We start from the raw sequence: 230,686 nt of genomic DNA on the forward strand, positions 1-230,686 counted from the left end.
AGTCCAAGAGGTCCTCCTATACCACCCACTGTCCAGATGTGGTTCGCTATTCTTGCAAGTTCCAGAACGATCATCCGTATCCACTGGGCACGCTCTGGGACTTCTATCTTTGCGATCTTCTCCACGGCCATGGCGTAACAGATCTCGTTGATGTCCGGCTCGGGAACACAGATTCTCGGTATGAGTGAGATGTTGGAATACCAGTAACGCCTTTCCATGAGTTTTTCAAATCCTCTGTGAAGAAAACCGGGTACCGGTCTTGCCTTCTTCACGATGTCTCCCTCAACATACATGTGAACGGAGAAGTTTCCGTGCATTCCGGGATGGTTCGGCCCGAAAAAGAGTTTCGTTTCACCCATTGATCTCACCTCTGAACATCCTTTTTGCCTCCGCAACGACGTCCTTTTTGTACTCTCTTCCAGGAAACTTTCTCTTCGAGTACTCGAGAGGATCGAAATCTTTTCTGAGTGGTGGTTTGTCATCCCAGAGTTCGAGAAAGAGAGGTTTCATATCGTCGTTTCCAAGGAACTCCACACCGAAGAATTCATGGATTTCCCTTTCGTAGAACCTGGCTACGGGCCAGATTTCTTTCACCGTAACGAACACTGGATTGTTCCTGTCTATCCTGGTTGATACGATGAACTTTCCACCGTCTCTCCAGGAAAAGAGGATGTACACGAGTTCGAACTGACTGTCCTCGATCCAGTCCACGCAGGTCATCAGAGAGAGGTGGGAATAACCAAGAGATTTCAGGGTTTCCAGCACAGAGATGACCCTGTCCGGTGCCACAGAGATCTTTGCCTCTCTTTCATCTATCTCTTCCACTTCCGGTTGGAAGACCTTCAACTTCTCCAGTGCTTCATTCATGGAATTCGTCATGTACGTACACCTCCCCAAGGGAGCGGATCTGATTCTGTTTGTACCACTCGTAGTTCTCCCTGTACCTTTTCCAGCCGTCCGCTTCTCCTTTTCTGATCTTCTCCATCAGGTAGTTGAAGGCCTCAAGAATTGCTTCTGGCCTTGGCATGCAGCCGGCTATATACACATCGACGGGTATGTAGTAATCGAGCCTGTTCACCGTTGCGTAGGAGTCGAAGTATATACCACCGTTTATGGTGCAGCTTCCAAAGCCCACGACGTACTTTGGATCGGGCATCTGCTCGTAGGTGTAGATCACCCTTCGCAGTGTCTTGGTGTTCAGATATCCCGTGATGAGCAGTATGTCTGCCTGCCTCGGCGTTGCCATGGGGGCTATTCCGAATCTTTCCATGTCGAACCTGGACGTCATGGACGGTGGAAGTTCCACAGCACCACAGCCGGTGCAGTAGTGAAGCATCCATATGGATCTCGACCTGAGGGCGTCTGCGATTCTTTCCCAAACTGTTCTTTCTTTCATCGGATCACCTCCTCAAAGGGTCAAACCGAAGAGCACGAAGAGTGCGTTCAAAAAGGCAAGTCCAAGAGGAACACCCCAGTAGAACTTCAGCATCTGTTCTATTCTGAACCTCGGAAGAACGGCGGAGATCAAAACGGCCAGTACCCACACGACCACGAACTTGATGAGAAACCAGCCAAGACTACCTCCTCCAAGGAAGACGTTCACAAAGAGTGAGATCTCCACAAAGAGTGAGAAATCGTGCATGATTTGAAGGAGTCCAAGGTATTTTCCGGAGAGTTCCACCATCGGTCCCGAGGCGATCTCCGCCGGTGCGATCGCTATGTCGAAGGGCTTTTTTCCCATCATTCCTATGAGGGATATGAAGGCCACGACGGCACCGAGTGGCATGACGAAGAGGTTCCATTTTCCACTTTGCAGTGCCACGAGTTGATGAATTGAAGCAGTCTTGTAATTGAAAATGACGGATGCCATGACCACGAGAAACGGAAGTTCGTAGCCAAGCATCTGGGTGAGAGCCCTGCTGATACCGATCGATGCCCAGGGGTTTCCGCTTCCTACCATGCCCATGGCCATTCCGAGTGCACCGACGGTGAACAGGTACACGATGACGAAGAAGTTGTCTGTGTTGGGGAATGGGGTCCATTTGAGGGAGCCGAGTGGCATGAGCATGGCCGTGGCTATTGCTCCTCCGAGTGCCATGATGACACCGAAATCGAAGATCCATCCGTTGCTGAAGGGATGTTTGGACAACGCCTTGAAGACGTCTATGAAGTTCTGATACCACGGAGGCCCTATTCTTCTCTGAACCCTTGCGACTATCTTTCGTGCTATTCCTTCGAGAGAAAGAACAAGAAAGAAGGCAAGAACCAGGTTGAACATTGCCTTGAGCATTCTCTCACCACCTCACCCAGAATATGAGAAGTAAGGTTGCAACAACCCAGAAGGTGTAAACGGAAGCAGAGGACGCAAAGAACCATCTGTGAAACCATTCCCCGATGTCGTGGAAGAGTTTTCCGATCGCACTGGTGATGCCTTCCCAGGATGGATGATTTCTGTACATCCTTTCAAAGCCGGCGTAGAAGTTCGTGTTGTAGTGGTAGAGATCCGGGCTGTATATGAATTCGCCTCCCGTGTAGACGTTGAGAGGAGTTCCTTCTTCTCTGTGAGGTGCCATGAGGTCGACCTTTCTGGCTCTTGGGAAGAGGGAGTACAGGATGTACGCCACAACGAACCCGGTGAGAAACAGCGAGAACACAAGAACCGTGTTCCAGCTTCCAGCAAAACCTCTTATGAGCCAGTTTTCCCGATCCACTATTTTGAACGAGGTGGCTACACCCAGATCCATTCTGATGTTTTCGATTGTCTGGAGCACCGGAAACGGCCACACACCGAGAAAGAAACTGACGAGAACAAGAAGTGCCATCGGAACAAGCATCACAACAGGTGCTTCTCTGACCTCTCTGTATTTTTTTGGAAGTTGACCGAGGAATACCCCTGCAAGTGGCCTGAAGACGTATAGGAAAGATCCTATCGATCCAAAGAATGCCAAGAAAGCGGTTATGAACATACCCTTTCTGACCAGTGCCTGGTAGATCATCCACTTCGAGATGAAGCCACTCATCGGAGGAATTCCGGCAAGGGAAATTATGGAGAAAAGATACGCAAGAAAAGTGATAGGCATCTTATGGATCAATCCACCCATTTCGCTTATTTTCGAGGTTTTTGTTCTGTAGATGACGGCAGCGAAGGCCATGAATATAACCGCAGAAGCAACGGCGTGGTTGAAGATGTGGAACATTCCTCCTTCGAAGCCCAGTGGATCCATCGTGCCAAGACCTACCAGTATGTAACCACCGTTTGCAACCGAAGAAAAAGCCATGAGCATCTTCATGTCATCCTGCTTTATCGCCATGAGAGTTCCGATGACGATGGAGATGTTTCCTAAGGTGATGAGAAGGTAGTTTGGTAGAGGAACATTCGAGTAAACGATCAGGTCTGAGAAGACCTTCAAAGAGGGCACGACAGCGATGACGAGGGTGAAGATGTAGTTACCCAGTTTTGAAAGCTGTCCAGAGAGGATAGAAGAGAACGCATCAGGGGAAAGAGCATAAGTCTTCCTTATCCACGTATGCAACGGGAATATTCCACTCTTTGCGATGCCAGCCAGAGACAGTAGCAAAAACACGGCCAGTTTGAAACCAGTTGATGTGTCATTCACCATACTCTGAACCACGGATGATATCCTGAACGTCCCGTATCTCTGGTATATGAGGAACGCCCCGTAAAGAAAAGCGTACGTTCCCACAGCACTCATGACGGCGTAAACAACCGCTGCTCTTTTTGCTTCTTCTTTTCCCATGGGAACAACGAGCAAAGAGGACAGAACCGCTATTTCCCAGAAGATGTAGAGTGTGATCAGATCGGCTGCCATGAACACACCAAGCGATCCTGCCGTTACCATGAGCACGAACATGTTGAAGGCCGCGCGGTATCTTTGAGTCTCAAGCCATCTGATCGAAAAGAACATGATGGCAACTATCACCATGAGACTGACCATCGAGAAGTAAAAAGAAACGTCTGTCCACTCAAAGTACAGCTTTTGACCGAACAGTACGATCGTCTCTGAAAATCCAATTTTCAAAGTGAAGACGTAGAACATCGAAAAAAGACCGACAAGGAAGTTCACGATGGTTCCTAACTTCCAGTTCATTTTTGAGATGAAGTACACCACAACGGACAGTACCATCAGGGTGATGAGGCTCGCTGTCACGTCACATCCCTCCCCTGGTTGAGAAGAGAACGCCCTTGATGTAACCTTCTGTGTCGATGAGGGCTTCTGCCATCTTTTGTGTTCCGGAAAGCGCAACTTCAGGCTTTACAAAAACAAAGACAAGAAAAGCGGCAAGTATCATTGCAAAAAGTCCCACGGTAAAAGGTGCGGGTGTTTTGTCCTCCTGTGTTTCCTCACCGAACCACAGTTTCACGTTCCATCTGATCACATAACCAACCTCGATTGCCGTGGCCAAAAGTAAAACGGCGGGCAAGAGAAGATCGTTTGATGAAAACGTCTCCATGATGATCCTGATTTTGCTCTGAAAGCCCGCAAACAGTGGAAATCCTACCAGAGAGAAGGTTGCCATGCTGAAAGAGACACCCAGCACCCTGTGTTTTTTGAAGATACCGTTCAGATCTTCGTAGTTGTAGACAAGAAAGCCCGCAACGAGGAAGATGACAAACTTTGCTACCACATCGTTCGTCAGATGGAAATAGGCGAGATTCATGGAAGTTTCCGTTCCCTTCGATATCATCGCTATCACAATTCCTGCTTGGGCAACACTGGAGTAGGCGAAGGTCTTCAAAAGACTGGTCTGCCTGAGTGCGGCGAATTCTCCAGCCAGAATCGTGATCAGAGACAGCGTGTACAGAACCTCCGCTCCGCTACCCTGAAACACCGTGCCAAAGAGTCTTCCAACCATGTACAGTGCTGCAAAGGAAACGGAGGTTCCAAGAACCACCGGTGCAAGTTCGTTTCCACCGTAAACACCAGAAACCCAGCCGTTCAACGGAAAGAGTTTTGCCTCCACGCCGAGTCCGATCGTGTAGAGTGTGGTCACAGCCACAAGAGATCCACTTGAAAGGCCCACCATGGCAACGTGTGCCATGTTCAAACTCCCGGCAGTGCCGTAAACGAAGATCGTTGCGAGAAGATAGAGTGAACCCGCAACACCACCGAGGATCAGGTATTTGTAGGCGTTGTAGAAATTTTCTCTCTTCGAGGCTATCGTGACAGCTGTTATGGTGATTATTTCCATGAAAACAAACGAGTTGAAGAGATCCCCTGTCAGCACAAATCCGTTTGTGGCTGCCATGAGCAACATGAGGGAAGTTTCATAGTTTTTCTTTGTCGTCTCAGGTAACAGAGAAACAAGAAAAAAGATCAGGTTTATTATCAGCACCGCGTAGAAACTCGCGTTGTCCAGAACAAGGTTTATACCGAAGGGAGGTTTCCAGTTTCCCATGGGATGTATACTTACAGCGTTCGGGAAGCGCTCCATGAAGATAATCGTCAGGTTGACAAGGGCCGACAGAAAGAAAAGAACTCCGGATATCTTCTTCAAAAAGAGTGAAAGGAACGCGGCGAGGAGTGGGATGGCCACGAGCAGGCTGATCATTCTTTCACTCCTTTCATGTCCTCTATGTCGATTGAAGAGTGTTTCTCTTTGATTCGAACAAGAAGGGATGCTCCAAGGGCGAGGACCCCTACACCTATGACGATGGCTGTGAGAACGAGTGCCTGTGGCAGTGGGTCAACGAAATTGAAAGAAAAGTAGGAAAATTTCTCTGTGTATATGGGTGCTTCTCCACCGGTGTAACCCAGTGCGATGATGAAGATGTTCACGGCTGTGTCGATGATCGTGAGGGACACAAGGTGTTTGAATAAATTTTTCTGTGTGAGAAGGCCATAGACTCCCACACCCATCAGGATAATGGATATCATGTACACCATTTCGAATCACTCTCCTTCTCGATGTATCTCCGAGATGACACCGGAGAGTTCCGATCCGACCTTGAGACCTATGACGATGTAGACGATGGGAACAACACCGGCACTGAAGAGATCTCCTACTCTCCCGTTCGAGAGAAAGTTGTAAAGAAACGCCCCACCGGTGACCAGGCCAGCAAGGCCCAATATCACGTAGAGACTTCCCATGGATCCCTCAAGAAATTTGGCTACTTTTTCTTTCAGGGAGAATTCCTCGTTTGAAAGGTAAAGAAGAAGAACACCTGCTGCAAGGATAGTTCCTCCGGGGAATCCTCCGCCCGGTGAGAGATGTCCGTGTATGAACACATAGGTTCCAAACATCAGTATCAGGGGAAGAAGTATTCCGGTGCTCACCCTGAGAATGAAGTTGGGATTTCTTCCGTATTTCATTCTCTTCGTTCCGCGAAGGACAAGCCCTATACCGATGGCTGCGGCAAGAAGAACGGTTACTTCGCCGAGGGTATCGAAGGATCTGTAATTGACAACGATCGATGTTACAACGTTGGCACTGCCGTCTTCCAGATTGCTTTCACCGTAAATTTTCCTTTCGGATGGTACCTGAACTTTCCCTTCGATCCATTCTGCAGGCTCGACCTCGTTTACATCTTTTGCCAGATAGTGAACTGAAACCCTCCTGGAGAGATCTACCTTTCCGTAAGGCTCGAGCACGGCGAGGAAAGATACCATCATGTAGACCAGAAGTATCGATATCAGTGCGGCAAAAACTCTTCTCATTCTTCATCATCTCCCCTCATTTTGAAGAGCGTTATGAGAAGTACTGCTGTGGTGAGCCCAGCACCAACGGATGCTTCCGTTATTGCAACGTCAGGGGCCCTCATGACAATGAAGAGGAACACAGACAGGAGGCTGAGAGACGACAGCGCTATAACACTGTCCAGCAACTTTTTTGCTTCCACCGCAAAAAATGCTGCTATCAGCATCATCCCTCCGGCCAGCAAAATCAACAGGTTCATTCACCATCACCACCCCTGTATTCGTCGACAACCGTGCAGTCACATGGCTTTACACCAGACAGATAGGAAGCCCGTGCCAGGACAGAACTTCCCACCGGGTTTGTGAGTGCTATGAAAAAAACGATGACAACAGCCTTCAACAGAAACTCCGGTTTTGCAATACCAACTCCAAGCACGGTGGAAAAGGTTCCCAGTGTGGTGGCTTTTGTTCCTGCCTGGAGTCTGTTGTACACGTCCGGCATCCTGAGAACACCAAGTCCTCCAAGAAAATAGAAAAAGGCACCGATTAATATCAGTATTTCTCCGATTATCCCGTTCATTTTCTCCCCTCCAGATACCGGGACACTATGATCGTTTCAAGAAAAGAAAGAAGCGCATACACAAGGGCTATATCCAGATAGATACCTCTATCGAAACTGTACGCGAGAACGACTATGAGACCGGTGAGCATCACGTTCATCGTGTCGAGTGCCGCTACCCTGTCGGAAGAGGTGGGACCTGCGATGATTCTGATGAAAGAGAGAACCACTCCCGCACTCACCAGGACGAAGAAGATCAGGGTCATTCGAACACCTCCCTGAGGGGTTTTTCGAACTTCTGCGATACGTATTTTTCTTTTTCTTTGAGATCCTTAACATCGATCCAGTGGACGAAGATCTCATCACCCTTAAGGTCAAGGCTCAGCGTTCCCGGAGTGAGGGTTATGCTGTTTGCCAGAAACAGACGGGATGCATTCTTCTTCAGATTCGTTCTCACCGAAACAAAACCCGGCCTGAGTGGAAGGTGGGGATTCAGGACCCTGAAGGCAACATCGATATTCGCCTTCACCATTTCAACGATGAACACAGGAAGAAACATCACAAGATATCGGACGATTCTCAGGGGAAGTTTGAGATCGAATCTGATACCGTGAAACCTGCGAAAAACCAGTGATACTATCAGTGAAACAGCGATTCCGACGATCAGCTCCGAGTAAGAAAATCCGGTGATCACAAGCCACAGAATCAAACTCGTGAGGAAAACGCTCACACTTTACACCTCCTCGATCGAAAAGAGAAAGTTTTCACAAGAACAATACAGATGTAATTTTAAAACTTCGAAGCATGTAATGTCAACCTAATTAGTAGAAATAAAAACTGTACAGAGAGACATTTCGAATCTATTTTTAGACAAATTTTGTCGAAATTGATTTTGTATCAAACGTGGAAATGAACGATTATCACCAAATAAGAACTTTCTCGCCTGATTATCTGGAAATAATCTGAAAAATCTCCTTGAAATAGGACTTGACATTGCGACAACTTTCACGGTAACGTTTACGTATGGTATCATTCCTGTGGATAACCCACTCAGGGAGGTGAAGGTGGTATGAAAAAGTTTCTGGTGATCGCTTTACTTGTTGTTTCTCTTGTTGTCCTCGCCCAGCCAAAACTCACCATATGGTGCTCCGAAAAACAGGTTGACATCCTTCAGAAACTCGGAGAAGAGTTCAAGGCAAAGTACGGTGTAGAAGTTGAGGTTCAGTACGTGAACTTCCAGGACATCAAGTCCAAGTTCCTCACGGCCGCACCGGAAGGACAGGGAGCCGACATCATCGTTGGTGCACACGACTGGGTTGGAGAACTCGCAGTGAACGGTTTGATAGAACCCATACCGAATTTTGCTGATCTGAAAAACTTCTACGAAACAGCCCTCAATGCCTTCTCCTACGGTGGAAAACTCTACGGTGTTCCCTACGCCATGGAAGCGATTGCGCTCATCTACAACAAAGACTACGTTCCCGAGCCTCCAAAAACCATGGACGAACTCATAGAGATCGCAAAGCAGATCGATGAAGAATTTGGAGGAGAAGTGCGTGGTTTCATCACATCCGCGGCTGAGTTCTACTACATCGCTCCGTTCATATTCGGTTACGGTGGCTATGTCTTCAAACAGACCGAAAAAGGTCTCGACGTCAATGATATTGGACTTGCCAATGAGGGAGCCATAAAGGGAGTGAAGCTCCTGAAGAGAATGGTCGACGAGGGAATACTCGATCCCAGCGATAACTACCAGATCATGGACTCCATGTTCAGAGAAGGCCAGGCAGCCATGATCATCAACGGTCCCTGGGCTGTGAAGGCTTACAAAGATGCAGGAATAGACTACGGTGTTTCTCCAATTCCCGATCTGGAACCTGGTGTTCCCGCAAGACCCTTCGTTGGAGTACAGGGCTTCATGGTGAACGCAAAATCTCCGAACAAACTCCTCGCCATCGAGTTCCTGACGAGTTTCATTGCCAGAAAAGAAACCATGTACAGAATTTACCTCGCTGACCCCAGGCTTCCTGCAAGGAAAGACGTCCTTGAACTCGTAAAAGACAATCCCGACGTGGTTGGATTCACACAGAGCGCCGCCAACGGAATTCCTATGCCCAACGTGCCACAGATGGCCGCTGTGTGGGCTGCCATGAACGACGCTCTCAACCTTGTTGTGAATGGAAAGGCAACGGTTGAAGAAGCTTTGAAGAACGCTGTCGAGAGAATCAAGGCCCAGATACAGTAACGGTGGATTTTCAGGGGCTGGGTTCTCCCAGCCCCTTTCACATACTCAGGGAGGGAAAAAGGTGAAGAACATAATCAAACTGCTTCTGTGGTTTCTTCTTGCACTCTTGAACGTGGCCTTCTTCTGGGCAGGAGTGTTTCTCTTTCAGAACGAATACTATGAACTTTCCATCGTGCTTTTTTCCCTGCTGTTTCTGATAGATTTCTTCATAATCAATCCGAAAGGGTACCCTTACAGATACGTTATTCCCGCTCTTGCTTTGCTCTTCGTTCTTGTTCTCTATCCCATATACTTCACCTTCAAGGTGGCCTTCACCAATTACGGAACTGGTCATTTTATGTCAAGACAGGAGGCCATCGAAAGGCTCCTTTACGATCCGAACTTTTCCTACGTGGTGGATTCAACGCCTGTGTCCTATAAGGTCTTTGTGGTCTACGATGGACTCTCTCCGACAGAGGATTTCGTCATACTGTTCAGGATAAGCGATACCATCTATCTCGGTGAAAAACCCAGACCCGTTGTCGCACGAGGCCAGGAGGTGCTCCTGAGTCAGTTCAATCTGATTCCTGTTACCGATGAGACAGTTTCACTGAACGGTGACACCTTCAGAATCGTTCCCTGGCCGGCTGACCTTTCGGAGATAAACCTTGTGGTTCGAAACGACACGACTTACAAGAGTTTCTACTCCCCAGACGACGAGATACTGAGACTGAACGCTCCCTACTTCAAAAGCAGAATAGCACAGAATCACCTGGTGAACGCAGAGTATGTGCTTCCAGATGGAAAAAAACTGGCCCTGAGAATTGCTCCCGATGGTGAATGGAGATTCATGCATGTGGAGAGGCTTTACAGGCTGGCTTACAAAGAGGTCTATGATGGCGGAAAGATGAAGATAAAGACCACCGTGGTGAACAATCTCACAGGAAGAGAAGTGATCGAGAAAGAAGGAGCCTTCTACGATGTGGACGAAAATGGGAACGAAACGTTCCTGGTTGGATTCATAGATTTCGTGGGATGGAAGAATTTTTTGAGGATCGTGAAAGATCCGAAAGTGTCAGGACCCTTCTTCAGGATCTTCCTGTGGACCTTCGTGTGGGCCGTTCTGAGTGTGGTACTGTCGCTTGCCGTTGGTCTTCCGTTTGCTCTCGTTCTGAACAACCCAAGGCTCAGAGGAAGGAATCTCTACAGAACGCTTCTGATCATACCATGGGCCATACCGGTTTTCATTTCGGCTCTAGTCTGGAGAAACGGACTTTTGAACGAAACCTACGGTGTGATCAACAAGTTCCTGTTACCTCTGCTCGGACTCGATCCGGTGAAGTGGTTCAACGATCCCTTCTGGGCCCGTGTGGGAGTGCTTCTCGTCAATGTCTGGCTCACGTTCCCCTACATGATGACCATATCACTCGGTGCCCTTCAGAGTATTCCACCTGAACTCTACGAAGTGGCGGCGATAGACGGTGCAGGAAGGTTCAGAAGGTTCGTTCATATCACCTTTCCACTTCTCATGACCATCATCGCACCACTTCTTGTCAGCAGTTTTGCTTTCAGTTTTAACAACTTCACGATCATCTATCTGATCACAGGAGGAGGCCCTCCGATCCCGAACTCGACCACTCCTACAGGATACACTGACATCTTGATCTCTTACGTTTACAAACTGGCGTTCGAGGGTGGCCAGGGACAGGATTTTGGTTTTGCGAGTGCGATCTCTATACTCATCTTCTTCCTCGTTGGTGGGATCAGTTTCGTGAACTTCAAACTGTCCGGAGCTTTCGAAGAGGTGAGTAGATGATGGTGCAGAAAAGGGGAAACGTGCTCACTCACATCTTTCTCATCATCATAGTGGCGGTGATTCTCTTCCCAGTCGTCTGGGTTGTGACCACATCCCTCAGAAGGGACGAGGCGGCGTTCTCTTCGAAACTGTTCTCGTCCAGACTGACGCTTCAACACTACAGAGACCTTGTGGCACCCGAGAAGAATCTTCCCTTCCTGATCCAGGATCTTCAGGCGATGGTCTCCAGGGTAAAACCCTACGATACATGGTCCGAGGATGAACTGAAAGACGCGGTGAAACGGTCCATCGAGAAAGTAGCTTCATATCTGACAGAAACAGAAAACAGACTGAAGAGTGCCGAAGACTCTTTCAAGAGGATTGAAGCGTTCCTGAACGATCATTCGGATGAGATCAAAAACAGTGTGATAGAAAACCTTCAGGAACTTGTTTCATCGATCCAGACACCAGAACTGGACGATTCAGATGAGAGTAAAGCGGCCCTTTACCTTGTTCTATCGAAAGAGAGGTTCAACTCGAAAGTCCACAGAGCACTCGAAGAGGATCTGAAGAAGACAACAGGTGTGGATGCCAGTACAAGAGAAGGCTACGAACAGGCGCTCGAGATCCTCAGGACAAGTTACGAAAAACTGGCAGATGGATACGACGAACTTCTCGAAAAAACACAGAAAGAATTGAACGCAGTCAGAGAGGAGATACTTTCACTTCAGCAGCAGTATCAGAATCTCCAGGACGACATAATGGAGGCCAACCTCATCATAGAAAAGGACATTACACCGGAACTGGAGAGAATAAAGGCATCTCTTTCCGATCTCAACGAACTGAAAGAGAGAATAAAACAGACAACTGCCAGTAGCCTGTTCCCTGTGGACGACAGCAGTTTCTTACAGAACGTTTCTAATATGACTCTCACGATCGACAACCTCTTGAGCGAGATGGATTCTCTTGTTGAATACGAGAATCTGAGAAGATCACTTGCGACTTTGAAAGGAGAACTCGAAAAACTATCTGAAGGAAACGAAGAGCTGAAAAGTCGTCTTCTCTACTCCGATCTGATCAAGATCTACGAAGAAATCCAACCAAGACTCGTCAGGATCCTGAAGGAAACCTCTGAAACCCTTACCAGCATAAAGGACAAAATAGTGATTCTGAACGTCCTCAACAAACGTCTGGAGGATCTGAGACTCCAGGAAAAAAGTCTCTCTGAAAAACTCTCCGAATACCAGCAAAGCATATCAGAAATTCATAAAAGACTTCTTGAACCCCAAAGAATCCTCAGTCTGAAAGTGTTCAAATACGACCTTCAACGCTCTATTTCCACTCTTGAGAGGGTGAAATCTTTCGGAAAGACAGATCTTCTCAGATACTCCTCTGTTTTGAAGACACTTCGAGATTTCATGAACTCTTACTGGGAAAAGGACGAACTCTACAGCAGAATATCAAAAGTTGTCAGAGGGATGAGATGGATAGAAGAATACAGAGATTTCGCCAGCAAGTTCGACACCTTCCCCGAAAACCTCAAATCGATCCTTGAAGAGATGAGACTCTCACTGAGTGATCTTGAGAGATCCTATGAAGACCTTCTGTCTCTTTCGGCCCAGGGAGTGTACGTGTCTTCTGGCATACTGAACAGAATGTACGATATCGTGAAGATGGACTTTGTCAGCAAGGTCAGGGCGAACATGTCTGTTGCCTCAAGACGTGCGGGTATCTTAATGGATCTGGTCCCGTTTTCCGATTTGAAGGGCGATCTGAGAAACATCGACAAAGAGCTTTTCAGAATAGACCAGATATGGAAACAGAAGACAAAACACTATTTCTGGCTCTGGGTGCTCAACTCCGTGATCGTATCTCTGATCGTTGCTTTCATCACAACGACCGTGTGTGCGATAGCGGCCTATCCCTTCAGCAGGATGAGATTCCTTGGAAGGCGTTACGGAATCATGGCACTCCTTCTGATACAGATGTTCCCCGGTGTGATCTTCATGATCGCCATATACGATCTTTTGAACTTCATGGGAAAGTACATTCCCTTCATCGGAATCGATACGCTCGGTGGTCTGATCTTCGCGTACCTCACCAACATCGCCTACAACATGTACTTGATAAAGGGATTCTATGACACGATACCCACCTCGCTTGAAGAAGCGGCGATCGTCGATGGAGCAACGCGCTTTCAGAGTTTCTACAGGATCATCATTCCGCTTGCAAGACCGATCCTCACGGTCGTGTTTCTCCTGGTCTTCATTGGAACGTTCAACGAGTACGTGGTGGCAAGGATCATTCTTCAAAACGTGCGTCACTACACCTATGCTCTCGGGCTTCAGGCGTTTGCAACAGGGCCCTACGAGACGGAGTGGGGACTCTTCACTGCGGCCGCGCTCCTTGGAATGACTCCGATGGTGATACTCTTCCTCTCACTCCAGAGGTATCTGGTGAGTGGTCTCACGAGGGGAGCGGTGAAAGAATGAAGGAGGCTGGTATGGTGAAAGGAGTGCTTTTGATGGTCATGTTCTCCTCCCTGGCGTTCGGATTGATGATCAATCCGGTGAAGGATCTTCGTGAGGATTTCATATTCGGGATGGACGTTTCCATGCTCTACGAGATAGAGCGGCTCGGTGGGAAGTTCTTCGATGGTGGTGTGGAGAAAGATCTTTTCCAGATACTGAAGGATCACGGGATAAACTGGATCAGACTGAGGGTGTGGAACGATCCAAGGGATGAAAACGGAAACCCGCTCGGTGGAGGGAACTGCGACTATCTGAAGATGACAGAGATCGCAAAGAGGGCCAAAAAGTACGGAATGAAGGTTCTTCTTGACTTTCACTACAGCGACTGGTGGGCAGATCCCGGCAAGCAGTACAAACCAAAAGAGTGGGATCACCTTCATGAAGAACTTCTGGAAAGGGCGGTGTATTCCTACACGAAACTCGTGCTGAATCATATGAGAAGAAACGGTGCACTGCCGGACATGGTCCAGGTGGGAAACGAGGTGAACAACGGCTTTCTCTGGCCAGACGGAATGATCGCCGGAAAGGATGCAGGAGGATTCGATGGCTTCACAAAACTTTTGAAGGCGGCCATCAGGGCTGTCAGAGAAGTCGATCCCGATATCAAGGTAGTAATACATCTGGCTGAAGGTGGAAACAACTCACTCTTCAGGTGGTTCTTCGATGAGATCACAAGAAGAGGTGTGGATTTCGATGTGATCGGTGTATCGTACTATCCGTACTGGCATGGCACGCTGGAGGACCTGAAGAACAACCTGTACGATATAGCTAAAAGATATGATAAAGACGTGCTTGTCGTTGAAACGGCGTACGCCTGGACACTCGAAGACGGAGACGGTTATCCCAACATCTTCAGTGGTGAAGAGATGGAACTCACAGGTGGTTACAGAGCGACGGTTCAGGGTCAGGCAACGTTTTTGAGGGATCTCATAGAAGTGGTGAACAGTGTTCCCAACGGCCATGGGCTTGGGATCTTTTACTGGGAAGGAGACTGGATTCCTGTGAAAGGAGCAGGCTGGAAAACCGGTGAAGGAAATCCGTGGGAGAATCAGGCCATGTTCGATTTCAATGGAAACGCCCTTCCATCTTTGGATGTCTTCAGACTGGTGAAGACGGCCACCCCTGTGAAGATCGAAATCAGGGACATCTTCCCCGTGGAGATCTCAACCAACCTGGGAGAAGTCCCGAAGTTCCCGGATGCTGTGAAAGTGCTGTTCAGCGATGATTCTATCAGATCCCTGAAAGTTACATGGGATTTTGATCCTTCTCTTGTTGAAACACCCGGTGTCTACAGAGTGGAAGGATACGTGGAAGGTATAGACCAGAAGATCTTCGCAACTTTGACCGTGAAGGGAAGCAGAAACTACCTGAAAAACTCTGGATTCGAAACGGGTGAGTTTTCTCCCTGGGAGGTATCCGGCAACAGAAAAGCGGTAAAGGTGGTGAAGGCCGATCCTCCAAGTAACGCACACCAGGGAGAGTACGCGGTGAACTTCTGGCTCGACGAGGCCTTTGAATTCGAGTTGTCACAGGAAGTGGAACTTCCAGATGGTGTGTACAGGGTGGGATTCTGGACCCAGGGTGGAAGCGGCGTGAAAATTGTCCTGAAGGTGAGTGATTTCGGAGAGGGTGAAAAAACAACGACGGTTGAAACGACCGGATGGCTTGAGTGGAAAAATCCTGAGATAAGGAACATAAAGGTCGAAACGGGGAAAATAAAAGTCACCGTTTCTGTCAAAGGAAAAGCGGGTGATTGGGGATTCATAGATGATTTCTATCTGTTCAGGGAGGAGTGAATGGGAGGAAATAGCATGAAGAAAAAGTATGTAACGATCAGAGACATAGCAGAAAAGGCGGGAGTTTCGATAAACACAGTTTCAAGAGCGCTCAACAACAAACCGGACATAAGCGAAGAGACCAAAAAGAGAATACTGGAGATAGCCAGAGAACTTGGATACGTGAAAAACGCAACTGCTTCGTCTTTGAGAAGCAAACGCACGAACATTGTGGGGGTCATCATAGCAGACAGCGCCAATCCCTTCTATGCAGAGGTGCTCAAGGGAATCGAAGTTGCTTCCAGGAAATATGGCTATCAGATCATCCTCATGAACACAGAGAGAATCTACGAAAACGAAGAAAAAGCGATCGATGTTCTCCTTCAGCGAAGAGTCGACGGCCTTCTCATAACACCAGTTCAGGACAGATCGGACGATATAGAGTTTTTGATAGAAAGAAAAGTTCCCTTCGTCGTGGTAGGAAGGCACTTTGAAGGGCTGGAAGTGGATGAGATCCACAGTGATGAGGTGAAAGGAGGATATCTGGCAACAAAACACCTCATCGATCGTGGAAGAAGAAACATACTGATGATCAGTGGATACCTTTTTAAGTCCGCTGCTTACATGCGACTTGAAGGGTACAAGAAGGCGTTGAAGGAACATGGTATTCCATTCAAAGAAGAGATGGTGATCGTGACGGACATCGACATAGAAAGCGGTTATCAGGCGATGAACGAAGCGATCGAAAAGGGGCTTCATTTCGATGCGGTTTTCTGCTATAACGATCTTCTTGCCTTCGGTGCTATGAAGGCGCTGAAAGAGCACGGATACAGGATTCCAGAAGACGTTGCTGTGGTTGGCTACGATGATATCGTCTATTCCTCCTTTGTGTGTCCTCCTCTGACGACGGTAAGGATAAAGAAGTTCGAGATGGGCTTTGAGGCGTTCAGGATGCTTCTTCAGAGGATGAAGGGAAGAAGAAAGAAGAGAAAGCGTGTGATACTCGACGTGGAACTCGTTGTGAGAGAGAGTAGTTGATATTGTTGATTTCTGGTCGTTAGAGACAAATATATTCATTTATGAGCGTTTAGAATCAAAATTCTCGGTTTTTCTTTCCTTGATCCTCTGTGAACGTTCACGGTATCATTTACATGGTAATACCAATCTTTTGTTGGGGAGGGTGGTACTATGAAATTCCGATTTTGGATGGTTCTGGTACTTGTTATCCTGAGCGTTTTCGCTGTTGCCAAAGAAAAGATTGTCGTGAACTCCTACATTTCTGATCCAGCACCAAGGATCGTTTTTGCGGAGTTAGTGAAGATGTTTGAGGAAAAATACCCGGAATATGACGTAGTAGTGAACACGTTCCCACACGAAGATTTCAAAACTCTTCTCAGAACCTGGTTGAATTCTGATGAGGCTCCCGATGTCGTTACGTGGTTCGCTGGTGAAAGAATGAGGTATTTTGCTAGCAAAGGACTTCTCGAACCTGTGGATGATATCTTTGCTCCCAAAAATTTTGAAGATTATTTCCCGACTTCTTTCAGAAGTGCCTGTGAGTATGATGGAAGGATCTATTTTGTTCCTCAGAGTTGGTACTGGTGGGGTGTTTATTATAGGAAGTCTGTCTTCGAAAAGTACGGTATAACTCCTCCAAAAACTTGGGAAGAGTTCATAAAGGTTTGTGAGACCCTGAAGGAAAATGGAATAACTCCAATAACCATCGGAACCAAATACCTCTGGCCAGCAGCGGGATGGTTTGACTATCTCGATCTCAGGGTAAATGGGCTGGACTTCCATATGAAGCTTACCGCTGGGGAAATTCCATATACTGATCCAAGAGTCAAAGAAGTTTTCCAATACTGGAAGGAATTGGTCGAAAAAGGTTTCTTCCTTGAGAACCATTCCTCCTATACCTGGCAGGAAGCAGCCGCATTCCTCTTCAGAGGAGAAGCAGGAATGTATCTTATAGGACAGTTCATAAAAGATGTTGCTCCTGAATCTGTAAAAGATGATCTGGACTTCTTCAGATTCCCCATAATAAAGCCGGAGATAGGCCTTTACGAAGAAACACCAATAGATGGATTCATGATACCAGCAAGAGCTAAGAACAAGGAAGGTGCCAAAGTGTTCCTCAAGTTCATTGCTGAAAAGGAAGTTCAGGAATACTTTGCTAAAAAACTCGGGAGACTTGCAGCAAACAAGAATGTAGAACCAGCAGACGAACATGCAGCAAAGGGATTGAAGATGATACTCGAATCTGATGGCGTCGCCCAGTTCTACGACAGAGATACAAATCCAGAAATGGCAACAGCTGGTATGAACGGCTTTGTTGAATTCATGATTTATCCTGAAAGACTCGATCAAATTCTCGAAAATCTTGAAAGAGAAAGACAGAGGATTTTTGGGAAATAATTCCGGGGAGGCGGTCCGCCTCCCTCTTCTTCTCCCGACAAAATGTGTCCACAAAGGAGGAATATCCCTGTGTTGACAAAGAGATGGTGGGTCCCGTATGTCTTCTTGGCTGTTCCATTGACGCTTTATTTTATCTGGGTGATTTCTCCCATAGCGCAGACAATAATTTTGAGTTTCACAAATTGGGATGGAGTCAGCACAAAATTTGATTTTATAGGGTGGAAGAACTACACCAGACTTTTCTCTGATCCTTACTTCTGGCTTTCCCTTAAAAACAACATAAAATGGCTTGTGTTTTTTGTTATTGTCGCCATTCCTGCAGGATTGGGAATGGCGATGCTCTTGGACCAAAAATTTCCTGGAAACAAAATTTTTAAAACCCTCATATATCTTCCAATGACTTTGTCTTTTGTCGTCATAGGACAAATATGGTCATGGATTCTTGAACCTAGAAGTGGTGTTTTGAATGAGTTTTTAAGAGCCATAGGTCTTGGTAGTCTCGCGAAACCCTGGTTGAGTGACCCGAAAATTGTAACATATGCCCTTATAATGGCTGCACTGTGGAGGCAGATCGCCTACGCTATGGTACTTTTCCTTGCCGGTTTGAAGAATGTTTCTACTGAATTAGTCGAAGCAGCGTACGTCGATGGTGCCAATGCATGTCAGAGATTCTGGTATGTGATTCTACCCGCTCTTAGACCAGCTATGGTAATAGCCATAACGGTGAATATTATAGATTCTCTGAGAGCATTTGACATTGTCTACGTTATGACTCGCGGAGGACCTTTCTATTCATCCAGTGTTCTGGCAAACTACATGTACATCCAATCATTCCATAACTATCGAATGGGTTATGGATCTGCCATTGCTGTGATACAGTTCCTTATAACGCTTGGTTTCATCATTGTGTACCTTTTCTATACGCTAAAAAGGGAGGAAGAATCCATATGAACAGAAAGAAAGTGTTGAAAGCCATTATTTTTTATTCCCTGTCTGTTGTTCTGGTAATTATGTGGATGCTTCCCTTCATTATATCGATATTCACATCGCTTAAAACAATGGATGAGGTTATATTGGGAATAAGATGGTGGGAACCTCCGAAGAAACCAACTTTTGAAAATTATGTTATAGCCTGGAGAGAAGCCAATATGAAGAGGTACTTCATCAATACATTTATAATAACGAGTTTGTCCGTGTTAGGAGCATTGTTTGTATCCAGTTTAAGTGCTTTTGCGTTATCCTGGTATAACTTCAAGTTGAAAAAACCTCTTTTGATAATGTTCGTTTCTGGAATGCTGATACCTTTCCAAATGTTGATGATACCCGTTTACAGATTTTCAGTTAGGACAGGACTTTACGATACTTACTGGGGGGTAATACTCTTTCATATTGCATTTCAGACTGGTTTTTGTACTTTTTTCCTGAGAAATTTCATGGTTACCATACCAAGAAGTCTTTTTGAAGCAGCGAAAATCGATGGAGCCGGTGACTTCTTGATCTACAGAAAGATCATGATGCCATTGATACTGCCGGCCCTGGCCGCTCTTGGTATCCTTGAGTTCACCTGGATATGGAACGATTATCTCTGGTCGCTGGTTCTCATACAGAGTGATAGTTTAAAACCAGTAACCCTTGGTTTGACAACTCTCCAAGGACAGTGGGTCACGAGCTGGAATGTGATAGCTGCTGGAGCAAACCTTGCTGCGTTGGTACCAATAGTTGTTTTTCTGATCTTCCAGAGGTATTTCATAGAAGGGCTGACGCTTGGAAGTGTGAAGGGTTAAAAGTTAGGATTGGAAGAGGAGGGATTGTACTACACGGAAAGTCAAAAAAGAAAAGTACACGAACTTAGGATGGAGCTTGTGGTGAGAAAGAGTCGTTGATATGTTGTTGATATTTGGAATAAGAAGTTTTTACGTATATTTATTGACGTTTATAGCTGATTATTGTTTGATATCTTCTTTTTTTCTTCTTGATCTTACATAAACGTTCACGGTATCATTTACATGACTCCAGAGAAGGGGGGATTTTCATGCGGAAATTTTTGGTGTTCCTCTTTTTGGTACTATCCATTGCTTCACTGTTGCTGGGGCAAACACTGCCACCTGGGGTACCTAGGGAGAAAACACTGATTCTGCCTTTCCTTTTCGCACCACTTCCAGTCCCGGGGAATTGGAATCTCTGGGCAGGTTGGCGCGCACAGAACTGTGGTTTACACCAGTTCGTCACAGAGCCATTGTGGACTATCAACCCCAATCCTGAAGAGGGCGGTATTATAAATGCTCTCGCAGCCGAACCACCGATATACAGCGAAGACTTCACCAAACTCACGATAAAACTTAGGGAAGGGATTTACTGGAGCGACGGTGTTGAATTCACAGCAGATGACGTTGTGTTCACGATCAAGACTGTCAGAGACACATCCGGGTTAGACTATCACGGACCAATGCAGGATGTAAAAGATGTCTACGCACTGGATAAGTACACGGTGGTGGTGGAACTCAAAAGACCAAACAGCAGATTCCATGCTTACTTTGTTGAAAGGTGGGGCGCTTTAAGACCTATGCCAAAACATATTTTCGAGAAGGTGGAGGATGTCGTTTCCTATGATTTCAACCCACCTGTGAGTTTAGGACCGTATGTTTTGAAGGATTATGATCCAGCAGGATATTGGGTGCTCTGGGAGAAGAGGAAAGACTGGCAGAGAACAGTTACTGGAAAACTCTTCGGCGAGCCTGTACCTGAATATGTTCTTTTCATCAACTACGGTACCGCTGAGAAGAACACCATGGCTATGCTAAGACATGAACTGGATGTTCTCCAGGGAACCGCTGAACAACTCATCACGCTGTTGAGAGCAAGCAAAACCACGCGGAGCTACAGGAAAACATGGCCTTATATCGATCCCAGGGACATTTCCACCAGAGGTCCTGGTTTCAACCACATGGTTTATCCTTATGACATTAAAGACGTTAGATGGGCACTCGCATTGTCTATAGACATAGTAAAATTGGCAGTCTCCACCTACGATGGAATGGTGGCTATGACACCTGGACTTCCACTGGTTGTGAACAAAAACTTCTATGAATGGTACTTCAAACGACTGGAACCATGGCTTGAGGATTTCACACTCGATCTTGGGAATGGAGAAACCTTCAAACCCTGGGATCCTCAGGCTCCCTGGAAGCTTCTTGATTGGGCACGGAAGATGTACAAGGTGGACATCGATCCAAACGACGAGGAAGAAGTACGTTTAACCCTGGGTTATGGCTGGTGGAAATACGCACCGAACGTAGCAGAGAAACTCTTGAAGAAGCATGGATTTTACAGGGACAAGGATGGAAAGTGGCATCTTCCAAACGGAGATCTGTGGAAAATAACCATTCTCAGAGGACCGGATCCAACCGACATGGCAAATATCATCATAGAAGGAATAGCAGAGCAGTGGAAAGAGTTTGGAATAGAGGTCGAATACAACGTTTCTGCGGCTGCTTCAACGCTCGCAGGAGAAGGGCGGTTTGAAGTGGTCAACACCGCACATGGAGGATTTGCGGGAGAACCCTGGGGATTCCATCCGGATCTTTACAGATGTTTCAATGCCTTCAGGAGTGATTTCGTGAAACCTATAGGTGAATTGACCCTTGGAAGTGCTCTGAGATGGAGCGATCCCAGAATGGACAAAATCATAGAAGAACTAGAAAGGACGGACTGGAACGACTACGATAAGATCATAGAACTCGGTGTTGAAGGATTGAAGATAGAGATTGAAGAAATGATAGCAATACCCGTGTTCAACTGTCCTATAACGATCGTCTTCGATGAATACTACTGGACCAACTTCCCAAGTCCAGATAACGATTATGCGCGGTGCGATAATTTCACAACATGGCCACAGCTGAAATACCTCCTTCATAAAGTTCAGCCAGCTGGTAGAAAATAAAATGCCTGGGGGTGGAACACTCCACCCCCATTCTTCAGGGAGGAACGGTGAATGGCGTTCATCAAAAGTTATCTCATTCCAAGGTTGTTACAGTACTTTGTTGTGACGTTTCTTGGACTCACGGCGATTTTCTTCTTACCCAGGTTGCTACCTGTAGATCCTATAAAGCAACAGCTCCAGCAATATCAAACTTTCGGTGTCTATATTCCCCCCGAGCAGCAGGAAGAGATGATGAGAACATTGAGGCAGCTTTACGGGCTGGAAGGAACTCTATGGGATCAGTATGTGAATTTCTGGAAGAGGTTGTTCACAGGGAATTTTGGGCCCTCACTTTCCAGATACCCGATTCCTGTCACACAACTCATTGCACAGGCTCTTCCGTGGACGGTGGGTTTGCTTTCTCTCACGACGATTCTGAGCTGGATAGTGGCCGTGATCGCCGGGGGAATAGTGGGTTACTATAGAAAACGCTGGATGGAAGCTCTCGATGTGATAGTTATGATCATAAGACCCATCCCATACTATGTGATGGCTTTGATTTGCTTGATTCTCTTTGCCTATGTCTTTCCTATTTTTCCTTTGAGCGGCGGAATAGGCGTGGGACGCGAACTTACCTTCAGTTTAGAAACTGTTATTAGCATTATAAAACATGGCACCTTACCTGCTCTTACACTCCTGATAGTGGGTATTGCCTGGCAATTTCAGAGTATGAAACTCATGGTCCAGGTTGTGAAAGCTGAGGATCACGTCTGGTACGCGAAAACGGCGGGAGTAATAGAAAGAATGATAGTTCGCAATCATGTGATCAGAAACGCGATGCTTCCCATGATAACCCAGCTGGGCCTTCAATTTGGAGGGATATTCTCTGGGGCGTTGATCACAGAGATGGTCTTTGCGTACCCGGGAATAGGATGGATCCTGTACGATGCCATTATGAAAGCTGACTATAACCTGATCATGGGAATCATGTGTATCTCCACGGTTGCTGTGACTACTTCTATTCTCTTCCTTGATCTTGTTTATCCCCTTTTCGATCCACGAGTGAGATATCGATGAAGGTAGGGTGAAGATCATGGAGCGAGTTTGGGGAGTCTTCAAGGATCTCTTCAGAGATTACAGATTCACGGTTGCTTTCATTGTACTGGTATTGCTGATATTTCTCTCTGTGCTGTCGCATTTTTCGCCCTATGATCCTATAAGAATTTACCAGGTACCACGTGGTCTTCCTCCTTCACTTGAGCATCCGCTGGGTACCAACTGGCTTGGGCAGGATGTCTTCTGGAGACTCACTTTTGCTGTGAGAAACTCTCTGATGATAGCCGTTGTTACAGCGTTGTTTTCACGTGCAATAGCTGTTTTTGTGGGAATACTGTCAGGTTACAAAGGAGGAGCAGTGGATCGTGTCTTGATGACAGTAGGAGATACGACCATGGTTCTTCCGTTTTTGATCGTGCTCATTGTGATCTCCATGATTCTCAGAGACTGGACGAAGTCCTTTTTTAACCTGGGACTTCTTCTTGCTTTCTTTTCTTGGGCCTGGGACGCGAGGGTGATAAGGTCGCAGGTACTCAGTTTAAGGGAAAGAGATTTCACATTTGTTGCGATTCTTTCCGGTATGTCAACGTTGAGGATCGTCTACAAACAGTTGCTTCCTCACGTTCTTCCAATCATATTTACAACATTCATAAACAACATGGCGTGGGCAATAGGTATGGAGATCACACTCGCTTACCTGGGGCTCGGTATCGATCCCACCGTTCCCACCATTGGAACAATGCTTCAGAGAGCGATTTACAGGCAGGCTCTCTTTCTCGGACTCTGGTGGTGGTTGGTTGCACCAATCGTTGCTGCAATTCTGTTGTTTGTGGCCCTCTACTGGTTATCCACCAGTGTAAGTGAATATCTGGACCCAAGGGCTCGTTTTCAAAGAATTGGCTTTGGAAGGAAATAACGGAGGTGTCACAGGTGAAAGCGACTATTCTTGAAGTAAAGAATCTCACGAAGGTGTTTACTGTGGGATCATGGATATTCAGAACAAAAATTGTAGCGGTTGACGATATATCTTTTTCTTTAAGAAATGCAGAGATATTCACTCTGGCAGGAGAAAGTGGATGTGGGAAAACGACAACAGCGCGAATGATCTTGGGATTTGAAGAACCAACGTCTGGTGATATCGTGTTTGAGGGTGTGAGTATCCATGAATGGAAAAAGAAAAGAAAGGAATTCATGAAGAAGGTGCAGGCAGTGTTTCAGAATCCATTTGAAGGCTTCAATCCTCTTCTCAGTATAGACGATATATTCTTCGAAACCGTACGTAACTACGCCCTTGCCTCTACAAACGATGAAGCCAGAAGATTGATCGACGAGAAATTAAAACTCGTCGGATTGAGGTTCGAAGACATAAATGGTCGCTATTCAAGTGAACTCTCTGGAGGGCAGCTTCAAAGAGCCCTGATCGCTCGTGCTTTGCTAAGTAATCCTTCACTCCTGATAGCAGATGAACCTGTCTCCATGGTGGATGCCTCTCTCAGAATGTCCATTGTCAACCTTTTTGCTCAACTCAGAGACCAGCTCGGAGTGAGTGTCATTTACATCACCCATGATCTGGCCACAGCCTATTACGTGAGCGATCGTATAGCGATCATGTTTCGAGGGGACATTGTGGAAATGGGGTCGGTGGAAAGAGTGCTGACAGATCCCAAGCATCCATACACGCGTCTGTTGCGTGAATCTATACCGGAACCCGACCCTGAGAAAAAATGGAAAGAAGAGATCACCATAGCGGACACGGAATATGAAGAGTATCTGAGAAAGGGTTGCAAGTTTGCAGGAAGGTGTCCTGAAGTAATGAGTATTTGTAGGGAAGAAAAGCCTCCTGAGATTATGGTGGGAGATTCTATGGTGAGATGCCACCTTTACAAAAAATGAAGGGGGAGGATCTGCCATGCTCGGAGTTTGTTACTATCCGGAACACTGGGGTGTTGAAAAGGTAGAAGAAGACTTCAGAAGGATGAAAGAACTCGGGATAGAGTACGTGAGAATCGGAGAGTTTGCTTGGAGCAGAATAGAGCCGGAGCGAGGAAAATTCAACTGGGAATGGCTGGACAGAACGCTGGAAGCGGCCGAGAGGATGGGTTTGAAGATCATCCTGGGAACACCCACAGCCACACCTCCAAAGTGGCTTGTGGACGAGCATTCAGAGATCCTTCCTGTCGACAGAGAAGGAAGAGTGAAGAACTTTGGCTCCAGAAGACATTACTGTTTCTCCAGCCCTGTGTATCGGGAAGAAGCAAAGAGAATCGTCTCCATTGTTGCAGGAAGGTACGGAAAGCATCCGGCTGTTGTGGGCTGGCAGACCGACAACGAGTACGGCTGTCACGACACGGTGAGGTGTTACTGTCCAAGGTGTAAGAAAGCCTTCCAGAAATGGCTTGAGAGAAGATACGAAGGAGACATAGATAAACTGAACAGGGCCTGGGGAACGGTGTTCTGGAGTCAGGAATACAGGTCCTTCGAGGAGATAGAACTTCCCAACCTCACACCTGCAGGTCCAAATCCTTCGCATCTTCTCGATTACTACAGATTCGCCTCAGACCAGGTGGTAGAGTTCAACAGGCTCCAGGTGGAGATCATAAGAGAACTTTCTCCGGGAAGGTTCGTCACGCACAACTTCATGGCTGGCTTCACAGACTTTGATCACTACAAAATCTCAAAAGACCTGGACTTTGCCAGCTGGGACAACTATCCACTCGGTCACACTCTAGTCTTTCTGAGAGCGAAGGGAGAAAGCAAGAACCCGTTCAACAGGGTGGGACACCCTGACATAATCTCCTTCTCACACGATCTTTATCGTGGTGTGGGTAGGGGAAGGTTCTGGGTGATGGAACAGCAGGCAGGGCCTGTGAACTGGGCTCCCTACAATCTCTGGCCGGCAGAGGGTGCGGTGAGGCTCTGGACCTGGCAGGCTTTTGCACACGGAGCAGAAGTGGTTTCTTACTTCAGGTGGAGGCAGGCACCCTTTGCACAGGAGCAGATGCACTCTGGCCTTCTTGCTCCGGACTCATCTCCATCTCAGGGATATCAGGAGGTAAAGCAGGTCTTTGAAGAACTGAAAGGTGTTGATCTGAGCGAACCGGTAAAGAGTGAAGTTGCCCTCGTTTTCGATTACGAGACGGCGTGGGTGTTTTCCATCCAGCCACACGGCGAAGGTGTTAATTACCTTGATCTTGTCCTCAGGTTCTACAGTGCCCTCAGAGGGCTTGGCCTCAATGTGGATATCGTGTCGGCTGATTCTCCTCTAGATGGTTACAGAATGGTGGTTGTTCCAAGCCTTGCAATCGTGAGGGAAGAGGCCCTGGAGAACTTCAAAAAATACAGCGGTGTTCTTGTGATTGGTCCAAGAAGCGGTAGCAAAACAGAAACCTTCCAGATTCCAGAAGAGATGCCTCCCGGTCTTCTGAAGGAGATCATACCTGTGGAGGTAAAAAGGGTTGAAAGTCTTGGAACAGGAAACGTTGAAGTTCTTCTGTGGGATGGGAAAAAGTACCCTGTGACGATCTGGAGAGAGGATGTGGATCCCACCATCGCGGAAGTGGTGGCAAGATTTGAAGACGGTCCCGGAGCGATCTTTCGTAAAGAAAACGTGTACTATCTTGCCTTCTGGCCGGACAGAGAATTTCTTCTGGATTTCTTCGAAAAACTGATGAAGGAGATAGGGTACACGGTGAGAAGACTTCCAGAGGGTGTGCGCATTCAAAAGAGAGGAAAGTACACGTTTGCTTTCAACTTTTCACCTCATGAAACAGAAGTGGAGATACCGGATGATGCCCGGATCGTTCTGGGCGATCGAAAAGTAGAACCTTACAGTCTGGTTGTCTGGGAAGAAGTATGAGGAGGCGAGTGGATGGAGACGCTGGTAGAGGGTAAAAATCTGAAAGCCTACTATGTTCTGGAATTCTGGGGCAAAAAAAGAACGATAAGAGCCGTGGACAACGTGAGTTTGAAGATCTTTTCAGGCGAGATCTATGGTATTGCAGGTGAATCCGGTTGTGGAAAATCTACACTCTTGAAGACTCTTCTTGCGAACCTCGAGCCTCCTCTGAGATTGTTTGGCGGTGAACTGAATTATTGGCTCGACAGCAAACCTGTAAACGTTGTGTCACTGAAAGAAGAAGAAAGAAGACGCCTGAAATGGCGTTTCATCTCCTACATTCCTCAAGGCTCAATGCACGTTTTGAACCCAGTGAAGCGTATAAGGGACACGTTCATGGAAATCCTGAAAAGCCACGTGAGAAGGCAAAAAGAAACGTTTCTCGAAATGGCCATTGAACACTTAAAAGCCCTGGGCCTTCCTTCCAGGGTACTGGACATGTTTCCCCATCAGCTTTCTGGTGGAATGAGGCAGCGCGTTACCATAGCACTTGCCACTCTCTTGAAACCTCGTATCATTCTCGCTGACGAACCAACAACTGCCCTGGACGTGGTAGCACAGCGTGCGGTCATACAGCTTATAAAGAAAATTCAAAAAGAGCTGAAGAACACCATTGTTCTGGTGACGCACGATATGGGTATCCATGCTCAGGTCACAACAAGAATGGCAATCATGTACGCGGGAAAGATCGTGGAAGAGGGTCCAACGCTTGAGATCTTTAAAGAACCTCTCCATCCCTACACGAGATATCTCATACAATCACTTCCCAGAGTGGGGGACAAGCAGTTGAGAGAGGGAATCCCTGGTTCTCCTCCATCTCTTGTTTCACCTCCTTCAGGTTGCAGGTTTCATCCAAGATGCCCACACGCAACACAAAGGTGTGAGGAAGAAGAGCCGGTTTTTCTGGAAGTAAACCCAGGACACAGAGCAGCCTGTTTTCTGCTGGGAGGATGAGAAGATGGTCTACGAATGGGAAAACCCTCAGCTTGTGAGTGAGGGAACAGAAAAGCCTCATGCCTCTTTCATACCCTACCTCAATCCGTTCACAGGAGAGTGGGAGTATCCCGATGACTTCATCCTGCTCAATGGGAACTGGAAGTTCTTCTTTGCAAAAAATCCCTTCGAGGTTCCGGAGAACTTTTTCCTGGAAGGTTTCGATGACACAAACTGGGACGAAATAGAAGTTCCAAGCAACTGGGAGATGAAAGGCTACGGGAAACCCATCTACACGAACGTGGTCTATCCCTTTGAGCCAAATCCCCCGTTTGTTCCAAAAGACGACAATCCAACCGGGATATACAGAAGGTGGGTGGAAGTTCCAGAGGAGTGGTTTGAAAAGGAAATCTTTCTTCACTTCGAAGGAGTACGGTCTTTCTTCTATCTTTGGGTGAACGGGAAAAGGATGGGATTCAGCAAAGACAGCTGCACACCCGCTGAGTTCAGGGTCACAGACGTTTTGAAACCAGGAAAGAACCTGATCTGTGTGGAGGTTCTGAAGTGGAGTGATGGGAGTTACCTGGAAGATCAGGACATGTGGTGGTTTGCAGGAATCTACAGGGATGTCTATCTCTACGCACTTTCGAAGTTCCATGTGAGAGACATATTCGTGAGAACAGACCTCGATGAAGATTACAGAGACGGAAAGATCTTTCTGGACGTGGAACTGAGAAACCTTGGAGAAGAGAAAGAAAAAGATCTCATTATCACACTCACAGATCCACAGGGAAAAGAAATGACTCTGGTGGAAGAGAGGGTAGGACCAAAGAATGAAACGCTGTCTTTTGTTTTCGAAGTGAAAGACCCGAAGAAATGGTCAGCAGAGACTCCTCATCTTTACGTTTTGAAGGTGGAACTTGGAGAAGACGAGAAAAAAGTCAACTTCGGGTTCAAGAAGGTGGAGGTAAAGGATGGAAGGCTTCTTTTCAACGGGAAACCTCTCTACATAAAGGGAGTGAACAGACACGAGTTCGACCCCGACAGGGGTCATGCGGTGACAGTGGAGAGAAATGATTCAGGACATAAAGCTAATGAAGCAGCACAACATAAACACAGTTCGCACATCACACTATCCGAACCAGACGAAGTGGTACGATCTGTGTGACTACTACGGCCTTTACGTCATAGACGAGGCAAACATCGAATCTCATGGAATCGGTGAAGCTCCTGAAGTGACCCTTGCGAACAGACCGGAATGGGAGAAGGCACATCTCGACAGGATCAAAAGGATGGTAGAGCGTGACAAGAACCATCCCAGCATCATCTTCTGGTCGCTTGGAAACGAGGCAGGAGACGGAATGAACTTTGAAAAGGCCGCCCTCTGGATAAAAGAAAGGGACAACACAAGACTCGTCCACTACGAAGGAACAACAAGAAGGGGAGAATCGTACTACGTGGATGTTTTCTCTCTCATGTACCCGAAGATAGATGTTCTTCTTGAGTACGCCTCAAGAAAGAGGGAAAAGCCCTTCATCATGTGTGAGTATGCCCACGCGATGGGAAACAGTGTGGGAAATCTGAAGGACTACTGGGATGTGATAGAAAAGTATCCGTATCTTCACGGAGGGTGCATCTGGGACTGGGTGGACCAGGGAATCAGGAAAAAGGATGAAAACGGAAAGGAATTCTGGGCGTACGGCGGAGATTTCGGCGATGAACCAAACGACAAGAATTTCTGCTGCAACGGAGTGGTCCTTCCCGACAGAACACCCGAGCCAGAGCTTTACGAGGTGAAGAAATTCTATCAGAACATCAAAGTGCGCCAGATCGCAAAAGACACCTACGAAGTGGAGAACGGGTATCTCTTCACAGATCTTGAGATGTTCGATGGAACCTGGAGGATCAGAAAAGACGGTGAAGTGGTGAGAGAAGAAAGGTTCAAACTCTCAGCCAGGCCAGGAGAAAAGAAAATTCTTAAGATACCACTTCCAGAGATGGAAGACTCCGAGTATTTCCTTGAGATCTGTTTTTCCCTTTCTGAAGATACCCTCTGGGCGAAGAAAGGACACGTTGTGGCGTGGGAACAGTTCCTCATAAAACCTCCTTCCTTTGAGAAGACTGTTGTTCGAGAAAGTGTGGATCTCTCAGAAGATGGAAGACATCTTTTTGTGAGGTCAAAGGACACAGAACTTGTGTTCTCTAAATTCACCGGCCTTCTGAAGCGCATCGTGTACAGGGGAAGAAATATCCTGACAGGATCGATCGTTCCAAATTTCTGGAGGGTTCCAACGGACAACGACGTCGGAAACAAAATGCCAGAGAGGCTATCCATCTGGAAGAGGGCATCAAAAGAAAGAAAACTCTTCAAGATGTTCTTCTGGAAGAAAGAAGAAAACAGCGTATCCGTTCAGAGTGTCTATCAGGTACCCGGAAACAGCTGGGTGTACCTCACCTACACCATCTTTGGAAACGGTGACATCCTCGTGGATCTTTCCCTGATTCCCGCAGAAGGTGTACCGGAGATTCCAAGGATCGGTCTTCAGTTTGCCGTTCCTGGAGATTTCAGGTTCGTTGAGTGGTACGGAAGGGGTCCGCACGAGACCTACTGGGACAGAAAAGAAAGCGGACTTTTTGCTCGATACAGAAGGACTGTTCAAGATATGATACACAGGTACGTCAGGCCACAGGAGACAGGAAACAGATCGGACGTGAGATGGTTCGCTCTCTCCGATGGAAGGGTGAACCTTTTCGTGTCGGGCATGCCGGTGGTGGATTTCAGTGTCTGGCCGTTCTCCATGGAAGACCTGGAAAAGGCAGATCACGTGAACGAACTTCCAGAAAGGGACTTTGTCACCGTGAATGTGGACTACAGACAGATGGGACTTGGAGGAGACGACAGCTGGGGGGCACAGCCCCACCTGGAGTACAGGCTTCTACCAGAACCGTATCGCTTTTCTTTCAGAATGAGGGTAAGTGAGGAAATTCTATCCTGGAGGGTTCTTCCAGCGATCTCTGAAACACTTCACGCTGAGATGTCCTCAGAGGACATGATACGCGAAGGAGACACCCTGAAAGTGAAACTTTCTCTTCTGAACGATTCTCCACTGAGCAGAAAAGACCAGATCATACTCTTTGTGGACGGAAAAGAACATTCGGCAAAGAAGGTGGTTATACCACCCTTCAAAGAGGAAACGCTGGTCTTCAAAGTGAACGGACTGAAGAGGGGAGAGCACCTCGTATCCACCAGTCTGAACACGGGAAAAACCATCTATGTGAGGTGATCTGTGTGGAGATCTTCAAAAGACCGTTCAGAGAAGGGAGCTTCGTTCTGAAAGAGAAGGACTACACCGTTGAGTTCGAGGTGGAGAAGATCCATCTTGGATGGAAGATTTCAGGGAGAGTGAAGGGAAATCCCGGAAGGCTTGAGATCTTTCGGACAAACGCACCGAAGAAACTCCTCGTGAACAACTGGCAGTCCTGGGGACCCTGCAGGGTGGTGGATCTTCCATCCTTCACCCCACCCGAGATAGATCCAAACTGGCAGTACACGGCCTCTGTGGTACCGGATGTGATCAAAAACCGTCTTCAGAGTGACTACTTCGTGGCAGAGGAAGGGAGAGTATACGGTTTTTTGAGTTCGAAGATCGCACATCCTTTCTTTGCGGCAGAGAATGGAGAACTTGTTGCGTATCTTGAGTACTTCGATGTGAAGTTCGATGACTTCGTTCCGATAGAACCTTTTGTCGTTCTTGAAGATCCAAACACCTCTCTCCTTCTGGAAAAGTACGCTGAACTCGTCGGGAAGGAAAACAGCGCGAGGATTCCAGAACGTACACCGGTTGGATGGTGCAGCTGGTACCACTATTTCCTCGATCTCACCTGGGAGGAGACTTTGAAGAATCTGGAACTTGCAGGAGAGTTTCCCTTCGAGGTCTTTCAGATAGACGACGCGTATGAAAAAGACATCGGAGACTGGCTCGTCACGAAGAAAGACTTCCCATCTGTGGACGAGATGGCAAGGACGATACAGGAGAAAGGCTTTGTTCCTGGTATATGGACCGCACCGTTCAGTGTTTCAGAAACATCGGATGTGTTCAACTCCTATCCGGACTGGGTCGTGAAGGAAAACGGAATGCCAAAGATGGCGTACAGGAACTGGAACAGAAAGATCTACGCTCTTGACCTTTCAAACAAAGAAGTCCTGGACTGGCTCTTCGACCTCTTCAGCTCTCTCAAGAAGATGGGCTACAGATACTTCAAGATCGACTTTCTCTTTGCAGGAGCGATTCCGGGTGAGAGGAAAGAAAACATCACACCCGTTCAGGCGTTCAGAAAGGGGATGGAGGTGATCAGAAAGGCGGTTGGAGACTTGTTCATACTCGGATGTGGCTCTCCCCTTCTTCCTGCGGTGGGCTACGTTGACGGCATGAGGATAGGGCCGGACACCACACCCTTCTGGGGTGATCAAATAGAAGACAACGGAGCACCCGCTGCAAGATGGGCTCTGAGAAATGCCATCACACGTTACTTCATGCACGACAGACTCTGGCTGAACGATCCGGACTGCCTCATCCTGAGAGAGGAAAAAACAGAACTGACCCCAAAAGAGAGAGAGCTCTACTCGTACACCTGTGGGATCCTCGACAACATGATCATAGAAAGTGACGACCTGTCACTTGTGAAAGAGCACGGAAGGAAGGTTCTGAGAGAGACACTCGATCTTCTCGGGGGAAAGCCCCGTGTTCTGAACATCATGACAGAGGATCTGAAGTACGAGATCGTCTCGTCTGGCACGATCTCTGGAAACACCAGGCTCGTTGTCGATCTCAAAAACAGAGAGTACCATCTGGAAAAAGAGGGAAAGTCCTCTCTGAGAAAGAAGGTTGTCAAAAGAGAAGACGGAAGAAACTTCTACTTCTACGAAGAGGGTGAGAGAGAATGATGGAACTCAGGTACAACCCGCTCACAGACGAATGGGTGATCATCTCCGCTGCAACACAGAAAAGACCGGTTCAGCCTTCGAAAACGGAGTGTCCCATATGTGTGGGAGGACTGGAACTTCCCGAAGAGTACGATCTGGTTACCTTCGAAAACAGATATCCTTCTCTCAAAAAGGACCCTCCTCCTGTGGACTGGAAGGAGAAGGGACCTTTCAGAAAAGAAGAGTCCCGCGGTGTATGCGAGGTGGTGGTCTACACCTCCGATCACAACACCGCACTCCCCGGTATGCCTCTGAAACAGATAGAAAAACTCGTTGAGATGTGGGTGGACCGAACCAGGGACCTTTCCCGGCACGATTTTGTGAAGTACGTCTTCATCTTCGAAAACCGTGGAAAAGAAGTTGGTGCCTCTCTTCCCCATCCACACGGTCAGATCTACGCCTTTCCTTTCCTTCCAAAAAGAATAGAGGTGAAGATAGATGCGATGAGAAAGTGGTACGAGGAAAAAAGAAGATGTCCCATCTGCGAGATCCTCGAGAACGAAGAAGAGGAAAGGAAGGTGTACGAAACAGAAAACTTCGTAGCGGTTGTTCCCTTCTACGCGCGCTTTCCGTACGAGGTGCACATATATCCAAAAAGGCACGTGAGCACGCTCCTTGAGTTTTCTAAGGAAGAGAAGAAAGAATTCGCAAAAGTATTGAAAGTGGTGACCGCCAAGTACGACAAACTCTTCGATCAGGAGTTTCCGTACATGATGATGTTCTTTCAGGCACCATTCAACGGCGAGGACGTTTCTCACTTTTTCCACTTCCATGTGGAGTTCAATCCACCAAAAAGAGACAGGGACAAGTTAAAGTGGATGGCAAGCGTTGAGACGGGTACATGGGCTTTCATAAATCCCGTTGTTCCGGAGGAGGCAGCAAGACAGCTCAGGGAGACGGAGGTGGAGATATGAGGGTGAAGGCACCGGGAAGAATAAACATCATCGGAGAGCACACCGACTACAACGACGGGTACGTCCTTCCTTTCGCCGTGAACAGGTTCGTCTTTCTCACGATAGAAGATTCAGGAAAGTTCGTCTTCCACTCGGAGAACATGAACGAGACGGTGGAAATGGAAAAAATAGAAAAACTGAACAGGTGGACGGACTACATCTCCGGTGTTATCAAAGCCTTCGAGAAAAGAGGCTACAAGGTTTCCCCTGTGAAGATCTCGGTTTCGTCAAACCTTCCCATGGGTGCGGGGCTTTCAAGTTCTGCAGCACTTGAGATGGCAACCGCCTATGCGATCTCGGAGCACTTCGGTTTCCATCTGCCTAAACTGGAACTTGTGAAGATCGCACGTGAAGCGGAAGTGGAGTTCGTCGGTGTCAGGTGTGGCATCATGGACCAGTTCACCTCCGCTTTCGGAAAAAAAGACCACGCGATCTTTCTGGACACGATGACCCTCGAGTACGAGTATGTTCCCCTGAAACTGGAAGGCTACGAGATAAACCTCGTCGATTCCAACGTAAAGCACGAACTTTCCTCCTCCGAGTACAACAAAAGAAGGCAGGAGTGTGAAGAGGTTCTGAGAGTTCTTGGAAAAAGAAGCTTTCGTGAAGTGACAAAGGAAGACCTGAAGAAACTTCCGGACGTTTTGAAAAAGCGTGCCCAGCACGTTCTGGAGGAAAACGAAAGAGTGCTGAAAAGCGTTCAGGCGTTGAAAGAGGGAGATTTCGAAACGCTTGGAAGGCTTCTTTTCTCTTCCCATGAAAGCCTGAGAGATCTTTACGAGGTGTCCTGCGAAGAGACGGATTTCATCGTGGATTTTCTGAAGGGAAGAGAGGGCATTCTGGGTGCGAGAATGGTCGGTGGTGGATTCGGTGGAGGTGTGATCGTTTTATCGAAAAAGGGTGCTTTTGAGAAGATCAAAGAAGAACTGAAAAACGCTTACAGGGATCGTTTCAAAATAGAACTCACCTTCCACGAAATAGAGAGTGCAGACGGTGTTCAGAAGATCTGAAGGGAGCGCGAGCTCCCTTTTTTTGATATACTTGTGTGTGGATCGCAGAATGTCGGGAGGTAGAATGTTGAAGATCACAGCGTATTTTAAGTATCACTTCCCGTCTTTTGCCGTCAGTTTCCTTCTCTTTTTGCTGGTGTTTTCCCTTTTCTTTTCCATAACGAAGGTGAACGGTTTTTTGATAGAAAGCTGGGTTCTTGAAAATGAACGTGGGGAGATAGGATCAACCTTTCAAAAGTTCTCAAAGGAACCTTTCACAGTCTTTTTGGCAGCCAGGATTTCCAGAGATGAAGTGCCTTTCCCTGGACCTCTGTATCTGTACATTCCACAGATGTACCATTCTTACCTTGCCGTTTTTGTCGATGGGGTGAAAATAGGAAGTCACGGATTTGTTGACAAAAGGTCCGGATATTTCTGGAATTGGCCGCTCATTTTCGAACTTCCGGAAAAATTCAGTGAGATCACCCTGGAAATCAGTGGTATGTACAGGGTGGGAACGGAGACAGGTGTCTACATCGTACCTTCATCCGAAACAGGGAAATACATGGTGCTTTCTTTTATGGTTAGAGTTCTTATTCCAATAACGATCGGTCTTTCTCTTGCTATAGGAACTGTTATGTTTCTTCTTTCGAACTCCCTTTCTTCCAAAGAGCGAAGGATTTACATGTATCTTGGAATCGCCAGCGTTCTGGGAGCTGTCTGGCTTTTCGATCTAATCGATTTTTCAGATATGAACTCCTCCCTTTCCCTGCTTCTGTTTCGAAAAGCCACAATAAGTTCTGCTTATTTTGCTTTTTTCTTTTTACTGCTGGGCTTTTCCGGAATCCTTTCAAAGGAAAGAAAAGGTTTCGTGGACTGGGTTATTCTTGTGCTGAATCTGATCGCCAGTGTTGTTCTCTGGATGGCTCCAGATCTCATCACTATGGAGCGTTTTATCAGTAGCATAGCATTCGTTCTCATTGTGAATACAATCTATCTTATCTTTCATCTCCATCGTATCCAATCACGAAGTTCTACTTGGTTCTGTTTTGTTTTTCATAATGTGTGTTTTAAACGATGCCCTGGTGATAATTTTTCCTCTGAAAGGTATGAAACTCATCTCCAACCTTGGGATGGTGGCAATGTTCATAGGTTTCACTTACTTTCTGGTCACACATTACAGAGATCTATTGACAAAACTCACCATTGTCCACACGAAAAGCCTGATCGATCCACTGACCGGTGCATACAACCGGGGAATTTTCGCGGAAATTCAACTGAATGAAGGAGACACGTTTGTTTACATAGACATAGATGATTTCAAGAAGATAAACGACACTCATGGCCACGATGCGGGTGATGAAGTTTTGCGAAACCTGGTTCAGATAGTGAAAAACCACATAAGACAGTCCGATGCTGTTGTGAGAATGGGGGGAGATGAATTTCTCATAATCCTCAGAGGCTGCTCTCCCGAAAAAGCAGAAGAGATCACCAGAAAGATCCTCTCTGATTTCGAGAAGTCCAGGTTTCATCCAACGTTTTCATATGGCGTTCATCCTTTCACGGGTTCCCTGAATGAAACCCTTGTGAAGGTCGACGAACTCATGTACAGGATGAAGGAGGGGAGGAAAAAGGGGAGTGCATAAAAACAAAAAAATGGCTCCGGCGGCAGGACTCGAACCTGCAACCACCTGGTTAACAGCCAGGCGCTCTACCGGTTGAGCTACGCCGGAACCTCCAGGGATAATTGTACTATATACTCTCAGAAATTTCAAGTGGGGACGATGGTAAAATGAAGGAAAAAGTTGGAAAAAACCTAAAAACCAGTGACTACTTTTCGAAGCGCTCTTGGAAGAAGTCTTGACAGTCTGAGAAGTATTTCCATGAAAGCGACAGAAAACCCCACCATGACCAGCACCCAGCACCATCCGGGAAGATCGATGAACGTGTCCAAAAACACGTAGAACATCCATTGGAACGGCATGTGTATCATGAAGAGAAGAAAAGAATACCGCCCCATCCTCCTCAGGATTCGAGAGTTCATTTTTTCGGCCATCCACGAGAACACTCCAATGCTGTATATCCCAAGGACCACTCCAGGAAGGGAGAACTGGTCTGCAACAAAACCATTGAACTTCCTGTGAGAATTCCAGTATTCTAAAAGACCAATGGTAAGAAAAACAATGTAGAAAATTAGAGAGGTTTTGTTCAGGGTACGTTTCTTTCCTTCATGAGTATCCTTGTATCCCAGGATAAAGGGAAAAAGCCAGTGAATGGGATTCAAATACGTGATGAGTGCTCCCTCAATCGGTGGAAGAAGTTCATTCTTTGTCAAAAACCAGAGGCTCACAATTGATGAATTGACAACAGCACCGGCAAAGGAAAAAGGAAGAATCCTTCCCGGATTTCTTATGAAAATGGATACAAAAAGCAGGATGATCACGACGAAAACAAAATAATACTGCCACGATCCACTGAAGGAAAAGACGGTGAGAAGATATTTTGAAAACAAAGAACAATTTTCTACGTTGAATATTTGCCTCGTTACCCATACTTCAGAGTATCTTCCATCCAGAATAAGATAAAGAAAAAACGCAACAGAACCCCAGAATAGATAAAAAAGAAAAAAAGACAGTGCCTTTTGAACGACCTTCAGAGGTCTTTTCCTTACTCTTCCCTGCGAATAGCCAAAGAGGTAGACGAACACAAATACGGACGGGCTCACAAACCTGAGAAAAGGGATGAAAAACGTCAGATCCCTGTACACTGAAACGATGGCATGTCCCACAAGAACGAACAGGATCAAAAGACCTCTTGTTGCCTCCACCCGAATTCACCTCTGCTAAAATAGTATCGAAAGGAGTGAAAGAATGAAAAACAGGCACTTTGCTCTTTTGTATCTTGCTTTGTTTCTGATTCTTGCAAAACTCTCTCCTTTCATTATAACCGCTCTGGTAATGGGACTGTATCTTTCGATAATAGTTGACTATGTGGCACGGTTTTTGGGGCTGTTCATAAAGAAACCGAGGTCTCTTTCTCGTGTTCTGGCGAATGTGTTGATATTTCTCATGATAGCCTACTCTGCTGTCAATTTCTTTCCCGTTATCATAAAAGAGGCTCAGAGGGTCTTTTCAGAGATAGATAGGGTCAGAACAGGGCTTGAAAACATGGAAATACCAGAATGGGTGAGTTCTATCATAAGCAACATCAGTGCTTCGTTCTCAGAAGGGGCGCTTTCCCTTGTGAACCGTATCGTGGGGTATGTACCGTCCTTCATAACGGCCGCAGTTCTCATAGTGATCACGTCTTTCATCGTCTCGTCACTGAAGAAACTTGTGAAGGAGAACGTTTCTTATCTTTTTCCGAAAGACCCTGAAGATGGAAAACGTTTTTTAAAAACCACCTACTCTGAGTTTGAAAGGTTCGTGGGTGGTCAGGTTCTGGTTGCGATATTCGTTGGGGTGTTCGTGGGTGTTGGTGCGTTTCTTTTCAGGATTCCCAGTGCCTTCTTTCTTGGGATGCTTGCGTTCATAACGGATTTTGTTCCATACCTTGGTGTCATCATCTCGGCCATTCCTCTTTTGATGCTTTCTTTCTCCGTGCACGGCCTGTACGGGCTTCTCATAGGAACGATTATCCTCGTGGCGGCGAATCAACTGGAGATGTGGATTCTGGCTCCCAGGATACAGAGCAGTGCTTTGAACATCCACTGGTTCATAATACTGATCACCATTCTCATATTCGGTGATCTTTTCAGTTTTGGTGGTGTTCTCATAGCACTTCCTTTTCTGATCTTCCTGAGGAACTACTGGAAACACTACGTGATGGGAGGATGAAACGATGCCCACTTATACTTTCAGGTGTAAAAACTGTGGAGAGGAATACACCACGTTCACCTCTTACACAAGGCTGGAAGAGGTGAAGTGTCCCCGGTGTGGTTCAAGAGAAAAGGAAAGGGTGTACAGGAAGGTCTCCTTCTCCGTTCAGGGTGGTTCTTCTTCTTCGTGTGGTGGTAGCTGTGGTGGTTGCTCAGGGTGTGGTTAGTCTTCTTCTCCCTCGACCACCTTTCTGATCCTTCTTTCCAGTTCTTCCTCGTAATCTATCTGGATCTTCTCGTACACGTCGTTCATGAGAGGTGAGGAGATCAGAAAGTCTGCCGTTGATCTTGTGATGGCAACGGGGATGTTGTACACCGTGGCGATTCTTATGAGTGCTTTCACGTCGACATCGTGTGCCTGTGGTTCCAGAGGATCCCAGAAGAAGATGAGAACGTCTATCTTTCCCTCGGCTATCATCGCACCGATCTGTTGATCACCACCAAGAGGACCGCTTTTCAGCCTGTGCACCTTAAGACCGAGTTTTTCCTGAAGAAGGGCCCCCGTGGTGCCGGTGGCGTACAGTTCATGTTGAGAGAGTGTTCCAAGGTTGAAACTCACCCACTCAAGAAGGTCTCTCTTTCTTCTGTCGTGTGCTATGAGGGCAATTCTTTTCTTTTTGTCCATGAAGATCTTGTACCTTCTTGGCCTATCCATCATCCTTTTCCTCCTTCTTCCTGAATTTGTTTATGTACATTCTTTCATCTGCGACTTTCATGAGCTCCTCTATACTTTCACCATCGTCAGGAAAAACACTGATTCCGTAACTGAATTTCACCAGAAAGCGGTCTTCATCCACGACAACAGGTTCCCTGAAACGATCTTCTATCCTTCTGATCATGGCTTCTGCTCCATTGAAGTCCGTCTCAGGAAGGACTATCCCAAACTCATCTCCACCGAGTCTTCCAACGATATCGGATTTCCTCAAAAGCGTGGAGAGTGTTCTGGCGAACTCCTTCAGGACACGGTCTCCCACAAGATGCCCCTTCGAATCGTTTATGTGCTTGAAATCGTCCAGGTCGATGAAAATAAAGGAAAGTTTTCTGTTGTACCTCTTCGAAAGGTTCATCAGATAAACCAGTCTGCTTTCGAACGCCTCTCTGTTGTAAACACCTGTGAGCGGATCGTGTTCTGCAAGCCAGAGGATTCTCTCTTCACCCTTCAGTTTCCAGTAAACAAGTTCCAACTGGTTCTTCAAAAGTTTTGCCATCTCAAGAAAGTCTCTGTCAGGTTCTCTGCATGTGATGAGAAAGAATGCGAAAGTTTCTGTTTCGTGTTCCAGAGGAATTTTCAGGACACCGTTTTCACATGTGATGGTCTTTGGAACGTCAGACAGACTCTCTTCAAAAGAACTGCCAAGTGAGACTCTGAGGTGATACTTTCCATCTTCCTTCTCATAGAAAGCCACATCTTCTGCGTCGAACACCTCTGCGATCAAGGGCAGGTACTGTTTGAACACATAATCACTCCATCCAAGCGACAGAAGACTGCCTGACAGGTTCAAAAGGAGATGGTAGAACTTTCTGTCCTTTTCCAGAGAAAGAAGGTTTCTTCTTTCCTCGGTTATATCGATGCCGGCCACCATCAAACGGTTCTCCTCGAGGGGGATGAACACCCATCGTACGATTCTTTCTCCTCCGTCTCTGATGATACCTTCGTGCATAACTTTTTCCTTGAAGGCCTTTTCAAAAAGGTCCTTTGGAAAACTCTCAGGAAAGAGTTCGAACCAGTTTCTGTTCAGAAGGTCCTTTCGATCCGTCTTCAAAAGTCTGCATCCTGCTTCGTTTATGTCCTCCACCGTTCCATCTTCCCTCAGAATGATGCTCAAAACGGGTATGTTGTTGAAATATGTGAGAAACCTTTGCCTTTCTCTTCTGATCTGGTCTTCTATTTTTCTTATCTCGGAAATTGGCCTTGCGATTTCCTGTATCAGAACAACCGTTTTTCCTTCATATATGGGTATCAACTTGCTCTCACACGGAACGATCTCTCCGTCCTTTGAAACGAACTCTCTCTCCAGCGGCTCGACAGAACTCTCAGGATATGAAAGCGACATCATCCGGAGTGTGACCGTTTCATCCGAAGAGGAAATGTCTTCGATGGTCTTTCCTATCAACTCTTCCTTTGTGTACTTCAGGAACTTCTCGGTAGCGGGGTTCACCTCGACGATCTTTCCGTTCACATCGTAGAAGATCACCATGTCGTTGTTTTCGTTGAAGAGCCCTCTGAACATCAGGGTGAGTCTTTTCAGTCTGAGCATCACTTTGAAGGTTTCAAAGAAGATCAGGAAAGAGCCGGCCAGGTAGAAAATGAACTTCACCAGATAAAACGAGTCGGGAAAGAGAAAAAAGACCTCCAGAAAGTTCATCAGTGCACCAAGAAACAGCAAAGCAGCACCCATGAACGAAACGTTCATGTCGACAAGATGAAAGAGAACGATAAGAAGAAAAGAAGCAAAAAGAAAAATGACTCTGGAGAGAACGGTTCTCCAGTAGATCTCAAGATCCGTGTGAAGAAAGATTCCGTTCAAAAAGGAATGGATGATGAGAAAAACGGCACCCGCAAGGAGTGCCAGCCAGAGAATCTTCTTCATTTGACCCCTGCCAGCTCCCTGTGGACTCTTTTCAGAAGGTTCGGTATATCGAGTTTCTGTGGGCATTTGCTGAGGCACTCTCCGCATTCAACACAGAAAGAAGCGGCAGACTTTTGACTCTCAAACCATCTGTACGTTCTTCTGCCACCTTCCCAGTCTTCGAACATCACGGTTTCGTTGTACAGTCTGAAGTTTCCAGGGATGTCCACTCCGTTCGGACAGGGCATGCAGTATCCACATTCTGTGCAGTTTATGACTGCGAAAGACTCGAGCGTTTTCTTTATCTCCTCTATCATCTTCATGTCTTCTTCTGTGAGATTGTTCGGTGTGATTTTACTCATGATCTCCACGTTCTGCTTCACCTGTTCCAGTGTGCTCATGCCGCTAAGTATCGTGGAGACTTCTGGATGGTGTCCGAGCCACCTGAAACTCAGCTCGACGGGAGACCAGTCCTTTCCGTACTTTTCAAGGATTTTCATCACTCTCTCAGGAAGCCTTGCGAGTTTTCCACCCTTCAAAGGTTCCATGATCACAACGGCAAGACCTTTTGAGGCAGCATACTTGAGGCCTCTCAGACCGGCCTGGTAGTTCTCGTCCATGTAGTTGAGCTGTATCTGGCAGAAATCCCAGTCGTATCCATCCACGATCTCTTTGAAGACAGGATACCTGTCGTGGAAGGAAAAGCCAGCAAATTTGATCTTCCCCTCTGCTTTCACTTTTTCAAAAAAATCAAAGAACCTGAGTTCTTTTATCTTTTCCCATCTTTCCCTGTTCAGTGCGTGCATCAGGTACATGTCCACGTGGTCTGTCTGGAGTTTTTCGAGCTGTTCATCCAGATATCTGTAGAAATCCTCGTGTTTTTCCACCTGCCAGACGGGAGACTTCGTGGCAAGAAAGACCCTCTCTCGATAGCCATCTTTCAGGGCTTTACCAACGACTTTTTCGCTGTTTCCACCGTGATATGGATAGGCCGTGTCGACGTAGTTCACACCGTGGTCGATCGCATATCTGATCATCTCGATCGCCTTTTCTTCGTCGATTTTTGAGTGATCCTCTCCTATCACGGGAAGTCTCATCGCTCCAAAACCAAGAAGAGACGTTTTCACCCCGGTTTTTCCGAAATCTCTGTACTGCATGCCTTCACCTCCTTCCATGTCAATTTTAGCATCAAAGGATGATAAAATCTAACGTGTAGGAGGGGATCGGTTTGAGATTGAAAAAGCTTTTTTTGAAGGGTTTCAAGTCGTTCGGCAGGCCTTCTCTGATCACCTTCTCCGATCGTGTGACCGCCATCGTCGGCCCGAACGGAAGTGGCAAGTCCAACATCATAGACGCCATAAAGTGGGTCTTCGGTGAACAGTCAAAGAAGGAACTTCGAGCCAGCGAAAAGTTCGACATGATCTTCTCCGGATCTGAAAACCTTCCCCCTGCAGGTTCTGCCTATGTGGAGCTCGTCTTCGAAGAGAACGGAGAGGAGATCACGGTTGCCCGTGAACTGAAGAGAACGGGAGAAAACACCTACTACCTGAACGGCAGTCCCGTCAGACTCAAAGACATAAAAGATCGCTTCGCAGGAACAGGCCTTGGAGTGGACTTCTACTCCATTGTGGGGCAGGGACAGATAGACAGAGTGGTCAATGCCTCTCCGGAAGAACTGAGACTCCTTCTGGAAGAGGCCGCAGGCATCTCGATCTACAGGGAAAAGAAGAAAGAAACGGAGGCAAACCTCGAGAGAACAAAAGCCAATCTCGACCGGGTGAAGGATGTACTGTACGAGAGAGAGCGTCAGATGAAGTCTCTGTATCTCAAAGCAAAGAGGGCAGAAAGGTACAGAGAGTACTCCTCTCAGCTGAAAGAGTTTCAGAAACTCTACTACGGAAACGTTCTGAAGAGGGAAAGGAAAAAACTGGAGTTCTACCAGGAAGAGGAAGAAAGGACCAACAGGAAGATAAGGGATATTCAGAAGGAACTTGTGGAACTCGAGACGAAATGGAGTACTCTGAGAAGTGAATTTGGAGAAATGGATCAGGAGATAGAAAGGTACACAAGGCTGCTCGAGGACTACAAAAAGAGGCAGAGCGATCTGCAGGAGATGAAGAACCTTTATTCTTCGAGACTTTCAAGCAGTGAGAACAGATACGTCGAGATATCCACAAGGCTCGACGAACTGGAAAAAAGAAAGAAAGAGTACACGAAGAGACTGGAGGAGATGGAATACATCTTCAAGGGGATAGCAGGTGAGTACGAGCAAAAGTCGAACGAACTTGCTTCTCTGGAAAAAGAGAAGGAATCCATCCTTTCGAGGTTCGATGAAAAGGAAAAGGAGTTCATGAGGCTCAGAGAAGAAGTATCGAATATAGAAAAACAGATTCTGAAGATGGAAAACGAGCTTCTCAGAATCGGTGAAAACCTCGAAGACCTGGAAAAGAGAAGGAAGATCACTGAAAATCAGATCTCTGCAAGAAGAAGAGAACTTGAGGAAAAGAAAGAAGAATTCAGGGAGATATCAAAGCGAGTGGAAGAGTTCGATGAGGAGGAAAGAAGACTCACAGAAGAACTGAAGGCCGTTCGAGAAAGCATCGAAGAAACAGAAAGAAATATCAGAGAACTTTCCCACGAGATAGAGGATCTGGAAAAGAGAGTAAGAGAACTTCAGTTCGAGAAAGAAATGCTGGAGAGGGAGATGAGGGAATACAGGGGTTTTTCAAGGGCGGTCAGGGCCGTGTTCGACGAGAAAGAGAGATTTGCTGGGCTCATCGATGTGGTGGCGAACCTTCTCGAGGTGGAAGAGGAGTACTCACTCGCCATCAGCGTTCTTCTCGGTGGAATGTCGCAGAACATCGTTGTGAGGGATGTGGATACGGCGAAGGCGATCGTCGAGTTCGTGAAACAAAACACGCTGGGAAGGGTCACCATACTTCCGCTCGATCTGATAGATGGTTCCTTCAATAGAATACCCGAACTGGAGAAGGAAAAGGGATTCATCGGTTACGCCGTAGATCTTGTGAAACTTCCCCCCGATCTGGAGGTACTCTCTGGATTTCTGTTTGGAAATTCCTTTGTTGTGGAAACCCTCGACGATGCGATAAGGATAAAGAAAAAGTACCGTCTCAATACGAGAATAGCAACTCTGGATGGAGAACTGATAAGTGGACGGGGTGCCATCACGGGTGGAAGGGAGGAAAGATCCGGCAACGTCTTCGAAAGGCGAATAAGGCTGAAACACGTAGAACAGGAGATGGAGGAGACAGAAAAATCGATCCTTGAGAAGAAAGAAATACTTGCTTCCCTGAAAACAGAGCAGGAAGATTTGAAAAAACAGGAAACGATCGTTCAGAGAGAGCTTTTTGATCTTTCCAAGAAATCTTCTTCAACGAAGACGATTCTCTCTGAAATACTGAGATCCATAAACCAGATGCAGGACGAAGTACAGAACCTGGAAAATCTCCTCGCGGAGTACAGGGCAAAGGAAGAGGGTCTGAGGGCAAGAAGAGAGAAGATCTTCGAAGAAATGGACGGACTGAAAGAGCGAAGAAAATCACTTCGGGAGGTCCTCTCTGAGTATTCTGAAGAACTGGAAAAAGAAAGGAAGATCATCGACGAGATAAACGAAAAACTTTTTGGACTCAAAGCGGAAGTGGGGAACCTTCTTGAAACAAAAGAGCGTTATGAAAGGGAAATGCGGGACACGCGAAGAACGATAGAGCGCTTCGATGAGGAGATGGAAGACCTGAAATCCCAGATGTCAGCACTCGAAGAAGAGATGGAAAAGTACAGACAGACGATAAGAGAACACGAACGGGAAATAGAGCATCTCAAAAAGGAGATGGACAGCATATTCGAGACCATGCGACTTCACAGAACAGGAAAAGAGGAAAAGATGAAAGAACTTCAGGAGATTGAAAGAAGAATGAACGATTTGAAAGAGGAAAAGGAGAAGCTGAGAAACCACCTTCACCAGGTGGAACTGGCACTTCAGGAAAGCAGAATGAAGATAGCAAACATCCTGGGAGAGTTCTCCGGAGACGAAGAAGAGGTGGAAGAACTTTCCGATGAAAAGCTTGAGGAGATATACAGATCCATGAGAGACCTTGAGAACAGAATAAAGTTCCTCGGTCCGGTGGATCTCACAGCGATAGATGAGTACGAGAAACTGCGGGAGGAATACGAAGAGATCCTGAAACAGAAAGAAGATCTCGAAGAAGCGAAAAGAAAACTCGAAGAGATCATAGAGAAGACAGATCGTGAAGCTGAAAGCCTTCTCTTCGACGTTTACCAGAAGGTGAACGAGAGTTTCAACAGGTTGATCTCACTTCTGTTCTTCGGTGGAGAAGGCAGGATCAACGTGGTTTCCGAGACAAAAAGCATCCTCGACGCAGGTTTCGAGATATCCATAAGGAAACCCGGTCGAAGAGATCAGAAACTGAACCTTCTCTCCGGTGGGGAAAAGGCACTCGTGGGAATCGCCCTTCTTTTTGCCCTCATGGAGATAAAACCAAGCCCATTCTACGTACTGGATGAGGTGGATGCCCCCCTCGACGATTACAACGCGGAAAGATTCAAGATGCTGCTGAAGGAAAACGCCAGACAGACACAGTTCATTGTGATCACCCACAACAAGATCGTCATGGAAGCGGCGGACCTTCTGCACGGTGTAACCATGGTAAACGGTGTGTCGGCCATAGTGCCCGTTGAAGTGGAGAAGATTCTGGAGGTGTGACGGTGAAGTTCTACGAACAGAAAATTGAGAGCAAAAGGGTTTTCGAGGGAAAGATGATAAGCGTGAGGGTCGATCGTGTGAGACTTCCAAACGGTGAGGAGTCGACCCGTGAGGTCGTGGATCATCCCGGTGCGGTCGTGATCGTTCCGGTCCTGGGAGAGGAGATCATCTTCGTCGAGCAGTACAGATACCCCATCGAACAGATGCTCCTCGAGCTTCCCGCCGGGAAAATGGATCCCGGAGAATCACCTGAAGAATGCGCTAAAAGAGAACTCGAAGAAGAAACAGGTTATCGGGCAAAGAGGTTCTCCTATCTTGGAAAGATCTTCACAACGCCCGGTTTCACAACAGAGGTGATACACATATTTGCAGCAGAAGAACTGGAAAAAACCACCCAGAACACCGATCCCGATGAGTTCATCGAGGTGAAGAAAATCCCCGTGGAGAAGGTGTTATCCTTGCTCAGGAACGCGGAGATAGAAGATTCAAAAACGATCTGCGCTTTGACCCGATACTTCCTTTCAAAAGGAGTGATAGGATGAAAATCATTGTGAACGGTGAAGAGATCACCATCGACACGGAGAATGTAAAGACTCTTGGAGAACTTCTTGACCGTGTCAGAAAGGGAAAGGAGAACCTGGTGGTGAAGAAAATCGTGATAAACAACGAGGAATATCCTCTCGCAAGACTGGATGAGTTGAAACAACTGGAGCTCAGTGACGATATGGAGATAGAGCTTTCGCTTTCTCCTTTGAGGGAGTTTCTGCTTGAGACGATAGAGGAGGTGCTCAGATATATAGAACGGGTGAAGCCCCTGCTCGGAAAAGTGGCTGATGCCGTCGTGGCGGGAACGACCGAGGGATACAGGAGCATAAACGATCTTGCAGAGGGACTCAACGCTATGGAGAACGTTCGAATGAACACCATCAGGATCACCGGCATCAGTCCGAAAGAACTGGGTCTGAGCGTGAGCGAAGATCATCTTGTGGGTATTCTGACGGACTTTGTGAACGCTCTTCAGAGTAAAGATCTTGTGAAGATATCCGATCTCATAGATGGGGAGTTGAAGGACGTTTTCACCTATTACGAGGAGTTCTTCAGAAAGGTCGAGGACCTTCTCAAAAGAGAACCATCCTGAGAGGTGAAAGAATGAAGGAGAACACCTACCTTGAAAAGATGGTCATGACAGCAAGCCCGGCAAAACTCGTCCAGATGCTTTATGAGAAAGCGATAGAGGTTCTGAAAGAGGCAGAAAAATTACTGGAAGAAAAGAAGTTCGTCGAGTTCAGCGAGAAGATCACACGAGCACAGGACATAATCACAGAGTTAAACCTTTCTCTGGACATGGAAAAAGGCGGCACCATCGCTCAGAACCTGAGAGCGCTCTACAACTACATGTTCCAGAGACTGGTAGAAGGAAACGTAAAAAAAGATCTTGAGAAGATCAGAGAGGTTGAAGGAATGCTCTCGGAACTTCTGGAAGTCTGGAAAGAGGCCATGAAAAAAGCAGGAAACATAACTCCTTCGGAAAAGAAGCAGGGGGGACTGAATCTCATGGGGTGACCATAAAGAGGGCGAGTGAGGTTTCCGTCATCGACCTTGTGAACCTCGTGAACGAGATCTTCAAAGATTACGCGGTTCCTGTGAACTGGGACGTGTACAACTTCAACCTCGATGTGAGGGAGAATTCCATTTCCCTGGATGATTCTTTCGTGTTCTTCGAAGAAGAAAAGCCGGTGGGATTCGTTCTTCTGTGCATAAGAAAGGACCGGGGAAGGATAGATTCCATGGGAGTTATAAAGCCCAGGAGAGGAACGGGCCTTGCCGATATGATCCTGAAGCACGCTCTGGAACACCTTGTGTGGAAAGGTGTGAAGAGTGTCGTTCTCGAAGTGGTCTCGACGGATCAAAGGGCAGTTAGATTCTACGAGAAAAACGGATTCAAAAAGAAGAGGCATCTTCACAGTTTCGTTCTGGACAGAAACATCGAAGGAACGGGTGATGTGAGATTCTTCGAAACGGACGAAAAAAGGATCCACATGTATTCTCTGAAAGCGAGGACAGACTTCAACAGGAATCCAAACTGGCAGAGAGAGTGTTTGACTCTTCTTCTTGCAGACGGGCGGTACAGAATGGAAAGAGCGAGCTGGAAGGACGGAGAGGGGTACCTGGTCTGGGGGGAAACTCCTCAGAGTTCTTTCATCGTTGATGCCTTCGCTTTCCGTGGCAACATGGACGAGTTCATCAGAGAGTGTGTCGATCATATTCAGAAAGAAAGCAAAAAAAGCCTGGTGACCTGCACGGCCGTTCCTGAAGATGATCCACTTTTCCATGCCCTCGAGGCAAACGGCTTCCAGAGGGTGCTCACGCAGTACGAGATGGAGTTGAGACTGGTTTGAAGAAGGCTGTACTGTTCGATCTGGACGGGACCATTCTCGACTTCGAAAAGAGCGAAGAAACGGCGTTGAAAAAGACGTTTCTGAGACACGGGATTCCTCTCACCGAGGAACAGGTTTTGCTGTACAAAAGCATAAACAGAAAGTGGTGGAAGATGCTCGCAGAAAAGAAGGTATCGAAAGAGGAGGTTGTCGTTGCAAGGTTCGAAGAGTTTTTGGGAGAGATAGGATCTCTTCTGGATCCTGAAGAAGTGGCAAAAGAGTACCTTGAGTTCCTCTCGGAGGAGGCGTACTTTCTTCCCGGTGCAGAGGATTTCCTGAAGGAATTGAAAAGAAACGGCTTCAGAATGGCGGCCGTCACGAACGGTGTTCGTTTCGTCCAGGAAAGAAGAAGCAAAAAACTTGGCCTTGAAAGGTTCTTCGAGTTCGTTCTCACCTCGGAAGAAGTTGGGGTTGAAAAACCAGATCCAAGAATCTTCTGGATTGCTCTTGAGAGGATGGGACTGAAAAAAGAAGACGCGCTCTACGTTGGAGACGATCCGGCGAGCGATCTTGAGGGTGCCAGGAACGCGGGAATCGACTTTGTTCTCTTCTCACCCTCGGGAGATGTTTCAAGAGAATTTCCCGTTGTGAGAAATTTTGAAGAACTGAGAGAAATTCTGAGGATTCTTTGAGATTTCACACAGAAGTTACGTGTCTGGTCGTTGAAATGTTACTTGTATTATTGTACAACTATACAAGGAAGGTGGGAAAATGGGAGTTGAGGAGATCTTCAAGGCGCTTTCATGCAAATGGAGAGTGGAAATACTCAAGGAGATCGCAAAGAGGGACCTTTGTATGTGTGAACTGGAAGCGATGGACCATCTTGATCCGTCAACGCTTTCAAGGCACATAGCCGTTCTGAAGAGAGCAGGGCTGGTGGACGTGATCCGCGAAGGGAAGAGAAAAAGACTAGTCTTGAAAGATCCGCGCGTTCTGGAACTTGTGGAACTCGCGGAGAAAATAGCCGAAGGGAGGCAATAAAATATGGCGAAGAACTGGTATCCAGTGATCGATTACGGTAGGTGCACCGGATGTCTGACCTGTGTGAATTTCTGTCCACACGGCGTTTACACGGTCAGAGATGGAAAGCCATTGGTTTCAAATCCGGACGCGTGTGTGGAATTCTGCAGGGGTTGTCAGAAGATCTGTCCAGCTGGGGCGATAAATTATTCTGCGGAGGTGAACATCGATGGGTAAGAAGGGCCTTCTTCTGTGTGTCTGTCAGGGAACCTGCCCTTCGTTTCAGAAGATGAACATATTCGAAGTGTTGAACACCCTGAGGAGAGAAAAGGCGGTTGATTTTGTGGCGATACATCCTCAACTTTGTGCAGACGATGGTGATGTCTTTCTTCAGGAGCTCCTCAGAGGAGCAAACGTGGAAAAACTGTACGTGGCAGGATGCGATCCCACGATGCAAAGGAAGATGTTCAGGGATGCCTTTGAACTAGCGGGATTTGACAGAGAAAAACACGTGGGTGTTGATATAAGAAACATGACAACAGAAGAAGCTGTGAAAGCCATAAAGGAGGTCATGGAATAAAAAGCCCCGCCGGGCGGCGGGGTTTAAACTTTGAGTATTTCCTTTATGTCATTTTCCGGCTCTGAAATGGTCTTCAATCCGAACTCCGTGGTGAGCACTTTCAGGATGTCTTCGTTCACCCATGCCGGCAGGACAGGTCCAACGTAGATGTTTTTCAGGCCGAGTGCAAGAAGGGTCCACAGAATCGCAACTGCCTTCTGTTCCATCCAGGTGAGAACGAGTGTGAGTGGAAGCTCTGTAACTGGAACATCGAAGGTCTTTGCGAGTGCCTCTGCGATTTCTATGGCAACGATGGTGTCGTTGCACTGTCCTACATCGATGAGTCTCGGGATCCCTTCTATATCTCCAAGATCGAGATCGTTTATTCTGAACTTCCCACAGGCGAGGGTGATAACAACAGTCTCTTTTGGAAGTTTCTGAACGAATTCTCTGTAGTACTCGTTCCTCTTAAACGGAACGTCACATCCTCCGACAACGAGGAAGTGTTTGATCTTTCCGGCTTCAACGAGTTCTTTTATCTTGTCCGCAAGAGAAGCCACAACGGATGTTGAAAAGCCTGTTCTGAGCTTGTAAGCGCCTGGTCTTTCCTCCAGATCGGGAAGGCTTTTTGCCTTCTCTATCACTTCCGTGTAATCGTAGCCTTCTATATGTTTCACACCGGGAAGTTTTGCTATGCTCGTTGTGAACATCCTGTCCCTGTAAGAATCGCTGGGTATCAGCACACAGTTGGAGGTTCCCAGGATGGCGACTGGGTACTCCGCAAAGAGCTTTCTCTGGTCGTACCAGGCCTTCCCGAGGTTTCCTGCGAGGTTTTTGTACTTTCTCAAGCCGGGGTATCCATGTGCCGGCAACATCTCGGAGTGAGTGTAAACGTAGATGTTGGTTCCCTCGACCTGTTTCAGAAGTTCCTCGAGAGCTTTCAGGTTGTGTCCTGTCACGATGATTCCCTTTCCTTTTCTGGTTCCTGTTTCCACCTCGACGGGGGTCGGCTCACCGTAGGTTTCGATGTGGGCTTTCTTCAGGAGTTTCATTGTCTTCAGATTCATTCTTCCTGCCTCAAGGGCGTACTCCACGAAAGACTGTGCATCGAAGTTCACGTTGGTCAGCGTGCTGTAAAGTGCTTTGTCGAGAAAGCCCGCGATCTCAGGGTCATCGTAACCCAGTTCTCTTGCGTGGTAGTAATAGGCAGAGATTCCTTTTATGGCGAATATGAGGTTGTCCTGAAGTCTTGCGAGTGTTGGGCTTTTCCCACAGACTCCGTACTCGGTACAACCCACACCCTTTGCCGTCTGTGAACACTGGTAACAGAACATCTGCATGCTTTTCCCTCCTCTTGTTAAAGCTTTCACGTAGATTATAATTAGGTTGTAATAACTCTGTCCGTAACAATTGTTACGGGGGTGGGGAGTGTTGCTGAAAAATCTTCTACAGCACGGTCAGGTACTCACGTTTAGAGAAGGGGAAATGGTCAGATATCAGGGAGATCCGATAGATGATATCCTTGTCCTTCTTGAGGGCTCTCTGAGAACAGAACACGTCTCTGAGAATGGAAAGGTTCTAGAGATCGATACGATAAGGCCCGTTCAGATCGTGGCATCTGGCCTTGTTTTTTCCAGAGATCCGGTGTATCCGGTGAACGTGATAGCGAAAGAAGATTCAAAGATTCTATCGATACCGAAGGAGAAGTTCCTTGACCTTCTCATGAAAGACAGAAATCTCCTTCTTTTCTTCCTCGAAGATGTGTCAGAGCACTTCAGGATCGTCTCTGAAAAACTCTTCTTTCTCACCACAAAGACGCTGAAAGAGAAGGTTATTCATTACCTCGTTCATCACATGAACGAAGATGGAGAGTTGGTGCTTCCTGTGAGTGTGGAAGAACTTTCCAGAATCTTTGGATGTGCCCGGCCGGCACTCTCCAGGGTGTTTCAGGATCTTGAGAGAGAGGGTTTCATAGAGAAAAAGGGAAGAAGGATAAGGGTTCTGAGAAACCCCCTGGAGGATGGTAAAATCTGAACAAAGGAGGGGGGTAATAGGATCAGGGGCGTTGCTTTTTTCTTTCTGATTCTGTCTGTTTTTGTCTTTTCTCAGCATCTTCGAATAGCCCTCGATGAAGATTACGCTCCTTTCTCCTTTTACGATGAAAGCGGAAATCTTGCTGGCATCTCCGTTGATTTCTGGAAACTCTTTTCTGAGAAGACAGGGATAGAGGTGGAACTCGTCCCAGTGAAGTGGCAACTGGCTCAGCAGATGGTCCTCGAAAAAAAGGTGGATGCCATCGATCAGATATTCAAAACACCAGAAAGAGAAGAGTTTCTCTCCTTTTCTAAACCCGTTTTTGAGATGAGATCCTGCGTGTTCTTCAGAAAAGACCTTCCTGTGAAAACCTTCTCCGATCTTTCTTCGTACGTTGTTGGTGCCCTCAGAGGAGAAGGCATGGTAGATGTCCTTCTTAGGAAGAACCCGGATGTGCGATTTGAATTTTTCGATAACTATTCCTCCATGATGGAAGCTCTCAAGAAAAGGGAGATATCCGTTTTCCTTGGAGACGACGTTGTTGCAAGATACTATCTTTCAAAAGAGGGACTTCTTTCTGATTTTCTAACACTTCACCTTGAAACGAACTATCTCCACGTTGCTGTTTTAAAAGGAAACGAAAGCATCCTGGAAACCGTAAACTCGGGCTTGTCCCTTGTGTCGGAAGATGAGAGGAACGAAATCATAAGAAGGTACATCCCACTCATTGTGGTAACACCACCGTGGTTGATGAAGGTGGTCTTTTACGGTTCTGTCCTGTTCTCAACAGCCCTCGGGATTTCTCTTGCCTTCGTTTACCTTCTCAGAAGAAAGGTGGAAGAAAAAACCCTCCAGTTGAAGTTGAAAAACGAAGAACTCAAAGCCCAGAACGAAGAGATAGAGGCGCTCTATCAGGAGGTCTCGGCGAATCAGGAAGAGATAGAAAGGCTCTACAGCGAGATCAGAGAACTGAACGACAGATTCAGGCACTCGATCAAGGAACTTTCGAAACTGGTTTTCATAGAGGATACTTCGAAATTTGCCTCTGAACTTGCAGAGATAATCAGAGATCTTATTGGGGCAAAGAGTGTGAAGGTGGTGCTGGACGATCAGGTGATCGGAGAAGCGAGTGGAGAGACCTTTGAGATCTCCCATTCAAAGGAAAGTCACGGTTATGTGGTGATAGAAGGTGACCTGGATGAGGACGAAAGGGAGGTTCTTCAGGCCTTTCTGAACATCGTCTCTGCCATTCATACCTACATAGAAATGGTGAGAAAGGAAAAGAAACTGCACAGAGACATCGTGAGAACGTGGGTAAGGGCACTCGAGTACTACGATTATTACACGAAGGGACACTCTGAAGAGGTGGCGTATTACGCTGTTGAGATTGGAAAGATGTTCAACGTGGATGGAGAAAAACTGGAAAAGCTCTACTGGGCAGGGCTCCTCCACGACATCGGAAAGATATACGTGCCTCAGGTTATTCTGAACAAGACAGATAAACTCAACGAGAGTGAGTTCGACGTGGTCAAAATACACCCTGTGAAAGGGTACGAACTGGTCAGGGAGATAGATGGTTTCGAAGATGTGGCACTCTGGATAAGACACCACCATGAAAGATGGGATGGAAAGGGCTATCCCGATGGTCTAAAGGGTGAGGAGATAGAGTTCGAAGCACGCATTCTGTGCGTGGCAGACTCGTATCAGGCGATGAGAAGCGACAGGCCGTACAAGAAGGGAAAGACCGTCGAAGAGTCAATTCAGGAGTTACTCAGAAACGCTGGAAGACAGTTCGATCCTGTGATCGTGAAAAAATTCGTCGAGTTTCTGAGGAAGGGGGGAGATCTTGGAACTGGGCATCAGGGGTAAAAGAGCCCTCGTTCTTGCGGGAAGCAGGGGAATAGGAAGGGCAGTTGCAGATGCCCTGAGGGAAGAAGGTGTCAGGGTTGTGGTCTGTTCAAGAAACGAGGAACTGTTGAAGAAAACAGGACACGAGTATGTGGTCTGTGATCTGAAGAGAGAGCCAGACAGGTTGTTTGAGAGGATAAAAGAGGTGGACATCCTCGTTCTGAACATGGGAGGACCAAAACCGGGATACCTCGACGATCTGACGGATGAAGATTTCAAAGATGCCATCGACGGTCTGTTCCTGAACATGGTGAAGATCGTGAGGAACTATCTTCCCGATATGAAGAGAAAGCGCTGGGGAAGAATCGTTGCCATCACTTCTTTCTCCGTGGTCTCTCCTCTGGAGAACCTCTACACTTCGAACTCTGCAAGAATGGCCCTCACTGGTTTTCTAAAGACCCTCTCTTTTGAGGTGGCCCCGTACAACATCACCGTGAACTGTGTGGCACCCGGCTGGACCGAAACGGAGAGAGTGAAAGAACTTCTCGATGAGGACAAAAAAAGACAGGTGGAATCACAGATTCCCATGAAGAGGATGGCGAAACCTGAGGAGATAGCAAACGTGGTGGCCTTTCTGTGTTCTGAGAAGGCTTCCTACATCACGGGACAGACCGTTGTTGTAGATGGAGGCCTTTCGAGATTTCCCCTCTGAAAGAAAAAAGAGGGGCAGAGCCCCTCACCCGAGAACCTTTTTCCACACCACAGGTATCTCCGGCAAGAATCTGGTGGGAAGTTTCGGATGATAAGGTAGCACCCTCACCGCGTAGAACCATCCCGGAGAGCCAAGATGACCGAGGGCACCGTTGACATAACTGTAGATGAACAGATCCCCTTCCCTTCTGTGCTTTCTTATCTGTATCACCTTCCAGATCTCCAGATCTTCCATGCTTTCTCCTCTTCCAATCAAAAGTTCAACCAGTACATCATCAGGTGAAAGGTCTCCCAGTTTCACCGTCACCTCAACACTCCTTGTGTCCTCAAGGACGATTCTTTCTATGGAAACGCTGCTCCAGTTTCTGAGGATCCTTTCCTTCCATGCACCAAACCTTTCGGCGTTTTCTTTTCTTTCAAGCCATTCTTTGTTCACAAGTCCCTTTATGTAGAACTTCTCCGTGTATTCTTTGAGCATTCTGGTGGTGCTGAATCTTGGAGCAACACTCTTTATGCTCTCTTTCATCATGAAGATCCACTTTTCTTTGTTTTCGTAGTAGGTTGGGATGATTTCGTTTTCGAGGAGATCGTAGAGTGCTTCTGCGTCCCTGGGATCGTCCACTTCCGTCTCTGGAAGAACGCTTTCATCGCCTATGACCCAGCCGTTTCTGCCGTTGTACCCTTCAACCCACCATCCATCGTAAACACTCGCGTTAAGAACTCCGTTGGCTGCTGCCTTCATTCCGCTTGTTCCACTTGCTTCCATGGGTCTTCTCGGGTTGTTCAGCCACACATCCACTCCCGACACCATGAGCCGTGCCATTCCAATGTCGTAGTTTTCCAGTACGATGATCCTGTTTTTGAACTCAGGCATCTGCGAGACTTCGTAGATGCGTTTCAAAAATTCCTTCCCCGCATCGTCCCTTGGATGGGCCTTCCCCGCATAGACCACGTAAACGGGTCTTTCTGGATCGTTGAGGATCTTCTTGAGTCTCTCCAGATCGCTGAGCAGGAGAACTGCCCTCTTGTAAGTGGCAAACCTTCTTGCAAAACCTATGATGAGCGAATTTTCATCGATGTTCGGCACATCTTCGTCGATTCCCAGTCTCTCGTTTCTTCTTCTTACCGATTCTTTTATGTACTCGATGAATCTCTTCTTTGCCCTCAGGTGAGCCTGCCAGAGTTCTTCATCTGGAATCCTGTCAACACCGTACCAGATACCCTCAAGGTCGGTGTGATCTCTCCATACCCTTCCGAGATATCTGTCGTACAGTTTTCTCATCTCACGGTTGATCCAGGTTCCCATGTGAACGCCGTTCGTTATCCCTTCGATCGGTATTTCCTCCACGGGAACACCCTGCCACACGTTTTTGAACATCCTTCTGGAAACTTCCGCATGCAGTTTGCTCACGCCGTTTATGAAAGAGGACGTTCTCAGGGCAAGATACGTCATGTTGAAACTGCCTGTTTCATCTTTCCCAAGATCCATGAGAAGATTTCTCTTTTCGAATCCTTCGAAGAATTTCGAAAGTTTCTTTTCCACGAGGTCAAAGGGAAATCTGTCGTGTCCAGCGGGAACGGGTGTGTGGGTTGTAAACACACTCGTCTGTCTCACGATCTCAAGGGCCTCTGTGAAGGAATATCCTTCTTCCATGTAGTTCTTTATCCTTTCGAGGGAAGAGAACGCCGGATGTCCTTCGTTCAGATGGATGACTCCTGGTTTCAGGTTCAGAGCCCTGAGAAGCTTCATTCCCCCAATTCCGAGGAGTATCTCCTGGGAGACCCTCACATCGGGTTCCGGGTTGTAAAGGTAGTTGCAGATCTTTCTGTATCGTTCCTCGTTTTCCTCGATGTCCGGATCGAGCAGGTACAGACTCACCCTTCCTACCTTCACTTCAAAAACACGTGCCTTCACCACGGTACTGTCGAGAGGAACCTCCACGATCACCTGGTTTCCCTTTTCATCCTTCAGGGGCTTCATGGGTAAGTCCTCTGGGTTGTAATCAGGGAAAATCTCTATCTGTTTTCCATCTCTGTCGATCTGCTGGGTGAAATATCCATGTTTGTAGAGAAGTCCGATCGCTATGAGAGGAAGTCCAAGATCGCTTGCGGATTTGAGATGGTCTCCCGCGAGGATTCCAAGACCACCGGAGTAGATCGGAAGGGCTTTGGTCAAACCGTACTCCATACACATGTAGACGATCTTCTCGTCCCATTCGGGGTAGTTCACGTTGAACCAGGTGTCTTCTTTCTCCATGTAATCCTTGAACCTTTCAATGGTGAGTTCGTAGAGGGATATGAAATCATCATCTTTTGAAAGTTCTTCGAGCCTTTCATCAGAAACTTCTTTCAGTATTTTAACGGGGTTTCTGTGTTCCTCCCAGCCTTCCGGATCTATCTTTCTCCAGAGTCTCTGAGCGGGCCTAGACCAGCTCCACCAGAGGTTGTAGGCGAGTTCTTCCAGATGCTCCAGATTCTCCGGGAGTTTCTTCAGCACAGTTTCTCCTCCTCTCAGAGAAGTTTCTTTCAGAAGTATTCTACGTTGATTATAAGAATGGTGTCAATTAAAAAATATTCTTGTAAAAAAATGGAAGAAAAACTTTAAGCCAGGCAGGAGAAATGGTGGGATTCAAAACCCTGCCACTTCGTAGAACTTGTAAGCTATCTCGTGTGTTCTTTTCTTCAACTCTTCAAAGTTTCCGTGGAATATCTTCCAGAGGATCTTCGTCGTGTACATGAGTGAGAACTTCGAAAGCATGTTTCTGAGTTCTTCTGCGTTTTCACCTGGCACCTTCACCATGATGGTCTCGAGCCATTCTTCGTAGAGTCCGATGGAAAGGCTCTTCGACTCGTCTATGAGAGAGTTCATGGAGGAGACAAGGTCGTAGAGATGGAAATACCTGGCAAGTTGAAATATGAGATTTTTGTCCACATCCCAGTTCAGTTCGGCTGGAACGGGCTCGTAGTACGAGAAGAAGATGGTACCGTTTGGAAAATCCGCCGAGGAGATCTCGAGTTCCCTTTCCATGAAGGCCTTGCTGTCGTAGTAACTCATCATGAAAACGGGGACTTTCTTCATCAGAATTTTCAGATCTTCCGGGTGAACCTTCGCACTTCCGATCTTCATGTTGAGATTGAGTGAGATCTTCCTTGGTTTGACGAAGAAGTCGAGCCCTTTGTGGATTATGTGTGTCATTTTTCAGCCTCCCTGTACCATTCGATCAGATCTTCGAAGATCTTTTTCGACAGGTCCATACCCTCCTCGCTCAAAAAAATTTTACCATCTTTCACCTTCACATAACAAGCATACTCTTTTTGTAACTTCTCCACCAGAAACATGAGCCTTTCCACACGTTTCAGTTCTACCCCTTCTTTCGTTCTGAGTCCCATGAAGAGGATCTCCAGTGCTTCCTCTTCCTCCGTGTTTTTGTGCTGATAATCGTATGGGAAGGTCTTTTCCTTCACCATTTTTGCGTACATGGAAAGGTCGGAAACGTTGGTGTATCGGAATCTTCCAAGGTGGCCACCTGCAGAGGGACCAAAACCCAGATAGTCATGATTTCTCCAGTAAAATAGATTGTGCCTTGATTCTCTTTCCGGTCTGGCAAAGTTCGAGATTTCGTATCTTTCAAAACCTCTGGACTTCAAAAATTCGACGAACACATCGTGCCTTCTTTCCACTTCATCAGAGTCTGGCAGTGTCAGAAGATTCTTCTTTAAAAGGCTGTATAGCGGGGTGTTTTCATCCACTTCGAGGAAGTAAAGGGACACGTGCTGCGGGGTGAACTCTTCAAGAAAATGAAGGTTTTTCTCCAGTGTTTCATCTGTTTCACCGGGAAGGCCGAGTATGAAATCGAAATTGACGTTGTCGAATTCCGCCAGAACGAGTTCCGCTTTTTCCTTGAGCATCTTCTCATCGTACAGACGGCCACACTTTTTCAGCACTCCATCGTCACAGGACTGAACGCCCAGGCTGATTCTGTTTATACCCATCTTTCTGTAAGATCTCAGTTTTTCCCGGTCAACGGACTCCGGATTGACCTCGATCGTTGTCTCAAGCGGTGAAAACTTCTTTGAGACCTCTTTCAGTTTCTCTAAAATCTTCTCCAGAAAAGAAGGGGGAACAAGGGAAGGTGTTCCCCCACCGAAGTACACCGTCTCTATCTCACTTTCTTTCAGTACATCCCTGTAGAGTTCTATCTCTTCAAAGACGAGAGACAGATACTCTTCAAAATCTTCGGAGGCAACGGAGTAGAAATCACAGTACACGCACTTTTTCTTGCAGAAGGGTATGTGAACGTACACTGCCAGTTTCATGATTTTTTGCTTTCGATCAGTTCCTTCAATTTCTCAAAGTTCACCTCGTACTCGTAGAGTGGTGTTCTATCTCCCTTTCTTGCGAGTTCTTCGAAGGTCTCTTTGTTTTTGTTCACGTAGAAGATTCCGAGGGGAAGTTTTTCTGTTTCTGTGGCCCTTTTGAAGGCAAGTTCTCTGTCTGTAGGATCGTGATCTTTCAGATAGTACGTGTTCTCCCTGTACCACTCGTAGGTGTTCAGTTTGTTGAAGGTAACGCAGGGCTGAAGGATGTCCACCAGAGCGTATCCTTTGTGCTTCATCGCCTCTTTCAGAATCTCCTTTGTGAATTCCACGTCTCCTATGAAGGTTCGTGCAACGAAAGAGGCATCCAGGGCTATGGCCACCGCTATGGGGTTGAACGGTTCCAGAATCACACCGTCCACCTGAACGGGTGTTCTGAATCCCTTCAAACTGGTTGGTGAAGCCTGGCCCTTGGTGAGACCATAAACCTGGTTGTTGTGTACGATGTTCACGATATCCGGGTTTCTTCTTATCGTGTGGATGAAGTGGTTTCCACCTTCACCGTACATACATCCGTCTCCGCTTTCTGCGATCACAAGAAGATCCGGGTTTGCCGTCTTTATCGCAGTTGCCACAGGAAGGGCCCTTCCATGAAGACCGTTGAACATGTGGACTCCCACGTACTGTGGCATCTTCGCCGCCTGACCTATTCCGGAGACTATGACCACTTTTCTCGGATCAACGTTCAGTTCCTCCAGTGCCTTCATCAACGCCGTTCTTATTCCGAAGTTTCCACATCCCGGGCACCATGCGATGTCCCTGCTGATGTATTCATCGAGTCTCATTCACATCACCTCCAGAATCTTCTCTTTCAGTTCTTCCACGGTGAACTGGAGTCCACTGTATTTCAGGATTCTGTCCTTTATGTGAAAACCCGTCACCTGTCTGATCAGGTTCGCGAACTGTCCGGTTGCGTTACCCTCTATCGCGACAACCTTCTCCGCCCTTTCCATGTGTTCCACAGCGGACTCATCGAGCGGCCAGACCTGGGAGAAATGAAGGAGTGCCACACCGCTCATGTCCTCAATTGCCTCCCTTATGGGTTCCAGTGTTGATCCCCATGCAACCAGAAGAACCCTGTAGTTTTCGTCTCCAATCAGTTTTGGCCTGACGATGTCTTTTTTCAACGTCTTTCCTTTTCTGAGTCTTTTGTCCACCATCCTCACGCGGGTGTCGAAATCCTCCGTGATGTGGCCGAACTCATCGTGTTCGTCGCTGTCCACTCTCACGAGTCCTTCACCGTAGCCCGGAACTCCCCGTGGAGAGATACCGTCTTCGGTTATAGCATACCTGACGTAATCCCTGGTGGTCTTCACGATGTGTTTTTCAACCTTCAGTTCTTTCAGATCGAACCCGGGGAGATTGTAGAACGAATCCACCAGATACTGATCGGTCAGGATGAAAACAGGTACCTGATACCTATCCGCAACGTTGAACGCTCTCTGGGTGAGGTAGAACGCCTCTTCTATGTTGCCGGGAGCGTATATGATCCGCGGGAATTCTCCATGGCCCGCATAGAGGGCAAGGTTCAGATCAGCCTGTTCGGTCCTTGTGGGAAGACCTGTGGCAGGGCCGGGGCGTTGCGCAAGGTGTATCACGGCAGGAGACTCTACCATCCCTGCAAGACTGAGTGCCTCTTCCATGAGTGCAAAGCCGCCTCCTGAAGTGGTGACAAGTCCCCGGACACCGGCGTACCATGCCCCAACGATCATGTTCATGGCAGCGATCTCGTCTTCCGCCTGTTCCACCACGATTCCAAAGTCGTTCTTGTGCTGGGCAAGAAAGACCAGAACCGACGTGGAAGGAGACATGGGATAGGAGGAGACGAAGTTACATCCTCCCGCTATGGCTCCAAGCCCCACCGCTTCCGCTCCGTTCAGAAGAACCTCATCTTTTATCGAAGGATCTTTTTCAACATCGAAACCGATCTTCTCTGAGAATTCCTGTCCTCTTCTGTACCCTTCCATCGCTGCCCGGATGTTGTCCTTCACTACTTCTTCTCCTTTTTCTCTGAACTGCGCTGTGATCTGCTCTTCGATGGCAGATTTTTCCGCTCCAAGGAGTCCAGAGAGAAAACCTATTGCCACAGAGTTTGCGTATATCCTGTTTCCGATCTGTTTTGCTATTTCCAGGAACGGAACCGCGATCTTCTCACCTTTTTCTTCTTTTATGAACTCCTCCTCTCCGACTATCAGGGTCTTTTCTGTGATGCGGTTTTTCAGTCTTTCTGTGGCACCCTTTCCAAGAGGGACGAGGATATCTATTCTGTCGACGAAGGCTCGCACCCTTTCGGAAGAGACCCTGATCTCTGTGGTGTTGTTTCCTCCCCTCACACGGGACATGTACTCTTTGGTGGCGAACACGTGAAATCCAGAGTTCTTCAGAATTCGGGTGAGAACGTGTTCAACCGTCTGAATGCCCTGCCCTGCTTCGCCACTGAGCACTATGCTAACATCCTTCATCCTTCCACACCTCTCTTTTTGAACTTGTTTTTGTACAGAAGATCATCGGCCTTCCCAAGAGCTCTCTCTATGGGTACAAAACCGTCTATCTCCTCGTATCCAAAAGAAAAACTGAGTTCAAAGGGAAGATCGAGCCTCTTCAAATTCTCCTTCAACCGTTCCAGAATGCTGTGAACGTTTTCTTTGCTGCTTTCTGTGAGAACGAGGAGGAACTCGTCGCCTCCGTACCTGAAGACAAGATCTGATTCTCGAATCGTGTCCTTCAGGGTTTTCACGAACTCTTTGAGAGCCCTGTCTCCCATGAGGTGGCCGTAGGTGTCGTTTATCATCTTGAGGCCATCCACATCCAGTATCACCAGAACGGACTTTTTCTGGTTTCGTCTGAGCCACGCCATGTGGGAGAAGATCCACTCGTTGAAGTAATGTCTTGTGTAAGCATCGGTTAATGGATCTCTCATTGCCATCTCCCGGTATTTTTTGTGAAGCTGGTACTCTTTGAAATACAGATAGATCACTTCGGAGAAGGTGTTGAGAACACCAAAAATGAAGGGTGGAATTTTCGTTTTTGAGGCAAACACGAGACGATAGAGCGGCAAACCTTCTCCCTTCAGCTGAATGGAAATGTAGTGAGTGTTGTCTATCTGGAACTCTTCTATCTTTTCTGTAATCTCTTTGTATTCAAAAACGTTTTCTTTCAAACCGATGGAAAAAACAACCGTGTCTCCTTTGAAAACAGCACCTCCTGAGAAAACCTCGCTTGCTTCTATCATCTTTTGAAGTGATTCTTTCAGGAAGTCCTCGACAGAGATCTGTTTTCTGAAAAGAAGCAAAAGTGTCAGGATCGTGCCCATGATCTTTTGAAAACGGTGTTCCTTTTCCAGGGATCTTTTCAAAAGAAGGTAGGTGCTTGCGAGGTTTCCAAGGAGTTTGAGGGCCTTCTTCGAAAGATCAGAAAACTGGCTGTGTGGGGAATCGAGGGCGATGTTTCCGAGGAATTCGTCTCCGGCAAACAAACCGACAACAAGACTCTTTCTCGTTCCCCGAAGAGTTCTTTCAAAGAACTTCCACATGTCGTCTGGAAGAAGATCTTTATCGTATTCCAGAAAGTTCACTTCGACAGGTTCCTTTCCAGCGCGAAACAGGCATCTTGAGGGAAACCTTTTTCCGTAGAGATCCACTGTGTGTCCCTTCGAGGCAACGAAGATCCAGTCCCCTTCATCTGTGATACGTGATACGCTCCCCTTGGTCGTTTCTGGTACCACAGACATGGCGATGTCGAGTATCACCTGAAAGAAAGCTTCCTCTGGCATTTCTGGATCGAGTTTTGACAGACCTTCCACGATGGCGTTGAATCTCTTTTCAAGTTGTGAGTAGTTTCTTGTTCGCTTTGCCGTGAAAAAGAAAAGAAAAATGGAAAAGGCAAGCACAGCAAGAGAAGAAAAAAACAGCACGTACACCATACCAGCTCCTCACAGCTCCAGCGACTCACCAGGTTCCAGAATCACGCACTCAACACCCATTTCCTCCACTTTCTTCTTGAAGAGTTCCACGTCGGCAAAGATGATCTCCCATGTTCCATAGTGCATGGGAACGACCTTCCTGGGGCTTATCATCGAAACTGCTCTTATGGCATCTTCCACGTCCATGACGAAGTTTCCACCGATCGGAAGGAAAGCCACGTCCACGTTTTCTTCCTTTAGAAGTTCCATATCTTTTGTCAGGCCCGTGTCCCCGGCGTGGTATATTTTCTTCCCCTCGAGCGTGATGAGAAATCCACCGGGATTTCCTCCGTAGATGATGTTTTCTCCATCGAGAATACCAGATCCATGAACAGCGGGTGTCATCTTCACCCTTCCAAAGTCGAACAGATAACTTCCTCCGATGTGCATGGCATGTGTTTTCACACCCTTTTTTCCAAGATACTGACAGATCTCGTAGTTTGAGATCACGATGGCATCGTTTTTCTTCGCTATCTCCACGGCATCTCCGAGATGGTCACCATGTCCGTGGGTCACTAGAATGTAGTCTATCTTCGGAAGGTCTTCCAGCTTCACAGGACACGCTGGATTTCCCGTTATGAAGGGATCGATGATGAGGTTTTTCTTTCCTTCCACAAGTACGGCGGCGTGCCCAAGGAACGTGATCTTCATGATACCACCCCCTATTTCAGATTATACTCTTTTTTGAAATTAACCTTCGAGAGGAAGACAGGGAAGTTTTTCTTTTCATTAACTGGATATTTTTTCCTGTGATGTTAGAATTGTTTTGCATGAACCCTTTCCGGGAGGTGATCTTCAGGTGGAAAGCACCAGTCTTCCTCCGTAGTGATGAGAACAAGGAGGTGTGAAGATGAAGGTAAGAGTGGAGATCGATCTTCAGGAACTGATCGAAAAAGGCGACTTCAAAACGTTGAAGAGGGTTCTGGAACAGCAAGATCCCGCCGACGTGAAAGAGATGATCGAAAAGCTCCCGCCCGATTTGAAGATTGTGATCTTCAGACTCCTTCCCAAAGATAAGGCAGCAGAAGTGTTCAGTGAACTCGAACCGGATGATCAGATGGAACTCATAAAGCTCTTCAGAGAGGAACGACTGAAGGAGATTTTTGAGTCGATGGATCCGGACGACAGGGTAGAACTGCTCGAAGAGATGCCAGCGAACGTAGTGAAGAAACTCCTGTCCTATCTTTCTCCTAAGGAAAGAGAAGAGATCCTCGCGATACTCAACTACCCGAAGGATTCCGCCGCAAGACTTGCCACCACGGAGTATGTGGAACTTTTCGAGGACATGACGGTACAGGAAGCTCTGGATAGGGTGAGGAGAGAAGGAAAGAGAAAAGAGAACATATACTCTCTCATGGTGATAGACAGAACAAGGAAGCTCAAAGGAACCGTTGAACTCAGAGACCTGATCATCGCCGAGCCGAATCAGAAAGTCTCAGAGATCATGGATAAGGACCCCGTGTTCGTTCATGCCACCGATGATCAGGAAATTGCAGCAGAACTCATGAAAAAATATGACCTGATCATGCTGCCGGTGGTAGACAGTGAAGAGAGATTGATAGGTGTGATCACCTTCGACGACATCGTAGACGTCATCGAGGAAGAGGCAACGGAAGATATCCAGAAGATGGCTTCAATGAGTGCCACCTACACGTCTTATTTTCACACTCCCATGTGGAAACTCATCCTCAAAAGATCCCCGTGGCTTGTTGTTCTGCTTCTGCTCGAGAGCGTGAACGGTAACATCATCTCAAGTTATGAAAAATTCCTCGCCTCAATACCGGTAATAGCGGCCTTCATTCCTACTATGATCGGTTCTGCCGGAAACACGGGTGCTCAGGTGTCGGCGCTCATGATAAGGGGTTTCACACTGAACGAGGTGACTGTGAAGGACTGGTGGAAGGTTTTGCTGAGAGAATCGCTGATCGGATCCACTCTGGGTCTGATCCTTGCAGGAGTACTTTACCTGAGAGCTTTTCTGATCTCTTCCGATCCCACGTTGAACTTTGCCGTTGCGACTGCCCTTCTTGTACTGATACTGTACGCAAATGTGATGGGGGCTCTTTTGCCGTTCATCGCCCGGGTTTTAAAGATAGATCCGGCCTTCATGGCAGGTCCCTTACTCACCACGATCGTCGATGTGACGGGTATAATGATATACTTCTACGTAGTTCATAGTTTCCTGACGTGAAGAGGGAAAACGATGATCAAACTGATGATCAAAACAGTCCTTTTGATATTCTCTTTTGTCGCACTCTTCTCAAATGCCCTCCTCGGGCTTTTCTTCTTTTTTCTTCTCTCACTGCCTCTGGTGAGGAACGCTTTACTTGGAAGGCTCCCTGTGAAACTCAAAAAGAGTGTCACAGGAAGGGTTTACACGTACGAGTACAAAGAAGGTCTGAAGATGGATATCTACTACCCATCCGTGAAGAGAAAAAGTTACCCTTTCGTTCTCTTTGCACACGGAGGTGGCTGGATCTCAGGTTACAGAAGACAACCCAACAACATCTCATGGTACAGATTTCTAAACGCGAACGGCTTTGCCGTGGCAACCTTCGACTACAGGTACGGTTATTTCCACTTCATCGAAGACATTCTGGAAGATCTGAAAAGCGCTATATCCTTTCTGAACGAAAACAAAGAGTACTTGATGATGAAGACGCTGAATCTCATGGGGCTTTCCGCTGGTGGGCATCTGGTTCTTTACCATGCCATGAGGGTATCGAAAGAGGGAAAGAAGGATTTCGACGGGCACGTGGTTGCATGGTACGCTCCGTGTGATCTTCTTGATCTCTGGAGTCTGGAGACGACATCCCTTTTTGCGAGGTTCTCCGTTGCAACGACCCTGAAGGGTCTCCCACTGAGAAAGCGAGAAGATTACGAATTCTACTCACCCGTTCACTGGGTGACACCGAAAGCGCCTCCCACCATGCTGGTCCACGGAATGAAAGACGAAGTTGTCCCCTACGTCTCTTCTGTTAAAATGTATAAAAAACTCAGGGAAAACGGTGTCACTACAAAACTGAGACTTCACCCGAAGGGAAAACACGGCTTCGAATTCGTCCTGAAGGATTCCCTGACCGTGAAGTTCCTTTATGAAACGGTTTCCTTTTTGAAGAGGTGAAAAAGAGTGTTTGACGACGTGAGAATACCTTCCGAATACTCACTGGGATACCTTTACAGAGGAAAAAAGATACGTGTTTCTATCTTAAAGTTCGATTCAACCTACTCCAGAGCAGAAAAAGGTACAGATCCCGTTGAGGTCTACATCTTCTCCCCAAAGAGGAAAAAGCAGGGCTCGGTGATGATACTTCAGGGCCTTGGCAGTCAGAACGTGCTCTATCTCATCTGGATGGCCCACTATCTTTCCAGAAAAGGAATAGAGGCGATTCTACCGGTCCTTCCAGGAAATTTCACGCGTGTTGCTGAAGGTTCTGTGAGTGGAAAGGATTACTTCTCCTCCGACCTGGACAGGATGAGCAGGTTCTGGGAACACGCCGTCGTGGATCTTCTGAGTCTTTTAGAGCTTTTGAAAGCAAAGAAGATGTTGCACGAGAAAAACTGTCTCTTTGGTTACTGTTTGGGTGGGATGATAGCCGTTTTGCTCAACGCCCTGAGCGGTGATTTCAAGAAGACGGTGATCATGATGGCAGGTGGAGACTTTGCCACACTGTTCTGGAAGTCTCCCACCCTGTCTTTTGTGAGACGGGAACTGCGGAGCGGAAAGGGAAAAGAGCATGGAATGACCGAAGAAAACGCATTCTTTGATCTTTACAGAAAAGATCTGGAAAAACTCAGCGGGTTTTCATCCGTTCAGGAGATGCTCTCTTCTGATATTCATCCCCTTTTGAAGATCGATCCCCTTGCCTACGCAAAGTTCGTGGATCCCTCCAGGATCGTTATGATGGAGGCCATGTTCGACAGGGCACTTCCAAAAAGCACAAGGGAAATTCTCTGGAAACATCTGGGAAAGCCAAAGAGAATAAAGGTTCCCTCAAGTCATGTAAGTTGGCTTCCTTTCCAGATGCTCGTTGCCCGGTACATAGTGAGACTGGTCAAGGAGCAGAGCGTGAAGAATTGAAAGATTCACCCTCTCACTCAACTCCAGCCGCCATACATCGACGGGATCGGGCTCTCCACAGATATCCGCTCCCAGGATCTTCCTTTTGGGGATGGATCGAAGAACGTTCAGAAGATCTTCAAGAGGGACGTTCCCTTTTTCCCACCCCGTCACTTCTATGTTCAGAACATCCTTGTCGATGCTCAGATACACCGGGTGCCTTCCAAGGAGTTTCAAAATTTTGTGTGGATCTGCTTCAGAGTAGAACACCCTGTGGATCTTTTCCTGTTCCTGAGTGCCGACAACCACCACCCTCACAAGATGTTTCAGTTTCAGGGCTTTTCTGATCCAGTTGTCGCAGGTGAGAAACTCTCCTTCTCTGGCATCGAGATGGCGGTCAAAGACGAGCAAGACAAAGGGCCTTTTTATTTTTTTGATGAGAAGATAGGTGAGATGATGGAACTCTCCGTCGCCAAGGAAGGTAATGTCAGGCCTTTCGGGAAGGATCCTCTCCACCTCTTTCATTTTCTCTGGAAGGATCATGTACCTGACACCGGTCATGTTCTCGAAGAAAACGTGTGTGGCAAGGCTTTTCAGAACGGTCTGGGCCTGGTACACTCCGTCGAAATCGAGTATATGAACCTGAGGAAGTGTCATAAAAACACCTCCTCAGCTCTTCACTATCCTTTCCAGAAGGGATCTCAAAAGATATTTCAGGTTTTTCTCTTCTTTCTCTGCCGTTTCAAGAAGAACTCCAGGATTTATCTTTCTCTCTTCGAGTTCTTTTCTGTATGCCTCTATCCAGCGTTTCATGGTTCTGGCTCCAACCTCTATGTGGAACTGAAGCCCGACGGCCTTTTCATAGACGAATCCCTGATTTTCGTACCTTTCGGAGGTGAAGACCCTGGTCGCTCCATCTGGAAGATCGAAGGTGTCCCCGTGCCACTGAAACACCAGCAGCCTGTCTGGAAACTCCTCAAAGAGGTCATCATCAGAGACCTTTTCAACGAAAAACCAGCCTATTTCCTCTCCATTTTTCCCTCTGTAGACGTTTGCTCCAAGGACTCTGGCAAGCATCTGGGATCCCAGACAGATTCCAAGGAACGGGATTTCTTTTTTCAGAGTCTCTTCTATCAACTGGAATTCGTACTTCAGGAAAGGATATTTCTCTTCTTCGTAGGCTCCCATGTACCCTCCAAGGAGCACCACGAGGGAGTACTCCTCAACAGGTCTTTCGAGTCTTTCCCCTTCTGGAGTGTCCAGGTATTCAAAACTCCAGTTCTTCTCTTTGAAGATGTCTTCCATCATACCAAGGTCCTCTATTTTGACGTGTCTGACGGCAAGAACTTTCACACTAGACGCCTCCTTCAAGATGGATGCGGAAGACACCATCCTTCAAGTTGAAAAAGAGTCTGGGATTGAGACTGGATTCGACGAGGCTTCCTTCGATGGTTTTCAAAAGAAGGCCGTCTCTTTTCTCGACAAAATAAGACGTCCCATTCGGTACTCTGAACAAAGCCTCCAGAACACAATCTTCCGCTTCGAAGTAGAGAGGAACGGTCACTTTTCGAAAGTCGAATTTCACGTTCAGAACGCAGTCTTTCACTTCTACGCGCGTGAACCTGTTTTCTTCGAACTCACCCTTCACCGTGAAAGCCCCTTCTTCGAAAGAAAGTTCGAACGTGTCCTCTGGTACTTCGATCTCCACCGTCTTTGGACCAAATCTTTTCCAGGGAGAGCCTTCCACGACCAGATTCGATCCTGATTTCGACACCTCCACCCCGTAGGACGTGGACACTCTGAACTTCTCACCCTCGGAGAACCTAACCGTGAATCCTCCGTTTCTGAACGAGATTTTCTCCACACCCGTGAACACCTGAGACCTTTCAGTCACCGAAGAAGATTCATAGGGCCACACAAGAAGCAGTACCAGAAAGGCAGTGAACACTCCAACACTAAGAAAATACAGCCATCTTTTTTTCAGGCCAAGATAGAGAAAATAAACCCCGGCGGTTATCAAAAGCATGGGCCAGAACAGGCTCAGGTTTTGAAATATCCTTGCAAAAAACGAAAAGGTGAGAAAATCCAGGAACGTAGTCAAAAGGAGAAGAACACCGATGAAGACAAGAAATATACCGAATATCACCCTCATTTTTCATTCCTCCTCAAAAGAAGAAGAACACCAAATATCAGCAGCAAAACGGCTAGGACCACCTTCCAGGATACACTGAACAGAAAGGGAACGAACGCTGAAACAAGAAGAACTACTCCAAGGAAAACGAGTAAACCTCCAAGAAGAACCTTCAACCCTTCCGTGTTTTGAGATGGTTCGGCCTCCTCTCCATCTTTTTCCTCCGGCATGATCAGCCATGCGACAATGTAGAGCAAAAGGCCAGCACCCCAGGCGAGTGTGATGAGTACCCAGATGAGCCTCACAAGTGTGGGATCGACTCCAAAATACTCGGCGATTCCACCGCAGACACCCGCTATGATCCTGTTCTTTTTCGATCTTTTCAGCTGATTCATAAACATCCCCCCTTTTAGGGAATTCTAACACAGAAGAAATTAGATTTTCCTTATTTTATGGTAAAATTCTTCCCAAAGAAGGTGAGACGATGAGGTGCAGACTGGGACTGAAAGAATGCCCGAAAAACGATGCGGGAATCCTTCGTTGTTTTCCAAAAATCGAACAACCCTTTGGAATGGTGATATTCGGTGCTTCGGGTGATCTGACGAAACGAAAACTCGTTCCGGCACTGAACAGGTTGTTTGAAGCCGAAATCTTACCGGAGCGCTTCTTTGTTCTCGGTGCAGCAAGAACGAGGATGGGTGATGAGGAATTCAGATCCAGATTCAACACCCAGCCCGATCTTCTGAAACGCTTCAGCTACACAAGGGTAGACTATCAAAACCCCGATACCTTTAAGTCGCTGAAAAGAGTCGTTGACGACCTCATGAAAAGATTCGGAGTCAGGAATTTGATCTTCTACCTCTCTGTTCCACCCGATGTGTACGTTCCCATAATCGAAAACCTCTCAAAGGCCGGCTTGAACACAGAAACATCCCGCATTGTGATAGAAAAACCGTTTGGAAAGGACCTGAAATCCGCAAGAGAACTGGAGCAGGTGCTTCAGAGATCCTTTGGTGAACACCAGATATTCAGGATCGATCATTACCTTGGAAAGGAAACCGTTCAAAACATCCTGGTGTTCAGGTTCGCAAACTTCATATTCGAGGAGATATGGAACAACAAGTTCGTGGATCACGTTCAGATCACGATAGCAGAGGGTATCGGTGTGGAACACAGGGCGGGATATTTTGAAAACACAGGACTTCTCAGAGACATCTTTCAAAACCACATGCTTCAGATCCTCGCACTCATCACCATGGAACCTCCTTCTTCCTTCAACGGGGAAAGCTTCAGAAGTGAAAGGGTGAAACTTCTCAGATCTATCAGACCGTTTCCCGTGGAAGATCTCGAAAACTGGATCGTCAGGGGACAGTACGGAAGAGGAACTGTGAACGGAAGAGTCGTTCCCGCTTATAGAGAAGAGCCGGGGGTGTCGAAGAATTCCAGTGTCGAAACGTTTGTTGCCATGAAACTCTTCATAGACAACTGGAGATGGAGCGGCGTGCCCTTCTACCTGAGGGCGGGAAAGCGACTTCCAAAGAAAGTGACGGAGGTGGCGGTGGTTTTCAAGAGGATTCCGCACTCGATATTCCCCAACGTACCCTCAAAAGACCTCGAACCCAACACGATCATTTTCACCATACAACCAAACGAGGCGATCTCTCTGGAGTTTCAGGTGAAAAGACCATGTCCCGGTATGACCCCTCAACTTCTCAGTATGGACTTCAGATACGAGGACTACTTCGGAGTGAAACTCCCGGACGCCTACGAAAGACTTCTTCTGGATGTGATACTCGGGGATACGACGCTTTTCATGAGAAGGGATGATCTTGAAGTCTCATGGGAACTCCTCGATCCTGTTTTGAAGGCATGGGAGAGCGATCCGGTGCGCTTCGAACCTCACATCTATCCATCCGGAACCTGGGGCCCGAAGGAAGCAGATCTTCTCATAGAAAGGGATGGCAGAAGATGGCGAAGACCGTGATATACGTACTCGATGAAGGATACATCGAATTCGCTGTAGAAAAAATCCACGGAAAGTTGAAAAAACTCCTCGAAGAAAAAGAGAGGATCTATGTCGTTCTGGCAGGAGGGAAGACCCCTCTTCCCGTTTATGAAAGACTGGCAGATCTGAACCTCCCATGGAACCGCATTCATTTCTTCTTGAGCGATGAACGGTACGTTCCTCTCGACTCGGATCAGAGCAACTTCAAAAACATAAACGGGGTTCTTTTCAGTAGAATAGAAGTCCCCTCCGAAAACATCCACTTCGTTGATACCTCCCTTCCTGTTGAGAAAGCCTGTGAAAGGTACGAGATGGAGATAAGAACGGCAGGTCAATTCGATCTTTCCATCCTCGGAATGGGGCCTGATGGACACGTTGCCTCCATTTTCGATCCGAAGACGGGAAAGATTGAAAGAGCGGTAACCTTCACCCCGCCGTCTGGCGATCCGATGGTTCCAAGGATCACCATGACCTTCAGGGCTTTGAACTCCTCCCGGTACGTCCTTTTTCTCATCAGGGGAAAAGAGAAAAAGAACAGACTGGCCGACATCCTGAAAGGAGTACCACTTTCCGCAAGTTTCGTGAAAGGCAGAGAGAAAACCGTCTGGTTCGTGGAGGAATAATTCGGAATTTGAAGGTTATTCCAATATGTGGTATTATTATGAAAAAAGAAAAGCGAGGTCGGGGACAGTGATCTCTGAAAGAATCTTTAAACCAGCCTTCAAATTGTTCAAGCGACGAACAGGTTTGCTGGCTTTCATTGGAATGGTCATTCTTCTGTTCTACGTCTTTCTTGCAATCTTTGCACCGCTCATCGCACCCTATGATCCCACCGTTCGTGTGGGAAGGTCCCTTCAACCTCCTTCTGAGAAGCACCTGTTCGGAACGGACAACCTTGGTCGTGACATCTTCAGCAGGGTTATATACGGCTCAAGGATCGCCCTCATGGTGGCGTTCTTTGCCGTTCTCATAGCGTCTGCCATAGGTATTCCTCTGGGACTCCTTTCCGGTTACATCGGAGGTATTTTTGATCGCGTTTTGACTCTAGTGATGGACGCTATCTACTCTTTTCCTGGTCTGATCCTTGCCATAGCGGTCGCAGCAGTGCTGGGACCGGGGATAATGAACATAGCCGTTTCCATAGCCGTTGTCTATGCTCCCACCTATTTCAGGGTGGTCAGGAACCAGGTTGCAAGCGTGAAAAACGAACTCTACGTGGAGGCGGCAAGAGCCCTCGGTGCGAGGGACTGGGAGATCCTCGTGAAATACGTGCTTCCCAACGTGCTTCCCTCTGTTGTGGTGGTCCTCTCCATGAACCTTGCGGATGCGATCATGACGGAAGCAGGTCTCAGCTTCCTTGGACTTGGAATAGCACCTCCCACCCCGGACTGGGGATTCGATCTGAGCAACGGTCAGAGGTTCATCCTGAGCAGGGCCTGGTGGGGCGTTCTGTTTCCTGGTCTTGCCATCATCACGTCCGTTCTTGGCTTTTCCATGTTCAGCGAGGGAATGAGTGAGATCATAAACCCGAACGTTGGGGAGAGAAGCAAATGAAGGTGCTCGAATTGAAGAACGTAAGCGTGAGGTATCGAACGGAGAAGGGTTTTGTAAGGGCTGTTGAGAATGTTTCTTTCGACCTGGAGAAGGGAGAAACGCTGGGACTTGTTGGTGAGTCCGGCTGTGGAAAATCGACCCTCGGCTTTGCCATCATGAAACTTCTTCCAGAGGGAACCATCGTGGAAGGAAGTATAAAGGTGGACGGAATAGATGTTTCTTCGCTGTCGAACGAGGAGATGAGGAAAATCAGAGGTTCGAAGGTTTCCATGATATTCCAGGATCCGATGACATCGCTCAACCCAATCCTCAGAATAGGAGACCACTTTGTGGAGATGATACTCACACACAGGCCCGATCTCAGTGAAGAAGAGGCCAGAGAACTTGCGGCTAGTGCCCTTGAAGACGTTGGTATAAACAGAAACAGGTTGAGGGATTATCCGTTTCAGTTCAGCGGCGGCATGAGGCAGAGGGTGATGATCGCTCTCTCCATAGTTCTGAATCCAGCCGTTCTGATAGCGGACGAGCCCACAACGTCTCTGGACGTGATCGTACAGGCCCAGATAATGGAGCTACTTGAGAAACTCTCCAGAGAACACAGCACATCCATGATACTGATAACCCACGACATGGGACTGGTCGCCGAAGCGGCAGATAGAATCGGTGTGATGTACGCAGGCCATCTGGTGGAACTGGCAACCAAGGAAAGGATCTTCACCGAGCCCCTTCATCCCTACACAGTGGCACTGCTGGAGTCCATACCGAACACCGATATAAACGACAGGGAACTGAAGTACATACCTGGCTCTCCCCCCGATCTGTCGAATCCACCGAAGGGTTGTAGATTCGCTCCAAGGTGTGAAAAGGCGATGAAGATCTGTCGAGAAAAAGAGCCTCCGGAGTTCGAAGTGGACGGAACGCGTGTGAAATGCTGGCTCTATGGAGGAGATCGGAATGGCTCTGATTGAAGTGAAAGACCTGAAGAAGCACTTTCCTGTAAGGCGCGGACCGATCGATGCGATACTGAGAAAACCAAAAAAGTACGTGAAAGCGGTCGATGGTGTGAGTTTTCGTATCGAAGAAGGAAAGAGTCTGGGACTGGTGGGGGAGTCCGGTTCCGGAAAGACCACAACCGGTAGAGTAATTCTGAGACTGGAAGAGCCGACTGCTGGCACAATACTGTTCGATGGAAAAGACATCACGAAACTCTCAAAGGAAGAGATGAGAAAACTCAGAAAGGAAATGCAGATCATCTTCCAGGATCCGATGGCCTCGCTTAATCCGTACATGAGGGTGGGAAAAGCAATAGAACACGCCCTTGAGATACACGGAATCGGTGACAGGTCATCGAGGAAGGAAATGGTTCTCGAGATGCTCAAGAAGGTCAACCTGGAGCCCGCAGAGGAGTTCTACAGAAGATACCCGAGGGAACTCTCAGGGGGACAGAGACAGAGGGTGGTCATAGCACGCGCCCTGATTTTGAAACCCCGCTTTGTGGTCGCCGATGAGGCGGTGGCCATGCTCGACGTGTCCGTGAGGTCTCAACTGCTGAAACTTCTTCAGGATCTTCGAAAAGAGTTCAACCTCACCATGCTCTTCATCACACACGACCTTGCCACAACGAAGTACGTGTGCGACGAGATCGCCGTTATGTACCTTGGAAAGATAGTGGAGATAGGCAGTTTCGAAGACATCTATGTGAACCCAAAACATCCTTACACCCAGGCACTCATCTCTGCGGTGCCCGAGCCCACGCTCAAGAAAAAGAAAAAGTTCATACCCGAAGGAGAAACCCCAAACCCTATAGACGTTCCATCTGGATGCAGGTTCCATCCCAGGTGCCCCTACAGAATGGATGTTTGTACAGAAGAGGAACCTCAGCTCAAGGTGGTCGAAGGAAATCACAGAGTGGCGTGTCATCTCTACACTTGAAGGGAGGTAGTGGGTATGAAAAGGCTTGTCTGGTTGTTTCTGGTTCTGGCGGTGACTCTTTCTTTTGCAGCAAAGGACATCATCGTGGTGGGTACCACGGACAAGATCAGAACTCTCGATCCTGCAAACTGCTATGACTACTTCTCCTCGAACATACTCCAGAACGTCCTGGTCGGTCTGGTTGACTACGAGATAGGAACCAGCAACCTGAAACCGGTGCTCGCAGAAAGATGGGAAGTCGATGAAACGGGAACGGTCTACACCTTCTATCTGAGAAAAGACGCAAAGTTCGAGGATGGAACACCGATCGATGCACACGTGTTCAAGTATTCCTTCGACAGGGTTATGAGACTCAACGGAGATCCCGCATTTTTGCTTTCGGACATAGTCGAAAAAACGGAAGTGGTGGACGATTACACGTTCCGTGTAACACTGAAGTACCCGTTCTCCGCGTTCGTCTCCGTTCTTGGCTACACCGTGGCCTATCCGGTGAATCCAAAGGTTTATCCAGCCGATTCCTTCTACGAAGGGATACCTTCGGCCTCTGGGCCTTACAGGATCAAAGAGTGGATCAGAGACGTGAGGATCGTTCTTGAGGCCAATCCGAACTACTTCGGTGAAAAGCCAAAGACAAAGACCATCGTGATCAACTTCTACGAGAGTGCCTCCACCCTCAGACTGGCACTCGAAACAGGAGAGATCGACGTTGCATACAGGCATCTCGATCCAAGGGATATCATCGATCTTGAGGGAAGAGAGGACATTGTTGTCTACAAAGGAAACAGCCCGCAAATAAGATATCTCGTGATAAACGTGACACAGCCTCCGTTCGACAACGTGAAAGTGAGACAGGCACTCGCCTATGCGGTCAACAGGTCTGTCATCGTCGAGGACGTGTTTGCAGGGCTTGCAAAACCGCTGTACTCGATGATTCCAGAAGGCATGTGGGGACACAAGAGTGTCTTCCCTGAGAGAGATCTGGAAAAAGCAAAAGCATTACTCAAAGAGGCTGGCTACGACGAAAACAACCCGCTCGTGATCGATCTCTGGTACACACCCACACACTACGGAACAACGGAGGCGGACGTTGCACAGGTGTTGAAAGAATCCCTCGAGGAAACCGGCGTCATAAAGGTGAACCTGAAGTACGCCGAATGGTCCACCTACGTGGAATATTTCCTGAACGGTACCATGGGACTGTTCCTGCTTGGTTGGTATCCGGATTATCTCGACCCAGATGACTACGTGTGGCCCTTCCTGAGCGAAAGTGGTGCAAAATCTCTGGGAAGTTTCTATTCGAATCCCGAAGTGGAAAACCTCATGATAGAAGCCAGAAAGCTCACCGATCAGGAAAAGAGAGCCGAGATCTACTACAAGGTCCAGGAGATCCTCGCCAGGGACGTTCCCTACATACCGCTCTGGCAGGGTGTTGCCACCTGTGCAGCGAAAAAGCAGGTGAAGGGGATCCTGCTTGAGCCCACACAGATATTCAGATACTACATACTCTACTGGGAAGAGTGAGTAATGCCGCCCCCCCTGGGGGCGGCTTTCTGGAGGTGCCGTGATGTCCCTGAAGAACTACGTGATAACAAGGATCGTTCTTGCTGTTCCGATGATTTTCATCCTGCTTGCTCTGATATTTTTGATTCTCAGGATCATACCTGGTGATCCTGTGCTCGCCATCCTCGGAGGAAAGGCTCCAAAGGAAGTGATAGAACAGAAAAGGCACGAACTGGGCCTGGACAAACCCATCGTTGTTCAGTTCTTCGACTACATCGGAGATCTTTTAAGGGGTGACCTCGGGAAATCCACACTGACCGGAAGACCCATCTGGGATGAGATCAAAGAGAGGTTTCCCGCAACGCTGGAACTCACACTTTTTTCCTTTGTTATAGCCGTCCTTGTTGGTATCTTCTGGGGAAGTTTTGCCGCGTACAGAAGAGACAGCGGTATCGACATAGGTGCCAGGATGTTCTCGATGGTGATGTACGCCGTCCCGGTGTTCTGGTTTGGTCTCATGATGCAGTATGTTTTCGGTGTTGTTCTGAGATGGCTTCCCGTGGGAGGAAGGATCTCCCCCACAATCGATCTGAAGGTGATAACGGGTATCTATTCGATAGATGCTCTTCTGACAGGAAACTGGGAGGCTCTGAAAGATGTCTTCGAACACCTATTTCTTCCGGGACTCACACTCGGTCTTGTGATCTCCAGTATCTTCGTTCGCATGGTGAGAAACAACACCGTTTTGACGCTGGCTCAGGATTTCGTGAAGGCGGCTCGTGCCCGCGGATTGAAGGAAAGGGTGGTTCTGTTCAGATACGCCCTCAAGAACGCTCTGGTTCCCATATTCACCATGATGGGTCTTCAGTTTGCACTCCTTCTGGGAGGAGCGGTCCTCACCGAGACCACCTTCTCGTGGCCTGGCCTTGGAAGCTATCTTGTTATGAAGATCAGATACAGAGATTTCCCTGCCATTCAGGGAACGGTGGTCTTCTTCGCACTGATCGTCGTGGTGATAAGTATCCTCGTGGATGTGATAAACGCCCTGATAGATCCAAGGGTGAGATATTGAAAAAGAGCGGGAAGGCCCCGCTCACAGAAGTTCTTCCAGGTTCTTTTTCACCTCTTTTATGAACTCCTCCAGCGTCACGTACCTGTCGATGGGTGGGTCTGTGAAGGGCTGAAGGTCCTTTGTGATCACACCAGACTCTATGGTGTTTATGACGGCTTTTTCCAGTTTGTCTGCGAAATCACACACCTCGGGTGTGTTGTCGAGTTCTCCCCTTTTTCTTATCGCACCTGTCCAGGCAAAGATGGATGCGGTTGGATTCGTCGAGGTCTTTTCACCCTTCAGATATCTGTAGTAGTGTCTTCTAACCGTGCCGTGGGCGGCTTCGAACTCGTAGACACCATCGGGCGAGACGAGAACAGATGTCATGAGCCCAAGGCTTCCAAAACCAGCGGCGATCATATCGGACATGATGTCTCCTTCGTAGTTCATACAGGCCCAGAGCATTCCTCCTTCACTTCTCAGGATCTGAGCGGCTGCGTCGTCGATGAGCATGTACCTGTAGTTCACCCCAGCCTTTTCGAGGTCTTCCTTTCTTCTGTCCACCTCTTCCTGAAAGATGTCCTTGAAGTACGCGTGGTAGACCTTCGAGATCGTGTCCTTCGTTGCAAACCAGATGTCCACCTTTTCCGAAATAGCGTAGTTGATACATGAACGTGCAAAACTCCTGATGGATTTCTCTAGATTGTGCATTGCCATCACAACACCGTTTCCTTCGAACCTGTGGACCAGCAGGACTTTGTTTTCCCTGTTCTTCACGACAAGTTCCACTTCTGCAGGGCCTTCTACTTTTGCTTCCACCGCGTTGTATATGTCTCCGTAGGCGTGTCTTCCTATGATGATGGGCTTTTTCCAGCGCTTTACAAGGGGTGGGACGTTCTTCACCATGATGGGCTTTCTGAAAACAGTGCCATCGAGGTAGGCTCTGATCGTGGCGTTTGGACTCTTCCAGGCCTTCTTCAGGTTGTACTCCTTCACCCTTTCCGCGTCAGGCGTGATCGTTGCACATTTCACACCGACCCCGTATTTCTTGATCGCCTTTGCCGCCTCGATCGTTATCTGATCGTCTGTTTCGTCCCTCTTTTTTATCCCAAGATCGAAGTAAATCAGAGGGATGTCAAGATAGGGAAGGATGAGTTCTTCCTTGATCATCTTCCACATCACGCGCGCCATCTCGTCACCATCGAGCTCGACTATGGGATTTTTGACCTTTATCTTCTCCACGCTTCGTACCTCCCTTTCTGTGATGTTTTCTAGAACTAATGATAACAGATCCTACGCGATGTTCTTAGGATTTTAATCTTTGATCAGAAGAATTCTCATCGCTCCCATGTCTTTGAGCTTGCTCGCCAAACCAGAATCTTCTGTTACATACACTCTGTCTTTTCTCACCTCATCCGGTACACTCTCCACCTTCACAGCGTTCTTGTCCTTTTTCAGAACAAAGTCTGCATCTTCTTTGGAAACTTCGATGATCACCGGCTCTCCCACGAATGGATCGTTCTTTTTCATGTAAGACTCGAAGTCCTCTTTCAATTCCTGAGCAACGTATTTCAGTATCTTTATGAACATGTCCTTTTCCACGTAACCGGGAAGGTACCCAAGGTATTTTTTCCCCTTGAAGAAAAAGAACGTGGGTGTTCCCCTCACACCAAACCCTTGGAAGAGTTCTCTGTAAGAAAGAGAGGGCTCGTTCAAAACTTCACTCGCAAAGAGCGTTGTCTTCTCGTCGGTAGCGTAAATTTCTGCCAGAACGAAGTTTGGCACGAGGATCTCCTGAAAGTCTTCTTTTGGAAGAACTTCCTTTTTGAACAGGTTGCAGTAATAGCAGGTCGGACTCGAGAACATGATGATGAGTTTTCTCTGTGTGATGTTTGAAAGTCTGTAAGCGTCGTCCAGACTGAGAGCGAAGGATAAAACACCAAAAAAGATCAGCATGAACATTACAAATTTTCTCACAGTATCATCCTCCCATCAGTACGTGATGAACTTTCCTGAAAGTATGAGTATTCCAACAAAAATGAGAGAAGAAGCCCCCACCATCTTCAACACTCTCATCCACACAGGTTTTCTGAAACCGATACGATTCAAAAGCCTGTTGACAAATCCCCCAGCCAGAACGAACGGAATCGATATTCCAAGTGAGTAGAGAAAAAGAAGTACACCACCTTTTACCGGCTCTTTCCCGCTTGCCACGATGGCAAGTATGCTTCCCAGGATGGGACTCGAGCAGGGAATCCACACAAGGCCAACGCTTCCTCCGAGAAGAAAGCCATTGAGAAATCCTCCACCTCTGAACTTCCAAACGTTTGGACCTTTCTTCACTTTCATGACTTCAACGTCGAACAGGTAGAGCAGGCCAAAGACTACAAGGGCGAGTCCAGAAACCCACGTGAGAACGTAGGATGGAACGAAGTTGCCAAAGAGTCCAAAGAGCACTCCCATGAGAGAAAAAAGCGATGAGATCCCAAGGAAAAAACCAAGCAGTTTGAAAAAGTCCCCCTTTGATGAGAACAGCACACCGAAGAAAGCTGGTATCAGTGGAAGAACACATGGACTGAAAAACGCAAGGATCCCATACCCAAGAGCCATCCAGTAACTCACTTCCACAACGAAGAAGGCCATGTTCTCTCTCCTTTTTCTACCAAAAAAGTCTACAATAATTATAGCACAGAATCTCCCCCTCGCGATGAGGGGGATCTGATCAGTTCGAGTAGTAGTACAGGAGTTTCACGTTGATCTCGTCGAGTGACTTTATGAACTTTTCGTGGTCGATGTTTTCGACCCTGAGTGTGGCAAGGTACGAGTCTTTCCCTTCCTCACAGAGTGTTGCAATGGAGATGATGTTTCCACCCGCTTCGTATATCCTCTTTGCCACCTCGAGAAGTTCTCCGGGTCTGTTCGGCATCTCCATCGTGTACCTTATGGTTCCTTCTCTCTTGGTTCCGAATATCTCCACGAAGACCTTAAATATATCGGTCTGAGTGATGATTCCAACGAGCTTTCCCGCATCGTCGACCACTGGGAGCCCGCTTATGTCGCGTTCTTCCATTATCCTTGCCGCGTCTTCTATGGGTGTGTTTTCGTTCACTGTTACAACGTCTTTCGTCATGATCTCTTCCACCTTGAGTTTGGACAGAAGGTAGTGAAGTTCCCACACGTTCAGGGTGGTGGCTTTCGATGGAGAAGCGTAGAGCAGATCTTTCTCCGTCACTATTCCCACGATTCTGTCATCTTTCATCACGATGAGTCGCTTGATTTTGTTCTGTTTCATAAGTTTCAAAGCCTCGTTGAAAGACGTTTCTGGAGCTATGGTGATCGGGTTTCTCGTCATGAAATCCTTGACCAGCATGCTTTCCCCCCTTATGCAACACCAAGGTAGGCTTTTTTGACCATCTCGTTGTCCAGAAGTTCGCTGGCTTTGCCTTCAAGTACGATCCTGCCCGTTTCCAGAACGTATCCGTAGTGGGCTATTTTGAGAGCACCAAGGGCGTTCTGTTCCACAAGAAGAATCGTGGTTCCCTCCTGGTTGATCTTCTGAATGACTTCAAAAACTTCTGAGACCAGTATGGGAGCAAGTCCCAGTGATGGCTCGTCCATCATCAGAAGTTTTGGTCTGCTCATCAGCGCTCTTCCGATCGCAAGCATCTGCTGTTCTCCACCCGAGAGAGTTCCTCCCAGCTGCTTCAGTCTTTCCTTCAGCCTTGGAAAGAGAGAAAAGATCCACTCGAGGTCCCGTTTTATACCGTCCTTGTCTTTTCTGTTGTACGCTCCCATCATGAGGTTTTCGTACACTGTGAGTTCTGGAAAGATCCTTCTTCCCTCCGGAACGAGGGCTATCCCCATTTTGTTTATCACATGGGCAGGCTTGTTCGTGATGTCCTGACCGTTGAAGATGATCTTTCCCTTCTGAGCCTTCACAAGCCCCGCGATGGCAGAGAGGGTGGTTGTTTTTCCCGCTCCGTTTGCACCGATGAGCGTTACTATCTGTCCCCTGGGAACTTTCAAGTCTATCCCCTTGAGGGCGTGTATCGCACCGTAGTAGACGTGCAAAGACTTCACTTCAAGGACAAGATCAGACACTTTCCCACTCCCTTCCAAGGTAGGCCTCTATCACCCTGGGATCGTTCTGTACCTCCTTTGGCGTTCCCTCTGCTATGATTCTGCCATAATCCATCACGATAATTCTCTCACAGATTCCCATGACCACCTTCATGTCGTGTTCTATCAGAAGAACGGTCAGGTTGAAGTCCTTCCTTATCTGTTTTATGAACTCCATGAGATCTTCTGTTTCTTTCGGGTTCATACCCGCGGCGGGTTCATCGAGGAGGATCAGTTTCGGCTTCGTTGCAAGGGCGCGGGCTATCTCCAGTTTTCTCTGATCACCGTATGGAAGCGAAGAGGCTTTCTCGTACATCACCTTTTCCAGTCCCACTCTTCTTATCAGATCCTTTGCCTTCTCCACCATTTCCTTTTCTTTTTTCAGGTACCCGATCTTGGTGACTGCTCTCCAGAACCAGAAACGTCCTTCTCCCTTCTTCTTTTTTCCATGTTTCACCAGGATCCTGTCTGCGTCCGGGTTGGAAAGGATATGGTGCTGTGCCACAAGGACGTTTTCCAGGACAGTCATGTCGGAGAAGAGCCTGATGTTCTGGAAGGTCCTTGCAATTCCAAGGTGTGTGATCTGATAGGGCTTCAGGCCAGTGATGTCGATTCCATCGAAGATGATTCTACCCTTTGTGGGAGTGTATATGCCCGTTATCACGTTGAACACCGTTGTTTTCCCGGCACCGTTTGGCCCTATGAGTCCGACGAGCTCTCCTTCCCTGACCTCGTTTGTGAAATCGTCGACCGCAACAAGCCCGCCGAACTGCATCGTCACATGATCCAGTATGAGAAGGGGTTTTCTCGAAAGATCCGTGACCGTCATTTCTTTTCACCACCTTTGCGACGAGCAAAGAGCCACCGATAGAGGTTGTTCCAGGTGAGTTCCTCTCTTCCCATGATGCCCCTCTGCCAGAAGATCATCACGAGTATGAATATGGCAGATATCACAAGTATCCTCATTCCCTTTATACCGGGAACGTGTATCCCGAAGAACGTGAAAGGCTCTTCCAGATCTCTGAGCCATTCGAAAAGAATCGCAAAGAGTGCCGCTCCTATGAGTGACCCCGAGATGCTACCAAGGCCTCCGAGCACGATCATGATGAGGACGTAGAAGGTGAGCATGGGTCCGAGTGTGGTGATCCTGGGATCTATCGTCGTGAGCCAGTGAGCGTAGAGAGAACCGGAAACTCCTGCAAAGAACGCCCCTATGACGAAAGAGAGAAGCTGGTGTTTGAAGACGTTTATTCCCATAGCTTCTGCCGCTATGCGATCTTCCCTGACAGCCTTCAGGGCTCTACCGTAACTGCTGTTCACGAGGCTTGCCGTGAACAAAACGGTGACAAAAAGCCATCCGTAGCACCACCAGATGTTTGAGTACTCAGGAATTCCCTTCAGCCCCAGCGGGCCGTTTGTGATGCTGATGGCGTTCAGTGCAACGATCCTGATCACTTCGGCAAAACCAAGCGATGCTATGGCAAGATAATCACCGGAGAGCCTCAAAACGGGCCATCCTATGAGAAAGGCAAAGAGCGCAGCCAGAGCTCCCCCTGCTAGAGTGGCAGTGAGAAAATCCGTGTGAACGTTTGCAAGCCACGGAACGATGGGCTCTATTATGAAAGACATCGCTTTCTGTTCGGGTGAAAGCGTAAGAAGCGAGGCAGTGTAGGCACCGATCAGGATGAAACCGGCATGACCAAGCGAGAAAATACCCGTGATACCGTTTATCAGGTTCAAACTCACCGCCATGATCCCGTATATGGCGATGAGTCGCACCACCCTCAGTTTGTAGCTGTCCATGTACCTGTTGGCAAGATAGAGAAGAAAGACCATGAAGAGGACAAAGATGACCGTGAGGATGAAGTTCGTACGTGTTGACAGTCTCTTCTCCATCTCCATCACACCTTTTCCACGATTTTTTTGCCAAGAAGGCCTGACGGTTTAACGAGCAAAATGACTATCAGTATGATGAAAGCAAAAGCATCCCTGTATCCCATAACGGATGGGAAATAGGCCGCAAGGAATATCTCTATGAGTCCAAGAAGAACACCCCCGAGCACGGCTCCGGGGATCGAGCCTATTCCTCCAAAGACCGCGGCAATGAACGCTTTGAGTCCCGGCATGAATCCCATGTAGGGGTGCACGTTCGGAAATCTCATCGCCCACATGATCCCGCTCGCAGCAGCCAGGGCAGAACCGAGGGCGAAGGTGAAACCAATGACGGCGTCCACGTTGACTCCCATCAGGGATGTCGTTGGTATGTCCATGGAAATTGCCCTCATCGCCATTCCGATCTTTGTCCTGTAGACTATGAAGAAGAGCACCACCAGGATGACAGCGGTGATGAATATGACGAGGAACGTGAGAAGGGGGATTCTGGCGCCGGCAACGATCAGCACCTTGTTCAGTATCGTTCTGTCCTTGAAGACGTTCAGAAACGACTTTGGAATGGCACCGAAGATCACAACGGCAAGACTCTCAAGAAAGAAGGAAACTCCAATTGCTGTGATCAGAGCGGAGATCCTCGGAGCGTTCCTCAGAGGTTTGTAAGCCACCCTGTCTATGAGAAATCCAAGAAGTGCCGCACCGAGTATCGCAACAACGGCAGAAAGAAAGGGACTCAACGAGAGAAGGGTGGCAGCGTAAAATGCAAAGTACACTCCCATCATCATCACGTCACCATGGGCGAAGTTGATGAGTCTCAGAATACCGTAGACCATCGTGTAACCTATCGCTATGAGTGCGTAAAGCCCACCGAGCATGATCCCGTTGAAGAGGTTCTGCAGGAAAAATACCACCCTTTCACCTTCCTTTCTCAACTAAATAAAGCGAAGCCCCATATCGGGGCCCCGCCTGACTGGTCTTTTGAGTAGAACTATTGAATATCGGATGGATTTATAATGGCTTCGAAGTCGAAGGTTCCGTTCTTTACCACGTTCACGACCACGGATTTGATGGCATTCCCGTTCTCATCGATGTTGATGATACCCGTTGCTCCCTCGAAGTTTCTTGTCTTTCTGATCTCTTCGGCGATCTTTTCCGTATCGAAACTTCCTGCCCTTTCTATCGCATCGAGAAGGACCATGTACGCATCGTATCCGAGTGCGTTGAGTGCGGCCGGATCTTTTCCGTACTTTTCTCTGTAGGTTTCAACGAACTTCTGGGCAACGGGGTTGCTCGCTGCCTTTGGATGGTAATGGGTGGTGAAGAGAAGCCCTTCCACCGCTTCTCCACCGATTTCGATGAGCTCTGGTGCATCAGCCCCGTCACCGGCGAGGATGTAACCGGTGAAACCAAGTTGTCTTGCCTGTCTTGAGATGAGGGCGATCTCCGGATAGTACCCTGTTATGTAGATCGCATCAGGATTGAACGCCATTGCAACGGAAAGCTGTGCGGAGAAGTCCTGGTCTCCGCTCTTGAAGTACACCCTTTTTACCTGTCCGCCGAGTTCGGTGAACTTGTTTATGAAGAAGTTCGTAAGACCCACGCTGTAGTCCTGTTCGACGTCTGTGAAGACGACCACTCTTTTGACACCAAGGTTTTTGTAGGCAAAGACCGCCATCGCCGCTCCCTGGAACGGATCGATGAAACACACTCTGGAGACGAACTTTCTTCCCTGTGTCACGAGTGGATTCGTGGAAGCGGGTGATATCATCGGGACCTTGTTCTCTTCTGCAAGTGGTGCAATGGCAAGAGAGTGTGCACTTGCAACTTCACCGATTATAGCGAGAACTTTCTCTTTGTCTATAGCCCTTGCCGCTGCGTTGGCTGCCTCCGTCTTTTCACTTCTTGTGTCAAGGAGAACGAGTTCCACTTCTTCCCCGAGAACGGTGGGCTTCTCTTCGTGGGCGATCTGGATTCCTTCCCACACCATCCTTCCGAACGCGGAGATCCCACCCGTCATCGGAAGGATCACACCGATCTTGACCGCAGAAAAGAGACTCACAACCATCAGAGCAAGAAGAACAGTCAAAACGGCTTTCCTCATGATCTTTCCCTCCCCTTTTGAGAATGATTTTTATAAGTATTTTACAGGCTCTCCAGAGAGCCGTCAAGAAATCTTTTTGAATCTTAATTCAAACTTTTCTGTGGGTTAATTTTCTCGTCTTCGATTTTCCTGGGCAATTTTCGATGAATTCTGTTCGTTTTTCTGTTTTGAAGATTTATGCTTCTTTTTGCATATTTTTCTCATGGTTGCTTGTATGATAGCGTTTCAGTTCCTTTTCCGATTCCAGGAAGAGTTTTTTCAATTCGGAAAAGGGAGTTTTTTCTCTCATGCGTGAGTATCTTATTTTTGCAAACTTCTCTGTGAGTTCTCTGAAGTGGTGATACCTTTTTCCTTCTATCAGTTCATATGGGGTGAGGTGGTCCTTTCCAGGGAAAAACCTTTCTCTTAAATACAGATAAGCCTCTTCTACACTGTGGATTTCTTTCCGCTCGGTCTGCTTTTCATCCTCTGGGGATTTTTCCAACTTTTCTTCCACCATCTCTTCTGTTTCCAGTTCACTGTCTGTTGATCTTGTCGTTTTCAGAAAGATCTTGAGTGCGTTATAAAGGATCAGTATTGCCATGACGAAAGTGGCAATGGTCAGAACCCATCTCACACCGTTCCACGAGGGATTTCTTTCGATCTCTACGATGGTTACAGAGGCAGACGGAGAGGAGGAGAGCATCTGACCGATCGGGGTGAGTTCCGGAACACCGATTTCGAGGTTCACGTTCTGGACCACAAGATTCACAAACAGAAAGAAAGCGTACAGAGCTACCACGAGAACGGCAAGAAAAACAAGCACATAGTGGGTAATCTTCATGTTGATACGGACTTTTTTCAGAAAGGCCAGAAAAAGAAAGATCGCACTCGCCGCGACAACCCAGAAGATGATTCCCCACAGTATTCCCATGAGTGGGTTTTCTCCCTGAAAGAACTTTTCCATCATCACAACCACGTTTCTTGTCGACTGCTGTGAAGATTCTGCAATTTCATCTACTTGTTTTCCTCCAAACGAGAGTGAAGGAAGATCGAAGGGCGGAACAAGCATCAGAAGGGGAGAGGCCAGAGCGTACAGGTATCTTCTCTCGTAGAGAAAGTAAAGGGATATCGCTCCAGAAACAAGCGCTGGAGAGAGCGAATTCTTCCCGAAAAATACCATCATTGTAAAGAAAACAAGAAGAGACGGAACCTTCGATCTTTCGTTTTCAAAGTCAGAGAAGATCAGAAAAAGACTGGTGACAAGGGAAGAAATCATGAAATCTTTGTTCTTCAGAACGAGCCAGAAAAGAAACCCGAAGGCCGGAAGGATTATCAGATAGGTTCTGGAAAATCTTTTAAGGGCGATCACCACGGTCACACCGGAGAGTGCCCCCAGAACGAACAGGTCGAAGTGTTTCATACCGGACAGAAAGAGCACGCTTGCGAACAGCACATCAGGGAACACTGTCCAGAGCCTCCTGGAAAGTCATGTTCTCCTTTATCCCTCTCACTATCACGTGGTTTTCCTCCAGTAACTTTGCTTTCTCCAGAAGATCCTGTAGATCTCTTCGCATGAGAAGGTAACTTCTAAAAGGCTTCGTGTTCGGATCTCGCAAACCGTAGGGGATGACAAAAACGATCAGTTTTGAAACTTTTGATCTCACCCTGAGAAGAAGTGGAAGTTCCTGCATGGTCAGATGCACACAAAAGAGCAACACCGTGTCCGATGGATCGAACCTGTGGACTTCCAGAATGTCCCTCGTGTCGAGAGAAGGTGTGTCCGTTCCTTTCACGGTGGCAAGCAGTTCAAAATCTGAAACCCAGTCTTTCTCGTTGTTTTTCCACACCCTCTCACCGATCACCACCAGTTCCACGGGCGTGTGGCTTTCTTTCAACTCTTTCACAACGCTTGCAACGAGTTTCACCGCTTCTTCCTCGTAGTGCTTTCTGAGTTCTTTCCAGACCTCTCCAAGTTCTGCATTTTTGGAAAGGTTCAGATCCAGAAAGATCTTCACTTTTCCAAGAGCGGTGTGATCGTGCTCTTTCACAAGGAGTTTTCCGTACCTTGCGGAGGCCTTCCAGTGTATCCTGTTCATCGGCTCACCGTTGTAATCTCTGAGGCCCTTCAACATCGTGTTGTCTTCCAGAAGTTTCAGTGGGCTCTTTCTGCCAGGAAGCAGTTCTTTCAGGGATTCTTTGTAAAAGGTGATGGGCAGGTATTCTGGAAAGACTATCACTTCGTCCTCCACCTCGAAGACCTTTTGAACGGAGAACATTGCGAATGCGTCTTCAAAGGTGATGGAAAAACCTTTCAAAATCTTCCTTCCACGTGTTCCGTAGGAGAAAATGAACGTCAGTTCCCTCGATGAAAGAGGATCCAGAATTATTCTTTCAGAATCTTTTTTGAAGAACCTGACGGGGGAGAGACTGGGCTGGAGTTTGAGGAAAAGTTTCATGTTTCCTGTGTTAATGATCTTGAACACCATCCTGGCTTTTTCATCCACGAAAAGTCTCGTCTTTGTGATGTATCTTTCTACTTTCAACTTCGGAAGGTTCCTGAGTACAAGAGAGAGGTCGATCCACCTTGTGATGGCAAAGAAAACAAGAAACAGCAGAAGGTTGTTCTGTGTGAGTATCCAGGCCATCACGGAAAAGATCGTGAGAATCACAAGTCCTCTCTTTTTCACCTTCATTCGATCACCTTCACATGATCGAGTATTTCTTTCACTATGTCCTCCTTCTTTTCCCTCTTGAGTCTGGATTCGGCGGACTGGATCACTCTGTGAGGGATCACGTACAGGGCGGCTTTCTTCACGTCGTCTGGAAGGACAAAATCTCTTCCTTCCATGAACGCAAGGGCCATGGAGAAGTGCATGAGGGCTATGCTTCCTCTTGGACTCATACCCAGAAGAAGACTCGAGTGGTTTCTCGTTGCGTTCGCTATATCAACGATGTAACGTTTCACATCGCCGCTGACAAACACGTTCCTCACCGCTTTCTGAAGATCCGTGAGTTCGTCGGGCCCCAGAACCGGTTCCAGATGTTCTACGGGATGGTCCTTTTCCTGAGAGGTGAGCATCTCCATCTCTGCTTTCTCATCTGGATATCCCATCTTCACACAGGTCATGAACCTGTCCAGTTGAGCCTCGGGAAGTGGAAAGGTTCCCTCGTACTCGATGGGATTCTGTGTGGCGATGACGAAGAACCTGTCGGAGAGTCTGTGGGTGATTCCATCCACGGTTACCTGTCCCTCTGCCATCGCTTCGAGAAGGGCAGACTGGGTTCTCGGAGTTGCCCTGTTTATCTCGTCTGCCAGAAGAACATCGGTGAATATGGGTCCTTTTTTGAAAACGAAGTCCTCTTTTTTCCTGTCGTATATGTACAGCCCGGTGAGATCCGTTGGTAAAAGGTCCGGTGTGAACTGAACCCGCTTGAAATCAACCCCCAGCGATATCGCAAGGGATCTTGCGAGCATGGTCTTTCCAACACCCGGCACGTCTTCCATGAGAACATGGCCCTTCGCAAGAAGTGTTGCGACAACCGCTTTTATCGCTTCCCTCTTTCCCTTTATAACTTTTTCGACGTTCAAAATCACTTTTTCGATCTTTTCTCTCACAGAACCACCACCCGATCGGTCGTTTTATAAAGTATATCAAATAACACATCGAAGAAACGCTCCGTTTGGTGTATAATTCACCAGAAAGGATAGGCAGCAGGGGGTGGCCGTGTGAATCTGGAAAACAAGGTTTCAAAGATCGGAAAAAACATGAAATCTTCGATCATAAGGGAGATCCTGAAGTTCGCTGCTGACAAAGACGCCATTTCCTTCGGTGGAGGAGTGCCGGACCCGGAAACCTTCCCGAGGAGGGAACTTGCCGAGATCGCAAAAGAGATCATAGAAAAAGAGTACCACTACACACTCCAGTACTCGACAACAGAAGGGGACCCTCTTTTGAAGAGACAGATTCTGAAACTTCTGGAGCGAATGTACGGTATCACCGGCCTCGACGAAGACAACCTGGTGTTCACCGTGGGATCCCAACAGGCACTGGACCTCATAGGAAAGATATTCCTCGATGACGAGAGTTACTGCGTTCTGGATGATCCGGCCTACCTTGGAGCCATAAACGCTTTCAAACAGTACCTTGCGAACTTCATCGTGGTTCCACTCGAAGACAATGGAATGGATCTGAACATCCTGGAGAGAAAACTCTCAGACATGGATAAAAAGGGAAAAATAAAACAGGTGAAGTTCATATACGTTGTGTCCAACTTCCACAACCCCGCAGGTGTCACTACCTCTCTGGAAAAGAGAAGGGCGCTCGTTGAAATTGCAGAGAAATACGATCTTTTCATCGTGGAAGACGATCCCTACGGTGCTTTGAGGTACGAAGGAGAAACTGTGGATCCCATCTTCAAGATAGGTGGACCAGAAAGGGTGGTTCTTCTCAACACGTTCAGCAAAGTCCTCGCTCCGGGTCTCAGAATAGGAATGGTGGCGGGAAGCAAGGAGTTCATCAGAAAGATCGTTCAGGCGAAGCAGTCAGCGGATCTGTGCAGTCCCGCTATCACTCATCGTCTCGCTGCCCGTTATTTGGAGAGGTACGATCTTCTCGAGCAGTTGAAACCCACCATCGAACTCTACAGAAGAAAGAGAACGGTGATGCTCAACGCTCTCGAAGAGTACTTCTCCGACATACCAGGCGTGAAATGGGTGAAATCGGAAGGCGGTCTCTTCATCTGGCTCACCCTTCCTGAGGGTTTCGACACCTGGGAGATGTTCGAGTACGCGAAGAGAAAGAAGGTGTTTTACGTTCCTGGAAGGGTTTTCAAAGTGTACGACGAGCCGAGTCCCTCTATGAGGCTTTCCTTCTGTCTGCCGCCGGATGAAAAGATCGTTGAAGGGATCAAAAGGCTCAGGGAAGTTGTCCTCGAGTACGGCAAGGAAAAACACCTTCTGTGAGGAGTGAGAGAATGTTTCTGGAAAAACTGGTTGAGATGGCTCGGGGAAAAGGAAAAAAGCTCGCGGTTGCGGCTGCGAACGATGATCACGTGATAGAAGCCGTATACAGGGCTTGGAAGGAGAGAGTGTGCGAGCCCGTTCTGTTCGGTCCAGAGGAAGAGATCACCAGGATCATCGAGGAACTCGTCCCTGAATGGAAGAACCCTCAAATCATAGATTGTCCCCCAGAAGAAGCGGGAAAACTCGCTGTGGAGGCCGTTTCAAAGGGAGAATGCGATTTTCTCATGAAGGGAAAGATAAAGACAGGAGATTTGATGAAGATCTATCTGGACGAAAGGTACGGTCTTCGAACGGGAAAGACGATGGCGATGGTGAGCGTGATGGAGATACCCGATTTCCCGAGGCCTCTCATCATCTCCGATCCCGGTATGCTGATAAGCCCCACTCTGGAACAGAAGGTGGACATGATAGAACACTGTGTTCGAGTGGCAAACGTCATGGGTTTAGAAACACCGAAAGTTGCCGTTGTCGGTGCCATAGAAGTTGTGAATCCAAAGATGCCCATCACGATGGAAGCGGCCATCCTCTCGAAGATGAACCAGAGAGGGCAGATAAAGGGATGTATCGTCGATGGTCCCTTCGCGCTGGACAACGTTGTGTCGGAAGAAGCGGCGAAAAAGAAAGGGATACAAAGCCCTGTGGCGGGAAAGGCCGACATCCTGATACTGCCAGATATAGAGGCGGCGAACATTCTGTACAAAGCTCTGGTTTTTCTTGCTAAAGCGAAATCCGCGTCTACCATTCTTGGTGGGAAAGTCCCTGTAGTTCTCACATCACGTGCAGACTCGGAAGAAACGAAGTTTTATTCCATAGCCCTCTCGGCGGTCTTCGCTTAGAAGACACACTTTTTCAGAACATCGAGGAGGATCAGGTTGGAGAGAAAGCCGTATCTCTCGTAGTTTTTTCTGAACTCTTCTTCCGTTTCTCTGCCACATATGTCAACGATCGTCTTTATGGCGAGGAACTTCTTCTCGTTCTCGTGGCACACCTTTGCCACGGCGGCGGAATCCATATCGACACAGAGGGCTCCCGTTCTTCTTTTTATCTCCTCGGCTTTCTCCTTCACTGTCACAAAGGCGTCCCCGCTTGCTATCAATCCCGTTTTGATCTCTCTGTTTGAATAAGCGATCACCTTGTCTTCAAGATCCTCACTGCCCGAGACGATGATTCCTTCATCACCAAGGGCCGTTTCGAAATCGTACTCAACGTAGGAATCTCCTATCACGACATCCCCAACTTCAACACCTTCCAGACCACCGGCGTTTCCCGTTAGAAAAACAGCATCTATGTTGAACCTGTCCAGAAAAGCCTGAGTAACGAGCGCGGCTTCGACCTTCCCGATGAAACCGTAACTCACGACCACCTCGTTTCTTCCTACAACTCCCCGCTGGTAGTATCTTTTCAAGAGACGTCCTTTTTCCAGGACTTCCATCTCTTTGAGCATGGGTTCCACTTCTATTTTGAACACACCGAGAACCAGGATCACGTTCCCACCTCCAGATGAGAAAAAGGGGCGCAGTGCCCCTTCACTCTCTCTGTCCAAGATACCTGTCTAGCTGGAAGATCACAGACATCTGACCATTTGCCTTTTCTAAAAGATCGAGGATTTCTCTCACTTGATCTTCTTCTTCCACCTGCTCGTCAACGAACCATTTGAGGAAACTCACGGTGGCGTGATCTTTCTCTTCCGAAGCGAGTTCCAGGATGTTGTAAATCGACTGGGTGACGAATTCTTCGTGTTTCAGAGCCGCTTCAAAGGCGTCTTTTATTCCATTCCAATTCGAAGGTGGCTTCTCTATGGCTTCGAGTTCGACCCTTCCTCCTCTTTCGTAGATGTATTCGTAGAACTTCATCGCGTGAGTGAGCTCTTCCTGCGCTTGCTTTTTCATCCAGTGGGCAAAACCCTTGAATCCTTCAGCGTCGAAGTAAGTTGCCATCGAAAGATAGAGATAGGAAGAGTAGATCTCCCTGTTCAACTGATCGTTGAGCGCTTTTCTCACTTTTTCTGAGATAACCATCATCTCACCTCCTACTGTACAATTCTACCACTTGCCACAGTTTTGCCACATTTTTCTGTTAATAATCAAAATGGGGGTGATACGATGAGGAATGGTTTCACGATCGTAGAGCTTTTGATAACTATAGCTGTTCTTCTCATCGGAATACTCTTGGTTCTGGGATTCACAGCGAGAACAATTGTTGCCACTGTTCAGTCGTTTACCACGATCGAGTTAGCGGACGATCTTTTGAAAGCAGCGATGGAAATAAGAAAGGAGATTTTGAAAGCAGGTCCCAGAGCGGATCAGATTTATCCGGAAAATCCTGAAAAAATTTCTTTCCTTGTGAACGTTCCTTTCGGTGGAGAAAAGTACTATTCCAGGAACTACACATACACCATTGCATTTGAAAAACCGGACATCAAATTGTACATCTTCCAGGAAGATTCGAACAGCACAGATACGAGGATACTCGTGACAGATATTTCAACCTGCACATTTTTGGCGGGTACCGGTACTGTCTCTTTTGTTATAGGAAAAGAAAAACACAACATCGAAAGAACCTATTTTATGAGCGTAGCACTTCCCAATCTGAAGTGAAGGGGTGATCTTTATGAGGAATGGTTCCATTCTTGTGACCACTGTGATAATTCTGGTCATCGTTTCCGTTCTGGGAATCTCTGTGTTCTTCGCGTTCAATCAATACCGTGAAAATGTGGAATTGACCGCTCAGAGACTGGAGGCTACTTACAGAGCTTCGAACATTTTGAACCTTGGTGTTGCCTGTCTAAAAAAACACTTCGGTTTTTTGGGGATGGAAATCAACTGGTCCACTGGAAGTGTGACATGGTTTGATGATTTCAGAAAAAGAGTTCTGCTTCAGTCAGATGGAGATGCCTGGGAGAATGTGTTCTCATTGCTGGACACAGAAAAATACTACAATCTTTCTTCAGACATCGATTTCTCTACTGAAGCATCAAAATTGGGATTTTCTAACTTTGAAGCAGTAGCCATTCCGTTCAAGAACAACCCGTTCTTTGCTCTGCTTGTTGTAAGAGCACAAGTCGGAAAGGCTGTGGTTTATAAATACGCTGTTCTTTCTTCAGACTTTCTGAACAAGTACGCGTATTTCACAGAAAAAGAAACAAGACCGGATGGAGATAAGATATACTTCATCACCCAAGATATTATCGATGGGCCTTTCAGATCCAACGATGTGATACACGTGAAAGGAGAGCCTCTTTTCAAAGGAAGCGTGGAGTTCAAGGATATCGATTTGGAAGCAGGAGAAGGTCCAAGATACGAAAATCCGCCTCCGAAGTATCTGACGGAAGAGGACATAAAGAAATACAACATAGAAAAGATAAAAGACTATTACTCACAACAGATCGAGAGAATAGTAAAGCCAGCGTCTGAAGTTGTTCTTTCGAGTGAACCAGTTGGGATAGAACTTCCGTCGATTAATGAATTCGTTGAAAGTTGGGAAGAAAAAGAGAATGACAAGACCATATATTACAAAAAACAACGAGAAATTGTTTACACGCTAGAGTTCAATACTCCGAAAGGAAGTAGTGGGAATGATTACTTGATAAAAGTATCATACAAGGAAGTTTACAGAATCTACAAGAGTGAAGACCAGGAAAAATGGAATTTTGTTAGAGAAGAGGTGTTAGGTGAGGGAGAACTTTTCCACATCAAATCCAAACCAAACAGCGATCAATATCATCTTGTTCTCCAGGGGAATGAAGCAAGAGAATTTCTTGGCCTTGACAGAAACGAGTACGATATATACTTCAACGGTGTTATCAAAACAGACAACGATGTTTATCTGAAAAATATGAGCGAAGGGAACATAAAACCCATGTTCGTTGATGGAAGGTACACCATCGTTGCAAACAACATATATATAGAAGACCACATCATCTACAACGATTACAGAGAAGTTCTGGAAGAGATCGCCGATAAGGAAAAAATAAGCGGGAACTCTGATCAGAAGATCGCACAGGCTGTGATCAGAAAGCTCGGTGTGGACGGAAACATCGAAGAAGATTACTCAGAGCTTTTGAAAAATCACGAATCAGACGATTTCCTCAATCTGGTAGCGTACAAAAATGTGGTGATAACTGACAAAAAGCCTAATATGAAGATTTTTGCAAGTATATACGCTTTCACCGGAAGTTTTTATGTAAAAGGTTACAACGAAAAGGATTTCCTCAAGAACAATGAGCGTGAGCTTACTATTTTTGGTTCTCTTGCACAGTACGTGAGAGGAGCCGTTGGAACTTTCTATTGGTCAAGAGATGGCAAACCTACCATCAAAACTGGTTACCGTAAAAACTACATCTACGACTGGAGAATCCTCAAGGGGTTTTCTGTGTTTGGTACCCCCACTGTGCCGAAGGAATCGAACATACTCAATGTGAGAGAGGTGTATTGACATGAGAAATGGGAGTCTTATAGTTGAAACATTGATAAGTTTGTTTCTCATTCTTCTCACCGTCGTTATATTCACAACGATCATTGTGGGAGTGGCAAAAAATGTGACATTCACCGAAGAATCCATTGAAACCTTTCTTTTTACCAATTTTGCGTACGATTTTCTTTCCAAGTACGAGGTTGGACATGAGATAGAACAAGGTGTGTACGAAGAGATAAACAGAGAATTCTGGAAAGACAAATGGAACGATCAAAATCCTCCTTTTCCTCATATTGATCCTTCAGTTTCAACCGTTGAGGATGTTGCTTTGCCCAGCAGCAGTGACGTGAAATACAAAAAGATCACGTTGAAGATAAAAATCAACGAAGGAGCTTCAATAGAGAGAATTGTTATAATAGGGGATTAAATTTTCCTGCCAACTGACCGATATATATGAATGGAAGATTAGATTCGGAGGGATCCACGATGAGGATCGATCCCACGGATGGGAAAGGAAACGAGGTGCTTCGTAGAGAAATAACGAGAAGGGAGCTACATGTGAAAGAGAACGAGTCGACACCTGTTGCTGAGATGAAAAAACAGCAGGAAGAGGACGTTCAGAGAGCTATAGAAGAATTCTCGAAGAAGCTGGAGAAACTAAGAAAGATCTTCAGAGGAGAGGCTGAATTCAAATACGACAGCGAATTGAACATGGTGATTGTGAAGATAAAAGACACCGAAACAGGAGAGATCATAAGACAGATCCCTCCAGAGGTGATGGTGAAGATCGCAAAGAGCATAAACGAGCTGCTTGGGATCCTCGTAGACGAAAGGGTGTGATCGTATGGACCTGAGTAAAATAGCGAGCACCATAAATATGAGATATTACTCACAGCTGGGTGGTTTCCAGGTGGGGGGAGCTGTCAGCGGACTCGACACCCAGTCCATCATAAACGCTATTCTCGAAGCAGAAAGCCAGCCGCTTCAGAATCTCACAGAAAAGTACGAAAAGTACGAGCTCATGCAAGAAGCCTACACAGAAGTGAAGACCAAACTCAGAGAGTTCAGAGATCTGGTCTACAGTTTCAAACTCCAGAGTACCGTTGTCCAGAAAACAGCCGTTTCTTCCAGCTCTCTTCTTTCAGCTGAGGCTTCCTCTGTGGCCGTCACGGGTGTATACCATGTGAAGATCGTTCAGACCGCAACTTACACCACGTTGGCTGGAGCGAGTGAAGTTGTTCCACCTCCCGATTCAACGAAGACGTTTGGGGAACTCGATTACATGTACACACCTCAGGAAGGAACTGTAAGACTGTACAACAACGAAACGGGAAACTACGTGGAAGTCCAGGTTCTCTCCACAGATACCATAGACGATATTGTCAATAAGTTGAACACCGCTCTTTCCTCTGCTGGAATAACGGGAAGCGTCAGCTACGATACCAGCACCGGCAAAATCAGCATCACTTCCGATAAGAATTTCTCGCTCGTTGACATCACAGGAAACTTCACGAAGGTATTTCATCTGGATGAAGCCAGTCTGAACTACAGTGGAGGAAATTATTCTTTCACCAGCACCGCCTCTGTGAGCGGGCTTTCCACAGCGAAAACTCTTCAGCAGATTGCTACGTACACTTCAAAGACCATAATAAGCGGAAAGGTGAAGATAAACGGTGTGGAGATAGATGTGGATCAGAACGACACGTTGTCTTCTCTTATAGAGAAGATAAACGACAGCGAAGCCGGGGTTACCGCCAGTTATGATTACCATGCGAACAGAGTTGTGATCATTTCAAAGACCTCTGGTCCCGAGGCCATCACCCTGGAAGACACATACGGGACGGGTTTGTTCTCGCTTCTTGGAATAGAAAATCACAGTCTCTACGTGGGTCAGAAGGCTCATCTTCAGATCAGTATGGACGGCACGAACTGGGCGGATGTGTATTCAGATACGAACGACGTGGAGTACAACGGTGTCACTTTCCACATCTCTGGAATGACATCCGAGACGATCACCGTTGATGTGAGAGTCGACACGGATGCGATAGTTGAAAAGATAAAAGAATTCGTGGATAAATGGAACGAAACGATGGATTATCTGAACGAAAAGCTCACAGAAGAGCCGATAACCGATAAATCCGAAGAAGAGATGACAGAAGAAGAGAAGATGAAAGGGGTTCTGAAAGGAGACGATCTGTTAGAAGAGATCTTCTCTCGTCTCAGAGGATTCATCACGTATAAAGCTGAAGGAGACATAAACTACCTCTGGGAACTTGGGATCAGCACAGGAGACATAGGAACCGGATACGAGAACATGATGAAGGGTCATCTCGAAGTGGATGAGGAGAAACTGAGACAGATAGTGGAAGAGGATCCGGACAAGGTGTGGGAATTCTTTGGTGGGGAGAACGGTTTTGCCACACAGCTCGACGATTATCTGTGGGAACTGGTGAAATTCAACGGTAGAATCGACCAGGTCGCGGGAATAAGCGGTCGAATAGAAAGAGAACAGAGATTCCTCGCCACACAGATAGCGAGCTGGATTGAAAGGCTCTCCAAGAGAGAACAGGAACTCTGGAGGAAGTTTTCGGCCATGGAGGAAGTGATCTCTCAGCTTCAGTCCCAGGGAAGCTGGATCTCTCAGGCGTTGCAAAGTAATAATAAGTGATTTTTTTTTGTATGACTTTCGATTTAAAAATCGATCTTTTTAAACGAAGAGCAACCTCTTGAAGGTTGCTCTTTTTGTTTTCTAGTTACTTTGATTATTTGACTGGTACAATAGAGGCATCTATGATATAATGATAGTAAAAAATTTCAAATTATTTTAAATAGACGGGAGAGGGGATTATGAGTATTTTCGTGAAAACCTTTGGCGGGACAAGAGTTATCAAGAACAATGATATCGTGAACGCAAGAGACTGGCCATCGCAAAAAGCGTTTGCCCTGTTCAGGTATCTCATTTTCAGAAGGAACGAAGAAGTGTCCGTCGAAGAGATCTACAACCTCTTTTGGGAAGACATGGACGACACATTCGCGAAATCAAATCTGAACACCACACTCCATATTATAAGGAGAACCACCGGAATAACGAGCGAAGAACTCTTTGTGAAAGGAGATCTCTGCTGTTTCTTCCCGGGAGACAAAATCACCATAGACGCAGATATTTTCGAAGAGTGCCACAGAAATCTGATGAAAGCCACATCGGATATTGAACATGAAAAACTTCTTAAGAGGATGTTCGAGATTTATGCAGGACCGTTTCTAATCGAAGACATTTTCGCAGAATGGGTGCAGGAAATCAGAGAAATCTACGAATCGTGGTACTCAGATGTTTTAAAAGAGCTCTTCAAATTGTATCTGGCAAAAAAAGATTACGACGCCGCCCTCGAGATGGTAAACGCTTATTTTCAGAGAGAGCCTTACGACGAGGATATGTACTACAAAGCAATAGAGGTCCTTCTGAAAAAGGGTGATATCACAAGGGCAAAACGCGTATACGACAAGCTCTCGAGTCATCTTATGGAGATAGGGATCAAACCTCGATTGAAATTCGATGATTTTCTCTCCAAAAGAGGCTCAGAATTCATGCTGAACGGTAACAAGGCAGTGGTGGTTGATGAAAAGCTTTTTGAAAGTTTCCTCTTTCTGGAGAGTCGAAGGAGAGAAAAGTCTTTTGTCCTCGTCGAGGTGAAACTGATGAATAAGAGTATCAGCACTGAAGATGTCTCCCAAAGGGTAGCATCTCATCTTCGAAAGGGAGACGTGATGACCTTCTCAGGTGAAACTATCCGAATTCTCTTCCACTGTCCCGAACAGCGTCGTCCAACAATGGAAAAACGTGTAGCAGACGTCCTCGAGAAAGTTGGAGTGAAGAAAGGTCAGTACGAAATTTCCTGAAAACACAGATCAAAAAATAGCGCCGCTGTCTCGCATTTGAAGCAGCGACGCTCAAAGAAATGTGGTTAATGAATGTATCGGGAGAAATGGGGATAGAGAAGGATCAAAATGAGTACCTCACCCCAACGAAAATCTTGTAGTTTGTAGAGTCATATGATGCTCCTAAAAGAACAGTTATATTCTTGCTGAGATCATACCCTGCACTTAGAGACACCTCCCACGGCGTTTCCTCGAGTGTCCAATGACTTCTGAAAGAAAGGCTCACAGAAAATCTGCTGAGTTTCAGATCTCCCCTACCCCACCAGAGTATTCCGGAGAATTTTGTGAGATCGAAGAGTGCGTACACACCAGCTGAAAGTGAAAGGTTTCCCACACTGGTACGATCTGAAAATCCTACTCCCAAATATCTGAACCGCCAGTAGATAGCCCCGAGTTTCAATTCTTCTCCAAACAGTTTCGTTTCTATGAGAAGTCCATCGGGAAAAGAAGCGGAAAAATGGATGTTTTTGTTCAACCAGAGACTTACTCTGGCTTCTGGATGAGAGGAAAGCAGTATGAAACTCTCTTCAGGCTTTTCTTCTTCTTTACCCATGAACTCCTCAAGTCCAGAAACATTTCCCGCAACGAAGACTTTTTCTTCAGGAGGTTTTTCTACAACGAGAGCCCTGCAGAAAACGATCATTCTGTGTTCTTTCTCATCCGTTTTGAATTTGGAGTAGGCTATCGGCTGGAAATCTTCCTGGGAGATCCAGAGTTTTGTTCGAAGATGCGCACCATCCAGTTTCATTTCGATATCAGATAAAACGCTTTGTTTGTCCAACTGCTGTGGTGTTATCGAAAGGTACATCTCCTGGACCGTTGTCATCCCCTGTGTTACTGTGAGGATCTCCTCCCTTCCTACACGTACAACGGCCGATTTCCCGAGGACAGTGAGGATCCAGGGTTTTGAAAGAATTCTGTAGGAATCGCGTATCACGGGAAATTTCGCCTTTATAGAGAGTGGAAAAAGCTTCAACTCTACCGTATCACTCGAGTAGTGTATCGAACCCTCGTTGGACTCATCGGTACTGAGATAGAGCTCCTCCAGAGAAACTCCAGTTCCAGTGCTTTCTTTCACCTCTGCCATCACGAACTGATACATGATCATGGGTTCCGAGAACACCGTTGCAACAGCGAAAACCAGAAAGATCATCAGCGACCATTTCATGATCACTCACTTCCCTGGATTTCCGCCTTGATGAATATGTAGAGTTCTTTTTGGGAATCTTTTTTCATCGTACCACCGAAGAGGTATCTTATGAGTGGAATCTTGTTCAGTATGGGCACTCCGGAGCTGGTCTGGGCGTTGTCTTCGATGGTGGCACCGGAGATCACAACAGTTTGTCCGTTTTTCAGGAAAAGTGTTGTAGAGAGTTCGTTCTGTTTTACAGCGAATGTTCCGAGTTTTTCTCCTGCGAAGTGACTGACCTTTGGTGAGAGTGTGAGCTCGAGTTCCTCTTTGTCCATCACACGTGGCTGAATGTCGATGCTCACCCCAACGTCTATGGACTCGATCCTGCTCACCGCTCCTTCAGCCTGAAGGAGAACAACCTGTCTTTCTCCCAAGAAGAGAGAAGCCTTTTCTCCGCTCTTCACAATGATCCAGGGATCGGCTGTGATCTTCGCCTTTTGATCTTCTTCGAGGAGTTTCAACTGAGCTAGAATCTGTCCGAAGACGTCTGTCTGAACGTTGATGAGACCTGTTACCAGACCGAGAGTAGCCGACCAGTTCTCGTTGAATTCCTGACCAGAGCCGAAGGAGTAATCTAAACTGTTCAACCCCAGTTCGTTCGAGTAATCTTTGGAAACTTCTGTGACGATCACGCTGATTTTCACCTGCGGTATCGGGATGTCTATCTTTTTGAGATCTTCTTCGAACTCCTGTATGATCTCTTCAGGTGCTGTGATGGTTACCATGTTGTTCTTCTCGTTGAATTTGACGTAGCTCTTGTAAACTGCTGGTAGAAGTTCCTGTGCGTCGGCTGTGGTTATGTATTTCAGCTTGTAGGTCTTTGTAACTGCAAGGTATCTGAAGGCAGGATTCGCTGGGTCCGGTGATCCCACAAAATAAAAGCCGTCCATCTTCTTGAAAACGTATCCTCCAGGCATGAGGATCATCTTCAGTGCCTGTTCCAGGGGTACTTCGTTTAGCTCCATAGTGATGAAACCAGTCACAGTCGTGTCCGCTATGATTGGAATTCCTGTCTGCGCGGATATATCAGCGAGAGCATCCAGAATGTAGGTGTCCTGGAATATGTTGCTCACCAGGGGTTCCTCCTGTGCCGTCATCACCGCCGTTATCAACACGAATAAAACGAAACCGAGTTTTCTCATTCCCCATTCCTCCCTTCCATCTGGAAAGACTTTCTCAAAACGATCGGTGACTTACCGTAGTCGCACCTCGCGAGCAGTTCGTACTGACCTTCTTCCAGAACGACGGGTATGAAGATGCTGAAGATCCTCTTCGTTCCTGGAAGTACGGGATTCGTCGACGAGATCTCTTCCTGGATGAGACTTTCCACTTTTTCTGGTATTATGAGACCTTCGTCCGTCACCTGCTGAGGTGTGATCCTGTTCAAACCGAAAGTGATCTTCGGCAGAAGATGATAGTTCCCCGTGTTCTCAAAGACGATGTCCGCGTAAATACCATCTTCCTTCACGGTGTAAACCAGATCGGCGCTCGCTTCTTTAGTTATATCCTCGTCCTTTCCAGCGAACACGAGAAGATTTGCCCCCACTTCCGTCTGTAAACCACCTTCTGTTTTGAAGATCACATCTGCGTAATAACCTCCCGTGAAATCTTTTGGAATTCTCACGGCGACGCGCACGTTTCTGGACTGTCCAGGTCTCAAACTGAAAGAAGCTGGGGTGAGTTTGATCCACTCGGGAGGAGTACCCCTTTCTTCTTCCGGAAGGATCTCTCCGTAGAGGTCATAAACCAGGGGCAGAATCTTTCCTTCTACCTGAAGGGTCTCTTCTCCCAAGTTCGATACTTTCACTATCGCTGATCTGTAAGATCCTGGAATCGCTTTGATTTCGATATCTGCTGGATCCACGGTGATCATCACAGGATTTGCTTCCTCTTTCTCTTCTTTAGTCTCCACTTTTTCTGACGTTACTGTGAACGTGGTCTCTGCCACGATGGGTCTTCTTCCACCGTAATCGACAACGGCCCTTGCGATGTACTCTCCCGGTGGAAAGAATCTTCTTGTGATCGTTCTCATGTTGACGGTGCTTTCTGGAAGGATCACTCCTCTTCCACCACCGAGAGGCATTTTTGCTATCGTTCTTCCTTCTTTTGTCTTTATCGTGAGAGTTCCCTTTGTGACTATGTGAACGTTACTCCTGTTCAACACGCCGAGTGTGAAGACAAGAGCCCCGTTTCCAATCTGCATCCTTATTGAAGGAATGTCATCTGATCTTTCCACTTTGAAATAGGCTGGAAACGCCTCCACCCTCTGTCTTGTTCCAGAGAGAACAACTTCCAAAAAGCTCGCCATCCTGTACCTGAACTCGACTTCACCGTAGGCTCCCTCTTCAGCGGGTCTCTGGGTCTCCGGTGTTTGAGGTCCCTGAATCTCGAATGTGATCGCCCCGTACAGTCCTCCAGAGACACCCCTTGGTACGTTCACCGTCACGATGACCGTCTTTGTTTCTTTCGGCTGTACGGTGATGGTGTCTGGTTCAACCCGAACCCATCTTGCGATCGAATACTTCGTGCTTCCCGGCTCTCTCAGATCGTACGCTCCATCCACCGTTTCGGTTATATCCATGACCATCGCTTTCAGGGTAACGGGATCGAACTCACTGTCGTTCTCCAGAAAGATCTCGTAACTGAAACTGGTTCCCGGACTCACGGTTTTGCTCACCACGATGGGATCCATTCGAACAGATATTCCCTGAGCGAAAAAAACCGCACTAACAAAAACAACTATCATCAAAACTATCCTTCTCATCCCCATCACTCTCCCAAACAAAATAAAAGGCGAGGGGAGGACCCTCGCCTTCTCTTTCTGAAGAGACTTATCTTTCGCTGTTCACGTAGTTTTCCAGATCTTCCACGTAGTTTCCTTCCTCGTCGATCCACGGTTTTTGGTTCTTAAGTGTGAGTGTGATCGTGCCTGTGTCTCTGTAGGTAGATGCACTGTTACATCTCACAACGTGTATTCTGTTCCAGAGTTTGTAGGTTGCGCCGTCATGGAGGATTTGACTGTCAGGTACTAACAGAGTCACATTGTTGAGATCTGGAGCAGGTGTCCACACTTCTTCCGGTATGGGAAGCTGAGGACCGAACGCGTATTCTACCTCGATCGTGTCGTTAACACTCGTTCCCGTTGCGTACTTCAGGTGATCAAATCCACTGAAGGTGATCTCAAGATCGCTGTTGCTATGAAGTTCTGCTGTTATACAGTTGGCGACGTAGGTTCCGGGTTTTCTCACAAACCAGGTCCACTTCGTTCCCGTAAGGTGCCATTTCACCCACTGGGCGACCTGAACTTCCAGAGTCATGGGAATTTCCCACTGGTGTCTGTTACAGTTTCCGCTCATTCCTTCACTGATTAACGCTCTTGCGTTATTTGGATCACTATCTCCGTAAGTGTAAACCGTTACTTCTTGCTGGGCAAAAAACAGAGAACTCACTATCAAAGCCAACATTATCAACAAAAGTCTTCTCATACCAATCCCCTCCTCAATTGTTCATGATACAACACGTACCAACTTATCTTTCAGGGGTCACGTAATTCGCCAAATCTTCCACGTAGTTTCCTTCTTCGTCGATCCAAGGTTTCTGGTTTTGAAGCGTGAGCAAGATGTATCCGGTGTCTCTGTAGGTGGATGCACTGTTACAATTCACTACCTTGATTCTGTTCCATAGATAGAAGGTCATCCCATCGTGGAGTTCCTGGCTGTCCACCAACGTATAGGAAAGATCGTTTACATCGGGTGCTCTCACCCAGCTTTCAGGATCTGGCATTCCCTCGTCGGTCATAACGGTGTAGTAGGCTTCGATCTTTGGGTTGACACTGCTTGTTCCTGTGTAGGTTGGGTCATCAAAACCACTGAATGTTACCAGAACATCTCCGTTGCTTGCGACAGTTCCCACTATGGAGTTCGCATAGTAGTCTCCAGGTTTTCTCACAAACCAGGTCCACTTCGTTGCGTTCAGACTCCACTCGAGCCACTGGGCAACCTGTACTTCTGTTGTGAATTCAATCTGCCACTCAGGTTTGTTACAGGATCCATCGGCCGGGTACGCACTGAACGCTCTTGCCAGGTCGTTCGTTGCTGGAAGACTGATGTACTGACCATCCTCGTACTTCCAGACCTCAAGTGGTGTCTGTGCCAGGGCGAAAGAGAACAACGCTCCCATCAAAACTAACCAGAGTAACTTTCTCATACAAACCCCTCCTTCTACTCACCTTCTGGTGAGGTATCGACGTACAGTTTAGAGTTGTTGATGGTGAAGGTTATCACACCTTTGCTGATGTAGGTGTCCGCTGACAGACTCCTTGGAACGTTGATTTTTTGCCACAGAGAGAAGCTGTCTTCTAGAAAACTGAGGTCGTCGAACCACTCTGTGGGAATCTCGTCACCATAGGCCACTTTCAGATCCACACTATCTTTCTCGTTCGAAGGATCGGGAAAATTCACGTAGATGGAAAGGTGTGTGTTCGCTTCAACTTCGAGCACTTTCGCAACGTACACGCCGGGTTTCTTCACAAACCAGGTGACCCTTGTACCGCTCAGATGGATCTTTACACACTGTGAAAGCCTTCCTCCCCATGCGGTTTCTTCTCTTCCACTGCTGCTACTCACAACTCCATGAAGGAGAATGTAGAATTTGTTGTTCAGCCTGTTCAACCTGGTGAAACTGTTCTGGAAGAGAAAGGAGAGAGAAACCTCGAAGGTGTAGGTGCTCACAGGTGAGTCGAATTCTTCCTTGAACGGAAACTGACCCGGTGCCTGATTTCCCTCGGGCTCTTCGGAGAGAACGTTGAGGTGTGCTTCTTCCAGATACCACTCATCGTCGATATCCACTCTGACGTAGAGGTTTTCTGAATCGTTCCAGACGGTGACGGTTCCCACCACTGTGTTCTGGCCTGCCCAGAAGCTGAAGAGTTCCTCCCCATCTCCCAGCTCGTATTCCATGTAGTAGTACCACTGACCCTTTCCGCGATAGGAGTTCATTTCAACAACGCTTCCTGTGGTTTGTCTCTGAGCAGGTGGGAGAACGAACACGTCTTCTTTGACCTCCTTTTCCCACCTCCCGGTTTCACTGTCGTATCTGTAGGTTGTGATGGAAAAAGACAGACTGAAAAGAACAACGATGAAAACCCCCAATCCCCACTTCTTCACGGATTTCGCCCCCCTACGATTCAAACTCTACCCACTGATCTCAAATTGCGAAGAAAGGAAAGGAAAACTTCAATGAGTCTTTAATGAAAAAACAATAAAGATTGGTACACTTTGTTCGGGGGTGATGAACATGGAAGTGAAGATAGAAAAACCCACACCGGAAAAACTCAAAGAACTCGGTGTGGAAAGGTGGCCTATCTGGGAAAAGGAAGTCAGTGAGTTCGACTGGTACTACGACACGAACGAGACCTGCTACATTCTGGAAGGGAAAGTGGAGGTAACAACGGAGGACGGAAAAAAGTACGTGATCGAAAAAGGAGATCTCGTCACATTCCCTAAGGGCTTGAGGTGCAGATGGAAGGTCCTGGAGCCTGTGAGGAAACACTACAACCTGTTTTGAACTTGAAATATCCCAAAAAGTGTCGTAGAATAATGGTGCACCACGCTAGGCGGGGGGTTGGCGGTCCCCTGTACCCGAAATCCGCCATATGCGGGGCCGAACTCCCACCCGAGGCTCTTCGGGTCGGGAAACGGTGTGGTTCGGAAGCGATGAAGGTCGGGTCCTACGCAACGGAGCCCTGTGAACCTGGTCAGGCCCGGGAGGGAGCAGCCATAAGCAGGTGTCTCCGTGTGCCGTGGGGGTGCCCGACCGGAGCTCTCCGACCACGTACGCCCCGGTCCGGGGATGTCGACGGTGGGTGCGTGGTGCATCTTTTGTTTGGCTACACCATCGTCGAGGTTCTCAGTTTGCTTTTCTGTTTCTGCACGATCGCACTGATCGGCTTTCTCTCCCTCTCTCTTGCCCTGGAGACAAAAGCCCACCTTGTGAACGATCTGGACAGAACACTCGATGAACTCTACGCTGTGGATTTCATGAGGCACGAGTACGAGGTGAAAAAGGCAGAAACACCTTCTTCCTCCGTTACTCCATCCTGTCTGAGTTTCAATGCAGATTACAAGGGAAAAAGCGGCAGGATCTCTTACATTGTGGTCTTCAACGATGGACTGTACAAACTGATTCGAAGAGGATTGAGTGGTGAAGGAAACAACTATCTACTCGAAACGAAGAAGAAGATAGTTTTCCTTCAGGATGGAAAGGTGTTCTCCGTGAGGATAGGAGGCACAACCTACGATCTTGGGGTTTCAGAGTAGTCCTCTGTGTTTTATGAAGTAGTACACCACTATCCAGCTTCCCAGCATCACCTTCAGATACACGATCACGTTGGCTAAAACGATGAGGTTCCTTCCAGGAAGAATCAGGAAAGCAAGGAAAAGAAAGAGAGCCATGATCATCTTCTCGAGAGAGTGTACACGCATCCTTTCGAACTTCCTCTCGAAATTTTCGAACTCCTCGACCATGGCTATCAATGCAAGAGCCGTTCCACCCGCAACTCCGGCCGAGAACCCCCCACCGGGACTCACATGACCCTCGATCGCAAGGTACAGAGATCCCACCAGAAGAAAGAACGCGATGAAACGTGTGAAGATCCTGATGGAAACGTCTGATATACTCTTTATCTCTTCAGGAGCGGGAAGGTACGACATGTGAAAGGAGACTCCCAGAACCGCAAGGGAAAAGATGAGCACCTCGAACACCGTATCGTACACCCTGTTCAGAAGGTATATCTGCGTTATGGGATTTTCCACCACAGTATCTCTGAGATCTATGGGAATCTTTTCGAAACTCCCACTTGCAACCAGCACAGCCCCAAAAATCACAAGCACCGCTATCCAGACCCATCTCATCTGCTCTCCTCCCCAAAATACTTCCTCTTGAGCCTTTCTACAAATTCCTTTTCTGTTTTCAAAAAGCGTCTGAACCGGCTCTTCAGTTCCTCGTCGGCAAAGAGTATATGGTAGCTTCCTTCCTTCTGAAAGATATGGTTCAGTTCTTCTCCTCGATAGGTCCTGTCCATGTATCTCAGAAGGTCGATCTTTTCGTCTTCGAGGTAAAAGATCTTCGTTTCCAGGTATCCCTTCCTGTCTTCTCTGAAAACACCACCGCACCCGATGTCTATCCTTCCATCATTCAGTGCCTTCATCAGATCATCGAGAGAGTCGTATTCCACGAACTCCATCCCGTAATCGTACTTTTCGCAGAAGCTCTTCACGAGTTCGTATTCGAAGCCTGTGAAAGCTTCTCCGATCTTCTCAAAGAGCAGTCTCACGGGTGTGAATCCAACTTTTATTCTGTCTCTGGATTTGAGAGCTATGAGATAAACAAGGGTTGTGAGAAGGGCCCCCAGGAGTGCCTCGGCTATGGCGACGTCTGGTGCGGCAAGAACGGTGTAAAGTAGTGTCGCCAGAACGCTGATGGCGGTCCTTCCAATGACCGAAAACATTCTCACCGGTGTGAAGATCGTGTAGAAAGAGATTGTTATCATCGAAAGGAGAACGATGTACTCTATCAAGAGGATCCCTCCGTGTACATACGCGCTATCACGTGGGAGATGAACGGTCCCCACACGAGCAGAATCACCATCATGAGGACGGTCCTTGAGACATCCTCCCAGAAGTTGAAAACCACAAAGAGCGATCCCACCGTGTCGGATATACCTATGAAGTGTATCTTCAGGTAAAAATCCCTCTTTATGAGAGCAAAGAAAGTACCAAGGCACATCAGTGCCACACCGATGTAGATCATTCCTTTCTCCCCCTCAGAAAGTATGAGAAAAGAACCACACCACTTCCACCGGCAAGCAGGTAGAAGATGGCAACATCCCGCACCTGGGAAAGTCCCGGAACAAGGTACGACAGTGCGTATATCAGAACACCTGTTTTGGTAGAAAGTGAGGAGATCCCGAGTAGTTTCTCCCACCGGTTTCTTCCCAAAACAGCCAGGATAACACTCAAAACGAGAGGAACGGTGAGTATCCAGATCATCTTCTCCCCACCCGATGAACCACTATGTACCCTTCATCGGAAACGACAACCAGCGTTTTTGGAGTGAGAGTGATCGTGAGGGTCTTTTCCAGTTCTTCCCATTCATCCTCCACCGAAACCTCGTAGGCACTTCTCTCCCTGGACGACAGCATCACCACAATCGATTCGAAGATCGCCTTCGGCGTGTGGTAGATGAGTTTGAGAACAAGAACCGGGAATCTCTCAAAATGCGTGGGTCTTGTGAACAGGTAGGCAGCGAGGCTCATGAGAGCCCCAAGGACAACGGTCAGAATGGTGACTCTTTGGGAAAGAATCACAAAGAAAACTGTCCCCGTCACCACTGCAGCGAAAACAGACACATCATCACCGTCCCAAGAAGGTAGATTCCAAGCATGGAATCGAAATCCTCCAGAGGGTACCTTTCGATCCTGCACCTTCTGAAAAGAAGATGAACCAGAAGGCCTGATCCTATCAAAAGAACACTCTCAAGCGATGATTTCCAGTTTGCAAAGAAAATTCCGATCACAACGGATGAAGCGGCAAGTATTACGCTGTAGGGTTTTATCCTTCCCTGACCTGAAAAAACAAACGGCTTCATCAAAAACCGCCAGAACGTGGCGGCAGTTCCAGCGAAGGCGATCTCCATCAGAAGTTTTTCCCAGCCGTGGATTTCCAGAAGCACCATGTTCTTCGAAAAACCCGAAAACCCGGGAAAGCCCATGATCGAAAGACTGGCCAGTGCAAGCGAAAGCCACGTCCAGAAATCGAGTCTTTCCCATTCTTCTGTGTTCCTGCCGGGAAGTTCGTCTTTCAGAAGAAAGAGCCACGACTTGGAAACACCGTGTGCCAGCGAGTACACAGGAGCGGTTATGGGGGACACGAGGACTATTCCGATCTGCGAGAGCGTGCTGTAGGCAAGCGTTCTTTTGTAATCCCTGGAAAGAAAAGCAAGGACAGCTCCGGAAAGAGCCGAGAATATTGCAAAGTACTCTATCAATTCCCAGTTCACAATTTCTTCCATCCTCAAAAGGCCGTAGACTGCACTCTTTACGACCACACCAGAGAGGACGGCAGAGATCACCGTTTCCGCTTCGGAGTGAAGTTGTGGAAGCCACATGCTGAACAGAAAAACTCCTGCCCTCAGAAGAAGTCCGGACGTGATCAGGGAAGTGGCAAAGGGATTTTCGGATAATCCGGATATGGAGAGGGTGCCGTTTTCTGCGTACAGAATGGCAACACCTGTGAGGTACACGTTCATACCGATCGTTCCAAGGATCAGGTATTTGAAAGCGGACCAGTATTGAACCTTCTTTCTTCCCTCCACAACCAGCAGAAAGGTGAGAAGAGATACCGCCTCGATCGTCACGTAGAGGTTGAACAGATCGGCGCTCACGAAAGTGAGATTGAGAACCCCAATAAGGACAAGGAGAAGATTCGAAAGATTCACACTCATCTTCCTGGTAAAGACAGCAAGGAAGACCAGGGCGGTGAGCAGAAGGAAGTAATGTGATATGTGATCTAGCAGAAGGTGTACACCGAACTCCCCTGTCAGTGTGAGATCGAATCTGTAATTGCCGAAAACAACACCGAGAATGAAAAGAAAATTGATCCATACCATCCACACCGGAGCTTTTCTTTTTAAAGAAAGAAGAACAATACCGAGTGCCACAAGAAAGAAATTGTAGGAAAGGAAAATCACTCTTTTTCTCCCCCTCGATTCCTGTCGAGTCTGTCGGAAGAGACAGAAGAATACTTCGAGGAAATCACGCTTGCTATGGTGACGAGAAGAGCGACGGTTGCAAAACCGATCACTATCGAGGTGATGATAAGGGCCTGCGGAACAGGATCGGCCGCACCCGGATGAAATGGTATCGGAACATCCTTTCCCTGCTTTCTTGACACGATCACGAAGAAGCTGACAACCCCGGTTCCCATGATGTCGAGCGAGATGATCTTCTTGATGAGATCTCTGTTCACAAGAACGCCCAGAAGACCTGCCAGTACCACCATCAAAGAGAGCCGTTCAAGCATCTTTCTATCACCTCTTTTCCCACAAGGAAAAGAGCATCGGCGTAGGTCAGTTCGTCGAACAGAAATTCATCTCCCACCTTCACTTTTTCTGATTCAAACCACACGAGGTAATTTTTCGGAGCAACCACATTGGTCGGGTTCAATTTCCTCATCACCTTCTTCATGACTGCCCTTCTCACCCTGTCCCCAAGGGCAGGATCCAGGGGACCTGCCACCACGTATCTTCTGAGTTCAACCGGAACGTGGTATCCTATCCTAATCACCCGAACCCCCCAACCTTCCAGAATACACACGAGGTCAGAGCAAATATCTATCGCTTCCTCCAGGTCGAGCGGACTGTATTGAGAAGCCTCCATCATTCTGTGAAGCTCCGTCCCTTCAAAGACCAGAGTGGGATGTATCCTCACCAGGTCAGCACCACACTCTATCGTTCTCAGGGCAGAAAGTATCTCGCCTTCTCTGCTGCTTTTCGGCAGTCCCACCATCAGATGCACGCTCAATCTGAACCCCATTTTCTTAATGAGTTTACAGGCCTTTTCTGCCTCATCGGAGGTGTAACCCCTCTTTGAAGCCTCCAGCACCTCGTCCGAGAAGGACTGAACTCCCACTTCGATCGTTTCGACATCGTATTTTTTCAGAATCTCGAGTTTTTCCACCGTCACCTCGTCTGGACGGGTGGAGATCCTGATCGATTTCACCACGGGAAACCTTCTGACGAAACTCAGGTACTCCTCCATCTTCTGCTCGGAAAGGCCGGTGAACGTTCCACCGTAGAATCCCAGTTCGTATTCTTTGGATGTTTTCGAATACTCCTCTATGAGTTGTGCGATGTCATCAAGAGACGGGACCTTCACCTGTCCCGTCGCTTTCACCTGGTCGCAGAAGACGCATCTTTTCCTACAGCCTGCATAAGGAAGAAACACAGGGATGATCTTCATGTTTTTTCCGCCACCAGCTTTTCGTAGGCTTTCCTTGCTGCGTCTTTCTCGGCTTCCTTCTTCGTTCTTCCCCTGCCAACGGCAAGTGTCTCATCGTTCACACGGACTTCGACAACGAACAGTTTCTCACTGCCGTTTTTCTCCGTTCTCACCAGCACGTATTCCGGTGGTGTCTTGTGTTCCCTCTGCACGATCTCCTGAAGTGCGGTCTTGTAATCGAACAGTATTTCTCCCTTCATGATCTTTTCTATGTAGGACTCGAACTCATCCTCGAAGAGATCCTTGATCTTCTGGTAGCCCTGGTCCAGATAGAGTGCGGCAAGCAATGCCTCGAAGGCATCCGCAAGGATGGAATCTCGCTCTCTTCCTCCTGTCTTCTCCTCTCCTTTTCCAAGAAACAGGTACTTTCCCAGTTCCAGCCTTCTGGAAACCCTCGCGAGGACTTCCTCACTCGCAACGGCGGACTTCACACGGGCCAGATCGCCCACTTCCGCTTCGGGATATTTCCGGTACAGAATCTCACAGACAAAAAGTTCCAGAACAGCGTCACCGAGAAATTCCAGTTTTTCGTTTGACTCTACATCTTCCCTTCCGGCCTGTTTCTGCTCGTTCGCATAGGAACTGTGACAGAGTGCACGAAAGAGAAGTTCTTCATCGTTGAAAAGAACTCCCAGTCTTTTCTGAAGTTCTTCCACTGTTCTTCTCTCACTCTCAGTCAACGAGACTCACCTCTTCCAGAAGGTCTCCTTCCAGTGAACGAAGCTGGAATTTCTTCCTCTCCGTATCGATGATACCAAATGTTGGACCGTCTTCTGATTTGGGCAGTGCGGGTGATCCAGGGTTTATCAGGAGTATTCCCCCTCTTTTCTCGACCATGGGAACGTGTGTGTGTCCGAACAGGATCACTCCACAGTCATGGGATTTCGCAAGCAAGGTAGGATCTCCTTCATCGTACTCGAACTGGTCGCCGTGGACAAGAAGGATCTTCACATCATCGAGGTACTCTATCCCTATTCGTGGCATTTCTGGTATCCCCAGAAATCGTACATCCACGTCCGCATCACAGTTTCCACGGATGTACCTGATGCGGTATTTCTTCAAAAGAGAGGCAAGCTCCTTCGGATTGTAATCGTCCGGCAGAGGATTTCTTGGCCCGTGGTAGAGAACGTCTCCAAGGTGCCATATCTCATCGAAGGCACCGGCGATTTTCAGGATCTTTTCCACAGGAGAGAAGGCCCCGTGGGTGTCTGAGACAACGAGAATTTTCAACCTCAACCCCTCCTTATGACAAGCCTTCCGGAAAAAATCGATAGGGCAAGAAAGACAGCAGTCCAGACTCCGACGTAGAATATCGAGTGTATGTCCACAGCGCGCTCCAGCTGGTAGAGCCTGAGGGTATACATGGTTTTGAACACGGGAGTGGCCATGGCGATTCGTTTCAGATACTCTGGAAGGTTGCTGATGGGAATGGCAAAACCACTCGAAAAGAGAGAAATTCCTATCACGGAAACTCCCAGAATGTTCGCAAGACTCTTGTCAGAGGATACCGCAGAGACTATGAATCCAACTGAAGTATGAAGAAGAGAGTTGAGAACAACCAACAAGAAAACAAGAACAAAGCTCATACTGCTTTCGGTGAGAAGTCGTGTGAGAACGTACGCTGCCAGTGAGACGGACACGCCGAGGATCGTGTAAGCAACGATCTTTCCAAGGGCATACTCCCACCAGGAAAGGTTGTAAACGAGGAACATCTCATGGAGGTTCTTCTCCCTGTCCAGAAAGGTGGATACACACGCAAGAGAAACGGTTATCAGGATCCCGGTGAAGAATATGATGAACGGTGAGACAAGATCGGAGAATCTGAGGCTGGAATCCTTCAACGCCAGCCTGGGAACGGGATAATCCGAACTGGTGAAGATGTACCTCAAAACCTTTGGATCGAAGAAGGCACTTCCCTGAAAGTCCTCAAGGACAGAATCCAAGACGTTGTAGATGGCGGCGGCCAGATGAAGGTCCACTGGACTCGGTATGAAAACCATTCGGGTCGGCCGCTTGGCATAGAGTTCCGCCGCAAACCCTTTGGGTATGATGATAACGGCGTTGAGTTTACCTTCTTTCAGGAGATCTTCGTAATCCTCTCCGACTTTGACGATGTTTTCCTGTCTCAGAATGGTGCCGATGAACCTCATGACGAGGGAAGACCAGATACTGTTGTCTTCGTTGTATATTCCGAGTTTCATAGATTGAAGGTTGTATCCCTGCATGAAGAAAAGGGAGATCAGCACCACCAGCACCGGTGTGATGATGATCGTTATGAGGGACATCTTCCTCTTGAAGATTCTCTTCAGTTCTACCAGCGCCAGTTTAACCGTCAAATTTCCACCTTCTTTCGATCTCTTCCACCACCATCCTGTGTATCTCCTCCACGGTTCTGTTTCCATCGAGTATCACGATCCTCTCCGGATGCTCTTCTGCTAGAAGAAGATAACCCTTTCTCACCCGTTCCAGGAACTCTCTTTTTTCAAAGCGGTTCAGTTCTCCCTTTCTCCTGAGGGCCGTTTCCACATCTATGTCGATGTAGAAGGTCACATCGGGTATCAGTCCATCCGTTGCGAAGGCGTTCAACTTTTCCACGACTTCCTTTCCAAGACCCCTTCCGAATCCCTGGTACGCGACGCTGGAATCCACATATCGGTCGAGCACAACGAAGTACCCTCTGAAAAGGTAGTGCTTGATGTCCTCCACAAGTAGATTCCTCGAAGCAAGAAACAGAAGAAGTTCAGCCTTTGGTGTCATCTCTTCCTTCATCAGGATCTCTCTGATCTTCTCTCCTATCTTCGTTCCCCCCGGTTCCCTCCTCAGGATCACCTTCTGTTTCCTCTCCTCCAGGTACCGTACCAGCAGATTCGCCTGTGTACTCTTCCCACATCCGTCTATCCCCTCGAAACTCACGAGCATTCCTTCCCCTCCTGGTCATCAGGATGAAAGCGACAAGATTGTTGGTCACGTGGTAAAAAACGGCCGGAAACAGCGAACCACTGATAGCGACACTGTGGGCAAACACGAGGGCTACGACAAATCTGTAGATGAGGTTCACCAGAAAGAACCTCTCAAATCCAACGATCACGTTGAAAAGATGAAGAGACGAGAAGATGAATGCGTTCACCCATATGTTGTATCCGTTCAGTTTCAGAAGAACTCCCCTGAAGAAGAGTTCCTCAGAAAACGGTGATATGAAAGCCACAGAGATCATCACAGTGAACCAGTTCATGAACGAAGGAAAACCCGCTCCACCGTTTTTCATGAAGAACACGTTCACGAGAAGAAGGAGGAGAAACCAGTGAAGATCGGCAAAACTCACTTTGAAAGACGGTGTATATCGAAACGCCACACACGTTACAACGGCACCGGCCAGCCCAAGTATCGATTGAAAGAAGATGGCCCTCTCAAAGCGCCTTATTCTGAAGAGATTTATTGAGAACATGAAAAGAAGATACAGTGCAAGTGCGATGATGGAGTACAGAAAGCTCATCTGCTCACCTCACAGTAAGGTCGCTATCATGATGGCCTTTATGGTGTGTTTTCTGTTCTCCGCTTCGTCCCAGACTCTGCTCTGCTTTCCTTCTATCACCTCGTAGGTTACTTCCTGCCCTTTTACGGCGGGCAGGCAGTGCATGAAGATCGTCTCCGGTTTCCCAGTCATCTCCATGACCCTTTCGTTCACCTGATACGGTTTCAGGAGAGCGATTTTTTCCTTTTCTCTGTCTTCTTCTCCCATGGATGCCCACACGTCCGTGTAGACCACGTCCGCGTCTTTCAGGGCTTCTTCCGGGTCCGGTGTGAACGATACGCTTCCTCCTGTTTCTTTTACTATCTCTTCACACTTTTTATATATCTCCGGCCTTGGTTTCAATTCCTCTGGTCCACAGGCCACAAAGTTCATCCCCATCTTCGAGCAGGCGATCATGAGCGATGTTGCCACGTTGTTTCTGGTGTCACCCATGAAGACAACCTTTATCCCCCTGAGTCTTCCGAAGTTCTCTTCTATCGTCATCAGATCGGCAAGCGCCTGGGTGGGATGGAACTCGTCCGTGAGTCCATTGTAAACGGGCACCCCGGAGTACTTCGCCAGCGTTTCCACCGTTTCCTGTCTGTAACCCCTGAACATGATGGCGTCCACCATCCTTCCGAGGACACGGGCGGTGTCTTCGAGGGATTCCTTCGCACCGAGGTGTATGTCGTTCGGTGACAGGAAAATGGGATGTCCCCCCTCCTCCGCGAAGGCAGTTTCGAAGGCAAGTCTTGTCCTCGTGGAGCGCTTTTCGAATATCATGGCGAGTGTCATACCCCTGAACCTTTCCGTTCTCAATCTGGATCTACTTTCCCTTTTCACCTGATATGCTATATCGAGCAGATATCTGATCTCTTCAGGAGAGAAGTCGAGAAGCGTCAGAAGTGACCTTCCTTTCAAATTGAAAGGCATCCTCTACACCTCCACGATGTCCTCTATTTTTTCGCCCGTGGATATGTACTTTATCGGTTTTCCTGTTTCCTTTTCTATGAAGTTCACGAAGCGATCGAACTCTTTGCTCTCAAGCGACTTCCATCCATCGAAGGCTTCATACACGGGCTCTTTTTTATCCAGGTCCCTGAGAGAAAGCAGTTCTCTGCCGTCTTTGTATCTCACACAGACCTTCACCTTCTCAAAACCGTTCAGTACGTCCGCTTTCGTCATAACGAGCGTGTCAACACCGGCCACCTCTATGGCGTAGTTGAGGAGCGGAAGATCGAGCCAACCACATCTTCTTGGACGGCCCGTGGTGGACCCGTATTCGTGTCCGGCCTTCCTCAGCGCTTCTCCTTCCTCTCCGAAGAGTTCCGTCGGAAATGGCCCTTCTCCCACCCTCGTCGTGTACGCCTTGAAGACACCGATCGTTTCGTCTATCTTCACCGGGAAACCCATACCAGCGCTCACACCCGACGAGGAACAGTTCATGCTCGTAACGTACGGATATGTTCCCACATCAAGATCGAGAAGGACACCCTGAGTGCCTTCAAAGAGAGCGCTTTTTTCTTCGAGGATTCTCTTCATCTGGATCGAAGAAACAACAAAACCCTTTATGACGTTGTAAAAGTTCAGAAGGTCGTCCAGTACCTCTTCAACATCGAAGGTGAGGTTGTAGAGGCTTTTCAGGGAAAGGTTTTTCTCAAGGAGCGATCTGGCCTTTTTTTCATCGTGGAGTTCGGCGATTCTCACGTTTGCTCTCATGACCCTGTCGGCACATGCAGGACCAATTCCTCTTTTTGTGGTACCTATCTTCAGAACCTCGTCCACCCTCTGGTCCACTTCTTTGTGCACAGGAAGAACCACGTGCGCGTTCTCGGAGATGAAAATATCCCCTGAGTATTCAGGAAACCTTTCCTTCAGCTCGATCAGTTCCTTCGTGAAGACCTGAGGGTCCAGGAGAACACCGTTTCCTATGGCCACTCCCACGTTCCTGGTGAAGTCTGCGGATGGAAGAAGGTGGTGGACCACTTTGAACGTTCCGTAATTCACCGTGTGACCGGCGTTTGCTCCACCTGAGTACCTTACCACGATGTCGTGATACCTGGAAAGGTACGTCACGACTTTTCCCTTTCCTTCGTCTCCCCACTGAAGTCCCACAACGACACGGTTCATTCACTTCACTCCTTTTCGAAACGTTCGAAGATCCTGTCCACGTACCTCAGATAATAGGATGTGTCGAAGAGTTCTCTCAGTTCCTCTTCGGCAACGAGTTTTTTTACCTCTTCGTCCTCGAGCAGGTGTTCGAGGAAGTGTTTTTCAGATTCCCATGTTTTCAGGGCGTTTCTCTGAACGATATCGTACGCTTCCTTTCTCGTCAGGCCTTTTTCTATGAGTTTCAGAAGAACCCGCTGGGAAAACACGAGCCCTTTCGTGAGATTCAGGTTCTTTTTCATTTTTTCCTCGTTCACTCTCATGTCCCTGATCACCTTCGTTGCAGTGACTATCATGTAGTAGAGAGTTTGGGTCGCGTCCGGGAAGATGTATCTCTCAACTGAAGAGTGGGAAATGTCCCTCTCGTGCCAGAGAGCAACGTTCTCCAGGGCAGGTTCCACGAAGGCCCGCATCATCCTGGAAAGTCCCGTCAATCGTTCGCAGGTGATGGGATTCTTCTTGTGAGGCATGGCACTTGACCCTCTCTGGCCTTCTTTGAAGGGTTCTTCGACCTCGAGTACTTCCGTTCTTTGAAGGTGTCTTATCTCAACGGCGATTCTTTCGATTCCGGCTGCTATGATTCCCAGCGTGGCAAGATAATGAGCGTGTCTGTCGCGCGGGACCACCTGGGTCGAAACGGGCTCTGCCTTGAGCCCGAGGTAGGAGAGAGCCCTCTCTTCAACTTCAGGGGGCACGTTCGCATAGTTTCCAACGGCTCCGCTTATTTTTCCGTAGGATACTTCTTCGATCGCCCTTTCCAGTCGAAGAACGTTTCTTTTCATCTCTGAATACCAGCCGAGCACCTTCAGTCCGAAGGAAGTAGGTTCTGCGTGTACGCCGTGCGTTCTTCCAATCGTGGGGGTGTACCTGTATCTGTTTGCTGTATTCCAGAGCACGTCGCAGAGTTTTTTCAGAGCGTCAAGCAGAATCTTTCCGGCTTCGACGAGCGCCAGAGAGTTGGCGGTGTCAAGAACGTCCGAGGAGGTGAGACCGTAGTGGAAAAACCTGGAATCTTCCCCGATCATCGTTCCGATGCCTTCCACAAAGGCCACAACGTCGTGGTTCGTCCTCTCCTCTATTTTCTTGAAGAGTTCCACATCTATTCTGGCCTTATTCCTTACCCTTTCCGTCACGCCTTTCGGAATCGTTCCCAGTTCCTCGTAGGCCTTCATCACCGCCAGTTCCACTTCCAGCCACCTTCTGTACTTCGCCTCCTCCGTCCACAGCTCCTTCATTGGAGACAGGGCGTACCTCTCTACCATCTCTCTCCCTCCTGAAGACATCTCTCAGAAATATGAATGCCACGGCAGGAAAAACAAGATAAGAGGCACCGGGATATTTTACGCTTGCCACCTTCCAGAGCGATAGTGAAACGAAAAACCAGAAGACCGCCATGAAAATCACATTTGTCACTCTCTTTCTCACAAAATCAGAGACGACGAGAAAGATGAAGGACACCACAAGGTACGTCTCTGCCAGATCGTAACTCACACCTCTTACATATTCGAACGCTTCGAGTATCAAAAGGAACACAAGACTTATGTAGAAGATGTTCCTGTTTTTTTCTCTTTTGTCCGAAAGAAAAAACAGGGAGATCACAGGAACAAGGATAGAAAGCAAGAGGCTCTCCTTCCATGAAAGAACAGAAAAGATCAGAGAGAGCGCAAGTCCAAGCATCATCGTTCCCCCTTCACCAGCGTCACGACCGTCTCCACATGGTAGGTCTGAGGAAACATGTCAAAGGGTTTTACCCGTACAACGGAGTAGCCTTCATTCTGGAGGAACTGAACATCCCTCACCAGTGTGGAGGGTTCACATGAAACGTAGACAACTCTTTCAGGAGAAAGTCTCAGAATCTCTTTCATCACATCAAGCCCTGCTCCCGATCTGGGAGGATCCAGGATCACCTTATCTGCCCTACCCTGGTAAGATTTCAGGAAATCCAGAACGTCACTTTCTATGTACTCTATGTTCCTTCGACCGTTCACGTTTGCGTTGGCCTTTCCCGCCTTCACCGCCACTCTGCTTGACTCAACGGCGATGACCCTCGCCGAAGAGTAAGATGTCCTCATCGAGAACGTTCCAATTCCTGCGTAAAGATCTAGCACCACTTCGTTTCCCTGAAGATCAAGTTCCCTGTAGACGTGGTCTATCAGTTTAGAGGTGACCGAATAGTTGCTCTGAAAGAAGGCGGTAGGTGGGATCTGGAATTTTTCCCAGTCGAACTCTTCCACGATCACTCCTTCTCCGTAGAGGGTCCTGTAGGGCCCTCTCAAAACAACGGAATCCTTCGAATTCATCACATGTATGATTGAGTGTACTTTTGGAATATCCTTCAAAATGGCCTGAACCAGGCTTTTTCCCCATGGGAAGGACTCCGTTTTGGTCACGAAGATGACCATCAACTGGTCCGTGCTGAAAGCGTATCTGATGACAACATGTTTCAGCACGCCTTTTCTCGTCAGGCGATTGTAAACCGGTATGTTCAGAACCTGAACTGCCTTTCTGACGATCTCCAGTATTTCACCGGTCCCCTCCGGAGCAACCTCACAGGATCTGATATCTATCACAAAATCAGAACCTCGCCGTTTCAGACCGAGCCTTTTTCCCTGAAGATGGAACTCCATTTTCGTTCTGTAATGAAACACAAGATCACTCGGTTCCACGTCCTCCACTTCAACGTCCAGTTTCATTCTTTCGAAGAGATCTTCAACGATTTCTTTCTTGTAGAGGAGCTGTTTTTCGTATCTGATGTCCATCCAGTGACAGCCACCACAACGACCAAAGTACCTGCAGGGAGGTTTGACCCGATCCTCCGATTCTTTTATCAGAGACACTACCTTTCCGAACGCAAAGTCCTTCTTTTCTCGGAACGTTTTGATCAATGCCTCTTCTCCAGGATATGCGCCTTCCACAAGGACGATCTTTCCATTCTGGAGGCGGGCAAGTCCGTATCCTCCGTTGACCATTTTGTCTATTCTGACGTGCTCCAGCATCTGTCACATCCTTTCTGGTGCTGAGATTCCAAGGAGTTTCAGGCCCTTTTTCAGAACGATCTTGGTCGCAAGTGCGAGATTCAACCTGGCGTTCGAAAGCGCTTTGTTTTCAGGGTCAACGATCACGTGCTTTGTGTAGAACACGTGGAAAGATTCTGAAAGCATCTGAAGGTAGTTGGTGAGTCTGTTGGGAGCAAACATCTTTGCCACTTCTTTCAAGGCGCTGCTGAACATACCGAGGTTTCTCATCAGAGTCCTCTCTTCTTCGTTTCCAAGAAGGTCAAGATCCTTTCCCTGTTCGAACTCAACACCTTTTTTCTCTGCGTTCAGGAAAAGGTTCGATATTCTCGCGTGTGCGTACTGAACGTAGTAGACGGGATTGTCCATGGTCTTCGCTTTGGCAAGGTCGATGTCGAAAACCATGTGGTTGTTCGGGTCCACCATGGCGAAGAAGTAACGTGCTGCATCCTTTCCCACTTCGTCCAGAAGTTCGTCCAGGGTGATGAACTCTCCTGCTCTTGTGGACATGCGGACGGTTTCCCCACCACGCTTCAGTGTGACGAACTGATGGAGAATGACGTTGAAGAAATCATCCGGTATGTCGAGTGCTTTCATCGCTGCTTTCATTCGCGGGATGTGTCCATGATGGTCACTTCCCCAGATGTCGTAGACCCTCTTAAACCCCCTCCTGTACTTTTTGTAATGATAGGCGATGTCCGTCATGAAGTACGTGTAAGTTCCATCGCTTCTCACAAGCACCTTGTCATCTTCTTCTACAAACTTCGATACCCTGAGCCACAGAGCACCGTCTTTTTCGTAAACCAGATCTTTTTCCTTCAGTATCCTCAGAACCTCTTCAACGGTGCCATCCTCTATGAGACTCATCTCGGAGTAATAGACATCGAACGACGATCCCATCCTCTCCAGTGTGTTCTTCATGGAGGAAAGGATTCGATCGAGTGCGGCATTTTTGAAGAACTCTTCCACCTCTTCGTTCCACACATTTTTGTATCTGTCTCCTATTTCGCTTGCCAGTTCTTTTGCTATATCCACAAGATACTCACCGCGGTAACCACCCTCCGGTATTTCCATCTTCACTCCGAAAATTTCGTTGTACCTTACCCAGAGCGACTGTGCAAGGAGTTTTATCTGTTTTCCTGCATCGTTTATGTACATCTCTCTTGTGACGTCGTAGCCGAGTTCCTTGAAAACCTCCGAAAGCACATCTCCGATCACGATTTGCCTTCCGTGTCCCACCGTGAAGGGACCCGTGGGATTTGCGCTTCCATATTCGAACTGTATCTTCAATCCCTTTCCCACGTTCTCTCTTCCGTACTCTTCTCCCTGCTCGAGGATCGTTTTCACGACTTCATGGAGAATTTCGTTCGAGAGAAAGAAGTTTATGAAGCCAGGTCCCATAACCTCTATTCTGTCGAACACACTGTCCTCGATGAGCAACCCGGCGATCTCCTGTGCGATCTCCCGTGGATTCTTCTTCAGTTGCTTTGCGAGTTTCATGGCAACGTTGGTGGAAAGATCACCGAACTCCTTCCTTGGAGGCACCTCGATTTCGAAGTCCACGGTCGTACTGTATTGCTTGGAAACAACCCTTTCGACCCTTTCACTGACCATGTTCACCAGCACATTCTGCACCTCCGCGTCTGCAGTATCTCATCCTCTGAAAAGGATGTGTTTTACCGTATCTATCCTGTGCCTTCTTTCCTTCAGGAGTTCCAGTTCAAGATCGGCTGACATCTTCACACCACCGTCCTGTCTCAGAAAGCCCGTCAGATTCGGCGTGAGGGGAATGGGAGCACTGATGTAGCTTTTTCCTTTGTAGGATCTGCCTCGAAAGGTCCCCTTTGGAGAGAGCTTTATTCCAAAGACCTCGAGGCTCTGAGATCTGGCCCACAGACCTCTCTTCTCATTCCACCAGTCCTTTTCCTCCGTTTCCAGTTCAAAATGTATGAAGGTGAACACATCTTTCTCCACAAGAGGCCTCAAACTCTTTGAAGAAAGTGTTTCCTCTTTTTTTAGAATCGCCACTCGCCAGTCGTCCAGATCAACAACGAGATGACCAATGTCGGGTGCATGACGTTGCTGGATCTCTCCGTTCTTCACCACCAGAACATCCGGGACCGATCTGAAAGTTTCCACACCGGGCGAGATCACAGGAATGTCCAGATTCTTCGATATGTACCGGAGCAGATCCACATAGAACGGTTCCAGTTTTTCAAACTTTTCGATCTTGAAGGGCAATACCCCCATCAGTAGATTTCCGGTCAATCTTGGAAACACCAGCAGATCGGCGAAGGGAAGGTCCTCACGAACGACCTCCATGAGGTTGTCGATGAATTCGTCCGCAGATCTGAAGGTCTGACTCAGAGGAAAAAGCACGCACACAACCCTCTTTACACCTTTCCTCTTTCGGTGCACCCGTGAGATCTTTCTTTTTGGGATCAGTTTCTTCTTTGCCAGACTCCATAGCAATCCTTCAAACATTCTCGGATTCTCCCAAGGCTAATCACTTCCAAACTCAAGAAAAACAGGAGCTATCCCTTCCGCCACGACACCGGTTTTGTTTTTTGTTTTCTCCAGAGGAAAGTAGACGTTGTTGTAGACCCTTCCCTGGAAGTTCAAGAGCGAGATGGAAATGAGTTCCGTTTCCTGCGTGTGCGCCCAGAATTTTGCTTTTATAAAGTTGAAATCTGCGAAATTGTGAGCCTCACTGAAACCAATGACGAGTTTTGCACCGTTTTCTTTCGCTATATAGAACGCTTCCGGATAGAGGGCGAGTTCCCCGCCCACCACAAGTGTCCTCACACCGATGTCCACGATTCCAAATTCGTAACCTTTCTTCCACTCTCTCCCGTTTCTTCCCACGATGAAGAACTTCTCAGTGCCCACAACGGAAAACGTGGCGTTGTCCGGTATCACGTCCAGCCACGACACGAAAAGATCTACAGATTCGAATTCCTCCAGAGACACCGGTGAACCCACCAGGATTTTCAATTCGATCCACCCAATTTCAAGTATAGCATCATTCTTTTGAAGCCTTTTCGAAGATGTATTCGATGGCGAATTCTTTGTCTATCTCCACCTGATCTCCCGTTTCAAGGTTCCGGAGTACAACCACACCTTTCTCCAACTCTTCATCTCCAACTATGACCACGTACTTTGCGCCGAGTCGGTCTGCGTGCTTCAACTGTCCTGATAGGTTCCTGTTCATGATATCCACATCCACGTTCAACCCTTTCTTTCTCAACTCCATGGCGAGTTTCATACCTTCTTTGAAGGCATCCTCACCTATGGTTGCAACGTAGATATAGTGAACGTTTTTCCTGGGAACCTCTATTCCTTCCGCCTTCAGGGCGAGAACAATTCTCTCTATTCCTCCGGCAAAACCCAGCGCAGGAACGGTGCCACCGCCGAGATCGGAGAACAATCCATCGTACCTACCACCGCCAGCTATAGCGTTCTGTGCGCCGAGCCCCTCGTGTCTCACTTCAAAAACAGTTCTTGTGTAGTAGTCCAGCCCTCTCACGAGCGTGTGATCTTCCACGTACTTTATTTCGAATTCGTTCAGATAGTCTTTCAGTTTTTCGTAATGTTCCCTGCACGGTTCGCAGAGGTAGTCGGTACTCTTCGGTGCGTTCAGAGCAAGTTCATGATCTATTTTGCAATCGAGCAACCTCAAGATGTTTGTCTCGTAGCGCCTTTTGCAATCGTCGCAGAGATCGTTCAGATGCTTTCCGTAGTATTCTCTCAGGGCTTCACGGTAATTTTTCCTGCACTCCGGACACCCTATGGAGTTCAGATGAATGGTGTACTTTGTGAGACCGAGCCTCTTCAGAAAGTTGTCGACCGCCAGGATCGTTTCGAGGTCTGCTCCGGGAGACTCAGATCCGAAGATCTCAAACCCCACCTGGTGGAACTGCCTCAACCTGCCGGATTGAGGTTTCTCGTAACGAAACATCGGACCTATGTAGTAGTACCTCTGCTGGAAACCCCTGTTCACGAAAGAGTTCTCGAGAAAAGCCCTCACGATGGGAGCTGTTCCTTCCGGCCTCAGTGTGATGCTTCTGCCACCCTTGTCTTCAAAGGTGTACATTTCTTTTTGAACGATGTCCGACTCTTCTCCAACGCTTCTCACGAAGAGCTCCGTCTGCTCAAAAATAGGAGTTCTGATTTCCTCCATCCCGAAACTTTCACAGACTTCTCTGAAGGTCTCCTCCACGAACCTCCAGTACCATATCTCCTCCCCGAAGACATCGTTTGTTCCTTTTATTCTCCTGTATTTCAACTGTTCTCACCTCCACTCTCCTCAAAGAGGATCTTCACATCCCTTATGATCCTTGCTATCGCGTAGAAGACCACCAGAAATTCCAGCCTGCCAAGGAACATTCCCACGGTCATGGTCCAGAGTACGCCTCTGGGAAGATCAGGTCCTGTGAGTCCCACCGAAAGTCCTACTCCGTTCATGGCAGAAGAAAACTCGAACATGGAAACAAGAGGACTGTACCCATAACTCATGAGAATCAGGGTACCGATCAGGTAGGTCAGGGCGTAAATCCCGAAGAAAACGAACATGTCTTTGATGATACCGTTGTCGATCGTTCTTCGAGATTCCCCTTTCCAGACGATGATCTTTTCCACCCGTCTCCTTGGGCCGATGAAGCCCCGTATCGACTGGTATATCATCTTCAGCATCACGAACACCCTGAACTGTTTCAATCCACCCGCTGTCGAATCCATCATACCTCCGAGCATCATAATGACCGTGAGCAGAAAGACCCCAATGGGAAACAGACCCACCCACGGTGAAAGGTCGGCGTTCGAAAACCCGGTACCCGTTATGGCAGACACCACCTGAAACACAACGTATCTCAGTGCTTTTTCTTGAAACACCTTCTTTGCCTGGGGAAGCAGAAACAATGATGTGATGACAACGGTGGAACCCATGAGCCAGGGTTCACCGTTTTTCAAAAAGGCCTTGAGGTTTCCCTTCCAGAGGGTATAGTGTATTCCAAAGCCCGTTCCTCCGAGGATCATCAGAACGATCGTTATAACCTCTATCGGTACACTGTTGTAGTAGCCTATGCTGGTGTTTCTCACAGAAAATCCCCCCGTTGCGAGGGCGGTTAGTGAGTGATTGAAGGCGTCGAACCATGGCATGCCTGCGAGATGGAGTGCCAGCATACCGGCCGCAGCGTAAGTCACGTATATGACCATTATCACCTTGGTGGACTGTGTCACGTTGGGAAGAATGTTGTCAACTCTACCCTCTGAACCGTAGAGGGAAGCCCCCAGAGGACCTATGAGGGTGGCGAGCATGATGACCGCAAATCCTGCCCCTCCGATGAATTGCATGATGCTTCTCCAGGCAAGGAAAATGTGCGGAAGACTTTCAACATCAGGGAACATGGTGAGTCCGGTTGTCGTCCAGCCGCTCGTTGCCTCAAAAACCGCCTGATGAAAGTCCAGAAAACCCGCCACAACAAAGGGTATCGCTGAGAGAATCACCGCAACCACCCACGTCGTGACGACGATGACGGCCCCTTCCTGGTATCCCACCACGTGCGTTTCTTTCAGCCTGGAGACCTTTTTGAGAAGTATTCCCAGGATAAAAGAAACGACAGAAGGTACAAGAAACGAGGTTATGTAATACCATTCGTCTGGATAGAAGAACACGAAAATCACCGGTGAAAGCAAAATAATCGGAAACCACACAAGGAGCTGGCCCACGTACCAGAAAATCACCTTCAACCTGTGCTTCGTGCTCGTCAGGATGTCTTCCAACTTCGGTCACCTTCCAAGCAGAACTTCTTCCACTTTTTCTTTGGTTTCTCTGTTCGTTATCACGTACAGTTTATCACCGGGAAGGATCTCCGTATCTCCTCTGGGAACAACAAGAACTCCCCCTCGAACGATGGCCGCCACAATGCTGCCCCTGGGCAGATTCAGGTCTTTCAACTTCTTACCAGCGACCGGGTTTTCCTCATCCACGGTCACGTTCAGAAACTCAATTCCCTGCTCCAGTGGAACAATGCTGGAAAACTCTTCGGGAAAGATCAAGGCCTCCACCGTGTTCGTTATCAACGTGGTGAGGTTCAAAACGGTTGTAATGCCCATTCTTTTGAAAATCTCTATGTTTCCGGGATCGTTCACCAGACTCACCACACGCCTTACACCGAACTCTTTCATCGCCAGCTGGGCTATGAAGAGGTTCACCTCATCCCTGGGAGTGAGGATCACCACCACATCGTTTTTCGAAGGTTCTGCGTCTCTGAGCACCTCTTTTTGACTTCCATCTCCGTGTATCACCGTTGCCTTCAACTTCTTGGCGAACTCTTCGCAGAGTTCTCTGTCCTTGTTTATCAACACCACACCGTACCTTCGGGATGTCATGGAACGCGCCAGATAGTACGCTGTCGTTTCTCCTCCTATTATGATCACCTTCAATCCTGGTCACTCCCCACAACGTATCCTTTCACTTTCTCCATCATCAGAATGGCAGGGCATATCGTGTCTATTCCGTGCTCCTCGAAGATCCTTATCTTCTCGGGATCGTAAACTCTTGCGATCACCTTCTTAACTCCGAACATGTGACGGGCGTTCATGGCAATGAAAAAGTTCGTGCTGTCGTCGTTTGTGAAGGCAAAAACCATATCCGCTTTTTCCATACCGCTCTCTTTGAGGGTTTCGTACTCCGCAGCGTCCCCAACTACAGTGAATCCTGAAAATTCAGAATTGAGCCTGTGGAAGGCATATTCGTTCCTGTCCACGACCACCACACTGTGTCCCAGCGATGAAGCAAGATTTGCTATCGATGCACCGAGTCTTCCACATCCAAAGACTACAATGTATTTACTCTTTCCCCTGGTCATGCCTGACTCCTCCAATCAATATCTGTACCTGCGATATTTTCTCATCCTTAAAATATACCCCCACAGCATCCCGTAGACAAATCCTCCTATGTGTGCCCACCAGGCTACGCCGTAAGATCCGACAAGACTGTTCATCACCTGTATGAAGAACCAGATCATGAGGTAGTAGAAGGCTGGAATCTCAACCAGCGTCAGGAAGAAGAAAAAGGGAAAGAGTGTCACAATCCGTGAGTACGGAAAAAGAACGAAATACGCTCCCATGACTCCCGAAACAGCACCGGAAGCTCCGACCATGGGTGTTGTTGAATGAAGGGTGAACACAAACTGGTTGAGGGCTGCAAACACACCGGCAGACAGATAGAAGAACAGGTATCCTACATGTCCCATCTCATCTTCCGTGTTGTCACCGAAGATCCAGAGAAACCACATGTTTCCAAGGATGTGCCAGAACCCACCGTGAAGGAACATGTGGCTTATGAATGGAAAAAGTGAAAACCCCAGAGCCTCCCGCACCCGTTCCACAGTGTACCGGGCGGGAACGAGTCCGTATCTGTACATGAAAACGAGGAGTTCTCTGTCGTTCAAAATGAGTTCATAGATAAAAACGATGACGTTCACCACGATCAATGCGATCGTAATGTAAGGCCTTTTTCTGCTTGGAAGAACATCGTAGAGGGGAAACATTCTATCACCTCAAATAGTCAGATATGTTCGATCTTTCCACAACCTCAGGAACCAGTACCGATTCCTCCCCCGTCATGATCACGACCACACCGGGACCGTGCCCTGCCGAAACACACGCAGAATGTACCACGATACCTATTGAAATCATACCCTTTCTGTACTTTCCAACTCCGTAGGAGTTGTCGTGATCCATTATCGCCACGATATCACCGAGCCTGAGATCTTCCACTCCCACCTCACGGGGATCCAGAGCCATTATATCGTAATCTGTTGAGGCACTGCTTGATGCACCGATTCCGGAACCCATCAAATGGGCGGGAACTTTCGCCACAACTGGAACATGAAGCTTTCCATCCTTTTCAACGATTCCGATCTTCTCAAAGAGATCTGGATCGATGTTCATCACTTTCACATCGGGATGATCCAGAAGTTTCATTCCCTGCCCCCACGCCTTTATCAAAACTTTGTCTCCCACCATGAGTTTTTCCAGAACCTCGTCATCGAAATGAACGATCACGTGGTTCACGCCACCGTGTTTTCCTGTTACCACCCCCCTGCTTCCCTTCGCATCCCCGGACATCACGATCACCTCGTTCCCTATACAGGGCAGTGTCATGAAGGGTATTTCTTCTTCTTTCTTTCTTGCCATCACGGAAACTCCCGGTTCCACATGATCCCCTTCCCATCCATAGGCGCTGTCTCCCACTCTCACGTTGTAGGTGATCCCCCCAAGGACTGGTATGACCTTCACCTTCCCCTCAGTCGTCACACTGTACGGTGACCTCATCCTGGCAGGTGCGATCTCTCCTGCGACCGATATGAGAACCAGTCTGTCTTTGTTCGTCCTCACGAATTTCACCTCCAGAATGTGATATCATTGAATAGAAAAGGCGTGTTAGGAGGTGACATTTTGAAATTTTACATCACCACCCCGATATATTACGTGAACTCAGAACCACATATTGGAAGTGCCTATACCACTATTGTAGCGGATATCATCGCTCGTTACAAACGATTCATGGGATACGATGTGTTCTTCCTCACCGGAACGGATGAACACGGCCAGAAAGTTCTTCAGGCAGCCCAGCAGGCGGGCAAGGACCCGCAGAAGTTCTGTGACGAACTTGCAGAAAAGTTCAAACAACTCTGGAAAGAACTCAAGATCACCAACGATCACTTCATTCGCACCACCGACGAAACCCACATGAAGACCGTTCAGGAGTTCGTTGCGAAGATGAAAGAAAACGGCGATGTGTACAAGGGAGTGTACAAGGGATGGTACTGTGTCCCCTGTGAGACTTTCTGGAACGAGGATGAGGTCGTAAAAGAAGGGGATGAGAGGCTCTGCCCTGAGTGCAGAAGGCCAGTCAAATGGGTGGAAGAGGAGAACTATTTCTTCAGGCTTTCGAAGTACAGGGATGCCCTTTTGAAACACTACGAAGAGCATCCAGATTTTGTAGAGCCAGACTTCAGAAGGAACGAAATGCTCAAGATCCTGGAAGGAGGACTAAAGGATCTCAGTATCACCAGAACCTCCTTCAAATGGGGCGTTCCGATGAAGGACGATCCAGAACACGTGATTTACGTCTGGGTGGATGCACTCATAAACTACGTCTCTGCCATAGGATACGGCTGGAATGAGGAAATGTTCAACAGATGGTGGCCAGCAGATCTGCACCTGATAGGAAAGGAAATAAACCGGTTCCATTCCATCATCTGGCCCGCCATGCTCATGTCCGTTGGACTGCCTTTGCCTGAAAAGGTCTTTGCCCATGGCTGGCTCACCGTGAACGGCCAGAAGATCAGCAAATCCCTTGGAAACGCGATAGATCCGAGGTTTTTTGTGAAGCGGTACGGAAACGACGTGGTCAGGTACTACCTGATAAGAGACATCGTGTTCGGTAAGGACGGCGATTTCTCAGAAGAAAGACTGGTTCACAGGTTGAATTCAGATCTTGCAAACGACTACGGGAATCTCCTTCACAGGATCACGGCGATGATAAACAAGTACTTCAACGGCAAACTTCCCTCTCCAGCGAATGAGGAAGGACCCGATGGCTGGCTGAAGGAGAGGTTCTTCGAAACGAAGAACGCGTACTACGATCTCATGGATTCCTACAGGCTGACGGAAGCACTCGACAGGATATGGGAGTTCATAGCGGATGCGAACAAATACTTCAACGACACAAAACCGTGGGTACTGGCAAAGGAAGGAAAATCAGAAAGACTGGGAACGGTACTCTACAACTCGCTCGAGGCTGTTTTCAAGGTGGCTCTGATGACACTACCCGTGATGCCTGACACCTCGCAGGAGGTCTTCCGCAGGGTCTCCTTCGATGAGAATCCTCACAGGAACCATCTTGAAACCTGGGGAGTTCTGAGAGCGGGAAGAAGTGTACACCACGGAGAGCCACTCTTCAGGAAAATAGACACGAAAACGTTCAAAAAGGTGGTGGAGACGGTGTCGGTTGAACAGAACCTTATCACCATAGACGATTTTGCGAAGGTGGATCTTCGCACCGCCAGGGTTCTCGAAGCCGAAAAGGTACCAAATTCCAGAAAGCTCATCAAACTGATCGTTGACCTTGGAACGGAGAAAAGACAGATCGTTGCCGGGATAGCCGAATACTACAAGCCAGAAGACCTTGTAGGGAAAACCATCATCGTCGTTGCGAACCTGAAGCCCGCAAAACTCATGGGTATAGAGTCTCAGGGAATGCTTCTTGCCGCAAAAGCGGGTGACACGTTGAGACTCTTGACTGTTGACGGGGATATCGCACCGGGTGCCAGAGTATCATAACGGAGGGATGTGAATGCCGGAGATTCTGATAAACAGACCGATCGAGGACGAACTTGTTGACTCGTATCTTCTCTACTCCATGAGCGTCATAGTGGGAAGGGCCATTCCCGATGTGAGAGATGGCCTCAAACCGGTTCAGAGGCGCATTCTGTACGGAATGTACGAACTTGGCCTCACCCACAACTCGCCGACGAAAAAGAGTGCAAGAATCGTCGGTGAAGTGATGGGTAAGTACCATCCCCACGGAGATGCTCCAGTCTACGATGCCCTCGTGAGGATGGCCCAGCCCTTCACGATGAGGTATCCCCTCATAGAGGGACAGGGAAACTTCGGTTCCATCGACAGGGACCCTCCTGCCGCCATGAGGTACACAGAAGCAAGACTCACCCGACTTGCGGAGGAAATGCTTGAAGACATAGACAAGAACACGGTGAACATGGTCGACAACTTCGACGGTACCTTGAAGGAACCAGAAGTACTTCCCTCGAAGGTTCCGAACCTCATAATAAACGGCGCCTCCGGTATAGCCGTTGGAATGGCCACCAGCATACCTCCACACAACCTGTCGGAAACCGTGGACGCTCTGGTGTACCTGATAGATCATCCGGAAGCCAGCGTTGAAGAACTCATGCAGTTCATCAAGGGGCCGGACTTTCCCACGGGTGGCATCGTGGTGAACGGTTCTGAACTCAAAAACGTGTACGAAGAAGGAAGAGGAAGGATAGTAGTAAGGGGAAAAGTACACGTTGAAGAGGGAAAAAGACTGAAGAGGATCGTGATCACCGAGATCCCCTACGGCGTCAGCAAGGCGGGTCTTATAGAGCAGATAGCAAAACTCGTGAAGGACGACGACTCCCTTCCTGTGAGAAACATAAGGGATGAATCCGACAAGCGTGGGTTGAGGGTTGTCATAGAGATACCGAAGGATACCAACGAGGACATCATAATAAACAACCTTTACAAGCGAACTGCCCTCCAGGATTACTTCAACGTACAGATGCTGGTCATAGACAAAAACAAAAGACCAAGGTTGATGAATTTGAAAGGGCTGCTCGAGGCCTTTCTGGAACATCGCTTCGAAGTCATCAGAAGGAGAGCCGAGTACGAGTACGAAAAATTCACAAAACGTGCCCACGTTGTGGAAGGCTTGCTGAAAGCGGCGAGGGCAATAGGAGTGGTCGTCGATATCGTCAGAAACAGCAAAGATGTCGAATCGGCCAGAAACTCTTTGATGGAAACCCTTGAGATAAGCGAGGAACAGGCAAAAGCGATTCTTGATATGAGGCTCTCAAGACTCACCTCCCTTGAAATAGAAAATCTACAAAACGAATACTCGGACCTGGTGAAAAAGATCTCAGAGGTGAAGGAGATCCTCGAAAAGGACGAAAAAGTAAGAGAGATAATGAAAAAAGAATTTCTCTATTTGAAAGAACGATACGGTGATCCAAGAAGGACGGAGATAACGGATGAAGAACTCAGGTACGACGTGGAAGAGCTCATAGTGGAAGAGGACGTGGTGATCACCCTGAGCCACAAGGGATATCTGAAGAGCACACCACTGAACAGCTACAGATCGCAGAGGCGGGGAGGAAAAGGAATCACCGTGTCAAAACTCTCAGAAGACGACGAAGTGGAGTTCGTGGTTGTAACGAAGAACACTTCTTCGACTCTCTTCATCACCAACTTCGGAAAGGCTTACGTTTTGAAAAACTATCAGATCGAGACCACAGGACGAAACACCCGTGGAAAACACATCTCCGCTTTCCTGAATCTTGAAGACACAGAAAGGATCGTAGCACTCGTTCCTCTGAACGGTAAAGGAAAGGATCTTGTGATCGTCACAAAATCGGGAAAGATCAAAAGAACGTCCCTTGAAGAGTTCGAAAATGCAACGAGCAACCGTGGAGTCAGAGCGATCAGGATAGAGCCGGGAGACGAAATCGTGAGTGCCAGGGTGAGCACCAGTGAGAAAGAAACTCTCGTTGTTGCAACAAAACTTGGTATGATCATAAGATTTCCTGTAAGCGATGTGAGGAGGATGGGAAGAAACGCCGCTGGAGTTCAGGCCATAAAACTTCAGCCGGGAGATGAGGTTGTGAGTATGGACGTTGTTCCATCGGAAGAAGGAGAAATCCTCACGGTGACCGAGAAGGGATTCGGCAAAAGAACTCCCGTTCAGCTCTACAGGGTTCAGAAAAGGGGTGGAACGGGTCTGAGGAACATCTCCGATGTGAACAAAACAGGACACGTGGTGGCTGTGAGATACGTGAAAGGAGACGAGGAAATAGTTGTGGTCACACGAAACGGTATGATGATAAGAATGCCCGTGTCGGAGATCGGAGTCATCGGTCGTGTGACAAAGGGTGTGAAACTCATCGAACTCGGAGACGACACCATATCCAAGGTGGCGGTGGTGAAAGATTGAGAAGGCCGATAGAACACACCGCAGACGTTGCCTATGAGATCTCAGGACGGTCTTATCTGGATCTTCTCGAAGAGGCAAAGAACATCCTCCTTGAGGAGGAAGGGATCGTTTTCAGCGAGGGTGAGGAAAAGAAGAAGATCTACCCGTGTGAAGAGACAGAGGACAACTTCTTCGACACGGTGAACGACTGGATACTCGAGATCTCAAAGGGATGGGCTCCACACACCATCGAAAACAAAGAAGGTAAATTAACGGTGACGTTCAGAAAGATAAAGAAGAAGGAAGGAACGGAGATAAAGGCTCTCACCTACCACCTTCTGAAGTTCGAACGGAAAGACGGTGAGCTGAGAACGAAGGTGGTGTTCGACACTTGAAGGACCTTACCGCAAAACAAAGGAGTGTTCTGATTTTCATAGAAGAGTTCATAGAGAAAAACGGATACCCTCCCTCGGTGAGGGAAATAGCACGACGTTTCAGAATCACACCCCGGGGAGCGCAACTTCACCTTGTGGCACTGGAAAAGAAAGGCTACATCGAAAGAAAAAATGGAAAACCCCGTGCAATGAGAGTGACAAAGAGCGTGAAAAACAGAGTACCGCTGATCGGAGAGATTCGGGCTGGAGAAAAGAAAGAAGCGATCGAGTATCTGGAAGATTACATAGAAGTGCCCGGCAGTTTTCTCTCGAGCGGCTACGAGCACTTTCTTTTGAGGGTAAAGGGCGAAAGCATGATAGAAGAACACATCTGTGACGGGGATCTTGTCCTCATCAGAAGACAGGACTGGGCTCAGAACGGAGACATCGTGGCGGCGATGGTTGAGGGAGAGGTCACCCTCAAAAAGTTCTTCCAGAGAGGCGAGATGGTCGAGTTGAGGCCGGCGAACAAAGAAATGTCACCGATGTTCTTCAGAGCAGACAGGGTGAAGATACTCGGAAAAGTGGTCGGGGTGTTCAGAAAATATGAGGGGGGAAGGACATGTTTCCTTACAAGATAGTAGAAGACGTTGTTATACTCATGCCCAACAAGGAACTCAACATAGAGAATGCACACCTGTTCAAAAAGTGGGTGTTCGACGAGTTCTTGAACAAAGGATACAACAAAATCCTTCTTGTGCTTTCCGACGTGGAGAGTATCGACAGTTTCAGTCTGGGAGTCATTGTGAACATATTGAAGAGCGTAAGCAGTGTAGGAGGCTTTTTCGCGCTGGTGTCTCCGAATGAGAGGGTGGAAAGGGTGCTTTCCATAACAAACCTGGTTCGAATCGTGAAGATCTACGATACGATATCGGAGGCGCTGGAGGAGGTGCAGGGAAGGTGAAGATCGCCATAGCATCAGACCACGCTGCGTTTGAGTTGAAAGAGAAGGTGAAAAACTACCTTCTGAACAAGGGTATCGAAGTCCTGGACCATGGTACACACTCCGAAGAGTCCGTTGATTACCCGGACTATGCAAAGAAGGTTGTACAATCCGTCCTGTCAAACGAGGTGGACTACGGGATACTGCTCTGTGGGACTGGACTCGGTATGTCGATTGCCGCAAACAGATACAGAGGCATAAGGGCTGCTCTCTGTCTCTTTCCGGACATGGCAAGGCTTGCAAGGTCACACAACAACGCGAACGTGCTCGTTCTTCCCGGAAGACTGATCGGTTCAGAACTCGCTTTCTGGATAGTGGATACCTTTCTTTCAACACCCTTCGATGGAGGAAGACACGAAAGGAGAATAAGAAAGATTGATGAGGTTTAAAGAACTGGTGTTCCTTTTGAAAATAGACGAGGAGGAACTTCTGGAAAAACTTTACGAGGAAGGCTTTTTCAACTTCGCGATAGAGGAAAACAAAGAAGGAGACAGGTTGCTCAGAGTGTATCTTCGGGAAGGGGAAACTCTTCCTTCTTTTTTGAGCAACTGGAAGATCCTGGATGAGAGGTTAACGACTCCGAAGGACTGGATGGTTGAACTGGAACCGTTCGAGATCGTAGAGGACGTGGTGGTCGATCCCACAGAGAAAGTGACAAGAACGGACAAGATCGTGGTGAAACTTTCCCCGGGAGTCGCTTTCGGAACGGGACTTCATCCCACCACTCAGATGAGCGTGTTCTTTCTGAAGAAATACCTGAAAAAGGGAGACAGAGTGGTGGATGTGGGATGTGGAACCGGAATCCTCGCCATAGTGGCGAAAAAGCTCGGAGCCTCGTACGTGATGGCGGTGGATGTGGATGAGCAGGCGGTTGAGGTCGCAAAAGAGAACGTTCAGAAGAACAGCGTGGATGTCATCGTGAAACGATCCGATCTTCTTTCGGAAGTTGATGGTGTTTTTGATCTTGTCGTCTCCAACATCCTCGCGGAGATCCACCTGAGGCTCCTCGAAGACGTGGACAGAATCACCCACGAAAGGTCCATCTTGATCCTCTCCGGAATCGTGGATACGAAAGAAAATATGGTCAGAGAAAAGGCCAGCAAGAAGGGATGGAATCTTCTGGAAAGGAAGCAGGAAAGAGAATGGGTGACCCTCGTGATGAAAAGATCGTAGGATGGCAACTTGGTAGAAAGATCACGAACATGAGACGCGTTGTCTTTCGATGTCCCTATGGATACCCCGTCGTTATAGAAAGCTTTCCCATCAAAGACGGAAAGCCTTTTCCTACACTTTACTGGCTCACCTGCCCTCATCTGAGAAAGGAAGTCTCAAAACTCGAATCACAGGGATATGTAAAAGAGTTCGAGGAAAAACTGGAAAGAGAAGGCAAGCTTCGAGAAAAGATGAAGAAAGCTCACGTTGAGATCATAAAAAAAAGGGCAGAACTCTTGCCAGAAGATCACCCCTTCCGGGAGATTCTTTCAAAGGTTGGAACCGGTGGTATCAGAGACTTCACCAAACTGAAATGTCTCCACCTTCATCTTGCAGACTATCTGGCCGGAGTGAAAAACCCCGTAGGGGAGATGGTGTGGGATCTTGTGGAGAGAAAGTTCTGCGAAGAGAAGCTTTGCAGAGCGGGGGAGGCGAGAGAATGAGAATCATAGAGACTATCGAAGAGATGAAGAAATTCTCCGAAGAAATGAGGGAAAAGAAGAAAACAATCGGTTTCGTTCCCACAATGGGATATCTTCACGAAGGTCATCTTTCACTCGTGAGAAGAGCAAGGGCAGAGAACGACGTGGTCGTGGTGAGCATCTTCGTGAATCCCACTCAGTTTGGCCCAAACGAAGATTACGAGAGATACCCGAGGGACTTCGAGAGAGACAGGAAACTTCTTGAGAGAGAAAACGTGGATTGCGTTTTTCACCCGTCTGTGGAAGAGATGTATCCACCCGACTTCTCCACGTTCGTTGAGGAGACAAAGCTTTCAAAACCGCTGTGTGGTAGATCCAGGCCCGGACACTTTCGAGGGGTGTGTACCGTGGTCACAAAGCTCTTCAACATCGTGAAACCACACAGGGCGTACTTCGGTCAAAAAGATGCACAGCAGTTCAGGGTACTCAGGAGAATGGTGAGAGATCTGAACATGGACGTTGAGATGATCGAGTGTCCCATAGTGAGAGAACCAGACGGTCTTGCGATGAGTTCAAGAAACGTCTATCTCACACCTGAAGAGAGAAAACAGGCTCTTGCCCTGTACCAGTCGTTGAAAATCGCTGAAAACCTCTTTTTGAACGGTGAGAGGGATGCTGTGAAGATAAAGGAAGCGATGATCAATCATCTGTCCAGATTCGACAGAGTGAAGATAGACTACGTGGAGATCGTCGATGAGGAAACGCTGGAGCCCGTTGAAAAGATCGATCGAAAGGTGATCGTCGCGGTCGCCGCCTGGGTGGGAAAGGCAAGACTGATAGACAACACGATACTGGGGTGATCCACAGTGAAGCGCTTTCTTGTAATATCTGACTCGCACGTTCCTGTACGAATGCCAGATCTTCCCGATGAAATCATAAACGCCCTGAAAGAATACGACGGGGTTATAGGACTTGGAGACTACGTGGACCTTGACACGGTGATCCTTCTGGAGAAATCTTCCAGAGAATTCTACGGAGTCCACGGAAACATGGACTATCCGGATGTGAAGGAGCATCTTCCGTTCTCCAAAGTGCTTCTTCTGGAAGGTGTGAACATCGGAATTTGTCATGGCTGGGGTGCTCCCTGGGATCTGAAAGACCGCCTTCTCAGGGTGTTCAACGAAAAACCAGATGTGATACTGTTTGGACACACACATGAACCCGAAGACACCACGAAAGCGGGTGTGAGGTTTTTGAACCCTGGAAGCCTCGCAGAAGGATCCTACGCTGTTTTGACTCTCGATGGAGGTGAAGTGAGATTCGAGTTGAAGAAACTGTGAGGGAGATCGTTGAAGACATAAGAGAGACAGTGAAAGATGGAAAACTCTACGTTGCCTTCTCTGGAGGGAAGGATAGCTCTCTTGTTGCGATCCTTGCGAAGATGGCCCTCGGAGAAGAGAGGGTGGAACTCGTCACCGTCGACTGGGGACCTTACACCTACGAAAAATCAAGAAAGATCGTTCGAAGTTTTGCGGAAAAGTATGGGCTGAAGCACACCTTCATCCCGTCCAACGGACTTCAGGAGAAGGTCTGGAGATACGGTCCTTCGTGTAACGCCTGTACGAGGGATGTGAAAACGCGTCTTGTGAAAGAGTACGCCGGTGGTTGCCTTGTTGCGAGCGGTGCCAACGCCTCAGATAGTTGGGGGAAAACGGGGCTGAAGGTCTTCGATGGAGTCTACTCACCCCTTTACAGGGTGGGAAAGGCCGAGATAAACGCGATGATAGATCATCTCGGAATAGAAGTGAGAAAGATAGGAGAGTCTGCAGGAAGAGAAGGCTGCAAACTGAAGCATCTTTTGAAGATGCTCATAAACCCGAACTACCATGGAAGAGCGGTTTCGGTGGCAAACGAGATCCTTCTGAACGTTCTGGAAAAACACGGTTTCGCTCCAGAACTTGCGAACGTGAAGATCATAGGACCCCTCTCCAGAAACATCGCACTGGTGAACGTCAAACCCTTTCCACCAGAAGAAATCGTTGAAGAGATCGTTGAAAAACTTTCAGAGGAGAAGACGATAGACGAGGTGGTGGTCGTTGACGGGCCAATGAGACTCTTTGTTCTTGCAAATCCTGCGATCTACAGAAACGAAGAGTCAAGAAAGTGGATAAAGGAGGGAAGGCTCCAGCCAGAGTTTGCCTTCCCCATAGAGGTGGAATGGAAAGAGTCCAGAAACAACAGGCTGAGAACCTTTCAGGTGATCGACTTCAGGAAGGAGTGAAAGAATGGCATTCAGATGCCCCCTTCTTCTCTTTCTGAGAAGGATCTTCAGGTTTAAAAGAAGACCGAAGTTCAGGGTGAAAAAGAACTGAGCACAGCGGCATTTTCCAGACCAAAGGGCAGAAGAATGTATCTGTCCGTGTGATGCTCAAAGTCTATGAAACTCCACGGTCTTCTGAACGTTTCTTCGAGCACATCGGCCTTGTGGTTTGCCTCTATCAAGTTGAAGAGTGTGTTGGTGAGAACAAGTTTCAGTTCGTTCTTTCCGTCGTGAAGGTTGTCTGTGATCTCCACCATGAACGGTTCCCAGAAGAGACTTCCCACGAATTTTTCGTTCAAAAACACCTCCACCGACGCGGCCCTCACGCTGTTCAGTTTGAGAAAGTACCTTCTTTTCGGGTCTTTTTTCATCTCGAAGGTCTTCCTCAGAGTGAAAGAGCCCACATAAAACGGGTATCCACTCCGTGTGATATCCTTGTGGTCTGGTGTTTTTGGAGCATCGATCACGTACTTTGTTTCGTCCACGTTCACAAGGGAGAATTTCCCAACAAGATAGATCGTTTCCACTTCCGTGGGTCTGTGATTTTCGGGATTTTTCACCCTCTCGTGGCAGCCTGGTCCTGTGATGTTGTTACTCTTTTTTCCTTCCAGAACGACAATGTTTTTCCCCACCTGAACAAGTTCTGTAATGTCCATCTTTCCGAAGTTCACATCCAGGAAACACTCCTCCTCGGTGAAAGTGCAACCCTTCTTTTTGAACACCGCTTCGTGGCCGTTCACCGTGATTCTGTCAAGATTCTCCGCACACTCAACAACGAGAAAGAGCTTTTCTGGTTTTTCCCTGATCTCGAACGAATACACCACTCCGAACGGTGTTCCTTCTGGCAGTCTGTAGAACTCGTACCAGATCTTCGAAACGTACTCATCCCTGAAGACCTTCCCGTCTGCTTCGAACATGTCTACCCTGTCCACAGGCAGCACGTTGAAACCGTTCATCTCTGTTTCGAACTCAGAAAACGCCATTTCAAGTTCGAATTCTCTTTTCAAAGTCACCCCCGTTGAAATCACGCTTCTTCTCTGTGACGGAATCTCTTCGTCCGTTACCCAGATCAAAAGGCTCGATGCCGGGTGCATGGTGAACTCTCTTTCGCTGAACTCCACCACAGCAAAGTCAAAGATGTCGATCGCGTAAATGTGTCTTTTTTCCTCCTTCAGATTCAACTGGCAGTGCACTTCCCGGTTGATGTCCGTGTTCGCAAGAAAGATGATGTATGAGCCGTTCTCAAGCAACCTCTTCTGTGCAATCACAGATTTTGCGTTCTTTCCGGTCTTTTTGTCTATGACCTCGACGGCAGCCACATCCCTGAGTGAATCGATAAGACCCTGAAGATCTTCAAAAACACGTGCTCTTTTGAGGAACTCCGGCTTTTCTTTTCTTCCTTCCACCCTTTCCGGGAAGAAGTTTCCATCTTTCAGGACAAGGATCTTACCACCGTTTTTTGAAAACTCGTTCAAAAGATCCACCGTTGAGCGTCTCAAGTTCAGCAGGGGAGGTACCAGAACGATATCGTACTCACAGTTTCCCACCACAAGTTTTTCTCCGCTCACCCTTCCGTGTTTCGAAAGGATCGTCTCATCGCCAAAGTGGAAATCTATTTTGTTTGAGACGAGTTCTTTCACGGTCCTGTCGAAGGATTCGTTGAGTTTGTCGATCTCGTCGTCGAACTTCGAATAAACACACCAGGCAGAGGTGATCGGATGGATCATCAGCACCTTCACTTCTCTCTTTCCCTGTGTCATCAGGTAGTTCAATCTGGCGAGGTAGTCAGAGAAGCGCTTTTCGTTCTTCCACCAGGGCTGTTGATAGAACAGGTTCGGTGGGTAGTCTCTTTTTCTTTCTCCCCTCATCGAGTAGAGGCTGAGGTGTGGATTTATGTAGGTGATCCCAAGGACAGCCTGCCAGTCTGCAATCCACTTTCTGTGGAGGAAACTCACGTGCTGACCCGTGGTTCCGAACGTTTCACAGAGCACCCATTTCTTTCTCAACTGTTCCGCCACCGATGAGACCTGCTTTATCGTGATCACCTGTTCAAGATGACGTGCGAGTTTGTCAACTCCCGGTATCTGCATGTATTCGTAGTGTGGCATCGCAGCCCCTATCCATTCGACCTGGCCCCTGAGCGTGTCTTCGGCCATGTAGTGGCCCGTCATGGAGATACCGTTTTCCTCGCACCACTTCGCATATGGTATCGTGAAATTTTCGATGAAGAGTTCAGTTGCAACATCGAAGAAGTCGTACCGCACCTTCATGTAGTCCTTCGTGTTGAAAAATAGCTCTTCAAAGTGTTCCCTGATGTCGTATCCCTTTCTTTTCAAGAACTCCTCCGGGAATCGATCCGTCCAGGGAAGGGTAGGAATTTCCGGGTAATGAACTCTCAGATAGGTGGGTTCGTCAGTGAAGATCCCAGGGATCGAAGAGCCAAAGAACTCACCACACACCTTTCTGTACTTCTCGTGGGTCGATCTGATGAAGGCTTCAGTGACCTTCTTCGAGAGAAGATCCACGTAGCAGGTCCCGTTGAACCAGGGATCTCCCAGTTTCATCGTGCGCTTCACAACGAAAAGTTCTTCATTTCCTCTTTCTATCCTTTTCAAGATCTCGTCGCCTGGTTCGATCTGCTCTTTCTTCAAAAGTACAAGAAACCTGTGGCGGTATTCATCACTTTCGAGAGGAACGATTCCACCGGCAAATCCAGAAGGCCACTTGTCCTCGTCGTAAAGCCAGGCCAGCATTCCAAGTTTTCTAGCATGCTCAGCACACCTTTTCACAAGGGCCATCCATTCATCGGAGAGGTATTCCGTCACAAGCCCCACCCTCGAGTGCATGAAGAAACCGCCGTATCCCTTTTCGCACATCTCGTCTATCTGCCTCAGGAGTTCTTCTTCGCACAGTTTGTCGTTCCAGCTCCAGAAAGGTGCGGGCCTGTACCACACTCCAGGGTTTTCCAGATCCTTCAGGTTCACACTCTCATCCCCTTGTACCTTCTCCATTCTTCGTACTTTTCGCTCCACAACTCCGGATTCTTCGGCTCGAACATTTTCAACTCAAAGGACTTTCTCACAACTTCTCTTGCCTCGTCGAGATCTTTTATCTCACCCATGGCGATGAACTGAACGAGGGCGTTTCCGATGGGCGTTGCATCCACAGGGCCTGCCACCACGATCTTTCCCGTTGCATCGGCAATGAAACTCATCAGAAGATCGTTCTTCACGGCTCCACCCACTATGTGGATCTTTTCGTACCTTCTACCGGTGAGTTCTTCGATCTGTTCCACGATCCATTTGCTGTTGAACGCAAGGGACTCGAAGATGAGGCGGGAAATTTCTCCGATTCCCCCCAGTGTTCTCTGTCCTGTCTTTTCAAGATAAGATCTGATTCTCTCCAGCATGTTCCCGGGGTGAAGAAACTCTTCTCTGTCCGGGTCGAGAAACGCCTGGAAAGAAGGTGCGTTCTCTGCCATCTCCACGATCTCTGAGTAGTTCTTTTTCCACATCCTGTTGCACTCTTCAAGAAGCCACATACCGGTTGCGTTCTTGAGAAACCTGATCTTTCCGTATCCACCTTCGTTTGTGAAGTTTCTTTCCATCGCCTCTTCCGTCAGAAGAGGTTCCTCCAGTTCCGTTCCCACAAGAAACCATGTTCCAGAACTGATGTAGATCCCTTCCTCTTCGAACGGCACGGCCACAACGGCGGATGCGGTATCGTGGCAGGTGGTGGCGATCACGTTCATTTCCCTTTTTACCCTGCATTTTCCCAGGACGGTACCCGGTGAGACCACCTCCGGGAAGATTTCAGTGGGAATGGAAAGTTTTTCGAGAAGATCGAACGCCCATCTTTTCTCCGGCACACTGTAGCACTGGGAAGTGCTTGCGATCGTGTACTCACTCACCACCTCACCGGAAAGCCAGAAGTTGAACACGTCTGGTATCATCAGGATCTTCTTTGCCACTTTCAGGAAAGGATCTTTCGAAAGAACCATCGAGTAGAGCTGATAGAGGGTGTTTATCTCCATGAACTGTATCCCCGTTCGCTCGAATATGTACTTCTTTGGGATGATATCGAAGACTTTTTCCATAACTCCCTCTGTTCTTATGTCTCTGTAATGGTACGGAAGGGAGATGAGCCTTCCCCTCTCGTCAAACAGCGCAAAGTCCACACCCCACGTGTCCACTCCCACCGACTGCGTGTCGGAGGTCTCAAGAACACTCTCTATTTCCTCATAGAATTTCGGAAGATTCCACAAAAAGTGATCTCTGTCTCTTCCCGGAAGGAAAATCCCCTCCGTTCGAAACCTCTTCAGCTCCCTCACCGTCAACTTTTCCCTCAGTTCCACCTCGTAGATCTTCCCGTTCGTTGCACCAAGATCCACGGCGAGCACCTTCACAACCATCCCTCCGGAACACCCGTTGGATCCCTTCCAAGGCTGAGCACCCTCAGAAGGATCTCTGCTGCTTTCTCCAGAATCTCAACCCTGTCGTAGGCTTCTGCTACGTCCTTTCCAAACGCTACAACTCCATGTTTGTCCCACAGGACGGCATCCTTTCCCCGAGCTTTTTCGACGGTTTTCAAACCGAGTTCCACGCTCCCTGGTTTTTCAAACTCGACAACGGAAATCCCCTGGGGAAAGAAGATGAGAACCTCAGGGTGAATCTTCATCATCTTTGGAAGAAGGTCCTGAAAGTCCTTCAAGTTCATCAGAGTGAGGAGGTTTAGCGGGTGTGTGTGAACGATCGCTCTTTTCTCTGAGTTCATCTCCTTGAACCGTGCGTGGATCATGAGATGTGTTGGAAATTCACTGGTGGGTTTTCCTTCACCGTGCAGGATTTCATAGTACCTTCCAGGAAGGATGTGAAGAAGACAGATCTTACTTTCATCTTCGAAGATCTCCCTCATTCTCGACCCTGTAGCCGTGATCAGAAGGTACATCTCAGGGCCGTCGTACTCGAAACCGTACGCCTCCATGGATTTCACTTCATAACTGGATGGTACTTCATCGATCCTGACAGAGATGTTTCCCGCGTTCGCCTCAGAAAGACCCTTTACAGCGAGCCAGTAAGCAACCTTTTGAATTTCCTTCACGATCTCCTTCATCTTCTCTCTCTCCTTCTTTTCTCCATGTAATTTCCTTCCCTGAACACCTTTATCGGATCTTCTGGAAGGTTCTTTCGTCTTCTGTACTCCCTAAGAAGTGGCCTCACATCCGTTCGGAAGGCATCCATCAGAGCCTCCTCGGCCTCCACCACATCGCACTTTTTTTGAGCTTCTCTCAGTCGATTTTCATCTATGAGAAGTGCCTTCGCAAAGAGTTCCTGGGCCATCACGACGGATTGTACCGTTGCGAGGATCTTCGGTTTTGTGATATGTGCCTGATCGAACATGAGAACCACTTTCTTTGCAAAGTCAGAAAGCTCAGGATCTCTCCAGGCAAAGACGATCTCCTTGAAGATCAAAAACACCTCATATGGGTTTATGGAAGCGATCGTGAGATCGTCATCTGCGTACTTTCTGTTGTTCAGGTGAAATCCTCCGAGTTTTCTCTCCGAAAGCAGAGTGGCCACGATGTACTCTATGTTCGTTCCCTGAGCGTGATGTCCCAGATCGACCAGCACGAGGGCTCGCTCTCCCAGCTTTTCAGCGAGAAGATAACTCGTTCCCCAGTCCGGTATGTCCGTGTGGTAGAAGGCAGGCTCGAAGAACTTGTACTCTATGAAGAGGTACATATCCTCCGGCATGTTGTCGTAAATGTACTTCAGGGACTCTTCGAGCCTTTTCTTTCTGGAACGGAAATCGTCCTGACCCGGATAATCCGTTCCGTCTGCAAGCCACAGGCTGATCACTTTCGAGTCCGTTTTCACCGCTATGTCCACACATTCCATCACGTGCGCGATCGCTTTCTTTCTGATCTTCTCACTGGGATTGGTGAGACTTCCATACTTGTAATCTGGATCCTGGAAGAGATTCGGGTTGATGGCCCCTATCCTCAAACCTTTTTCCTTTGCAAACTCTTTCAGTTCTTCCCAGTTTTCCACCCTGTCCCATGGAATGTGGAGGGCAACGGAAGGACAACACCCTGTGAGTTCATGAACGAGCGCAGCATCCTCTATTCGCTCGAAGACGTTGCAGGCCGCTCCTTCTTCGTGAAAGACGGCAAACCTCGTTCCGGCATCGCTGAACGCCCAGGAAGGAAGTTCGAATTTCAACTCGTCCAGTTCTCTAAAGATCTCTTCCATGTTCATCACTCCTCCCAGTAACCGATTGTTGTCATCAGGGTGTGATGTTCCTTTCCAACATCAAGTCGTGAAAGTTGCATAACAACAGGTGTGGTGCTCTCTGCCATGATACTGTAAGGTTTGCATCGGGGAATTCCGAGTTTGTCCAACCTGAGATGAAGACTTCTTCCTGGAGGGACTTCCACCTCGTGGCTGAGAGGATCTCTGTCTTCAAAGAAGAACCAGATCTTTATCTTCGCGGTCTCCTTGTTTACGTTCATGATGCACAGTGACTCGTGGGAGGCGAGATAGCCCCTCTTGCCGCACGGAATGTAACCATCAGGGAAGAACCATCTTTTTGCACCGTTCATTCTTCATCACCTCGTGGATATGAATTCAAACATAAATTTATCATAAATTAATCACAAAAGTCAACGTTATTTGTGATAAAATCTCTCGAAAGGAAAGGAGGGTGGTGATATGAAGGAGGAAAGATTGAAGGAGATTCTTGATATCGTTGACAAAAACGGTTTTGTCAGCATGAAGGATCTTCAGGAGAAACTCGGTGTTTCGATGATCACCGTGAGAAGAGATGTGGCAGAACTGGTGAAGAGGAATCTGGTGAGAAAAGTACACGGCGGTATAAGAAAGGTGAACTACTTCGAGAAGGAAACAGATTTCATGAGAAGGCTCTCGATAAACAGGGAGGCAAAAGAGAGGATCGCCCAGCTTGCGCTGGACTTTGTGGAGGACAACGACATCATCTTTCTGGACGCAAGCACCACTGCACATATCTTTGCAAGGCATCTGGCTTCGTCTCAAAAGTCTGTTCACGTCATCACGAACAATCTACTCACTGCCATGGAACTTTCGAAAAACCCCGGTATAAGTGTTGTTCTGCTCACGGGAAAAGTGAACCCGGAGAACCTGGCGGTTGAAGGCTCCCTGACGATAGAGTGTGGGAAGAAGTTCTCTGTGAAAAAAGCGTTTGTTTCATGCAGAGGCGTGACCGCAGAAGAGGGAACCTACGAAATAAACACGATGGAGATGGGAATAAAGAGGATCTTCGTTGAGAAAGCGGAAGAGATCTTCGTTCTTGCCGACTTCAGCAAGATAGGAAAAAGATCACTGGCACATCTGATACCCACAGAAAGGATTGACTATCTGATCACAGAAAGAAAGCCCCCTGAGAATCAGTATGAAATATTCAGGGAAAAAGGTGTGAAAATTGTCCATTGAAAGGAGGAATCCACATGCCCAACATCGTATTTGTGGGTGCAGGGAGCGTGAGGTACACGATAAAGTTGGTAGGTGATCTGGCAAAGACAAAAGAGCTATACGGGTCAAGACTGGTTTTGATGGACATCGACGAAGAAAGGCTGAAGGCAACCTTCACACTCGTGAAGAAGTACCTGAAGGAGTTGAAGGCAGAATATGAGGTGGAAGAGACGACAAGCCTTGAGAAGGCACTTGAAGGGGCAGAGTTTGTCATCAACACAGCACTCTACAGGGCACCTGGACATGAAGACGGGTACGTGCACTACGAGATCATGAGGGAAGTAGGGGAAAGACACGGTTACTACAGGGGGATAGACAGCCAGGAGCTGAACATGGTATCGGACTACTACACCCTGAGCAACTACAACCATCTGAAGATGAGCCTCGATATAGCAAAAGCTGTGGAGAAGATCTCACCGGATGCGTGGATACTGCAGACGGCAAATCCCGTCTTTGAGATCACTCAACTTGTGAAGAGGCTGACGAAGGCGAAGATAGTGGGGTTCTGCCATGGATACGCACACGTGTTTCACCTTGCGAAGGTGCTTGGGGTAGAACCAGAAGAACTCGACTGGCAGGTAGCAGGGGTAAACCATGCGATATGGCTGAACAGGTTCAGGTGGAAGGGAGAGGACTTATATCCCAGGCTGGATGAGTGGATAGAGAAGAACGCGTCGAACTGGGAGCCGAAGGGACCATGGGACGTGGACTTTTCACCTGCTGCGATAGACATGTACAGGTTTTACGGTATGTATCCGATAGGGGACACGGTGAGGAGTGGGACGTGGAAGTACCACTACGATCTTGAGACGAAGAAGAAGTGGTTCGGAAAGTATGGAGGAATAGACAACGAAGTGGAAAGGCCGAAGTTCTACGAGAGTTTGAGGAAGCAGAGAAAGAGGCTGATGGAACTTGCGAAAGAAGTGGAGAAAGATCCGACGATAGAGCTCACGAAGGTATGGCCTGAGGTGTTCACAACAGGAAGTGAAAGTGTAGAGCAGCACATACCTTTCATCAACGCCCTTGTGAACGGAAAGAAGGCAAGGCTGGTTTTGAACGTGGAGAACAGAGGGACGATAAAGGGGATACCGGACGATGTGGTTGTGGAGGTGCCGGTGATAGTGGACAAGGAAGGGATACATCCGGAGAAGATAGAGCCTGATCTTACGGAGAGGGTCAAGAAGTTCTATCTTCTTCCGAGGATTTTGAGGATGGAATGGGCACTTGAGGCGTTCATCAGTGGTGACAGGAGGGTTCTTGAGGAGATTCTCATCAGAGATCCCAGAACAAAATCCTACGAACAGGTCGTCGCTGTCATCGAAGATATCCTCAACCTGCCTTTTAACGAGGAAATGAAAAAGCATTATTCAGGATGAGTTTTTCCTCTCGAAAAACCCCAGCGCCCCTTTCAGCGGGGCGCTTTTTTGTTGTAAGAGGTTGTAAAAAGAAGAAAACGTGAAATAATCAGATGTAATTGTGAAAAATCGATTCCAGTTGATAGATATCAGAATTATTTGGTATCAAAATCGTTTGACTTAATTGCGTACTTATTGATACTATATTGATAGTTTTTGGATAATTTTAGTTTGCTTTTTGTGATCTTTGGCGATATCAATTTCAAATTCAAAACTGGGAGGTGGTGGTACGATGTTGAGAAAGGTCCTGTGGGGTTTCATCACGGTGATCTTTGTGGTTCAAATTCTTGCCATTGGGCTCAACGAGATCGTTCCCGGAGAGTATTACAACCTTGCTGATTACGAACGTCTGACGGGAAAGAAGATCACGAAATTCAACGAGGCTCCCATGCTGAAAGAGATGGTTGAGAAAGGATTGTTACCTCCTGTTGAAGAGAGATTGCCGAAAAATCCTGTTGTGGTGACACCTTATGAGGAAATAGGACAGTACGGTGGAACGTGGAGACGGGTGTGGTTTGGTTTACCAGATCAACCCAATGTTGACAAAATAGCTGTTGAAAAACTAGTGATGTTCGATAAAACGGGAGGAGTCATTCTCCCAAATGTTTTTGAAAAGTGGGAGATCAGTAATGATGGTAGAACATTTACTTTCAAGATAAGGGAAGGGTTAAAATGGTCCGACGGTGTACCGGTTACCACAGAAGACGTGAGATTCTGGTATGAAGATATATTAATGAACAAAGAATTGACTCCCACAATTCCTACATGGCTAACAGCTGGAGGAAAACCTCTGAAAATAGAGATTATCGACAAATACACGTTTAAAGTCATCTTTGAAGCACCTTATCCTCTGTTTCTTTACCAGCTGGCATATCAGGGACAGGCTGGGTATGTTTTTGTTGTTCCATCTCACTACTTAAAGAATTACCATCCGAAATACGTTTCTCTTGAAAAACTAACGAAAATGGCAAAAGATGAAGGATACGAGTACTGGTGGCAATTGTTTGGCGCGAGGGGTTCAAATACAAATGCATGGATCACAAATCCAGAGTTACCCGTTCTCTACCCATGGAAGCTGAAAAAGTATTCAGATACACAGCTCATCATTGAGAGAAATCCGTATTACTTCAAGATAGATCCTGAAGGGAATCAACTTCCGTACATAGATGAAATTGTATTTTATAGAATACAGGACAAGCAAATGGCTTTGATGAAGGCCATGGCAGGAGAGGTAGATATGCAGACCAGACATTTTGGAACAGAGCACTTTACTATACTGCTCGAGAACAGAGAGAAAGGAGGTTACAGAGTACTGAGATAGATCTGGGGTGTTGGTAGTATTGTGACCTTCTATGTGAATCAAAATGTCCAGGACCCGGTCCTCAGGGAAATATTCCAAACCCCGAAATTCAGATATGCCCTTTCGCTGGCAATAAATCGCGAAGAAGTAGCATCCCTGGTTTTCCATAATCTAGGAGAACCACGCCAAGCTTCACTGATAAGTGGTGTTGCTTTTTATGATCCGGAATGGGAAAAGGCATTTGCAGAGTACGATCCAGAAAGAGCAAATAAGTTATTGGATGAAATGGGCCTCACAAAACGCGATGAAGAAGGTTATAGGTTGAGGCCGGATGGTAAAAGATTTGAGTTAATAGTGGAGTATTCTGTAACAGATACAGTCGTCGATGTTTTGGAGATGGTAAAGCAATATTGGGAAAAATTGGGGATCAAAGTGATCTTAAAACCAGAAGAACGATCACTCTACATGACAAGGTGCGAAGCAGGGGAACCTGAAATAGGTGTGTGGTCTTTTGACAGATGTGCTGCCGTTTTAAGTGATCCTGGAAGATTACTTGGAACCGTCTGGGATGGACCATGGGCACCACTTTACGCGAGATGGTATATCTCTGGTGGAAAAGCAGGTGAAGAACCACCCGAAGGATCCGACATCAGAAGAATATACGAACTCTGGGATAAGGTCAAAATGACAGTCGATGAGAAAGAAAGAGACAGGCTCTTCAGAGAAATCATAAACATCCACAAGAAGAACATCTTCTTCATAGGAACCGTTGGAGAACCGATCTGGCCTGTGGTTGTAAAAGAATACTTCAAAAACGTGCCTGATTCTCCTGAATACGTCTGGGAAAACGAAGGAGATGGCCAGCACGCAGAGCAGTACTACATGGACAAATGATGGAATCATCAGTGAAAATCGGAGGGGGTGGGGTTTCCCACCCCCCTTTTAAATGGGAGGGACCAATATGGAAATTTCCAAGGATTGTTTTGTTCTCAACGGTAAAAAGACACTTTATCTGGCTGATACCGCCTGGAGAGGGGTCTATAAGTCTTGTTTCGATGATTGGGTCGAGTATCTTCAAACAAGAAAGAATCAGGGATTCAACGCCATTCAGATGAATTTCACCCCCTGGGAAGATTACGGAATGATATTGAAAGACAACTTTCTCGATCAGCTCGAAGAAAAAGTCAGAGTGGTTTTTGAGCTCGGAATGACACCTGTTATAGTCGTTGTCTGGTGTGGTTGTGTTCCCGGAACATGGGCCACAGTTTCTGACACCTCGAACGTTTTACCAATACGAATACTTGAGGATTTTGCCAAGGAAGTGGTGAGAAGATTCAACAAGTACAATCCCATCTTCCTTTCAGGCGGAGATGTCGATTTCAGGTCCGGCGAAGCAATAGAATACTATTCGCTCATCACTAAGACAATAAAAGAAAACACAAACCGTCCAGTCTCTATACATCTTGCTAGGGGATGGACGGATGTACCCAGGGAAATAGATCAGTACATAGATTTTTACGCATATCAGTCTGGTCACGACAGGCATCACCAGGAACTCACCTGGAAACTCGCTCAAGAGTTTTACAAAAGAGGAAAACCCGTTATCAACGCCGAGATCTGTTATGAAGGAATTGGGTACAAGAAAGATGGATACAGGTTCAATCCATTCGATGTAAGAAAGGCTTTCTGGCAGAGCTTCCTTTCTGGTTCTTTTTTTGGAATCGGTTATGGGGCTCACGGAATCTGGAACTGGTGTGAAGTAGCTGGAGAAGAAACCGAAAGACATCTTTCATCTTTCACATGGAAGGATGCACTCAGAATGGAAGGAGCAAATGACGTCTGTTTTGCAAGATGGTTGATAGAAAAACTCGATTTCTTCGGTTTAAAACCCTCTCAAGAGGTTCTCCTGAGTCCGGAAAATTCTGAGATTAGGGTTGCAAGGAATGAAAAAAACTGCATCATCTACGCTCCATTTGCTACCAGGATGGTTCTTGATATTAATTCAAAAGATATTTGGGGAATAAATATGGAAACTCGAGACGTGTTTGTTCCCAGAGTTGATTTGAAAGATAATCATACAAAGGTGGACATTCTGAACCATAATTCTGATTCTCTGATCATAATCGAGTACTAAGGGGGTATCAGTATGCTAAAACCAGAGAGCAACACGAAAAGACTTCTCATGAACACAACTGGTATTTGGTCCCTCGAAGTGAACGGGAAGGAAAGGCCGATAGCCGTTCCTGGAAGCTGGAACGAACAATACCAGGATCTGTGCTACGAAGAAGGGCCCTTCACTTACAGAACCATCCTCTATGTTCCGGAAGAACTTTCCAAGAAACACGCCAGGCTTTACTTTTCTGCCGTGAACACAGATTGTGAAGTCTATCTGAACGAAGAGAAAGTGGGGGAAAACCACATCGGCTATCTTCCCTTCGAGATAGACGTGACAGGGAAGGTGAAGCCAGGAAAGAACGAACTCAAAGTGATTGTGAAGAACGAGTTGAAGGTGGGAGGCTTTCCTTCAAAAGTACCGGACAGTGGCACACACACGGTGGGATTTTTCGGGAGTTTTCCACCTGCAAATTTTGACTTCTTTCCATACGGAGGAATCATAAGACCGGTTCTTGTGGAGTTCACAGATCACTCGAGGATCCTGGATATCCGGGTGGACACAAGCAAGTCTGAACCAGAAAAGAAACTCGGAAGAGTGAGGGTGAAGGTGGAAGTCTCAGAAGAGGCGATGGGGGAAGAGATGAAAATCAAACTTGGAGAGGTGGAAAAGAAACTCAAAGTGACAGACAGGTTCATCGAAGAAGAGTTCGTTCTTGATGATGCAAGATTCTGGTGTCCAGAAGATCCTCATCTTTACCCTCTCAGAATAGAGCTCGAAAAGGACGAGTACATTCTGGACGTTGGAATTCGAACGATCAGCTGGGACGAGAAAAGACTTTACCTGAACGGAAAGCCGATCTTTTTAAAGGGTTTTGGAAAGCACGAGGAATTTCCCGTTCTGGGACAGGGAACGTTCTATCCCATGATGGTGAAAGATTTCAACCTTTTAAAGTGGATCAACGCAAACTCCTTCAGAACATCTCACTATCCTTACAGTGAAGAGTGGCTGGACCTTGCGGATCGACTGGGAATTCTCGTGATAGATGAAGCACCCCATGTTGGTATCACAAGGTATCACTACAATCCGGAGACGCAGAAAATTGCAGAAGACAACGTGCAAAGGATGATAGCCAGAGACAAAAACCATCCCAGTGTGATCATGTGGAGTGTGGCGAACGAGCCTGAATCCAACCATCCCGATGCAGAAGGTTTCTTCAAAGCTCTCTATGAGACGGCAAAGAAGATGGACAACACTCGTCCTGTTGTCATGGTGAGCATGATGGACACGCCGGACGAGAGGACAAGGGATGTGGCTTTGAAGTATTTCGACATCGTCTGTGTGAACAGGTACTACGGATGGTACATCTATCAGGGGAGGATAGACGAGGGACTGAAAGCGCTGGAAGAGGACATGGAAGAACTCTACAGAAGGCACAAAAAACCCATCTTCGTCACGGAGTTTGGAGCGGATGCGATAGCAGGTTTCCACTACGATCCACCCCAGATGTTCTCCGAAGAATACCAGGCAGAACTCGTTGAGAAAACGATAAATCTTCTCATGAAAAAAGATTACATCGTGGGGACGCATGTGTGGGCCTTTGCGGACTTTAAGACACCTCAGAACGTGAGGAGACCCATCCTGAACCACAAAGGTGTCTTCACAAGAGACAGACAGCCAAAACTGGTTGCCCATGTGTTGAGGAGGTTGTGGAGCGAAAGATAATGACGAACGTTCGCCGTTACTGGATCTTTCTTCTTCGAAAGATATGTGAAAAGCCTCTTGAACTCTGTGCATCCGATCGCTTGAAAGAGTTGATGCCCATAGAGGGAAAAAGGAGCAAGGAGAGGGAGAAATTTGCACCTCTTGAATTACTTGGTAGAATCCTCTGTGGGCTCTCTCCTTTTCTCGAGTTGAACAAAAAGGCTGTGAACACCGATCTTGAAGAGAAAAGAATAGCTTCCTGGTTATCAGAGCTGGCGATAAAATCTCTTCGTGTGGCAACCGATCTCGGTTGTAGAAGTTACATGAACTTTAGAGAGGGAAAACAACCTCTGGTCGATTCAGCCTTTCTGGTAGAGGGCATACTGAGGGCACCGAAAGCGTTGTGGGAAGATCTCGACCCTTCCACAAAGGAAAGATTGATAAAAGAATTGAAGGAAACAAGAAGGATAGAACCTTACTACTCGAACTGGCTTTTATTTTCCGCTATTATAGAAACTTTTTTCTTCTTTGTGGGTGAGGAATGGGATAGCACAAAGATCGATCTGATACTGAAGATCGTAGAAGGATGGTACAAGGGGGACGGGGTTTATGGAGACGGTCCTCACTTTAGGTGGGACTATTACAACAGTTTTGTGATACAGCCAATGCTCATAGACGTGCTGAGAATCCTTTCTGAAAGAAAATCAGAGTGGAAAGAACTGTACACGAAAGTTCTCAAACGTGCTCAAAGATACGCCCTTGTTCTTGAGCGAATGATCTCTCCTGAAGGAACGTTCCCGATCATCGGTAGATCGATAACCTATAGAACAGGTGTTTTCCATCTCTTGAGTCAGCTTTCTCTTCTTCACCTGCTTCCACCAGAGCTTAATCCTGCTCAGGTCAGATGTGCCCTCACCACCGTTCTCAGAAGAATCTTTGAACATCCCGCTACGTTCGACGAGAACGGCTGGTTGAAAATAGGTCTGGTGGGTTCTCAACCATCTCTTGGTGAAGAGTACATCACCACAGGAAGTCTCTATCTTTGTACAACCGTTTTCCTTCCTCTGGGACTTCCACCCTCTGATCCTTTTTGGAAAGATCCCTGTGAAAGCTGGACAAACAAAAAGGTATGGGAAGGAGAGGACATTCATCCAGACAAAGCTCTGGAAGATTAACACACATTAAAACCCTCTGAATAAATCCATTAATTTTCCAGTGATACCATGTCTAAAGTCCAAATGTTCCAGGGAGGAAGCGGGGTTGGATCCGAAAATAAAGAAAGCGCTGAACATATCCATTGTGGAAGGAGCACTCGCTGTTCTCATCAACCAGTTCTTCGGAGGACCTTACCTGACTGGATACTTCCTCTGGATGGGTGCTTCCAGTTTCTTCATAGGGCTCTTCGGATCTATTCCCTTTCTGGCAAATGCCCTTCAGATCGTCACAGTTTACTTCTCAAACAGGTTGAAAACCAGAAAACAACTGATAGTTCCTTTGATGTGGACTGCCAGGACTTCGATCACATTGTTTGCTCTGTTTCCTCTTATCAAACACGGACTGTTTCTGGCGTACATTCTGTACTTCTACATTCAGATCGCTGGAGCCCTTTCCGTTCCCCTGTGGCAGAGCTGGATGTCAGACCTTGTACCCAGAAACATGATAGGAAGCTATTTTGGTTTCAGGAATCTGATTCACGGACTGGTTCAGATACCTGCCATGTTCGCTGCGGGAGCGATTCTGGACTCTCTGGGAGAGAACTGGAAGGGTTTCAGTGCGCTGTTTTTCATAGCGGGATCTCTGGGATTTCTGAACGGATACTTCCTGAAAATCCAGTACGAACCCCCATACAGACCAAGAGAAGCCTCTCTTGGATTAACGAAAGTAATTGGAATTTTGCTGAAAGAAGAGCATTACAGGAATCTTCTCCTGGGTTTTGCTCTCTGGAATTTTGCTGTCGGTGTTGGAACTGTCTACATAAACGTCATGCTCCTGAAAGAAGTCCAGTTCAGTTATCTCCAGATAAGTGTTCTGAACGCGGTGGGAATGTTCATAGGAACACTTTTCCAACCTTTTTGGGGAAAACTGGGTGACAAATACGGTTTCCAGTACTTTTTAAAACTCTGTCTGTGGGTTCACGCAGCTGTCATCCTGCTCTGGGCACTTACTCCCAGATCCTTTCTATACGTTTTCTTCCTTCAGGTTATCATAGGTATTTTCGTGACTGCGGGGACAAGTCAGCTCATCTTCTATACCCTCATGTACAGCGTTCCTTCCTCGCTCAGTGCAGAGGCGTTTTCCGTGTTCAACAGCCTGTCCAATCTCATGCTGTTTGCGGGCTCTCTGACTTCAGGCATCCTCGTTTCCATCCTTGAAAACTTTACTCTCCCCTTTGAAATATCCGCTATAAGGCTCACAATGATCATTTCCTTTTTCCTGAGGGCTTTTGCAGCGTACAGGATTTCCAGAATGGACCTTGGAACCCCGCAGAAAGTCACCCTGGTACAGCTGGTCAGGGAGTCCTTCTTCACGGGTGTTGTTCCCTGGTTGAGGGAGAGATTGAACACCTTGAACATTTTCAAAAGGAAGCGTTGAGACATGGTAAAATACGATTGAGATCACACAACAAAGGGGGTTAGTCACATGGAAGTACTTAAGGTATCGTCGAAGTCGGATCCCAACAAGGTCGCTGGTGCCATCGCCGGTGTTGTGAGGGAACACGGAAGGGCAGAGATCCAAGCCATTGGAGCGGGTGCAGTGAACCAGGCAGTGAAGGCCATCGCCATCGCTCGGGGGTACCTCGCACCGAGTGGTATCGACCTCGTGTTCGTTCCCGCCTTCACAGATGTAGAAATCGAAAACGAAAAGAGAACCGCCATCAAGTTCATAGTCTTTCCAAAAAGCTGAAGGGGAGCAAGAGCTCCCCTTTGTTTTTCATTCCTCGAGAATTTTCTCTGCTTCTTCTCTGTAGGATTCCATAACGTATGGAATACCAGAAATTTCTGCTGCTTCCTTTGTAAGTGCGATGAGGTCTTTTCTGGAGAGGACAGACAGGCTGAACTTTCTTGCACCTGCCATGAGTTGTTGCAGACCCGTTTTGAACTTCTGAACAAACGTGTAGACGCCTATGGCACCGAGTGGAAGTTTCTTTACCTCCTCTGACCCGAATCTGTTCCTCAACTCTTCGTAAGTGATGAAGATCTCTTCCACCGTTTTTCCATACTTTGAAACCGTCTTGGGAAGTTCTCCCTTTTTGAGCCATTCTCCTATGTTCTTTCCCACCATCGCTGGTATCATCAAAGCTCTTCCCATACAAACTGCTTTCACGTAAGGAGATCCCATCATCAGTGCCTTGAGAACGGCATCTTCCGTCGAAAAACCACCGGCTATGGCAATATCGGGAACTCGAATTCCTCTCTTGCTGAGTTTTTCGGCGAACTGATAAGTCAGAGATTCAAGATAGAACGTTGGAATGCCCCACTCGTTCATCATCGGCCAGGGGCTCATACCCGTTCCACCCGGCGCACCGTCCACGGTGATCAGATCCACCTTTGCTTCGGCTCCGTATCTGAGGGCCATCGCAAGGTCCACAGCGGAGTACGCACCCGTCTTCAATGTGATCCTCTTGAAACCAAGACTTCTCAATCTCTCTACTTCCTTCAGGAAAGATTCTTTTGAAACAAAGCCAAGTCTTGAATGTCTTTCGAATTCCCTGATCTCGCCCTCTTTGAAAGCCTGCTGAACCTCAGGAAGTTCGGGATCTGGCAGGACAATGTAACCCCTTCTCTTCAACTCAAGAGCGTCCTCAAGGGACCGCACCTTTATCTCACCGCCGATGCTCTTGGCACCCTGTCCCCACTTGAGTTCTATCGTTTCAATACCGTGTTTGTTTATCACGTACTCGGCCACACCTAATCTGGTGTCCTCGACGTTCATCTGAATCAGTATTTCTCCATACTCTCCATCGTGATATCTTTTGTATATCTCTATCCTTCTGTCCAGTTCCGGAGATTTCTTCACCTTTCTGTTGCTGTCCAGTTCCAGATCCGGATCAACTCCAGCCACGTTCTCTCCGCAGACAACCGTTATCCCACTGATGGCAGCTCCCACAGCTATATGTTCCCAGTTTTTCCTGGCGATCTCTGTTGATCCGAGTGCGCCGGTGAAGATGGGTACTTTCATCTTCACTTTGATGTCCCAGCCGTACTCGGTGGTTGTATCAACGTTTGTGAACACCGCCGTATCCGGTCCCGGTTCCACACCCTCAGGAAGACCCTCTGCGCCGTGGGCGTATCCAAGTATGTTCAGGTGAGAGTAATCGACAGGATAATCTTTAACCGCCCCGGCCGTGATCTCACCGAACGGTCCCGGATAAAGCACTTCCCTTCCTCTGAACGACGCAAGCCAGATCTCACAGCCTCCTGTACAGCCATCGATACATCTGGAACATATTCCGGACACAGGAACAACATCTCTTGAACGGTTGAAAGTTCCGGTTGCCTCGTTTGCATTTGGCCTTCTCAGGTTTCCCACAACAATCCCCCCTGCATCAGGTATTTTTATGCTTATGCATGGAATATTCATAGGTTATTATATCAAAAACCAATCTGGATAGAAGAAACAAAACATGGTGTAATATTTATCTTGAGGTGGTACGAAGTGATAAGAAAGAACATCGCCGTTCTGGTGTCTGCAATAGTTTTTATCTTTGTGTTTGGGACCGTGGCGTTCCATCTAACAGAAGGATGGGATCTTTTTGACTCGTTTTTCTTCACCCTGATCACCATCTCTACGGTGGGATATTCTCTTCCAGAGAGCATCTCTCCTGTAGGGAAGGTGATTGCTTCTGTTCTCATAGGAGCTGGCGTGACGATCGTACTGTACGGATTCACCTCGATCACGTCTTTGATAATCGAAGGTCATATTGGAGAATACTTCAAAAGCAGGAGGATAAAGAAGATGATAGACAGATTGACCGATCATTTCATAGTGGTGGGGGCAGGAAGAACAGGAAGACACACAACCCTTGAGATAATGAAAGCCAGAAGACCTTTTGTCGTGATAGACGTTTCTGAAGAAGCGATCAAAAGGCTGGAAGATTTTCTTGGAAAAGAATTCCCCTACGTTGTGGGAGATGCCGTGGAAGAAGAGGTACTCATGAGGGCGGGGGTGGAAAGGGCAAAGTCCCTCATCGTCACCCTTCCAGACGACGCAAAGAACACTTTTGTTGTTCTCACCGCAAAATCCCTGAATCCCAACCTCGAGATCGTCTCGAGAGTTTCCGATATGAAAGCCCTCAGCAAGCTCGTCTACGCCGGAGCAGACAAGGTAATAGCCACCTCGGAACTAGCAGGAGTGAGACTTGCTCAGATGGCACTCAACCCCACCACCATAAGTTTCCTGGATATTCTCTCGTTCGGTGAAGAGTCTTTCAGAATAGAAGAAGTGATGATTCCTCCTGAAAGTCCCATAGCGGGCAAGACGCTCGGAGAGATAAACCTCTCAAAAAGAGCCGGTACCATCGTCATAGCGATAAGACGTGGTGGAGAGGTGATCTTCAACCCAACGGGTGACACGAGGATACTTCCCGAAGACAGACTGATGGTGGTTGGAAAGAGCGATCACTTCGAGAAACTCCACAGGCTCATCGAGGAGGGATAGCATGGTGATCGTGTACTCCACCTTTCCAAGCGAGGAAAAAGCACTGGAAATTGGAAGAAAGCTCCTTGAAAAGAAACTGATCGCCTGTTTCAACGCGTTTGAGATAAGATCCGGATACTGGTGGAAAGATGAAATCGTTGAAGACAGAGAATGGGCAGTTCTCTTCAAGACCAACGAGGAGAATGAAAAGAAGGTTTACGAAGAACTGAAAAAACTTCACCCTTACGAAGTCCCGGCGATATTCACACTGAAGGTAGAAAACGTTCTTCCGGAGTATTTGAAATGGCTCACGGAATCTGTTCGATGATCCTCAGGACTTCTTCCACCGTCCAGGCCTGGTGGACCTCCACGATTTTTCTGTTGTCCAGGTATTTTCCCTCTATCAACACCTGAGCGATCCTGTCCGTCCATCCACCAGTTCCCCTCATCAGGATCACAGGCTTTCCAAGAGCATAGGCACCCAGTATCTCTATCGCCGTTCCTATTTCCCCACCGATCGAAACGACAACGTCCACGTTCCTCAGAAGAACGAAAGATCTCATCTGAAAATCAAGCCCCGTCTTCACAGCAACGGACAGATGAGGATTTCCTGTTTCTTCATCGGGGAGTATTCCCACCACCGTTCCGCCCGACTCTCTGGCACCCTGAGACACCAGTTCCATCACACCGTCTCTTCCACCGTTGAAGATCACAAAACCCTTTTCAGCGAGTTTCATTCCAAGGTCAAGGCAAAGTTTCCTGAGATCTGACACGGGAGGCCTGTCGATCGGTCCGGAGTATCCCACTACACCGACTCGTTTCACGATCCGAGGTACACCTCCTTCACGGTTTCGTCTTCCAGAACCTCCTCCGGTCTTCCCTCGGCAAGTATCTTTCCTTTGTAGATGACGTATATTCTGTCTGCGATCTCTGCAAGTTCGTCCACGTTGTGATCGGTGACAACCACTCCAAAATTCCTTTGTTTCAGTTCAAGGACCATCTTCTGTATTTCCTTGACGGTCTTTGGATCTATCCCACTGAAGGGCTCGTCCAGAAGCACAAAAGATGGGTTCAGACACATCATTCTTGCAAGTTCCAGTTTTCTTTTCTCACCACCGGAAAGAAAACTCGCAGGCTGGTTTTCAAGGGGTTTCAGGTGAAATTCGTGGAGGAGCTGTTCGATCTTCTCTTCCCTCTTTTCTCTGTCTTTTTCGAAAAACCGAAGTACAAGTTCTAAGTTTTCTCTGACAGTGAGCCCACCGAAAACGGACGTTTCCTGCTGAAGGTAGGTGATTCCAAGTCTTGCTCTCTTGTAGACAGGAAATCTCGTTATGTCAGTGTTCTCAAAAAAGATCTTTCCGGACGACGGAACCACCACACCGAGTATCATGTTGAAGATGGTGGTCTTCCCGGCACCGTTCGGTCCGAGAAGACCAGTAACCTCACCCTGATTGAACTCAAGGTTCACCCGATCAACCACAACTCTTTTTCCAAACCTCTTTGTGAGATCCACACACCTCAAAATCATTGCTGGTTTATGTAAGCGATCACCTGTTCTGTGATGTCAAAGGCAGGATTTCCGTAAACGACAACCTGATTTGTGAGAACAAGATCGTACCCCATGACGCTCGCGTACTCCTGGATCTTCTTGACAACTTCGTTCATGATCTCCTGAATCTTTGGCTGGTACTCCGACTTGAGAAGATTTTCGTACTCGGTCTTCTTTGTGAGGATCTCTTTCTGTTTTGCCTGGATTTCTTCCTGGGGTCTTCCTTCTTCCTGCATCTTTTTCAGTTCGTCTTCCATCTCCTTGAGTTTATTCTGATAAAAAGAGTAATCACGTTTGTACTTTTCGTTCAGATCCTTCCACTTTTGATAGTTCTCGGTTGCCTTTTCGATATCCACGTACGCCACTCTGAGAGAAGATCCCGTGGAACTCTGAGAAACAAGGAGTGTTGCAAGAAGAATTCCCACCAGGACAAGAGGCAAGAACAGCTTTTTCATACCTTTTCCTCCTTTCAAAATGTGATTTTTCCTCTGATTCTCTCCAGCGTTTTCTCACCGATTCCGGGAACGTTCAGAAGATCCTCGGGAGAAGAGAACGGGCCGTGTTCTTCACGATATTCGATTATGGCCCTCGCCTTCGCTTCTCCGATGTAGGGCAGTGTCTCCAGTTCCTCCAGGGACGCTGTGTTGACGTTCAATTTTGTGACTTCACTTCTGAAAGGTTGTTCAACTCCCTCGACGGTCACGTACTTTGAGATCTTCTCCAGCGTCTTTTCACCAATGCCGGAAACGTTCGTTAATTCCTCAACCGTTGAAAACTTTCCGCGTATCCTTCTGTACTCAACTATTCTCTGGGCTTTCACGGGGCCTATCCCTGGAATGCTCATAAGATCCTCAACGGACGCACTGTTCAAATCAATGGGAAAGGATGTGACCTTTTGAGGCGGAACATCTTTCTCTTCCTGGTTTCTACCTCGTTCCACGACTATTCCCAGAAGGATGAAGAACACGAGTGCCAGAAGTAGTGCTATCCTCTGGTGTTCTCGCTTGATCTTCAAGGAGAGATCAACCCCCCGGCGTATCCAGGGCTGTTTGTTCCGATCCTTTTCATGATGTCGTCCCAGTTGAGTTTTTCAAAGTACTCCAACGCAAGATTGCGGGTGGGAAACGCCCCCACCACGACGGAGTAATACTTCTTTCCTCCCTTTGTGAAGGCATAGACGTAAGAGGGATACCCTGCCACTCTCAGGTCGTAGGCGAGTTCCTTTGAGAGATTTTCCGATACTGTGGTTATCACGAAAACTCCGTAGAGGGACTTTTGGGCAACCTGGGAAAAGTCATCGAATTCTCCAAGGAGAACGACAGAGTACGTGTCTGTGGACACAGGGGTTATCAGATAGGGAAGGTTTGCCCTTCTGATTATTCTCAGAGCATCGTCTTTTTTCACAACAAAGGAGGAAACGGTCTGGTCCTCAGAGACGAAATCGGCCATTTCGTTTCTCAGTTTCTCGTAGTCGAATTCTTCGAATTCTACAAGAAGAGGAGTGGGTGGAGGTGTGACCTCAACCGGTACTTTGAGTTCTTCCGGTATGTTCACTTCAACAGGCTTTATCTCCACGATCTCCACCCTCACGTTTTTGAGCTGCCACTTCAGATACAGGTTGTAGGATATAAGGGCTATGACGGCGGAAAATATCACAACTATGAGCCAGAAGAGAAACCGGGACTGTCCCTCAGAGAGGGTTACCCTTGCCATCTTTCACTCCCCCAGATATCTGATCAGAAGTTCCACCGTCCCCTCCACATCTTCTGGACAGACCATCTCACTCGGTGAATGAACGTACCGTGTGGGAATGGATACGGTCACCGAAGGAATGCCTTCTCTTGTTCTCTGATATCCCATAGCGTTCGTTCCTCCAAAGGTCAGAACTTCCATCTGGTATTTTATGTTGAATCTTTCCGCAGTTTCAACGAGTTTTTCGAGGATCTTTCTGTTGCTTATGGACGCTCTGTCCTTCACCTTCAAAGCAGGCCCACCAGAGAGTCTCATGGCGTGTCTTTTCATCGCCTTTGGAGTGTCTGCAGAATCGGTCACGTCTACGACGATGGCTTCGCTTGCCGGGATGTTGTAACCGGCAACGGAGGCACCAACGATCCCATCTTCCTCTTGAACGCTGAAGACACCGTAGAGGGTAACGGATGGCTTGATCCTTTTGAAAACCTCCACGATCACAGCGCATCCCACTCTGTCATCCATGGCCTTGGAAACGTACTTTCCTGGCAGTTCAGCGAATCCACTGTCATAGACCCCAAAACTACCTATCGGGCAGATCTTCTCCGCATCCTCTCGAGACTTTGCTCCAACGTCCACGAAGAGTTTGTCGAAGGAAAGTTTCTTCACGTTTTCCTGCCTTTCCTCGAGCGTTTCACCTTCCATGCCAGCGACACCAACAACACCGTTTTCAAAGCGGATCCTCTTTCCAAGAAGCATGTAGGGAGAAAGACCTCCCACGGGTTCTATCATCAGAAAACCTTTTTCATCTATGTTCGTGACTGCCACACCTATTTCGTCGATGTGCGCGTCAAGGATCACCTTTTTCTCTCCAGATCCCTTCCAGACGATGAGATTTCCAAGTCCATCCTCCCTGTAACCATCTATGTGCCCTTCGAGTTCTTCCAGAAGAATCTTTTTCACCTCTTCTTCCCGACCGCTGGGTCCAAAAGCTTCCGTTAACCTCTTGATCAAATCCTTCATCGAATCACCTCCACGATCTTTCCTTCTTCGACGAGAACTTTCACGAGTTTCATGGTGTTTCTGTAATCGTTCAGGTCCAGAACAGACTGTGGACTGTGAATGTACCTTGCCGGAACAGAGACAACACCGGCCGGAACTCCATAGGCGGTTCTTGCGTAGCGAGCGGCATCCGTTCCACCAGCGCTTCTTCTCTTCATTTGAAATGGAATCCCCATTGTCTTCGCTGTGTCCACAATGGTCTGGAAGATCTTTCCCGGTATCACATAGCCTCTGTGGTAGAAGGTGATCGCAGGACCGTCACCCAGGTGAGTTGCCCACCTCTGTTTTTCCAGTTCCGGGTTGTCCCCAGCCGTTGTCGTCTCCACGACCAGGGCACAATCTGGCTTTATCTGTTCCACCACCACGGCGCTTCCACGAAGTCCTGTCTCTTCCTGGACCGTGAAGGCAAAGTAGGTGTCGCAGGCAGGTTCTACTCCTTCTTCGAGAATGTCCATGAGAAGAGAACAACCCGCTCTGTCATCGAAGGCCTTTCCCGTTGCCCTTCCGTTTCCCTCCACATAATCACTCACGAAAGCAACGTAATCTCCCACAGAGATATGCTTTTCTGCCTCTTCTTTCGAAGAGAATCCAAAATCAATCCTCAGGTTTTCAAATTTCGGGGGTGTCTTTGCTTCCTCGTTTTGAAGGTGCACGGGTCTGTAACCGATGACCCCCTTTAGATCCTTCACCTGAACGACCTTTCCTGGAAGAATTCGAGGATCCACCCCACCAACGGGTAGAAACGCTACCTTTCCATCTTTCTCTATCTTGCTCACGATCAGTCCCACTTCGTCCATGTGGGCGGAAACAAGAAGTCTTCTGGAGGAATTCTTTCCCTTTTTGAAGGCGATGAGATTTCCCATTCTATCGACGAAGAGGTCGTCCACGAAGTTTTCTATCTTTGACCTTATGAACTCTCTGACTCTTTCTTCGTCTCCGGAGACTCCCGCCATTGTGGAAAGTTCTCTGAGGTACATCACCTACACCTCCAGTTCGACTGCGATGATGGAGAGCAGCCTTGCCAGTTCTTCGACATCTCCTGGATCGACCATCTCCACCGGTGTGTGCATGTATTTCAGAGGAATCGAGATTAGAGCGGTCCTTACACCTGCTCGCACAAGTTGAACAAAGTCCGTTTCCGTCCCGGACCTTCCTCCCACCGCCTCTTTCTGAAGGGAAACGTTGTGTTTCTGAGCGATGAGAGAGATCTTTTGAACGAGCGATCTGTCAACGACAGGTCCCAGCCCAAGGACGGGTCCCTTTCCCAGTTCTATGTGATCATGAGAGGGCGGTTCTGAAGCGAACGTGACGTCCATCACAACGGCAACATCCGGGTTTATTCTGTAAGCCTCCGTAAGCGCTCCAAGACACCCCGTTTCTTCCTGAACGGAGAAAACAAAGTAAACATCCCACGGATGGGAATACCTTCTGAGAAACTCCAGTGTTTTTATCAGAGAGGCACAGCTTGCCCTGTTGTCAAGGGCCTTTCCAACCACTTTTCCAGCGGCTTCGAAGGATTTTTGGTCTATCACCGCTACATCGCCGATTCGAACGGTACGATCGGAAAGGGAAAGATCGAGGAAAAGCTCATCGAAGGATGGAACCTTCTCTCTGGAGTCCGGTGACTGAAGGTGTGGTGCAAGCATTCCGATCACACCGAAAGCAACGCCTTCTCTGGTATGAACACGCACCCTCGAGGCACAGACGACCTTTGGATCTACCCCACCAACTGGCTCAAGACGTGCGAACTCCCCCTCCACCTTCGAGACAACAAAACCTATCTCGTCGACGTGTGCAAAAAAGGCAAGTTTTCCCTTTCCTTCTCCCCTTTTGTATCCAACCAGACTCCCATGTCCTGTAATTTTCGTCTCATCCACGAAGGGTTTTATGAGTGACTCGATGTAGGAAACAACACTGTCTTCGTAACCTGAGGGACCATCGAGATCCGAGAGTTTCATCAAAAGTTCTTTCGTTGTCAACTCATTCACTCCTTTCAAAATCCACTCTATCGAACGGTTCTATCACGATACGGTTTCCTTTCACATGGGCAATGGATGGAACATTTTCTTCACCTTTTGAGTGGGTGATGAAACCCGCTATCTGGATGAGAGAGGTTTGAAGATCGAGGGCGGCGACAACCGCCTGTTCTCCTTCGTTCAGGCCGGCCCGTATATTGCCCTGAGCCTTTCCGAAAACCACCACAGAACCACCGGCGAGAATCTCTGCTCCTTTGTTGACGTTTCCAAAAACGATCACATCACCTGAGTGAACAACAGTTTGGCCTGATCTTATGTTTCTCTTTATCACCTTCCCCGTACTCTCCACGGTGGTCCTGGACTCCACTCTCACGTCGTTTTCTTTTCCTTCAATGGTGCTTCCGACCAGTATCTGAGAGACCTCAAGGCCGAGTTCTCTGAGACGAGAAACGATTTTCGGTATGTCCTGGGAATGCTTGGTGTGGTTTTCGATCATGAGGGATATTCTGTCTCCCTTCGCAAAGAACCCCCCCATCTGGGTGACACGCGAGGTGATTTCGTTCAGCACCTCTTCGAGGTTCTGGTAATCTCTTATCAGGAGGATGAGCCCTTCCTTCGTCATCTTAAAATCTATCATGCTCTCACCTCTCTTTAGATTCTATCACGTTTAAAATATTGATCGGAGGTGTTGAAACGTGAAACTGGTCACGTTCCCGGCTTCTTACAGTCCCATCGTGGAAGAAAGCAAAACCGTGCGGGTTTACGTCTTCGAGCCAGAAAGGATAGATCACAACCTGATCTTCGTTCACGGCATCGGAAACGGAAACATTCCGTATCTTCTCTGGTTCGGAGAAAGGTTCAAGGAACACAATATAAAGACCTGGTTCCTTGTTCTTCCCTATCACGAAAAGAGAGCACCTGAAGGTTGGACCGGTGGTGAACCCTTCTATCATCCATCACCGGCCTACTGTGTTGAAAGATTCGATGAGGCAGTCCAGGATGTGATCGATCTGGTGGATCTGATAAGGAAAGAAAACGACAGACCCATATCAACGATGGGATTCAGTTTCGGAGGTATGATAACAACCATCGCCCTTGCACGGGAAAAACGCATAGAAAAAGGAATCATCTGCTGTTCCGGTGGAGACTGGCGCTGGATAAACTGGTACTCTCCGTACACGAAGAAACTGAGAGACCTCTACAGAGAGAAGGGAAACGAATTCGGTTGCAGATCAGAGAAAGACTGCATCAAAAACAGAGGAAACACCCTGGAAGTGATAAAAAGCTTTGAATCCATCGAAGACATCAGAAAGAAGCCTCCTGTTTTCTGTTACTTCTACGATCCTGCTTCTTTTGCTCCCTTTGTTGAGCAAAAGGTCCTCTTCTTCTGGGCGTTGTTTGATCGTGTGATACCGTATCGATCTTATGCGACTCTTCACAGTCTTCTGAAAAACAAAAAGACCGTCTTTTTGCCGGCAGGCCACAAGAGTTCTTACTTCTTCAGGCGATACATCGCAAGGAAAGTGGTTCGCTTTTTAAAAGATGATGAATGAGTAGAGTGTCGCAACGATGAAAGGTATGAACATGTAACTCCACGCTGTTTTTAAAAACTCTTTGAAACTCACAGTGTGGTGCGTGTACCTTTCCAGAAGAGAAAGTCCGACTATGTTCTGGACGGCCCCAAGGGGGGTCAGGTTCGTTCCAAGGTTTGCCGAAGCAGCGTACACCCACCACAGCGATGTGGGAAATCCCTGTGAGATGAGGATTTTCAACGTGGGGGCAAGGATCAGAGTGGCGGGAACCGCACTTAAGAAGGCGTTGGCAAAAATGGAAAACCAGACGACAACAAGAACGAAGAGGTATTCGTTGAAGGAAAAGATCTTGAAGAAATTTGCCAGTGCTTCCATGGCTCCTATCTTCTCCAGAGAGTAGGAGATGATGAAAAGTCCCACGTAGAAAAATAGTGAATCCCAGTCCACACCTTCAGACACCTTCTCGAAGTTCCTTCCAAGTAGGAGAAGAAGAACACAGGCGGCGATGAGGGCGATCAGAGAGAGTTCTACCTCCACAACAGAGTGAAGACCGAACATGACAAGCGTTGAAAAAAAGACGATCAGGGATTTTTTAAGAACCGCAGGATCTGTTATCGACCTTTTTGGATCGACGTTCATGAGGTTTTTCAACTTCTCTTTTGCCTTTTCATCGATGTGTATGTACCTTTTGAACAGGAAGAAAACGATCACAAAAACAAGGACAGCAACGGGTCCCATGTTCTTTAGAAAATCGTTGAAACTCAGGCCACTGATCGATCCAAGGACGATGTTCAGTGGGCTACCGATGAGCGTGGACATCCCACCGATGTTGTCAACGAATATCGCAAAGAGGAAGAACGGAACAGGGTTCACTTCCATCGTGTCGAGGATCAAGAAAAGAACAGGTGAAAGAAGGATGATGGTGATCAGATTGTCGAGGAAGGCGGATGTCAGGGCGGTGAGTATCATGAGAAAGCCAAACAGAAGCCAGAACCTTCCCCTCGAGATCCTGATGGCGGAGATGGCCAGATACTCGAAAAATCCCGTTCCTTTCAGGATGTGAACGATGATCATCATGCCAAGAAGGAGTCCCAGTGTGTTGAAATCGACGACTTCACCTATGTTTCGAAGGTCCAAGCCTTCAACGATGCGTATGGCCATGAGGACGAGCGCTATAAGAAGGGTCACAACGGATCTGGCAACTTTTCCGAATATGATGAAATAATAGGCAAGAATCGCAAACGTTAGCACAAGCAGTGCTTCGTTCATCTTCTTCGCCTCCTTGACATGGGATTATTCTAGCACCGGTTTTTTTAAAAGAATTATTCAAAACGGTGAATTTCCTAACAAAAATGGTAGAATAAGACTCAAAGGAGCGATGAAGCATGAGGATTCAAAGGAGAATCATAAAAATGTTTGCTTCTATACACCATCATCACCGCTTCGGCCCGGCGGTTTCTCCACCGGGAGTTTGGCGGTGAGAAATCGTACGGGCCACGTCGAAAAGACGTGGCCCTTTTGTTTATTCGAGGAGGTGGACTTCTTGGATTTCGAAAAGGTGATTTCCTTCTACAGAAAAGCCTCAAAGGTTGGTTACGCACCTTTTTTCTCTCCTGCCTTTGAGAAAATGGAAAGTGTGTCCGGTGAAAGTGACTTTTTCCTTGACAGAAAAGGGAATCTCTATCGTGTGCGGAGTGATTTCACAAAATCTGTGCTAAATCATAGAAAAAAACAGGCTTTCACTTCCAAAATGAAAGTGTGGTACGCGGACTTCGTCTACAGATATTTCGGAGAAGAGATGGTGGCGGAGTATCAACTCGGCCTTGAAAACATTCCAAGAGAATCCCTCAACGATACGTTCGAGGTGCTCGAGATCATAACAGAAAGTGTGCTTGAGATGTTCACCGGGCCACTGATAGTGGAAATAGGTCACACGAAGGTCTATGAAGATTTGCTGAGGACCGTCCCAAAGGATATTCACGAGAAGGTGCTCAATCTGATCGACACAAAGAACCTCGCGGAGATAGAGTTCCTTTCTCGAATGAAAGGTATCGATCTTTCTCGAATAGAAAAGATCATAGAGGACAGCATATACAGACGATCTCCCGAAAACCTTGAGGGGATGAATCTTCCCTCTTCTGTGAAAGAAGACCTCCTTTCCGTTTCTTCCTTCCTTCAGCGAAGATTTCCGAGTGTCCTTGTTGAAGTGGATCTCACTCTGGCAAGGACCATAGAGGAGTACAGCGGTGTGATCTTCACCATCTATGACACATCGGCCTCCAAACTCGTGGCAGCCGGCGGTGAGTATTCGATAAACGGAGAAAAGGGTGTGGGAGGATCCATCTTTCTGGAGGGGAAAACATGTTGAAACTCGCGATTCCAAAAGGAAGACTCGAAGAAAAGGTAATGGAGTTGCTCAAAAAAGCAGGATACACTTTCCAAAAAGAGTCCTCCATCCTTCGTGAAGGAGAGGACGTAACCTGCTTCATGGTGAGACCGTTTGACGTTCCGACGTATCTCACCTACGGAGTAGCGGATATAGGTTTTTGTGGCACGGACGTGCTCCTTGAGAAGGAAACAAGCCTCATACAGCCGTTCTTCATCCCAACGAACGTGAGCAGGATGGTGCTGGCAGGGCCGAAAGGAAAGAAGATTCCAGAGGGCGAAAAGAGAATAGCCACCAAGTTTCCAAACATCACAAGAAGGTACTGTGAATCCAGGGGCTGGCACTGCAAGATCATACCGCTGAAAGGATCCGTGGAACTTGCACCAATAGCCGGGCTTTCCGATCTCATCGTCGATATCACAGAAACGGGAAGAACCCTCCGGGAGAACGATCTTGAAGTCCTCGATGAAATATTCATCATAAGAACCCACGTTGTGGTGAATCCCGTGAGTTACAGAACGAAAAGAGAAGAAGTGATCTCCTTTCTGGAAAAACTCCAGGAGGTGATGAAAAATGATAATCATGAGAAATCCCACCGATGAGGACATTCTGAAACTCCTTGAGAGAAGAATGAAGGCCGCCTCAGAAGTGGAAGAGATCGTCAAGGAGATCATAAAAAGGGTGAAAAACGAAGGGGACAGAGCCCTCGAAGAGTATCTGAAGCGTTTTGAAAAATACCCTCTTAGCGTGAGAGAACTTCTTGTCTCAGAAGAAGAAATGGCAGAAGTGAGTGTAGAGAAAGATTTCATCGAAACCGTGAAAATCGTGATAGAGGATCTGAAAGAGTTCCATCAAAGGCAGAAAGAGACTTCCTTTTTCTTCACAACCGATGGTGGAAGTTTTCTTGGCGAGATGGTGGTTCCTCTTGAGAGCGTTGGGATATACGTTCCCGGAGGAAAAGTCCCGTACTTTTCCACCCTTCTCATGTGCGCCGTTCCTGCCATTGTGGCAGGTGTTGAAAGAATCGTCGTCACCACTCCACCCGATGAGAAGGGAAAAGTGTCCCCTTACATCCTGAAGGTGTGTGAAATTCTGGGTCTGAAAGAGATCTACAAGATGGGAGGAGCACATGCGATTGCTGCCCTCTCTTACGGAACAGAGACGGTGAAACCCGTTGACAAGATCGTGGGACCGGGTGGGGTTTTTGTTACACTCGCGAAGAAACTCGTTTATGGAGACGTGGGGATCGATTCCATAGCGGGTCCAAGTGAGATCACGATAATCACAGACGGAAGCATTCCTTTAGACTTTGTGGCAGCGGATTTTCTGTCCCAGGCTGAACACGATGAAAACGCCATGAGCGTGGTCATAACGACCTCGAAAGAAGTTTTCGAGAAACTTCCAGGGGTCATAGAAGAGCATCTTCAATCCCTTCCTGAAGAGAGAAGGAAAACCGCCGAGATATCCACGAGCAACTTCGGAATCATCGTATTCACCGACGATCTGAAAAGGGCCTTTGAGATCTCCAACCTCATCGCCCCAGAACATCTGGAAATACTCGTGGAAAAACCCTTCGAAGTTCTGAGTTATGTGAAGAACGCAGGTTCCGTGTTCCTTGGAAGGTACACCTGCGAATCCGTGGGAGACTACGGTGCGGGGCCAAACCATGTGCTTCCCACGTTCAGGTCCGCAAGGTTTTCTTCTGGACTCAGGGTTTCTGATTTCACAAAGAAGATCTTCGTCACCCACTTTTCCGAGGAAGATTTCAAGAAGAAAAGTGTGCTCTACTCCAGAATGGCACGATGGGAAGGCTTTGAGGCACACGCGAGGGCTGTGGACGTGAGGAGGGAATCGCTGTGAATCCCGTTGATCTGATCATAAAAAGGGCTTACCCGTACGAGACAGAGAAGAGAGACAGGATCTACCTCGCCCTGAACGAAAATCCGTTTCCCTTTCCGAAAGAACTCACAGAGGAGGTCTTCAGAAAACTCGAAGGCGACAAGATGAGAATATATTACGATTCTCCGGACGAAGAACTCATCGAAAAGATTCTTGAATATCTCGATGCCGATTTTTTGAGAGAGAATAACGTGTCGATCGGAAACGGTGCCGACGAGATCATATACGTGATGATGCTCATGTTCGAACGAGCGGTTTTCTTCCCCCCCACCTACAGCTGTTACAGAATTTTCGCGAAGGCGGTTGGTGCAAAGTACCTCGAAATTCCTCTCACGAAGTATCTGAAAATACCAGAAGTCGATGTTGGAGAGGGAGACGTTGTCTTCATCCCAAATCCCAACAATCCAACGGGTCATGTCTTCGAAAGGGAGGAGATCGAAAAGATCCTGAAAAAAGGAGCGTTCGTTGCTCTGGATGAAGCCTACTACGAATTCCATGGAGAAAGCTACATCGACCTTTTGAAAGAGTACGAAAATCTTGCCATCATCAGGACATTTTCCAAGGCGTTTTCTCTCGCTGCTCAGAGGATCGGATACGTCATCTCCTCTGAAAAGTTCATCGACGCGTACAACAGAGTGAGACTGCCGTTCAACGTGAGTTACGTCTCCCAGACCTTTGCGAAGGTGGCGCTGGAACACATCGATATCTTCAAAGAGCGGATAGAATACATCGTCTCGGAGAGGGAGAGAATGAAAAAAGCACTGAAGGAGCTGAACTATTCCATTTCCGACTCGCGCGGGAACTTCGTTTTCATATTCATGGACAGAAAAGAGCAGAACAAACTGATAGAACAGCTCCGGCAGAAGAACATAGCAGTTCGAAGTTTCAGAGAAGGTGTTAGAATCACTATCGGAAAAAGAGAAGAGAACGAAACTATTCTGAAAGAACTGGAGGTGTTCAGATGACGGTGGAAAGGATAGAAAACGGTGTCATTGTTCAAAGAAACACGAAGGAGATAGAGATCTCCATAACACTGGACACGGTTCACGGAAAACTCGAAGGAAGCACCGGTGTGAACTTCTTCGATCATCTTTTGAACACTTTCTGTCACTATTCGGGACTGGGTCTCAGGGTGAGCACCTGTGAGAGCAAAGACGGTATCCTTCACCATCTGATAGAGGACTTTGGAATCTCCCTGGGACAGGCGTTCAGGGAGCTCTTCGACTACACGAAGGTGAAAAGGTTCGGCGAGGCCTCCGTTCCTATGAACGAGGCGCTCATAGGATGTTACGTGGATCTCTCTGGAAGGCCCTTCTTCCAGAAGAATTTTGAATTCTCCGTGGAGAAGATAGAGGACATGCCCGTTGAAGGTTTCGAGGAGTTCATGAACGGCTTTGTCAACCATGCAAGGATCACAGTTCACTTCTTCAAGTTCTTTGGAAAGAACGACCATCACATCTCCGAATCTGCCATGAAGTCCTTTGGGCTTGCAATCGCCCGTGCACTGGAAAGATCGGACACCAGAACCACCAAGGGTGTGATAGATTGAGGATCGGAATAATTGCCGTTGGCCCCGGCAACATCATGAACCTCTACCGAGGAGTGAAAAGAGCGGCCGAGGGCCTTGAAAACGTCTCCATAGATCTGGTAGAAAATCCTCAGAAAGATCTGTACGACCTTCTCTTCATTCCCGGTGTTGGGCACTTTGGAGAAGGAATGAGAAGGTTGAAAGAAAACGGCCTGATCGACTTCATAGAAGAACACGTGGAAGACGGAAAGTACGTTGTCGGTGTCTGTCTTGGTATGCAACTTTTGTTCGAAGAAAGCGAAGAGGCACCGGGTGTGAGAGGGCTTTCCCTGATAGATGGAAACGTTGTGAAACTGAAAAGCAAAAGACTTCCCCACATGGGATGGAACGAGGTGATCTTCAAGGACACCTTTCCGAGCGGATACTATTACTTCGTTCACACTTACAGGGTCGTGTGTGAAAAGGACTACGTTCTGGGAACGACAGAGTACGACGGGGAGATCTTTCCTTCATCCGTCAGAAAAGGAAAAATACTCGGTTTCCAGTTCCATCCGGAGAAGAGTTCGAAGATAGGAAAGAAACTCCTCAGGAAGGTGATCGAATGCTCGTCATCCCGGCCATAGACCTGTACAGAAAAAAGGTCGTGAGGATGGTCAAGGGTAAAAAGGAAAACACGATATTCTACGAGAAGGATCCCATTGAACTTGTGGAAAAACTCGTCGAGGAGGGATTTTCTCTCATCCACGTGGTGGATCTTTCAAGAGCCATAGAGGAAAGCGATGAAAACCTGCCGGTTCTGGAAAAACTCTCATCCTATGCCGATCACATTCAAATCGGCGGTGGAATAAGGATACTGGAGTACGCAAAAAAACTCCTCGGAATGGGATTCAGAAGACAGATCGTGAGTTCAAAGGTGCTGGAAGATCCCTCTTTCCTGAAGAAGTTAAAAGAAATCGGAGTGAATCCAGTCTTCAGTCTCGACACAAGAGAAGGGAAGGTGGCGTTCAAGGGCTGGCTGGATGAAAAAGACATCGATCCTGTTTTTCTTGTGAACAGATTGAAAGAGTTCGGCCTTGAAGAGATCGTCCACACGGAGATAGAAAAGGATGGCACCCTGAAAGAGCACGATTTCTCTCTGACGGAAAGGATCGCCCTGGAAACGGGTGTGAAAGTGATAGCAGCGGGTGGTATCTCCTCAGAACGTTCCCTAGAGGAGGCTCTTGAGGTCCACAGAAGAACGAACGGTCTTTTGAAGGGTGTGATCGTGGGAAGAGCGTTTCTGGAAGGCACCCTCACAGTCGAGGTGATGAAAAGGTATGCTTGCCAAGAGAATAATAGCGTGTCTTGATGTGAAAGATGGTCGCGTGGTGAAGGGTACGAACTTTGAAAACCTCAGAGACAGCGGAGATCCCGTTGAACTGGGAAAGCTTTACTCCGAGATAGGAATAGACGAACTCGTCTTTCTGGACATCACCGCGTCTGTGGAAAAGAGAAAAACGATGCTCGAACTGGTGGAGAAGGTGGCAGAACAGATCGACATTCCCTTCACTGTGGGTGGAGGAATACACGATTTCGAAACGGCATCGGAACTCATCCTCAGAGGTGCGGACAAAGTGAGTATCAACACCGCTGCGGTGGAAAAACCGGATCTCATCACCAGGATCGCCGAAACCTTCGGAAGCCAGGCGGTCGTTGTGGCGATAGATGCAAAGAGGATGGACGGTGATTTCATCGTCTTCACCTACTCGGGAAAGAAAAACACCGGTATTCTCCTCTCGGACTGGGTCCGTGAGGTGGAAAGAAGGGGAGCCGGAGAGATACTTCTCACCAGCATCGACAGAGACGGTACGAAAATGGGATACGACACGGAGATGATCGAATTCGTAAGACCGCTGACGAACCTTCCCATCATCGCTTCGGGTGGTGCGGGAAAGATGGAGCATTTTCTTGAGGCGTTCCGGGCCGGTGCGGATGCTGCACTTGCGGCGTCTGTGTTTCATTTCAGAGAGATCGATGTGATGGAACTCAAAAGATTTCTCAGAGAAAACGGTGTGAACGTGAGATTGGAGGGAATGTGATGGAACTCTATCCCGTGGTGGTTCAGGAGAGAACAACCGGCGAGGTGCTGATGCTCGCTTACGCGAACAGAGAGGCTCTGGAACTCACGAAGAAAACGGGATACGCTCACTTCTTCTCCAGAGAAAGACAAAAGATCTGGAAAAAGGGAGAGACCTCTGGAAACACCATGAGGGTTGTGGAAATAAGGAGAGACTGCGATGATGATGCGTACCTTTATATCGTGGACTTTCCGGAGGAGAAGGTGGCGTGCCACACAGGAAACAGGTCCTGCTTCTTCAAGGTGGAACACAGATTCGAAGAGACAGGCTCTCCCACCTTCTGGCTTGAGCTGTACAGACTGGTGAGAGAAAGAAAAGAAGAGATGCCAGAGGGGTCCTACACCGCAAAACTCTTTAAAGAAGGAAAGGGAAAGATCGCAAAGAAGTTCGGAGAAGAAGCAATCGAGGTGATAACTGGCTACCTTCAAAACGACAGGGAAAACCTCGTCTGGGAGATAGCCGACATGGTGTATCACCTCACGGTCCTCATGGTCGAGGCGGGGATCACCGTTCAGGATGTGATGAAGGAACTGGAAAAGAGAAGAAAGTGATCAGCCAAACTCTTCCGGAGGATCGGAAAGTCCAAATTCGTGCAAAATCGCCTTCACGATACGATCTGATGCTTTTCCGTCTCCAAAAGGGTTCACCGCCCCCCGTGCCATCTTCTGGTAGAGTCCTTCATCGGTGAGGAGTCGTTCTGCGATCTCGAATATCCTTTCTTCTTCCACACCACCGAGGACGGCAACACCCGCCTCTATAGCCTCGGGCCTTTCTGTCTCCCTTCGAAGTACGATGACCGGCTTTCCAAGGGCCGGGGCTTCCTCTTGTATCCCACCAGAATCCGTCATGATGAGATAGCATCTTGCCATCAGATTGTGCATGTCTATCACGTTCACCGGATCGATCAAAAGCACCCTTTCCGTGTCTCCGAGGATTGGAAACACGATCTCCCTGACGGCGGGGTTCATGTGAACCGGATAGATCACCTTCACATCGTCGAACCTCTCAACGATTCTCTTCACCGCCCTGCATATGTTCTTCAGGGGTTCTCCTATGTTTTCTCTTCTGTGTGAGGTGAGAAGGATGTATCTTGCAGAAGAGAAATCCTCATTTCTGAGAACGGGATTTTCAAAGACGTAATTGTCCCTCACGGTGTACCTGAGGGCGTCGATCACCGTGTTTCCCGTCACGTAGATCTTTCCCATAACGTTTTCCTTCAAAAGATTCTCTCTGTTCCTCTTCGTGGGAGCAAAATGCAGAGTTGCAAGAACGCCAGTGAGCCTTCTGTTGATCTCTTCAGGAAAAGGTGAGTACCTGTCGTTCGTTCTCAGCCCCGCTTCGACATGGCCAACGGGTATTCTGTGATAGAAGGCTGCAAGCGCCCCGACGAACGTGGTCGTTGTGTCTCCCTGAACCAGAACAACGTCGGGCTTCACCTCTTCAATCAGGTTATAGAGGCCAGAAAGGGCGTTCACCGTTATATCTGAGAGGGTCTGCCTTTCTTTCATGATGTTCAGGTCGTAGTCCGGTTCTATGTTGAAGACCTCGAGCACCTGATCGAGCATCTCCCTGTGCTGGGCCGTCACACAGACAACACTCTCCACGTTTGACTCTTTCTCGAGTTTTTTCACCAGTGGAGCCATCTTTATTGCCTCGGGCCTTGTGCCGAAAATGCTGAGAACTCTGATCACGTTCTACACCTCCTGTTAAAATTGTACACGAGGAGGTGAAACGGTGAAAGCACTGATCCTGGCTGGAGGATCTGGAGAAAGATTCTGGCCTTTTTCCACTCCGGAAACTCCAAAACAGTTCCTCAAACTTTTCGGTGACAAAAGTCTCATAAGGTGGACATTCGAGCGCGTTTTGAAAAGGCTCGACCCGAAAGACGTGATCGTTGTAACCCACAGAGACTACGTCGAAAGAACAAAAGAAGAACTTCCAGAACTTCCACCGGAGAACATCATCGCAGAACCACTGAAGAAGAACACCGCCCCTGCGTGCTTTGTTGGAACAAAACTTGCCGAAGACGATGAGCCCGTTCTGGTCCTGCCGGCAGATCACAGAATTTCCGATGTGGAGAAGTTCTGGGAAACTATGGAGAAAGCCCTCGATGCCGTGGAAAAGTATGGAGGTCTCTTCACGTTCGGAATCGTTCCGACAAGACCGGAGACCGGCTACGGATACATAGAAGTTGGGAAAGAACTGGAAGATGGCGTGCACGAGGTTGCTCAGTTCAGGGAAAAACCCGATCTTGAGACTGCAAAGAGATTCCTGGAGAGTGGAAGGTTCCTCTGGAATAGTGGGATGTTTCTCTGGAAGGCAAAAGAATTCATCGAGGAGGTAAAGGTTTGTGAACCTGCCATATACGAACACCTGAAGGATGTGGATCCGAGGGATTTCGAAGCGATGAAGAAAGCCTACGAGAAAGTACCATCGATCAGTGTGGACTACGCGGTCATGGAAAGGTCAAAGAAGGTTCGCGTTGTGAAAGCAGATTTTGAGTGGTCCGACGTTGGGAACTGGTCCTCGGTGAGAGAGATAGAGGGTTACACAGAGGAATCGGAGAATGTGGTACTCGTGGACAGCGAACGTGTCTTCGTGAAACCCCATGACAAACCAATAGCCATCGTGGGTCTTTCGGATGTGATCGTGATCGACACTCCCAACGGGATATTGATCTGCAAAGAAGAACACGCACAGAAAGTGAGGGAAGTGGTCAGGAAACTCTTTCGTACCTCCTGAGAAAGAGAAAGACGAGAAGAGAAACGACCATAGGAACCAGTCCAAAGATTCTGTACGCACCGATCATACCAAGGCTTTCTGCGAGTATTCCACCGGTGGACGATCCAACGAACGGCCCTATTCCCATGGCGATCCAGAAGTATTTTTGTGCTCTGATCCTTGCGGGACCGAACGTGCGAATGAGTGACATCATGGAGTAATAGATCACGATGTAGGTCCAGCCCTGAAGCAACTGCACCATCAGGAGAGAAGACGGAGAATTCGCCATGGTAACGAGAAGATTCCTGAGACCAACAACGAACACCCCTGACGAGAGCAAGAAACCCACACCGAGTTTTCCCACGATCTCATCGGCCCATAGAAGAAACGGTGTCTCCGTGATGGCCATCAAAGAAAGTGCTAGACTCGCAAGAGAGACATCGTATCCCCTCTCTTCTATCAGAACGGGCAGAAAAACGAAGTTGAAGTTGTTTGCAGCTATACCAAAGATCACCACCGGAAGAAGAAGCCAGAAGAAGATCGGCAAGGGCTTTTTGCTCCTGCTCTTTTCTTCGTCTCCCAGTTCAACCTCGTCCACTTTCTTCAAAACAAAAAAGGTGAGTATCATGAGAGATGCAAAGACAACGAATATCACAACGTATCCTATTCTGATCAATGCACTCATCAACAGTGCCGTGAAAGAAAAACCGAACGTTCCAAAGAGTCTGATCCTGCCGTAGTTCATCCTCGACTGGTGCGTGATGTCTACGATCACAGACTCTGCAAGAGGCGCCGTTGCTGAAAAGAAAAAGGCAAAGATCGCCATGAAGAGAAGCTTCACATAGAACTCTTCGAAGAGAAAAAGGCCCCACAGAAGAAATCCAGCGGACAGGATTACTCTTTTCAACCAGTTCACTCTTCCAATAGCGGAGGCGATCTCGAAATTCAGGTGATTTGCATAAAGAGAGGAGATGGGCATGATTGCCATCAAAAGGCCGATCTGAGACTTTGCAAGTCCCTCGCTTGCGAGGAATTGGCTCAAAAGTGAATAAACTGCCATCGATCCGTACACGAGAAATTCTATCGATACGAGTCTGTATCGCACAGAATCCCTCCTCGCACAGGAAAGATTGTAGCACGATGATTCGCATTCAGAACTTTTCAGTTCTGTGAGAAACAGTTGAAAGTACCTCCAGTCTGTAGTAAAATAAATTTGGACCAAATAGGTAGAAAATGGAGGTGAAAAGGTGCAGCACCTGAAAATTAAAATCTACACGACGCCGACCTGTCCATACTGTAGAAAGGCAAAAGAGTACTTCAGATCCCTGGGATTGAAATTCAAAGAGGTGGATGTTACGAAGAATCCAAGAGAAGCAGAACTCATGGTGAAAAAGACGGGACAGATGGGAGTTCCCGTGATCGAAATCGGAAACAAGATAGTCATCGGATTCGACAAGGCAAAGATCGACAGACTCCTTGGAATATCTTAAGCGGGGACAGCCCCGCTTTACTCTTTCAACATGCCCCTCTTTACGATCTTCAGCATCACTTTCACTTCCTCAACAAGGTTTCTGGTATCTTTCTTCAACTGATCTGGCCTTCCCTGATAGGTTCTGAGATAAATCTCTTCAAACCCCTTGAAAAACCACATCAGAAATTTCAGCGCCACTTCTTCAGTTACACCTTCTGCTAGTTTCAGGTCCTCCAGTTTCTCTCTCACAAAACCGAAGAACTTTCCCTGTGCTTTTTCAAGATCGGAGAGGATCTTTCTTCTCAGATTCTCGTTTACACCAACAAGCGTCACCAGAAAGTCCGTCTCCTCGGGATGGTTTGCAGAATACTCCAGTTTTTTCTCCATCCACTTTTCCATGAAGTCGAAGATATCTCTGTTTTTGTTTTCCCTCAAGAAATTCTCAAACTCTCCCTGAAGTTTCTCAACGACGTACCTGTAAGCCTGATGGTAGAGATTTTCTTTACTTTTGAAGTGATGAAAGATCAAACCCTTGGCCACCCCCGCTCTTTCTGCGATCTCATCGGTTGTGGCCCTTTCATATCCTCTTTTTCCGAACACCTCTATCGCTGCTTTCAATATCGCTTCTTTCTTCGACAACACGATCCCTCCATCAGACGAGGATGTCCTTTCGTGAGAAAAAAGCAACTGTGATGATCAAAAGTGATACATTCACCAGCGCAAAGAAGAGCCCGGAGTATTCAGGAAATCCATATCTTATGATCTTTGAAGGGTCTGCGTAAGAGAAGGGGGTGAAGTACTTCAAAAATTCAGCAGAATCTGTGAGTTTTGAGATCATATTCAGCACGTACAGAACGAAGGTTGTGCCAAGACCGAGTGAAAGGGCGTTGTCTGATCTCAGGGCACCCACAAGAAAAGAGATGTTCATGAGGGTAATGTGAAGTATCGTCTGACTGAGAGCGAAAACGGTGAATCTACCTATCTCCACGGGAGATGAACTGTAGGCGTTTGCAAAGAAAAACAGACTCGTGAACAAAAGCACGTCAAAAATGAGGATGTGTATCAGTGACGAGGCAAATTTCGACAGGACCACTTCGTACCTTGTGATGGGTTTTGAGAGGAGAAACTCCATGGTCTTTTCGTTTTCTTCCCTTGAGATGCTTCTCACTCCGGTCAGGGACGCAAAAACTCCTCCCACAAGTGTCACATAGATACTCGACACCATCGCAAGATAGTTCATGATGTTGGAAAAGTCCATATCCTCCAGCCCAAAGAGTTTCACAAAGGCTTTCGGCATGACTCTTATCCATCTGGTTATGAGCTCTGTTTCTTTTGCCATGCTTGGATAGAACGCAGCGTACATGAACTGAAGAAGTATCAAGACAATCGTCCACGCGAGTGTACTTTTTATGTATCTCTTCAAATCCCATCTGAGAACGTTCATTTCTCTCCCTCCCTGTAGTAGGACATGAAGATCTCCTCAAGAGAAGGTTCCTCCACCCAGAAATCAGATGGTTTCAATCTCTGAAGAATTTCTATGAGTTTCTCTGTTGTTCCAGAGAAAAGAAACTCCGCAACGCTGTTTTCGATCTTCAGGTGAACCACTTCAGGGAGTTTCTCCAGCATCTCAAAGTTTCCCTCTCTGATCCTTACTACCTTGTACTTTTCTTTCTTAAGGTTCTCCACACTTTCTATCTTGACGATCCTTCCGTTCTTTATCATCGCAACCCGATCGCAGAGTCTCTCGACCTCGCTGAGTATGTGGGAAGAGAAGAAGATCGTGGTGCCTCTTTCTTTCTCCTCCTTCAAGATCTCGAAGAATGTGCTCTGAACGATGGGATCAAGGCCGTTCGTTGGCTCATCCAGGATGAGAAGTTTTGGCCTGTGCATCAGAGCCTGAACGATCGCTACCTTCTTTCTGTTTCCCATGGAAAGTTCTCTGATACGTTTTCCCGTGTCCAGCGAAAAGATGTTGCATAGTTTTTTCACGTAGCTCTCATCAACGCTTTCGTAAAAACTCGATGAGTACCTGAGAAACTCCTCCACCGTCACCTCGGGATAGAAACTCACCTCTCCTGGAATGTAACCAACACCCTTTCTGATCTCTTTTCCTTCTTTCACAACATCCCTGCCGAATATGCTGGCACGACCGGACGTCGGAAAGATTAGACCAAGAAGCAGTCTTATTGTGGTGGTCTTCCCGGCACCGTTTGGCCGATGAAACCGAATATCTCTCCCTCTTCAACCGAAAAGGTCACACCTTCTACACCTCGGGACTTTCCGTAGTACTTGGTGAGATTTTCTGCCTCGATCACAGGCATGTTCACACCTCCCTGACTGTCTGGTCAGTCACATCGTATCATGAATTGACTAATGAGTCAATCTTGAAAGAAAAGTCCAATTTGTCTCTCCATTGATTTAGCAGTTTTCAATGTACATTACTTAATTTCTCTTACTCGGTTTCTTCCAGAGATTTTCATACGGTATATCCGTTACTTCCTCACACATCTTTTTCACTTCATCGTTGACTGACGACTTGTCACCTGTTTCTTTAAGCCTTTTCAGTTCCTGCACCAGAACTCTGTGAATCTCAGGGGTTATCTTATATTTAAAGGAAAAGATAATACCAATCAGTATTAAAGCGATTGGGACGTACGAGACCAGAATCTTCATTCCTAGCAACGTTTGTGGTGTTTGAGAGACATTGGGTGTATATCCTATCAAGTCAAGCGCAACTCCTATCATAAAGAGTGTGAAAGCCTGCACAAGTTTCCTTATGAGGGTCATCATTCCTGAGTAAAGTCCAGCCCTGTTTTCCGATGTTATAAGTTCGTCCACATCAGCAACTGTTGGAAGCATAGCCCATGGAATCATAACTCCTGCCGAGAGGCCAGCCCCGATAATGACGCAGTCTATCAGAATGAGAGATGTGGGAGAGTTTGATGACAGGAATGATAGTAGGATCATTCCTGCTCCCCACAAAGAAAGACCGGTTCTATACGCTACAGCTTGTCCAAACACATTTGATATTCTGACATACAAAGGTAAGAAAATTATCTGTGTTATAAGAACACTTCCCATGGCAAGCGAAAACATATGTTCTTTGTTAAGATAATATGTTAGATAGTATATCAATAGAGCCATCATTATGTCCATAGCAGTGTAAGCCGATATGTACATGGCAATATGTGTTCTGAAAACCCTGTTTTTGAAGACAGAAAATAAATTTCCGGAAACCTTTTGGATTGTTCCTGTCCTTGTCTCTTCTTTTGTTCCCAGGAAAACGAACAACCACGGAGAAGCATATATGATACCGAAGATTATTCCCATCCTGAAATAGCCTTCGGCAGGAGTACTGGCTGAGTCGACAATAAGTTTTGGTATTGTTCCAGAAATCAAAGCAGAAAGCTGAGAAAAAATCATCCTCGCTCCAGAAAGCCTTGTTCTAATTCGATAATCTCTACTCATATCTGCAACTAGGGCACTGTACGGTACCATGACCATTGTATAAACAGTGGAAAAGAAGATATACGCAAATAAATAGTACAGGAAAGTTCGAATTTGAGATTCTGAGATGAAAGGATACCAGAGAATAGAAAAGCTTATGAATATGGGAATTATACCTATTAAGAAATAGATTCTTCTTCTTCCAAAACGAGATTTTGTGTTGTCGGAAATGTAACCCATCAATGGATCAGAAAGAGCATCCCATATCTTTCCAACAATCAAAACAAGTCCTGCCAGGGTTGGGTTTAATCCTACGATGTCAGTCAAAAATAGCAGAAATAAGGTTCCTATTACAACAAAGGATCCACCCCCAAAAATGTCTCCTAGACCATAGAGAAGGATGTTCTTGAATCCTACTTTCTTCATGCCAATCCTCCTTTCTTTATAAATTAGTTACAGTACTTATGTTCTCCGGTATACAAGTATTACAAATTTTTCCCATTAAAGTCAACCGTTAACAAACAGACATTATTCAACCCTATTTCGTCACAATTTCCACCGATAGGTAATAATAGATTAAAACAACACTTGACAAACTGGTATTACCAAATATATAATTAGAAACGATCTGATCCTATTCAAGGGGGGATTAGCATGAGACAGCTGAAGTTTTTCCTGGTAATTCTTCTGGTATTGGGAGTTGTTGGAGTTTCCACAACGTTGAGGGTGCTACTCTGGGATGATGCTATGACACGAGCTCTTAAAGCAGGATTGGATGAATTTGAAAAGAAAACAGGGATCAAGGTCGAACTCGAGTTAATTCCCAGCGGTTCAATGCTTCAGAAAACTCTTCTGAGTGTTACTCTTGAAAACTCCGATTATGACCTTGTGGCCGTCGATGAACCGAATATTCCTATGGTGGCTCCTTTGTTACTTCCTCTTTCTGAGTGGCCCAGCACCAAGTTCTATGCTCAACCGGACATGAACGATATCATGCCACTGGCTCTTGAGGCAGGGAAATGGAGAGGGCAATTCATGGGTCTACCGGTCAATGCGAACATCTATGTTTGGCTGACGAGAAAAGATATCATCGAAAAGTACAAAGACGAGTTCAAAGCAGAGTATGGGTATGAAATGAAGGTACCAGAAACTCTTCAGGAACTTCTTGATATGTCGAAATTCCTCGCAAAGAAAGGAATTTACGGGTGGGCTCCATTCACAAAACCGACAGAAGGCAGCACGTGTGAAGCTATTTGGATGTTCAGAAGTTTTGGAACAAAGGTACTGGAAGTAACAGAAGATGGCTACAAAATTGTCTTGGATAAAGAGAAAGCAGTCCAGGCCATCGAATTCTACAAAGAGTTACTGAAGTACGCTCCAAAAGGAGCACTCGACTATGGACATTCAGAGAGAATGGCAGCTTTTTCACAGGGGCAGGTTTTTTCCATGTTCAACTGGCCTGCTCTGATACCAGATCTGGAAAATCCAGACAAATCACTTGTCGCTGGGAAAATAATCTACTCGGCTCCTCCTGCTGGTCCTGCTGGCAGAGCAGCTGTAAGGGGTGCCTGGATCGTTGGTATTCCTAAAGCTGCAAAAAATAAAGAAGCAGCTGCTGAATTCGCTTACTGGTGGATGGATTTAGAGACACAAAGGAAACTTATACCCGAAGGCATGACACCTGCGAGAGCTTCCTTGTTACTTGATCCAGAGCTTCAGAAAGAAAGACCATGGTTTGCTGGAATCTATGAATCTCTCAAATATGCTGTTGAAAGACCGAGATTTGAGCACTATCCAGAGGTTTCTCAGGTAATAAGAATTTACTGGCTCAAAGCCATTTCTGGAGAACTTCCAGCTGAACTGGCTGTGGACAGGATGGTGATTGGTATTGAAAACCTCCTTAAGAAATACGGTTATTAAACCAAAGAGGAAGGGGCTTCGCCCCTTCCTCATGTTCATAACGCCAACACTACTGGTGATAGCTTTTATACTCATTTACCCTGTTTTCTACGTGTTGCTTCTTTCTTTCACAAACAGACAACTTTTGTTCCTTGGAAACGTGAAATTTGTAGGATTTCAAAACTACCTGACAATGTTCAGAGATGCTGATTTCTGGCATTCGCTCTGGTTACAGTTGGGATTCATTGTCGTTGCTTTACCGGTGGAGCTTATCATAGGTTTCTTCGTAGCGCTGCTCTTTAACAGAGAATTTCCTTTTTCAAAACTTTTGCGATCGTTGCTCATGCTCCCTGTTTTTGTCATCCCCGTTCTTTCTGGATTGACCTGGAGACTGATGTTGCAACCAGATTATGGAGTTCTAGCTGCTTTCTTCCAGAGTTTGTCAATTGGTCCTGAAGCGTGGTTAGCAGACAAAACTTTTGCATACATAGCGGTTATATTACAGGACATATGGAGAATGTGGCCTTTCATGTTCATGATGATATACGCGGGTTTGTCTTCACTTCCAGCAGAGTACATAGAAGCGGCACTCATAGATGGGGCGAACTTTTTCCAAAGAGTTTTTTACATTATCATCCCATTCTTGAAACCAGTTCTTGCCATAGCTTTCCTCTTGAGACTAATAGATGCTTTGAGGATCTTTTCCGAAATTTATGTAATGACCTATGGGGGGCCTTCAAACGCAACAATGCTTCTTTCTCTGTACATACACAAGCAAGCCTTCGAGTTTGGGAATATATCCTACGCATCTGCAATAGGTACGTTCTTGATGATCATATCTCTTGCTATCTCCTATTTCATTGTTAAAAAAGGATTGCGTGGTGAAACAGCATGAAAAGAAGGTTGATCGGATGGATACTGTTTATTGTAGCTCTTGCAATAGTTGCAATTGAATTGTTTCCCATACTGATAATTATCCTGAACGGTTTTAAAAAGGATATAGACATATGGAGCAGAAACCCGTTTTATTTCAAACCTACTCTTTCCAGCTATAAGAAAGTGTTTGAAAACGAAGATTTTGTAAGAGGTTTGAAGAATTCTTTAATTGCTGCGAGTATTTCTTCATTTGTCTCGGTGTTTTTCGGATCCATGGCCTCCTACGGACTGTCCAGATACAGATTCAAAATCAACGATTGGCTGATCTTTCTTCTTCTGTTGTTGCGCATGGTCCCTCAAATAACACTGTCTCTTCCTTTTTACATCATATTCAAGAAGATGGGGCTAAGTGACAACATCTTAGGTTTGTCTCTTGCTCACATAAGCTTCAATTTACCATATTCCGTAGCTCTGCTGCTACCTTTCTTTGAAGGAATACCACGCGATTATGAAGAGGCAGCAAAAATCGATGGATGCAGGGATTTTCAAATTTACTGGAAAATATTCTTCCCATTGGCATCAGCGGGAATAGTGGTTGCAGCAGTTTTCACCTTTTTGATGTCCTGGAACGAATTCATTTACGCTCTTGTATTAACCGGTGTGAGGGCAAAAACAGCTCCCGTGGCGGTTAATGGTTTCTTGGGGCAGTATGCGCCCCTGTGGGGACAACTTTCGGCGGCTGGAACAATTATGCTTATTCCTGTGTTTGCAATCACTTTGGGATTTCAAAGATACATAATAAAAGGATTATCGGCTGGTGGAATAAAGGGATAAACAAGGAGGTGTTTGAGGATGAAATTTTTCCTGGACAGTGCCAATCTTGAAGAGATAAAGTATGCCATCAAAAAATGGAAAATCGACGGTATAACAACCAATCCCAGGCATCTCATGGTAGCGGGAATGACTGTAGAAGATTTCGCCAGAGAGGTAAAAGAACTCGTTGAAGGCACTCACATAACGGTTAGCTTGGAAGTGAATCCTCATTTAGAAGATCCCAAGGAGATCGTTGATCAGGCTACTTCGTTGGCATCTCTTTCGAACAATTTTGTAATAAAGATACCAGCCACCGAAAGTGGTTTTGAAGCATTAGCGGAGTTATCTTCGAAAGGAGTAAAAGTTAACATAACACTCGTTTTCAACTTGGTACAAGCGTTGCAAGCGGCAAGACTTGGTGCTTACTACATAAGTCCGTTCGTTGGATGGAGGGAAGAAAGAGGAGAATTAAATACTGATTTTATAAATCAAATTGTCAAAGCAGTAAAAGGTTATGGTTACAGTTCCCAAATAATCGTAGCGGCCGTTAGATCTGCAAAACATTTTGTGGAAGCAGCACTAGCAGGAGCGGATATTGTAACAGCGGGTTTTCAGGTGTACAAACGGGCCTTTGATAATCCTTACACCCGCATGGGACTCCAGATATTCTCTGATGCCTGGAACAGTATATACGGGAGGTGATCTATAAATGAAGGTAGATTTCCTGGTTCACAAAGCTGGTGATGATGTGGGAGTGGCCGTGCGAGACATATCTAAGGGAGAGAAAATCAAAGGAAAGACACTGGAAGGAGAGATTTTCTATGAATTGGAAGCAAAAGAAGATATTCCCCTTGGGCACAAAATAGCGTTGAGGGATATTAAAGAGGGAGAGAAAGTAAAAGAATACGGGGAGATAATCGGCAGGGCAACAAAAGACATATCGAAAGGATCTCATGTCCATGTTCATAACATTCGAAGTCTGCGATGGGGGTGATACGATGGAAAGAACAATTCTAGGTTATGTCAGAGAGAATGGCAAAGTGGGTGTTAGAAACTATGTCCTTCTGTTACCTGTGGATGATATTTCGAATGCTGTTGTGGAAGCCGTTGAAAAATCCGTGGCTGGCACGCTGGCTCTTCCTCATCCTTATGGAAGACTGCAGTTTGGTAAGGACCTAGAGCTGTTCTTTAAAACCTTGATAGGAACTGGTTCCAATCCTAACGTTGCAGCCGTTGTGGTGGTTGGAATAGAGCCAAAGTGGACTCATAGAGTAGCAGATGAAATTGCAAAGACTGGTAAACCGGTTGAAGCCTTCTGGGTGGAGGGAAGCGGCCAACTGAAAACTATAGAAAGGGTGTCAAGAGTAGCTGTGAAAATGGTTGAGGATGCAACCAATTTGAAAAGAGAGCCAGTTGATATAAGTGAACTCATAATCAGTTTAAAATGTGGGGAATCTGATACAACTTCAGGTTTGGGTGCAAACAGAGTTGTTGGGAGATTTACAGAGAGGTTTTTGGAAATAGGTGGAACTGTGCTCTTCGGTGAAACTACGGAGCTAACGGGGGCCGAGCATATCATAGCATCCAGGTTCAAGAGAGAAGAAGATAGAGAAAAATTCATGCAAATTTTCAACGAATATCAGGAACTTATAAAATCACAGGGAGTGGATCTTCTGGGATCACAGCCAACAGAGGGGAACATAGCGGGTGGATTGAGCACGATAGAGGAAAAGGCTCTTGGAAACATACAAAAAATAGGCAATGCGAAGATAGATGGTGCTCTAGACTTTCTTGAAGAAATACCTGGTAAAGGACTTTACTTCATGAACACATCCTCCGCAGCCGCAGAGGCTGTGACACTGTTTGCGGCAGCAGGTGCCGTTATTCACCTCTTCCCAACAGGACAAGGTAACCCCATAGGCAATCCCATTATACCTGTTGTGAAAATAACAGCAAATCCAAAGACCGCTCAGGTTATGTCAGAACACATCGATGTCGATGTTTCCCAGGTTTTAACAGAAGGAATGAGCATCGATGAAGCTGCTGACAAACTATGGCAAAGAGTGATTGAAACAGCCAATGGTCGAATGGTAAGAGCAGAAATACTGAATCACAAAGAATTTGTTCTCACAAAACTTTACAGGAGTGCCTAAAAATGGTGATAACCGTTCCATATGGAAAGGGCCATTTATCACTGGAATTTCCAGAAAATTTAAAAGTAGATGTTTTGCAAAGCAGAAGAAGCAGCATTCCCTCTTTAGGAGAAGATAAAATAAACACCGAAATCAAGAAAAATCTGGAAAAACTGGCGATTTCAGCAAAAATCGTAGGTGTGGCGATACCAGATCAAACAAGGCCAAACATCTCGGAAAAGATATTGCCTTTCCTCGTAAAGGTTTTACTTGAAAAGGATGCCAAAGAAGTGCGAATTTGCATCGGAACAGGTCTACACAGAAATCCAACAGAGGATGAAATACGAAAATTGATACCTTTGCACAGAAACGAAAGGATAAAAGTTTATATAAACAACGCACTTGACAAAAAGAGTTTATCTTTCCTAGGTCACACAAGATTCGGTACTCCCGTTTGGATCATGAAACATTTCGCAGAATCCGATATAAAAATCGCCGTTTCTGTGGTTGAAGAACATCAATTTGCCGGTTTCTCCGGTGGAGCAAAAGCGGTCGCTATAGGGCTGGGCGGTGAGGAAACGATTTCCGGGAACCATTCAAAAATGAAATTCCAGAGAGCTAAAATGGGTGTTATCGATGGAAATCCTGTCAGGGAAGAAATCGATGAAATAGGTGAAATGGTTGGACTGGATCTTCTTATTAACTCTGTTCTGAATGAGAAAAAAGAGATCATAGGTCTTTTTGTGGGGGAGCATCCCCATTCCCATAGGATGGCGTGTGAGTTTGTAAAGAAAATCAGTGGAATTCCTGTGAAGAGGCTTTATGATCTTGTGGTAGTATCCCCTGGTGGCTATCCGAGGGATATTGATCTATACCAATCTCAAAAAGCACTTGCTGTTGCACAGGAGTTCTGTAAACCCGGGGGAACCATTGTCCTTTTGGCAGAGTGTTCGAAAGGATTCGGCGATGAGGGCGGGTATGTCCCTGTTCTGGAGAGAGCACGTTCTCCAGAAGAAGTGATTGAAAACTTCGACTTTAGTAATTTCAAAGTAGGACCTCACAAGGCTTTTTTAATAGCACAGACCCTCATCAAATGTAGGGTTAAAATCTTATCAACATTACCTGCTGAGAGGTTGAGAAACATGTTCTTTGAACCCATAGTGAACTTCGAAGAAGCTATAAAAGAAATAGAGCCAAAATCGTCTGTTTGTGTCATACCAAATGCTTCGCAAATCATACCTGTTCAGGGGAAGGAGGAGAAACTATGAAAATGCTGGTTGCGGGCAGATGGGTTGATAGAGATGAAAAGATAGAGGTCTTGAATCCTTATGATGGAAGTTTAGTCGATACGGTTCCAGTTGCCTCGGAAGAGGATATAGAAGAAGCAATAAGCAAAGCTGTTGAAGGTGCAAAGATCATGAAAAGGATGCCTATCTGGAAGCGGGTTGAGATTCTTGAGAAAACCTCAGAGCTTCTCAAGGAAAGATACAAGGAAATCGCTGTTCTTCTGGTCAAGGAATCTGGGAAAACCATAAGAGAAGCAGAAGCAGAAGTCCTCAGAACTGCTGAACTCTTCAGGATGTCTGCGGAAGAAGCAAAAAGGATTCATGGTGAAACGCTTCCTTTTGATTCATTGAAAGGTTCTGAAAGAAAAAGGGGCTATTTTGTGAGAGAACCGGTTGGAATCGTTGCCGCAATTGTTCCATTCAACGTTCCTCTTGCCCTCTGCGCCCATAAGGTTGGCCCAGCTATAGCAGCAGGGAACGCTGTGATTATAAAGCCCCCAACCCAGGATCCTCTTACGAACCTGGTTTTAGGGGAAATCTTACTTGAAGCGGGAATGCCTTCAGAAGCGGTCAGTATCTTGACGGGACCTGGAAGCAGAGTAGGAACCCCTATAGTAAGAGATGAAAGAATCAGGATGGTAAGTTTCACAGGCAGCGTTCCTGTGGGAAAAACCATTATGAAAAATGTTGGCTTGAAGAAAGTATCCATGGAATTGGGTTCAAACAGCCCTCTCATTGTAACTGAAACTGGTAACTTAGAAAAAGCCGTGAAAGCAACCGTTTCGGGTGGTTTTTCGCTTGCCGGTCAGGTCTGCATTTCCGTTCAGAGAGTCTATGTTCACAAAAAGGTTTTCAACGATTTTGTTGATCTCCTCATAGAGGAGGTAAAGAAGATAAAAGTGGGAGATCCTATGTCTAGGGATACCGACATGGGACCGGTCATCGATGAACCGAATGCTTTGAGAATAGAAAGCTGGATAAAAGAAGCCGTCGATAAGGGCGCAAAACTTGCCATCGGAGGAGAGCGTAACTATACCTTGATATCTCCTACCGTTCTCCTTGAGGTTCCGAAAGATACCAAGATCATGACCGAGGAACTGTTTGGGCCAGCCGTTGCTGTAAATTCTTTCGAAGTTTTTGAAGAAGCTCTCGAAGAAGCCAACTCAACAAAATATGGCCTTCAGGTGGGTGTCTTCACTTCAAAGATAGATGAAGCGTTTGAGGCAATCGAAAAACTCGAATTTGGAGGAGTTTTGATAAATGAAGGACCAAGGTACAGGGCAGATTTCATGCCTTATGGTGGCTATAAAGAAAGCGGTATAGGAAGAGAAGGTATCAAATTCGCCATAGAAGAGATGACAGAGATAAAGACCGTCATCTTTGATTTGAGGGAGTGATTAACTTGATCAACCTCATTCTTGTTCCATCGGTGAGAAGTACTTATGAAGTTTCAGAAGGAAGAAGAATATTCAATGAAGAACTAGAAAATTTGCAAAAGATGCAAGATATAAATTGGTTTTACCCAAGCGATGTTATAGAATACACCGAAAATCTTGAAGCGTTTCTTAATAAAATGCGCAAAGAGGACATCGACGGAATTGTGTTAATGAGTGCGACTTTTCATTTGGGAGACATAGCCCTCCTCCTCGCTCAGAAATTTTATGACGTACCCATTCTATGCTGGGCTGTTCCTGAACCGCCCTATTCTTCTGAGGGAAGAGTTAGACTAAACTCACTCGTTGGGGCACATCTGGATGTATCGAACCTCAAAAAGATTGGAAAAAAAGACGTTGAGTTTGTATATGGATCATCAAAGAGTGAACATTTTCAAGAAAAATTCATCGAATGGATCAACATCATAAAAATCAACAAGACTTTAAAAGGTGCAAAAATAGGGCTAGTTGGAGGTCATGCAAAGACTTTTCTCAACATCGACGTGTATGAACCTCTTCTTCTCAAAGAGATTGGAGTAACAGTGGAACACATTCCTTTGAGCTTCGTTTTTAATTTAAACCTTGACAGAAATTCCATTGAAAATTTGAAAGAGGAAATTGAGAAAACCTACGACACTGAAAAATTGAATGAAGACAAGAAAAGCAAGGTATGTAAGTTGATCGTTTCTTTTAAACGAATACTTGAAACAGGCAAATTCAGCGCGCTGGCCGTAAGATGCTGGCCTGAATTTGCATCGTATTACGGCATTTCACCGTGTGCTGCTATGGCCTGGAATATGGCACAGGGTTCTATTCTAAGCTGCGAAGGGGATGTTCTTGGGGCAGTAACAATGTTAATGCTCAAGGCAATAGGCTGTAAAGACATGTATCTAGCGGACATCAGCCAGATCATAGAAAAAGATTCCTCCCTTTTAATGTGGCATTGTGGGGTTGCTCCTCATACGCTTTGGGATGGTGTATCCAAAAAATCCCTGGAGACTTATTTTGCTGGTGGAAAAGGTGTAACAACTGATTTCGTTCTTAAACCAGGACATGTGACCATTGTTCGTCTTGACCATACAGATAATGAATGGAGGCTTTTCATAACCGAAGGTGAAGCCGTTCACACAAAGCAAGAGTTAAAGGGAACCTATGTGAAAGTGCGCGTTAAAGATCCTCTAAAACTTGTGGATACCCTCATCGAAAATGGATTCCCACACCATGTTGTCCTTGGATACGGATCTTTCACAAGAAGCCTTATCAAGTTTGCAAAAACAAAAGGTTGGAGGGTTGTAAGTGATGATTAAGCACGAAATAAAGGGAAATCAATTCTACGTTGCTGTAAATGATCACATACTGATATCTTCAAAGAATATATGGGAAGGATTTGGTAAGGAAAGGATCAAAGAATACCATGGCCACTTCACCATAAAATCAACTGTAAAAGAATATTACCCTTTTAAAGGTAGTATAGAATTGGTATCTGAAAACCCCTTTGAAATTCACATAAAATCTTCCAGAGACATCAACAGGCTGCTGATAAAAACTGAATTGGCGAAAGATGAAGTAATATTTGGTGGAGGAGAACAGTATAGTGAGTTGAATCTTAAGGGCAAAAGATTTCCTCTGTTCGTTCAGGAACAGGGTGTGGGAAGAGGTAAGAATCTGATTTCACTTCTAGCCTACCTGAAAAAAGTTAGAGGTTCGTGGTACAGCACTTACTTTCCCCAGCCTGTTTTTTTCTCCAATAAAGGGTATGGTATCGTATTCAAAACCTACGCTCCTATGATCGTTGATTTGAGAAAAAATATTGCCTTGTTCGAAATATGGAGTAACGAGTGCAACATAATCGTTTTGTCCGGAACATTAGAGGAAATGGTAAGAGATTTATTCAAAATTTTCGGGGGCGCTTTTGATTACGAAGACTGGATGTTCGGTGTCTGGTTGGCTTCTCAAGGTGGAACGGAGAATATTGAACGCATTATAAAGACTGCGAGAGAATGGAATATCCCTGTTCATGCCGTATGGGCGCAAGATTGGTGTGGAAAAGTGTATACCAAATTCGGGAGACAGGTATTTTGGAACTGGGAGTACGATAAAGAAGACTATCACGATCTACCTGAGTATATCAAAAAGTGGCACGAAGAGGGTATTCGTTTCTTGGGTTACATAAATCCGTTCCTTAATAAAGAAGGGAACCTATACAAAGAAGCTCTGGAGAAAGGATATTTAGTGAAAAAAAAGGATGGAAGCGTATATGACATAGTAGTGACTACCTTCCCAGCGGGTCTTATAGATCTGAGCAATCCAGATGCGTTTGAGTGGTACAAATCAATAATTCTAAACAACATGATATCAATAGGAATGGATGGATGGATGGCAGACTTCGGAGAATATTTGCCAATGGATGCCGTGTTGAAATATTCCAGTGGAAAGGAGTATCACAACAAATACCCTGTGGAATGGGCCAGGTTAAACTTCGAAGCAGTAAAAGCATCTTCAAAAAAGGTGGTCTATTTTATGCGCGCTGGATTTTTGGGATCCACTAGATTCTGTCCAGCCTTCTGGACAGGTGATCAGAATGTAGATTGGTCGTTCAGCGATGGTTTGCCAACCGTAATTCCTGCTATGACGAGTTCTAGCCTCTGTGGAGTTCGACACATACACTTCGACATAGGAGGATACACATCCTTGTTCTGGATGAAGCGAACACCAGAGCTGTTTATGAGATGGACAGAAATAGCAGCCTTTTCCCCCGTTATGCGAACACACCAGACCAACCGTCCCGTGTCAAACATACAGTTCGATTCTAATCATGACATATTAAGACACTTTTCTAAGATGGCTAATATGCACGTTCTTTTGATAGATTATCTGAAGGTAGAATTCAAAAAAGCTATAGATGAGAATCTACCTGTTGTAAAACACCTAGCTTTGAACTATCCAGAGGATCCTGAGTCCTGGCAGATAAAGTATCAGTATCTACTGGGGAATGATATCTTGGTTGCACCTGTACTGAAGAAGAAAACAAGAAAGTGGAAGGTTTTTCTTCCAAGAAGGGAAAAATGGGTACATCTTTGGACAGAAAAGATGTTCTCTGGAGGATGGATAGAGATTGATGCTCCTCTTGGAGAACCACCTGTTTTCGTAAGACTTGGTTCTGAATTTCTAGAAAAAATACTTGCTGCATCGAGAGATGTTCAGGAATTAAGATGATCAAGAATGTTTTTATAATGCTTTTCTATGGATTCAATTAGACGCTTTTTGTCGTTTGAGATTATAGAACGAAGGATCTCTTCATGGATTTCTATTGATCTTTTTTGATAATCCGAATCAGCGAGATAGTCCTTTTTCAATACGTACCAGACACGGCTTTTCATATAATCTAGCAGGTTTTCCATCAGGTGGAAAATTATAGAATTTCTTGCTGCTTTAGCATAAACTTTATGAAACATAACATCTGACTCTGTTAAAGCACGAAATTTTTTCTGTTCGAAGTACTCTTTCATCAAAGAAAGATGATGTTCCATGTCCTGAATCATTTGAAGCGAAAAGTTTGAAATGTAAAATTCTGCTATAGCTTTGTCTAAAAATTCGCGCGCAATTATCAACTCATCCAAATCATAGGCTAGAAGTTTGGATTGCTTGTTTTTCCTCTGAAGGTATTTTTATTACGTAGTTACCACTACCCCTTCTGCTTTTTATAATACCCGAAGCCTTAAGGAAACTAAGAGCCTCTCTAACAATTATACGAGACGCTCCTATTTTTTCACACAATTCCCTTTCGGGTGGTAGACGATCTCCTTCTTTAAGATTCATTTCTCTTATCAACCTTTCTATTTCTTTTACCGTTTCATGAACCTTGGACACAAACACCCCTCCTTGGTATTGATTATACCAACAGGTATGAGTATTTCTCAGAATTTGGAAAAAGTAAAGAACGAATCCTAGTAAAACAAAAACTGTGGGTACATCCTGACTTCTGTAGAAGGTGTTATCACAATATCCTTTGAGGTGTAGATATAGACCGACCAGAAATACTCCTTGCCGGAGACTTCTATCATTGGAATTGAAAAGAACGTCTTTGTCCCATCTTCTGTTGTTCCTTCGATTGTGATGGCATAAACATTCTCCACAAATTCAGGTTTGTTAGCAAGACTCCAGGGAATGGCTCTGCTGCTCAGTTCTTCAACAGAGATCACACTGCAACTGGTGAGTGTGGAAGGTGTCGTTAGATCGTAAACCAATATCTCACTACTGGAAAGGACCATATCTACAACTTCTGAGTCGCTTGCATCGCTCTCTGGAACGTAGATGATTTCTCTCAAAAGATCGTAACTGGCAGGACTGGTTTCCAGTTCATCAACAATATCCATAGTTTGATCCAGCAGCTCCTGTGCCTTCTGTTTGATTCCTTCTTCCACGATGATACCCACAACTCCTGTGCAGCCGGCAAGGACTATCAAGAAGGCCATAACAGCTATCAACAAATTCTTTCGCATAGAAAACACCCCCTCATCAGTTTAATCGATTATAACACATCTTTTGTTTTTTGTTATCAAAGGAGTAGAATACAGTTACTCACACCCGAGGGGGGATTCTTATGTGTAGAATGATCGTTCTGTCGTTTGTCTTTCTCTCCTGCTTTTTGTTTTCCTATGAAATCGAGATTGAAAATTTTGAAATCTGGGATCGCGACGGATTGATGAACTCTATCTGGTGTGCTGTCAGCGTCGAAGATGGTGGCACCTTTGTAAGAAACCTGAATCTTAAAGACTTCGAGTTGATAGAGACTGCATATGGCAGGGATGAAGAACTTCTTTTTTCAAAGAAGGTGCGCTTCGACAACTTCTATTATCAGTTTAACGGAGATGGATTTTGGGAGAAATCCGTGAATTCCGATGAACTCGATATCGTGTTTCTGATAGACAAAACAGGTTCGATGGAGGACCACATAGAATCCATCAAAAGACAGCTCAAAAACTTTCTGGACAGACTCATGAAGATAGGAACAGACTTCAGGATTGTGATCGCCGAGTACGGTGTGGAAGATGAACCTGAATGGCCAAGTGGGGCAGGAGTGGACACTTTTTATGATTCTGTTATGTTCGAGGAGATAAGCAGAGAAATAGAAGAAATAGGTACGGGAGGCGAAGGATGGGATCTAACATGGGCGTACGATGCCTTTCTCTGGGCTTTGAATCTGGACTGGCGCGAAAGCGCCAGAAAAATCGTGGTGATCATCACCGACGTTTATGTGGATTCCGTCTTCGGTCCAAACTGGTACTACACCTCTGGCTGTAACACCTCGATGCGCGCCGTGGATCTTGCGTTGAAAGAAAGTGGTATCCACCTTTACTACTGTCAGCCTTCAGAGGAAAACATGGCGGAAACAGAACTTTTCGAAAGTTACTCTCCGCAGGTGAACCCAAAAGTCAAAGAATCTAACTTTGATTTTCTGGAAAAGAGAAACGATCATGTTAAGAGGTTGTCCTGGCCCTTTGATCAAAGTGAGATTCAGCTGGAAAATTTACCAGTAATCGACTCGAAATACTATTTTGCCTGGTTCAGCGACTGGAGTGAATACAATTTTGTGAGCAAAGTAGAAGTCAAAATCAGGCTGATTGGAACAAGTGATTTTTCATCCTTTGTTTATTATCCCCTCGAAAACCCTGACGGGACAAAAACAAACATCGTGTCCGAGAAAATTAGCTTTGTAATAAAAGATGAGGCTGGTTTCGGCATGCTTGGAAGCGACAACGTATGGGTTTTCTTTTACAAAGTGATGGGGAACACCAGCAGAATGGATACCGTCGGAGCGATGTATCAGATCTCTGATAAAAACGGAAAGATAGACATTGGAAGAAGACAGCCCGGGAGGTACTACTACATCCTTTACGCCAGCGGGCAACCTAGTGATGCCTACCATCAACTTCGATACACTTCCAGAGGATGGGTCGATATAGGACCAAAAGCAGCAACTCCAACAGAGATCGTTGCCTACACCTGGGGAAGCAAGGCAGAGATCTACAAAGCGTACGGTCTTCTGGAAGAACTGAGAAACCTTGAGATCGCACGTGAAGGTATAAAACATTATGTTCAGGAGGCCAGTGAATGGGTTTCAAATCTGGAAAGAAATGGAATCACACTTGTGGAAATGGAAGCACTAAAGAGGTTCAACACAGGGCTTGCTGCAATCGTGAACTGTGCAGGATATGCCTGTGTGATCCAGAATAAAGCAAGCGATGATGCGGTGGAAATAGCCCAGAAAGTCTCGGACATGATAAGAAAAGCAGAAGATGTCGTCAGCAAACTGGAATCTGCAAGGCATCTCATAATGAAAGCGGTGAACACTTTCATTGACATAATAACAGGAAACTGGGGCGGTGCAGCGATGAATTTGACGATAGAAGAGGTGATAGATCGGTTTGTCACCTACGTCAAAGACGACCTTCTGAACGATATCATGAGTCTTGTAGAAGAAAAACTTGCGGAAGTTATAAGAAATCCAGATGTGGTGGTTGACTTTTTCAAAACCCGCGTGAAAGAGTGGGTTAAGGAAAAACTCTCTCCCGAACAAATAAGCAAAAGTGCGTACAACTTTGTCGGCGAAGAACTTGTTTACAACAGATTCACCTCTCACATCGAAGAACAGCTGAGAGTGCTCCTTTTATACTCAAAGGACCTGGTGGAAAAGAACCAGGACAAATACTGGAACTTTGATGAACGTTCAAAACTCATGAGAAAAAGCTTTGAAGAGATGCGATACGATATCATGTCAGATCTGTTCGAGATTTCCTATGAATCTCTTTCCAGACAGGACTCCGTGGACAACTGGGCGGATGCTCTTCAGGTATTCAAAGACACGATTCCTCTGATAGTAGAATTTCTGGAGCTTTTCGAGGTTCGCTATCCAGAACTTTCCGATGTGAAGAAAGCTCTGGAGACTCTTGCAGACGCCCTTAACACGATTAATGCGATGACACGAACGTACGAGATGGCGTTGAAAATAGATCATCTGACAACACTCACTGAAAGAGCCCAGAAGATAGCAGCTGAAGTGTACAGGTACAAGTAGAAAGCGAACACTGTTTCGCTCAAGGTTATATTTTTAAATAAATAATTGCCTGTGTCTTTTCCTGTTATAATTTTTTCGTCGCGGCATACATATCAACAGAGGAGGTGTGATTCGATTATGAAAAACTTGCCGGTTTTCTGGAAGATTTTTCTCTCGATACTCCTGATCATAGTTGTTCTGGTAGGTGTTTCCACCTATTTTATTCTCGACAAAAGAGCGCATGTCATGAAATCATCTGAAGATACTCTCTTGTCACAGGCTGTGAACAGTGCCGATATATTTTGGAATTTCATACGTGGCTATACGCAGCTTGCCGATCTGCTTGCAAGCAACGAAAACGTGAAAGGCGCTTTTGAAAATGCAAACAACGAAGAAGAATGGATGATAAAGTTGTTCAGATCCGTTGTGAAGTCCTACCCTGACATTACTTTTGTTTACGCTGGTTATAGGGACAAAAGGATGTACCTCATACCAGAAACCGAACTCCCGGCAGGGTACGATCCAACTCAAAGACCATGGTACAAAAGCGCTGTTTCCAATCCCGACAGAGTTGTGATAACCGATCCATACGCAGATGCTGCCACCGGCCAGACAATAATAACCGTTGCCAGAGCCATTAAAACAGATGGCAACATTGTCGGTGTGGTTGGAATCGACTTTGACATCTCAAGGCTCTCCGAGACGATTTTTGCGAATTCAAAGAAACTCGGTTATGAAAGTGGTGTGATAAACGAGAGAGGAATAGTTGTTCTCCACTCAAATCCAGAACTGGTTGGGCTCGATGTTTCTGGCACAGATTTCTACAGGAACTGGTCATCAAAAGGAGAACGTGGTGTTTCAAGGTTCAGATATGAAAAATTCAGTTCGGATTATCTGATAGCGGGTTTCAGAAGGCTCGAAAACGGCTGGATCTTTTTCAACACTGTGCCTGAAAGCGTATTGATGTCCAGCGTGAACAGAGATCTTCTGACAACATCGATCTCTGTTGGCGGAATTATCGTGGTTGTCCTGATCCTTGCCACGATGATTTCAAGAAGATACATCGCTCATCCCATATCCTTGATGGCAAAAGTTTCGGAGAAAATTGCATCTGGAGATCTCACCGTCCAGTTCGATTACAAAAGTCGCGATGAATTGGGAAAACTGTCCAATGCTCTGAACCATATGGTGAATGCTTTGAAGGGGCTTGTGATCCAGATTCACGAAGAAGCCAAACTCCTGAAGGACGCTGCCTCGCAGGTTGCGGCTGCGTCTGAAGAAACAAGCGCAACTGTAGAAGAACTTTCTGCCCAAATAGACACGGTGAATTCCAACGTGAACAACGCTTCTGCTGCAATAGAAGAAATGACGAGTGGAGTAGAAGAAGTTGCAGCGAGTGCTCAGAACGTTGCCAACTCCTCCCAGCGTCTCAACGAAGAGGCAAGTAAAGTGAATGAGTTGATCAAAGAAGGGCAGAAGGCTATTGAGAACATATCGAACATCATATCCCAGACCAGAGAGAAGGCCAACACGACTTCAAGTGTAGTTGACAGACTATCTGAAAGCGCAAAGAACATTGGTGAAATAGTTGAAACAATAAACTCCATAGCAGAACAGACGAATCTCCTTGCTCTGAACGCAGCAATAGAGGCAGCACGTGCAGGAGAAGCCGGAAGAGGTTTTGCGGTAGTTGCAGATGAAATCAGAAAACTTGCCGAGGAAAGCAGGAATGCCACTCAGAACATAACGGAAATACTCAAAGGTATAATGGAAGAAAGCTTGCAGGCAAAATCCGCAACAGATGAGACAGTTCAAATAGTCGAGCAGGCCTCTCAGCAGTCTGAGATCGTGAGTGAAAAGTTCAAGATGATACTCGAAAGCATCACCAACATGTCACATATGATAGAAAGCCTTGCTGCCAGTGCTCAGGAACAGAGTGCGGCTTCCGAAGAAATGAGTAGCGCAATGGACGGTGCCAGTAAGTCCATGCTGAACATCGTCGATCAAATGAACGAGGTAACAGAGTCTGTAAGACAGCAAGCAGAAACTATAGCGAACATAGCAAAAACTGCTGAAAAACTCGATGAAATGGCCGAAAGACTCGTTGAATCTGTGAGCAGATTGAAGGTGGAATGAATAAAAAGGGGGTCCCACCCCCTTTTTTATTCGGCAAGTTCCGTTATGATAACAAAGCCTTCCTGGAGGTACTGAACTCCAATGATCAGTCCTCTTTCATCCAGAGCGGCTCTGAAACACTCCTGACCGTTGAAATAAACAACGCTGTCCACACCGTACTCACCCTGCTCGTTCTGCCAGACAAAACCTATCTCCGGTATTTCCAGGATCACATCTTTTTCCAGAAGTTCTGAATGTATGTAGAAAGGACCAAACGAGGGAACTCCCATTATCTCAGCAGGAATGGACATCCCGGAAGAATACTGAATGAGTCTGTAGATCAAAATGCTTCCCTGAGTGTTCAAAAGTTCGTAGCTGACGCTGCCTGCGGGAGTAGTCATTCCATATGCAGAAACGTAAATGCTGTAGGTGTGGTTTTCCTGAGAAACAGGTGGAAAGTCCTCGATATCTGGCCAGTCGATGTAAAAGTGTTTCAAATACTGGCTTTGCACCACGCTGGATCCCTCACGCTCTCTGACAAGATACTGAAACCTTTGCACAAGCCCTTCGTCCGACACCCAGATGTCTGTAGAAGATACATCATCTTCTATACCTACCCAGATGGAGTTCTCTGAGACACGACCACCTCTCACTACAATTCCTTGCTGGGCAAGCATACCAGCCTGGTCAAGCAAATCCTGGATCGCACCAGGATGTAAAAATACCATAAGGGGCATTACTCTGATGGGCTGTATCATTACTTCATAGGTGGAAAGAGATACGAGAATGAGGAATTCAATGCCATACACCCTGTTGTTTTCCACATTCGTGACGACGTCGATCCTGAAACCACTTCCCGAAGCAGCACTTCCTCCAGCAGAGCGGATACCACCTTCGTACTGATAGACCACAACCAGACCGGGCCTGACCCACTCAGGAACAGGGTATTCTCCTGGAAGAAGGAGTGAAAGATCTGCCTGGGCAAAGGCTGCAACCACCGCAAAGACCATCAGAACACCAAACAGTTTCATACTATCCCCCCCTTACTGTTTTTCACACTCAACTCCACAACGATCCGCACCAGGAAAGCAAGCGCCATCCCAAACATCGCTCCGTTCATGTCGATGATCACATCGTAGAGAGAAGAACCTCTACCATGGAAACTCTGATTGTACTCGTCCAGAACGGCAATCAGAGTGGGAAGAGAAATCCCCATCAATACAGAAAACACGTACTTTCTGATGTAGGAATAACTGAGGAAAAACGAAAAGATCCCCATGATGAAGTACAATCCAAAGTGGGCCGACTTTCTCACAAGATCCTCCCCGGAGGGCTTCTTTTCCGGAAACCACCATTTCTCCAGAAAACTTCTCAAATTCCTGTACCATTCCGTTTGAGTGAAATCCAGAACACCGTCCAGTCTTTTGAGAATCATGTAAACAACTCTGGACTGCCTTCCGGAAACATCGGGAGGCTGTGAGGAAAAATAAAAAACAAGCACCACCCAGATCGAAGCAAGAAGAAGCAAAAGAATCTTTCTCACACCACCACCTCAAATGAAATTTTATCATCGCTTTCCATCCTTGATAAATAAATGTTAAAATATTGTTGTCTTTAAAAACATCAGGGGAGGTGTCTTCATGAACTTTCCTCGTTGCAGAACCGTGAGAAAATCCCTACCCATTTTCCTTGAAGGTGGAAGTGAAGGGGTTCTCTTCATTCATGGATACACCGGATCTCCCCACGACTTTGAATATATGGCACAAGAAGTGAACAGAGCAGGCTTTACGGTCTCCGTGCCGAGACTGCCGGGACATGGAACGTGCGGCGAGGATTTCTTGCTGTCTTCTGCAAAGGACTGGTTGAGACGGGCGTTCGATGCGTATTACGATCTGAGTGCGATCTGCGAAAGGGTACACGTCGTGGGCCTTTCGATGGGTGGTGTGATCGCTCTGATCCTTGCTTCTCAGATGAACCCTCCAAAACTGGTCACGCTTGCTGCTGCAACACACGTTTTCGACAAAAGAATAGTCCTCACACCTCTTCTGAAACTCTTTTCAAAGAAGATGCCAAGGGAAAACACAGAAAGGTACGATGATCCAGATATTGAATACTTGAGAAAAGAATACTGGTCCTACAACTGGCCAAAACAGGCAGCAGAGCTCTACAAACTCATGAAACTGGCAAGAAAAAGTGTTTCAAAGATCACATCAGACACTCTCGTCGTCGCAGCAAGAAACGACAACATGGTTCCCATGAAGGCAGCCGAGTTCATATACAACAACATCAGATCAGAAAAGAGGAAGCTTCTTGTTTTTGAAAAATCCGGTCACGTTCTGAGCAACGATGTGGAAAAGGAAGATGTCACCAGAGCAGTTATCGAGTGGCTGAAGGGGGAATGAAAATGGCAGTTATATTCATTCTGATTCTCATGGTTCTACTGAACGCGGATCAGATGGTGATGTCTCCAAACATAGGAGCGATAGAACAGGAATTCAACATCACGGATGCTCAGATAGGTCTCGTTGCTTCGTCTTTCACGGTGATAGGAGCCCTTGTGAGTCTCGTATGGGGGTACCTCGCCGACAGATACAGCAGAAAAAACCTGCTCATCTACTCCATTCTTGTCGGTGAGATTCCCTGTCTCATGAGCGCATTTTCTCATTCTTACGGTGAACTCTTTTTCTGGAGAGCACTCACCGGAATAGGTGTGGGAGCGTCCTTCCCCATCGTTTATTCGATGATAGGAGACATGTTCGACGAAGTGAAGAGAGGAAAAGTCGTGGCTCTCATATCTTCTGCGATCTCCATAGGAAGTGTTCTTGGAATGATCGTTGGAGGCTTTTTGGGACCGAAATACGGCTGGAGAGTTCCCTTCATCGTGGTTTCTGTTCCAAACATCGCCCTTGCGATTTTATCCATTTTCGTTCTGAAAGAACCAAGAAGAGGTGCTTTTGAAAAAGGAATTGGAGAGCTCGTTCAATCTGGGTATGAGTACCCGAAAGCACCAAAACTCTCTGATTACGCAAAACTCGTGAAGGTGAAAACGAATCTTCTTCTGTTCTTTCAGGGCATAGCAGGGACGATTCCCTGGGGTGCCATTCCTTATTTTCTCGTGGAATTCTTCAGAAGAGAAAGAGGTCTTTCGGTGGAGACGGCCACCCTCGTTTTCCTCGTGTTCGGTCTTGGAAATATCGTGGGGATCATCCTTGGAGGGCTGTGGGGAGCGAGCATCTACGTGAAATCCAGACCATTCCTACCGCTGTTTTGCTCGATCACAACCGCTCTTGGAACTTTCTTCACTGTTATGACCCTGGACTACATGGGAAGTCTTCTCGTGCTCATGTTACTTGGTTTCGTTGCTTCTTTCACCGCGAGCCTCACGGGCCCGAACGTGAAGTTCATGCTCTTGAACGTCAACGAACCCCAGGAGAGGGGAAGAATATTCTCCATATTCAACCTCACTGATTCGCTCGGAACGGGATTTGGAAAATTCGCGGGAGGAGTGATGTCCGTTACACTCGGATCTCTTGGGGCTGCCTTGAAGGTCTCCGCGTACTTCTGGCTTATCTGTGCGGTGCTGCTTTTCGTTCTGGTTTTTTACTTTGCAAAAGACGTGGAAAAGCTTCAGAAGACCATGATAGAACTTGCCAAGAATTCCCAGACAAGATGAATCTCTGCTTTTCTTTGACAAACAGCAGTTAAAAATGATATACTGAGTTATCTCAATCAAAGGGAGATGTTTATAAGGTGTTTAGATTCGTTATCCTTCCATTGCTTCTTGTGGCCTCCCTTTCCGTTGCTCAAATTCCCACTTACCAGGAGGTCAGAAATGATTTTGGAATGGCAAAGGATTTTGCGAGTCTTCTCGAAATACCCGCTGAGGAGTACAGCTTCTTTGTTTCAGGAGCCTCCAATTTTCTCGATGTTCTCGATGTCAGCGAAGGAATTTCTTACTTGAAAGAAGGAAATTACGACAAGGCTTTCGAAAATTTCTCAAAAGTAGGCGTCTCCCAGATTGTGAACCTGATTCCTTACGTCAACACAATGCTCACCGTTCTAAGCTTCTCCCAGCCTTTCTGGGACAAAGTGGAAAAGTACGTTTTCGATCAGAGAATAAAAGAGTATTCACAGAAATTTGTGAATTTGAAGATGAAAGAACTGGAAAAAATCCTCGAGGAAGATCCGCTCGCTTTCAAGGGAGAGGATTTCAAAAGATGGTTGGAGACAGATGATTCCATCGAAGTCAGAGATTTCCTTGAAGACATATTCGTAAACGAGGGAATGAAGCACGGACTCTACAACGTGGGAAACAAGGTTTTGAACGAACGCGACTTCGCATCCAAACCCTGGTATGAGAAACTGAAAAAGCTGTATTTGAACTTCTCCTACAAAGCGTACACAGTAGACGAAGTCAAGCACTTCTGGATCACACAGTGGAGAAGGGAACTTTTCAAACGTGGAGCGGAATACGTTCTCAAGAGAAAAAAAGAAGCACTGAACTACTTTCTCTCAGAAAGCACCGTGAACATCACTCTAAAAATCAACAGCCCTGAAGTGTTCGTTCTCACAGTTCCTGAACTCAACCTGAGTGCACAGGTACGGAAAGAACACAAGATCTCTTCTTCGCTGAAAGATATGAAATCAAGACAGATCACCATCGTTTTGAAAGATCTCAAAGGCAACACTGTTTACGCAAAGGTACTCGATGAGAAAGATCTCTTCTCAAGATACGATCCGTGGCTTTCAGACAAGAAGAGCACCTATTACGTTAAAACCGTCAACATAACTCCCACTTACAAGAGGGAAATTGTGAAAAATCTTCGCGTTCAGCTTCCTGAGGAGGTCAAATCTGCCACGGTCACAATCAAGACTCAAAAAACAGATCTTCACGTTGAGAACTCTCCTTCTTTCTCGCTGTCAGACCTGGTTTTAACCCTGGACGAAGAAATAAGGGTGGAAGCCGAGATAGTCGATTCTGCCACAAAAACACATCTGATGGTTTACGAAACGTTTGTTCCATCGTCCGGCGAAATCGTGTTGGATGAACCGAAGGTGTCCAAAATACAATTCGAAAGTGAAGAAGAGTACAGTGCGTACCTCAAAGAATTAAAGAAAGAATTCCTCGAGAATGTGGATGATCCAAACGCCGTGAAGGTATTTCGGAAAAAACTGGAGGAAGCCTTCTACGCTTTTCACGCTAACCCACTCGCTCGGTCTTCTTTTGAAGTCATCTCGTATTCGCGAAAATTCATAGGTGATGAATACAGACTCACGGACGAGGAATTTCTCTTCGAAAGTCTCGACGACGAATTCTCCTCCCTGAACCGGAAGTTTCAGGAAATCGATTCGGAATGGGGGAAAATCAGCTACAACGCTCGAAATCTCGAGCACATCTCTTCCAGAACACTCGATAAGGGAGCGGTCATACCGGCCTACTACAGGTACGTCGTACAGGCAAAAGAAGACCTCCAGAAAGAAATAGAAGAAATGAAAAGCAATCTTGAAGGAATTCTGAACAGATTCTCGGAAATTTTAGAGCAAGCAGAAGAACTCAGAAAGAATGTTGACCAAAAGATCGCACTCGATATTCTTTTCGAGACTCATCTGATCATGAAAACTTCACAATTGATAGGGAAAATTCAGGAGAAAATCGATGAAGCGATGAGCAGACTGAACGATCTGGAGAGTATGGAAATCAAAACCGAAGAATATCTCGATACCTTTTTGGCTCTGGTGAACAATACCTACAAAAAGGCGGAGATTTACAATACACTTGTCGATCAATGGAATCTTCTGATGAAACAGGGCGATGAGATAAAAAGGAGTATTGAAGAATTCAAACCCGAGTACGTTCATCATCTGACAGAGCTGATGAAATACGAAGGTATCAACCTCTTTTATCTGAGAGAAAACGAGCATCTTGGAGCGATCGGAATCGACGAGATAGCAGCCAGAACTCTCCAGGAGTTTCTGAAAGAAGAAGAGCTCGCAGAGCGATCTGAAGCGTTCAACCAAGCCGTGAGAAAGACTCGAGAACAAATACAACAGTATCACGTTTTTCACTATTACATCTCTTTGACAGACAACGACCTGAAAGTTGACAAGAACTACAGATTGGTCGGTAATTATTATCGCTATTCGATCGACTTCTTCGACAAAAATTTTCCGTACAAGAGCATAGGGATTTCACGTGAACTGGAAAACGTTCCTGAACTTTTGGAAAAGTTCTTTCGGCTCAGGGAGAAACTAGAAGGAGAAGATCCGGAAGGAGACAGATTGAGAAAAACACTCGAAAGACTCTACAGCCTGTCTTCGTTTGACACCGTAGAGGAATTCAACGCAATTATAGACGAATGGACAGATCTATACGAAGCCTACAAACAGGAAGATCCCTTCAAAACCAGCGTACTGTCTTACTCATACATAAACAAAGACGGTCGAACAGTTCAAAAAACATATCCAACCTATGACTTTCTGAGATGGCTTTCACAGAGAAACAGAAAAAATCAGGAGTACATCCTCAACAACTATCTCAGAAGAATCACTGACGATCCAACAAGGGAAGGTTACGAGATTCGAGATCCCAGTGCTATTCTCGAGAATCACCTGGTCGAAGCCACAATAAAAGCCCTCACGAACTACAAATCCGGAATAATGTCGGAAATAGATTCCCTCAAAAAAATGAGCAGGATGAAAAGAAAGAGGAAAGAGGAAGAGATACAGAAGAAAATCATGACAGATCCGTTCGCTGCCGTGGGAGCAAAAGTGCCAGAAGAAATCAAAGACTGGCTCTTGAGACGTTTGGACGTCACACACCCGGATCTCTACGAAGAGTGGAACAGAACCACCTCTGAACTTCAAGCGTATCTCGAGGAGGTGACAAAGCAGTGAAGAGGGGTATTTTGATCCTGTTTGTTCTTTTCTCGGCTGTGCTCTTCACTCAGAGCATCGACAAAGTTAGATTCGATTCCGGGAAATTTTTGGTTTTTGTGGGATCTGTGTCGAAAGAATCCGTTTCGTTCGAAGGAGTGGATCTGTGTTACATCGGGAACAACTACAACTACGTTGAAGATGCCATCATTGATGGAGAGAACATTCTCGAGATATACGCTTACAGGCGGGCAAGCGGAGATGGTTTCATCGTGAGGTACAGAAAAATCGACTCCAATGTCTGGGATTACAGAGAACCAACCTACAACAACATCTGGAACATTCCTTATGAAGATGTATCGCTCTACCATGGAGAACTGTACAGTCTCAACAACGACTTTCTGTTTCTCGGAAGTGTCGGGCTCGATGGAGAGAATTTTCTATATCTGATGAGAATCGACAAGGAAGGAAACATTCTCGATGAGAAAGAACTGGATTTCGAGAATTTTCTGATCAACGAAGCGAGCGAATCAGGAGTAGAATTTCTTGCCTACAAGAGCATCGGTTCTGGACATTCCTCTGCTTACCTCTGTCAGGTGTTCTCTTATTCAGGTTCTCTCTCTGAGAAAGGAAAACAGTTCAAGCTGGATTATCTTCCGGACTTTTTCGCAAACGGAAAGTACTACAGAGCTGAAGGATGGATGAACAGAGAGATGACCGTTTACGAGTTCGGAAAAAAGAAGAGGAAAAGAACGGTGAAGATTCCTTTCTCCATACCAAGCGGTGGCGGTGGATATCCGGTTCTCGGTCACACGGATGATTCTTTTTTCACTCTGGGCTTAGATTACTCAACGTCCCACACCGTCGTTATCGAAATCGGTTTGGATGGAAAATTGAAAAAGACCTTCGACCTCACAAAGGCCATCATGGAAAAGTACGGCCTTGAGAGCCTTGACTATTTCGAGATTGGAGAAAAGAGGATATTTCCTGTTCCCTGGAGCATAAATCTGATACATGAAAACAACAGGTTGCACATCTTTTACCTTCTTGGCTTCACCGCGTACAATTATTATCGCGGAATAATGGTCCAGAGAATCTCTGTGGAATGGTAGTTAGCTTTTCGAATTTCTTATAGTAAAATTTCAACTGTGATGCCATCACAGACAAAAACGCTGGAGGTATAACATGGATCTAAGAGTTCTTCTTTCAGGTCTTGCTTATTCCACGATATTCGGACTTTCTTTTCTTTTCACGAAGAACGCTCTCGATTATGTAACTCCCCTGACTTTTCTTTCATTGAGATTCATCGTGGCTTTTCTCTCTTACCTTCTCCTCTTGATAACTGGTGCTGTGAAGCTTGGAAAGAAACCCTACTGGAAGCTCTGGAAACTCGTCCTGTTCCAGCCTGTGCTTTACTTTCTTTTCGAAACGTACGGTCTTCAAAGAGTGAACTCCTCAGAAGCCGGTATGATAATCGCCCTGATCCCAGTTGTTGTCAACCTCCTTGCTCCTTTCATTCTCAAAGAAAAGGGAGATCTTCTTCACTACCTTCTTGTGGGAATGGGTTTTCTTGGAGTTTCATTTATAGTTGGTTTCAACATCACACCGGGAAACATCGCCGGGAAAGTCTTCATGCTCCTCGCCGTTCTCTCTGGAGCGATGTACAGTGTGTTCTCGAGAAAGTTTTCAAAGGAGTTCACGCCAACTGAAATCACCTTCTTCATGATGATGACCGGAGCAGTTTTCTTCACCCTTTTGAGTCTTTCAACGGGTGATTTCAGACCGGTGTTCAACGTTGATGTGGTAATCGGTGCCCTGTATCTCGGTGTTCTCTCTTCCACCGTCGCGTTTTTCCTCCTCAACTACGCCATAAGGAAACTGTCTCCCATCTTCACCACCCTCTTCTCCAACTTCACAACGGTGGTTTCTGTGATAGCGGGGGTTGTTTTTAGAAACGAAACGGTTGGGATTCAACAGATTGCAGGGATGGGATTGATAATATCTTCTCTGATAATCATGAGTCTCAGAAGGAGTTATAAAAGGCTATCAAGAGCGCAGAAACTTTAACGATCTAAAACTTTCAAACACCACCAGGAAGGCAAAGAAGTGGTAAAGAACGATGAATGTGCTCACAATGAACAGATGTGTTCCTGTAAGTTCCGTGCTTCCATGTGCAAGCCCACTTACGTTGGCATAGACTTGTGAAACGATCAGATTGAGAAGCGCCAGCGAAAGAGCCACTGCCAACCTTCTGAAATCTTTTTTCATCAGTGCAAGGACAACTATAACACCCAAACCTCCCACCAGTGTGAAAACGAAGAGCTCCGCCGGCATGAAAAAATCGTAGAGAAATTTTCCCCTCGTCACAAGAACCAACAACGAGAGAAAGACAGGAATCGCAAGTGGAAGTACTGTCAATGCCGAAAAGACAGTACCGATAATTTTTGCAATTTTATCTCTATACATCTCACATCACCTCGGGCTATATATTAAACCCTTTTGGTCACAGAATTCAAGAAATTTTTCATGAAATTTTTATTTTTGTTTCCAAAAATGATACAATAGGTAACGATATGGTTTATATCGCATACTTCTGTTCGAGGGGGGAAATGTATGCCGGAGAAAAGCCTCTACGAGATGGCAGTTGAACAGTTCAACCGTGCCGCATCACTCATGGATCTGGAATCAGACCTTGCAGAGGTTCTCAGAAGACCAAAACGTGTTTTGATCGTTGAATTCCCAGTGAGAATGGATGACGGCCACGTCGAAGTCTTCACAGGATACCGTGTGCAGCACAACGTTGCGAGAGGTCCAGCCAAAGGTGGTATCAGGTACCACCCCGATGTCACACTCGATGAGGTGAAAGCCCTCGCATTCTGGATGACATGGAAGACTGCTGTGATGAATCTGCCTTTCGGTGGAGGGAAGGGAGGAGTCAGGGTAGATCCAAAGAAACTCTCAAGAAACGAGCTTGAAAGACTCTCAAGAAGGTTCTTCTCAGAGATTCAGGTGATAATAGGCCCGTACAACGACATACCTGCACCAGATGTAAACACGAACGCAGATGTGATGGCGTGGTACATGGATACATACAGTATGAATGTGGGTCACACCGTTTTGGGAATTGTCACAGGAAAACCCGTGGAACTGGGAGGATCAAAGGGTCGTGAAGAAGCCACGGGTCGTGGTGTTAAGGTGTGTGCAGGGCTTGCAATGGATGTTCTGGGAATAGATCCAAAGAAAGCAACAGTTGCCGTTCAGGGATTTGGAAACGTGGGTCAGTTCGCCGCTCTTTTGATTTCTCAAGAACTCGGATCGAAAGTCGTTGCGGTGAGCGACAGCAGAGGCGGTATCTACAATCCCGAGGGGTTCGACGTGGAGGAGCTGATCAGATACAAAAAAGAACACGGAACGGTCGTTACATATCCGAAGGGTGAAAGAATAACCAACGAAGAACTTCTGGAACTGGATGTTGACATTCTCGTCCCTGCAGCTTTGGAAGGTGCTATCCACGCTGGAAACGCGGAAAGAATAAAGGCAAAAGCCGTGGTGGAAGGAGCAAACGGTCCCACAACACCTGAAGCCGACGAAATCCTGAGCAGAAGAGGAATTCTTGTGGTACCAGACATACTCGCCAACGCCGGTGGAGTTACGGTTTCTTACTTTGAATGGGTTCAGGACCTTCAGAGCTTCTTCTGGGATTTGGATCAGGTGAGAAACGCCCTTGAAAAGATGATGAAAGGAGCATTCAACGATGTTATGAAAGTAAAGGAGAAATACAACGTCGATATGAGAACAGCAGCTTACATTCTTGCGATCGATCGAGTTGCGTACGCCACGAAAAAGAGAGGTATCTATCCGTGAAAAAAGCCCCACCGGGAAGGTGGGGCTTTGTATTCATCAAACTTCAACCCATGGATACTCTTTTCTTGCTAGTTCATCCACTGCCTGAAGTAGTGCTACTCCCGCTTCTGTCAGTGCGTTTTCTGTGATGAATTTAGATATTCTGGCGAGGTTGACTGTATCATCGAAAGTTTCCGGGTCGACACCGAGTTCTCTTTCTACGACTTTCCAGCTTTCCGGGTTTATCCTGATCCTTTTCTCCCTCATCTGAAGTCCGCCGTGTGTTCTTATAGCCTGAAGAAGTCTGATCACAAGGGGTGTCACCGGTGCTTCCACATCATCGGAAACAGCAGAGAGAGCTCTCTTCATGAGCTGACCCGCTTCTGTGAGCGTGACAACGTCTGTGGGCAAAATCTCCACCAGATTCTTCGCTTCGAGACTGTCGAGTGCTATTCTTTCCTCTTCTGAAAGATTCATATCTTCGATGAAAACACCCGTTTTGTACGGAACCTTTCTGAGAACCTTCATTTCTGTGTTCGTTATGAGCGGTCTTCTCTCGGCTTCGACAGAAAGCCTCGCGTAGAGACGACCAGAAGAAGTGGGAGCAGCATCGCTGACGAGGCCTTCTTTTCTTGCCTGTTCATACCATTCCATGTTTGGAGCTGCGAATTCTTTCTTCGTCATGGTAATTGATTTCACACCGACAGCCGTGACACTCCTGAGGCTCTTTCTCTGATCTTCAAGCACTTCTTCACCATAGCTGGTCAACTCGTAAACGAGCGTCCTCCTTGCTCCGTGTTTGTGTTCTCTCGATTTCAAAAGGCCGAAACCTTCAAGGTTGTAGAGTGCAAGCTTCACGGTGAGATCCTTTCTCTTCCACTCCCAGTCCACTGCCTTCTCTATCTGCTTCGGTTCTGGGAAGACATCATCTTCCTTTTCATGCCTCTTCCAGAGCTTGACGATCACTTCCAGGAGCCTCGCTTCGTCCTCCGAGATCTGGAAAGCGGGGGTCATGAGGTAAGGACCCTTTTTGTATATCTTCCACGCAAGGTAGAGATGCTCCGCCATTGGGTGAAGCTCTCCCGTCCAGTCAATGAGGCCTCTTTCGAGAAGTGCGTTTCTTTCAAAATCACTCAACTGGTTCCCTTCGTAAGCCTTCGCGACAGTGTCCAGAATGAGTTCGTCGAGAATCAGTTCATCCGTCACAACAAGACCCTTTCTGAGTGCCGCCCTGATCTGCTGTCCGAGTCCTGTGAGAGCGTAAACATCAGACCTTGGAACAGAGAAGGCTATCATCCTCATCGCTTCAAGCTGAAGGAGTTCATCTCCTCCCACAGGAAGCGTGCTGGACTCCCCCGGACCCTCCACCATCTTTCTCAGGTACTCCGCAACTTTCAAGTTCACAACCAGTCTGGGATGTGACGCATGGTAAATCTCATCGAGAGTATAAGCGTAAGGCGTGAGATTTCCTTCCTTCGCGAATCCTCTCTCTTCAAGCGCTTTAGCGACTTCTCCTCTCACTCTCGACTGAGCCAGCTTCGAGTATCTGATCATGGAAATGACTTCGGAGCCGATCCACCTGAACGAGTCGTCCCATTCCTCAGGATTCTTCAAGACACCTTCTCTTATCATGTCCGTGAGGAGTTCTCCAAGGATGTTACCAGAAAAGGTCAGATCGTACATCTCAACACCGACGGGTTTGACCAGGCCAGCAAGTTCAAGGTGCCACAGCGTTTCTCTGTCGAAGTCCTCCCATTCCTTTACGCTGAACTCTTCTCCCTTCTCGTAGAGCTTCTTCAGCACGATCGCATGCCTTTTTGTTACAATCATTAATGCCACCTCCTTTTCTATGTGTCTTCTCGCATTAATATTTTACCACTCAGTTTCTTATGAAAAGTGAAATAGAAGGTAATCCATTCGGACTGGTACTTATTCCCACGTAGAAACTACCGGAGGAAATATCGTTCATGTTCAAAAATCCGCCAACTGTGATATAGAACTTGAGCCCTTCCATGTACACCTCTTGGAAAAGGTGATCATAGATAACGTGCTCCTCTTCTCCATTGGAAAATCTCAGTCGAGCGATTCCCAACGTGTTCCCCGTGTTTCTGAGAAGAATAAAACCATCGAAAAGCTCTGCACTGTTTTTGAAAAGCGTCTGGGCAAAAGACACGTCGTAGGAGAAATCCTCCGAGTTTAAAAGCTGAAACTTGATGTTTGCGGAGAAACTTCCGTCTTTTCCAAGCGCTGAAGTCAGGCCAGCGAAACAGAACAAACTGTTCAGATCGAAAAGGTGTGAGAGGTCGTCATTGAGAAGATTCAGGGACACCTTCAAAGAGGAAGGCATATCCAGCAGATACGTTCTGAGATCGACACCCACTCCAATGTTGTTAGCGGCTCCTGCTTCACTGTTCAGAGATGTTTGGGTCGAACTGAAGTTCATTTCAAAGGTAACGTCGAGTCGTGTGTTTGCGGAAACAGGAAAATCACCTAAAACCCCCGTCAAACCGAAACTGTAATCCCCAGAAGAGGAGTATTCACCGTACGCTGTGAAATTGTCCCTGGAAGCCACAAAGCCGGTGTATTGATTGAAATTTCCCTTCAAATCAACAGACGGCATCAAAAACAGGAAGGCGTTGTTTTCCACACTGGAGAAGGTGAAAAAGAGCGAAAAAGTACCGTCAAAATACACTGGAAACCACATCGCAGGCTGGAAAAACTTCCTCAGTCTGAAGCCGAACTCGTCTCCAGTGGAAAACTCTCTGTCTTCTATCACAAAAGGTTCACTCTTTTTCACTTCGACCACCACAGGTTCCATACTCAGACCTTTTCTGTAAACACCTGTTCCCCCTGTCTGGCCGTATGGGATGTAACTTATGTAGTAGATTTCATTTCCATGTATCACAAAATCTTCCACAAGGCTCTTCGATGAAAGTCTGTACAGTTCTTTCTTCTCAAGATCGTAGTAGCAGGAAACGGTGTGATCTCCTTCCACCTGAACGAATATTATTCCATCCTTCCAGAACTTCACGTACGGCCCTTTCATTGTTCCATTGTTCAGTTCAAGAACGACTTCTCCGTTTGTTTTCAGAACGATAATGTCGTTCTTCTCTGTGAGAAGAGCAACAAAACGACCTGATACGTCCATGTACCTTATGAACTCGTCGAGCGTGACGTGAAACTCCGGTCCTTCTATCGTTGTTTTTCCAGTCTTCGTATCGTAGAGGGCAAGGTAAACCTTTCCGTTTTCCACATCGAAAGCGCTTATGTTCCCCTTTGAAATCTGTCTTCCACCCTTCACATCCCACAGGACATTCTCGTATCGACCAGAGAATTCTTCTTTAGAGAGTACATAAATCTTCTCTCCATCGATTTTCACGTCCAGAACGTTTCTCACGGGAATCTCCTGAACTTCTTTCCCATCCAGGTCAAGGATCTTCAAAACCTGTTTTTTCATCCCCGTGTACGAAGTGGAGGGCCCGTACTCTTCCGAAAGGACAACCAGATGGTCCCCGTACAGATCGATCTTGTGAAGCCAGGTGTTTTTTGCGCTGTATACAAGATCTCCCTGAGGGTACTCGTGTTTTGTGAGAGAATAGATCCAGTCCGTGTAGATCTCTTCGCGCGTTTTTCCAAAGACCTTCTCGTATGGGTCCTTGAAACCCTCAAAGGCAAAAGTACTGAACGTTTTGGAAGTTTCCCTGAAAAACTCCTTCACTTTCTCAAGGCCGTACGTCTCCACAAGGTAGCTGTAAAACCCGGCTGTGAAGTTGTAGTACAGAAGCCCGTCTCTGTAGTCGTCATCGGGTGCTACTTTTATGTAACCAGGAGATGGAAAGTTGGGAAGTGAGTAGTAGAACAGACCATTCGAGAAAAAAGGATTGTTTAGTCTTCCAGATGAGATCGAGAAAGAGCTCTCGTTGAAAACGGTAACACCCTCCACCAGGTCGCTGAAGAGTTGGGGATAAAGAGGAATTCCCGTGAGTTTTGTTACCGTCTTTCCTATTTCGTCCTGATAGGTGAGATGGCACATGTGGGAGAATTCGTGAATGAGAACGTAAGCGTACCAGTCCTCGAGAGAAAGGCGAAAGGAAAGCCAGCTTTCAGGGGGCCACAGGTAGACCACAATCGTTTTATGAAAGAAAGGCATCGTGTAGCCATTCGAGATGGTGCCCCTGTCTTTGAGGACAATAGTTATCCGTCCCGGGTCGTTTCCAACGAGCTCTATCACCTTCGGCCTGATCGCCTCGAAGATGTTTCCAACAAGAACGGCGTTTTCAAAGTATCCTTCTGGATAAACAACATCCGCGTGCTCGAAGTGGAGAACACCGGAGAAGAGTTCTGCAACAAGTAAAAGAACGACGGCAAAAAACAACCTCTTGATCAATGTATCACCCCTTCCTTTCGTTTAACCACTTTCTCAACGTCTCGGCTTTCTCTACCCTGCCCAGTTTCAAATATGCCTGATATTCATACTCCAGGGATAAAACCGGTATTTTCATTCCATGTGTTTCTACAAACCTTTTGTATTTGTTCAAATCTACGGGATCTTCCCAGGTTCCATCTTCGAGCCGTTTTCGAATATCTCCCATAATTTCAACTTTTATTCCATCGATAATTAATTCACCGAAATGAGAACAGATTTTTTCCGTGGAAGAAAACCTGACCTTTTTGCTTACGAACTCAGAGAAAATGCGTTCGATTTCATAAGCTCCTTCTTCATCAGTTTGAATGTCGATATCGTGAACTTCAACAGGAACTCCCTGCAGCGCAAAACTGAGACTACCTGTAACTACCCAGTTCACTTTCTCATTTTTCAGTCGGTCGTATATTTTACGAAGAACGCGAAGATATTCGGGCCTTATCATCTTCTCATCTCCCCAGACAGCTTTTCATCTAAATCATACTTTTCACCATTATGTTATCACTCCAGAAAGTCAAAAAGAGAAACTTTTGTAACTTCCGCCCCCGGAAGCAACTTCCGACCCCAGAAGTGATATGATAAGAATGGAGGTGATCGACTTGCTTTTCTCCCTTACTCCCAAGACGAAAAAGGAAGATCTCTTCGATAGAGAAAGAGAACTGAAAGACCTCGAAAAACTGCTCGAAACCTATCCGATCGTTGTGATCACCGGCCTGAGGCGGGTTGGAAAGTCCTCCCTTGTGAAAGTCTTTCTGAACAAAAGCGATCTTCTACACATAACCGTGGACGGAAGAAGACTCTACGAGACATCGGGGGGTAACATCTCGTCCCATCATCTCACAAGGTTTCTCGGAGAGGAGCTGTCCAGAATATCGAAATCTCAGAAACTTCTGAACGTTCTCAAGAGGGTCCGTGGAATCACAGTGAGTGGAACATCGATAGAACTCAATCCAAAGGAATTCAGTCTTTCCGATCTTCTCGAAAAGCTGAACGAAACGGCAAAGAGGCGGAAGAAAAAGATAGTCATCTTCTTCGATGAGGCGCAGTATCTCAGATACTACGGTTCTCGCGGTGGAAACGATCTTCTGGCACTCTTTGCCTACTGCTACGACAACTTCGAAAACGTGCGCTTCATCATCAGTGGTTCAGAAGTCGGCGTTCTTCACGATTTTTTGAAACTCGAAGACTACAGCTCACCCCTCCATGGCCGTGGAATAGGTTTTCTCACGGTGAGACCGTTCACCTTCGATCAATCCGTGGATTTCCTCATGGAAGGCTTCCGCGAAGTGGGAGAGAAGATCAACTTCGACGTGGAAGAAATTGTGAGAGAAATAGACGGTATAGTGGGGTATCTTGTCCTTTTTGGAGTGAAGTACCTCGAAAAGAAGAAAAAAGATGAAGCACTGAAAGAGGTGTTCCATGCCGTGAAGGCTCTTTTTGAAAAGGAAATGGAAGAGCTCAGAAAAAGGAGCGAAAGGTATCCATTCATATTGAGACAGATCGCAAGGGGAATAAACACCTGGTCTGCCCTGAAAAACATCTTCCGCGCAAAAGGCGACTTCATCGGTGACTCCCGATTGTACTCCCTCCTTGAAACTCTGGAAAAGATGTCCTTCATAGAAAAAACGCAGAGCGGATACAGAATAGTTGATCCGGTTTTTGAGAGGATTCTGCGCGAATGAAACGGAGAAATTCGTTACTTTCCTTCCGTGGCTTTCCGATACTCTTCTTCTGTAACAGATCCAAGCCACTCAGCAGGACCGAGGTGAACCTGTGTACTGATACCAATATGTACGAGTTCTTCATCGGGTGCCGCACCATGCCAGTGAACCACGTTTGGTGGTATCTCCACCACATCACCTTTTTTCAAAATTCTAGCGGGTTTTCCTCTTTCCTGGTAAAAGCCTTTTCCGCGAGTCACGATCAGAATCTGCCCTCCCGGATGGCTGTGCCAGTGTGTTCTCGCTCCTGGCTCGAACACCACGTTGTATACCTGTGTGTTGAATACCCCGTTTTCGTCAGTAACCAACATCTTCACCCAGACGTTCCCAGTGAAGAAGTCGCTCGAACCTTTAGAACCCCTTTCAAAGATATCATCCACCATGGTTGTACCTCCTTTCAATAATAGTCCACGCGATGATTTTTCATCTTTTCAGTGAACAAATCCACTTGACAACCTCGGGATCCCTGTGGGAGAAGAACGCACTCTGCCCTTCATCGAGCGTTGCAATCTTTTCCATGTCTTCCTGTGTGAGTTCAAAATCGAAGATGCTGATGTTTTCTTTCATCCTCTCTCTTCTCACAGTTTTGGGAATGGCAACGATTCCTTTCTGAGTGAGCCATCTCAGAATGACCTGTGCAACCGTTTTGCCGTACTTTTCCGCGATCGATCTGAGCACTCCGTTCTGGAAAATGTTTTTTCTTCCCTCAGCGAAAGGACCCCAAGCTTCAGGTTGGATGTTGTAATTTCTCATGAATTCGATCTCCTCTTGTCTCTGATAAAACGGATGTATCTCGATCTGGTTCACCGCGGGAACAATTTCGTGATGAACCATTAGATCCATCAACCGATCAGGGTAGAAGTTGCTCACACCTATGGCTCTTACCAATCCATCTTTGTACATTTCTTCCATAGCTTTCCAGGCACAGTGTACATCTCCAAAAGGTTGATGAATTAGATAGAGATCTATGTATTCGAGTTGCAGTTTCTTCAAAGACTTTTCAAAAGCCTTCTTTGTGGATTCGTAACCAACATCCGACACCCACAGTTTGGTCGTGACGAAGAGCTCCTCTCTTCTGACAATTCCTTCGTCAATCGCGCGTTTTATCGCTCTTCCCACTCCCTCTTCGTTCATGTACGATGCTGCTGTGTCGATGAGTCTGTATCCCACCTTTATAGCCTCATAGACACATTCTTCCGTCTTTTCTGGTGGTATCTGGAAAACTCCGTATCCCAGAATAGGCATTTCTACACCGTTGTTCAAAGTAACTTTTGGAACCTGCATGTTAACACCTCCTATAGATGGATCCATGCTCCTGAAATTCTCGTACCAACTTTTCCCGCTACCGTGAAGAAAATCGGAGAAAGAATCAGTATAAAAGCCGAAAGGAGTATGGCGTACTTCATCGAACCTGTCAACGAGACTATGTAACCGTTCATAATAGAAGAAGCAATACCAGAAAGAAGGACAGCTCCCACGTAGATACTACTCGCTTTTTCGAAGTGTTCCTGCGGAATGAGATCTCCAAATATTGCCCAGAAAGAAGGGGTTGAAAGTCTCCAGAAGAGGATGGAGAACCCCACCAGAATGGATGTCAGAAGAGGATTGGTTGAAAGAGTGGAAAGTATTAAAAGAAAAGCCGACGGAAATAAACCGGTATACAGGGGAATTAACCTTCCACGCATTCCTCTCACCCGGTCAGACCACAATCCAACGAAAACCTCCATTACGCTCGATACAACAGCCATGATTCCAAGCACAAGGGCTATGAAACTATAACCCAGCTGGATCTCACGAACAAGGAAAGTAGAAAGCCAATTGAACATGAGATTCCAGGTGTAAACAGCAGAAAAATGACCGAAGGAAAGCCACAGTATGATGGAGAACACTCGTTTGAAAGAAACATGTGATCTCTTTTGAGAATCGTTCCACTCCGGCTTTCTCTGTACCTTTGACTCCAGCAAGCTTTTCCACAGAATGTATGCAACAGGAACATAAATAACACCGAGAAATCCTCCAGTGATCATGGATCTTTTCCAATAACCACCTGCTAACGCAACAACAGCGTATCCGAGTGCAAGTCCGATCATAGAACCAGTGTTGTATATGGCAGTTGCGATTCCCCTTTTTCTGGAGTCCACATACATCTCCACCACTTTTGCAGCAAGAGGATAAGAGAAGGGAACAGCCAGGCTCCCCACTATCTTCACAACGTTTAAAGAGAAAAAGTCTTTCACGAAAGCAACAAGAATTGTTGGAATAGAGAGCATCATCATGACCAGAGCCATGGAGTTCATTGGATATAATCTATGAACAAATCTTCCAAATAACATGGGTGAGAGAGCAGAAATGACCGTCCAGACACTCATAGCAACTCCTATGATACTCCAATCCACGCCGAATTCTTCCACAATGGAGGGAAGAACCGCTCCGAACACCGATCCCTGAAGTATTGAAAAACTGGTGAGGCCAAGACATATTCCAAGAAGAATTCCCGTTCTTTCCATCAAACTCTACCTCACAGATACGTCATCTTTTCCATATCCTCAGGATACCTGCTACCTTTTATTTCTATTCTTGAGAGAGCATCGTTTATTTCCTGGAGCTCTTCCGGTGTGAGTTCAACAAAAGCCCCTCCGATGTTTTCCAGAAGATGACTCAGTTTCGTTGTACCTGGTATGGGAACTATCCAGGGTTTCTGTGCAAGAAGCCATGCGAGAGCTATCTGTGATGGTGTCGCACCCTTTCGCTCAGCGATCTTTTTAAGGAGTTCTACGAGTGCAAGATTTTCCTTCAAATTCTCTTTCTGAAAGCGTGGAATCCTGCTTCGAATATCTTCCTCATCGAACTTGGAGTTTTCACCTATCGCTCCTGTAAGAAAACCTTTTCCCAGGGGACTGTACGCCACAAAGCCTATTCCAAGTTCTTCACAGGTGGGAAGTATTTCCTCTTCAGGTTTTCTCCACCACATGGAGTACTCGTACTGCACCACATCAACAGGACAGACTTTATGAGCTCTTCTTATCGTTTCGGCAGAAGCTTCGCAAAGTCCAAAGTGTTTCACCTTACCCTCTTCTATGAGTTCCTTTACAGCCCCAGCTACTTCTTCTATTGGAACGTTTGGATCCACCCTATGCTGGTAAAGAATATCTATGGCTTCCACTCTGAGCCTTCTCAGAGAACCTTCCACTGCTTTTTTGATGTGTTCCGGATTGCTGTTCAGTCCTTTCCAGCCTGGCCTTCCATCTTCGTACAGCTCAAAACCAAACTTCGTTGCTATCACGACTTCACCTTTGAACGGTTCGAGTGCTTCGCCTACGAGTTCCTCGTTTGTGTAAGGGCCGTAAACTTCTGCGGTATCGAAGAAGTTGATGCCGAGCTCCACGGCCGTTCTGATGAGTTTGATCATCTCTTTTCTGTCTGGAAGTTTTTTCTGGCCGAAGCTCATTCTCATACAGCCGAGCCCTATGGCAGAAACCTCTGGTCCTCTCTCTCCGAGTTTTCTCTTCGGAATACCCATACTTCCCCCTCCTTTCGCTCTAAAACATACCGCTATCTACTCCGCAAACGTTAGAAAGATATTCTCGAATATTTGCCTGATTTTCCATCAAAGGGTAAAATTTTAGCAGAAAGGAGATGAAAGAAATCATGGATGAATTCGATTACGTTCGGAGAAAGCTGATTGAAAGGATTTTACATCTCACAGAAAAGCAACCCGTGGTGAGGCCACTTCCGGGTCTGACTGTGGGCAGGAGGGAGTCTCCTACAGAACCTTCCACTTACATCCTTCCGCCATCGATATGCATCGCTGTTCAGGGTGCAAAGCGCGTTCTCATTGGAGAAGAGTACTACGTTTACGACGTGGAGAATTTTCTTCTCAACTCCTTCGATGTTCCCGTCGTTGCTCAGGTGATAGAAGCTTCTAAGGAAAAACCTTATATCGGAATGACTTGGGAGATAGACATGGAGATCCTTATGGAAATCGTTGTTGAACAAAAGCTCAATACAAGACCAATCACGTCATCCCGCGGTACATCACTGGGAAAAGTCACTCATCAGCTCCTGGACGCATTCAGAAGGATGCTGGAGCTCCTCGATGAACCGGAACACATTTCCGCACTCCTTCCCGTGATAAAAAAAGAGATCATCTATAGGCTCCTTGTGAGCGAACAGGGCCCGAGACTCATTCAGATCGCGTTGTCTGGAAAGAACGATGTGATAACAGCACTGAATTATCTGAAAGAACACTTCAATGAATCTGTGAATATGAAAAGGCTTGCCGAGATGGTGGGAATGAGCGTATCGACTTTTTATCAGAACTTCAAGATTCTCACTGGCATGACTCCTCTTCAGTATCAGAAGAAACTTCGGCTGTGCGAGGCAAGGAAGCTTCTCATGGCAGGAAGCGACGTCACAACCGCAGCCTACCAGGTGGGATACGAGAGCCTCTCTCAGTTCAGCAGAGAGTACAAAAGATTTTTCGGTGTCTCTCCTTCACAGGATGCAAAGAAGCTGAAGGAAGAACCTTACACGAGGATCCTTTATTGATTGCAGATAATGGTGCTTCTGTGCTACAATATGCTTGGAATCGATAATTAGGTAGGAATAATTAAAGAAGGGAGATTCCTATGGAAAGAGAAAAAGTGGAACTTTTTAAAGAAGTGCTGAAAAAACTCCACAAAGGTGAAGACGTGGAATCTTTGAAAAAACAATTCGGAGAGTTACTCTCACAGATTCCTCCGTTCGAGATACCCGTCATCGAGCAGGAACTGCTGAAAAGCGGAGAGATAGACGTAAGAGACATCATCAAGATGTGCGATCTTCATGTTGAGTTCTTCAGAGGAGCCGTATCAGAAGCCGGAAGAGAAATAGAGAAGCTCCCGAATGGGCACCCGTTGAGAACGCTCTACGAAGAGAACAAACAGATACTCAAAGATGCGGAAGCTTTGAGTTTACTCGCCTCCAGCATGTTCTCTCTTCCAAAAGACGATCCCCGCAGGAAACAGTTCTATGAAAAGCTCGTTCAGCACGTCTCGGAGCTTCACAGGATAGGTCTCACCCATTACACGAGGGAAGAGATGCTGATATTTCCATACATTGAGAGAAGAGGCATCACAGCCGTTCCAACAGTCCTCTGGTCCAAACACGATGAGACCAGATTGAAGATAAGGCTCCTTCTCAATCTTTTGAAGAAAGAAGAATCCGATGAACGGCTGAAAGAAGAAGCACTGGAACTTTCAAGAATGCTCTCAGATATGGTCTTCAGAGAAAACAACATACTCTATCCGACGCTGAAGGTGTTACTCACCGAAGGAGAATGGAAAGCGATAAAGATGCTGGAAAAAGACATAGGGTACTACAAGATTGAAGTGACAGAAGAGTGGGAAACTCCTGAGAAACCTCTCCTTCCTCACAGAAATTGTCTGCGGAGACCCATCCCCTTTAGGGGATTGGGAGGAAGCAGACATGTGTACCACCTCCAGATTCAATAGTGTTAACATACAAATGAGGTGATTGAACAAATGACTGTGACTCTGACCTGTAGATTCAAACTCGAACTCAGCAAGGACCAAAAACAGCAGTTCCTGGATATTGCGACGGCTTACACAAACGCCGTCAACTATGTGCTCGAACAAAACCTCAAGGACAAATCGACGAACGTCAAAAAACTCCATAAGCTTTACTACAGCACCATCCGTGAGAAATTTTGCCTTCCCGCTCAAATAGCCATCAATGTGAACAGAGACGTCTCTGCAATGTACAAAACTCTCTGGGCTCAGTTCAAAGAACTCAAACGTCGAAAACCCGATTCGAAAGCAGTCAAGAAGTTCTGGGATAAACCACCGAAGCGAAAGAGCTTGATCGTCAAATACACGTACAACAGAACTGCAAGCTTCAAAAAGATCAACGGAGAGTGGCACGCTTCTCCACACTTCAAGGTCGAATCAAATGGATCCCGATGAAGGGCTGGTCCAAACACTTTGAGTACCTCAAGTCTGGCAAGATCGGCGATCCAATACTGACTTACGACAAATCATCCAAAACCTTCTTCTTGCTTGTTCCTGTAACGCTTGAAGTTCAGGAACATCAACCAAAAGAAATCCTCGGTGTTGACGTTGGAGAAAGACACATTGCTGCTGCCACCTCGACCAAAGGCACCAGGTATCTGATAGACCTTCCTGAAGAGTTCAAACAAAGAAAACAACACTATCAACGTCTTCGCTCTGAACTCATGTCAAAAGGCACTCGCTCTGCTAAGAGAAAACTTGCCAGGATCAGCAGGCGAGAGAAACGGTTCACTGAGAACGTACTGCACATCATTGCAAAAAAGCTCATCACAAGCCACCCTGGTGCCAGGTTTGTTCTCGAAGACCTGACTCAGATCAGAGCTAACAGAATCACCTACCGCGGCAAAGACAAAGAAGCAAGAAGACAGTCAGAACAATGGCCGTTTGCAAGTCTTCAGCAAAAGATAGAGTACAAAGCGAAATTGTACTACGGAGTTCAGTCCGAAAAGGTCGACCCCAGCTACACCTCGCAAACCTGTCCCAGGTGCGGCCACGTCTCGAAAGAAAACAGACCAGACCATGGAGAGCGTTTTGTATGTCAGAACTGCGGCTACGAAGAACACGCAGACATAGTTGGTGCGATCAACATAGCCCTGAGAGTTCTTGTCAAAGACCAGCAGGGTAATCTTGAAAAGCTTTTAGGGGCCGATGTCAGTCGGCCTGATGCTCCCCGTTTGGGTTGAGCAAGCCCTCCTCCTTCAGGGAGAGGGTAGCTGACGAGATAGATCCCGTCGTTTCACCTGAAACTTATGAGAAACTTCCCGATGAGATCAAAAGGGTTGCCGGAATGCTCACACCAGACACAGAATATTCGCTGGTTCGAGACAACGACATAAAAATAGAAAGTGGTTATCTATCTTTAGAAGAACTGAATGCTATTTTCAAAACGTTGCCGTTCGATATTACCTTTGTGGATAAACACGGCAGAGTTCGTTTCTTCTCTGGAGGTCACAGGATCTTCCACAGAGCTCCCACCGTTCTTGGAAGACCGGTCCAGTTCTGTCATCCCCCAAGGAGCGTTCATATCGTGAACAAAATCCTCAAAGCTTTCAAAGAGGGAAGGAAAGAACCTGCGGAGTTCTGGATCAACATGGGTGACAGAAAGATCCACATACGCTATTTCCAGGTCCTGGACAAAGAAGGAAACTATCTGGGAACACTGGAAGTGGTACAGGACATCACGAGGATAAAAGAACTCGAAGGAGAAAAGAGGCTCCTCGATTGGGAAAATTAATATTCGGGAAATCCTGAAACCTTCAGGTTCGGAGGCAAGGTTTGCTTCTGATGCTGTGAGCATAATCCTGTCATTACCTTAAAACCATGTTATGTTATCATTTTCCATAGAGCAAGAATTGTTTGACAAAATCCTGCTACTTTTGAGCAGTTTGGATTCAATAGATTTTCTGTGACTGTGTTGGGGTGGTGAAATGATGGAAATACTACAAATACTATCGGAATTCAAAAAAAGGGTTTCTGAAAAATTCGGTGAGGTAGAAGTTGTTCTATTTGGTTCTTGTGCAAGGGGAAGTACCAGAGAAGAGTCGGACATTGATGTTTTCGTGATACTGGATAGAGATGTCGATATTAAAGTAAAAGAATCCATTTACGATATCGCTTATGAGTTTAACCTCAAATACGACATTGTTCTGGATGTAAGCGTTTATTCAAAGAAGGAGTGGGATAGATACAGGAAGATCCTTCCTTTCATCGTCAACGTTGAAAAAGAAGGTATAATCGTATGAACGAAAAGGAAAAAATCATTGAATATTGGAGAAGAAGAGCAAGAGAATGTCTTGACGACGCGAAACTGCTTTTAAAAAATGAGAGATTACATTCCGCAGTAAACAGAATTTATTATGCTTTATTTTATCAAGTTTCCGCGCTTCTTCTCGCCAAAGGTCTTTCATTTTCCAAACATAGTGGTGTTCTGGCAGCTTTTAACAGAGAGTTTGTAAAAACTGGAAAAGTAAACAAGGAACTGGGAAAGTTCTACAATCGCATGTTTGAGCATAGAAAGACAGGAGACTATGGAGAGCTTGTTGAATTTGAGGAGGAGAACGTGAAAGACTGGATAAGAAAAGCGGAAGGATTCTTGGATGCTATTGAAAAACTAATAGAGGATTTGAAACGAGCATGAAAGAATATGAGGCAAGGCAATTTAAGGTTTGCTACATGAATTCTCCTGAAAAAGCGCAGGAGAACCTGTGCTTTTTTCAATTATTCGTTTTGTAACTCACAGGTCTTCTCTTCGTTGCTCAGTCTAAACGATGAAGTTTATCTTTTCTGATAGTATATAAGTGATCAATTATATAAGAAGGTGATTATATGAAGCTTCACGAGTTGTTCCATATCCTTTCAAACGAAACCAGGCTGAAGATTTTAACTCTTCTTCTGGAGAAAGAGATGTGCGTTTGCCAGATACTGGCAAGTATAGGAACGACTCAGCCGAACATCTCACAGCATCTCCACGTTCTCAAAAACCACGGCATTGTCAAATCTCGCAGAGAAGATTCCTTCGTTTACTATTCGATCGATGAAAGATTCCTCGAAAAATATCCCTTTCTGATCACTATTCTCGAACGTGCGAGAAAGGAATATGGTGTTAAAGCCGTTAACTCCTGCTCTTTACAAAATCTATCAAATAAGGAGTGAGAAACTTGGCGACCTTCATCCTGATCGCTCTGATCTTTGTGGCTTTCTATTTCGTTCCGTTCGGGCATCCGATTGTCGATCAGAGTATTCTGAACGGATTCTACCTGCTTCACGAATACGCACGTGAACACGTTCTTCTGTGTCTTGTTCCCGCATTCTTCATCGCCGGAACGATATCAGTAATGCTCAAAAAGGACGCCGTTTTGAAACTCCTTGGTCCAAACGCAAAAAGGATCATTTCTTATCCTGTCGCTGCGATTTCCGGTGGTATTCTGGCTGTCTGTTCCTGCACCATTCTTCCGCTCTTTGGAGGGATCTACAAAAAAGGTGCGGGTATAGGTCCTGCCACCACTTTCTTGTTTGCCGGACCTGCCATAAACATCGCTGCGATATTTCTGACAGCCCGAGTTCTTGGATGGGATTTGGGACTTGCCCGTCTCATTGCAACGATAACAGCAGCTGTCCTGATAGGCTTGATCATGGAAATGATCTATCAGGAAAGGGGAGAAGGTGGACTCGCGTTCACTTCCGATGACGATCAATACGGCGTAAGAGGAATAATATTTTTCCTGATACAGCTTGGATTTCTGGTAACGAGTTCTCTTGGTATCAACCAGACCCTCAAATATTCCCTGATGACATTGCTCGGAATCTCCGCACTTTTCATGGCTTTGTTTGGTTTCAAAAGAGACACCGTTGAAAACTGGCTGTACGAAACCTGGGACTTCGCAAAGAAAATACTGCCATATCTCTTCATCGGTGTGTTCTTCGCAGGTGTTCTGACCAGACTTCTGCCCCAGCAGGTGGTAACGGCACTTCTTGGAAGCAACAGTTTCTTGTCAAATCTTGTAGCGTCCGTCATAGGAACTCTCATGTACTTTGCCACTCTTACGGAAGTTCCAATAGTTCAGGCTCTGAGAGAACTTGGAATGGCAAAGGGTCCAACCCTTGCTCTTCTCATGGCCGGTAATTCCCTCAGCCTGCCAAGCATGATCGTTATCACAAAGCTTCTTGGAAAGAAAAAGGCCTTCACTTACTTTGGCCTTGTGGTTGTTTTTTCCACTCTGTTTGGAATGATATACGGAGTAATTTAAAAGGAGGGATAGCATGGCAAAAAAGGTGGAGATACTAGGAAAAGGGTGTCCGAGGTGCAAACAGACAGAAAAAATCGTGAGAATGGCAATCGAAGAACTGGGAATCGATGCAGTTGTTGAAAAGGTTCAGGACATAAACGAGATTGTCTCAAGAGGTGTCGTGGCAACCCCCGCAGTAGCGGTGGATGGAAAAGTTGTCATCTCCGGTAAAATTCCATCCCTAGATGAAGTCAAAAAGGTCCTTCAGCAGGCTTGAGACAGAACTCTGTTTACGACAAAGCCGCCTGAGAAGGCGGCTTTTTTATCATCGTAACTCATTGAAAGCTTTTTTGAAGAGTTTTCCTCAATCTCTGACATCATTTTAACAGCTCTTACCTCACAAAACAAAAAACTGTGACATCATCTATTAAATTCATTTACAATTATGTTATAATTACTGCACCATATACGGGAGGTGATTTTCATGAGCAGAAAAATGTTACTTGTCCTTCTGTCCTTTCTTGTGGTCCTCGCCGGATGTACAGCGGTTGTAGGCATCATCGCTGAAGAAGGCATAAAACAAAGGCACAGGAATTAATCGATCAGGCAAGAAACATCGTAACGGGTAATGACATCGACTATGTATCCCTGAGAGAGCTCATCCATGTTCCACAATCTGATGTAGACGATTTCGATGTCGAAAATACCGTTTTCGGAACAGGAGAGATCTTGGGTTATGATTTTACATTTCCCTCCACCATCACCAGTTGCAGTTTGGTTTCTGTGAGCGAACTCGAGACCACCAAGGCCATTCCATGGAGTTTGAGCAACAAACCAGATTTTGTGGAAAATGTTTATGCTCTAACGGTAGAGGGAATCACTCAGGACGGAACAAAGACCTTCTTTTCGCTTCCAATGATAGAAGTTTCCGGCGAACTGTACTTCTGGACAATTTATATCTATTCCTATGAACAAAAGGATGTTGTCCCAACACCTGCCACAGAGGTGAGGATGTACCCAACACCTTCCCTTTGAAGAGTCAACTAAAAGACAACGCGACCCAGAAAATCCACCGACGACAGTTCAGAAAGCTAATCGGGATGAATTATCCCGGAAGTGAACACAAGCAAGACGTGTCCCATCTGTGGTGAAAGGAATAAGCCAATCGTAAGAAGATACCACTGCAAAGCCTGTGATTTTGAGTATCACGGGGACGGAGTAGGAGCAATTAACATCTGGAAAAGGTATCCTGGCACAGGCCAGGTAGTAGCGAGCTTGGCCCCCGTCAGAGGTGTGAGGTTCCACCCTCACTTCTGTGGTCATGGAGCATCTTTGACTCCATGGAAGGTGGCCTGAGAGCTACCAAAAGTCCCATCCTCTTCAGGGGATTGGAAGGAGGTCGACTTCTTTCAATTCCTTGAATCTGTAAAAGCGCTCGCTGTTAGATACATAGGGACTCTGATCTCCCTTTGAGTTTTTTATCCGTTAATACACAGATTTTCTGAGAGGATATGTGTTTCCAGCTTCTTTATTGCAATCGATTTTTCTACACGTGTGAAAAATTTCATAGATTGTGAAAACTTATTTGTATCTTTCGTAGAACAAATGCTATAATGGTAGGAATTCTGAACTTTGGAGGGATTAATAATGAAAAAACTTGCTGTGGTAGTAGCTATTCTGTTGACATTTTATCTGTGCGTGTTTTCAAACGATAGCGACGCTTTGCGGTATCGCTTAAACACCATTAGCGAACTGAATAAAAGCTATTTGAAAGCAATTCAAAACATTGTCGGATACAACGGATTGTTCAAATCAGGAAGCGATTTTTTCTTAGAGACGCTTTATTCAAACGACCCGCTTCTGGCCAGATATCAGAAAGAAAGCCAAGAGGCTATTCGAAAGGTTCAAGAAGCAAGAAGAGAAGGGGCTTCTAATGAAGAGATCTTAAAACTTCAGCTCGCATATCAAGAAGCTCGTTTGCGGGAAAACAAGCAATTTATCGCTTTAATTGAATCTAATTTGTATAACTCCATAGACTACCTTGCATCGGAAACGTTGAAAAATTCTTTGAAGACAGCGAATAAGATAATAGACGATGTTTTGAAGAACTGGAAAGAGATTTTAAAACCGTTACTTGAAGGGGATTTCGGTGGAGTAATAAAAAATGCGATTCTTCAACTGATAGATTCAACGTACAAAATAACGTTTATTGATTACTGCAAAGCAAATTATGGTGCCACTGAAAAAATTGCTCAGTACTGGTGGAAAACGTATTTTGTCGAACCTTTTGAGTCTTCAGAGGAAAAGAAAGTCTTAGACGAGGTTCTCACCAAAGCTTCAGACGAACTAAAAGATAGATTAAAAGACAGGTTGACGGAAAGATTAAAATTGGAGATTGTCAGCAAAGGTAACGCACTGGCCGAAAAAGTGATAGAAGAAACTGCTAAGAAAAGCGCTGAATCGATTTTGAAGAACATTATAGAAACACCATCATTGATTGTAGAGTTGTTCACAAAATACTACAATGTTGTCGATTTTCAGATCACGTTCAACGATATAGCCAGTAATGAGGTTGTGTTTATCAAGCAGATCAGGGAGTTAGTTGGTAACGATGAAAACGAGATAAACAGATGTTACTTCGACAGAGCTTATTTTCTATCAAAAAAGAAAGCCGCAAAGAAAGCTGCTATCAACGATGTCGGGGAGAAGACACAACAGGGATCGACAAAAGGACAAAGAAAATCTGAAGAAGATGTTATTCCTCAAGAAGTCATAGCAAAAGCGGAGGAAATAGTATTGGCAAAGGATCCCTTTCTCAAGGTGAGCGCGGTACAGAACATAGAGACGAGGATTGAAGAGATGAACGATTTGTCTTTAAGGGATGCACTGCCAGATCTTAACAGTGCCAAAAGATTAATCGAGTACACCTTTGGACAGCTTGAAAACAATGAGATAACTCTCGGAGAGTACAACTACGAAATCAATCGAATAGTAAGCGTTTATACGGGTCAATTAAATACCGCTAAAAAGACGATTGCCAACAATCTTGAATCTGAATACCATAAAGGATCGATCAGCCAAAGCGAATATTCGGAGAAGCTCAAACAATTGGATAAAGATGTCGAAGGAAACATTAGACAATTGAACGATTTTGTTTATTTGAAGCATCAGGAGATAGAGAAACAGCGACAGTTGTTCAAGGAAAAGCTATCACAACTGGTCAAAACCCTTGATCAAGGAAGTGAAATGAAACTATTACAGGATAGTTTGTTGGCAAAATTCAATCAGTTTTTGAAACTCTACAAGCAGAAAATAGGACAGGCTGTCTGGTCGTTTGCATTTAGTAGCTTTTCAGAAATGATGGAAGGTTTTACTAATGGAATCGGCAAGGCATTCATGAAGGAACTCAACTCCAAATCACCTTCATTTTTCTTGCTACAGAACGGCGGGTGGATTCTGGAAAACTTGCTGGCGATTTGTCAAGAGGACGAGCGTCTAACCAGAGCTCTGATTGAAAAGGTTGACAAATTATCTGAGGAAATCAAAGCTTTGTATGAGAGCTTCCCTCGGTATTGCTACACAGATGAAGATGGCTTAGTTTCATATTCAAAAAATGCGATGTTGATTGAGGAATTCAAAAGTTCTTTACTACAGAGATTGGAAAAAACACTCGAATGGAAAACTACAATATCTCAATGGGTGTACATGACGGAATTGAAAAACGAAATGACGAAGCGGTATCTTGAGGTCTATTTGGCGTTTCTAAGAGAAAAAGTGAAAATATTCCAGGAAACGTTTCAGGTTGTTGTCGATAGTTTCGACTCTCTAAAATCGAGCTATCTGGAAAAATGGGAAGACAGGATCGAACAAATGGCCTTCACAATAAAAGATATGTGGAAACAGAAGATAACTCCAGATGAGGCCCGGAATGAATTAAAAAGAATCTCCCAAACCACCGAAGCTGTGGATTCAATGTATGAACACTGGATTGAGATGCGCGATATGTTGGAAGTTATGTCCTCAGATCTTTACAGAATAAGCTCAGCTGGTGTAGAAATGTTAAATCTTGAACCATCGAAAGAGTATTCCAGTTATATAAATTCGATGATTGAAGAGAATAAGAGCCTTAAAAAGAGTGCTTCTCAGGTAATAGAAGAGTATGAAAAGGCTTCTCTTCATGACTACTCTCACGATCTGAAGGCTCTAATACTGGATTACTATAGATCGGATGACAACTCATATTTGTGGAAAGGAATCTCCACACAGATAGGAGGAATATCTTTTCTTTTGATACTTGACGATCCAGACATAATGGGAGTTATTGGTGGAGATCTCGAAAAAGCCCTCAACCTTTGCCAAAGATTCGAAAAGTTTATCAAAGACGCTGAAGAACGTGTAAAGGCAACCAATGAAGCAGACAGAGTTCTGAATACTTATCTGGATAAGGTTGAAATCGAAGTAGAATCTATTGAAAAAGCAGGGGGATTCACAACTCTTACGAAGAAAGAAGCTCTTACAGAATTACTTACTGAAGCGGAAAAAAAGGCAATCGAAGCATTCCAAAGTTACGGTTTTGAATGCACCAGCTGGCGTTCATCAAGGTGGTGGGATTTGAAACGCAGGATAGAAAGCATTAGTGTTCCTGAAGAAAAGGTAGGTCAAGCTGTTGAGGGAAATGCAAGCAGTTTTCCTTCGATTGAAAAGCCAGAGAGGATAATTTTTGGAGATCTTGTATGGCTGAACGTCATGCAGGATGGGTATCCCACCCATAGATTCAGCCTTTCACCTGATGGCAAAAAACTACTAATTGAGCGTCAAACCGGGTTTAGTCTATACAACATAGAGACGAAGACCCTGGAAGAGTTTTCTCTGCCCGAACCTGTAAAAGCGACTCTCTCAAGGGATTACAACTTCGAATGGATATCAGAAGATGAAGTGTACTTCTACGCGTACAATGGTGAAGGCTTTGAAATCGATGAATCTGGTAGCTACAAAGAAAAACCAGTTACAACTATTCAGGGAATGGGTTTTATACTACACAGTTTCAGCCCCTCAGGGGAATATATCCTTGCAAGTAGATTAACTTCAAATGGTGATGCCATTCATGTGTTGAGAGTTAGTGATGCCAAGATAGAGCAAATTGGAACCACATATGACAAAAGTATTTTACAGTGGGTGCCAGGAACAGATTCCGTTTTCTTCAAAGATCAGAACTCAAAAATGAATATCTACGATGTTGAGAGTAAAACACTTAAAACGTATGATGTCACGCTGGAAAACTATGTCTGCGCTCTTTTGCCAGGTGGAAAATGGATTGTTTATGGAAATTCTCTTGAAGTTATTGCTCAAAACCTGAGCACGTCTGAAAAAATCACGCTGTGGAAAGGTAACGAAAGTGAACAGGGAGCAAACGTTCTGAGTGGAATATATCCCTTGCGTGGAAATATTGTTTTGCTTTTATGGATGCATCACACTGAGCCATTTGATTATGGAGTGCAGATTTGTGAAATTGAATAAGACAAACTAATATTGTTGTGCAAAGAATTCTTGGATTTGAAGAGGATGATGTGGAAGACTGGATAAGAAAAGATGAGAAATTGAAATGAACAGGAACATGAAAAGTATGGAGCAAGGCAATTTAAGGTTTGCTACATGAATTCTCCTGAAAAAGCGCAGGTTCTCCTGCTACAGGATACGAGTCAGGAATCATATTCCATTGAGGGGGGTTGTGATAAACAGCTATATTAGTTAAAATTCTAACGGATCAAGAGTGAAGAATCTACCTCTTCCAGGAGATTGGGGGAAAAATCGTGAACGGTCTTTTGTTCAAGAAGGTAGATTACAGTGTAGGTGGACTGTTAGAGAATATCGATAGCGGTGA

At 46.7% G+C, this 230,686-nt stretch carries 228 protein-coding genes, 1 tRNA gene, 1 other RNA gene and 4 pseudogenes (2 of these 234 cut by a window edge); 120 read left to right on the top strand and 114 right to left on the bottom strand.

What is annotated here, in order from left to right; genetic code table 11:
- The 12 genes in view from CTN_RS06780 to CTN_RS06835 are tightly spaced (at most 12 nt apart) and all read right to left on the bottom strand, a layout consistent with a single transcriptional unit that may run on beyond the window.
- Positions 1-359: the beginning of an NADH-quinone oxidoreductase subunit D gene (locus tag CTN_RS06780; protein ID WP_015919825.1), read on the bottom strand. Its footprint begins 748 nt before the window's first position; the window shows 359 of its 1,107 coding nt (coding positions 1-359); the start codon lies at positions 357-359; its stop codon lies beyond the left edge, outside the window.
- Positions 352-879: an NADH-quinone oxidoreductase subunit C gene (locus CTN_RS06785; RefSeq protein WP_038067789.1), complete on the bottom strand. Its 528-nt coding sequence runs from the start codon at positions 877-879 to the stop codon at positions 352-354. Before CTN_RS06785 ends, CTN_RS06780 begins: the two co-directional genes overlap by 8 nt.
- On the bottom strand, positions 860-1,396 hold the full coding sequence (locus CTN_RS06790; RefSeq protein WP_015919827.1) for a NuoB/complex I 20 kDa subunit family protein: 537 nt from the start codon (positions 1,394-1,396) through the stop codon (positions 860-862). The genes CTN_RS06785 and CTN_RS06790 overlap by 20 nt, the downstream gene beginning before the upstream one ends.
- 12 nt (positions 1,397-1,408) lie before the next feature.
- Complete coding sequence (locus tag CTN_RS06795; protein WP_015919828.1) at positions 1,409-2,290, bottom strand: respiratory chain complex I subunit 1 family protein; 882 nt, start codon at positions 2,288-2,290, stop codon at positions 1,409-1,411.
- Positions 2,291-2,294: 4 nt separating this feature from the next.
- Positions 2,295-4,169 carry a proton-conducting transporter transmembrane domain-containing protein gene (locus CTN_RS06800; protein ID WP_015919829.1) on the bottom strand — a complete coding sequence of 625 codons (1,875 nt, stop codon included), beginning with the start codon at positions 4,167-4,169 and terminating at the stop codon, positions 2,295-2,297.
- Between the two features lies 1 nt (position 4,170).
- Positions 4,171-5,571: a complex I subunit 5 family protein gene (locus CTN_RS06805; protein ID WP_015919830.1), complete on the bottom strand. Its 1,401-nt coding sequence runs from the start codon at positions 5,569-5,571 to the stop codon at positions 4,171-4,173.
- Positions 5,568-5,906, bottom strand: a complete 339-nt coding sequence (locus tag CTN_RS06810) for a sodium:proton antiporter (RefSeq protein ID WP_015919831.1) — start codon at positions 5,904-5,906, stop codon at positions 5,568-5,570. The genes CTN_RS06805 and CTN_RS06810 overlap by 4 nt, the downstream gene beginning before the upstream one ends.
- A gap of 6 nt (positions 5,907-5,912) precedes the next feature.
- Positions 5,913-6,677: a Na(+)/H(+) antiporter subunit B gene (locus tag CTN_RS06815; RefSeq protein WP_015919832.1), complete on the bottom strand. Its 765-nt coding sequence runs from the start codon at positions 6,675-6,677 to the stop codon at positions 5,913-5,915.
- Positions 6,674-6,916: a Na(+)/H(+) antiporter subunit B gene (locus CTN_RS06820; protein WP_015919833.1), complete on the bottom strand. Its 243-nt coding sequence runs from the start codon at positions 6,914-6,916 to the stop codon at positions 6,674-6,676. The genes CTN_RS06815 and CTN_RS06820 overlap by 4 nt, the downstream gene beginning before the upstream one ends.
- Positions 6,913-7,236: a monovalent cation/H(+) antiporter subunit G gene (gene mnhG, locus CTN_RS06825; RefSeq protein WP_015919834.1), complete on the bottom strand. Its 324-nt coding sequence runs from the start codon at positions 7,234-7,236 to the stop codon at positions 6,913-6,915. Before mnhG ends, CTN_RS06820 begins: the two co-directional genes overlap by 4 nt.
- A complete protein-coding gene (locus CTN_RS06830) occupies positions 7,233-7,481 on the bottom strand; it encodes a cation:proton antiporter (protein WP_015919835.1) in 249 nt (82 codons plus the stop codon). Before CTN_RS06830 ends, mnhG begins: the two co-directional genes overlap by 4 nt.
- On the bottom strand, positions 7,478-7,945 hold the full coding sequence (locus CTN_RS06835; protein ID WP_015919836.1) for a Na+/H+ antiporter subunit E: 468 nt from the start codon (positions 7,943-7,945) through the stop codon (positions 7,478-7,480). The genes CTN_RS06830 and CTN_RS06835 overlap by 4 nt, the downstream gene beginning before the upstream one ends.
- A 339-nt stretch (positions 7,946-8,284) precedes the next feature.
- Between CTN_RS06835 and malE the strand changes: the two genes are divergently transcribed.
- From malE to CTN_RS06925, 18 genes and pseudogenes are all read left to right on the top strand, one after another.
- Positions 8,285-9,460, top strand: coding sequence for a maltose/maltodextrin ABC transporter substrate-binding protein MalE (gene malE, locus CTN_RS06840; protein WP_015919837.1), 1,176 nt, complete (start codon positions 8,285-8,287; stop codon positions 9,458-9,460).
- 61 nt (positions 9,461-9,521) lie between these two features.
- Positions 9,522-11,255 (top strand): DUF4896 domain-containing protein, encoded by a 1,734-nt coding sequence (locus tag CTN_RS06845; protein ID WP_015919838.1) that lies wholly within the window; start codon positions 9,522-9,524, stop codon positions 11,253-11,255.
- A complete protein-coding gene (locus tag CTN_RS06850; RefSeq protein ID WP_029683046.1) occupies positions 11,255-13,726 on the top strand; it encodes a sugar ABC transporter permease in 2,472 nt (823 codons plus the stop codon). The genes CTN_RS06845 and CTN_RS06850 overlap by 1 nt, the downstream gene beginning before the upstream one ends.
- Entirely contained in the window at positions 13,723-15,561 is a 1,839-nt protein-coding gene (locus CTN_RS06855) for a glycosyl hydrolase 53 family protein (protein ID WP_015919840.1), read from the top strand. The genes CTN_RS06850 and CTN_RS06855 overlap by 4 nt, the downstream gene beginning before the upstream one ends.
- 15 nt (positions 15,562-15,576) lie before the next feature.
- On the top strand, positions 15,577-16,578 hold the full coding sequence (locus CTN_RS06860) for a LacI family DNA-binding transcriptional regulator (protein WP_038067791.1): 1,002 nt from the start codon (positions 15,577-15,579) through the stop codon (positions 16,576-16,578).
- Between the two features lie 168 nt (positions 16,579-16,746).
- Complete coding sequence (locus CTN_RS06865; protein ID WP_255347891.1) at positions 16,747-17,955, top strand: ABC transporter substrate-binding protein; 1,209 nt, start codon at positions 16,747-16,749, stop codon at positions 17,953-17,955.
- A gap of 69 nt (positions 17,956-18,024) precedes the next feature.
- Positions 18,025-18,906, top strand: a complete 882-nt coding sequence (locus tag CTN_RS06870; RefSeq protein ID WP_231556063.1) for a carbohydrate ABC transporter permease — start codon at positions 18,025-18,027, stop codon at positions 18,904-18,906.
- Complete coding sequence (locus tag CTN_RS06875) at positions 18,903-19,739, top strand: carbohydrate ABC transporter permease (protein WP_015919844.1); 837 nt, start codon at positions 18,903-18,905, stop codon at positions 19,737-19,739. The genes CTN_RS06870 and CTN_RS06875 overlap by 4 nt, the downstream gene beginning before the upstream one ends.
- A gap of 248 nt (positions 19,740-19,987) precedes the next feature.
- The gene (locus CTN_RS06880) at positions 19,988-21,895 is read left to right on the top strand and encodes an ABC transporter substrate-binding protein (RefSeq protein WP_038067794.1); all 1,908 of its coding nucleotides are present in this window, start codon (positions 19,988-19,990) and stop codon (positions 21,893-21,895) included.
- Between the two features lie 51 nt (positions 21,896-21,946).
- Positions 21,947-22,951: an ABC transporter permease gene (locus CTN_RS06885; protein WP_015919846.1), complete on the top strand. Its 1,005-nt coding sequence runs from the start codon at positions 21,947-21,949 to the stop codon at positions 22,949-22,951.
- A 16-nt stretch (positions 22,952-22,967) separates the two neighbouring features.
- Positions 22,968-23,846 carry an ABC transporter permease gene (locus tag CTN_RS06890; RefSeq protein WP_038067945.1) on the top strand — a complete coding sequence of 293 codons (879 nt, stop codon included), beginning with the start codon at positions 22,968-22,970 and terminating at the stop codon, positions 23,844-23,846.
- A gap of 5 nt (positions 23,847-23,851) precedes the next feature.
- Positions 23,852-24,823, top strand: a complete 972-nt coding sequence (locus CTN_RS06895) for an ABC transporter ATP-binding protein (protein WP_015919848.1) — start codon at positions 23,852-23,854, stop codon at positions 24,821-24,823.
- Positions 24,824-24,839: 16 nt separating this feature from the next.
- Positions 24,840-26,786 (top strand): beta-galactosidase, encoded by a 1,947-nt coding sequence (locus CTN_RS06900; RefSeq protein WP_015919849.1) that lies wholly within the window; start codon positions 24,840-24,842, stop codon positions 26,784-26,786.
- Between the two features lie 12 nt (positions 26,787-26,798).
- Positions 26,799-27,779 carry an ABC transporter ATP-binding protein gene (locus CTN_RS06905; RefSeq protein WP_015919850.1) on the top strand — a complete coding sequence of 327 codons (981 nt, stop codon included), beginning with the start codon at positions 26,799-26,801 and terminating at the stop codon, positions 27,777-27,779.
- A gap of 4 nt (positions 27,780-27,783) precedes the next feature.
- Positions 27,784-31,042: pseudogene (lacZ, locus tag CTN_RS06910) on the top strand (beta-galactosidase LacZ).
- 5 nt (positions 31,043-31,047) lie between these two features.
- Positions 31,048-32,703, top strand: coding sequence for an alpha-galactosidase (galA, locus tag CTN_RS06915; protein ID WP_038067799.1), 1,656 nt, complete (start codon positions 31,048-31,050; stop codon positions 32,701-32,703).
- Positions 32,700-33,656 carry a galactose-1-phosphate uridylyltransferase gene (gene galT, locus CTN_RS06920; protein ID WP_038034311.1) on the top strand — a complete coding sequence of 319 codons (957 nt, stop codon included), beginning with the start codon at positions 32,700-32,702 and terminating at the stop codon, positions 33,654-33,656. The genes galA and galT overlap by 4 nt, the downstream gene beginning before the upstream one ends.
- On the top strand, positions 33,653-34,705 hold the full coding sequence (locus tag CTN_RS06925) for a galactokinase (RefSeq protein ID WP_015919855.1): 1,053 nt from the start codon (positions 33,653-33,655) through the stop codon (positions 34,703-34,705). Before galT ends, CTN_RS06925 begins: the two co-directional genes overlap by 4 nt.
- Positions 34,706-35,215: 510 nt before the next feature.
- Here CTN_RS06925 and CTN_RS09925 read toward each other — a convergent pair.
- Positions 35,216-35,353 (bottom strand): hypothetical protein, encoded by a 138-nt coding sequence (locus CTN_RS09925; RefSeq protein ID WP_161595590.1) that lies wholly within the window; start codon positions 35,351-35,353, stop codon positions 35,216-35,218.
- 135 nt (positions 35,354-35,488) lie between these two features.
- On the bottom strand, positions 35,489-35,665 hold the full coding sequence (locus tag CTN_RS09905; protein ID WP_156095830.1) for a hypothetical protein: 177 nt from the start codon (positions 35,663-35,665) through the stop codon (positions 35,489-35,491).
- 128 nt (positions 35,666-35,793) lie between these two features.
- Between CTN_RS09905 and CTN_RS09735 the strand changes: the two genes are divergently transcribed.
- The gene (locus CTN_RS09735; RefSeq protein WP_161595591.1) at positions 35,794-36,330 is read left to right on the top strand and encodes a GGDEF domain-containing protein; all 537 of its coding nucleotides are present in this window, start codon (positions 35,794-35,796) and stop codon (positions 36,328-36,330) included.
- An 11-nt stretch (positions 36,331-36,341) separates the two neighbouring features.
- Here CTN_RS09735 and CTN_RS06940 read toward each other — a convergent pair.
- Positions 36,342-36,417 (bottom strand) — tRNA-Asn (locus tag CTN_RS06940).
- An 83-nt stretch (positions 36,418-36,500) separates the two neighbouring features.
- Positions 36,501-37,511, bottom strand: coding sequence for an acyltransferase family protein (locus CTN_RS06945; RefSeq protein WP_015919858.1), 1,011 nt, complete (start codon positions 37,509-37,511; stop codon positions 36,501-36,503).
- Between the two features lie 43 nt (positions 37,512-37,554).
- Here CTN_RS06945 and CTN_RS06950 point away from each other — a divergent pair, with 43 nt between their 5' ends.
- The gene (locus tag CTN_RS06950; RefSeq protein ID WP_015919859.1) at positions 37,555-38,520 is read left to right on the top strand and encodes an AI-2E family transporter; all 966 of its coding nucleotides are present in this window, start codon (positions 37,555-37,557) and stop codon (positions 38,518-38,520) included.
- A 4-nt stretch (positions 38,521-38,524) separates the two neighbouring features.
- A complete protein-coding gene (locus tag CTN_RS06955) occupies positions 38,525-38,728 on the top strand; it encodes an FmdB family zinc ribbon protein (protein WP_015919860.1) in 204 nt (67 codons plus the stop codon).
- Here the strand turns inward: CTN_RS06955 and CTN_RS06960 are convergent.
- Genes CTN_RS06960 through CTN_RS06970 form a run of 3 tightly spaced genes read right to left on the bottom strand, consistent with a single transcriptional unit; the run spans position 38,725 to position 42,288 of the window.
- Positions 38,725-39,219 (bottom strand): methylglyoxal synthase, encoded by a 495-nt coding sequence (locus CTN_RS06960; protein ID WP_015919861.1) that lies wholly within the window; start codon positions 39,217-39,219, stop codon positions 38,725-38,727. The genes CTN_RS06955 and CTN_RS06960 overlap by 4 nt on opposite strands.
- A complete protein-coding gene (locus CTN_RS06965) occupies positions 39,209-41,152 on the bottom strand; it encodes a diguanylate cyclase domain-containing protein (protein ID WP_015919862.1) in 1,944 nt (647 codons plus the stop codon). Before CTN_RS06965 ends, CTN_RS06960 begins: the two co-directional genes overlap by 11 nt.
- On the bottom strand, positions 41,149-42,288 hold the full coding sequence (locus tag CTN_RS06970) for an aldo/keto reductase (protein WP_038067805.1): 1,140 nt from the start codon (positions 42,286-42,288) through the stop codon (positions 41,149-41,151). Before CTN_RS06970 ends, CTN_RS06965 begins: the two co-directional genes overlap by 4 nt.
- Before the next feature lie 71 nt (positions 42,289-42,359).
- On the opposite strand from CTN_RS06970, the gene smc reads away from it, so the two are divergent.
- From smc to CTN_RS07015, 9 genes are all read left to right on the top strand, one after another.
- Entirely contained in the window at positions 42,360-45,872 is a 3,513-nt protein-coding gene (smc, locus tag CTN_RS06975; protein WP_015919864.1) for a chromosome segregation protein SMC, read from the top strand.
- A gap of 2 nt (positions 45,873-45,874) precedes the next feature.
- Complete coding sequence (locus CTN_RS06980) at positions 45,875-46,414, top strand: NUDIX hydrolase (protein WP_038067807.1); 540 nt, start codon at positions 45,875-45,877, stop codon at positions 46,412-46,414.
- Positions 46,411-47,010 carry a hypothetical protein gene (locus CTN_RS06985; protein WP_015919866.1) on the top strand — a complete coding sequence of 200 codons (600 nt, stop codon included), beginning with the start codon at positions 46,411-46,413 and terminating at the stop codon, positions 47,008-47,010. The genes CTN_RS06980 and CTN_RS06985 overlap by 4 nt, the downstream gene beginning before the upstream one ends.
- Positions 47,011-47,021: 11 nt before the next feature.
- Entirely contained in the window at positions 47,022-47,435 is a 414-nt protein-coding gene (gene fliS, locus CTN_RS06990) for a flagellar export chaperone FliS (protein WP_015919867.1), read from the top strand.
- On the top strand, positions 47,432-48,271 hold the full coding sequence (locus CTN_RS06995) for a GNAT family N-acetyltransferase (protein ID WP_015919868.1): 840 nt from the start codon (positions 47,432-47,434) through the stop codon (positions 48,269-48,271). Before fliS ends, CTN_RS06995 begins: the two co-directional genes overlap by 4 nt.
- A complete protein-coding gene (locus CTN_RS07000) occupies positions 48,268-48,942 on the top strand; it encodes a YjjG family noncanonical pyrimidine nucleotidase (RefSeq protein ID WP_015919869.1) in 675 nt (224 codons plus the stop codon). The genes CTN_RS06995 and CTN_RS07000 overlap by 4 nt, the downstream gene beginning before the upstream one ends.
- 79 nt (positions 48,943-49,021) lie before the next feature.
- Positions 49,022-49,291: an ArsR/SmtB family transcription factor gene (locus CTN_RS07005; RefSeq protein WP_015919870.1), complete on the top strand. Its 270-nt coding sequence runs from the start codon at positions 49,022-49,024 to the stop codon at positions 49,289-49,291.
- A 3-nt stretch (positions 49,292-49,294) separates the two neighbouring features.
- Positions 49,295-49,507, top strand: a complete 213-nt coding sequence (locus CTN_RS07010; protein ID WP_015919871.1) for an ATP-binding protein — start codon at positions 49,295-49,297, stop codon at positions 49,505-49,507.
- Positions 49,500-49,850, top strand: a complete 351-nt coding sequence (locus tag CTN_RS07015) for a hypothetical protein (protein WP_015919872.1) — start codon at positions 49,500-49,502, stop codon at positions 49,848-49,850. Before CTN_RS07010 ends, CTN_RS07015 begins: the two co-directional genes overlap by 8 nt.
- A gap of 23 nt (positions 49,851-49,873) precedes the next feature.
- On the opposite strand, the gene hcp is transcribed toward CTN_RS07015, so the two are convergent.
- Positions 49,874-51,169, bottom strand: coding sequence for a hydroxylamine reductase (hcp, locus tag CTN_RS07020; RefSeq protein ID WP_038067810.1), 1,296 nt, complete (start codon positions 51,167-51,169; stop codon positions 49,874-49,876).
- Between the two features lie 88 nt (positions 51,170-51,257).
- Here hcp and CTN_RS07025 point away from each other — a divergent pair, with 88 nt between their 5' ends.
- Genes CTN_RS07025 through CTN_RS07035 form a run of 3 tightly spaced genes read left to right on the top strand, consistent with a single transcriptional unit; the run spans position 51,258 to position 54,423 of the window.
- A complete protein-coding gene (locus tag CTN_RS07025) occupies positions 51,258-51,863 on the top strand; it encodes a Crp/Fnr family transcriptional regulator (RefSeq protein WP_038067813.1) in 606 nt (201 codons plus the stop codon).
- A 51-nt stretch (positions 51,864-51,914) separates the two neighbouring features.
- Positions 51,915-53,732: an HD domain-containing phosphohydrolase gene (locus tag CTN_RS07030; RefSeq protein ID WP_231556097.1), complete on the top strand. Its 1,818-nt coding sequence runs from the start codon at positions 51,915-51,917 to the stop codon at positions 53,730-53,732.
- A complete protein-coding gene (locus CTN_RS07035; RefSeq protein ID WP_015919876.1) occupies positions 53,710-54,423 on the top strand; it encodes an SDR family oxidoreductase in 714 nt (237 codons plus the stop codon). The genes CTN_RS07030 and CTN_RS07035 overlap by 23 nt, the downstream gene beginning before the upstream one ends.
- 24 nt (positions 54,424-54,447) lie before the next feature.
- Here CTN_RS07035 and malP read toward each other — a convergent pair whose 3' ends face one another.
- The 7 genes from malP to CTN_RS07070 form a co-directional block, all read right to left on the bottom strand.
- Positions 54,448-56,919, bottom strand: coding sequence for a maltodextrin phosphorylase (gene malP, locus CTN_RS07040; RefSeq protein ID WP_015919877.1), 2,472 nt, complete (start codon positions 56,917-56,919; stop codon positions 54,448-54,450).
- 132 nt (positions 56,920-57,051) lie between these two features.
- Positions 57,052-57,618: a hypothetical protein gene (locus CTN_RS07045; protein ID WP_015919878.1), complete on the bottom strand. Its 567-nt coding sequence runs from the start codon at positions 57,616-57,618 to the stop codon at positions 57,052-57,054.
- Positions 57,615-58,739 (bottom strand): radical SAM family heme chaperone HemW, encoded by a 1,125-nt coding sequence (gene hemW / locus CTN_RS07050; RefSeq protein ID WP_015919879.1) that lies wholly within the window; start codon positions 58,737-58,739, stop codon positions 57,615-57,617. Before hemW ends, CTN_RS07045 begins: the two co-directional genes overlap by 4 nt.
- On the bottom strand, positions 58,736-59,584 hold the full coding sequence (locus tag CTN_RS07055; protein ID WP_015919880.1) for a thiamine pyrophosphate-dependent enzyme: 849 nt from the start codon (positions 59,582-59,584) through the stop codon (positions 58,736-58,738). The genes hemW and CTN_RS07055 overlap by 4 nt, the downstream gene beginning before the upstream one ends.
- On the bottom strand, positions 59,585-61,261 hold the full coding sequence (locus tag CTN_RS07060) for a 2-oxoacid:acceptor oxidoreductase subunit alpha (RefSeq protein WP_015919881.1): 1,677 nt from the start codon (positions 61,259-61,261) through the stop codon (positions 59,585-59,587). It abuts the gene before it with no gap.
- Positions 61,258-62,721, bottom strand: coding sequence for a sensor domain-containing diguanylate cyclase (locus tag CTN_RS07065; protein ID WP_015919882.1), 1,464 nt, complete (start codon positions 62,719-62,721; stop codon positions 61,258-61,260). Before CTN_RS07065 ends, CTN_RS07060 begins: the two co-directional genes overlap by 4 nt.
- A 9-nt stretch (positions 62,722-62,730) precedes the next feature.
- Entirely contained in the window at positions 62,731-63,411 is a 681-nt protein-coding gene (locus CTN_RS07070; RefSeq protein ID WP_015919883.1) for a metal-dependent hydrolase, read from the bottom strand.
- A 199-nt stretch (positions 63,412-63,610) separates the two neighbouring features.
- On the opposite strand from CTN_RS07070, the gene mgtE reads away from it, so the two are divergent.
- Genes mgtE through CTN_RS07085 form a run of 3 tightly spaced genes read left to right on the top strand, consistent with a single transcriptional unit; the run spans position 63,611 to position 66,841 of the window.
- Positions 63,611-64,951 (top strand): magnesium transporter, encoded by a 1,341-nt coding sequence (gene mgtE / locus CTN_RS07075; RefSeq protein ID WP_038067818.1) that lies wholly within the window; start codon positions 63,611-63,613, stop codon positions 64,949-64,951.
- Positions 64,952-64,963: 12 nt separating this feature from the next.
- The gene (locus CTN_RS07080) at positions 64,964-65,884 is read left to right on the top strand and encodes an alpha/beta hydrolase (RefSeq protein ID WP_015919885.1); all 921 of its coding nucleotides are present in this window, start codon (positions 64,964-64,966) and stop codon (positions 65,882-65,884) included.
- A 6-nt stretch (positions 65,885-65,890) separates the two neighbouring features.
- A complete protein-coding gene (locus CTN_RS07085; RefSeq protein ID WP_015919886.1) occupies positions 65,891-66,841 on the top strand; it encodes an alpha/beta hydrolase in 951 nt (316 codons plus the stop codon).
- On the opposite strand, the gene CTN_RS07090 is transcribed toward CTN_RS07085, so the two are convergent.
- From CTN_RS07090 to CTN_RS07105, 4 genes are read right to left on the bottom strand one after another with little or no spacing between them, the layout of a single operon-like run.
- Positions 66,755-67,477, bottom strand: a complete 723-nt coding sequence (locus CTN_RS07090) for an arginase family protein (protein WP_038067821.1) — start codon at positions 67,475-67,477, stop codon at positions 66,755-66,757. The genes CTN_RS07085 and CTN_RS07090 overlap by 87 nt on opposite strands.
- Positions 67,478-67,489: 12 nt before the next feature.
- Complete coding sequence (locus CTN_RS07095; RefSeq protein WP_015919887.1) at positions 67,490-68,173, bottom strand: type 1 glutamine amidotransferase; 684 nt, start codon at positions 68,171-68,173, stop codon at positions 67,490-67,492.
- Position 68,174: 1 nt separating this feature from the next.
- Complete coding sequence (locus CTN_RS07100; protein WP_015919888.1) at positions 68,175-68,972, bottom strand: LiaF transmembrane domain-containing protein; 798 nt, start codon at positions 68,970-68,972, stop codon at positions 68,175-68,177.
- A complete protein-coding gene (locus tag CTN_RS07105; RefSeq protein WP_041437759.1) occupies positions 68,969-69,346 on the bottom strand; it encodes a PspC domain-containing protein in 378 nt (125 codons plus the stop codon). The genes CTN_RS07100 and CTN_RS07105 overlap by 4 nt, the downstream gene beginning before the upstream one ends.
- Before the next feature lie 89 nt (positions 69,347-69,435).
- Between CTN_RS07105 and zwf the strand changes: the two genes are divergently transcribed.
- Genes zwf through CTN_RS07140 form a run of 7 tightly spaced genes read left to right on the top strand, consistent with a single transcriptional unit; the run spans position 69,436 to position 77,014 of the window.
- Positions 69,436-70,935: a glucose-6-phosphate dehydrogenase gene (gene zwf / locus CTN_RS07110; RefSeq protein WP_015919890.1), complete on the top strand. Its 1,500-nt coding sequence runs from the start codon at positions 69,436-69,438 to the stop codon at positions 70,933-70,935.
- A complete protein-coding gene (pgl, locus tag CTN_RS07115; protein WP_015919891.1) occupies positions 70,920-71,579 on the top strand; it encodes a 6-phosphogluconolactonase in 660 nt (219 codons plus the stop codon). The genes zwf and pgl overlap by 16 nt, the downstream gene beginning before the upstream one ends.
- 25 nt (positions 71,580-71,604) lie before the next feature.
- Positions 71,605-72,510 (top strand): ABC transporter permease, encoded by a 906-nt coding sequence (locus CTN_RS07120; RefSeq protein ID WP_015919892.1) that lies wholly within the window; start codon positions 71,605-71,607, stop codon positions 72,508-72,510.
- On the top strand, positions 72,507-73,478 hold the full coding sequence (locus CTN_RS07125; RefSeq protein ID WP_015919893.1) for an ABC transporter ATP-binding protein: 972 nt from the start codon (positions 72,507-72,509) through the stop codon (positions 73,476-73,478). The genes CTN_RS07120 and CTN_RS07125 overlap by 4 nt, the downstream gene beginning before the upstream one ends.
- The gene (locus CTN_RS07130; protein WP_038067824.1) at positions 73,465-74,442 is read left to right on the top strand and encodes an ABC transporter ATP-binding protein; all 978 of its coding nucleotides are present in this window, start codon (positions 73,465-73,467) and stop codon (positions 74,440-74,442) included. Before CTN_RS07125 ends, CTN_RS07130 begins: the two co-directional genes overlap by 14 nt.
- A gap of 15 nt (positions 74,443-74,457) precedes the next feature.
- Positions 74,458-75,963 carry an ABC transporter substrate-binding protein gene (locus tag CTN_RS07135; protein ID WP_038067826.1) on the top strand — a complete coding sequence of 502 codons (1,506 nt, stop codon included), beginning with the start codon at positions 74,458-74,460 and terminating at the stop codon, positions 75,961-75,963.
- Between the two features lie 43 nt (positions 75,964-76,006).
- On the top strand, positions 76,007-77,014 hold the full coding sequence (locus CTN_RS07140) for an ABC transporter permease (RefSeq protein WP_038067828.1): 1,008 nt from the start codon (positions 76,007-76,009) through the stop codon (positions 77,012-77,014).
- Positions 77,015-77,035: 21 nt separating this feature from the next.
- On the opposite strand, the gene CTN_RS07145 is transcribed toward CTN_RS07140, so the two are convergent.
- The 12 genes from CTN_RS07145 to CTN_RS07200 all read right to left on the bottom strand — a co-directional run bounded on the left by CTN_RS07145 (position 77,036) and on the right by CTN_RS07200 (position 88,701).
- Entirely contained in the window at positions 77,036-78,235 is a 1,200-nt protein-coding gene (locus CTN_RS07145; RefSeq protein WP_015919897.1) for an NADP-dependent isocitrate dehydrogenase, read from the bottom strand.
- 72 nt (positions 78,236-78,307) lie between these two features.
- Positions 78,308-78,970 carry a thioredoxin family protein gene (locus CTN_RS07150; protein WP_015919898.1) on the bottom strand — a complete coding sequence of 221 codons (663 nt, stop codon included), beginning with the start codon at positions 78,968-78,970 and terminating at the stop codon, positions 78,308-78,310.
- A 15-nt stretch (positions 78,971-78,985) separates the two neighbouring features.
- Positions 78,986-79,636, bottom strand: coding sequence for a cytochrome c biogenesis CcdA family protein (locus CTN_RS07155; RefSeq protein WP_015919899.1), 651 nt, complete (start codon positions 79,634-79,636; stop codon positions 78,986-78,988).
- Between the two features lie 79 nt (positions 79,637-79,715).
- Positions 79,716-80,363 carry a CBS domain-containing protein gene (locus tag CTN_RS07160; protein WP_015919900.1) on the bottom strand — a complete coding sequence of 216 codons (648 nt, stop codon included), beginning with the start codon at positions 80,361-80,363 and terminating at the stop codon, positions 79,716-79,718.
- Between the two features lie 11 nt (positions 80,364-80,374).
- Positions 80,375-81,094, bottom strand: a complete 720-nt coding sequence (locus tag CTN_RS07165) for an ABC transporter ATP-binding protein (RefSeq protein ID WP_038067831.1) — start codon at positions 81,092-81,094, stop codon at positions 80,375-80,377.
- Positions 81,087-81,941: an ABC transporter ATP-binding protein gene (locus CTN_RS07170; protein WP_015919902.1), complete on the bottom strand. Its 855-nt coding sequence runs from the start codon at positions 81,939-81,941 to the stop codon at positions 81,087-81,089. Before CTN_RS07170 ends, CTN_RS07165 begins: the two co-directional genes overlap by 8 nt.
- Positions 81,938-83,014, bottom strand: coding sequence for a branched-chain amino acid ABC transporter permease (locus tag CTN_RS07175; protein ID WP_038067833.1), 1,077 nt, complete (start codon positions 83,012-83,014; stop codon positions 81,938-81,940). Before CTN_RS07175 ends, CTN_RS07170 begins: the two co-directional genes overlap by 4 nt.
- Positions 83,014-83,913: a branched-chain amino acid ABC transporter permease gene (locus CTN_RS07180; RefSeq protein WP_041437860.1), complete on the bottom strand. Its 900-nt coding sequence runs from the start codon at positions 83,911-83,913 to the stop codon at positions 83,014-83,016. Before CTN_RS07180 ends, CTN_RS07175 begins: the two co-directional genes overlap by 1 nt.
- Before the next feature lie 77 nt (positions 83,914-83,990).
- A complete protein-coding gene (locus CTN_RS07185) occupies positions 83,991-85,103 on the bottom strand; it encodes an ABC transporter substrate-binding protein (protein WP_015919905.1) in 1,113 nt (370 codons plus the stop codon).
- 175 nt (positions 85,104-85,278) lie between these two features.
- On the bottom strand, positions 85,279-86,550 hold the full coding sequence (locus CTN_RS07190; protein ID WP_015919906.1) for a hypothetical protein: 1,272 nt from the start codon (positions 86,548-86,550) through the stop codon (positions 85,279-85,281).
- Positions 86,540-87,778 carry a DUF58 domain-containing protein gene (locus CTN_RS07195; protein ID WP_015919907.1) on the bottom strand — a complete coding sequence of 413 codons (1,239 nt, stop codon included), beginning with the start codon at positions 87,776-87,778 and terminating at the stop codon, positions 86,540-86,542. Before CTN_RS07195 ends, CTN_RS07190 begins: the two co-directional genes overlap by 11 nt.
- On the bottom strand, positions 87,775-88,701 hold the full coding sequence (locus tag CTN_RS07200) for an AAA family ATPase (RefSeq protein ID WP_015919908.1): 927 nt from the start codon (positions 88,699-88,701) through the stop codon (positions 87,775-87,777). The genes CTN_RS07195 and CTN_RS07200 overlap by 4 nt, the downstream gene beginning before the upstream one ends.
- 111 nt (positions 88,702-88,812) lie before the next feature.
- On the opposite strand from CTN_RS07200, the gene CTN_RS07205 reads away from it, so the two are divergent.
- Positions 88,813-90,048 (top strand): aminotransferase-like domain-containing protein, encoded by a 1,236-nt coding sequence (locus CTN_RS07205; RefSeq protein ID WP_015919909.1) that lies wholly within the window; start codon positions 88,813-88,815, stop codon positions 90,046-90,048.
- Between the two features lie 11 nt (positions 90,049-90,059).
- Positions 90,060-90,944 carry a phosphate acetyltransferase gene (locus CTN_RS07210; protein ID WP_038067955.1) on the top strand — a complete coding sequence of 295 codons (885 nt, stop codon included), beginning with the start codon at positions 90,060-90,062 and terminating at the stop codon, positions 90,942-90,944.
- Here the strand turns inward: CTN_RS07210 and mtnN are convergent.
- Both mtnN and CTN_RS07220 read right to left on the bottom strand, forming a co-directional pair.
- On the bottom strand, positions 90,941-91,594 hold the full coding sequence (gene mtnN / locus CTN_RS07215; protein WP_008195634.1) for a 5'-methylthioadenosine/S-adenosylhomocysteine nucleosidase: 654 nt from the start codon (positions 91,592-91,594) through the stop codon (positions 90,941-90,943). The two genes, CTN_RS07210 and mtnN, sit on opposite strands and share 4 nt — an antisense overlap.
- Positions 91,595-91,634: 40 nt before the next feature.
- Positions 91,635-92,126 (bottom strand): ferritin, encoded by a 492-nt coding sequence (locus CTN_RS07220; RefSeq protein WP_004080283.1) that lies wholly within the window; start codon positions 92,124-92,126, stop codon positions 91,635-91,637.
- 84 nt (positions 92,127-92,210) lie between these two features.
- Between CTN_RS07220 and CTN_RS07225 the strand changes: the two genes are divergently transcribed.
- The 6 genes from CTN_RS07225 (at position 92,211) to CTN_RS07250 (ending at position 98,418) form a co-directional block, all read left to right on the top strand.
- Positions 92,211-92,705: a prepilin-type N-terminal cleavage/methylation domain-containing protein gene (locus CTN_RS07225; protein WP_004080285.1), complete on the top strand. Its 495-nt coding sequence runs from the start codon at positions 92,211-92,213 to the stop codon at positions 92,703-92,705.
- 13 nt (positions 92,706-92,718) lie between these two features.
- Positions 92,719-94,542 (top strand): hypothetical protein, encoded by a 1,824-nt coding sequence (locus CTN_RS07230; protein ID WP_041437765.1) that lies wholly within the window; start codon positions 92,719-92,721, stop codon positions 94,540-94,542.
- 1 nt (position 94,543) lies between these two features.
- Positions 94,544-94,948, top strand: coding sequence for a hypothetical protein (locus CTN_RS07235; protein ID WP_004080292.1), 405 nt, complete (start codon positions 94,544-94,546; stop codon positions 94,946-94,948).
- A 59-nt stretch (positions 94,949-95,007) separates the two neighbouring features.
- Positions 95,008-95,361, top strand: a complete 354-nt coding sequence (locus CTN_RS07240; RefSeq protein WP_004080293.1) for a flagellar protein FlaG — start codon at positions 95,008-95,010, stop codon at positions 95,359-95,361.
- 4 nt (positions 95,362-95,365) lie between these two features.
- Positions 95,366-97,189, top strand: a complete 1,824-nt coding sequence (gene fliD / locus CTN_RS07245) for a flagellar filament capping protein FliD (protein WP_015919914.1) — start codon at positions 95,366-95,368, stop codon at positions 97,187-97,189.
- 179 nt (positions 97,190-97,368) lie between these two features.
- Entirely contained in the window at positions 97,369-98,418 is a 1,050-nt protein-coding gene (locus CTN_RS07250) for an AfsR/SARP family transcriptional regulator (protein ID WP_012311281.1), read from the top strand.
- A gap of 103 nt (positions 98,419-98,521) precedes the next feature.
- On the opposite strand, the gene CTN_RS07255 is transcribed toward CTN_RS07250, so the two are convergent.
- The 6 genes from CTN_RS07255 to CTN_RS07280 all read right to left on the bottom strand — a co-directional run bounded on the left by CTN_RS07255 (position 98,522) and on the right by CTN_RS07280 (position 104,814).
- Complete coding sequence (locus CTN_RS07255; RefSeq protein ID WP_038067836.1) at positions 98,522-99,625, bottom strand: hypothetical protein; 1,104 nt, start codon at positions 99,623-99,625, stop codon at positions 98,522-98,524.
- Positions 99,626-99,627: 2 nt separating this feature from the next.
- Entirely contained in the window at positions 99,628-100,791 is a 1,164-nt protein-coding gene (locus tag CTN_RS07260; protein WP_015919916.1) for a type II secretion system protein GspD, read from the bottom strand.
- Positions 100,788-102,419: a hypothetical protein gene (locus tag CTN_RS07265; protein WP_038067838.1), complete on the bottom strand. Its 1,632-nt coding sequence runs from the start codon at positions 102,417-102,419 to the stop codon at positions 100,788-100,790. The genes CTN_RS07260 and CTN_RS07265 overlap by 4 nt, the downstream gene beginning before the upstream one ends.
- Before the next feature lie 61 nt (positions 102,420-102,480).
- Positions 102,481-103,134 carry a hypothetical protein gene (locus tag CTN_RS07270; RefSeq protein ID WP_015919918.1) on the bottom strand — a complete coding sequence of 218 codons (654 nt, stop codon included), beginning with the start codon at positions 103,132-103,134 and terminating at the stop codon, positions 102,481-102,483.
- A 43-nt stretch (positions 103,135-103,177) separates the two neighbouring features.
- Positions 103,178-103,855: a hypothetical protein gene (locus tag CTN_RS07275; RefSeq protein ID WP_012311286.1), complete on the bottom strand. Its 678-nt coding sequence runs from the start codon at positions 103,853-103,855 to the stop codon at positions 103,178-103,180.
- Between the two features lie 14 nt (positions 103,856-103,869).
- The gene (locus tag CTN_RS07280; protein WP_038067841.1) at positions 103,870-104,814 is read right to left on the bottom strand and encodes a hypothetical protein; all 945 of its coding nucleotides are present in this window, start codon (positions 104,812-104,814) and stop codon (positions 103,870-103,872) included.
- A gap of 130 nt (positions 104,815-104,944) precedes the next feature.
- Here CTN_RS07280 and CTN_RS07285 point away from each other — a divergent pair, with 130 nt between their 5' ends.
- The 3 genes from CTN_RS07285 (at position 104,945) to CTN_RS07290 (ending at position 105,966) form a co-directional block, all read left to right on the top strand.
- A complete protein-coding gene (locus CTN_RS07285; RefSeq protein WP_038067843.1) occupies positions 104,945-105,214 on the top strand; it encodes a cupin domain-containing protein in 270 nt (89 codons plus the stop codon).
- Between the two features lie 40 nt (positions 105,215-105,254).
- An RNA gene (gene ffs, locus CTN_RS09740) (signal recognition particle sRNA large type) lies at positions 105,255-105,520 on the top strand.
- The gene (locus CTN_RS07290) at positions 105,520-105,966 is read left to right on the top strand and encodes a hypothetical protein (protein ID WP_049750498.1); all 447 of its coding nucleotides are present in this window, start codon (positions 105,520-105,522) and stop codon (positions 105,964-105,966) included. Before ffs ends, CTN_RS07290 begins: the two co-directional genes overlap by 1 nt.
- Here the strand turns inward: CTN_RS07290 and CTN_RS07295 are convergent.
- From CTN_RS07295 to CTN_RS07415, 27 genes and pseudogenes are all read right to left on the bottom strand, one after another.
- Complete coding sequence (locus tag CTN_RS07295) at positions 105,958-106,560, bottom strand: Na(+)/H(+) antiporter subunit B (RefSeq protein WP_015919922.1); 603 nt, start codon at positions 106,558-106,560, stop codon at positions 105,958-105,960. The genes CTN_RS07290 and CTN_RS07295 overlap by 9 nt on opposite strands.
- Positions 106,557-107,225 (bottom strand): Na(+)/H(+) antiporter subunit B, encoded by a 669-nt coding sequence (locus CTN_RS07300; protein WP_015919923.1) that lies wholly within the window; start codon positions 107,223-107,225, stop codon positions 106,557-106,559. Before CTN_RS07300 ends, CTN_RS07295 begins: the two co-directional genes overlap by 4 nt.
- On the bottom strand, positions 107,222-107,458 hold the full coding sequence (locus CTN_RS07305) for a monovalent cation/H(+) antiporter subunit G (protein ID WP_015919924.1): 237 nt from the start codon (positions 107,456-107,458) through the stop codon (positions 107,222-107,224). The genes CTN_RS07300 and CTN_RS07305 overlap by 4 nt, the downstream gene beginning before the upstream one ends.
- Positions 107,455-107,697, bottom strand: a complete 243-nt coding sequence (locus CTN_RS07310; RefSeq protein WP_015919925.1) for a hypothetical protein — start codon at positions 107,695-107,697, stop codon at positions 107,455-107,457. The genes CTN_RS07305 and CTN_RS07310 overlap by 4 nt, the downstream gene beginning before the upstream one ends.
- A complete protein-coding gene (locus CTN_RS07315) occupies positions 107,694-108,056 on the bottom strand; it encodes a Na+/H+ antiporter subunit E (RefSeq protein ID WP_015919926.1) in 363 nt (120 codons plus the stop codon). Before CTN_RS07315 ends, CTN_RS07310 begins: the two co-directional genes overlap by 4 nt.
- The gene (locus tag CTN_RS07320; RefSeq protein ID WP_015919927.1) at positions 108,032-109,396 is read right to left on the bottom strand and encodes a cation:proton antiporter; all 1,365 of its coding nucleotides are present in this window, start codon (positions 109,394-109,396) and stop codon (positions 108,032-108,034) included. Before CTN_RS07320 ends, CTN_RS07315 begins: the two co-directional genes overlap by 25 nt.
- A complete protein-coding gene (locus CTN_RS07325; RefSeq protein ID WP_244857339.1) occupies positions 109,393-109,707 on the bottom strand; it encodes a cation:proton antiporter subunit C in 315 nt (104 codons plus the stop codon). Before CTN_RS07325 ends, CTN_RS07320 begins: the two co-directional genes overlap by 4 nt.
- The gene (locus CTN_RS07330; protein WP_015919929.1) at positions 109,707-110,666 is read right to left on the bottom strand and encodes an elongator complex protein 3; all 960 of its coding nucleotides are present in this window, start codon (positions 110,664-110,666) and stop codon (positions 109,707-109,709) included. The genes CTN_RS07325 and CTN_RS07330 overlap by 1 nt, the downstream gene beginning before the upstream one ends.
- Positions 110,663-111,385 (bottom strand): ribonuclease III, encoded by a 723-nt coding sequence (rnc, locus tag CTN_RS07335; protein ID WP_015919930.1) that lies wholly within the window; start codon positions 111,383-111,385, stop codon positions 110,663-110,665. Before rnc ends, CTN_RS07330 begins: the two co-directional genes overlap by 4 nt.
- Positions 111,378-111,935 (bottom strand): phosphodiesterase, encoded by a 558-nt coding sequence (yfcE, locus tag CTN_RS07340; protein WP_038067848.1) that lies wholly within the window; start codon positions 111,933-111,935, stop codon positions 111,378-111,380. Before yfcE ends, rnc begins: the two co-directional genes overlap by 8 nt.
- A gap of 2 nt (positions 111,936-111,937) precedes the next feature.
- Complete coding sequence (locus CTN_RS07345) at positions 111,938-113,041, bottom strand: ABC transporter permease (protein WP_015919932.1); 1,104 nt, start codon at positions 113,039-113,041, stop codon at positions 111,938-111,940.
- The gene (gene tmk / locus CTN_RS07350; RefSeq protein ID WP_038067850.1) at positions 113,031-113,624 is read right to left on the bottom strand and encodes a dTMP kinase; all 594 of its coding nucleotides are present in this window, start codon (positions 113,622-113,624) and stop codon (positions 113,031-113,033) included. The genes CTN_RS07345 and tmk overlap by 11 nt, the downstream gene beginning before the upstream one ends.
- 43 nt (positions 113,625-113,667) lie before the next feature.
- Positions 113,668-114,198: pseudogene (locus tag CTN_RS10265) on the bottom strand (CPBP family glutamic-type intramembrane protease); the annotation flags it as partial.
- 9 nt (positions 114,199-114,207) lie between these two features.
- Positions 114,208-115,149 carry an ornithine carbamoyltransferase gene (gene argF / locus CTN_RS07355; protein ID WP_015919935.1) on the bottom strand — a complete coding sequence of 314 codons (942 nt, stop codon included), beginning with the start codon at positions 115,147-115,149 and terminating at the stop codon, positions 114,208-114,210.
- A 3-nt stretch (positions 115,150-115,152) separates the two neighbouring features.
- Positions 115,153-116,346, bottom strand: a complete 1,194-nt coding sequence (locus tag CTN_RS07360; RefSeq protein WP_015919936.1) for an adenylosuccinate synthase — start codon at positions 116,344-116,346, stop codon at positions 115,153-115,155.
- Between the two features lie 5 nt (positions 116,347-116,351).
- On the bottom strand, positions 116,352-117,611 hold the full coding sequence (gene purB, locus CTN_RS07365) for an adenylosuccinate lyase (RefSeq protein ID WP_231556099.1): 1,260 nt from the start codon (positions 117,609-117,611) through the stop codon (positions 116,352-116,354).
- Entirely contained in the window at positions 117,496-118,062 is a 567-nt protein-coding gene (locus CTN_RS10125; RefSeq protein WP_231556073.1) for a hypothetical protein, read from the bottom strand. Before CTN_RS10125 ends, purB begins: the two co-directional genes overlap by 116 nt.
- Positions 118,062-119,381 carry a 23S rRNA (uracil(1939)-C(5))-methyltransferase RlmD gene (rlmD, locus tag CTN_RS07370; protein WP_015919939.1) on the bottom strand — a complete coding sequence of 440 codons (1,320 nt, stop codon included), beginning with the start codon at positions 119,379-119,381 and terminating at the stop codon, positions 118,062-118,064. The genes CTN_RS10125 and rlmD overlap by 1 nt, the downstream gene beginning before the upstream one ends.
- A gap of 3 nt (positions 119,382-119,384) precedes the next feature.
- Positions 119,385-121,013 carry an arginine--tRNA ligase gene (argS, locus tag CTN_RS07375; RefSeq protein WP_414625528.1) on the bottom strand — a complete coding sequence of 543 codons (1,629 nt, stop codon included), beginning with the start codon at positions 121,011-121,013 and terminating at the stop codon, positions 119,385-119,387.
- A 39-nt stretch (positions 121,014-121,052) separates the two neighbouring features.
- The gene (locus CTN_RS07380) at positions 121,053-121,883 is read right to left on the bottom strand and encodes a hypothetical protein (protein ID WP_015919941.1); all 831 of its coding nucleotides are present in this window, start codon (positions 121,881-121,883) and stop codon (positions 121,053-121,055) included.
- Between the two features lie 18 nt (positions 121,884-121,901).
- A complete protein-coding gene (locus CTN_RS07385) occupies positions 121,902-122,393 on the bottom strand; it encodes a hypothetical protein (RefSeq protein ID WP_015919942.1) in 492 nt (163 codons plus the stop codon).
- Between the two features lie 28 nt (positions 122,394-122,421).
- Complete coding sequence (gene hisS / locus CTN_RS07390; protein ID WP_038067857.1) at positions 122,422-123,684, bottom strand: histidine--tRNA ligase; 1,263 nt, start codon at positions 123,682-123,684, stop codon at positions 122,422-122,424.
- Entirely contained in the window at positions 123,681-125,180 is a 1,500-nt protein-coding gene (locus tag CTN_RS07395) for a TrkH family potassium uptake protein (RefSeq protein WP_015919944.1), read from the bottom strand. Before CTN_RS07395 ends, hisS begins: the two co-directional genes overlap by 4 nt.
- A gap of 6 nt (positions 125,181-125,186) precedes the next feature.
- Positions 125,187-125,837 (bottom strand): potassium channel family protein, encoded by a 651-nt coding sequence (locus CTN_RS07400; protein ID WP_231556100.1) that lies wholly within the window; start codon positions 125,835-125,837, stop codon positions 125,187-125,189.
- A gap of 2 nt (positions 125,838-125,839) precedes the next feature.
- On the bottom strand, positions 125,840-126,268 hold the full coding sequence (locus CTN_RS07405; RefSeq protein WP_038067859.1) for a potassium channel family protein: 429 nt from the start codon (positions 126,266-126,268) through the stop codon (positions 125,840-125,842).
- A gap of 15 nt (positions 126,269-126,283) precedes the next feature.
- Positions 126,284-126,952 (bottom strand): rhomboid family intramembrane serine protease, encoded by a 669-nt coding sequence (locus CTN_RS07410; protein ID WP_015919947.1) that lies wholly within the window; start codon positions 126,950-126,952, stop codon positions 126,284-126,286.
- A gap of 4 nt (positions 126,953-126,956) precedes the next feature.
- Positions 126,957-127,802, bottom strand: coding sequence for a DUF4438 domain-containing protein (locus CTN_RS07415; protein WP_038067861.1), 846 nt, complete (start codon positions 127,800-127,802; stop codon positions 126,957-126,959).
- Positions 127,803-127,862: 60 nt separating this feature from the next.
- Between CTN_RS07415 and metG the strand changes: the two genes are divergently transcribed.
- From metG to CTN_RS07470, 11 genes are read left to right on the top strand one after another with little or no spacing between them, the layout of a single operon-like run.
- Positions 127,863-129,752 (top strand): methionine--tRNA ligase, encoded by a 1,890-nt coding sequence (metG, locus tag CTN_RS07420; protein WP_038067864.1) that lies wholly within the window; start codon positions 127,863-127,865, stop codon positions 129,750-129,752.
- Between the two features lie 13 nt (positions 129,753-129,765).
- Entirely contained in the window at positions 129,766-132,177 is a 2,412-nt protein-coding gene (gyrA, locus tag CTN_RS07425; protein WP_015919950.1) for a DNA gyrase subunit A, read from the top strand.
- On the top strand, positions 132,174-132,551 hold the full coding sequence (locus tag CTN_RS07430) for an archease (RefSeq protein WP_015919951.1): 378 nt from the start codon (positions 132,174-132,176) through the stop codon (positions 132,549-132,551). The genes gyrA and CTN_RS07430 overlap by 4 nt, the downstream gene beginning before the upstream one ends.
- Positions 132,548-133,171 (top strand): transcriptional repressor LexA, encoded by a 624-nt coding sequence (gene lexA / locus CTN_RS07435; protein ID WP_015919952.1) that lies wholly within the window; start codon positions 132,548-132,550, stop codon positions 133,169-133,171. The genes CTN_RS07430 and lexA overlap by 4 nt, the downstream gene beginning before the upstream one ends.
- Positions 133,153-133,494: an anti-sigma factor antagonist gene (locus CTN_RS07440; RefSeq protein ID WP_015919953.1), complete on the top strand. Its 342-nt coding sequence runs from the start codon at positions 133,153-133,155 to the stop codon at positions 133,492-133,494. Before lexA ends, CTN_RS07440 begins: the two co-directional genes overlap by 19 nt.
- Complete coding sequence (gene rpiB, locus CTN_RS07445; RefSeq protein ID WP_015919954.1) at positions 133,491-133,922, top strand: ribose 5-phosphate isomerase B; 432 nt, start codon at positions 133,491-133,493, stop codon at positions 133,920-133,922. Before CTN_RS07440 ends, rpiB begins: the two co-directional genes overlap by 4 nt.
- The gene (locus CTN_RS07450; protein ID WP_015919955.1) at positions 133,912-134,706 is read left to right on the top strand and encodes a 50S ribosomal protein L11 methyltransferase; all 795 of its coding nucleotides are present in this window, start codon (positions 133,912-133,914) and stop codon (positions 134,704-134,706) included. The genes rpiB and CTN_RS07450 overlap by 11 nt, the downstream gene beginning before the upstream one ends.
- Positions 134,676-135,188 carry a DUF501 domain-containing protein gene (locus tag CTN_RS07455; RefSeq protein ID WP_004080407.1) on the top strand — a complete coding sequence of 171 codons (513 nt, stop codon included), beginning with the start codon at positions 134,676-134,678 and terminating at the stop codon, positions 135,186-135,188. The genes CTN_RS07450 and CTN_RS07455 overlap by 31 nt, the downstream gene beginning before the upstream one ends.
- Entirely contained in the window at positions 135,185-136,027 is an 843-nt protein-coding gene (gene panC, locus CTN_RS07460) for a pantoate--beta-alanine ligase (RefSeq protein WP_038067963.1), read from the top strand. The genes CTN_RS07455 and panC overlap by 4 nt, the downstream gene beginning before the upstream one ends.
- A gap of 6 nt (positions 136,028-136,033) precedes the next feature.
- Positions 136,034-136,507 carry a metallophosphoesterase family protein gene (locus tag CTN_RS07465; protein WP_015919958.1) on the top strand — a complete coding sequence of 158 codons (474 nt, stop codon included), beginning with the start codon at positions 136,034-136,036 and terminating at the stop codon, positions 136,505-136,507.
- On the top strand, positions 136,504-137,448 hold the full coding sequence (locus CTN_RS07470) for an asparagine synthase-related protein (RefSeq protein WP_015919959.1): 945 nt from the start codon (positions 136,504-136,506) through the stop codon (positions 137,446-137,448). The genes CTN_RS07465 and CTN_RS07470 overlap by 4 nt, the downstream gene beginning before the upstream one ends.
- Before the next feature lie 71 nt (positions 137,449-137,519).
- Here the strand turns inward: CTN_RS07470 and CTN_RS07475 are convergent, their stop codons facing one another.
- Genes CTN_RS07475 through CTN_RS07495 form a run of 5 tightly spaced genes read right to left on the bottom strand, consistent with a single transcriptional unit; the run spans position 137,520 to position 144,088 of the window.
- Positions 137,520-140,471: an alpha-L-rhamnosidase gene (locus CTN_RS07475; protein ID WP_015919960.1), complete on the bottom strand. Its 2,952-nt coding sequence runs from the start codon at positions 140,469-140,471 to the stop codon at positions 137,520-137,522.
- Positions 140,468-141,898, bottom strand: a complete 1,431-nt coding sequence (locus CTN_RS07480) for a rhamnulokinase (RefSeq protein ID WP_015919961.1) — start codon at positions 141,896-141,898, stop codon at positions 140,468-140,470. The genes CTN_RS07475 and CTN_RS07480 overlap by 4 nt, the downstream gene beginning before the upstream one ends.
- Complete coding sequence (gene rhaD, locus CTN_RS07485) at positions 141,889-142,599, bottom strand: rhamnulose-1-phosphate aldolase (RefSeq protein ID WP_015919962.1); 711 nt, start codon at positions 142,597-142,599, stop codon at positions 141,889-141,891. Before rhaD ends, CTN_RS07480 begins: the two co-directional genes overlap by 10 nt.
- Positions 142,596-143,738, bottom strand: a complete 1,143-nt coding sequence (gene rhaI / locus CTN_RS07490) for an L-rhamnose isomerase (protein WP_038067965.1) — start codon at positions 143,736-143,738, stop codon at positions 142,596-142,598. Before rhaI ends, rhaD begins: the two co-directional genes overlap by 4 nt.
- Positions 143,739-143,743: 5 nt before the next feature.
- A complete protein-coding gene (locus CTN_RS07495) occupies positions 143,744-144,088 on the bottom strand; it encodes a sensory rhodopsin transducer (RefSeq protein WP_015919964.1) in 345 nt (114 codons plus the stop codon).
- Between the two features lie 109 nt (positions 144,089-144,197).
- On the opposite strand from CTN_RS07495, the gene CTN_RS07500 reads away from it, so the two are divergent.
- The 8 genes and pseudogenes from CTN_RS07500 to CTN_RS07535 all read left to right on the top strand — a co-directional run bounded on the left by CTN_RS07500 (position 144,198) and on the right by CTN_RS07535 (position 154,431).
- Complete coding sequence (locus CTN_RS07500; protein ID WP_015919965.1) at positions 144,198-144,956, top strand: DeoR/GlpR family DNA-binding transcription regulator; 759 nt, start codon at positions 144,198-144,200, stop codon at positions 144,954-144,956.
- A gap of 14 nt (positions 144,957-144,970) precedes the next feature.
- Positions 144,971-146,371 (top strand): alpha-glucosidase AglA, encoded by a 1,401-nt coding sequence (gene aglA, locus CTN_RS07505; RefSeq protein WP_041437772.1) that lies wholly within the window; start codon positions 144,971-144,973, stop codon positions 146,369-146,371.
- A gap of 607 nt (positions 146,372-146,978) precedes the next feature.
- Positions 146,979-148,604: pseudogene (locus CTN_RS07510) on the top strand (ABC transporter substrate-binding protein).
- 67 nt (positions 148,605-148,671) lie between these two features.
- Positions 148,672-149,844, top strand: a complete 1,173-nt coding sequence (locus CTN_RS07515) for a glycoside hydrolase family 140 protein (protein WP_231556076.1) — start codon at positions 148,672-148,674, stop codon at positions 149,842-149,844.
- 12 nt (positions 149,845-149,856) lie between these two features.
- On the top strand, positions 149,857-151,548 hold the full coding sequence (locus CTN_RS07520) for a glycoside hydrolase family 2 TIM barrel-domain containing protein (RefSeq protein WP_015919970.1): 1,692 nt from the start codon (positions 149,857-149,859) through the stop codon (positions 151,546-151,548).
- Positions 151,533-152,702 (top strand): DUF2264 domain-containing protein, encoded by a 1,170-nt coding sequence (locus CTN_RS07525; RefSeq protein ID WP_015919971.1) that lies wholly within the window; start codon positions 151,533-151,535, stop codon positions 152,700-152,702. The genes CTN_RS07520 and CTN_RS07525 overlap by 16 nt, the downstream gene beginning before the upstream one ends.
- Before the next feature lie 85 nt (positions 152,703-152,787).
- Positions 152,788-154,119 (top strand): MFS transporter, encoded by a 1,332-nt coding sequence (locus CTN_RS07530; RefSeq protein ID WP_038067870.1) that lies wholly within the window; start codon positions 152,788-152,790, stop codon positions 154,117-154,119.
- A 48-nt stretch (positions 154,120-154,167) separates the two neighbouring features.
- Positions 154,168-154,431 carry a stage V sporulation protein S gene (locus CTN_RS07535; RefSeq protein WP_015919973.1) on the top strand — a complete coding sequence of 88 codons (264 nt, stop codon included), beginning with the start codon at positions 154,168-154,170 and terminating at the stop codon, positions 154,429-154,431.
- 27 nt (positions 154,432-154,458) lie between these two features.
- On the opposite strand, the gene CTN_RS07540 is transcribed toward CTN_RS07535, so the two are convergent.
- The gene (locus CTN_RS07540) at positions 154,459-156,057 is read right to left on the bottom strand and encodes an FMN-binding glutamate synthase family protein (RefSeq protein ID WP_038067872.1); all 1,599 of its coding nucleotides are present in this window, start codon (positions 156,055-156,057) and stop codon (positions 154,459-154,461) included.
- Between the two features lie 111 nt (positions 156,058-156,168).
- On the opposite strand from CTN_RS07540, the gene CTN_RS07545 reads away from it, so the two are divergent.
- Together CTN_RS07545 and cutA are read left to right on the top strand one after the other, a co-directional pair.
- Positions 156,169-157,185, top strand: a complete 1,017-nt coding sequence (locus tag CTN_RS07545) for a potassium channel family protein (RefSeq protein ID WP_015919975.1) — start codon at positions 156,169-156,171, stop codon at positions 157,183-157,185.
- A gap of 1 nt (position 157,186) precedes the next feature.
- Positions 157,187-157,492 (top strand): divalent-cation tolerance protein CutA, encoded by a 306-nt coding sequence (gene cutA / locus CTN_RS07550; RefSeq protein WP_015919976.1) that lies wholly within the window; start codon positions 157,187-157,189, stop codon positions 157,490-157,492.
- Here cutA and CTN_RS07555 read toward each other — a convergent pair.
- Genes CTN_RS07555 through minC form a run of 9 tightly spaced genes read right to left on the bottom strand, consistent with a single transcriptional unit; the run spans position 157,473 to position 164,077 of the window.
- A complete protein-coding gene (locus tag CTN_RS07555; RefSeq protein WP_015919977.1) occupies positions 157,473-157,988 on the bottom strand; it encodes a TIGR00725 family protein in 516 nt (171 codons plus the stop codon). The two genes, cutA and CTN_RS07555, sit on opposite strands and share 20 nt — an antisense overlap.
- Positions 157,985-158,692, bottom strand: a complete 708-nt coding sequence (gene lptB / locus CTN_RS07560; RefSeq protein ID WP_015919978.1) for an LPS export ABC transporter ATP-binding protein — start codon at positions 158,690-158,692, stop codon at positions 157,985-157,987. Before lptB ends, CTN_RS07555 begins: the two co-directional genes overlap by 4 nt.
- Positions 158,689-159,168 carry an OmpH/Skp family outer membrane protein gene (locus CTN_RS07565; RefSeq protein ID WP_038067875.1) on the bottom strand — a complete coding sequence of 160 codons (480 nt, stop codon included), beginning with the start codon at positions 159,166-159,168 and terminating at the stop codon, positions 158,689-158,691. The genes lptB and CTN_RS07565 overlap by 4 nt, the downstream gene beginning before the upstream one ends.
- 14 nt (positions 159,169-159,182) lie before the next feature.
- Positions 159,183-159,728: a ComEA family DNA-binding protein gene (locus CTN_RS07570; RefSeq protein ID WP_015919980.1), complete on the bottom strand. Its 546-nt coding sequence runs from the start codon at positions 159,726-159,728 to the stop codon at positions 159,183-159,185.
- Positions 159,725-160,426 carry an SPOR domain-containing protein gene (locus CTN_RS07575; RefSeq protein ID WP_015919981.1) on the bottom strand — a complete coding sequence of 234 codons (702 nt, stop codon included), beginning with the start codon at positions 160,424-160,426 and terminating at the stop codon, positions 159,725-159,727. The genes CTN_RS07570 and CTN_RS07575 overlap by 4 nt, the downstream gene beginning before the upstream one ends.
- A 3-nt stretch (positions 160,427-160,429) precedes the next feature.
- Positions 160,430-161,425, bottom strand: a complete 996-nt coding sequence (locus CTN_RS07580) for a M42 family metallopeptidase (protein ID WP_015919982.1) — start codon at positions 161,423-161,425, stop codon at positions 160,430-160,432.
- Positions 161,422-162,441: a M42 family metallopeptidase gene (locus tag CTN_RS07585; protein ID WP_038067879.1), complete on the bottom strand. Its 1,020-nt coding sequence runs from the start codon at positions 162,439-162,441 to the stop codon at positions 161,422-161,424. Before CTN_RS07585 ends, CTN_RS07580 begins: the two co-directional genes overlap by 4 nt.
- Before the next feature lie 3 nt (positions 162,442-162,444).
- Positions 162,445-163,443 carry a M42 family metallopeptidase gene (locus CTN_RS07590; protein WP_038067881.1) on the bottom strand — a complete coding sequence of 333 codons (999 nt, stop codon included), beginning with the start codon at positions 163,441-163,443 and terminating at the stop codon, positions 162,445-162,447.
- Between the two features lies 1 nt (position 163,444).
- Positions 163,445-164,077 (bottom strand): septum site-determining protein MinC, encoded by a 633-nt coding sequence (gene minC, locus CTN_RS07595; protein ID WP_015919985.1) that lies wholly within the window; start codon positions 164,075-164,077, stop codon positions 163,445-163,447.
- A 58-nt stretch (positions 164,078-164,135) separates the two neighbouring features.
- On the opposite strand from minC, the gene CTN_RS07600 reads away from it, so the two are divergent.
- Entirely contained in the window at positions 164,136-164,993 is an 858-nt protein-coding gene (locus tag CTN_RS07600) for an alpha/beta hydrolase (protein ID WP_015919986.1), read from the top strand.
- Here the strand turns inward: CTN_RS07600 and CTN_RS07605 are convergent.
- Entirely contained in the window at positions 164,976-166,241 is a 1,266-nt protein-coding gene (locus CTN_RS07605) for an ArsB/NhaD family transporter (RefSeq protein ID WP_015919987.1), read from the bottom strand. The two genes, CTN_RS07600 and CTN_RS07605, sit on opposite strands and share 18 nt — an antisense overlap.
- 265 nt (positions 166,242-166,506) lie before the next feature.
- On the opposite strand from CTN_RS07605, the gene CTN_RS07610 reads away from it, so the two are divergent.
- From CTN_RS07610 to hisIE, 9 genes are read left to right on the top strand one after another with little or no spacing between them, the layout of a single operon-like run.
- Positions 166,507-167,340 (top strand): ATP phosphoribosyltransferase regulatory subunit, encoded by an 834-nt coding sequence (locus CTN_RS07610; protein WP_144399136.1) that lies wholly within the window; start codon positions 166,507-166,509, stop codon positions 167,338-167,340.
- Positions 167,334-167,960: an ATP phosphoribosyltransferase gene (gene hisG / locus CTN_RS07615; RefSeq protein ID WP_015919989.1), complete on the top strand. Its 627-nt coding sequence runs from the start codon at positions 167,334-167,336 to the stop codon at positions 167,958-167,960. Before CTN_RS07610 ends, hisG begins: the two co-directional genes overlap by 7 nt.
- Positions 167,932-169,218 carry a histidinol dehydrogenase gene (gene hisD, locus CTN_RS07620; protein WP_015919990.1) on the top strand — a complete coding sequence of 429 codons (1,287 nt, stop codon included), beginning with the start codon at positions 167,932-167,934 and terminating at the stop codon, positions 169,216-169,218. Before hisG ends, hisD begins: the two co-directional genes overlap by 29 nt.
- A complete protein-coding gene (hisC, locus tag CTN_RS07625) occupies positions 169,215-170,222 on the top strand; it encodes a histidinol-phosphate transaminase (protein ID WP_015919991.1) in 1,008 nt (335 codons plus the stop codon). Before hisD ends, hisC begins: the two co-directional genes overlap by 4 nt.
- The gene (gene hisB, locus CTN_RS07630) at positions 170,219-170,806 is read left to right on the top strand and encodes an imidazoleglycerol-phosphate dehydratase (RefSeq protein WP_015919992.1); all 588 of its coding nucleotides are present in this window, start codon (positions 170,219-170,221) and stop codon (positions 170,804-170,806) included. The genes hisC and hisB overlap by 4 nt, the downstream gene beginning before the upstream one ends.
- A complete protein-coding gene (gene hisH, locus CTN_RS07635; RefSeq protein WP_015919993.1) occupies positions 170,803-171,408 on the top strand; it encodes an imidazole glycerol phosphate synthase subunit HisH in 606 nt (201 codons plus the stop codon). The genes hisB and hisH overlap by 4 nt, the downstream gene beginning before the upstream one ends.
- A complete protein-coding gene (gene hisA / locus CTN_RS07640; protein WP_015919994.1) occupies positions 171,387-172,133 on the top strand; it encodes a 1-(5-phosphoribosyl)-5-((5-phosphoribosylamino)methylideneamino)imidazole-4-carboxamide isomerase in 747 nt (248 codons plus the stop codon). The genes hisH and hisA overlap by 22 nt, the downstream gene beginning before the upstream one ends.
- Positions 172,102-172,863: an imidazole glycerol phosphate synthase subunit HisF gene (gene hisF / locus CTN_RS07645; RefSeq protein WP_038067887.1), complete on the top strand. Its 762-nt coding sequence runs from the start codon at positions 172,102-172,104 to the stop codon at positions 172,861-172,863. The genes hisA and hisF overlap by 32 nt, the downstream gene beginning before the upstream one ends.
- Positions 172,863-173,453, top strand: a complete 591-nt coding sequence (hisIE, locus tag CTN_RS07650) for a bifunctional phosphoribosyl-AMP cyclohydrolase/phosphoribosyl-ATP diphosphatase HisIE (RefSeq protein ID WP_038067889.1) — start codon at positions 172,863-172,865, stop codon at positions 173,451-173,453. Before hisF ends, hisIE begins: the two co-directional genes overlap by 1 nt.
- Here hisIE and wecB read toward each other — a convergent pair whose 3' ends face one another.
- Entirely contained in the window at positions 173,454-174,593 is a 1,140-nt protein-coding gene (wecB, locus tag CTN_RS07655; RefSeq protein WP_015919997.1) for a non-hydrolyzing UDP-N-acetylglucosamine 2-epimerase, read from the bottom strand. It abuts the gene before it with no gap.
- 43 nt (positions 174,594-174,636) lie between these two features.
- Here wecB and CTN_RS07660 point away from each other — a divergent pair, with 43 nt between their 5' ends.
- Positions 174,637-175,644 carry a mannose-1-phosphate guanylyltransferase gene (locus CTN_RS07660; RefSeq protein ID WP_038067891.1) on the top strand — a complete coding sequence of 336 codons (1,008 nt, stop codon included), beginning with the start codon at positions 174,637-174,639 and terminating at the stop codon, positions 175,642-175,644.
- Here the strand turns inward: CTN_RS07660 and CTN_RS07665 are convergent.
- On the bottom strand, positions 175,619-176,728 hold the full coding sequence (locus CTN_RS07665) for an MFS transporter (RefSeq protein ID WP_038067893.1): 1,110 nt from the start codon (positions 176,726-176,728) through the stop codon (positions 175,619-175,621). The two genes, CTN_RS07660 and CTN_RS07665, sit on opposite strands and share 26 nt — an antisense overlap.
- A gap of 142 nt (positions 176,729-176,870) precedes the next feature.
- Between CTN_RS07665 and CTN_RS07670 the strand changes: the two genes are divergently transcribed.
- On the top strand, positions 176,871-177,113 hold the full coding sequence (locus tag CTN_RS07670) for a glutaredoxin family protein (protein ID WP_004080491.1): 243 nt from the start codon (positions 176,871-176,873) through the stop codon (positions 177,111-177,113).
- A 17-nt stretch (positions 177,114-177,130) separates the two neighbouring features.
- Here the strand turns inward: CTN_RS07670 and CTN_RS07675 are convergent, their stop codons facing one another.
- From CTN_RS07675 to CTN_RS07690, 5 genes are all read right to left on the bottom strand, one after another.
- Entirely contained in the window at positions 177,131-177,736 is a 606-nt protein-coding gene (locus CTN_RS07675; protein WP_144399138.1) for a TetR/AcrR family transcriptional regulator, read from the bottom strand.
- A 10-nt stretch (positions 177,737-177,746) separates the two neighbouring features.
- Positions 177,747-178,538 (bottom strand): ABC transporter permease subunit, encoded by a 792-nt coding sequence (locus tag CTN_RS07680; protein ID WP_015920001.1) that lies wholly within the window; start codon positions 178,536-178,538, stop codon positions 177,747-177,749.
- Positions 178,535-179,323 carry an ABC transporter ATP-binding protein gene (locus tag CTN_RS07685; protein WP_342279238.1) on the bottom strand — a complete coding sequence of 263 codons (789 nt, stop codon included), beginning with the start codon at positions 179,321-179,323 and terminating at the stop codon, positions 178,535-178,537. The genes CTN_RS07680 and CTN_RS07685 overlap by 4 nt, the downstream gene beginning before the upstream one ends.
- On the bottom strand, positions 179,278-179,415 hold the full coding sequence (locus CTN_RS10130) for an ABC transporter (RefSeq protein ID WP_015920003.1): 138 nt from the start codon (positions 179,413-179,415) through the stop codon (positions 179,278-179,280). The genes CTN_RS07685 and CTN_RS10130 overlap by 46 nt, the downstream gene beginning before the upstream one ends.
- 121 nt (positions 179,416-179,536) lie before the next feature.
- The gene (locus CTN_RS07690; RefSeq protein ID WP_015920004.1) at positions 179,537-180,967 is read right to left on the bottom strand and encodes an MFS transporter; all 1,431 of its coding nucleotides are present in this window, start codon (positions 180,965-180,967) and stop codon (positions 179,537-179,539) included.
- Between the two features lie 228 nt (positions 180,968-181,195).
- Between CTN_RS07690 and CTN_RS07695 the strand changes: the two genes are divergently transcribed.
- From CTN_RS07695 to CTN_RS07740, 10 genes are read left to right on the top strand one after another with little or no spacing between them, the layout of a single operon-like run.
- Positions 181,196-182,461, top strand: a complete 1,266-nt coding sequence (locus tag CTN_RS07695) for an extracellular solute-binding protein (RefSeq protein WP_015920005.1) — start codon at positions 181,196-181,198, stop codon at positions 182,459-182,461.
- Positions 182,424-183,335, top strand: a complete 912-nt coding sequence (locus tag CTN_RS07700) for a carbohydrate ABC transporter permease (RefSeq protein ID WP_231556079.1) — start codon at positions 182,424-182,426, stop codon at positions 183,333-183,335. Before CTN_RS07695 ends, CTN_RS07700 begins: the two co-directional genes overlap by 38 nt.
- Positions 183,332-184,150 carry a carbohydrate ABC transporter permease gene (locus CTN_RS07705; RefSeq protein ID WP_015920007.1) on the top strand — a complete coding sequence of 273 codons (819 nt, stop codon included), beginning with the start codon at positions 183,332-183,334 and terminating at the stop codon, positions 184,148-184,150. Before CTN_RS07700 ends, CTN_RS07705 begins: the two co-directional genes overlap by 4 nt.
- Before the next feature lie 18 nt (positions 184,151-184,168).
- Positions 184,169-184,831 carry a transaldolase family protein gene (locus CTN_RS07710; protein ID WP_038067899.1) on the top strand — a complete coding sequence of 221 codons (663 nt, stop codon included), beginning with the start codon at positions 184,169-184,171 and terminating at the stop codon, positions 184,829-184,831.
- A 7-nt stretch (positions 184,832-184,838) separates the two neighbouring features.
- Positions 184,839-185,123, top strand: a complete 285-nt coding sequence (locus tag CTN_RS07715) for a UxaA family hydrolase (protein WP_015920009.1) — start codon at positions 184,839-184,841, stop codon at positions 185,121-185,123.
- Between the two features lie 4 nt (positions 185,124-185,127).
- Positions 185,128-186,282 (top strand): UxaA family hydrolase, encoded by a 1,155-nt coding sequence (locus CTN_RS07720; protein ID WP_015920010.1) that lies wholly within the window; start codon positions 185,128-185,130, stop codon positions 186,280-186,282.
- A 2-nt stretch (positions 186,283-186,284) separates the two neighbouring features.
- On the top strand, positions 186,285-187,529 hold the full coding sequence (larAH5, locus tag CTN_RS07725) for a nickel-dependent malate racemase, LarAH5 family (protein WP_015920011.1): 1,245 nt from the start codon (positions 186,285-186,287) through the stop codon (positions 187,527-187,529).
- Positions 187,526-188,944, top strand: a complete 1,419-nt coding sequence (locus CTN_RS07730) for an aldehyde dehydrogenase family protein (RefSeq protein ID WP_015920012.1) — start codon at positions 187,526-187,528, stop codon at positions 188,942-188,944. The genes larAH5 and CTN_RS07730 overlap by 4 nt, the downstream gene beginning before the upstream one ends.
- Entirely contained in the window at positions 188,941-190,287 is a 1,347-nt protein-coding gene (locus CTN_RS07735; protein ID WP_015920013.1) for an L-fucose/L-arabinose isomerase family protein, read from the top strand. Before CTN_RS07730 ends, CTN_RS07735 begins: the two co-directional genes overlap by 4 nt.
- The gene (locus CTN_RS07740; protein ID WP_145971606.1) at positions 190,280-192,196 is read left to right on the top strand and encodes an alpha-glucosidase; all 1,917 of its coding nucleotides are present in this window, start codon (positions 190,280-190,282) and stop codon (positions 192,194-192,196) included. The genes CTN_RS07735 and CTN_RS07740 overlap by 8 nt, the downstream gene beginning before the upstream one ends.
- On the opposite strand, the gene CTN_RS07745 is transcribed toward CTN_RS07740, so the two are convergent.
- From CTN_RS07745 to CTN_RS10135, 3 genes are all read right to left on the bottom strand, one after another.
- Positions 192,181-192,600, bottom strand: a complete 420-nt coding sequence (locus CTN_RS07745) for an FCD domain-containing protein (RefSeq protein ID WP_015920015.1) — start codon at positions 192,598-192,600, stop codon at positions 192,181-192,183. The genes CTN_RS07740 and CTN_RS07745 overlap by 16 nt on opposite strands.
- 1 nt (position 192,601) lies before the next feature.
- Positions 192,602-192,850, bottom strand: a complete 249-nt coding sequence (locus CTN_RS07750; protein ID WP_041437778.1) for a FadR/GntR family transcriptional regulator — start codon at positions 192,848-192,850, stop codon at positions 192,602-192,604.
- 77 nt (positions 192,851-192,927) lie between these two features.
- Positions 192,928-193,482 carry a hypothetical protein gene (locus CTN_RS10135; protein WP_231556081.1) on the bottom strand — a complete coding sequence of 185 codons (555 nt, stop codon included), beginning with the start codon at positions 193,480-193,482 and terminating at the stop codon, positions 192,928-192,930.
- Positions 193,483-193,583: 101 nt separating this feature from the next.
- On the opposite strand from CTN_RS10135, the gene CTN_RS07760 reads away from it, so the two are divergent.
- Positions 193,584-196,058, top strand: a complete 2,475-nt coding sequence (locus CTN_RS07760; protein ID WP_015920017.1) for a vWA domain-containing protein — start codon at positions 193,584-193,586, stop codon at positions 196,056-196,058.
- 117 nt (positions 196,059-196,175) lie between these two features.
- On the top strand, positions 196,176-198,173 hold the full coding sequence (locus CTN_RS07765) for a methyl-accepting chemotaxis protein (protein WP_038067905.1): 1,998 nt from the start codon (positions 196,176-196,178) through the stop codon (positions 198,171-198,173).
- Positions 198,174-198,199: 26 nt separating this feature from the next.
- Here the strand turns inward: CTN_RS07765 and CTN_RS09845 are convergent, their stop codons facing one another.
- Together CTN_RS09845 and CTN_RS07775 are read right to left on the bottom strand one after the other, a co-directional pair.
- On the bottom strand, positions 198,200-199,183 hold the full coding sequence (locus CTN_RS09845; RefSeq protein ID WP_015920019.1) for a hypothetical protein: 984 nt from the start codon (positions 199,181-199,183) through the stop codon (positions 198,200-198,202).
- Positions 199,180-199,695: a VanZ family protein gene (locus CTN_RS07775; protein ID WP_015920020.1), complete on the bottom strand. Its 516-nt coding sequence runs from the start codon at positions 199,693-199,695 to the stop codon at positions 199,180-199,182. The genes CTN_RS09845 and CTN_RS07775 overlap by 4 nt, the downstream gene beginning before the upstream one ends.
- A gap of 97 nt (positions 199,696-199,792) precedes the next feature.
- Between CTN_RS07775 and CTN_RS07780 the strand changes: the two genes are divergently transcribed.
- The 5 genes from CTN_RS07780 (at position 199,793) to CTN_RS07800 (ending at position 207,092) form a co-directional block, all read left to right on the top strand.
- Positions 199,793-200,554 carry an alpha/beta hydrolase gene (locus CTN_RS07780; RefSeq protein WP_015920021.1) on the top strand — a complete coding sequence of 254 codons (762 nt, stop codon included), beginning with the start codon at positions 199,793-199,795 and terminating at the stop codon, positions 200,552-200,554.
- 2 nt (positions 200,555-200,556) lie between these two features.
- A complete protein-coding gene (locus CTN_RS07785; protein ID WP_038034138.1) occupies positions 200,557-201,825 on the top strand; it encodes an MFS transporter in 1,269 nt (422 codons plus the stop codon).
- Positions 201,826-201,902: 77 nt separating this feature from the next.
- Complete coding sequence (locus CTN_RS09930) at positions 201,903-205,046, top strand: hypothetical protein (RefSeq protein ID WP_015920023.1); 3,144 nt, start codon at positions 201,903-201,905, stop codon at positions 205,044-205,046.
- A complete protein-coding gene (locus tag CTN_RS07795; RefSeq protein ID WP_012311342.1) occupies positions 205,043-206,137 on the top strand; it encodes a hypothetical protein in 1,095 nt (364 codons plus the stop codon). Before CTN_RS09930 ends, CTN_RS07795 begins: the two co-directional genes overlap by 4 nt.
- A 73-nt stretch (positions 206,138-206,210) precedes the next feature.
- A complete protein-coding gene (locus CTN_RS07800; RefSeq protein WP_015920024.1) occupies positions 206,211-207,092 on the top strand; it encodes a DMT family transporter in 882 nt (293 codons plus the stop codon).
- On the opposite strand, the gene CTN_RS07805 is transcribed toward CTN_RS07800, so the two are convergent.
- Positions 207,072-207,491 carry a hypothetical protein gene (locus CTN_RS07805; RefSeq protein WP_004080518.1) on the bottom strand — a complete coding sequence of 140 codons (420 nt, stop codon included), beginning with the start codon at positions 207,489-207,491 and terminating at the stop codon, positions 207,072-207,074. The genes CTN_RS07800 and CTN_RS07805 overlap by 21 nt on opposite strands.
- 147 nt (positions 207,492-207,638) lie before the next feature.
- Here CTN_RS07805 and gdhA point away from each other — a divergent pair, with 147 nt between their 5' ends.
- Positions 207,639-208,889, top strand: a complete 1,251-nt coding sequence (gdhA, locus tag CTN_RS07810; RefSeq protein WP_004080520.1) for a glutamate dehydrogenase — start codon at positions 207,639-207,641, stop codon at positions 208,887-208,889.
- 36 nt (positions 208,890-208,925) lie between these two features.
- On the opposite strand, the gene CTN_RS07815 is transcribed toward gdhA, so the two are convergent.
- From CTN_RS07815 to CTN_RS07825, 3 genes are read right to left on the bottom strand one after another with little or no spacing between them, the layout of a single operon-like run.
- The gene (locus tag CTN_RS07815) at positions 208,926-210,698 is read right to left on the bottom strand and encodes a DUF505 domain-containing protein (protein WP_038067910.1); all 1,773 of its coding nucleotides are present in this window, start codon (positions 210,696-210,698) and stop codon (positions 208,926-208,928) included.
- Positions 210,699-210,747: 49 nt separating this feature from the next.
- Positions 210,748-213,255, bottom strand: coding sequence for a hypothetical protein (locus CTN_RS07820; protein ID WP_015920026.1), 2,508 nt, complete (start codon positions 213,253-213,255; stop codon positions 210,748-210,750).
- A 4-nt stretch (positions 213,256-213,259) separates the two neighbouring features.
- Positions 213,260-213,736: a nucleotidyltransferase domain-containing protein gene (locus CTN_RS07825; RefSeq protein WP_004080525.1), complete on the bottom strand. Its 477-nt coding sequence runs from the start codon at positions 213,734-213,736 to the stop codon at positions 213,260-213,262.
- 154 nt (positions 213,737-213,890) lie between these two features.
- On the opposite strand from CTN_RS07825, the gene CTN_RS07830 reads away from it, so the two are divergent.
- Positions 213,891-214,973, top strand: a complete 1,083-nt coding sequence (locus CTN_RS07830) for an AAA family ATPase (RefSeq protein WP_004080527.1) — start codon at positions 213,891-213,893, stop codon at positions 214,971-214,973.
- A gap of 14 nt (positions 214,974-214,987) precedes the next feature.
- On the opposite strand, the gene CTN_RS07835 is transcribed toward CTN_RS07830, so the two are convergent.
- The 4 genes from CTN_RS07835 to CTN_RS07850 are packed head-to-tail and all read right to left on the bottom strand — an operon-like array spanning position 214,988 to position 218,532.
- On the bottom strand, positions 214,988-215,395 hold the full coding sequence (locus tag CTN_RS07835) for a cupin domain-containing protein (protein WP_029683524.1): 408 nt from the start codon (positions 215,393-215,395) through the stop codon (positions 214,988-214,990).
- 40 nt (positions 215,396-215,435) lie between these two features.
- Complete coding sequence (locus tag CTN_RS07840) at positions 215,436-216,296, bottom strand: aldo/keto reductase (protein WP_004080532.1); 861 nt, start codon at positions 216,294-216,296, stop codon at positions 215,436-215,438.
- 11 nt (positions 216,297-216,307) lie between these two features.
- Positions 216,308-217,519: an MFS transporter gene (locus CTN_RS07845; protein ID WP_004080534.1), complete on the bottom strand. Its 1,212-nt coding sequence runs from the start codon at positions 217,517-217,519 to the stop codon at positions 216,308-216,310.
- Positions 217,520-217,530: 11 nt separating this feature from the next.
- The gene (locus CTN_RS07850; protein ID WP_004080538.1) at positions 217,531-218,532 is read right to left on the bottom strand and encodes an aldo/keto reductase; all 1,002 of its coding nucleotides are present in this window, start codon (positions 218,530-218,532) and stop codon (positions 217,531-217,533) included.
- A gap of 116 nt (positions 218,533-218,648) precedes the next feature.
- On the opposite strand from CTN_RS07850, the gene CTN_RS07855 reads away from it, so the two are divergent.
- The 14 genes and pseudogenes from CTN_RS07855 to CTN_RS07915 form a co-directional block, all read left to right on the top strand.
- Complete coding sequence (locus CTN_RS07855; RefSeq protein WP_015646141.1) at positions 218,649-219,560, top strand: AraC family transcriptional regulator; 912 nt, start codon at positions 218,649-218,651, stop codon at positions 219,558-219,560.
- A gap of 80 nt (positions 219,561-219,640) precedes the next feature.
- On the top strand, positions 219,641-220,504 hold the full coding sequence (locus tag CTN_RS07860; RefSeq protein WP_004080542.1) for a DUF438 domain-containing protein: 864 nt from the start codon (positions 219,641-219,643) through the stop codon (positions 220,502-220,504).
- Between the two features lie 30 nt (positions 220,505-220,534).
- Positions 220,535-220,975, top strand: coding sequence for a transposase (locus tag CTN_RS10140; RefSeq protein WP_004080544.1), 441 nt, complete (start codon positions 220,535-220,537; stop codon positions 220,973-220,975).
- Positions 220,972-221,763 carry an RNA-guided endonuclease InsQ/TnpB family protein gene (locus CTN_RS10145; RefSeq protein WP_015920032.1) on the top strand — a complete coding sequence of 264 codons (792 nt, stop codon included), beginning with the start codon at positions 220,972-220,974 and terminating at the stop codon, positions 221,761-221,763. The genes CTN_RS10140 and CTN_RS10145 overlap by 4 nt, the downstream gene beginning before the upstream one ends.
- Positions 221,760-222,314: a PAS domain-containing protein gene (locus tag CTN_RS07875; RefSeq protein ID WP_004080548.1), complete on the top strand. Its 555-nt coding sequence runs from the start codon at positions 221,760-221,762 to the stop codon at positions 222,312-222,314. Before CTN_RS10145 ends, CTN_RS07875 begins: the two co-directional genes overlap by 4 nt.
- Before the next feature lie 196 nt (positions 222,315-222,510).
- Positions 222,511-222,822 (top strand): nucleotidyltransferase domain-containing protein, encoded by a 312-nt coding sequence (locus tag CTN_RS07880; protein WP_029683745.1) that lies wholly within the window; start codon positions 222,511-222,513, stop codon positions 222,820-222,822.
- A complete protein-coding gene (locus CTN_RS07885; protein WP_004080552.1) occupies positions 222,819-223,217 on the top strand; it encodes a HEPN domain-containing protein in 399 nt (132 codons plus the stop codon). The genes CTN_RS07880 and CTN_RS07885 overlap by 4 nt, the downstream gene beginning before the upstream one ends.
- Before the next feature lie 188 nt (positions 223,218-223,405).
- Positions 223,406-223,732 (top strand): ArsR/SmtB family transcription factor, encoded by a 327-nt coding sequence (locus CTN_RS07890; RefSeq protein WP_004080556.1) that lies wholly within the window; start codon positions 223,406-223,408, stop codon positions 223,730-223,732.
- A gap of 5 nt (positions 223,733-223,737) precedes the next feature.
- Positions 223,738-224,826: a permease gene (locus CTN_RS07895; RefSeq protein ID WP_004080558.1), complete on the top strand. Its 1,089-nt coding sequence runs from the start codon at positions 223,738-223,740 to the stop codon at positions 224,824-224,826.
- Positions 224,827-224,839: 13 nt separating this feature from the next.
- A complete protein-coding gene (locus CTN_RS07900) occupies positions 224,840-225,082 on the top strand; it encodes a thioredoxin family protein (RefSeq protein ID WP_004080561.1) in 243 nt (80 codons plus the stop codon).
- A gap of 452 nt (positions 225,083-225,534) precedes the next feature.
- Positions 225,535-225,840 carry a hypothetical protein gene (locus CTN_RS07905; RefSeq protein ID WP_004080564.1) on the top strand — a complete coding sequence of 102 codons (306 nt, stop codon included), beginning with the start codon at positions 225,535-225,537 and terminating at the stop codon, positions 225,838-225,840.
- Positions 225,840-226,161, top strand: a pseudogene (locus tag CTN_RS09745) (zinc ribbon domain-containing protein); the annotation flags it as partial. The gene CTN_RS07905 and the pseudogene CTN_RS09745, both read left to right, overlap by 1 nt.
- A gap of 291 nt (positions 226,162-226,452) precedes the next feature.
- The gene (locus CTN_RS07910; RefSeq protein WP_004080565.1) at positions 226,453-230,322 is read left to right on the top strand and encodes a TolB-like translocation protein; all 3,870 of its coding nucleotides are present in this window, start codon (positions 226,453-226,455) and stop codon (positions 230,320-230,322) included.
- A 293-nt stretch (positions 230,323-230,615) separates the two neighbouring features.
- Positions 230,616-230,686 carry the start of a GmrSD restriction endonuclease domain-containing protein gene (locus CTN_RS07915; protein WP_015920036.1) on the top strand. The gene runs 1,684 nt beyond the window's last position, so the window shows 71 of its 1,755 coding nt (coding positions 1-71); it begins with the start codon at positions 230,616-230,618; its stop codon lies off the right edge, out of view.

The sequence above is a fragment of the Thermotoga neapolitana DSM 4359 genome, from assembly GCF_000018945.1.
GTDB lineage: Bacteria > Thermotogota > Thermotogae > Thermotogales > Thermotogaceae > Thermotoga > Thermotoga neapolitana.

Excerpts from the sequence above, each read along its gene's own strand:
- CTN_RS06785 (WP_038067789.1), bottom strand. The coding sequence starts at position 879 with ATGACGAATTCCATGAATGAAGCACTGGAGAAGTTGAAGGTCTTCCAA.
- CTN_RS06790 (WP_015919827.1), bottom strand. The coding sequence starts at position 1,396 with ATGAAAGAAAGAACAGTTTGGGAAAGAATCGCAGACGCCCTCAGGTCG.
- CTN_RS06795 (WP_015919828.1), bottom strand. The coding sequence starts at position 2,290 with ATGCTCAAGGCAATGTTCAACCTGGTTCTTGCCTTCTTTCTTGTTCTT.
- CTN_RS06805 (WP_015919830.1), bottom strand. The coding sequence starts at position 5,571 with ATGATCAGCCTGCTCGTGGCCATCCCACTCCTCGCCGCGTTCCTTTCA.
- CTN_RS06810 (WP_015919831.1), bottom strand. The coding sequence starts at position 5,906 with ATGGTGTACATGATATCCATTATCCTGATGGGTGTGGGAGTCTATGGC.
- CTN_RS06815 (WP_015919832.1), bottom strand. The coding sequence starts at position 6,677 with ATGAGAAGAGTTTTTGCCGCACTGATATCGATACTTCTGGTCTACATG.
- CTN_RS06820 (WP_015919833.1), bottom strand. The coding sequence starts at position 6,916 with ATGAACCTGTTGATTTTGCTGGCCGGAGGGATGATGCTGATAGCAGCA.
- mnhG (WP_015919834.1), bottom strand. The coding sequence starts at position 7,236 with ATGAACGGGATAATCGGAGAAATACTGATATTAATCGGTGCCTTTTTC.
- CTN_RS06830 (WP_015919835.1), bottom strand. The coding sequence starts at position 7,481 with ATGACCCTGATCTTCTTCGTCCTGGTGAGTGCGGGAGTGGTTCTCTCT.
- malE (WP_015919837.1), top strand. The coding sequence starts at position 8,285 with ATGAAAAAGTTTCTGGTGATCGCTTTACTTGTTGTTTCTCTTGTTGTC.
- CTN_RS06850 (WP_029683046.1), top strand. The coding sequence starts at position 11,255 with ATGGTGCAGAAAAGGGGAAACGTGCTCACTCACATCTTTCTCATCATC.
- CTN_RS06855 (WP_015919840.1), top strand. The coding sequence starts at position 13,723 with ATGAAGGAGGCTGGTATGGTGAAAGGAGTGCTTTTGATGGTCATGTTC.
- CTN_RS06860 (WP_038067791.1), top strand. The coding sequence starts at position 15,577 with ATGAAGAAAAAGTATGTAACGATCAGAGACATAGCAGAAAAGGCGGGA.
- CTN_RS06865 (WP_255347891.1), top strand. The coding sequence starts at position 16,747 with ATGGTTCTGGTACTTGTTATCCTGAGCGTTTTCGCTGTTGCCAAAGAA.
- CTN_RS06875 (WP_015919844.1), top strand. The coding sequence starts at position 18,903 with ATGAACAGAAAGAAAGTGTTGAAAGCCATTATTTTTTATTCCCTGTCT.
- CTN_RS06880 (WP_038067794.1), top strand. The coding sequence starts at position 19,988 with ATGCGGAAATTTTTGGTGTTCCTCTTTTTGGTACTATCCATTGCTTCA.
- CTN_RS06885 (WP_015919846.1), top strand. The coding sequence starts at position 21,947 with ATGGCGTTCATCAAAAGTTATCTCATTCCAAGGTTGTTACAGTACTTT.
- CTN_RS06890 (WP_038067945.1), top strand. The coding sequence starts at position 22,968 with ATGGAGCGAGTTTGGGGAGTCTTCAAGGATCTCTTCAGAGATTACAGA.
- CTN_RS06900 (WP_015919849.1), top strand. The coding sequence starts at position 24,840 with ATGCTCGGAGTTTGTTACTATCCGGAACACTGGGGTGTTGAAAAGGTA.
- CTN_RS06905 (WP_015919850.1), top strand. The coding sequence starts at position 26,799 with ATGGAGACGCTGGTAGAGGGTAAAAATCTGAAAGCCTACTATGTTCTG.
- galT (WP_038034311.1), top strand. The coding sequence starts at position 32,700 with ATGATGGAACTCAGGTACAACCCGCTCACAGACGAATGGGTGATCATC.
- CTN_RS06925 (WP_015919855.1), top strand. The coding sequence starts at position 33,653 with ATGAGGGTGAAGGCACCGGGAAGAATAAACATCATCGGAGAGCACACC.
- CTN_RS09905 (WP_156095830.1), bottom strand. The coding sequence starts at position 35,665 with ATGAGAACGAATGCTATGCTACTGATAAAACGCTCCATAGTGATGAGA.
- CTN_RS09735 (WP_161595591.1), top strand. The coding sequence starts at position 35,794 with ATGAAACTCATCTCCAACCTTGGGATGGTGGCAATGTTCATAGGTTTC.
- CTN_RS06950 (WP_015919859.1), top strand. The coding sequence starts at position 37,555 with ATGAAAAACAGGCACTTTGCTCTTTTGTATCTTGCTTTGTTTCTGATT.
- CTN_RS06955 (WP_015919860.1), top strand. The coding sequence starts at position 38,525 with ATGCCCACTTATACTTTCAGGTGTAAAAACTGTGGAGAGGAATACACC.
- CTN_RS06960 (WP_015919861.1), bottom strand. The coding sequence starts at position 39,219 with ATGATGGATAGGCCAAGAAGGTACAAGATCTTCATGGACAAAAAGAAA.
- CTN_RS06965 (WP_015919862.1), bottom strand. The coding sequence starts at position 41,152 with ATGAAGAAGATTCTCTGGCTGGCACTCCTTGCGGGTGCCGTTTTTCTC.
- CTN_RS06970 (WP_038067805.1), bottom strand. The coding sequence starts at position 42,288 with ATGCAGTACAGAGATTTCGGAAAAACCGGGGTGAAAACGTCTCTTCTT.
- CTN_RS06985 (WP_015919866.1), top strand. The coding sequence starts at position 46,411 with ATGAAAATCATTGTGAACGGTGAAGAGATCACCATCGACACGGAGAAT.
- fliS (WP_015919867.1), top strand. The coding sequence starts at position 47,022 with ATGAAGGAGAACACCTACCTTGAAAAGATGGTCATGACAGCAAGCCCG.
- CTN_RS07005 (WP_015919870.1), top strand. The coding sequence starts at position 49,022 with ATGGGAGTTGAGGAGATCTTCAAGGCGCTTTCATGCAAATGGAGAGTG.
- CTN_RS07010 (WP_015919871.1), top strand. The coding sequence starts at position 49,295 with ATGGCGAAGAACTGGTATCCAGTGATCGATTACGGTAGGTGCACCGGA.
- CTN_RS07015 (WP_015919872.1), top strand. The coding sequence starts at position 49,500 with ATGGGTAAGAAGGGCCTTCTTCTGTGTGTCTGTCAGGGAACCTGCCCT.
- hcp (WP_038067810.1), bottom strand. The coding sequence starts at position 51,169 with ATGCAGATGTTCTGTTACCAGTGTTCACAGACGGCAAAGGGTGTGGGT.
- CTN_RS07045 (WP_015919878.1), bottom strand. The coding sequence starts at position 57,618 with ATGACACACATAATCCACAAAGGGCTCGACTTCTTCGTCAAACCAAGG.
- hemW (WP_015919879.1), bottom strand. The coding sequence starts at position 58,739 with ATGAAACTGGCAGTGTACGTTCACATACCCTTCTGCAAGAAAAAGTGC.
- CTN_RS07055 (WP_015919880.1), bottom strand. The coding sequence starts at position 59,584 with ATGAGACTCGATGAATACATCAGCAGGGACATCGCATGGTGCCCGGGA.
- CTN_RS07060 (WP_015919881.1), bottom strand. The coding sequence starts at position 61,261 with ATGAAGGATGTTAGCATAGTGCTCAGTGGCGAAGCAGGGCAGGGCATT.
- CTN_RS07065 (WP_015919882.1), bottom strand. The coding sequence starts at position 62,721 with ATGGTGTACGTGCTGTTTTTTTCTTCTCTTGCTGTGCTTGCCTTTTCC.
- CTN_RS07070 (WP_015919883.1), bottom strand. The coding sequence starts at position 63,411 with ATGAAGATCACGTTCCTTGGGCACGCCGCCGTACTTGTGGAAGGAAAG.
- mgtE (WP_038067818.1), top strand. The coding sequence starts at position 63,611 with ATGAAGGTAAGAGTGGAGATCGATCTTCAGGAACTGATCGAAAAAGGC.
- CTN_RS07080 (WP_015919885.1), top strand. The coding sequence starts at position 64,964 with ATGATCAAACTGATGATCAAAACAGTCCTTTTGATATTCTCTTTTGTC.
- CTN_RS07090 (WP_038067821.1), bottom strand. The coding sequence starts at position 67,477 with ATGACACTTCCTCAGGTTCATATACTCGATTTCGACGGAGTGTACCAG.
- CTN_RS07100 (WP_015919888.1), bottom strand. The coding sequence starts at position 68,972 with ATGAGGGTGATATTCGGTATATTTCTTGTCTTCATCGGTGTTCTTCTC.
- CTN_RS07105 (WP_041437759.1), bottom strand. The coding sequence starts at position 69,346 with ATGAATCAGCTGAAAAGATCGAAAAAGAACAGGATCATAGCGGGTGTC.
- zwf (WP_015919890.1), top strand. The coding sequence starts at position 69,436 with ATGAGGTGCAGACTGGGACTGAAAGAATGCCCGAAAAACGATGCGGGA.
- pgl (WP_015919891.1), top strand. The coding sequence starts at position 70,920 with ATGGCGAAGACCGTGATATACGTACTCGATGAAGGATACATCGAATTC.
- CTN_RS07120 (WP_015919892.1), top strand. The coding sequence starts at position 71,605 with ATGTGGTATTATTATGAAAAAAGAAAAGCGAGGTCGGGGACAGTGATC.
- CTN_RS07125 (WP_015919893.1), top strand. The coding sequence starts at position 72,507 with ATGAAGGTGCTCGAATTGAAGAACGTAAGCGTGAGGTATCGAACGGAG.
- CTN_RS07130 (WP_038067824.1), top strand. The coding sequence starts at position 73,465 with ATGGCTCTGATTGAAGTGAAAGACCTGAAGAAGCACTTTCCTGTAAGG.
- CTN_RS07135 (WP_038067826.1), top strand. The coding sequence starts at position 74,458 with ATGAAAAGGCTTGTCTGGTTGTTTCTGGTTCTGGCGGTGACTCTTTCT.
- CTN_RS07140 (WP_038067828.1), top strand. The coding sequence starts at position 76,007 with ATGTCCCTGAAGAACTACGTGATAACAAGGATCGTTCTTGCTGTTCCG.
- CTN_RS07155 (WP_015919899.1), bottom strand. The coding sequence starts at position 79,636 with ATGGCCTTCTTCGTTGTGGAAGTGAGTTACTGGATGGCTCTTGGGTAT.
- CTN_RS07160 (WP_015919900.1), bottom strand. The coding sequence starts at position 80,363 with ATGCTGGTCAAGGATTTCATGACGAGAAACCCGATCACCATAGCTCCA.
- CTN_RS07170 (WP_015919902.1), bottom strand. The coding sequence starts at position 81,941 with ATGACGGTCACGGATCTTTCGAGAAAACCCCTTCTCATACTGGATCAT.
- CTN_RS07175 (WP_038067833.1), bottom strand. The coding sequence starts at position 83,014 with ATGGAGATGGAGAAGAGACTGTCAACACGTACGAACTTCATCCTCACG.
- CTN_RS07185 (WP_015919905.1), bottom strand. The coding sequence starts at position 85,103 with ATGAGGAAAGCCGTTTTGACTGTTCTTCTTGCTCTGATGGTTGTGAGT.
- CTN_RS07195 (WP_015919907.1), bottom strand. The coding sequence starts at position 87,778 with ATGAAGGTGAAAAAGAGAGGACTTGTGATTCTCACGATCTTTTCCGTG.
- CTN_RS07210 (WP_038067955.1), top strand. The coding sequence starts at position 90,060 with ATGTTTCTGGAAAAACTGGTTGAGATGGCTCGGGGAAAAGGAAAAAAG.
- CTN_RS07220 (WP_004080283.1), bottom strand. The coding sequence starts at position 92,126 with ATGGTTATCTCAGAAAAAGTGAGAAAAGCGCTCAACGATCAGTTGAAC.
- CTN_RS07225 (WP_004080285.1), top strand. The coding sequence starts at position 92,211 with ATGAGGAATGGTTTCACGATCGTAGAGCTTTTGATAACTATAGCTGTT.
- CTN_RS07230 (WP_041437765.1), top strand. The coding sequence starts at position 92,719 with ATGAGGAATGGTTCCATTCTTGTGACCACTGTGATAATTCTGGTCATC.
- CTN_RS07235 (WP_004080292.1), top strand. The coding sequence starts at position 94,544 with ATGAGAAATGGGAGTCTTATAGTTGAAACATTGATAAGTTTGTTTCTC.
- CTN_RS07240 (WP_004080293.1), top strand. The coding sequence starts at position 95,008 with ATGAGGATCGATCCCACGGATGGGAAAGGAAACGAGGTGCTTCGTAGA.
- fliD (WP_015919914.1), top strand. The coding sequence starts at position 95,366 with ATGGACCTGAGTAAAATAGCGAGCACCATAAATATGAGATATTACTCA.
- CTN_RS07250 (WP_012311281.1), top strand. The coding sequence starts at position 97,369 with ATGAGTATTTTCGTGAAAACCTTTGGCGGGACAAGAGTTATCAAGAAC.
- CTN_RS07255 (WP_038067836.1), bottom strand. The coding sequence starts at position 99,625 with ATGAAATGGTCGCTGATGATCTTTCTGGTTTTCGCTGTTGCAACGGTG.
- CTN_RS07260 (WP_015919916.1), bottom strand. The coding sequence starts at position 100,791 with ATGAGAAAACTCGGTTTCGTTTTATTCGTGTTGATAACGGCGGTGATG.
- CTN_RS07265 (WP_038067838.1), bottom strand. The coding sequence starts at position 102,419 with ATGGGGATGAGAAGGATAGTTTTGATGATAGTTGTTTTTGTTAGTGCG.
- CTN_RS07270 (WP_015919918.1), bottom strand. The coding sequence starts at position 103,134 with ATGAGAAGACTTTTGTTGATAATGTTGGCTTTGATAGTGAGTTCTCTG.
- CTN_RS07275 (WP_012311286.1), bottom strand. The coding sequence starts at position 103,855 with ATGAGAAAGTTACTCTGGTTAGTTTTGATGGGAGCGTTGTTCTCTTTC.
- CTN_RS07285 (WP_038067843.1), top strand. The coding sequence starts at position 104,945 with ATGGAAGTGAAGATAGAAAAACCCACACCGGAAAAACTCAAAGAACTC.
- CTN_RS07295 (WP_015919922.1), bottom strand. The coding sequence starts at position 106,560 with ATGAGATGGGTCTGGATAGCGGTGCTTGTGATTTTTGGGGCTGTGCTG.
- CTN_RS07305 (WP_015919924.1), bottom strand. The coding sequence starts at position 107,458 with ATGATCTACATCGGTGTGGCACTGATGTGCCTTGGTACTTTCTTTGCT.
- CTN_RS07310 (WP_015919925.1), bottom strand. The coding sequence starts at position 107,697 with ATGATCTGGATACTCACCGTTCCTCTCGTTTTGAGTGTTATCCTGGCT.
- CTN_RS07325 (WP_244857339.1), bottom strand. The coding sequence starts at position 109,707 with ATGGTGGTACTGGCAGGTCTTCTGGGCGTTCTTGTGAACAGAGATCTC.
- CTN_RS07330 (WP_015919929.1), bottom strand. The coding sequence starts at position 110,666 with ATGAAGATCATCCCTGTGTTTCTTCCTTATGCAGGCTGTAGGAAAAGA.
- tmk (WP_038067850.1), bottom strand. The coding sequence starts at position 113,624 with ATGCTCGTGAGTTTCGAGGGGATAGACGGATGTGGGAAGAGTACACAG.
- argF (WP_015919935.1), bottom strand. The coding sequence starts at position 115,149 with ATGCCTTTCAATTTGAAAGGAAGGTCACTTCTGACGCTTCTCGACTTC.
- CTN_RS07360 (WP_015919936.1), bottom strand. The coding sequence starts at position 116,346 with ATGAACCGTGTCGTTGTGGGACTTCAGTGGGGAGACGAAGGAAAGGGA.
- CTN_RS10125 (WP_231556073.1), bottom strand. The coding sequence starts at position 118,062 with ATGCTTGGACTTGCGCTCTCTCTGATCTTTTCTGTTCTTTCATGGAAG.
- rlmD (WP_015919939.1), bottom strand. The coding sequence starts at position 119,381 with ATGCTGGAGCACGTCAGAATAGACAAAATGGTCAACGGAGGATACGGA.
- argS (WP_414625528.1), bottom strand. The coding sequence starts at position 121,013 with ATGGTCAGTGAAAGGGTCGAAAGGGTTGTTTCCAAGCAATACAGTACG.
- CTN_RS07380 (WP_015919941.1), bottom strand. The coding sequence starts at position 121,883 with ATGTTTGAAGGATTGCTATGGAGTCTGGCAAAGAAGAAACTGATCCCA.
- CTN_RS07405 (WP_038067859.1), bottom strand. The coding sequence starts at position 126,268 with ATGACCAGGGGAAAGAGTAAATACATTGTAGTCTTTGGATGTGGAAGA.
- CTN_RS07410 (WP_015919947.1), bottom strand. The coding sequence starts at position 126,952 with ATGTTTCCCCTCTACGATGTTCTTCCAAGCAGAAAAAGGCCTTACATT.
- gyrA (WP_015919950.1), top strand. The coding sequence starts at position 129,766 with ATGCCGGAGATTCTGATAAACAGACCGATCGAGGACGAACTTGTTGAC.
- CTN_RS07440 (WP_015919953.1), top strand. The coding sequence starts at position 133,153 with ATGTTTCCTTACAAGATAGTAGAAGACGTTGTTATACTCATGCCCAAC.
- CTN_RS07450 (WP_015919955.1), top strand. The coding sequence starts at position 133,912 with ATGAGGTTTAAAGAACTGGTGTTCCTTTTGAAAATAGACGAGGAGGAA.
- CTN_RS07455 (WP_004080407.1), top strand. The coding sequence starts at position 134,676 with ATGGGTGACCCTCGTGATGAAAAGATCGTAGGATGGCAACTTGGTAGA.
- panC (WP_038067963.1), top strand. The coding sequence starts at position 135,185 with ATGAGAATCATAGAGACTATCGAAGAGATGAAGAAATTCTCCGAAGAA.
- CTN_RS07480 (WP_015919961.1), bottom strand. The coding sequence starts at position 141,898 with ATGGTTGTGAAGGTGCTCGCCGTGGATCTTGGTGCAACGAACGGGAAG.
- rhaD (WP_015919962.1), bottom strand. The coding sequence starts at position 142,599 with ATGAAGGAGATCGTGAAGGAAATTCAAAAGGTTGCTTACTGGCTCGCT.
- rhaI (WP_038067965.1), bottom strand. The coding sequence starts at position 143,738 with ATGGAAGAGATCTTTAGAGAACTGGACGAGTTGAAATTCGAACTTCCT.
- CTN_RS07495 (WP_015919964.1), bottom strand. The coding sequence starts at position 144,088 with ATGAACGGTGCAAAAAGATGGTTCTTCCCTGATGGTTACATTCCGTGC.
- CTN_RS07500 (WP_015919965.1), top strand. The coding sequence starts at position 144,198 with ATGAAGGAGGAAAGATTGAAGGAGATTCTTGATATCGTTGACAAAAAC.
- aglA (WP_041437772.1), top strand. The coding sequence starts at position 144,971 with ATGCCCAACATCGTATTTGTGGGTGCAGGGAGCGTGAGGTACACGATA.
- CTN_RS07515 (WP_231556076.1), top strand. The coding sequence starts at position 148,672 with ATGGAAATTTCCAAGGATTGTTTTGTTCTCAACGGTAAAAAGACACTT.
- CTN_RS07520 (WP_015919970.1), top strand. The coding sequence starts at position 149,857 with ATGCTAAAACCAGAGAGCAACACGAAAAGACTTCTCATGAACACAACT.
- CTN_RS07535 (WP_015919973.1), top strand. The coding sequence starts at position 154,168 with ATGGAAGTACTTAAGGTATCGTCGAAGTCGGATCCCAACAAGGTCGCT.
- cutA (WP_015919976.1), top strand. The coding sequence starts at position 157,187 with ATGGTGATCGTGTACTCCACCTTTCCAAGCGAGGAAAAAGCACTGGAA.
- lptB (WP_015919978.1), bottom strand. The coding sequence starts at position 158,692 with ATGATTTTGAGGTGTGTGGATCTCACAAAGAGGTTTGGAAAAAGAGTT.
- CTN_RS07565 (WP_038067875.1), bottom strand. The coding sequence starts at position 159,168 with ATGAAAAAGCTGTTCTTGCCTCTTGTCCTGGTGGGAATTCTTCTTGCA.
- CTN_RS07575 (WP_015919981.1), bottom strand. The coding sequence starts at position 160,426 with ATGGCAAGGGTAACCCTCTCTGAGGGACAGTCCCGGTTTCTCTTCTGG.
- CTN_RS07580 (WP_015919982.1), bottom strand. The coding sequence starts at position 161,425 with ATGAAGGATTTGATCAAGAGGTTAACGGAAGCTTTTGGACCCAGCGGT.
- CTN_RS07585 (WP_038067879.1), bottom strand. The coding sequence starts at position 162,441 with ATGTACCTCAGAGAACTTTCCACAATGGCGGGAGTCTCCGGAGACGAA.
- minC (WP_015919985.1), bottom strand. The coding sequence starts at position 164,077 with ATGATAGATTTTAAGATGACGAAGGAAGGGCTCATCCTCCTGATAAGA.
- CTN_RS07605 (WP_015919987.1), bottom strand. The coding sequence starts at position 166,241 with ATGAACGAAGCACTGCTTGTGCTAACGTTTGCGATTCTTGCCTATTAT.
- hisG (WP_015919989.1), top strand. The coding sequence starts at position 167,334 with ATGTTGAAACTCGCGATTCCAAAAGGAAGACTCGAAGAAAAGGTAATG.
- hisD (WP_015919990.1), top strand. The coding sequence starts at position 167,932 with ATGATAATCATGAGAAATCCCACCGATGAGGACATTCTGAAACTCCTT.
- hisB (WP_015919992.1), top strand. The coding sequence starts at position 170,219 with ATGACGGTGGAAAGGATAGAAAACGGTGTCATTGTTCAAAGAAACACG.
- hisA (WP_015919994.1), top strand. The coding sequence starts at position 171,387 with ATGCTCGTCATCCCGGCCATAGACCTGTACAGAAAAAAGGTCGTGAGG.
- hisF (WP_038067887.1), top strand. The coding sequence starts at position 172,102 with ATGCTTGCCAAGAGAATAATAGCGTGTCTTGATGTGAAAGATGGTCGC.
- hisIE (WP_038067889.1), top strand. The coding sequence starts at position 172,863 with ATGGAACTCTATCCCGTGGTGGTTCAGGAGAGAACAACCGGCGAGGTG.
- CTN_RS07680 (WP_015920001.1), bottom strand. The coding sequence starts at position 178,538 with ATGAACGTTCTCAGATGGGATTTGAAGAGATACATAAAAAGTACACTC.
- CTN_RS10130 (WP_015920003.1), bottom strand. The coding sequence starts at position 179,415 with ATGCCTGTGATCGAGGCAGAAAATCTCACCAAGTACTACGGAAAGTCC.
- CTN_RS07690 (WP_015920004.1), bottom strand. The coding sequence starts at position 180,967 with ATGAAGAAAGTAGGATTCAAGAACATCCTTCTCTATGGTCTAGGAGAC.
- CTN_RS07695 (WP_015920005.1), top strand. The coding sequence starts at position 181,196 with ATGAGACAGCTGAAGTTTTTCCTGGTAATTCTTCTGGTATTGGGAGTT.
- CTN_RS07705 (WP_015920007.1), top strand. The coding sequence starts at position 183,332 with ATGAAAAGAAGGTTGATCGGATGGATACTGTTTATTGTAGCTCTTGCA.
- CTN_RS07710 (WP_038067899.1), top strand. The coding sequence starts at position 184,169 with ATGAAATTTTTCCTGGACAGTGCCAATCTTGAAGAGATAAAGTATGCC.
- CTN_RS07715 (WP_015920009.1), top strand. The coding sequence starts at position 184,839 with ATGAAGGTAGATTTCCTGGTTCACAAAGCTGGTGATGATGTGGGAGTG.
- CTN_RS07720 (WP_015920010.1), top strand. The coding sequence starts at position 185,128 with ATGGAAAGAACAATTCTAGGTTATGTCAGAGAGAATGGCAAAGTGGGT.
- larAH5 (WP_015920011.1), top strand. The coding sequence starts at position 186,285 with ATGGTGATAACCGTTCCATATGGAAAGGGCCATTTATCACTGGAATTT.
- CTN_RS07730 (WP_015920012.1), top strand. The coding sequence starts at position 187,526 with ATGAAAATGCTGGTTGCGGGCAGATGGGTTGATAGAGATGAAAAGATA.
- CTN_RS07740 (WP_145971606.1), top strand. The coding sequence starts at position 190,280 with ATGATTAAGCACGAAATAAAGGGAAATCAATTCTACGTTGCTGTAAAT.
- CTN_RS10135 (WP_231556081.1), bottom strand. The coding sequence starts at position 193,482 with ATGCGAAAGAATTTGTTGATAGCTGTTATGGCCTTCTTGATAGTCCTT.
- CTN_RS07760 (WP_015920017.1), top strand. The coding sequence starts at position 193,584 with ATGTGTAGAATGATCGTTCTGTCGTTTGTCTTTCTCTCCTGCTTTTTG.
- CTN_RS07765 (WP_038067905.1), top strand. The coding sequence starts at position 196,176 with ATGAAAAACTTGCCGGTTTTCTGGAAGATTTTTCTCTCGATACTCCTG.
- CTN_RS09845 (WP_015920019.1), bottom strand. The coding sequence starts at position 199,183 with ATGAAACTGTTTGGTGTTCTGATGGTCTTTGCGGTGGTTGCAGCCTTT.
- CTN_RS07780 (WP_015920021.1), top strand. The coding sequence starts at position 199,793 with ATGAACTTTCCTCGTTGCAGAACCGTGAGAAAATCCCTACCCATTTTC.
- CTN_RS07785 (WP_038034138.1), top strand. The coding sequence starts at position 200,557 with ATGGCAGTTATATTCATTCTGATTCTCATGGTTCTACTGAACGCGGAT.
- CTN_RS07800 (WP_015920024.1), top strand. The coding sequence starts at position 206,211 with ATGGATCTAAGAGTTCTTCTTTCAGGTCTTGCTTATTCCACGATATTC.
- CTN_RS07805 (WP_004080518.1), bottom strand. The coding sequence starts at position 207,491 with ATGTATAGAGATAAAATTGCAAAAATTATCGGTACTGTCTTTTCGGCA.
- gdhA (WP_004080520.1), top strand. The coding sequence starts at position 207,639 with ATGCCGGAGAAAAGCCTCTACGAGATGGCAGTTGAACAGTTCAACCGT.
- CTN_RS07815 (WP_038067910.1), bottom strand. The coding sequence starts at position 210,698 with ATGATTGTAACAAAAAGGCATGCGATCGTGCTGAAGAAGCTCTACGAG.
- CTN_RS07825 (WP_004080525.1), bottom strand. The coding sequence starts at position 213,736 with ATGATAAGGCCCGAATATCTTCGCGTTCTTCGTAAAATATACGACCGA.
- CTN_RS07835 (WP_029683524.1), bottom strand. The coding sequence starts at position 215,395 with ATGGTGGATGATATCTTTGAAAGGGGTTCTAAAGGTTCGAGCGACTTC.
- CTN_RS07840 (WP_004080532.1), bottom strand. The coding sequence starts at position 216,296 with ATGCAGGTTCCAAAAGTTACTTTGAACAACGGTGTAGAAATGCCTATT.
- CTN_RS07845 (WP_004080534.1), bottom strand. The coding sequence starts at position 217,519 with ATGGAAAGAACGGGAATTCTTCTTGGAATATGTCTTGGCCTCACCAGT.
- CTN_RS07850 (WP_004080538.1), bottom strand. The coding sequence starts at position 218,532 with ATGGGTATTCCGAAGAGAAAACTCGGAGAGAGAGGACCAGAGGTTTCT.
- CTN_RS07855 (WP_015646141.1), top strand. The coding sequence starts at position 218,649 with ATGAAAGAAATCATGGATGAATTCGATTACGTTCGGAGAAAGCTGATT.
- CTN_RS07860 (WP_004080542.1), top strand. The coding sequence starts at position 219,641 with ATGGAAAGAGAAAAAGTGGAACTTTTTAAAGAAGTGCTGAAAAAACTC.
- CTN_RS10140 (WP_004080544.1), top strand. The coding sequence starts at position 220,535 with ATGACTGTGACTCTGACCTGTAGATTCAAACTCGAACTCAGCAAGGAC.
- CTN_RS10145 (WP_015920032.1), top strand. The coding sequence starts at position 220,972 with ATGAAGGGCTGGTCCAAACACTTTGAGTACCTCAAGTCTGGCAAGATC.
- CTN_RS07880 (WP_029683745.1), top strand. The coding sequence starts at position 222,511 with ATGGAAATACTACAAATACTATCGGAATTCAAAAAAAGGGTTTCTGAA.
- CTN_RS07885 (WP_004080552.1), top strand. The coding sequence starts at position 222,819 with ATGAACGAAAAGGAAAAAATCATTGAATATTGGAGAAGAAGAGCAAGA.
- CTN_RS07890 (WP_004080556.1), top strand. The coding sequence starts at position 223,406 with ATGAAGCTTCACGAGTTGTTCCATATCCTTTCAAACGAAACCAGGCTG.
- CTN_RS07900 (WP_004080561.1), top strand. The coding sequence starts at position 224,840 with ATGGCAAAAAAGGTGGAGATACTAGGAAAAGGGTGTCCGAGGTGCAAA.
- CTN_RS07910 (WP_004080565.1), top strand. The coding sequence starts at position 226,453 with ATGAAAAAACTTGCTGTGGTAGTAGCTATTCTGTTGACATTTTATCTG.